We start from the raw sequence: 229117 nt of genomic DNA, 5'->3' as shown, positions 1-229117 counted from the left end.
CTTCGGCTTCGTGGGTGAACTGGCCGCTGATTTCCATCACCGAGCGCGCCGCGTTGACCATTTCCTGGCACCGCTTGAACACCTCTTCACCGCCCTCGCTCAGGCGCAACTTGCGCGTGGTGCGTTGCAACAGGCGCGTAGCCAGTGCCTGTTCCAGGCGTGAGATGCTGCGGCTTACCGCCGAAGGCGAAACGCTGAGTTGCCGCGCCGCTTCAGAGAAGCTGCCGGTTTCCACCACTTTGACGAAAATCGCCATTTCACCCAGCAGCGGCAAAGGAAGATTGATGCTCATGACGCACAGGTCCATTGATAATTGAACGGATTATCACCCATCCGCGCACTATTTATACTGCCCGTAGAACCCTGATGCGGATGTAAACGATGACCGAGCGCCTGTTTTTTACCCACGACCACCTGACTGCCGAGCTTGAAGTGCTGGCCTGCACCCCGCACGAAGGCCTGTTTGCCGTCACCTTGCAGTCGACGATCTTCCACCCGCAGGGCGGTGGGCAACCCTTCGACACCGGTTGGCTCGGCGACAGCCAGGTGCTGCGCGTCACCCAGGAAGCCGACCGAGTGGTGCATTACGTCGACCAGCCTGTGGAGCCTGGGCCGATCATCGCGCGGGTCGATGAACAGCGCCGCGCCCTGCACACACGCCTGCATTCTGCCGGGCATCTGATTGGCAGCGCCGGGGAGAGCCTGGGCTGGATGCCGATCAAGGCCCATCACTGGCCGGGCGAGTGCAAAATCACCTTTATTCGTGGCGAAGCCGCACAAGCCATGGACGCCGAGGCGATTCAAACTCAAATCAACCAGTGGATCGCCGCGGACTACCCGCGTCACATGGTCTTGGAAGATGGCACCCGCGAAGTAGGCTTCGGTGAATTACCCGCCTACGCCTGCGGCGGCACGCATGTGCAGGCTTTGAGCGAGTTGGGCGAGGTGACGATACTGGGCTTGTCGGAGAAAAAGGGCACGTTGTCGGTGCGCTACGAAATCACCTGAAACGACACACGCGTTTTTGTGGCGAGCGGGCTTGCCCTAATGCCGTTCAGTTAAGCGAACGCAATGCCCAAAGCAGCGAAGATTAAATGTGGGAGCGGGCTTGCCCGCGATGACCATGGGTATCTACGCAACTTTTTGTGTTGCGCTAAGTTTTTGACCGGGTTTTTAGGTAGATATGAGTACATATCCGTTGCTGCGGTAACGGCGACTATTGGTTCCGCCCTTACGGCGGGTCACTTTTGGAAAAGAGCCCCAAAAGTAACCAAAAGGGCTCTTGCCCCACCACTCGGTGCCTCGCCTAGGCTCGGCATGCCAGAACGAAGGCTTGAATCCGTGGGCCGCCGCCATGGGCCATCCTTGGCCCATCGCGGCTAACCCGGCGTCCTGCCGGGTTACCCACGGATTCAAGCCTGCGTTCGGCCATCGTGGTTAACGGGGCGCCTCAGATCAAGATCAAGATCAAAAGCAAGAGCACGGCGGCCTAGTAGCCGACCTGAGTGGTTGAAGCAAAAGCAGGGCAAAAGCACAGCAGAAGCAGATCTGCTTTTCTGTGGGAGCTGGCTTGCCTGCGATGCAGGCACCTCGGTGTATCAGGCATAACCAGTTGATGCCATCGCAGGCAAGCCAGCTCCCACATTTGATTGAGTTTCATCTTCCAAGATCAGGTCGGCTGTCAGGCCGCCTCGGCTTGCTTTTGATTTGCTTCAACCACTCAGGTCGGCTACTAGGCCGCCGTGCTCTTGCTTTTGATCTTAGGCGCCCCGTTAACCACGCTGGCCGAACGCAGGCTTTGGAGCGTGGGTAAACCGGCAGGACGCCGGTTTAGCCGCGATGGGCCAAGGATGGCCCATGGCGGCGGCCCACGCTCCAAAGCCTGCGTGAGGGCACACCGAGCCTAGGCGAGGTGCCGAGTGGTGGGGCAAGAGCCTTTTGGTTACTTTTGGGCTCTTTCAAAAGTGACCCGCCGTAAGGGCGGAACCAATATCAGCCGTTACCGCAGCAACGGATATGTACCCCGCCCCCCGCGACAACCAAAGAATTCAACCCATAAAAAGATGTGTAGATACCTATGCCGCGATGACGTCGGCCCAGCAAACATGGATGTTGACTGACCCACCGCTTTCGCGGGCAAGTCGAATCGTCGCACCGCCGCTCCCACAGGGGATCTGCGCTTAACTGAACGGCATTAGGGCTTGCCCCGCGTTGGGGCGCGAAGCGGCCCTAATACAGCCACCGCATTTTTTCAGTAAGACTTAATCGCCAGGTTTTGGGGCTGCTTCGCAGCGCAACGCGGGGCAAGCCCGCTCGCCACAACAAGCCGCTCGCCACATTGAGCTTGTGCTCAACCAAAGAGCCCATCAAACCGCAATCGCCCCCGCACGCCCCGGCTCCACCACAAATGACTTGAGCGTCGACACCGTGGCGTTCGGATCGCGTGGGTCAGTAATCACGCGGAAGTTCGTCAACATCTGTTGCGCCTCCAACGCCACCGAGACATACCCGCGCTGGCGACTGTCGAAGAACTTCACATGCGGGTTGAGCGGCAGGATCTGACTGAACGCCTCAAAAGGCGGACCATCGGAGGTCACCGAGCTGCCGACAAACTCGGTGGCAACGATGGGCGAGTCCGGGTTGTTGCCATCGGCGTGCAGGTCGGTGGTCCAGAACGAATGGATGTCGCCGCCCCAGAACACCGGATTGTTGAGCTTATGGCGCTGGATGGACGCCAGCATCCGTGAGCGATTGGCCATGTAGCCATCCCAGCCATCGGTCCAATGACCCACCTTGTGGCTGGTCAAGTCACGCTGGATCAGCGGGGCCACCAGCAAATCCTGAGCGATCACATTCCACTGCGCCTTCGATTGCGCAAAGCCCTGGTCCAACCACGCCTCCTGTTGCCAGCCGAGCAGGGTGCGGCCAAGGTCGCGCAAGCCTGCGCAGGTGTTGGAAGCGATGTGCCCCTGGTGACTGCCGTTGGCTTGGATACACGGCTGCTCCGAGCGGTACTGGCGCCCATCCAGCACATGAAAACGCGCCAGCCGGCCGTAATCCAGGCGCCGGTAAATGCGCATGTCCGGCCCCTTCGGCACACTGCTGGCGCGCAGTGGCATATGTTCGTAAAACGCCTGGTACGCCGCTGCTCGTTGCTGCAGAAATTGCGCCACCGGAATCTTCGAGTCCTGGGACCAGCGGTTGGCGTAGTCGTTCTGCACCTCGTGGTCATCCCAGGTCGCCACGCTGGGCGCTGCGGCGTGCAAGGCTTGCAGGTCCGGGTCGGTTTTATACAAGGCGTAGCGGTTGCGGTAGTCAGTGAGGCTCACGGCATTGCCGCTGCCGTGGGGGCGAATGATCTTGCCCGAGTCCGCGGCGTAGGAGCTGTCGTAAATATAGTCGCCGAGAAAAAACACCAGGTCAGGTTGCTCCGCCGCCAAGTGGCGATAGGCGCTGAAATACCCGCGCTCCCAGTGCGAGCAGGAGACAAACCCCACAGTTGCCGCCGCCATGGCGTGCAGCGGCGGCGCGGTACGTGCTTGGCCCACCGGGCTCTGCGCGCCGAGGCTATCGAACTGATACCAATACGGCCTGCCCGCCTCCAACCCCGCGACCTCGATATGCACCGAATGGGCAAAGCGCTCAGTCGCCAGCACCTCGCCGTGCTTGACGATACGCGTCATCGCCGCATCGCTGGCCACGCGCCAACGCACCGGCACTGCGCGACTCAGCCCACCACGGCCATCCGCTGCATTGAATAACGGCGCCAGGCGCGTCCAGATCACAAAGCCATCCGGCAGTGGGTCGCCGCTGGCCACGCCGAGGGTGAACGGGTAATCCACCCCGGCACTGCGCGCAAACGGGCTGAGGATTGAGAATGCGGTGGCGACTGCCAGCCCCGTCAGTACTCGACGCCGGCCCTGGTCCACCGCGTCACTCACAGTGCGCGCTCCCAGTCGTCGCGCACGGTGGCGAATACCAGCAAGTCCTCATACACGCCGTTCTTGAGAAACGCCTCGCGCATGCAGCCTTCATAACGCAGGCCGATTTTCTGCATGACCCGCGCCGATTCCTTGTTGCGACCAAAGCACTGGCTGCCGACGCGCTGTAACCCCAACTCGGTGAAGCCGAAATCCATCATCGTGCTCGCCGCTTCTGCCGCATAACCCTGGTTGCGGCAGTGCGCCGCGACCCAGTAGGCAAGGTGACCATAGTGGTGACGGGCGTTGATGCGCAGGCTGACCATGCCGATCAATTCGCCGGTTTCACGCAGGTGCATGCCCTGGCCCAACAGACCACCCGCCCGGTATTTTTCCTGCATCTGGCCAATAAACGTCTGAGCCACTTCCAAGGTGTAGGGCGACGGAATATTCGCCGTGTTATCAGCGATTGCGGGGTCGCTGACAAGGCGAAAAAGCGTCTCGGCCTGGTCCATTTCCAGTGCCCGCAAGCGTAGTCGCGGGGTCAACAATTGAGGCAATGCAGTCGGCATACGAAACGGCTCTGAAGATAAATTCCTCCAGAATGTGCGCGCTTCGTGTCAATTTCATTACGTCACAAAACTGCAAGGCAAATCATCTGTAAGACACGTCCTAGAGCCTTTAAAACGTAAATTAAAGTTAACCATTCGGTCATTTTTGGTTGTTAGCGTGTCGCCCCTAATTCAATAACGGGGTAACGGAATGAGAACCTGGGACGAACCCAAAAAACGCAAGGCGCACATCGAACTGATCCCGATGATCGACGTGATGATGTTCCTCCTGGTGTTTTTCGTACTGGTGAGCCTGAACGTGATTCCGGCCCTTGGCATGAAGACGCAATTGCCCAGCGCCAGCAGTTCGCAGCAGCTCAAACCGCAGAACAAATTCATCCTGACCTTGGGCCTGGAAGGTCAGTTGCAACTCGACGGCAAGGACCTCACGGTCGATGCCCTGGTACCGGCGCTGAAGGCGGCTGAAAAGCCGGACACCAAGTCAACGATCATCGTCAACAGTGACAAGGGCGTGGAGGTTTCACGTCTGGTGGAGGTCATGGACACCCTGCGCCTGGGTGGCTTTACCTCCGTGTCCATCGCCACGCGTAAGTCCTGAACATGTACGTCTTGTTTCGTGCGCGTCAGCTGCTGGGCAGTGTCCCGGCCCTGATCGCCCTGGTGCTGATTGCAATGGGCATCCAGTCACAGACGTTGAAGGTCGAGCCGGTGTACGACGAGTCGGCGGTCGAGTTGGCGCTGGTCGAGCCAGAGCCCGAAGTGGTTCCGACACCAGTGGTGGAGCAAGAGCCGCCGCCACCGGTGATCGAGGACGAAGAGGCCGAACCGGCCCCGCCTCCACCGCCGCCAAAGCCACTGCCAAAACCTGAACCCAAGCCCAAGCCGGTGCCCAAGCCCAAACCCGTCGTGGCCGCCAAGCCGACACCCACGCCTACACCAGCGCCACCGGTGGCCGCCAAACCGGTACAAGCCGCCGCCGCCCCGACACCCGCGCCGCCCGCCCCACCGGCGCCGCCCAAGGTCGACGGCCAGGCCCTGGAAGGCGGTTACCTCAAGGGTTTGCGCAACGAGTTGGACACCTACAAGCAGTACCCCACCGGTCGCCAGGCTTCCCTCGAACGCCCCAGCGGCGAAGTGGTGGTGTGGTTGCTGGTCGATCGCCAGGGTCGCGTTCTGGACGCAGGCGTGCAAACCCAGGCCTCGAGCATGTTGCTCAACCGGGCCGCCGCCAACAGCTTGCGGCGCATCAAGCAAGTCAAGCCGTTCCCCGAGCAAGCCTTCGGGGGGCGCAATGAGCAGCGCTTCACCGCCACCTTCAACTACAGCGTGCAATAAGCACCCGACACCAGGACGACAGTGATGAGGTTCACACGTATTCATCTGGCACTTGTTGCCGCAAGCATGGGCCATGGGATGGCCATGGCAGATACAAGCGACAGTGACGTCGGCACGATTGGGGTTCAGGGCAAGGCCACCGCGGGTGGCGGCTACATGGTGCAGGAAGAAAGCATCAAAGGCCGCTCCACGATCACCAAGGAAGCGCTGGATAAACAGACCGCCACCGGTAACGCAATCGACAAGCTCAAGTACACCCCGGGCCTGAACATCTCCAGCGAGGACAACACCGGCCTGTCGGGCTTTCGCTTCACCATGCGCGGGCTCAACTCCGACCAGGTGGGGATGTCGGTGGACGGCATGCCGATCAACGACTCCGGCAACTACGCGCTGTACTCCAACCTGCTGGGCGACCCGGAAAACATCGACCAGATCTTCGTCACCCAAGGCTCATCCGAGGCCGACGGCCCGCACATCGGTTCCAGCGGCGGCAACATCGGTATCGTGACCATTCGCCCAACCAAAGAAACCGGTGCCTTCGTCAAGCAGATCGTCGGCAGCAACGCCACCCGCAAGACCTTCGCGCGGCTCAACACCGGCGAGGTCAATGGCCTGAGCAACTGGCTGTCGGTGTCCCACACCGAAGGCCAGATGTGGCGCGGTTCAGGCGCCGTGCGCGCGGACAAGGTGGAGTGGAACAGCTTCTTCGATGCCGGCAACGGCAACACTGCCAACCTGATCCTCAAGTACCACGAGCAGGACAACAACAGCTACAGCCAGCTGACCAAGGGCCAGTTCCAGCAGTACGGCCGCAAGTACGACCCCTACCCCGCCAACCCGACGGTGGGCAGTAACGGCAAGCTCAACAGCTACTACGCGCTGGCGCAGAACCCTTTCCAGACCTTTACCGGCGTGCTCAACACCCAATTCAAACTGGCCGATAACCTGGCCCTCTCGGTGATCCCGTATTACTACTGGGGTAACGGCAGCGGCGTGGGTTCTTCCAGCTATGCGCTGAACCGTGGCTCGAACCAAGGCGGCATCTTCGACCTGGGCAACTTGCCCACCGCCGCCCAGTACAACGCTGACGGTTCCTCCACCACCGGCGTCTACTATCGCCCTTCGCGCACGCAGACCTGGCGCCCGGGCATTACCACCAAGCTGAACTGGGACCTGGGCGATCACAGCCTGCAATTCGGCTACTGGTACGAACGCGCGCGCCAAAGCCAGACCCAGCCGTTCATTGCCCTAAAGAGCAGCGGCAAACCCACCGACACCTGGCCCGACGGCAACGCCGTGGTCGATGCCAACGGCAACACCGTGCAGGGTCGCGACCGTTTCACCGTCACCCCGGCGCAAAAAGTCTGGGCCCAGGACACTTGGTACATCAACCCAGACTGGACCTTGGTGGCAGGCCTGGCCTACATGAACGTCAAACGCGACGGCACCAACCACGGCAGCCTCACCGAGCAGCCGGAAAAGCGTAACCAGAGCTACAACAAGCTGCTGCCCAACGTCGGCCTCAAGTACCAGCTCGACGAGCGTGACCAGTTGTTCTACAGCCTGTCACGCAACATGCGCATACCGCAGAACTACGTGCTGTACGACAAGGGCCTGGACTCGATCAACGCCAAGCCGGAAACCAGCTGGAACCACGAACTGGGCTGGCGCTTCACCGACGAAGACATGACCGTGGCGGCCACCTTGTTCTACATGCAGTTCAAGGATCGCCAAGTCTCGTCCAAAGACATCAACGGTGACTTCGCCGACATCAACGCCGGCTCCGTCAACAACAGCGGCCTGGAACTGGAGTGGAGCGGCCTGCTGCCCAACCACTTCAACTACTACACCTCCTACACCTACACCAAGGCCGAGCAGCAGGATGACTTGACCGTCTACAACGCGGGCAAAGCCATCGTCCTGCCCACCAGCGGCAAGCAGTTCGCCAACGTGCCGAAGAACATGCTGGCGGCCAACATCGGCTACGACGACGGCCGCTTCTACGGCACCTTCGGTGGCAAATACACCAGCAAGCTGTTTGGCGACCTGACCAACGATGAAGCGATTTCCGGCCGCACCGTGTTCAACCTCGGCGCCGGTATCTACCTGCCGGTGGACAAGAAGGTGGTCAAGGACGCGACCCTGCGCCTGAACGTAGACAACCTGTTCGACAAAAAATACCTGGACGGCGTGTACACCACCAAGACCAACGCCGGCACCTACAGCGGCTTCAAGGACGGCGACCCGGCTTACATCGTTGGCCTGGACCGCACCGTAACCGTTTCCCTGGAAGCGAATTTCTAACTGCGAGGCTTTAGATCATGGACATGAACCTGCTTCACGACATCACCTTTTATGTGATGTACGCCGCCATGGCGATTGCGATTTTTATCAGCATCGAACGCGGCATTTACTTCGCCTACGTGCGCCGCCAGGCCCGCGCCTTGACCGAGGTACTGGGCGCCAACGTGCACAGCGAGCGCGACCTGCCGCAAAGCCTGACCCACCGCGACAGCCTGCCACTGAACATGGTGCTGCCGGTGCTGGCACAGAAGGCGTCCCAGGGTTCGCGCAAAGACCTGGACGATGAAATCGAAACCCAGTATCTGAAGACGCGTGCGCCACTCTCGCGCAGCCTGTGGATCATCGAAACCATCACCACTGCCGCGCCATTGCTCGGTCTGTTGGGCACCATCCTCGGCATCATCGACACCTTCAAGGCGCTGGCGTCGGCGGGCGTATCCGACCCTGGCCAGATCTCCGGTGGCATCGGTACGGCCTTGTTCGCCACGGGTTTGGGTATCGCTATCGCGTTGTTTTGCGTGGTGTTCCACAACTTCTTCCAGGACAGCCTGGAGCGCATCAACGATCAACTGAAGATCCTGCTGATTCGCGCCGCCACCGGTGCCCGCGTGCAGGGTGAAGTACCGCACTTGGTGCCAACACCGTTGCACAGCCGCACCGCGTGACATCCGGGGCGGGCACATGATGTGCCCGCCGTTCTTTTTGCCCGATGAGACGCCTATGGCCCTTTCGATGAAGTTGCGTATCGCAGGCCTCACCGGCTTGCTCCTCAGTCCGCTGGCCCAGGCGGACTTTTCTATTCCAGGCTTTGAACTGGTGCACACCGTGCCGGTGGACACCGTGCTGGGCACTGCCGATTTGCGCCAGCCGGGGCCGGTATGGATCGAACTGTTTGACGGCGCGAAAAACAGCATTGATATCGGCCAGTTCTACGCGGCCGACCATCCCGGCTCGGTGATGGACACGGTGATTGAACACCTGGAAGCCGCCGGCAAACGCGGTGTGAAAATTCGCTTTTTGCTGGAAGAAAAAGGCATCAAATTGTCGGAGGCCTCCACCCTGGAACGCCTGCGCGCGATTCCCAACCTGACCTTTCGCGTCCTGTCGTATGGCCAACTGAGCGGCGGGATCATCCACGCCAAGTACATGCTGGTGGACGGCAAGCAGGCGTTTATCGGCAGTCAGAATTTCGACTGGCGCTCGCTGGAACAGATCCACGAGACCGGGCTGCGTATCAGTGATGCAACGGTGGTCAGCCAAGTGCAGGCGATCTTCAATCAGGACTGGCAAGCCCAGGCCGCGCTCGCGGATAAACAACCCGTGCCGTTGCCTGCCCCAAGCCAGGAACCTGCACGCACCGGCAACTATCTAGTGGCCAGCCCGCAACGCTACAACCCACCGGGCGTGGGCGACTCGCAGTTGGAACTGCCGCGTCTGCTGAGTGAGGCAAAAAAAGAAGTGCGTGTGCAACTGCTCGACTACGCACCGCTGTCCTACGGCCCAGACAGAACCCGGCCGTACTACGCGGTGATCGACAACGCCGTGCGCGCCGCCGCCGCGCGCGGGGTGTCGGTCAAGCTGATGGTCTCCAACTGGAACACCGACAAACTGGAGCTGCCCTACCTCAAGAGCCTGGCGGTGTTGCCCAACGTGCAGGTGAAGATCGTCACATTGCCCGAGGCCAAGCAAGGGTTTATCCCTTACGCGCGGGTGATCCACAGCAAGACCATGGAGATCGACGGGCAAGTGGCGTGGGTCGGCACCAGCAACTGGCTGGGCGGGTACCTGGATAACTCGCGCAACCTGGAGGTGGTGATGCGCAGCGAGGCAATGGCCAAGCGCATAGGCCAATTGCATGAGCAGTTGTGGGATGGACCGTATGCCAAGGCGCTGGAGGTCATGGCGCAGTATCCGGATCCGCATCCGGGTAAGCCTTGATCTGAACTCGGTTATTGAGGCACCACAAACCCCCTGTGGGAGCGGGCTTGCCCGCGATAGCGGAGTGTCAGTCAAAGTAGAAGGTGACTGACACTACGTCATCGCGGGCAAGCCCGCTCCCACAGTTGAATCTCTTCAGTCCGGGCATTTGAGTAGGATATTTCCTTCGCCAGGGTCTCCCCTACCGCTCCTTCGTGATGGTAGTGTGTGGAAATGTTTCTGACAGTTTGATCAGAAACGCCCCACTCACTACCTGCAAAGGAATGCCTTCAACAATGCACTTCCCACTCAAAAAACGGGTTGCCGCCACCCTGTTCGCCGCCGCCCTCTGCGCCGTCGCTGCGCCTGCATTCGCCAACATCAGCGCCGAACAAAGCGCGACGATTATCAAGGGTTTCAGCGAAACCCCGGCCACCGATTTCCGTGGTTTCCTCGCCACCCTGGCCAAGGGCGACCTGGGCAAAACCGCCGACGTCGGCCCGGCCATCGAGGCCTTCCTTGCCAACAAAACCCTGACCGCCGACCAGCAGAACGAGATCAATCGTCTGCTCGGTATTTACACGCGGGTGAAGTATGGCAAGGCCGCCCTCGAAACCCTGCGCGAGCTGGTAGAGATCCCGACGTTTAACATCGACGGCCTGCCGCAGTACAAGAACCCGGAGTTCCTCAAGATCGCCGATAAGATTCAGGGCCTGGCCAAGGCCTTCAACCTGAACTTCCGTAACGTCGACAACCGCGTGTACGAAATTTCCCTGGAAGGCAGCGGCGATGAAGTGGTCGGTATCCACGCCCACGCCGACGTGGTGCCCGTGACGCCAGAGAACTGGGTGCTCAAAGACGGCACCAAACTCGACCCGTTCAAGGTCACGCTGATCGGCGACCGCATGTACGGCCGTGGCACCGAGGATGACAAAAACGGCATCGTCGTGGCCCTGTACGCCATGAAGGTGATCAAGGAAGAGAAGCTGCCACTGGCGCGCAACTTCAAGCTGCTGGTGGACACCACCGAGGAAACGTCGGGCGACGCGATTCCTTACTACTTCGAAAACAACCCGGTTCCGCAATACAACCTGGCACTGGATGGTGGCTACCCAGTGGTGATTGCCGAGAAAGGCTACGGCACCGTGATGGCCACCTTCCCGGTGCGCAAGGGCGAAGGCAAAGGCGCACAAATCATTTCGATGACCGGCGGCATGGCCACCAACCAGATTCCTTCGGTGTCAGTGGCCACTCTGGTCAGCGACAAACCGGCCGAATTGGCCGCCAGCCTGCAGCAAGCCGGTGCTGACTACGTCAAGCGCAATGGCGGCGACTTCGAAGTGACGGCCAAGGTGGTCGGCAAAGAGGTCAAGCTGACGGTCACCGGCGTGTCTGCTCACTCGTCCGAGCCGCAAACCGGTGTCAACCCGGTCGCACGTATGCTCGAGCTGATCCACGGCGTCGACGGCAAGATCGCCCTCAAGCACAACCACATCACCGACGCCGCGCGTTATGCCGCCGACAACTGGGGCCTGGATTACCTCGGTGGCAAGCTGGGCGTGGGCTTCTCTGATGCGTTCATGGGGCCTTTGACCACGTCGCTGACCTTTGTCGGCCAGGATGACAAAGCCTTCAAACTGGCCGTGAACCTGCGCGTGCCGAAGGGCAAATCGCCGGAAAAACTCAAGGCAGAAATTGCTGACAAACTGAGCGCCTGGGATAAACAAACGAAGGTTAAGGTGAGCTTCACCTACTCGGTAGCCGAGCCGATGTACCGCAACCCTGAAGGCGAGTGGGTGAAAGCCTTGCTGGCCGTGGCCAGCGAAAACCTGGGCATGGAACACACGTTCGGTACGTCGGCCGGCGCCACCTCCGTGCATGAACTGCCCAATGGCGTGCAGTTCGGCCTGGCGCGCCCGGAAGTGAAGTACACCGGGCACACCGACGGTGAGTTCAAAACGGTCGACCAGTTCCTGCTGGACCTGCAGATCGTCACTGAAATGATGGGCCGCGTCGGCCAGTTACCGAAGCTCTGACGCCCTTTGAGCCCGCCGCAATGGCGGGCTCATCGCATCAGGATATCTTCGAAAAACCCGCCGATGGGCAACGTGGGATGACAGAGCTGGATCTCCAGTACCCACACCATTTCGCTGGGGGTAATCTCCAAGTCAGCCAGCTCCTTGTCCCCGAACAACGCATGGGGAAAATCCGCGATGCGGTGACCTGCCAGATTGCGTGACAGCCGCCAGCCTTTTGCCACGGCACGGTCTTCGGCGAAGTCATAGAGTTCACAACCGGTCATGCCCCGCAGCCAAGCTTCGCGGGTCTCATCGAAGACTTCATGCAGCACCTTCCTGCAATCGTGGTGCAACAGCGCCTCGCCGAAGATGAAGGTGTCGCCGTAGTCACCCTCGTAGCCGTCCCACACCGGCCCCAGGTCCACCACCACAATGTCGCTCGGGCGCAGTCTGCGCAGCGGGTCAATCCCTTCCCGGGACGGGCGCACCGTGTCGTCGCCAAAGCGAATGTAGGTCGGGTGCCAGGTATGCGAGGCGCCCATGGCCTGCAATTGCTGGCTGGCCATTTCCAGGGCGGCGCCGGTGGTCATGCCGACCGTCAACTGGCTGGCGATTGCGGCCAGCGCTCGCACGGTTTTTTCACGCGCGGCGAGCATGCCGTCCAGCGAATAGCGGGGACCGACTTTTTCCCAGGTGCCATCCCGCGAACCGAGCAGCGTATCGGCGCTCGACCGGCCACTGGGCACGAAGGCTTCGGCAACAAAACGATGGCTCGGCAAGCCCGCTGCCAGGCACTGCGCACGCGTCTGGCTGATCATGCCGCCGCTACCGCAGGCATACACCTGCGCCGCTTCCCAGTTGTGCCCATGGCTCAGCGCAACGTCCTGCACCCGGCCTTCTGTTGCCAATACCGGGTGCCAGTGAAAATGCGCGTGGTCGATGACCAATTTGTCCAGAAATGCGCGCTCGTAAAAATCTGTGGCCTGCGCGCCGCCCCAGTAAAACGTCACCTCAACATCACGTTTCAAGGCCGTCAGCAGGATCGGCTTGATACCCGCGTAGCCGGTGCCCGTGGCGAACAGGACCACGGACGCAGCGTCATCGTCCTGCCAGGTGCAGGCACCAAAAGGCCCTTCCAGTCGCAACAGATCGCCGGCCTCAAGGTCGCCCAGCAAGGTCTCGGAGAACAGCCCGCCGCTGACCCGGCGAATCTGAAACACCAAACGCCCATCGCCATCGGCCGGCAGGTTGGCAATCGAGAAGCAACGTGAGTCGCCGTCGACCAAGCGGAACTTGAGGTATTGGCCCGCCCGCACGGCCAACGGCCTATCCGGCATCACCACCAACTCAATGATGTCGGGGCTCAGTGCGCGCTTACTCAGCACCGTCGCCTCGACCTCCAGCGCAGGCGTGTCCAGCGACCAGCCGGGAATCTCCAGGCGCATGTCGGCGCAGGCATGGCTTTGGCACAACAGCAGTTCATTGGCGGCCAGCGGGTAGCAAGGCGCAGGTGCGCCGGGCGCCAGTTGCTTGGCCCGGTACTGCCCTTGGGTGACCACGACTTTGCACGAGCCACACGCGCCGCGTCGGCACGAGAACGGCACCGACAGGCCACTGGCGAGCATCGCGTCGAGCAACAGTTCGTCACCGGCTTCAAAGGTTTTCCCCGAGGGGGACAGTTCGATGACATGGCGTGTGTGCATAAAAACCTCAGGGGTGAGTGAGGCTTGATTGTTGCGCTAGACTAGGCCCATTAGAACCTCCAGTTTTGGATACTTCAGATGGTCCAGATGCGTAAATGGCGCCCGTTGCTCAAGCTTGATACGAACACACGCCAAGCGTCCTATCGCCAGATTGCCGAAGGCCTCGTCGCGGCGATCCTCGACGGGCGGCTGCCGCCGGGCACGTTGCTGCCCGGCACGCGGGAAATGGCGAAGCTGCTCGACGTCAACCGCAAGACCGTGATCCTGGCCTACGAAGAAGCCTTGACCAAAGGCTGGCTGATCAGCGAGCCGCGGCGCGGCACGTTCGTGAATGCGCAACTGGCGCCCACGCCATTGCCCAGTCGCGCGCAACCGTCCTTTGCACCGCCCATCCGCGCGCAAGCCGTGGTCCCGTATTTCACCCAGAACGCCCAGGTGATTGCACTCCAACATCGGCATGACGCGCTGTTTTTCGATAACGGTGCCTGCGATCACCGCTTGCTGCCGCAGGCGGTCCTGCACCGCTACTACCGCAACGCCCTGCGCAGCAGCTTTGCGTCCAATAGCGTGCGCTACGGCAGTGAAGGTACCGGCTATGAGTTGCGCTGCGCGCTGGCCGAGATGCTGCGCAGCAATCGCGGGCTGACGGTCAACGCCGAGAACATCTGCCTGACACCGGGCACTCAGGTGTCGCTGTACCTGACCGCCAGCCTGCTGATCAAGCCAGGCGACGTGGTGTTGGTGGAGCGCCTGAGCTACCCGCCGGCCTGGGAAATCTTCCGCAAGTTGGGTGCGCACCTGGTCACCGTCGACATGGACGATGAAGGCTGCCGCACGGACCACATCGAGCAGTTATGCCAAACGCATAAGGTGCGGATGATCTACCTCACGCCGCACCACCAGTTCCCCACCACCGTGAGCCTGCATGCGGCGCGACGCCAACAGCTACTGGCCTTGGCGGCCGTGCATGACGTCTGCATCATTGAGGAGGACTACGACCACGAATATCACTTCAACGGGCGGCCGTATCTGCCGCTGGCCAGTGATCACGCGCAACGCCATGTGATCTACATCGGCTCGTTATCCAAAGCGCTGGGGTCGACGTTTCGCTGCAGTTATGTGGTGGCCCCCGCCAGTGTGATTGAGGTACTGCAACGCAGCGCCGCTCTGGTGGTGGGGGATACCGATGCGGTCGCGCAAAAGATGCTGGCGGACCTGATCAATCAGGGTGAATTGAAGAAACACCTGCGCCGCGTTTCAAAAGAATACGCGGCGCGCCGAGAGGTCTTGCAGGGCTGCCTGCATGAGGCATTCGGCGACAGAATCCAGGTGCGCGAGCCGGAAGGCGGCCTGGCGCTGTGGGTGCGTTTCCAGGATGAAACAGACGTCGATCACTTGGTAGAAACCGCGCTGGCGCATGGCGTTGTGGTACGTAGCGCGCGTCAGTTTTCGCCCATGAACCTGTCGGAAAATGCACTGCGCCTGGGTTTTGCTTCGCTGGATCGGGACGAGATCCGTGAAGCCACGCTGCGCTTGGCGCGGGCCATGAACGCGCGTTGAACACAGCAACAAAAACGCCGATCAGCATTGATCGGCGTTTTTTGGTTAGAGCGTTCAGCGTTTAGAGAGGGAGCATTAAACGAGACTTCTCTTCCACTCGGGCAAGTTCAGGGAATTCCAGCAGCAAGGCTCTGTTGCCCCTGCCGATGTGCTCCATCACCGCCCGCGTGACGAGTTCACGCACCATCCCGGTTGAGACGTAATACATGGCCCAGGCTTGTTCAGGCGTACAGTGACCGATCTGTTCCTCGATTTCCTTGTACGCCTTGTAGTCGTCCGACTTCACGTCGCACTGGTCATCACGTTGGCCCATGATTTGTCTCCCTCTCTGGGGCTTGTGCAAAAGCCCCCTTGGTCAGTCGCAAGACATCCCCGTTCACTCATCCGATCACGTACCACTCTTCACTTTGGTCCACACACGCGTACGAATGCGCTCCAACTTCAACGGCAGCGGTTCTAGCGGCACCAGTGTGGCAATGGTCTCTTTGGACGGATAAATCCACGGGTTGTCGCGCAGTTTCTGCTCTACAAGCGCAGTGGCATCCTTGTTGGCGTTGGGGTAAAGCGTGTGGTTTGAGCTCTTGGCAATCACGCTCGGTTCCAGCATGTAGTTGATAAACGCCAAGCCGGCCTTGGCGTTGGGTGCATCTTTGAGCAGCACAAAGTTTTCCGACCACACCAGCCCGCCCTCGCGCGGCAAGCTGTAGGCAATCTTGCGCCCGGTGTTGTTTTTCTCATTGATGGCTTGTGCCGTCAGCGCCCCGCTCGCCCAACCCACGACCACACAAATATTGCCGTCGGCGAAGTCGGCATCGGTTCGGGAGGAATCGAAGTAGAGGACGTAAGGGCGGATTTTCAACAGCAGCGCCTGGGCCTTCTGGTAGTCCTCAGGGTTCTGGCTGTTACTTGGCAGGCCGAGGTAATGCAAAGCGATCGAAATGATTTCACTTGGCGAGTCGAGCATCGCCACGCCACATGACTTGAGCTTGCTGATGTTTTCTTCTTTGAAGATCAAGTCCCAGCTGTCCACCGGGGCGTTATCACCCAGGGCTGCTTTGACTTTATCAACGTCATAACCAATGCCGGTGGTGCCCCACAAGTAGGGCACGGCGTAGCGATTACCCGGGTCGTTGGCCGAAAGCAGGGCCAGCATCTCGGGGTCGATATGGGAAAAATTACTCAGTTGGCTGCGGTCCAGCGGCGCAAGCACGCCCGCCTGGATCAGGCTTGGCAGGACATTCGAGGTGGCGACGACAACGTCATACCCGGTGCGCCCGGCCATGACTTTGCTCTGCATGATCTCGGCACTGTCGAAGGCATCCACGTGCATCCGCGTACCGGTTTTCTGCTCGAATTCCTTGGGGGTTTCTGGGGCGATCAAGCCGAACCAGTTGTACAGGTTTACCCGTGGTTCTGCCGCCGCTGCCGGTGCGCTGGCACCGATGCAAACCAGCGAGGCCAAAAAAAGCGCTCGCAAATGTGATTGACTCATATAACTATCCTTGTCAAAACGACAGGTCTTCATGACCATGATCCATTGGCTGGTGAATATACCCGGCACGCTCGAATAGTAAATACCTACAAGTACTTAGCTCGGGCCTACAAATCCCTAACCCTAAAGGGGTAGAACATGTCATTCGACCTGCACAACCTGGCCTGGCATCGATCCGCCGGCAAGTTGATCATGGAGCTGAACCGTCCAGCCTTCTGGAGCTCTCTGGTTCGCGTGTTAAAGGAATATGTGCAGATCGATAACTGGGTGGTGTTGGTGTTCAGCGATCAACAGGTCAACGTCATCTGCGTGACCGAAGTGGCCGATGCGCAGGAAGTGGACGCACTGACCGAGCGCTATGTGAAAGGGCTGTACCTGCTCGACCCGTTTTACATTGCCAACCGTGAAAACCCGCAGAGTGGCTTTTTTCATTTGTCGGATATAGCGCCCGAGCACTTTCTGACCACCGAGTATTACCACCAGTATTTCGCCCAGTATGTCTCCGTGGACGAGGTGCAATACAACGTGCAACTCGACGCGGACAGAACGCTGTGCATTTCATTTGGCAGCAACGTGCGCTTCAGCCCGGAGCAGATCACCACCCTGGATATCATCAAGCCTTGGGTCATGGCGCTGATGCATCAACGCATGTGCTTTGAAATCGACGTCGAAAAAAACCTCAATGAACCACCGCTCTGGTCCGAAGCGATTATTCAGTTGGGCACACAGATCACCACGCGGGAAAAGGACGTACTCAAATTACTGCTCAGTGGTTTCTCTAACAAAGAGATCGCCGGCAAACTGTTCCTGTCGACAGAAACCATCAAGGTGCACCGGCGCAACATCTACAACAAATTGAACATCAAGTCCCAGTCCGAACTGTTTGCGCGTTTCTTCATGCCCAAACAGGATGTTCACGCGCTGAACTAGGCGCAGGACCTAGCCGTTCGGTCAGTTACCACGCTTAACCCCTTTGCGTACCCTTTCCTCTGATCTCTGTCGGAGGAATCGCGATGTCTTTGATCAACGCTGTCGAACGCGCTTGCACCCGCTTGGCCTCTGCCGGATGGCGTGATCTGTTGCTGCGCCATGGCCTGGACATCACCTCGACCACCCTGCGCGAAGAACTTGCCAAACCCCTGCAGATTAATCGCACACAGCCAGGCTTTGAGGACTTTTCGGCGGCTGGAACACGCGGCATCGAGCCGGGGCGCCCAGCTGACAGCTTGCTGTTCCATGCATTTGCCTCACCCAATGTAATCACCGGGACCACAGGTGAAACGCTCACCGCCTTCCCCACCCCGGCTGAAATCGAACACCTGCTCAATTATGTCTACGGCGCCAACCCCCCAAGCCTGGAGGCTTTGCAGCAACTGGCCGGCGACGCTCAGTTGGCGATTGCAGTGTTCGCCTATGAATACCGGCCCCACGCTGAAACCGTGCATGGGCGCCAGGCAGACCTATGCTTTTCCCGCACCGGGATCGCGAGGGTCGGTACCGCACCCGCGCTGTATAACCCGCAGCAACGCGGCTTTTTGCCCTTTGTCGAGGGCCAGCTCACGCAGATGCGGGTCATTCCGGCGCGCTACGGCGCGTTCATCGCTGCCCGGCAAACCGGCCAGCCGCTGCGGTTTGGCCCGATGAATGCGCAACCCGTCGACGAGGACCTGGAATTCTGGGTGCCCCTGCACAAAGTGTTCAATGGCGATGAGTGCCTGGCCGGCATAGACCTGACCGTGCAGCTGGAAAACCATCAGATCAATGAAAAAATCGGCCAGATCCACAGGCGTTTTCGCAATACCGGCTGGCAAGAGCCTGACATTCTCAACGCGCCTTTCGTGATTACCGAGGGCCTATGTCATTGGGCGAATGTCGATGAGTTCGCGCCGGGCCTGCTGGTGCCCGACGCCAAGGAGGCGCTGGTGGAACTGGCGTATTACCAAGACCGCCCGTTGTCCTTCATGATGCCCCCGAACACCGGTAGCTTGGTGCATGGGCGCCATCACCTGCGTGACGACGGTTCGATCGAGGACCTCAACGAACGGCAGGATGTCGACTCCATTGTCAAAGCCGGCGGCTACCGCGCCCTGCATTATCAGGATGCAATGGCCGATGGCTGGGTACGTGCGCACTGCCCCGCGCTGGAACTGGCGAGCATCGCCGCCTATTCCATCATCGGCGCACCGGATTTTTTTCCACTGTGCGGGCAACGGGAGCTCAAGCAATGGTCCAGCGCGCCCGAGGTATTCCCTTGCCCTACACCGCCCTGCCCGGAGGTCTGGCATACACGGGTCAACCCACTGTCCGACGTGCGTTTTTTCATCAACCAATCCCTGGCCGGTGGTTACTTCTCCCCAGAAGACCGCGGCGTCACCGCGATCGTTTCGCACCTGCAGTCCTCCACCGCGCCAGGCCCGACCCTGCCGGTACAACGTGCACAACGCCAGTCCTGGCTGCCGGACTTCGCCAGCGGCGTCTTCGGGCCGGGCTGGGAAGTGGGCCGAGGCCTGGTGGACGCCCCGTTTACCAACATGTTGTGCGGTTATCAGCTAGCCAGCCCATTTACTGAAGATGCACGCATCTGTGCGGCGTTGGGCTCGTACTGGCCGGGCGTGGCGCCTGACTCCACTCGCACGTTTGAACCGCGCAGTGTGTCTGCCACGGTCATTCCGCTGACAGATGACGAAATCGGCCTGCGCGGCAGCCCCGCCTGGGATGGCCGCGCTGGCCCCAGCTTGATTGAATGGGAGGGTCGCACGCGGGTGCAGTATCGAGCCTATGAGTACAGCGACTACACACAAGCTGCATTGGATGGCCAGTTGTCGCTGGCCATCACCGGGCAGACCAGCACCGAGCAGTACCACCAGAGAGTGCTTGGGATGCGACGTGCTTATCAGGCCGTCGGCGCCGGATCAGACAAAGAGCAGAGAAAACGCTGGCCGCTGCTGTCGTTTTACCAAGTGCAATTACCAGACGAAGCTTTCCAGGTTGCTCAGCAAGAGGCTGGCTTGCGACTGGAGGGCGAGGTGCATTACTACAGGCTGTACAAACACGGCGCGATCACCACACCCGCGCACGACTTCACGCTTCGCCACGTGGAAATAGAACAGGACATTGAGCTGTATATGAGCCAGGACGCTGTGCTTATTCGCCAGGACAGTGCCACTTGGCGGCCACATGATGAGTCACGTTGATGTCGTTGCTGTCAGCGCGGGCCCGGCCGGTTGCGCCACAGCGACCGGCGGCGCACAGAAGAGCACGGTACGGCTGTAGAGGCAGGCTTAGCCCGCCGCGCCCAAAAAAGGCAGCGCCAAGTACAACTTGATCACTACCGCATTGGTGATATCGATGAAGAACGCCCCCACCATCGGCACCACCAGAAAGGCAATTGGCGAGGGGCCGAAGCGTTGCGTCACCGCCTGCATGTTGGCAATCGCGGTGGGCGTGGCGCCCAGCCCAAAACCGCAGTGCCCCGCCGCCAATACCGCCGCATCGTAGTTGCTGCCCATGACCCGGAATGTCACGAAGATTGCGAACAGGGCCATCAACAACGCCTGCGCCGCCAACAAGATCACAATCGGCAACGCGAGGGCCGCCAAATCCCAGAGCTTGAGCGACATCAAGGCCATTGCCAGGAACAACGACAGGCTGACATTGCCCAGCAGCGAGACTTCCCGCTCGAACACTTGGTGCCAGCCCAGTGCCGACAAGCCGTTGCGCAACACCACACCGACGAACAACACGCACACAAAGGTCGGCAACTCGAAGGCGGTACCTTGGATAAAACCACTCAGGAAGGTGCCGACTTGCAGGCTGATCGCCAGCAGGGCCAGTGTCTCGATAAACGAGAACGCGGTGATCATGCGCTCCTGATTGGGCTGTTCAAAGCCTTTGGGCATGCGCGGTTGCGATTGTTCAGCGCCAGGTACCTGCACACGCTTGATGAGCAGGCGCGCAACCGGGCCGCCAATCAAACCACCCAACACCAGGCCAAAGGTCGCTGACGCGATGGCCAGCTCAGACGCGGAGGCCACGCCATACTTCTCACTAAACACCGCCCCCCACGCCGCGCCAGTGCCGTGCCCGCCCGACAACGTGATCGAACCGGCGAGCAAGCCCATCAACGGGTCGAGCCCCAACGCTTTGGCCAAGGCGATGCCCATGGCGTTTTGCACCACTAAAAGCGCTGTCACGACCAGCAGGAAAACGCCCAGTACCCGGCCACCTTTCTTAAGGCTGGCAAAGTCCGCATTCAGGCCAATGGTGGCGAAAAACGCCAACATTAACGGGGCTTGCAATGAAGGGTCGAAGCGAACTTCGGTACCCGCCAGTGCACGCAGTGCCACCAGCAACGCGGCAACTAATAAACCACCGGCGACCGGCTCCGGAATACTGTAGGCGCGTAAAAAGCCGATGTGAGCCACCAACCAGCGCCCCAGCAGCAGCACCAGGGAGGCGGCGACCAGGGTTGAATAGACATCGAGTTGCAGCATCTGGGAGTTCTCTGAAGTGAACGAGGAGAATGGGCAGGCCAGAGTAGAGACAGCGGGACAGGTAAACAGCTACCCAATAATTATTACAGACTATTCCTACGCATTTAGCCACAGCGCTTACACCGTGGGTGGTTGCGCTGGATAAAAAAGCAGCCTGAACAAAAACGCCGATCATCACGGATCGGCGTTATCGTTAAACAGAGCGATTATAGTTGATTAGAAGGTCAGTAACACAGGACCTCCAAGGCGTGCCACTGTGTTACTTGGAAGCAGCCTAAAACCGAAAATCAATGCCATTACCACATTAATAATGCACCGGCTTGTAGACAAACGTTAAATACTTAGTCCGATTGTAATCAGGACTGCGTGGATTCAGGCTGAATGGATTTGTTTTTTGAACCCTCAACAGTACTATTCCTCGATTATAGCTTGCAATAGCGGCCGTGCGCGCAAGCGCAGGGTTAAAGCCTCGCTTTATAGCCTCGATCTCCAAGTCCTTCACAGCTTGCACAAACCCTTCAGGGGCGTAACGTGTGGAGGCGCCTACGGTTCCTTTGAATGCTTTTAGGGGCCTATCCCCAATGAGGTGATTAAAATTTTCAGCAAAAGAGATCCCACCTCTCCCCCCATTCCCGGAGTTACACATCAGGAGCCTGACCTTATCATATTTTGTTTTATCCGCAGGGTTAATGCCGGCTTTGTGCAACTCCCTTAATAGATCCATTGGCTTAGCTGGCTGACCGTTGATCACCCCGGACACCGGCGTATCATAGATACCCAGGACGCGTTTGTAGAGCGGGATATTTTCTCCGTGCAAGACAATATTCAGCCGAGTCAAACCACTCTTCGTCGTATTTTCAAATGTCAGTAATGACCCATCGATCACCGGCGTAAAGTTTGAAACAGTGTTGACCCTTGGAGGTACTTGGGTAGAAGCCGTATTGGCGGTGGCGGCGGCACGAGGATTGATAACCGTCGTCCGGACTGAGTTGACACCTGACGATATTCCTCTTGGGGCGCGCATCATTAGATTGCTGAAGCCCGTGGCAGGCTTCAAACCATTTACTGCGCTCTTGGCCACGGTTTTAGAGCCATTGAACAGTTTACTTCCCAAACGGCCGGTCAGTTTCGCAGCCTGAACGCCCCCTCTGCCCACAGGAAAGGCAAAACCAAAAATATCCGTCACCAATGAGAACTGGGCCGCGCCGGTGTTGCCGTTCTGTTTGAACTCCTCAAACGTATTCATGCCGGGAATATAGGCCTTTCTCATCCATTCCAATCGGGCAACGATAGCCTTTCGCTCGGTTTCAACACTGCTCTCTGCGCGCCAGAATTTTTTATCGAATACAAAATCGCCTATTGAACGAGAAATATAGTTAGCCATCGCTTGCTTGGTTTGACTAACGCTGACGGGTTTTCCGGATACAATCGGCTCAATACGAATATTATGCGATATCTTTCCGTCTTGCGGCTGACTGCCAACGCTGTAGGCGCTGTAATCAATATTTAACGGAATACCGTCGGTGAGATCACGAAAGGCCCCTGCCCCAAAGGTCTCATCTTGCCGGCGGGGCGTGTTGATATAAGGAAAGTTATTATCGATGTCATCGCGCTTTCGAAACACGCCTCGCAAAGGGAAATATTCATAGAGCGTAGCGTTATCTCGCACAGTTTTGCCATGGACTTTTATAATCACGCCCAGTCGTGCAGGCGAATCGGATTGCTTGCCCTCTACGAAAGCGGGTGGACTCTGCGGGTCTACTTGATGCAGCGCATAGATATCAATCTTGTTGGTTTGCAGCCTTTTTTGTTCTTCCAGCGGAAGCGTTGAAATGGTTTGCTCGATGGAATACTTCAGTGCAGCCAGCGCATTGTTTCGATACTTATCGAATTCTTTATCAAACTCCACCTTTGCTTTAGGCAACGCTGTTGCATTAGAAATATACTGACCGTGACCAATTTCAACCCCCACACCTTGGCCGGTTTTTTGTACCGAGCCCAGCTTATCTTCTATGTAGAGGTCCACCGCAGAGTGAAGTTGGCTATCGTCCGCCTCTTGGGTCGTGATGCGCGCAACGGGTGTGGTGTAATCATATTGACGGCCATACGTTTGTTTCAGAATCCGTAAGGCCGTCTCCTGCTGCGACGGAATAGGTTTAGTGAAAGCATCGGCGTGTTTAGTCGACTCTTCTATCACCTTATTGAAAGCGTCTACTGCAGTTGTGGCCTGTGCGGCGGAGTAAAGCCCGGTGTCATTTTTTTCAATAACCCCTTTAGTGACAGCCCAGTCGACAGCAGCATTCTCTTGCGCCTTGCCCTCGGCGAGCGCCGACTCCGGTGTAACCGACACGGTATTGCCGTAAATCATGACCTGCTCGAAGGTCATTCTGCGGCTTGCCCCCGGGCTATCCTGCTCTATGCGGGAAACAGCGGCGCTCAGGCTGGCCCAGGTATGGGAGCCGTATCGCAAGTCGCCAGGAAGTCCTTTTAGGAGGAACTCTGGCGCGGCGCCTGCCAACAGTAAATTCGCTGCAGCCGGGGCTATCTCGCGCTGGATTTTTTTGTGGGTTACCAAGTGGTCCACCAGGCGCGGGAAAATGGTGGCGGGTGTATGCCCCCAGTTGGCACTGCTTGCCAGATCAAATCCCGCCACGTGATTGCGCTTTGTGCCGGCGCCGGGGTCAAGGTCAAGCACCAAAGCAGCCAGCACCCGCTCATTGACGCTACTCGCAGGGGAAACATCGTTAAGCGAGGCTTCCAGTTTTTGGCCTAATGCCTGGGCCTCTGGGCTTGCGACTAAACGTGCAAGCATTGCCTCCGGATTGGACTGGCCTGGTCGCAACTGCGGGTCTATGGGGGTAATAAGGCCGCTGTTCTTCTGGGCAAACGCATTGAACAGCCCACCTTCCTTGGCCCCCAGAGCCTGGGTCTCTAAGCGGCTGATGTCTTGGATACCTGTTTTCTGCAGGTTACTTAGCGGTTGCGAGCGCGACATCAGGCCCCAGAAGTTGCCGTTTGCAGGAGGGGCCGGCAATGGGTTGTCGAGTACGGCGATCATGTTCGCCAGTTGCGCCAGATTTGTCGGCACAGACACGCCACTGTTGGAAAGGAAACCATGCAGGCTGGTTTGATCCTCCAGGCCCATGTCGTTGTAGTTGCTGAACGAGGAGTCGGGTTCAACCTCCATATCCGTGTCTTTTAAACGGGCTGAAATGTCGATCTTCGGGTCTTTCTTCGCCTCCTCATACACGGCACGCAACGCTACAAGAAGGTGGTGTTTATCGGCGGCATCGGCGAGCGTTTGTCGTTGGGTGCCCAGCGCTTGCGATGAACGCGCAACAACTTGCACCGGCGCCTCAAACGCTTTGCGTGCTTGCAGTTCTAAAGCACGCTGCTGGATTGCTGGGGCACGCAAAAGCGAACGTTCGCCATAGAACTGCTCAACGACCAAAAGAGGCGCATTTTTTTTATCGAGTTGGGTCAGGTCTATGAGTTTTCGGTGTCGCCCTAACAACAGCTTACCCACATGAAGTATCGGCCCCGAGACCTGCGCCCAGCCTGAACGGTCATGCTGGGAGAACGTCACCTCTTTGCCGTCAACCTTGGCCACTAGCTGCGCCTTTTCAGGGTCAAAGGTCAGCTGGGTCGGGTCCAAACGGTTCTCTTTTACCCAGGCGAGAAAATCCGGGCTTTGGAGCGCGTCATTGAAGTGGCGCCACCATTGTCCGAAGGTAGATCCGGCAGGCACAGGCACAGAGAGGTCCCTCCTGGCAACCCCTGTCAGCCCCGTCAAGAGCCCGTTGGCATACGAAACGGCCAGCTCGCTGTCACCCGCTTTGCGTGCCCTGTCGTCGTCATAACGGTCCAGCAGCGCCAACTGCTGGGCTTGCAAAGCGGCCTGGGTGCGGTCCATCGGCCGCCGCAAAGGGTTGTCGAGATCGTCGTCTGTAAAGCTTTTGCTGGCGGCGAGTGCTGTGGCGCGAGCCATGGCCGCCGCCCCAGTGAGCTCAGGGTTTTCTCCATAGAACTCGCCCACGCGCGCAAACGGCACACTGTTGGGCTTAAACGCCTTATCCGTGTGGATCGCGGACGCCTTGGGTGCGGCAACCTTTGCGGCAGCCCATATAGGCTGCGAGATGTAGGCCCATTCGGGGTTTTGCGCTTGAGTGAACGTCGTGAGTTTCCCATTGACGTTGGCCGAGAGTGTTCCGTCTTTGGGAGAGAAACTCGCCGTAGCCATTTCGATACCGTTTCTCTTAGCCCAGTCCACATATTCCGGGGCCTGGAACGCGGCATATAGTTGCTGCCACCAGCGACCAAACTCTGAGTTGGGGGAAATGTCCGCTATCTGGGCTTCAAGAGGCGTTTCACCTGCTCGTGCATACTTCAGCATTGCTCCATAACGAACGGCTAACTCGCTGTCGGCGGCGGCCTGCACGCCATAGTGTTGACGAGACTCAAGGAGCTCCTGGCGCTGCTGTTCAATCCCCGCCAGGCTCCTCAGGGCAGGCGGCCGCAATGGGTCATTGGGATCAAGCGGGACGAACGTCGGGGGGGTGCCGAATTGTGCAGCCCGGGCGTTAGCTTGGCTTGGGGTAATGTCGTGTTGCTCACCATAGAAGTCGGCAATGACTTCAAAGGGCGCCGTATCGGCACTGAAGGGAGGCTTGGCGCTCAGAGCCTGGATTTGAGGCGCGACGGTTATCGCAGCTTTCCATATAGGCCCGGACACCTGAGCCCAGCCGGAATTATCAGTTTGGGTAAATCGTATTAATTCGCCATTTTTCCTCGCAGAGAGGCCGCCATCTTGAGGGAAGACGGTCACCGTGGAAGGGTCAATACCAGTCTTGTTCGCCCAATCGAGATAGTCCTGGCTTTGGAGCGTGTTGTAGAAATGATGCCAGGCTTGGCCGAAACTGGATGCTTGGGGAATGCCCGACGTATAGACGCTGGCACGGTAGTGTCCGGCCCGCGCAGACAGCAAATCAGTGCGGTAGTAGCCCGCGAGCTCGATGTCGCCTGCTGCCATTGCCTGCTGTTTAGCATAATGCTGCTGATGGGCAGTGAGTGCGCCCTGCTGAGCCTCTAACGCCACCTGGGAGCGAGCAGCCAGCCGTCCTGGGGTGCTACTCGCCGCAAGCGGCGTAAATGTTCCAGTGCTACTTAACTCAGCCGCGCGGTTCAGAGCGTCTTGCGGGGACAGGTTGTGCCGCTCACCATAAAAGGCGGCAATGATTTCAGGGGGAGCAGCGTTGCTATTGAACGTAGAACCGGTGCGTATGGCATCAACACCGGGGGCTACAACCTTCGCGGCGTCCCAGATAAATGCGCAGACTTTGGCCCAGCCTGAATCATCGTGTTGGGTGAAGCTTGTCAGCTTGCCATTAACCAGCCCACTGAGGCTGCCGTCCACCGCGGAAAAAACGGCCGAGCTTCGATCAAAGCCTTTTTGTTGTGCCCAATCGACATAGGCCGGGTCTTGGAAGGCCGTGTAAAAGTGCTGCCACCAGGCCTTGAGCTCAGACGTCTGCGGCAACGCTATCTGCGTACCGGCAGGCGTGCTGCGCAGCCCATCCGCATAGTGGATGGCCAACATACCGTCACCCGTTTTTCGCGCAGCATATTCAGCGCGATACCGGGTGAGTGCATGGTGATGGAGCTTGAGGCTGTGCGGGGTGCGATCAGCGGGTTGCCTGGATGGATCATTGGGGTCGAGGGGTGCAAATGCTTTGCTTTGAAAAATCTGATCAGCCCGTGTTCGCGCCACTTGCGGTGTGACATCGAGCGGCTCGCCATAAAAGTCAGCAATCGCTTCGAAGGGGGCTGCATCGCGCTTGAACGTGCTGTCAGTGCTGATGGCGGTGGTATGCGGGGCAACGATTTCACTGGCGGCCCAGATGGGAGCCGCCACTTGTGTCCAGCCGGAGTCATCACCGGGCTGGAAACTCTTTTGCTGGCCATTGACCTGCCCACTGAGGCTGCCGTCTTTGGGCGAGTAGACCACCGTAGAGGTATCCAGCCCAATGTTCTTGGCCCATTCCTTATAGTCAGGGCTTTGGAACGTGTCGTAAAAGTGCCCCCACCAAGAAGTGAACGTCGCGTCTTTTGGCAGCTCACCCACAATCTCAGGAGTCTTCTGCGAAAGGCCTACGACCCGCGTCAACATTGGGCTGAAGATTTGCGCAAGCTCGCTGTCACCTGCGATTTGCGCCTGGGTCAACGCCGGGGGCTTGACGGTATCGATATCGCTCACGGTACCGGGCAAGGTCAGGGTTTGATCCGAATCTGCAAAAGAGCGCTTCAGGCGCGTTATTGCATGCTCGCGCAATGACAGTGGGGGGCGCGCCGGCTTGCCCTCGGGCGCCGATGCTTGTTGTTCAAGTTGCGGCATTGCCTGTGATTCTGGCCCCGTTACCGTCCGCCGGCTCGCCCCTCGGGCGGCAGTGCCCGCCTCTTGTTGAGACTTGCCAGCCTGCGATGGTTTTGCGGCTTCTTCAGGCTTTGCCAGAGCAGGCGTTTTCGGCACGTTATCAAGGGCATTCTGAATAAACGTCCTAGGGTATTGAGTAGAAATCATTGGCTTGACTACCGTGGAATAGGAAGGAGGAACAACTCTGAATGCTTGATTCACAGCCTCCCTGCTGATAATTCGCACAGGAGATAATTACCACTCCACACAGGCGACAAACGAGCTGGGTTTCTCGACTAAAGATGTCCTGCACCTGTCGCTTCAATGCTTTACCCCGTGCCCACGGGGTCACGCCTAAGGGTGTGGACACAGCTCCTACATAACCCTCAACAATTCCCTACTTCATGCGATAGGAAAAATAACACTCATACGTGCGATATGACGGTGCCCGCCTGCCAGCCTGTCATGTGGCATAGCCATACAACCCCGTATGTCGCAGTCACGCCAGCCCTGCACGCTTCACAACCAAACTTGCACGCCTGATGCGCTTCGCGGATAAAAAAGCAGCACAAACAAAAACGCCGATCATTGCTGATCGGCGTTTTCGTTAAATATGGAGCGGGAAACGAGACTCGAACTCGCGACCCCGACCTTGGCAAGGTCGTGCTCTACCAACTGAGCTATTCCCGCAAATGGCGTCCCCTAGGGGACTCGAACCCCTGTTACCGCCGTGAAAGGGCGGTGTCCTAGGCCACTAGACGAAGGGGACACGCTACTGAAACACATGGTGTGTATTTCAGTGCCCAGAGGCCTCATCCGAAGACTTGACCCTGGTTTCACTCAATGCCACCCGAGGGCAACACTGCTTAAAAATTGGAGCGGGAAACGAGACTCGAACTCGCGACCCCGACCTTGGCAAGGTCGTGCTCTACCAACTGAGCTATTCCCGCATATGGCGTCCCCTAGGGGACTCGAACCCCTGTTACCGCCGTGAAAGGGCGGTGTCCTAGGCCACTAGACGAAGGGGACACACGTACAACATTCACTCCCTACCGCGTTTCGCTGTGTGCTTTACGCTGTAAGTGGCGCGCATTCTATGGATGGATTGAAAGGTCGTCAACCCCCAAGGATAAATTTATTTAAATCAATGACTTCGCCGTGCTTTCCAGGCCTTTGCGGGCAGTGTGTCTGTCCAGGCTTTGACGCCTATATTCTGGCGTCCGACAAGGCGCTATAGTTCGCCCCGGCAAATGGTGGCAATGTGCATCCATGCGCTAAATGCTTACCTATATAGAAGAAACTACCTGGGCAACTGGTCGAACAGCCCTATCCGCCGGATGGCACAGTCACTACACTCCACAGCAAACCCTATAAAGAGGTCACACCGGTGACACCACTCATGATCACCCTGCTGGTAATAGCCGGGATCGTAATACTGATCGCCATTGGCTACATGAACCACGTGGTGGAAAACAACAAACTGGAAAAGCAGCGTACCGTGATCGAGCTTAACGATCGGCTGCGTCGTTGCGGTGAAATCACCGAGACATTCCCCGGCCAGTTGATGACCCCGAAGCTCAAACTGTTGTTGACCCGCCTGGAACTCAACGTCAACCAGCGCCTGTTGAACCTCAACAAGTCCAGCGCGGCGCTCAAGGCGCGTATCGCTGAATTGAACGCACTGATCGGCCAAGGCGAATCGATTCCGGTAGCCAACCCACCCGCGCCGATCCAGACCGAAGCCAAGGCCAAAGACGTGCGTTTTCTGCTTGAAGCCCTGCACGGCCAAGTCACGCGTGCCGCCCAGGACGGTTTTCTGCCGACCAACGAAGCCAAGCACTGGATCAAGGAAATTCGCCATATTCTGGTGCTGCTGCACATCGAGTTCTTCAACAACCTCGGTCAGCACGCTCTGCAACAAGGCCAGCCTGGCCAGGCGCGCCTGGCATTCGAGCGCGGCGTACAGTACTTGCGCAAACAGCCGGAGCCGGTGCTCTACAGTGCGCAATTGCAACTGCTGGAAAGCCAACTGGTCCGCGCCAACTCCACGGTGCTGACCAACAACCAGCCGGCTGACGACGAAGTCAATGAATTGACCGAAGGCCTGAAAGCCGTCGACGCCGACGCCGAATGGAAAAAGAAAGCCATCTACGACTGATCAGATGGGCTGTGGCAGACCGGGCTTGTTGTAGAGGCCGCCTCGCTGAAGTAAACGGGCGTGTCGTGGCGAGCGGGCTTGCCCCGCGTTGGGCTGCGCAGCAGCCCTGAAACCTGTCACTGCGGTTTACCTGGAAAAACGCAGGTACCTTACGGGGGCCGCTTCGCGCCCCAACGCGGGGCAAGCCCGCTCGCCACAGAACGCCTGCTCGCCATCACTTATTCATTCGCTACAGACAAACGCCTTGCCACAACATGCCATCACTTTGCACCTATCCCCCCGCCCCCGACTAGCGTAAAAAAGTGGCCCTCACTCCGTGAAGTTAGAGGCCTGCTATGCCTGTTGCCGTGATTGATGGACAACCGCTGCACTATGTCGACCAGGGCACCGGCCCGGTCGTCCTGCTGGGTTCAAGTTACCTGTGGGACCGCGACATGTGGGCCCCGCAAATTGAAGCCCTGTCGCAACAGTACCGCGTAATCGTTCCCGAGCTGTGGGGCCACGGTGAGTCCGGCCCGCTGCCGGCGCAAACTCAGTCCCTGGATGACCTCGCGCGCCAAACCCTGGCGTTGCTGGATCAGCTCGACATCGCGCAAATCAACCTGGTCGGCCTGTCTGTTGGCGGCATGTGGGGCGCGCGGCTGGCGCTACTGGCACCGGAGCGCATCAACAGCCTGGTAATGATGGACACCTACCTTGGTGCCGAACCCGAGGCCACACGCCAGTACTACTTCTCGCTGTTCAAGATGATCGAAGACGCCGGTGCGATCCCTGCGCCGTTGCTGGATGTGATCGCACCGATCTTTTTCCGCCCGGGCATCGACCGCGAATCAGCGCTGTACCAAGGTTATCGCCAGGCGCTGCAAGATTTCCCCAAGGAACGCCTGTTGCACAGCATCGTGCCCTTGGGCCGCTTGATCTTCAGCCGCGCGAGCATTCTGGACCAACTGCCCCGCCTGGACGCCGACACCACCTGGGTGATGTGCGGCGAGCAGGACAAGCCTCGGCCCCCCGCTGAATCCCAGGAAATGGCCGAACTGATTGGCTGCAGCCTGACGCTGATTCCAGAAGCGGGGCATATCGCCTCGCGGGAAAACCCAGACTTCGTCAATGAAGCGCTGTTGACCTTCCTCGCCAACCACGCCTGATCGCTCCCCTGCCCTTTGGTCGCGGCGGGCACGCTGCGATCAAAGGCGGAAGTGCCCGACCATACCCTTGAGCTCCGCGCCCAATTGCGCCAGCTGGATACTCGAGGCGGCATTGCCCTGCATGCTCAACGCCGATTGATCGGCGCTCGCCCGAATACAGGTGACGCTGCGGTTGATTTCTTCGGCCACCGAGCTTTGCTCCTCGGCTGCCGCGGCAATCTGCTGGTTCATCTGCTGGATCAATGACACCGCGGCCGCGATGCTGCCCAACGCGCTCTCGGTTTCCAGCGCATCACGGACCGCCAGCTTCACCAGTTCGCCACTCTGCTGGATCTGCTGCACCGACGACTGTGCCGCGCTGCGCAACGTACTCACCAGCCGCTCGATTTCCTCGGTCGATTGCTGCGTGCGCTTGGCCAGCGCCCGCACCTCATCGGCCACCACCGCAAACCCTCGACCTTGCTCGCCGGCGCGGGCGGCTTCGATCGCTGCGTTGAGGGCCAGCAAGTTGGTCTGCTCGGCCACGCTCTTGATCACGCTCAGCACGGTGCCGATGTTCTGGATTTCCGCGCTGAGGCTTTCGATACTGGCGCTGGCACTGCTGCTGGAGGTCGCGAGCAATTCAATCCGCTGCAGGCTCTGACGCACCACCTGCTGGCCGCTGTCGACCTTGTCATCGGCGGTCTGCGCGGCTTGCGCGGCCTCTTCGGCGTTGCGCGCCACGTCATGCACCGTGGCGGTCATCTGGTTCATCGCCGTGGCGACCTGCTCGGTCTCTTCCTTCTGGCTGCTGACTTCGACGTTGGTCTGCTCGGTGACGCTGGAGAGTGAATGCGCCGAACTCGCCAGTTGTTCGATGCCCGCCTGCAACCCGCTGACCATCTGGCTCAGGCCGCCGCCCATCTGTTGCATCGCCTGCATCAACTGGCCGATCTCATCACGGCGGCTGACTTCCATGCGCCCGCTCAGGTCACCGGCAGCAATCTGCTGGGCCACGGCGATCACACTGCGCAGCGGCGCCACGATCAGGCGTGTGATCACCCACGCCGCGATCAAACCCACCAACAGCGCCAAGGCTGACGAGCCGATGATCAGCAGCGCGCTTTTCTTCAATTGCGCCTGCATCGACTGGTCTTCAGCGTCATACGCCTGGTTGACCCGGCTGACCACTTGGTCGGCGCGGTCGTGCAATTGCTTGTAGACGACTTTTTCCTGGGCCAGCAGCCCGGTGTACTCGCCGAGTTTTTCGCTGAACGCGGCGATATGCCCGGACACTTCGTTGAGCACGGTCTGGTAACCCGCATCCTTGACCGAGGTTTTCAGCTGCTCGACCTGAGCCAAGGCCTGGTCGGCCTGCTCAATCTTGCCCTGCTCGGCGTTGTCTGCATCAGCCTTGCGACTCTGGTCCAGGCGCACCTGCGCTTCGTTCATCGCTTGCAACATCAACCGCGACACCTGGCCGACCTGCCCCGCCTGCTCGATAAACTCGGCGCCGTCCTTGCCCTGGCTTTCCTTGAGGCCATAGGCGCCATCGTCGGCCAGGCCCGCCTGCAGCACGTCAAGGTTATTGGCCACGCTGGACACCGACCAACTGGCCATTTCCAGGGCCAGGTCCTTGGTCTGGGTCAGCTCGACAAATTCATCGAACGCCTTGCGGTACGCGGCCAGCGCCTGCTCGACTTCGCTCATGACCGGCACATTGGCGGCAGATTGGGTTTTGAGGCTGGCGGCCAGGACGGCCAAAGCGTCGACGCTCTCGTGCAGGGCCTCGACGGCCTTGGGGTCGGCGTGCAGCGCATAGTCCTGCTCAATCAGACGCACTTTCAGCAGGCCACTGTTAAGCGAAGACATCGCCTTGAGGCCCTCAAAACGCTGGCCAACGGTTTGCAGGGACCACACGCCAATGGCCGCCACCAACGCCGTCAGCAGCAGCACCAAGGTGAAGCCCAAGCCCAGTTTTTTCGCCATACCGAGGTTGGCGAAACGTCGTTGCACGGCCGAAATCATTGCAGTTGAATCCTCTTGCAATGGCGGATGCCATCAAGCCAGGTTTCCATGTTGCGAGATTCGCAACGACGGGCTACCTGCACAAGACGCTGACGCCACAATAATGGCAAAAAGCTACATGTTCGTCGTTTTCAGAATGGTCGAGGTCGATCTGGCAGGACCCATGGCACGGAACAACGCCAACGCCCGCTGATCAGCAGCATAGGCCACATTGATACGCAGCCAGTCACTGTGTTCGCCCTTGGGGCTGAACAGCGCGCCGGGCGACAACAAAATGCACAGCCGCCGCGCGCACGCCTGCAACCGGGAGCGGTCGCCCACGCCAGGCCGAGCCCACACAAACATGCCCCCGGCGGGCACGGCAAACACCTCCCACTCCTCGTCTTCCAGCACCTGCAAGGTCGCTGCCATCTGCGTGTTCAAGCGCTTCCGCAGGCGCTGCACCCACTTGCGGTAGGTGCCGTTGGTCAACAGCGTAGTGACCACCGCTTCGGCAAACCGCGAGGTGCCGATGCCTGTCAGCGTCTTGAGCGTAGCCAGTTGCGTGATAATCGCCGCACTGGCGCTGAGATACCCCACCCGCAAGGCACTGCTGAGGGTTTTGGAAAAACTCGAAATATAGATCACCCGCCCCTCATGTGGCAGCGCGGACAGTCGTGTGCAACTGGCGTGCTGCAAATCGCCGTAGACGTCCTCTTCAACAATCAGGAAGTCTTCGCTGTGCGCCAACTCCAACAGGCGCTCGGCCACTCCGCGACACAAGCTGGTGCCGGTGGGGTTGTGATACAGGCAATTGATGAACAGGCACTTGGGCCGGTGGCTTTGCAGCAGCGTTTCCAGCACCCGGATGTCCGGGCCACCCACGGTACGCGGGACCTCCAGCAGCGTGACCCCGTGGCGCTCCAACTGACGATAGAGGTTGGCATAGCCCGGGGTCTCGACCACCACCGTGTCGCCAGACTTGAGTAGCGTGCGTATCAATAGGTCCTGAGCGTGGCTGGCGCCGTGGGTGGTGAGGATGCAATCAAGACGGGTGACCACCTTCCTCTGGGTCAGCCGTTTGAGCAGTTGCTCACGTAACGCCGGCAGCCCCAGCGGTGTGCTGTAGTTGAACAGGCCGGCGGTGTCGGTTCGGCTGATTTCGCGTATGGCGTAACAAATGTCATCGCTTTCACGCCAGGTGTCCGGCAACCAGCCGCAACCCAACTTCAACTCGCCCAACGGGCCATCCACATAGGCGCCCCAGCCGAGCTCCGCACCTTCATACCAGTGGCTTTCAACGCACAGCGGCGGCTGGGCCACCACATATCCCGAGCCCTGTTTTGACACCAACAGACCCTGAGCCACCATTCGCTCGAACGCCTCGATCACATTGGATTGGCTGAGCAGGTTGTCGAGGGCCAATTGCCGGATGGATGGCAAACGTGTGCCAGGGCTCGCCCCGCTCGTGCGAATCCATTGCGCCACCGCGCTGACGATTTGCTGCACTACCGGTACAAGGGCTTGTCGATCGATGCCTAAATCCATGAGCCACTCACTTCAACTGTCTGTTATTCAACCCCAAACAGTTAAGCACAGAAGCTTGACCCCGCCGGTCGCAAACTTTTATTAAAGTATTGATTTTATTAAGTTATTTACCTGCTGATACACATTCTGACGAGGCCTTGTGCCAGCCATGGAAACGCCCCACAGCGCTCCCTACCCTTTTCGAATAAGGAGTGGCGTGGTGTCTTAGATCGCGGTTGCGCCCCCGTCCACTGCCAGCGCCTGGCCTGTGGTGAACGCGGCACCGTCGCTGCACAGGTACAGCACGGCGCTGGCGATTTCCTCGACCTTGCCAATGCGCCCGACCGGGTGCATGGCCGCGGCAAACTCGGCCTTGCGCGGGTCGGCTTCATAGGCACGGCGGAACATATCCGTGTCGATCACCGCCGGGCACACCGCATTCACACGGATTTTCTTCTTCGCGTACTCAATGGCCGCCGATTTGGTCAGGCCGATCACGGCGTGTTTGGACGCAGCATAAATGCTCATCTTCGGCGCCGCCCCCAACCCCGCCACCGAGGCGGTGTTGACGATCGCCCCGCCGCCCTGGGCCAGCAGCAGCGGCAACTGATACTTCATGCACAGCCACACACCTTTGACGTTAACCCCCATGATGGCGTCGAACTCATCCAGGCTGCCGTCGGCCAGCTTGCCCTTTTCGATCTCGATCCCAGCGTTGTTGAAGGCATAGTCCAGGCGACCATAGGCGGCAACCGTCTGTGCCATCAACTGCTGCACGTCCGCTTCCTGCGTGACATTGCAGCGTACAAACAGCGCCTCGCCCCCGGCCTGCAAGATCTGCGCAACCGTGCCCTCGCCGCCTGCCACGTCCAGGTCGGCAACCACTACTTTCAAGCCTTCTGCGGCGAACGCCAGCGCGGTGGCGCGGCCAATACCGGCGGCGGCGCCGGTTACCAGGGCGACCTGGCCGGAAAACGTCATGCTCATGGGGGATGTCCTATGCAAGAAATAGCCGTGGCGCGAGTCTAGCCAACGCCAGCACCGGTGCGTCAGCACTATCAGAAGGCCAGTGAGCGCTGCATGAATGGCAGTGATAAGGCGCCCCGCGCCACTATCAGCCAGGCCTATCGGCGGGCATTCGCGCCCCTCGCATAACCTTGCCCTCAGGCCATTGCAGGTCTATCACTTAAGGTCCATTTCCAACGAGTCCTTGCCATGACTGCCCAGACCAACCGCCAGTTCCTGCTTGCCAAACGCCCGGTCGGCGCGGCCACGCGGGAGACCTTCACCTACCAGGAAGTGCCGGTGGGCACGCCTGGAGAAGGGCAAGTGCTGGTACATAATGAATACCTGTCCCTGGACCCGGCGATGCGCGGTTGGATGAACGAGGGCAAATCCTATATTCCGCCCGTCGGCATTGGTGAAGTGATGCGTGCGCTGGGCGTGGGCAAGGTGATTGCCTCCAACACCCCGAAATTTGCGGTCGGCGACTATGTAAACGGTGCGCTGGGGGTGCAGGATTATTTCCTCGGCGAGCCACGTGGCTTCTATAAGGTCGACCCGACACTCGCACCGCTGCCGCGCTACCTGTCTGCCCTCGGCATGACCGGCATGACGGCTTACTTCGCCCTGCTCGACACCGGCGCGCCCAAGGCTGGCGAAACCGTAGTGATCTCTGGCGCCGCCGGCGCGGTGGGCAGCATTGCCGGGCAAATTGCCAAGATCAAAGGTTGCCGCGTGGTGGGCATTGCCGGCGGCGCCGACAAGTGCAAGTTCCTGGTGGATGAATTGGGCTTTGACGCGGCCATCGACTACAAAAGCGAAGACGTGCCTGCCGCCCTCAAGCGCGAATGCCCCAAAGGCGTGAACGTGTATTTCGATAACGTCGGCGGCGACATTCTCGACGCCGTGCTCAGCCGTCTCGCGTTGAAGGCGCGGGTAGTGATCTGCGGTGCGATCAGCCAGTACAACAATAAAGAAGCGGTGAAAGGCCCAGCCAATTACTTGTCATTGCTGGTCAATCGCGCGCGGATGGAGGGGTTTGTGGTGATGGACCACGCGGCGAACTTTGCCGCAGCCGGGCAGGAAATGGCCGGCTGGATGGCGCAGGGCAAGCTCAAGAGCAAGGAAGATATCGTCGAGGGTCTGGAGACGTTCCCGGAAACGTTGATGAAGCTGTTCAACGGCGAGAACTTTGGGAAGTTGGTGTTGAAGGTCAGCTGACACACCACAAGACCTAATGTGGGTACGGTCAATGTGGGAGCTGGCTTGCCTGCGATGGCATCGGCTGGTTATGCCTGACACACCGAGGTGCTTGCATCACAGCGGTGCGGCGATCCGACAAGCCAGCTCCCACAGAAAAGCAGAGCACTGCAGTGCTGGCAGCTAAACTCGGTCAAAATTGTGGGAGCGGTCTTGCTCGCGAAGGCGGTGGATCAGTCAGCTCATGTGTAACTGACCCACCGCCTTCGCGAGCAAGCCCGCTCCCACAGTTGGATCTCGGTACATCAGACAGAGAGTGTGCTGCTGTGCTTTTGCCCTGCTTTTGCTTCAACCACTCAGGTCGGCTACTAGGCCGCCGTGCTCTTGCTTTTGATCTTAGGCGCCCCGTTAAACCACGCTGGCCGAACGCAGGCTTTGGAGCGGGGGTAAACCGGCAGGACGCCGGTTTAGCCGCGATGGGCCAAGGATGGCCCATGGCGGCGGCCCACGGTCCAAAGCCGGAGTGAGGGCACACCGAGCCTAAGCGAGGTGCCGAGTGGTGGGGCAAGAGCCCTTTTGGTTACTTTTGGGGCTCTTTTCCAAAAGTGACCCGCCGTAAGGGCGGAACCCATAGCCGCCATTACCGCAGCAACGGATATGTACTCAATCTACCTAACCCCATCACAGGCTCAGCGCACCACAAAGTGTTGCGCAGATCCCCATGCTGCGAACTGGGCGTTTCAGTTGCCATCACAGGCAAGCCAGCTCCCACACTTGACCGTGCCCACTTTCAATCACACTAATCAGGCGATCTCAGCAACCACTGCCGCCAACGCCTTCGCCGGATCCGCCGCCTGGCTGATCGGGCGACCGATAACCAAGTAATCCGAACCCGCGTCCAACGCCTGACGCGGCGTCAGAATGCGACGCTGATCGTCCTGCGCACTGCCCGCCGGGCGAATCCCCGGGGTCACCAGCTGCAACGACGGGTGCACGGCCTTCAGGGCCTGGGCTTCCAGCGCCGAACACACCAGACCATCAAGGCCAGCCTTCTGCGCCAAGGCCGCCAAGCGCAATACCTGCTCCTGAGGCTCGATATCCAAGCCGATGCCGGCCAAGTCTTCACGCTCCATGCTGGTCAGCACGGTCACACCAATCAGCAGCGGCTTCGGCCCGCTACGCTGTTCCAGCACTTCACGGCAGGCGCTCATCATGCGCAGGCCGCCGGAGCAGTGCACATTGACCATCCACACGCCCATTTCCGCAGCGGCTTTAACCGCCATCGCAGTGGTATTGGGGATGTCGTGGAATTTCAGGTCGAGGAATACTTCGAAACCTTTGTCACGCAGGGTGCCGACGATTTCGGCGGCGCAGCTGGTGAACAGTTCCTTGCCAACCTTGACCCGGCAAAGCGTGGGATCCAACTGGTCAGCTAGCTTCAGTGCGGCGTCACGAGTGGGGTAATCCAGGGCGACGATGATAGGAGTCTGGCAGACGGACATTGGAATAGGCTCTCAGGCAAGTCGAAATCGGCGCGGATTGTAGCGCAAGCGGCGCCGTTGCGGGATCCGATGATCGGTAAATACTGACCAACCGCGCTACGGCGACCATTTTAACCAAATGTGTCAAGGCTGATACATTCACGACATGCCCCCAACACGACCCGCCGCTAGCCTCGCGCACATGACCGCCCGCCCAGCACTTCCAGCCATGGAGCTGGGCGCCTATGCTGACAGCAACAACCAGGCAGATGATCGCACTATGCATACCCCTACCGTCTCTGTAAATGAAGAGCAAAACGGCGCGGTGATCGCCGAAGACAAGCGCTGGAGCACCCGTGCGCTGATCGTCGATGACGATGTACCGATTCGTGAATTGCTGATCGATTACCTGGCCCGCTTCAATATTCTCGCCATCGGCGTCACCGACGGCACCGCCATGCGCCAAGCCATGCAAGCCGAAACCTTTGATGTGGTGGTGCTCGACCTGATGTTGCCGGGCGAAGACGGCCTGTCACTGTGCCGCTGGCTGCGCGGCGAATCGGACATCCCGATCCTGATGCTCACCGCGCGCTGCGAACCCACCGACCGCATCATCGGCCTGGAACTGGGCGCCGATGACTACATGTCCAAACCCTTCGAACCGCGCGAGCTGGTGGCCCGCATCCAGACCATCCTGCGCCGGGTGCGCGATGACCGCACCGAGCAACGCGCCAATATTCGCTTCGACAATTGGCGCCTCAACAGCGTACTGCGCCAACTGGTGGCCGACGACGGCCTGGTAGTGCCGCTGTCCAACGCCGAGTTTCGTTTATTGTGGGTGTTTATCGAACGACCACGCCGCGTGCTGAGCCGCGAACAGCTGCTGGACGCTGCACGTGGCCGCTCCATCGAGGCGTTTGATCGCAGCATCGACTTGCTGGTGTCGCGCCTGCGCCAAAAGCTGGGGGATGACCCCAAAGCTCCGCAACTGATCAAAACTGTGCGGGGCGAAGGCTACCTGTTCGACGCGCGGGATATCGGCTGATGCGTGCCACCTTCAATACGCTGTTTGGCAGGCTGTTCGGCGTATTGCTGGTGGCCATTGTGCTGGCCCACGTGCTGGCATTCTTCTGGTTTCACCACTACGGCCCGCCACCGCCGCCGCCCCAGGAAACCTTCGTCGAGCAGCCGGACGGCACGATGAAGCCGCTGCCCAAGCATCATCGCCCCTGGTTCGGCGGCCCCGTGGTGCCGCTGACCTTTCAGTTTATCTCGCTGATTATCGCGGCCTGGTACGGTGCCAAACTGCTGAGCCGGCCGATCCAGCGCCTGAGCGCGGCGGCCGAACGCTTGAGCCTCGACCTCGACAGCCCGCCGCTCAGCGAGTCCGGGCCTCGCGAGGCGCGGCAGGCGGCGTCGACGTTCAACCTGATGCAAAAACGCATTCGCGAGCAAGTCAGCCAACGCGCACGCATGCTCGGCGCGGTCTCCCATGACCTGCGCACGCCGCTGTCACGCCTCAAGCTGCGCCTGGAGCAGATCGAAGACACCAAGCTGCAAGGCCAGATGCGCCAGGACTTGGATGACATGATCGGCATGCTCGATTCCACCCTGAGCTACCTGCACGAACAACGCACCAGCGAAACCCGGCACTGGCTCGACGTGCAGGCGCTGGTCGAATCCCTCAGCGAAAACGCCCAGGACCAAGGCTGCGATGTGCAGTTCGCCGGCAATTGCGCGCCCTTGCAGGTGCAGCCGATGGCGTTGCGCTCATGCCTCAACAACCTGATCGACAACGCCTTGCGCTACGCCGGTACCGCGCGAATAGAACTGGCGGACAGCCGCGAGGCCCTGGTCATCCGAGTGATCGACCACGGCCCGGGGATTGCCACGGACAAACGTGAGGCGGTGTTCGAGCCATTCTTTCGCCTGGAAGGTTCACGCAACCGCAACTCGGGCGGCGTCGGCCTGGGCATGACGATTTCCAAGGAAGCGGTGGAACGCCTCGGCGGCCGCCTGAACCTGGAGGAAACCCCAGGCGGCGGCTTGACCGCCGTGATGTGGTTGCCGAGGGCTTAGAGGGGTTTGTCTTCGCGACGGGCCTGAGCCTGGGTTGCACTCCAATCCGTCAGCAGGCTGTAGGCCACCGCGAGTAAGGTCGGGCCGATAAACAGGCCGATAAACCCAAAGGCGATCAACCCGCCAAACACGCCCAACAGTACAATCACCAGCGGCAAGTTGCCGCCGCGGCTGATCAGGTACGGCTTGAGCACGTTGTCCACGCCGCTAATGATGAACGTGCCCCACACGCCGAGGAATACCGCGTGGCTGTAGTCGCCCTTCCATGCCAGCCAGGCCGTGGCCGGGATCCACACCAGCGGCGGGCCCATGGGGATCAGGCTGAGCAGGAAGGTGACGATGCCCAGCACCAGCGCGCCCGGCACTCCGGCGATCAGGAAACCGATCAGCGCCAGCAACGCCTGGGCTGCGGCCGTACCGATCACGCCGTTAACCACGCGTTGCACGGTGCCGGCCACCAGTTCGATGTAGTAGCCAGCACGGTCGCCGATCAGGCGTTCCAGCAAGCGATGCACAAAGGTCGCCAGGCGCGGCCCGTCCCGGTAGAAGAAAAACACGAACACCAGGCTCAGGGTCAGCTCGAGAATACCGCCGCCGATCTGCGCACTGCGCGCCAGCAGCCAATTACCCACCTGCCCCAGGTACGGCTTGATGCTGACCATCAGCGCCGCGCCCTGTTGGTCGATGCTGTCCCAAGTAGCCACCAGGCGCTCACCAACAAACGGGATCGACCCCAACCAGGTGGGCGCGGCAGGCAATCCGTCGACCTGGATATCCTTGATCAGGCCCACGGCGTCGCGCACATGGTCGGCCAAGTTGAAGCCCAGCCACACCAGCGGCACCGCCACCAGCAACATCCAGCCCAAGGTCAGAATGCCCGCCGCCAAGGATTCCCGGCCACCCAACCAGCGGGTCAGTAAACGCATCAGCGGCCAACTGGCAAACGCCAGCACCGCCCCCCAGAACAGCGCCGACCAGAACGGCGCCATGACCCAGAAGCTGGCACCAAACAGCACCAGCAGCAGGATTTGCACCAGTAGGCGATCGTTATTGAGCATCGGGTATCTCGAGAAGAAGGCTGTAGGAAGAGAGCTTAGGCGAACGGCGCGGGTCCGTTCGCCCTGTAACGGTCAGCGTATCAGATGCAGGTGCAAACCCTTAGCGTCACCGGTGCCGGTTTCCAGGCGCGCGGCGCGCACACCGCTGTCGATCAGGCCCTGGCGCCAGGCTTCGGCGCTCGCCCCGGTCAAACTGATGCGCAAGGTAGCGTCGAGGTTCAGGCCACGGGAAATAAGGGTCAGCCAGGTGGCGTCAGGTTCGGCGCCGAGTGCCGGGAAGTCCAGTTCACCCGTGCTTTTCAACTCACGCAGCAGGGTGGCCGAGGTGGGCAGCACGTCTCCCAGCGGCGCACTGGCGTCAAGTTGTTCAACATGCAGATAGGCGCGACGGTTGCCGCGCGTGATGCCGTACAGCGCTACCAGAGAGTTATCCTGGGGCGCCGCGAGGCGTAACAGCAGGTATTCCTGCTGACCATCGGCGCCGACCAGCTTGGCGTTGCCGAACACTTCATTGGCCCACAGGCTGCTTTCACCGCAATCACGGGCCTGGCACCAGAACAATAACTGCGCGCCTTTGGCCTGCAACGCTTCGCGGGTCGCGGTAAACGCGGCGCTAGAGGTGTGCTCGGCGGGCAGTTCATAGGTAATGGCGGTGGCTTGGCCGCGCGCCGTGGCCTGGCCTTCGTAGCGCAGTTGGCCGCTGATTTTGCGGATCGCGCCCATCGGGTAGATGCGTTCCTTTTCTTCGGCAGGGCGGTAATCGACGATTTGCGCATCGACCTGGCGGGACACGGCCGGTAAATCCTGGCTTCCCGGCACGTCGGCGGCGAACACCAAGGGGCTGAAACAGCACAGCCCGAGGGCACGGATACATCCTTTACGCAGGCTCATCGCAGGGTTGAGCCATGGCCATTAGAGGTCGCAGCAGTGTTCATATCGTACATGGTTGACTCCCTTTCAATCCGCCCAGCCTCGGCAGTTGCCCACGCCAAGTCAAGGCGCGTGGAAGAACCGATTGAAACAGTCTGCAACAAGGATCGCGCCGGGCTCATCATTAAGGTGTAAATGATGGCCGCCCGGCAGTGTGTCCACCGTAAAAGGTAGCTGGGAAAGCAATTCGGAATGTTTCACCAGCATGCCGTCAGCCGCGACCACCAATTGTGTAGGGCAACCCACACGCCGCACGAAAGCCATCGCCTGTTCATCGGTCAGGCGCATCGGCGATGCCAAGGTCAGGCGACTGTCCGTACGCCAAGTGTAGCCACCCGGCACCGGCATCAAGCCGCGCTGGGCCAGCAGTTCAGCGGCTTCGCGGCTGACCGCCACCACGCCTTTCATGCGCGCTTCAACCGCCCGATCCAGCGTGTGGTAGACCGGTTTGCGCTTGTCCTGCAGGCTCAACTGCGCCTGCAACGCCATGCCCAGCCGCTCGGCGGCGTTCTCGCCTGGGGCGGTCGGCGGGATCACACCGTCGATCAACCCCAGGTGCGTGACCCGTTCCGGTAAGGCACCGGCCAGTACCATGGAAACGATGGCGCCGAGGGAATGGCCAAGTAATGCAAAACGTTTCCAACCCAGTTGTTCGGCGACTTGCAGCACATCAAAGACGTAATCCCAGAGGGAATAACCGGCGCCTACGGGGCGATGCGCCGAATGCCCATGGCCGGCCATGTCCAGCGCAACGATGCGCAAACCGCGCAGTTTCGGCGCCAACCGCGCAAAGCTGTTGGCGTTGTCCAGCCAGCCATGCAGGGCGATCACCGGCAGACCGTCTTCGGGGCCAAACAGATGCGCCGCCAACTCGATATGCGGCAGGCTCAGGCGAACCTCTTCGACCGGTGTGCTCATGCGCAACGGCGCTCGCGCGCTTCCCAGCGCGAGAACAGGTTCTTGATCAACGTCGCGGTGTCCTGAGGGCGCTCAAGCGGGAACATATGGCCGCCAGGCATGGTGAGCATCTCGCCCATGGGCAGGCGGTCGACGCCGCTGGCATGGTGACGCATCACCACCCGACTTTGACGGCCACGGACGACAGCCAGCGGCACCTTCAACTGGCGAACCTGGCCCGGGCTAGTGTGGGGCACGCCCCGGTAGATGCTGATTTCGGTGGCCGGATCAAAGCGCAGGCGCAGGCGATCACCCACCTGCTGCAGGCCATGTTGCAGGTAAGCATCAAAGCATTCCGGGTCGAAGCCGCGAAACAGCGTCTTGCCGGCGAAGTAACTGCGCGCGGCATCCAGGTCGGTGAACTCTTCACGGCGGCCCAAGGTGCGCCCGGCCGGGGTCAGGCGGTCGATAAAACCGAAGCGCTTGGCGGCACGGATAACCCAGCGATCGGCGCGGGTCAGCACCGGCGAATCGAGCATCACCACACCCCGGTACAACTGCGGGCAGCGCATGGCCGCGTGCAAATGCAATACGCCACCCAGGGAATGGCCCACGCCCCACACCGGTTCCGGCTGCAGTTCCAGATGGTGGATCAGCTCGTCCACCAGGTTCTGCCAGTTGTCGTCCACCGGAAACCTGGGGTCGTGACCGTGCTGCGGCAGGTGAGCCACTGCATATTCGGGGGCCAGGGCGGCAAACAACTTGCCGTAGGTGGCCGAAGGGAAGCCATTGGCGTGAGCGAAAAACACATGCTGCGACATACCGGACTCATCTACAAAAACAGAAGTTGATTGTCACCATGCCCGGCGGTTACAGCAATGACTGTAACCGCCAGGAATGATGACACTCACGCCACGCCTATCGCGCCGGCGGGTTCTCGCCCAAAGGCACCACGGCCATGGTCAGGCGCGATACGCAGCTGGCTTTGCCATCGTCGCTGGTCAAGCGAATGTCCCACACCTGGGTCGTGCGGCCGATATGGATCGCCCGCGCCACCGCCGTGACCCGCCCGCTGCGCACACCGCGCAGGTGGTTGGCGTTGACCTCCAGGCCCACGCAATAGAACTTGCTGGCATCAATACACAGGTAAGCCGCCATGGAGCCGACGCTTTCGGCCAGCACCACCGACGCGCCGCCGTGCAGCAGGCCGTAGGGTTGATGGGTGCGATGGTCGACCACCATGCTGGCGGTCAGGGATTGGTCGTCGAAGCTTTCGAAACGGATATCCAGCAGCTCACCAATGGTGTTTTTCTGGATCGCGTTGAGTTGCTCGATATTCGGTTGGGTGCGCCACAGGCTCATGCGATTGTCCTTGTTAGTTTTATTACGGCCCTAATCCTGCCACAGAATGGATTCGCTGCGCGCGCTCCAACGCTGGAATTGGGCACCGTAGGTCGACTCGATCACCGTGCGTTTGATCTTCAGGGTCGGCGTCAGAAAGCCGTTTTCCACCGCCCAACTGTCTTTTACCACCACCAGTTGACGCAAGCGCTCATGCTTATCCAGCGCCTGGTTGACCTGTTCCAGCCAGCGTTCGAGGCTGCTGCGCAACGCGTGTCGGTCTTGAGGCCCGGCGGATAAAACGCACAAGCCGATCGGCGCACTCAGGCCATCACCGACCACGCATACTTGCTCGATGCGTGCATGTTCGGCCAGGCGATTTTCAATCGGCGCCGGGGCCACGTATTTGCCCTTGCTGGTCTTGAAGATTTCCTTGAGCCGTCCGGTCAGGCGCAGGCGGCCGTCGGCATCCTGCTCGCCCTTGTCGCCGGTGCGCAGGAAACCATCGTCGGTGAGGGTTTCGGCGGTTTTCTGCGGGTCTTTGAAGTAACCGAGCATGGTCGCGCCGCTGCGCACTTGCACTTCACCCGATGCGTCGATGCGCACTTCAACCCCAGGGCACGGCAGGCCGATCCAGCCGAGCGTCTGCTGGCCGGGGCGACAGACGTGGGAATAGCCGCAGCTTTCGGTCATGCCGTACACCTCCAGCACGTCCAGCCCCAGGCGCTGATACCAGCGCAGCAAGGCCTCGGGCACAGGCGCCGCACCGGACAGCGCAATGCGCAGCGCATCCAGCCCCAAACCCGCGAGGACTTTATGGCCGACGCGTTTGCCGATAAACGGCAGGCCCAACAGGGTGTCTAGGCGCTTTTGCGGGATCTTGCTGTAGACGCCCATCTGGAACTTGGTCCAGATTCGCGGCACGCCGAACAGCGCCGTCGGTCTCGCCCTCTGCAAATCGGTTAGAAAGGTGTCGAGGCTCTCGGCAAAAAACACGGTTTGCCCAGTGTAGATCGACGCCAGCTCCACAAACATCCGCTCCGCCACATGGCACAGCGGCAGGTAAGACAGCAGGCGGTCGCCCTCCCCCAGGCCAAACAACTCAGTGCCACGGGTGGCAGCAAAGCCCAAGGCGCCGAAGGTTTGCATCACGCCTTTGGGCAAGCCGGTGGTGCCGGAGGTATAGACGATGGTGGCCAGGCTGGAGGCGGCAGGTTCGGGGTTGTCCTGGATCGGCGAGCAGGCTTGCAGATCGGCCCAGCGGTAATCGAAGTCACCGGCCGGGTACAGCGGCAGGCTGATGGTCGGCAACCCGTTCGGGATACCCGGCGCCATGTCCGGCCAGTCATCCAGCTTGCCGATCAGCGCCAGCGCCGCCTCGGAATGGGTCAGCACATGGGCGACGGAGTCGGCGGTGAGGTTGGGGTAGAGCGGCACCGACACATGCCCGGCCATCCAGATCGCCAGGTCTGCGATGATCCAGTGCGCGCAGTTTTTCGAGATCAGCGCAATGTGTGAGCCTGCCGGCAGCTCACGGGCACGCAGCCACTGCGCGGCGCAGCGGGCCTGGTGGCCGACCTCGCCCCAGGTGAGGGTCTGCACTTCGCCGCCGCCGGTGGGCTGCACCAGAAAGGGCTTGCGCGGGTGTCGCGCTTCACGTTCGAAGAAGACCTGCAACGGCAAACGAAAAGCGACAGGCATGGGACGCGCTCCTTTGTGATCCGATGATAGCCAACCAAGCACTTGCTTGGTTGACTATATAGCACACACGAAGCGGCGATCTATCCTATGGGGTAGGTATCTTTTTACAGGTTGAGTGATGGGGTTGTTTTGGGGTCGCTGGGGGCATATCCGTTATTTGGGTAACGACTGCTATTGGTTCCGCTCTTACAGCGGGTCACTTTTGGAAAAGAGCCCCAAAAGTAACCAAAAGGGCTCTTGCCCCACCACTCGGCACCTCGCCTAGGCTCGGTGTGCCCTCACTCCGGCTTTGGACCGTGGGCCGCCGCCATGGGCCATCCTTGGCCCATCGCGGCTAAACCGGCGTCCTGCCGGTTTACCCACGCTCCAAAGCCTGCGTTCGGCCAGCGTGGTTTAACGGGGCGCCTAAGATCAAGATCAAAAGCAGATCAAAAGCAAGAGCACGGCGGCCTAGTAGCCGACCTGAGTGGTTAGATCGAAAGCAAGCCGAGGCGGCCTGAAAGCCGACCTGATCTTGGAGGCTGAACTCAATCTAATGTGGGAGCTGGCTTGCCTGCGATGGCATCAACTCTGTGTACCTGATACACCGAGGTGTCTGCATCGCAGGCAAGCCAGCTCCCACAGAAAAGCAGATCTGCTTCTGCTGTGCTTCTGATGTGCTTTTGCCCTGCTTTTGCTTCAACCACTCAGGTCGGCTACTAGGCCGCCGTGCTCTTGCTTTTGATCTTGATCTTGATCTTGATCTGAGGCGCCCCGTTAACCACGATGGCCGAACGCAGGCTTGAATCCGTGGGTAACCCGGCAGGACGCCGGGTTAGCCACGATGGGCCAAGGATGGCCCATGGCGGCGGCCCACGGATTCAAGCCGGAGTGAGGGCATGCCGAGCCTAGGCGAGGCACCGAGTGGTGGGGCAAGAGCCCTTTTGGTTACTTTTGGCTGGGCCGGCATTCCGGGCTCTTTTCCAAAAGTGACCCGCCGTAAGGGCGGAACCCTACGAAGCCGTTACCGCAGCAACGGATATGTACTCAATCTACCTAAGACCAAACGCAACACAAAGAGCTGCATAGATACCTCCAACCCTACGGGTTCTTCACACTCACCAAGCTCATCAACCCCGCCAGCGGAAAATCCCCTTCAAGCTCCGCCAGGCTGGCGGTATACATCGGTTGCGGCTGCCGCAGATGGCCATGCTGCAAAAAGCTGATCAGGCTGCCAACCAAGGGCTGGTGGCTGACCAGCAGCACATTGTCATCAGTGTCGAGTTTTTCCAGCACCTGCACCGGGTTGCTGTCCGGCGTCAGCCACGCCACGGTGCGAATGTCCGGCTCAAAACCCAACACATCACGCACCAGGTGCGCAGTTTGCTGCGCACGCACATACGGGCTGGCGAAGATGGCACTGATCGGCAACCCGATCAGCTGCGCGGCACTGCGCAACACTTCGCCGCGGCCATGCTCAGTGAGGTTGCGCTCGGCGTCGGTGCGCGCATGCCCTTCGGCTTCACCGTGACGCAAAACCCACAGCTTCACAGTTTCGGCTCTTCATCACGCACCGGGTGCGGCGCCGGCGGCACGCTGTGGGCAGCCTCACCTTCGGGTGCGCGCGGCGTCGGCCAATCGGCGAACGGCCAAGGTTTTTGCTCGGTGTGGAAGCTACCGAAACGGCCGATCTGCGCAAGAAACTGGCTGAGACTGTCACCAAAGTTCATCAGGCCCAGGTTCGGCGCGCCGTAGATCAGGCGATACACCAACTGCACCACCACCAGCGCGCCAAGCAGGAACTGCGCGACTTGCCACACCAGGGCAAACACCAGCATCCACAGGACACGCAGGAGAATGGACTCATATTTAGGGGCCGCTTTCGGATCGTTCATGGCGCGTTCCTCAGTTGAAACCACTGGTGGAAATAAAGTCGACATCGGTTTTCGGTTCGGCGCGCATCAGCAACTCGATGACCTGATTCAAGGTGCGCCCTTCAAACAGAATCGCATGCAGCCCGGCGACCAGCGGCATGTACACACCGACTTCCTGGGCCTTGGCCTTCAACACTTTAAGGGTGTTGACGCCCTCGGCAACTTCGCCCAGGCGCGTCACCGCGTCTTCCAGGCTCAGGCCCTGGCCCAGGGCGAAACCCACCTGATAGTTGCGGCTTTTGGGCGACGAGCAGGTCACGATCAAGTCGCCAACGCCCGCCAGCCCCAGAAAAGTCATCGGGTTAGCGCCCTGGTTCACCGCAAAGCGGGTCATCTCCGCCAAGGCGCGGGTGATCAGCATGCTCTTGGTGTTTTCACCCATGCCCAAGGCCACGGCCATGCCGGCGATGATCGCGTAGACGTTTTTCAACGCCCCGCCCAGTTCGACGCCAAAGCGATCGCTGCTGGCGTAGACGCGGAAGGTGCGGCCATGCAGCACTGCCTGGACGCGCTCACACAATTCATCATCTTCACTGGCGACCACGGTAGCCGTCAGCGCGTGCTCGGCGACTTCTCGCGCCAGGTTCGGCCCGGACAGCACGCCAATGCGCGCCTGGGGGGCGATCTCTTCGAGGATTTCGCTCATCAGCTTAAAGGTGTGCGCCTCGATGCCTTTGGTCAGGCTGACCAGCAGCTTGCCCGCCAGGCGTTCGGCATGGGGTGCCAGCACCGAACGCAAGGCGCTGGAAGGCAGCGCGACGAAGCACAGGTCACACTCATTGAGCGTAGTCAGCAAGTCTGTGACCGGCTCCACAGCCGCATGGATCTTGATGCCTTTAAGGTAACGGGGGTTTTCACGGTGAACGCGGATGGCCTCGGCCTGCTCGGGATCGCGCATCCATTGGCGCACCGCGTGGCCGTTTTCGGCCAGCAGGTTTGCCACGGCGGTACCAAAACTTCCGCCTCCCAGGACCGCAATAGGGCGCTGTTCAGTCATATGCAATCCGTTAATCCATACCAGTGGCGATGCCGGCATTATACGGGGCGACCCGCTTGCGGCCAGCCCCCATGACAATTCACACGCTTGTCGGAAAATGCCAGGTTTGTGTGAAGTAATTGCAAGGGCGACGACTGGCAAATGGCCCCACCTCAGTTAACATGGGCGGCTATCCGCAATTATCAAGGCTGTACCGTGTATCTGGGCCCTCCTCCTCGCTCATCTGTGTTGTTGATGCTGCTTTGCAGCGCGTCTGCATTGGCCGATGACCTGTTCCTCGACAGCCAGCCGCTGCCCCAGGTACTGACGGCCACACGCCTCAAGCAATCGGCGGCCGCCGTGCCCGGCAGCATGACCGTGATCGACAGCGAGTTGATCAAGGCCAGCGGCGCGCGAGACATCGCCGAGTTGCTGCGGCTGGTGCCGGGGATGATGGTCGGCTACACCACCGGCAACCAGGCTGCGGTGAACTACCACGGCACCAGTGCCAGCGATGCGCGGCGCATGCAGGTGTTGATCGACGGGCGCTCGGTGTATCGCGCAGGCCTGGCCACAGTGGACTGGAGTGATATCCCAGTGGCCATGGAAGACATCGAACGTATCGAGGTGTTTCGCGGCCCCAACACCGTCAGCTATGGCGCCAATGCGTTGATGGCGGTGGTCAATATCCTCACACGCTCACCGTCCAACAGCCACGGCTCGCGGGTCAAAGTGGTGCGTGGCGAACGCGGCATCAATGACTTCTATGCCAGCCAGGGCATGGGCTGGGAAACCGGTGACTTGCGCCTGTCGATGTCCGGGCAACAGGACGATGGTTTTGACAGCGATAAGGTCGGTGCCGACCGCCGGGACGGCCGCCGCCTCAGCCGTTTCAGCTTGGCCGTGAGCCAGACCCTGAACGCGCAGCAGAGCATCGATGTGCAACTCGACGCCAAAGAAGGCAGCAATCAGCGCCCTTATACCTACACCCCGGTATTCGCCGGGATTACCGAAGGTGGCACCAATTCCGACGTGACGGCCAAGGACTATGCCGGCTCCGTGCGCTGGAACGTCGAGTTCAACCCCGAACACAGCCTGTATATCCAGGGCTCAGCCCAGCAATGGGACCGCCAACAGATCTGGAAAGCCTGTGACGCCAAGGTGTCGTTCAGCCCGGAACTGACCCAGCTGTGGCAGCTCAACCCCAACTATGCCGAGCAGTTGGCCCGGCATATGAACACCTACACGCCCGGCAATCCGCCGCCAGGCAGTAGCGCCGAGCGGGCGCTGGCCGAGCAAGTGCTGCAGCAATGGGGTGGCGACGGCAAAAACCCTGTCTGCGGCAATATCGACCAAAGCACTCGCGAGAGTCGCTACGACCTCGAGATCCAGGACACTCTCAGCCTGTCCGACAGCCTGCGCCTGGTCAGCGGCATGAATTACCGTTACGACCGCGCCGACTCCGACACCTACTTCAACGGCACCCTCGACGACACCACCTGGCGCCTGTTCGGCCACCTGGAATGGCGCGCCAGCGAACACTGGCTGCTGCAAGGCGGCGCGATGTACGAAGACACCCACTTGAGCGGCAACTCGCTGACGCCGCGGGTGGCGGTCAATTACCTGATCAACCCGCGCCACGGCCTGCGCGCGGTGTATTCCGAGGCGATTCGCTCGCCGGACATGTTCGAGAACAACGTCAACTGGAGCTATCGCGTCACCAATCTCAGCTCGCCGACCTACGGACAAAACTCCGGGCAATATTTTGTGGTAACACGCGGGCCCGGGAACCTCGATAAAGAGTTGATGCGTTCGCGCGAGCTGGGCTACAACGGCTTCTTTGCCGACCTTGGGCTGAATGTCGACGTGAAACTGTTCTACGACGAAATCACCGACATGATCAGCTCGCCGCTGCGCAACAACCAATACATTGCCAGCAATGCCAACAGCTCGCGGTTTACCGGTGCCGAATCACAGTTCGACTGGCGTATGAGCAACGCCGACCGCCTGCGGCTGACCTATGCTTACGTCGACGCCACCGCCAGTAACCCCAAGGACAAAGCGCAAACTGCACGCAACAGCGGCTCGGCCGGCTGGTTGCGCGAATGGGGCCACGGCTGGTCGAGCGCGCTGTTCTACTATGGCGACGACGCACTCAACCACTATCGCTTCGAACGGGTCGACCTGCGGGTGGCCAAGCGCATTGCCCTGGGCAAAGCCAACGTGGAGCTGGCCGGTATGTTGCAACAACGCCTGGATAACCAGCCGACCACTTGGGCCGACAACAACTACGACAGTCGCCACGTCCTCTACTTCAGCGCGGAGTTAGAGTTCTGACATGGGCGATCAGTCACGGATGACCCTCCTTTATGTTGCACGGCTGTGGCGGCGCGGCGTGCTGTTGGCGTGCCTGCTGCTGACTGCGCCGGCCTGGAGCGCCGACATTCTGCTGACCGCCGCCGAAGACGGTGCCGGTATGCACGCCTTTACCCAGGCCCTTGCCCAGCAGCGCCCCGAAGACCATGTGACCTTCACCCCGCTCAAAGACCTGCCGCCCCCCAGTGAGTTGCCTGCCAACACCCGTCTGATCCTGCTCGACCTGCCGGGTCTCGATTGGCGCCTGCAGGATGCCCAGGGCCCGCCGACCTTGGTGCTGCGCATCAGCCGCCTGCAAGCCCGGCAGCGCCTGGGCAACGCTCACCCAGCAAAAATCAGCCTGTTGTGGAGCGATCCCCCTCTTGAGCGTCAACTGAAACTGATCGCCGATATCCTGCCCCAAGCCCAACGCATCGGCGTGCTCTACGGCGTCGACAGTGAGTTCCTGCTGCAGGAGTTGCGCCAGTACGCAGCGCCTATGGGGCTGGAGATTGTGCCGCAGCGCTGGGACAACATTAATGACAGCCGCCCGCTGCAAAACCTGCTCAAGAGCAGTGACGTGCTGCTCGGCCTCGATGACCCGCGGCTCTACAACCCGAAAACCGTGAAGAACCTGTTGCTCAGCAGTTACGCCCAACAACTGCCGCTGGTGGGGCCCAACGCCGGGTTCGTCAAGGCCGGCAGCCTGGCCAGCACTTACAGCGACCAGGCCGACTGGCTCAATGTACTCGGCCGACTGTTAGACCATCCGCCGGCCAGTTGGCCGCGCACGTTGTACCCGGAACACTTCAAAGTCGTGGGCAACCCGCAAGTCGCACGCTCACTGGGGATCGAACAGGTTGACGAAGTCGCCGTCGCCGCCCGATTGGCCGAAGGAGAAAAACGTCCATGACCTTGCGTCGTCGTTGGGACATCAACACCCGCACCCAGCTCATCACCCTGGGCCCGGCGCTGTTGCTGACCTTGCTGTTGATCAGCTTTTTCACCTTCGTGCGAATCCAGGACCTGCGCCAGGAACTGGACCACACCGGCCAACTGATCGCCAACCAATTGGCCCCCGCCACCGAGTACGGCGTGATTTCCGGCAACAACGACGTGCTCGAGAGCCTGCTGCGCGCAACATTGGCCACGCCCCATGTGCGCTTTCTGGAGATTCAGGACAGCACCGAGCAAGTCCTGGTGTACGTCGAACAGCCGTCGGAAAATCACGACCGCTCACTGTCGATGAAAGTCTACCAAGCCCCCATTCGCTTGCAGCATATCCAACTGGGTAACGACTTTTTCCAGGACAACCTCAACGAACCCAAGGCGCCGCACGCGGATTACCTGGGCCGGGTGATTGTCGGCATGTCCAATGACGCGTTCAGTCAGCGCCAACAGGAGATCCTGTTCAAGGCCGGCATCCTCGCCTTGTTCGCCCTGCTATTTACCTTCCTGCTCGCACGGCGCCTGGCCGCCAGCCTGTCGCAGCCGATCAGCGCCATGGGCCATGCGGTGAAGGCCATCCAGCAAGGTGATTACAAAACGCCACTGCCGATTGTCGACGACTCGGAACTGGGTGACCTGTCGCGGCATATCAATAACCTCGCCGAGGGCCTCAACCAGGCCAGCCGTGAGCAGCACCAGGCCATGGCCCAGTTGATCCAGACGCGCGAGGAAGCCGAACGGGCGAACAATGCCAAGTCGGACTTCCTGGCGATGATGAGCCACGAGTTGCGCACACCCATGAACGGCGTGCTGGGCATGTTGCAACTGCTGGAAACCACCGAGATGACCGAGGAGCAGACCGAGTACGCGGCGCTGGCCAGCGAGTCCACCGAGCATTTGCTCAAGGTGATCAACGACATCCTCGATTTCTCACGCATCGAACGCGCCGCACTGGAGCTGGAACATATCCCGTTCAACCTCGCGGACCTGATCAGCAGTTGCGCCCTGGCCTTCCAGCACAACGCCCAGCAACGCGGGCTGGCGCTGGAGCTGCCGATTCCGCAGGGCATGGACGCCCTGCGCGTACAGGGCGACCCCACGCGTATCCGGCAGATCCTGGTGAACCTGATCGGCAACGCGCTGAAGTTCACCGAACACGGCACGGTGACTGTCGAGCCTCACTGGCAAACCCTCGACCACGAGTTAGTGTGGTTCACCTGCACCGTGCGCGACAGCGGCATCGGGATTTCCGCCGAGCGCTTGGAACTGATGTTCGACGCGTTCCAGCAGGCCGACAGTTCCATTTCAAGACGTTACGGCGGCACCGGGCTGGGCTTGCCGATCGCACGCACCCTGGCCGAACGCATGGGCGGCACGCTGCGCGCCCAAAGTGAGGAAGGCCGAGGCTCGGTGTTTACCCTGGAAATTCCACTGGCCATCGATCAGCAAAGCCTGCCGACGATTGCCCCGCACGCCGAAGGCAAAAGCAGCGCCGGCGATGGCCGCCACGTGCTGCTGGTAGAAGACAACCCGGTCAACCGCACCGTGGTCGAAGCCATGCTACGCAGCCTGGGCTTTGAAGTGAGCCTGGCTACCGACGGCGCCGAGGCCATCCGCAGTGCCGAGAGCCTGATTTTTACCGCGATCCTGATGGATTGCCGCCTGCCGTTAATCGACGGCTACGAGGCCACAAGGCAAATTCGCCAACTGCCCGGCTGCGCCGATCTGCCTATTATTGCCTTGACCGCCAATGCGTTGCAGGGCGATCGCGAAGCCTGCATGGCAGCCGGAATGAACGATTACCTGGCCAAGCCGTTCAAACGCACGGATTTGCAGCAAATCCTGCAACGCTGGGTGCAATAGCGCTGGGCCATCAACCAACTGCGACTGGCGTGAAAGACGAAAGTGCGGCAGTCTTAGGCACCCGAACGGGCCCATAAACAGGCCCGGTTTAAAATTTCAGTGAACAAGTGTACATTCAGTACCTTATCGCTGTGACTTTCACTACAACGCAATAGTCTATGTGTAGGCTGCCGACATGAGGCATGAACGCTTCATTCGGTTCGGGAAGATTTGCCCTACCCTGCCGCATGGGATTATTGAGGAGCTCGCATGACCAAACAAAACGCCTTTACTCGGGAAGACCTGCTGCGCTGCAGTCGCGGTGAGCTGTTCGGCCCAGGTAACGCGCAACTGCCCGCCCCTAACATGCTGATGGTGGATCGCATCACCCATATCAGCGAAGAAGGTGGCAAGTACGGCAAAGGTGAATTGGTCGCCGAGCTGGATATCACCCCTGACCTGTGGTTCTTCGCCTGCCATTTCGAAGGCGACCCTGTCATGCCGGGCTGCCTGGGCCTTGACGCCATGTGGCAACTGGTTGGCTTCTACCTGGGCTGGCAAGGTCTGCCAGGCCGCGGTCGCGCCCTGGGTTCAGGCGAAGTGAAGTTCTTTGGCCAGGTCTTGCCAACCGCCAAGAAAGTCACTTACAACATTCAAATCAAGCGCGTCCTCAAGGGCAAGCTGAACCTCGCTATCGCCGACGGTTCGGTGACTGTCGACGGTCGCGAGATCTATACTGCCGAAGGCCTTCGGGTCGGCGTATTCACTTCCACTGACAACTTTTAAGGGTTATCCGCATGCGCCGCGTCGTTATCACTGGTCTGGGCATTGTTTCTTGCCTGGGCAATGACAAAGAGACCGTCACCGCTAACCTGCGTGCAAGTCGCCCTGGCATCCGCTTCAACCCGGAATATGCCGAAATGGGTCTGCGTAGCCAGGTTTCCGGCTCCATCGACCTGCCCCTCGAAGAACTGATCGATCGCAAGATCTATCGCTTCGTCGGCCACGCTGCCGCCTACGCTTACTTGGCCATGAAAGACGCCATCGCCGACTCCGGCCTGAGCGAAGACCAGGTTTCGAACGTACGCACCGGCCTGATCGCCGGCTCCGGCGGCGCATCGACCCTCAACCAGATGGAAGCGCTGGACATCCTGCGCGAAAAAGGCGTGAAGCGCGTTGGCCCGTACCGTGTCACACGGACCATGGGCAGCACCGTTTCGGCCTGCCTGGCCACGCCGTTCCAGATCAAGGGCGTGAACTACTCGATCTCCTCGGCGTGCGCCACCAGTGCTCACTGCATCGGTACTGCCGTTGAGCAGATCCAGTTGGGTAAGCAGGACATCGTGTTTGCCGGCGGCGGTGAAGAAGAGCATTGGAGCCAATCGTTCCTGTTCGACGCCATGGGCGCGCTGTCCACCCAGTACAACGAAACCCCGGAGAAGGCCTCCCGCGCCTACGACGCCAAGCGTGACGGTTTCGTCATCGCCGGCGGTGGCGGCATGGTGGTGGTCGAGGAGCTGGAACACGCTCTGGCCCGTGGTGCGAAGATCTACGCGGAAATCGTCGGTTACGGCGCGACTTCCGACGGCTACGACATGGTTGCGCCAAGCGGCGAAGGCGCCATCCGTTGCATGCAGATGGCGATGTCCACCGTGGATACCCCAATCGACTACCTGAACACCCACGGCACCTCGACTCCGGTCGGCGACGCCAAGGAAATGGAAGGTGTGCGTGCGGTATTCGGCGACAAAGCCCCGGCCATCAGCTCCACCAAGAGCCTGTCCGGTCACTCCCTGGGCGCCGCCGGCGTTCACGAAGCGATCTACTGCCTGCTGATGATGGAAGGCAACTTCATGGCCGGTTCGGCCAATATCGAAGAGATCGACCCGGTCGTTGCCGATATGCCGATCCTGACCAAGACCGTTGAAAACGTCAAAATCGACACCGTGATGAGCAACAGCTTCGGCTTCGGTGGCACTAACGCTACCTTGGTGCTGAAACGCTGGCAGGGCAAGTAAGCCCCGCAAGTTGATCACATGAAAAAGCCCCCGACTGGTTCGGGGCTTTTTTATGGGGGGGCGGATTTGACACCGAGTCGCCCTCATCGCAGGCAAGCCAGCTCCCACATTTGACGGTGTTCACAAATCAAACTGTGGGAGCTGGCTTGCCTGCGATGGCGTCAACTCGCTTGCACGCCCTACACCGAAAACCGCGCCACCATGGTATTCAGGTCCACCGCCAACCGCGACAATTCCTGGCTCGCCGCACTGGTCTGGTTCGCCCCGGTCGAGGACTGGTGCGCCAAATCGCGAATATTCATCAAATTGCGATCCACCTCCCGCGCCACCGCCGCCTGCTGTTCCGACGCACTGGCAATCACCAGGTTGCGCTCGTTGATCAGCGCAAACGCCGAGGCAATCTCCTCCAGCGCCGTGCCCGCCGACTTGGCGATATCCAGCGTGGAACGCGCCCGCGTATTGCTCTGCTGCATCGAACTGACGGCTTGATCGGTGCCCTGCTGAATCCCGCTGATCATCTGCTCGATTTCCTGGGTCGACTGCTGCGTGCGATGGGCCAAGGCCCGCACTTCATCCGCCACCACCGCAAACCCACGTCCGGCATCCCCAGCGCGTGCCGCTTCAATCGCCGCATTCAGCGCCAGCAGGTTAGTCTGCTCGGCTATCGAGCGAATCACATCCAGCACTTTGCTGATGCCATACACCTTCTGCGCCAGCGCCTCGACCTGGGTCGCATTGGCCGTCACATCCGTGGCCAACGCCTCAATCGACGCCACCGTCTGGTGCACTTGCTCACGCCCACGCTGGGCAATGCGGTCAGATTCGCGGGACGCCTGTGACGTTGCCACCGCATTACTCGCCACCTCTTCCACCGCCGCCGTCATCTGGTTAACCGCCGTGGCCGCCTGCTCGATTTCCTGATTCTGCTGGTGCAGGCCACGGGTAGCGTCCTCAGTCACGCAACTGAGTTCTTCGGACGCCGAGGCCAATTGGTTCGAGGATTCGGCAATGCGCCGGATGGTGTCACGCAGGTTCTCCTGCATGCCTTTGAGCGCCTGTTGCAAACGCGCCGGCTCATCGTTGCCGGTCACACTGATCTCACCGGTCAGGTCGCCACCGGCAACGCCCTGGGCAACTTTCAGCGACTGCGCCAGCGGCAGTACGATGCTGCGGGTCAGCCACACCGCCAACCCGACGGTGATCAACGCAGTCAGTACGATCATGACGATCACCCACGTACGCGACTGAGTAAACACACTTTGCGCCAGGCTGGCGGCCTGATTGGCACTGGCCTTGTTCAAGGCGACCAGGTCATGCAGCGTCCTGGACATCGCATCGGCGAGTTGATTCATCTCGCCGTTGACGATCTTGATTGCATCCTCCAGCTGATTAGCCTTGGAGAGCCCCATGACCAGGTCCTGACGCTGCAGGTATTGCTGCTCTTCGGCCTTGAAGCGATCAAACAGCGTGCGCTCTTCGGGCAGCACGATCAGCCCTTCATAGAGCGTCTTCGCGTGATGCAGGCCATTCTTGAGGTCGGTGAGTTTCTGCTCGTTCTGCGCGAGCGCCTGCGAGTCACGGTTGACCAGCAAACGCAGGGTCAGCGCGCGAATCCGCAGCAGGTCCTGGTTCATCTCCCCCACCGCCATCACGCTGGGCAGCCAGTTATTTTCTACCTGATCCGACTGATGGCGCATATTAGCCATTTGCAACAGGGCGAAGCCGCCCAAGGCGAACACCATCAACGCCAGCACGCCAAAGCCCAAGCCGGCACGGGGGGCGATATTCAGACTGCGGATACTACTCATTGCCGGGATTCCTTCCAAATGCGCTGCATCCACCTGCAGCGGGGCATCCTGAAAGGTATCGGCCCCTGCTCACATTTGCGTAAGACGAAAAGGCGATATCAATGTGCCTGCTCATCGCGAGTGGATTTCGGCAGAGTCGCCAGGAAGTTATCGCGTGCCACCTTGCGGGCTATCGCTTCGGGCAGTGCATCGAGAAACGGATCAAAGCGATGCATTTCCTTACCGAGCTTGTTGAAGCGCCCTACAACGTCCGAACCCACCATAAAGCGCTCCGGGAAACGCTCTACCAGCTTTAACCACTCAGGCCTTGGCTTACCCGCGTCAACGAGCAAGTACGGCGTGAGCATGCTCCAGGACAGGTCGATGTACAGGTTGGGATACGCCTCCAACAGGCGGCTCAAGGTCGGCAGTAGAAAGTCCATCTGCACCTGATGGCGGTGGATCTCCTTGCTGGTACCGGCGTGGGCCCAGATAAAGCGGGTGTGCGGGTGGTTGCGCAGCGATTCTTCCACCTCCGGCAGGTACAGCGGGTTGCGCTCGCGTTTGGAGGTGATATTGGAATGCAGCAGCACCGGCAGGTCGTTTTCGGCGGCAAGGTGATAGATGCGCTTCATGGCTTCGTTGTTGGCACGTGGGGTATCGCCGGCGGTCAAGGCCGTGAGGTCGTCATGGCGCGTGAACACTTCGCCGATGCCCTGCCACAACCCAGGATTGAGATCGAGCATGCGCTGGATATGCGCGGCAGAGTTCTTGTCGTTAGGGTTGAAACCGGACAGAAACGGATGGAAATGCTGACGCTGCTCAGGTGTGAGCTTGTTCAGCGCAGCCGCGACGATCACATCGGTGGCGCTGTACCAATAGGCGTCGGCATCGTCACCGGCGTAGTAACGCGGGCGCTTGGGTTCATCTTCGTGCCATTTTTTGGCCACGGGAATGCCAGAAATCATCACGTGTTCGATGCGAGCGTCGGCCATGGCCTTGAGCAACTTATCCATGCCCGCCGTTTCCTGAAAGAAATCCACGTAATGCAGGTGCGCGTCGCTGTAGGCATAGTCGCGGGCTTGCGCAGCAAGGCTACTGGCGGCGAGTAACAGGGCCAGACTCAGGCGATTCCAGGGCACGGTAAACCTCGATATAGGCTAATACGGGTAGACCTTGCGGCATGTGCCGGGGTTCATCAGCCAAAAAAACGCGGAACACCTAAGTGCCAGCATGCTCTATAACTGCATGACCTTCATCCCGCCAACCTGTGAGGTTCACCATGCCTGTTACCGTCAACACCCTGAACCACGATAACTTTCGCCACAGCGTGAATATCAACAACCACGAACTGTTCACTGACCTGCCCAAGAGCCTGGGCGGCGACGACTCGGCGCCCTCCCCGCACGACTATTTCGATGCCGCCCTGGCATCGTGCAAAGCCTTGACCGTCAAGCTCTACGCCCAGAAAAAAAGCATCCCGCTGACCGGCGTGACCGTGGAAGTCACCCACGACAGTACCGAGGAGCAAAAAGGCAAGTACAAGCTCAGCGTCAAGCTGACCCTCAAAGGCGTGCTCACTGACGAGCAGCGCGACGAGCTGCACCGCGTGGCAGATCGCTGCCCGGTGCACAAGCTGATGACCACGGCTGAGGTCACTATCGAGACGAAATTGTCGGAAGGCGCCTTCAGCCAATAGCGCCAACGCCCTGTCGAGCGGGTTATGCTCACTGCCATCTAACCCGCTCAGACAGGGACGCACCATGACCACCCTCACCGTGATTCGCCCACGCGCCGAAGAGGTTGAAGGCCAGCCGATCCTACGCCCGCTGCCCTCGCGCGAATGCCGCAGCGTCGGGCCTTTTGTGTTTTTCGACCATATGTTGCTCACCCGCTATACAGCCGGCACTGGCATGAACATCCGCCAGCATCCGCATATCGGGCTGTCCACGCTGACCTATCTGTTTGAGGGCGCACTGCAACATAAGGACAGCCTCGGCTCGGACCAGGTGGTGCACGCCGGTGACGTCAGCTGGATGACCGCCGGCAGTGCCATCGCCCACGTCGAGCGAACGCCCGAGGCGCTCAAGGCCGCAGGTTTCAGCCTGCATGGCCTGCAAGTATGGCTGGCCTCGCCTAAGGATCACGAGACCGGGCCAGGGCATTACAGCCATCACTCGGCGGCGAGTTTGCCGGTCAGCGACAATTTGGGCGTGCAGATCCGCCTGATCGCAGGCTCTGGTTTCTGCCTCAAATCGCCGGTGCCAGTGCTGTCGCCAACACTGTATGCCGAAGTGCGGATGCAGACGGCCACGACCCTGCTGATCCCGGATGAGCACGAGGAACGCGCGGTGTATGTGCTGGAGGGTGAAGCGCAGTTGGATGGCGAGGCGTTGGAGGTGCATAGCCTGGCGGTATTGCCTGCGGGGCAGGAAATGACGCTGTTTGCTGAAAGCGATTGCCATCTGGTGGTGTTTGGCGGCGCGCCGCTGGATGGGCCACGGCGGATCAATTGGAACTTCGTGGCGAGCGACGCGGCCATGATCGAACAAGCGCGGCAGCGTTGGGCGGCTGGGGATTGGCCGACGGTGCCGGGCGAAACTGAAAGGATTGAGTTGCCTGTGAAATAGCTTTGGATGATCGTTCCCACGCTCTGCGTGGGAACGCAGCCCGTGACGCTCCGCGTCACAAAGAGCAGACGCAGAGCGTCTAGCCAGGCATTCCCACGCGGAGCGTGGGAACGATCACATGGTCAGCCCTTGAACACTTCATCCAGCAAGTTATGCATCGACTGGAACGCCCGCGCAGCGGTCTTCGCGTCGTACATCATCTTGCCCGGCACATTGGCGTGCGGGTCGGTGAAGGAATGCACCGCACCGCCGTAGCTCAGCAACTGCCAATCCACACCGGCTGCGTTCATTTCATCTTCAAACGCCGGCAGCTGTTCTTTGGGCACCAATGGGTCGGACGCGCCGTGCAGCACCAACACCGAGCCCTTGACGTTCTTCGCGCCAACCGGGTTCTGCGTGTCGATAGTGCCGTGGAACGATACGGCAGCCTTCAAGGGCGCGCCGGTACGCGCAAGCTCCAGCGAGCAGAAACCGCCAAAGCAGAAGCCGAAGGTCGCCAGCTTGGAGGCGTCCACGGCCGCTTCGGTTTGGCTTTGCAGTTGCTCAAACGCTGCCTGCATACGCTTGATCAGTACCGGGTTGTCATTCTTCAACGGCATCATCGCCGCGCCCGCTTCATCGCCATTTGAGGGGCGTACGGTTTGCCCGTACAGGTCGGCGATCAGCACCACGTAGCCCTTGGCGGCAACGCTTTTGGCGATGTCTTCGGCACCCGCACTCACACCCATCCAGTTCGGCGCCATCAGCAGGCCCGGCAGCGGGCCTTTGTGGCTGGCATCGAAGGCCAGGCGACTTTCATAAGACTGGCCATCAATCTGATAGACCACGGAACGTACTGTGACTTGGCTCATCATTTACTCCAGTTGGGATGCGTTAAACAAAAAAAACCCGCCGAAGCGGGTTTTTCTACAACGGTGTTAAACCGACAGTTCAACCAACAGCTTGTTCAGTCGGCGCACGTAAGCGGCCGGGTCTTTCAAGCTGTCCCCAGCGGCCAGGGCCGCCTGATCGAAGAGGATGTGCGACAGGTCGCCAAAACGCTCTTCGCTTTGCTCGCCGTCAAGTTTCTCGATCAGCGGGTGAGCCGGGTTGAATTCGAAGATCGGCTTGGAATCCGGAACCTTCTGACCGCTGGCTTCGAGGATCTGACGCATCTGCATGCCCAAGTCCTGCTCGCCGATGGCCAGAATCGCAGGGGAGTCGGTCAGACGGTGCGAAACCCGCACTTCGCTGACCGCATCGCCCAAGGCTGTCTTGATCCGCTCAACCAGACCTTCTTTGGCCTTGGCGACTTCTTCGGCTTCTTTCTTCTCTTCTTCGGAGTCCAGGTTACCCAGGTCCAGGTCACCACGGGCTACGTCGACGAAGGTCTTGCCGTCGAACTCGCTGAGGTAGCTCATCAGCCACTCATCGATACGGTCCGTCAGCAGCAGCACTTCGATGCCTTTCTTGCGGAAGACTTCCAGGTGCGGGCTGTCTTTGACGGCTTCGTATTTCTCGCCGGTCAGGTAGTAGATCTTGTCCTGACCTTCCTTAGCGCGGGCCAGGTACTCGGCCAGGGAGACGATTTGCTCCGCATCGCTGCCTTGAGTCGAGGCAAACCGCAGCAAGCCGGCGATTTTTTCCTTGTTGGCAAAGTCTTCCGCCGGGCCTTCTTTCATGACCTGACCGAAGTTTTTCCAGAAACCCTTGTATTGCTCAGGCTCGTTCTTCGCCAGTTTTTCCAGCATGTCGAGCACGCGCTTGGTCAGCGCCGACTTCATGGAGTCGATGATCGGGTCTTTCTGCAGGATTTCCCGCGACACGTTCAGCGACAGGTCGTTGGAGTCGACCACGCCTTTGATGAAGCGCAGGTACAGCGGCAGGAAGGACTCCGCCTGATCCATCACGAACACACGCTGCACGTACAGCTTCAGGCCTTTAGGCGCTTCACGCTGGTACAGGTCGAACGGAGCACGCGCCGGTACGTAGAGCAGCGAGCTGTATTCCAGCTTGCCTTCGACCTTGTTGTGGCTCCAGCTCAGCGGGTTTTCGTAATCGTGAGCGATGTGCTTGTAGAACTCCTGGTATTCCTCATCCTTCACCTCGGTGCGAGGGCGCGTCCACAGGGCGCTGGCGCGGTTGACCACTTCCCATTCCAGGGCAGGCTGCTCTTCGCCTTCAGGGGCTGCTTGTTCTTTCGGCAGCTCGATCGGCAGTGCAATGTGGTCGGAGTACTTCTTGATGATGTTGCGCAGACGCCAGCCATCGGCGAATTCATCTTCAGCGGATTTGAGGTGCAGCACGATGCGGGTGCCACGGTCAGCCTTATCGATGGTGGCGATTTCGAACTCGCCTTCACCTTTGGACGACCAGTGCACGCCTTCGCTGGCGTCGAGGCCGGCGCGACGGCTGAATACTTCTACCTTGTCGGCGACGATGAAGGCCGAGTAGAAGCCCACACCGAATTGACCGATCAGGTGCGAATCTTTCTTCTGGTCGCCCGACAGGTTCTTCATGAAATCGGCGGTGCCGGATTTGGCGATGGTACCCAGGTGGGTGATCGCGTCTTCACGGCTCATGCCGATGCCGTTATCTTCGAGGGTGACGGTTTTGGCGTCTTTATCGAAGCTCACACGGATTTTCAGCTCGGCGCCACCTTCCAGCAACTCAGGCTTGGAGAGGGCTTCGAAACGTAATTTGTCGACAGCGTCAGAGGCGTTCGAGATCAATTCGCGAAGGAAGATTTCCTTGTTGGAATACAGCGAATGGATCATGAGGTGCAGCAGTTGCTTCACCTCGGTCTGGAAGCCCAGGGTTTCCTTTTGAGTTTCCACACTCATGGTCATCAAACTCCAATTGGATGGCAGTGGCCGCGCCCTTGAGGGTTGGCGGCGGGTTGTCATCAAAGTTGGGGGCTAAGACCAGGATTTCAAGGGCGCGCCGATTCCTCAATTTTGAAATGTGCACGGGCGGTGGCAATCGGTTCGGCCGGGGTGCTTTGCCAGGCGGTGATCGCCACATTGGCAACCCGGCGGCCTTGGCGCCACACCTGGCATTTGGCGTAAGTGTCGCGGAACTGCCCGGCGCGCAGGTAATCCAGGGAAAAGTCGATGATTTTCGGCAGGCCCGGCGCACCGGTAAATACCAGCAAATGTAACGCCGCCGACAGCTCCATGAAGCCGGCAATCACCCCTCCGTGCAGCGCCGGCAATATCGGGTTACCAATGTTGTCCTTGTTGGCCGGCAGGCGGAACAGCAATTCATCGCCCAAACGCGTGCATTCGATGCCGATCAGCTTGGCGTAGGGCACAAGGTTGAGCAGAGCCTCGTAGTCACCGCGCTCATGGGCCTGTTCGAGACGGGTTTTGAATCGATGTGTCATGCCTGCTCTCCCTTGATCGTGCTGCCCAATCCTTGTGCGCCCTTAAGGCGCTTGCCCATGCGCATGAACGTGCCTACCACATGGGCAATGGGCTGTTGCGGGTCATCCTGATAGGCGAAACCACGGGTGAAAATCACGTCGGTGGTGACCCGGTAGCACTGCGCAAAGCCATACACCGGTTTGTGCGGCTCGGCGGGATGCATGTAGTCGATACGCAGGTCCAGGGTCGGGCATACCTCGAACTCGGGCAATACGCACAACGTGGCCATGCCGCAGGCGGTGTCCATCAAAGAGGTCAGCGCGCCACCGTGAATCACGCCGGTTTGCGGGTCGCCGACGATAGAGGGCGCGTAAGGCAGCAGCAGCGTGATGCCCTCCAAGCCTGCTGCATGAACGGTAATGCCCAGCACCTGACAATGGCGCAGAGCCGAAACAAAGCGCGTGGCGCGCTCCTGCAAGGGATTTTCGGTCATGTGTACAGACTCTTATTAGTGTTGACGGGTGGAGTATGGGATGACGGGTGAAAGTTCCTTGAGGGCCGTGTTTTATATATCTTTGAAACAAAAGGAACTAATGCTGGCTGCCCAAGCTCGAAAGGCCAGTAGATATCTTCAATAAGGAGAAACACCCAATGCGCAAGACTTTAGCTATTTCCATGATGCTCGCCGCTGCCCTCGGCCTCGCTGCCTGCGATAAAAAATCCGAAGACAAAGCCCAAGATGCAGCTTCGCATTCTGAGCAAGCTCAGAAAGACATGGCCAAAGCTCAGGATAAAGTGAACGACGCTGCGAAAGAAAACGCCGATGCTGCCAAAGCTCAGGCTGAATCGAACGCTGCCGCCGCGAAAGAAGCAGCACCTGCCACACCAGCAGAACCTGCCAAGCAATAATCGCCTGGCTATTGCTGCAAAAAAGCCCGCTTATATAGCGGGCTTTTCTTTGTCTGCTGTTTTATCCGTGGCAAAAAAGTTGGACTAACCTTGCGGCCCGAGTGAAGACACCGTTTCTTTAGCCACTTCCGATACCGGCATGTCGGTCGGGGTATATACCATCACTTGCAATACGTCGGAATGAAACTCTCGGCGATACAGCACCACTACGACGCCGCTGCTCATCAACATGAACAACCACGGGCTGACAAACCAAGCCAGCATGGTCATGCCGAAGTAATAAGCACGCAGCCCAAAGTTGAATTGGTTGGCCGCCATGGAAATCACCCGCGCCGCCCGCAGGGCAAATGCCTTGCGCTCCTGCTCCGACACATGGCGCTCACCGATCATCGGCGCCGACCCCACCAGCACCGCCGCAAAGTTGTATTGGCGCATGCACCAGCTGAACGTGAAGAAGGCGTAGACGAACACCAGCGCCAGGCACAGCAGTTTGATTTCCGACATGCCCTGAGAGGCTTGCTGCACCATGGGTATGTCCGCCAGCAACGACACCGCCCGCTCGGAAGCGCCCAGTACGGTGAGAATACCGGCGAGGATGATCAGCGTGCTGGAGGCGAAAAACGAGGCGTTGCGCTCCAGGTTGCCGACCACGCTGGCGTCGGCAATACGGTTATCGCGCAGCAGCATGCGGCGCATCCAGTCTTCACGATACAGGTGCAGCACGCTGGCCAGGCACGCGGTGTCACGGGCTTTCCAGGTGGCGTAACGGGTGTAACCGCCCCAGCACAGGACGAACCACAGCGCGGCAAGCAGGTGTATCTGGTTGGTTTCGACGAACGACATGCGGGTCCTTAGACACAGTGGATGGGGACGAACGTGGTTCAACATGTGGAGGCTGGCTTGCCTGCGACGGCGTCTGTGCAGTCACTACCGCGCCGTCTGGTCCGCCGCTGTCGCAGGCAAGCCTGACCCCACATTGACCGAACTCCAACTTTAGAGGGTTGTAGTCATACACGCATAAAAAATGCCCCGTATCGATTGATACGGGGCATTTCGGTACAGCCCAGAAGCTACGTTAAGCGATGGCTTCGCTACGCTTGCCGAGCATACGGTCAACCAACACGGCAACGGCCAACGTCATCACCGACGGTACCAGCCACGCCAGGCCTTGCTCGCTCAGCGGCAGGTGCGCCAGTTGGGTCGGCATCCAATCCGCCAGGCCCGCGCCCTTGAGTGCATCGATGCAGCCAAAGATGAACGACACCAGCATCACCGGACCAACGATACGGCCCTGCTCCAGCCAGAAGTCTTTGCAGAAGCTCAGCGCCACCAACACGATGCACGGCGGGTAGATCGCCGTGAGCACCGGGATCGAGAAGGCAATCAGCTTGGTCAGGCCCAGGTTGGACACGAACAACGAGAACAGCGCCAGGATTACGACCAGTGTCTTGTAGGACAGCGGCAGGATTTTGCTGAAGTACTCGGCACAGGCGCAGGTCAGGCCCACGGCGGTTACCAGGCACGCCAGGGAGATCAGCACGGCGAGGAAGCCGCTGCCCAGGGAGCCGAAGGTGTGTTGCACGTAAGCGTGCAGCACGGCGGCGCCGTTACCGGCACCGGCGGCCACGGCATGGCTGCCAGAACCCAGACGGAAGAGGCTGATGTACACCAGCGCCAGGCCCACGCCGGCAATCAGCCCAGCAATGATCGCGTAACGGGTGATCAACTGTGGCGATTCAACACCACGGGAACGGATAGCATTGACGATGACGATACCGAACACCAGCGCGCCCAGGGTATCCATGGTCAGGTAGCCATTGATAAAGCCTTGGGAAAACGGTGCGGCGACGTATTCCGGCGTGGCAACGCCGATGTCACCGGCCGGCAAGGCAAACGCGGCGATACCGAGGATCGCCAAGGCGATGATTTTCAGCGGTGCCAGGAAGCGACCGACGGTGTCCAGCAGGCGGCCCGGGTACAGAGAAACAAAGAACACCACCAGAAAATACACCGAGCTGTAGAGGAACAGCGCCAGCGGGCTTTCGCCGGTCAGCGGCGCCAGGCCCACTTCAAACGAAACGGTCGCGGTACGCGGGGTGGCGAATAGCGGCCCTACCGCCAAGTACGCCGCCGCCGCGAGCAGGCCGCCGGCGATCTTGCCGATCGGGCTGCTCAGCGCGTCCATACCGCCGCCGACCTTGGCCAGGGCGATCACAGTGACCACCGGCAGACCGACCGCGGTGATCAGGAAGCCCAGCGCCGCCATCCAGACATGAGGCCCGGACTGCAAACCAACGATAGGCGGAAAGATGATGTTGCCGGCGCCCACGAACAGGGCAAAAGTCATAAAGCCTAACGCCAGGACATCCTGGCTTTTCAACACTTTCATTTGAGGAAATACCACACTACTGAATCGGAATTTAGAGAGGGATTCCCTATGGATGAGGGAACTGCTGCCGGTCCTTATGGGGACCGACCGGTCTAGCGCGCGGCTTCCTTTTGAGATGCGGGCGCATAAAGAGGCGGCTAGCCTAACGAATTTGGGCGACAAACGCACTGTTGCGGGGCGAACTGTCCGATAAGCGACATCCAAATGTCGCATTTTCATACTTAAATTTGGCAATACAGACCCATGTGGGAGCTGGCTTGCCTGCGATGCGGGCGACTCGGTCCATCAGGCAAACCGCGTCGATGCTATCGCAGGTAAGCCAACTCCCACAGGTGGACGGGGCATCCAATCTGATGAGAATACCCAGAATGCACAAAGGCCACCCGAAGGTGGCCTTTGCTTGGTAAAGCGTCAGCTAAGCGCGAGGCTTACTTGACAGCCCAACCGGTCAGCTCGGACAAAGCCTTGCCGATGTCTGCCAGCGAACGCACGGTTTTAACGCCTGCGTCTTCAAGGGCAGCAAACTTCTCGTCTGCAGTGCCTTTGCCGCCAGAGATGATTGCGCCAGCATGGCCCATGCGCTTGCCCGCAGGGGCAGTCACACCAGCGATGTAGGAAACAACTGGCTTGGTCACGTGGGCCTTGATGTAGGCAGCCGCTTCTTCTTCAGCCGAACCGCCGATCTCACCGATCATTACGATCGCTTCGGTCTTCGGGTCTTCCTGGAACAGCTTCAGGATGTCGATGAAGTTGGAGCCTGGGATCGGGTCACCGCCGATGCCGACGCAAGTCGACTGACCGAAACCGGCGTCAGTAGTTTGCTTAACAGCTTCGTAAGTCAGGGTGCCGGAACGCGAAACGATACCGACTTTACCTGGCAAGTGAATGTGACCTGGCATGATGCCGATCTTGCATTCGCCTGGGGTGATCACGCCTGGGCAGTTAGGGCCGATCAGGGTAACACCCAGCTCGTCGCACTTAACTTTAGCGTCCAGCATGTCCAGGGTAGGAATGCCTTCGGTGATGCAAACGATCAGCTTGATGCCGCCGAATGCTGCTTCCAGGATGGAGTCCTTGCAGAAAGGAGCTGGAACGTAGATCACGCTGGCAGTGGCGCCAGTGGTTTCTACTGCTTCTTTCACGGTGTTGAACACTGGCAGGCCCAGGTGCTCGGTGCCGCCTTTGCCCGGAGTAACGCCACCCACCATCTTGGTGCCGTATTCGATGGCTTGCTGGGTGTGGAAACTACCTTGCGAACCGGTAATACCCTGGCAGATAACTTTGGTGTCTTTATTGATCAGGACGCTCATTATTTGCCCTCCGCAGCTTTGACAACTTGTTGAGCAGCGTCGGTCAGGCTGGTAGCCGCGATGATGTTCAAACCGCTTTCTGCCAGTACTTTAGCGCCCAGTTCAGCGTTGTTACCTTCAAGGCGAACAACAACCGGGATTTTAACGCCGACTTCTTTCACTGCACCGATGATGCCTTCGGCAATCATGTCGCAACGAACGATGCCGCCGAAGATGTTAACCAATACTGCAGCGACGTTGGAGTCGGACAGGATGATTTTGAAGGCTTCGGTTACGCGTTCTTTGGTAGCACCACCGCCCACGTCGAGGAAGTTGGCTGGTTTGCCGCCATGCAGGTTGACGATGTCCATGGTACCCATGGCCAGGCCAGCACCGTTGACCATGCAACCGATGTTACCTTCCAGGGCTACGTAGTTCAGCTCGAACTTGGCAGCGTGCGCTTCGCGCGGATCGTCTTGCGACGGATCGTGGAAAGTCTTCAGCTTAGGCTGACGGTACATGGCGTTGGCGTCGATGTTGATCTTGGCATCGAGGCAATGCAGATCGCCGTCAGCCTTGATCACCAGCGGGTTCACTTCCAGCAGGGCCAGATCGTGATCCTTGAACAGTTTGGCCAGACCTACGAAGATCTTGGCGAACTGGGTAACTTGCTTGCCTTCCAGGCCCAGCTGGAAAGCCAGCTCGCGACCCTGGAATGGCTGAGCGCCAACCAGTGGATCGATGGTGGCTTTCAGAATTTTTTCTGGGGTTTCGTGAGCGATCTTCTCGATGTCCACGCCACCTTCGGTGGAAGCCATGAACACGATGCGACGGCTCGAACGGTCAACGACAGCGCCCAGGTACAGCTCTTTAGCGATATCAGTGCACGATTCAACCAGGATCTTGGTGACTGGTTGGCCATTGGCATCAGTCTGGTAAGTCACCAGACGCTTGCCCAGCCACTGCTGTGCGAAGGCCTTGGCGTCTTCTTTGCTGCGAACCAGCTTAACGCCGCCCGCTTTACCGCGACCACCAGCGTGGACCTGGGCTTTGACAACCCACTCGGTACCACCGATTTTGTCGCAAGCTTCTGCTGCTGCTTCCGGGGTGTCTACTGCGTAACCCTTGGATACTGGCAGGCCGTATTCAGCGAACAGCTGCTTACCCTGATACTCGTGAAGATTCATGCTTTTTACCGTCTTCGTTAGGTACTGCGCATTCGGCGCTGCGCTCATTATGAGTGCCGCGCCACCTGTGACTGCTGCTTGCACAACTTCCAAGGCTTAACGCCCGTAAAGCTGCGCAAGACTGCGTCCAGCGGACATTCCGCGGTGAGTCTTGCGCGCAAGGCTCACGACGGGCAACCGCCGTGGTTTCTTATTATCTCGCTTAGCGCTTCTTCTTGTTGGCGATGTGGATGGCGCCGCCATTCACTGCCAACGCTGCTTCATGCAACGCTTCGGACAGGGTCGGATGGGAGAAGACCATCATGCCCAGGTCTTCGGCACTGGTGCCGAATTCCATGCCGATCGCGCCTTGCTGAACCAGTTCTGCTGCGCTTGGACCAATCACGTGGACGCCCAATACGCGGTCAGTCTTGGCATCAGCGATGACTTTGACGAAACCACCGGTGTCGTTGGCTGCCATGGCACGGCCAGAAGCAGCAAACGGGAAGGTGCCGACGTTAACTTCAACGCCTTCAGCTTTCAACTGCTGTTCGTTCTTACCGACCCATGCAATTTCCGGGTGTGTGTAGATAACAGACGGGATCAGGTCGTAGTTCATCTGGGTTTTGTGACCCTTGATGCGCTCGACAACCATGATGCCTTCTTCGGAAGCTTTGTGCGCCAGCATCATGCCGCGAACCACGTCGCCGATGGCGTACACGCCTGGAACGGTGGTAGCGCAGTGATCGTCAACGTGGATGAAACCACGCTCGTCGATATTCACGCCACTGTCGGAAGCCAGCAGGTCGGTGGTCACTGGACGGCGACCCACGGCTACGATCAGCTTGTCGAAGGTGATGGTCTGCTCGCCTTCTTTATTGGTGTAGGTCACCACGACTTCTTCGCCGTTGACCTTGGAACCGGTAACACGGGCGCCCAGCTTGATGTCCAGACCTTGTTTGGTCAGGGTTTTCAACGCTTCTTTGGACACCGCGGTGTCGGCAGCCAGCAGGAACGTGTCCAGGGCTTCCAGAACGGTCACTTCGGAACCCAGGCGGGCCCATACCGAACCCAGTTCCAGACCGATTACGCCAGCGCCGATCACGCCCAGACGCTTAGGAACGGATTGGAATTCCAGGGCACCGGTCGAATCAACGATCACGTTCTGGTCAACTGGAGCAGGCGGAATGTCGATTGGGCGCGAGCCTGGCGCCAGGATCACGTTCTCGGCTTCGATGACTTCTACCGAACCGTCAGGCTTGGTGATTTCAATTTTCTTGCCGGCCAGCAGCTTGCCGTGACCTTGCAGAGAAGTAACGCCGTTGGCCTTGAACAAGGTGGCAACGCCGGAAGTCAGGCCTTTAACGATGTTGGCTTTACGGCCGACCATTGCTGGCACGTCCATGGTCACGCCAGCATGGTTGATGCCGTGGATCGCGAAACCGCTTTGGGCTTCGTGGAATTTCCAGGAGCTGTCCAGCAGCGCCTTGGAAGGAATGCAACCGACGTTCAGGCAAGTACCGCCCAGCGCCAGTTTGCCTTCCTTGTCGGTGTATTTTTCGATGCAAGCAGTCGAGAGGCCCAGTTGTGCGGCCTTGATCGCGGCAACGTAGCCGCCAGGACCAGCACCAATCACTACAACGTCAAATTTCTGCGACATGAAAATAGTTCCTCTATTTAGCAGCAAGCTTTCAAGCCGCAAGCCCCAAGCCCAGCTGCCTTATCCGGCAGCCTGTCACTTGAGGCCTGCAGCTGCTTCTATCAGATATCCAGCAGCAGACGAGCCGGGTCTTCCAGCAGGTTCTTGATGGTCACCAGGAAAGTCACGGCTTCTTTACCATCGATCAGGCGGTGATCGTAAGACAGTGCCAAGTACATCATTGGGCGGATCACGACTTGGCCGTTGATGGCCATTGGACGCTGGATGATGTTGTGCATGCCCAGGATCGCAGCTTGCGGCGGGTTGACGATCGGGGTCGACATCATCGAACCGAAGGTACCACCGTTGGTGATGGTGAAGGTACCGCCGGTCATCTCGTCGATGGTCAGCTTGCCGTCACGGGCTTTTTTACCGAAGCCAGCGATGCCGCCTTCGATTTCAGCCAGGCTCATCAGCTCGGCGTTACGCAGAACCGGAACCACCAGGCCACGGTCGCTGGACACGGCAACGCCGACGTCTGCATAGCCGTGGTAAACGATGTCGCTGCCGTCGATGGAAGCGTTGACTGCCGGGAAGCGCTTCAGCGCTTCGGTGGCCGCTTTCACGAAGAACGACATGAAGCCCAGGCGCACGCCGTTGTGGGACTTCTCGAACAGGTCTTTGTACTTCGAACGCAGGGCCATGACTTCGGTCATGTCGACTTCGTTGAAGGTGGTCAGCATCGCCATGTTCGACTGTGCTTCAACCAGGCGCTTGGCCACGGTGGCACGTACCCGAGTCATCGGTACGCGCTTCTCGGTGCGGTCGCCAGCGGCGAACACAGGCGCAGCGGCAGCCGGGGCAGCAGCCTTGGCAGGTGCGGCAGCTGGAGCGTTTTTCTTGGCTTCAACCGCGGCAACCACGTCTTCCTTGGTCACACGGCCGTCTTTGCCGGTGCCCTTGATGGACGCCAGGTTGATGCCGTTTTCTTCAGCCAGTTGACGAGCAGCCGGTGCGGCGATTGGGTCTTCGCCACCAGCAGCCGGAGCGGCAGCTGGAGCAGAAGCCGCGGCCGGTGCAGCAGCGGCGGCAGCAGGAGCAGCGGCAGCGCTGCCCTCTTCGATCGAGCCCAGAACCTGGTTCGACAGAACGGTAGCGCCTTCTTCGGCAACGATTGCGCCCAGCACGCCGTCAGCTTCAGCCAACACTTCGAGCACGACTTTGTCGGTTTCGATGTCGACGATCAGGTCGTCACGCTTGACGGCCTCGCCTGGTTTCTTGTGCCAGGTGGCAACGGTGCCATCGGCAACCGATTCCGGGAATGACGGGGCTTTGATTTCGATAGCCATTATCTGTGGGTCCTTAAAATTCGGTTTCAGTCAGCGCGAAGGCGTTAAACAGTGAAAGCATCTTGCAGCAGTTTTTCCTGCTGCTCGGCGTGCATCGACGCATAACCACACGCAGGTGCAGCAGAAGCATCACGACCGGCGTACTCAAGGCCAAGGCCTGTCTTGTGGTTACCGACGCTGCGACGCAAATGATGCTGGCTGCTGTACCACGCGCCCTGGTTCATCGGTTCTTCCTGGCACCACACCGCGTTGGTGAGGTTGGTGTAAGGCGCGATGGCCTCCATCAGGTCGTCTTCCGGGAACGGGTAAAGCTGCTCGATCCGCACGATGGCGATGTCTTCGCGGCCTTCGGCACGGCGTTTTTCCAGCAAATCGTAGTAAACCTTGCCGCTGCACAGGATCAGGCGAGTGACCTTGGCCGCGTCGAGGGTGTCGATTTCTGAAATAACGGTCTGGAACGAACCGTCGGCCAGATCTTCCAGGGTCGAGATGGCCAATTTGTGACGCAACAACGATTTCGGAGTCAGCACTACCAGCGGTTTGCGCAGCGGGCGGATCACCTGACGACGCAACAGGTGGTAGATCTGGGCCGGGGTAGTCGGCACGCACACCTGGATGTTGTGCTCAGCGCACAACTGCAGGTAACGCTCCAGACGGGCCGAGGAGTGCTCCGGACCCTGACCTTCATAACCGTGTGGCAGCAGCATGGTCAGACCGCACAAACGGCCCCACTTGTGCTCGCCGCTGGTGATGAACTGGTCGATAACCACCTGGGCACCGTTGGCGAAGTCGCCGAACTGGGCTTCCCAGATCACCAGCGCCTGAGGCGTGGTGGTCGAGTAACCGTATTCGAACGCCAGTACGGCTTCTTCGGACAGGAACGAATCGTACAGGTCGAAACGTGGCTGGCCTTCATACAGGTTCTGCAACGGGATGTAGGTGCCCGCGTCTTTCTGGTTGTGCAATACCGCGTGACGGTGCGAGAACGTACCACGGCCGATGTCCTGGCCGGTCATGCGGATCGGGTGACCTTCGAACGCCAGGGTCGCGTACGCCATGGTTTCGGCGTAACCCCAGTTGATCGGCAGGCCACCGGCTTGCATCTTCTGACGGTCTTCGTAGATCTTCGAAACCTGGCGCTGCACCACGAAGCCTTCTGGAATTTCCAGCAGCTTGGCGGACAGTTCCTGCAGGGTCTTGAGGTCGAACGAGGTGTCGTGACGCGCCGTCCAGGCGTGGCCCAGGTACGGGCGCCAGTCCACGAACAGCTCTTTGTTCGGCTCTTTAACCAGGCTTTTTACAACATGCAGACCGTTGTCCAGCGCGTTGCGGTACTCATCGACTTTCGCCTGAACACGCGCATCGTCAACCACTCCGGCCTTGGTCAGGCTTTCGGCGTACAGCTCACGAGTGGTGCGCTGCTTGGTGATCTGCTGGTACATCAACGGCTGGGTGCCGCTCGGCTCATCCGCTTCGTTGTGACCGCGACGGCGGTAGCAAACCAGGTCGATGACCACGTCACGCTTGAACTGCATGCGGTAGTCGATGGCGAGTTGGGTCACGAACAACACGGCTTCCGGATCATCACCATTCACATGGAGGATCGGCGCCTGGATCATCTTGGCAACGTCGGTCGCGTACTCGGTAGAGCGTGCGTCCAGCGGGTTGCTGATGGTGAAACCCACCTGGTTGTTGATGACGATGTGAACCGTACCGCCGGTCTTGAAGCCGCGAGTCTGCGACATCTGGAACGTTTCCAGGACCACACCCTGACCGGCGAATGCCGCGTCACCGTGGATGGAAATCGGCAGGACTTTTTCACCGGTGGAATCGTTACGGCGATCCTGGCGAGCACGCACCGAACCCTCGACCACTGGAGAAACGATTTCCAGGTGGGATGGGTTAAAGGCCATGGCCAGGTGAACTTCACCGCCGGTGGTCATCACGTTGGACGAGAAGCCCTGGTGGTATTTAACGTCACCGGAACCCAGCTCGACTTTCTTCTTGCCTTCGAACTCGTCGAACAGCTCGCGCGGGTTCTTGCCGAAGGTGTTGACCAACACGTTCAGGCGACCACGGTGAGCCATGCCGATCACGATTTCCTTGGTGCCGTAGGAACCGGAACGCTGGATCAGCTCGTCGAGCATTGGAATCAGGCTTTCGCCGCCTTCCAGGCCGAAACGCTTGGTGCCCGGGTATTTGGTACCCAGGTATTTCTCGAGGCCTTCGGCTGCGGTCACGCGCTCCAGCAGGTGGCTGCGCACATCGTCGGACAATACCGGACGGCCACGCACACCTTCCAGACGATGCTGGAACCAGTGGCGCTGCTCAGAATCGGTGATGTGCGTGAATTCAGCGCCGATGGTGCGGCAATATGTCTGCTGCAACGCTTCGTGAATTTCGCGTAGGCTCGCTTCCTCTTTGCCGATGAACAGGTCGCCGGCACGGAAGGTCGTATCAAGATCGGCATTGGTCAAGCCGTAATGATTGATCGACAGGTCTGCAGGTGCAGGACGCTGCCAGAGCCCCAGCGGGTCAAGCTGGGCCGCCTGGTGGCCACGCATACGGTAGGCCTGGATCAGTCGCAATACTTCAACTTGCTTCTTCTCGTGCTCACTGCTCACGCTCCCGGCGGAAACCGGCTGAGCGCGGCGCTGGTTCTTTGCCAGCAGCACAAACTGATCGCGAATTGTTGCGTGCGATACATCGGTGGCAGCGTTGCCGTCTGAAGACAACGTCTGAAATTTGGTGCGCCATTCTTCTGGCACAGCGTTAGGGTCGTGCAGGTAGAGCTCATAAAGCTCTTCCACATAGGCAGCGTTACCACCTGAAAGATAGCCGCTGTTCCACATGCGCTGCATCACGCTTTCTTGCATGCTTGGTCACCCTCGATTTGGGGACACCACCGGCGAAAACACCGAGTTTGCTTGCAAAAGGCCAAGTGCAGCGACCAAAACAAGCCACTTAGGATCACGCTGATAGTTCGGGTACCAACCCGAATGCCCCTGCTTGTCTCATTTCTTCAAAATAAGAGCCGCGGCTTTGTAAGTCGCTGCTCAAGTTAAAACTACGGCGCCGGTTGAAGCCTGCGCCGTAGCATTTACGGGCACAACGGTCCTGCTTTGCTACAACGTCGCTTACACGCCGCTTTGCAGCAGCATGTTACGGATGTGACCAATGGCCTTAGTCGGGTTCAGGCCTTTGGGACATACGTTGACGCAGTTCATGATCCCACGGCAGCGGAATACGCTGAACGGGTCATCCAGTGAAGCCAGGCGCTCGGACGTCTTGGTGTCACGGCTGTCTGCCAGGAAGCGGTACGCTTGCAGCAGGGCAGCTGGACCCAGGAACTTGTCCGGGTTCCACCAGAAGGACGGGCACGAAGTCGAGCAGCAAGCGCACAGGATGCACTCGTACAGACCGTCGAGCTTTTCACGCTCTTCAGGGGACTGCAGACGCTCGATGGCCGGAGCCGGCGTGTCGTTCTGCAGGAACGGCTTAACTTTCTCGTATTGCTTGTAGAAGATGCTCATATCGACGACCAGGTCACGGATAACCGGCAAACCTGGCAGAGGACGAACGATCAGCTTGTTGCCTTTAACCACGGCGGACAGCGGCGTGATGCACGCCAGGCCGTTTTTGCCGTTTATGTTCATGCCGTCGGAACCGCACACACCTTCACGGCAAGAGCGACGATAAGAAAAACCTTCGTCCTGCTCTTTGATCAGTGCCAATACATCCAGCACCATCAGGTCTTTACCACCGGTATCGACCTGAAATTCCTGCATGAACGGCGCAGCGTCCTGATCAGGGTTGTAGCGGTAAACACTGACTTTCAACATGGCAGCCACCCTTAGTAAGTCCGAATCTTCGGTTCAAAGGTCGGAACTGTCTTCGGCGAGAAGTTCACGGCACGCTTGGTTACGCGCTTGTCACCCGGGAAGTACAGGGTGTGGCACAACCAGTTTTCGTCGTCGCGATCTTCAAAGTCTTCACGAGCGTGAGCACCACGGGATTCTTTACGAACCTCGGCGGCGATCGCAGTCGCTTCAGCCACTTCCAACAGGTTTTGCAGCTCAAGGGCTTCGATACGAGCGGTGTTGAACGCCTGGCTCTTATCGTTGATCTTGACGTTGGCGATGCGCGTACGCAGGTCAGCCAACTGGGCAATACCCTTCTGCATGTATTCGCCGGTACGGAATACACCGAAGTAGTTCTGCATGCAGTTTTGCAGCTCGCGACGCAGGGTTGCTACGTCTTCGCCATCAGTGCGCTCGTTCAGAGCGTTCAGACGCGCCAGGGCAGCTTCGATATTGGCGTCGGTAGCGTCATCGTATTCGATGCCGTCGGTCAGTGCCTTCTCGAGGTGCAGGCCGGCCGCGCGGCCGAATACCACCAGGTCGAGCAGCGAGTTACCGCCCAGGCGGTTGGCGCCGTGAACCGATACGCAGGCCACTTCGCCTACCGCGAACAGACCATGAATGATCTCGTCCACGCCTTCGGCGTTCTGGGTGATCGCCTGGCCATGAATGTTGGTCGGCACGCCGCCCATCATATAGTGGCAAGTTGGAACAACCGGAACCGGAGCAACCACCGGGTCAACGTGTGCAAAGGTCTTGGACAGCTCACAGATACCTGGCAGGCGGCTGTGCAGGACTTCTTCGCCCAGGTGATCGAGCTTCAGCAGTACGTGGTCGCCGTTCGGGCCACAGCCGTTGCCGGCGATGATTTCTTTAACCATCGAACGGGCCACAACGTCACGACCGGCAAGGTCTTTCGCGTTCGGAGCATAACGCTCCATGAAACGCTCGCCGTGCTTGTTGATCAGGTAACCACCTTCACCACGGCAACCTTCTGTAACCAGTACACCGGCACCGGCGATACCGGTCGGGTGGAACTGCCACATTTCGATGTCTTGTACCGGAACGCCTGCACGCAGGGCCATGCCGACGCCGTCACCGGTGTTGATCAGGGCATTGGTGGTCGATGCGTAGATACGACCTGCACCGCCGGTCGCCAGTACAGTAGCCTTGGCGCGGATGTAGGTGGTCTCACCGGTTTCGATGCAGATCGCGATCACACCGACGAACTCGCCTTGTGCGTTCTTGACCAGGTCAACCGCGTAGTACTCGTTCAGGAACGTGGTGCCAGCTTTCAGGTTGCCCTGATAAAGCGTGTGCAGCAGCGCGTGACCGGTACGGTCGGACGCAGCGCAAGTACGCGCAGCCTGGCCGCCCTTACCGTAATCCTTCGACTGGCCGCCGAATGGACGCTGGTAGATACGACCTTGCTCGGTACGCGAGAACGGCAGACCCATGTGGTCCAGCTCGAACACAGCGGCCGGGCCTTCTTGACACATGTATTCGATAGCGTCCTGGTCACCGATGTAGTCGGAACCTTTGACGGTATCGTACATATGCCAGCGCCAGTCATCGTTCGGGTCAGCGGACGCGATGGCGCAGGTGATGCCACCCTGGGCCGATACGGTGTGGGAACGCGTTGGGAACACCTTGGTGATCACGGCAGTCTTGTGACCGCCCTGGGCCAGCTGCAGCGCAGCGCGCATGCCAGCACCGCCGCCACCAATAATGATGGCGTCGAAGGAAATAGTTGGAATGTTAGCCATGACTCAGATACCCCAAAGAATCTGCACACCCCAGACGAAGTAAGCGAACATCGCGACGCCGCATACTGCCTGGAAGAGGAAACGGACTGCAGTCGCGGACTTGCCCAGCGCCATCGGCGTCAGGTAGTCGGTCGCGATGGTCCACATGCCGACCCAGGCGTGTGCGCCCAGGGCTACAAGTGCCAGCAGACTGAAGATTCGCATCGCATTGTGGGAAAACAGGCCGTGCCATTGTTCATAGCCAATGCCCGGGTTTGCGACGAGGTATCCGATCAGGAAAATGAAATAAGCCGCGAGAACGACCGCAGACACACGCTGCGCCATCCAGTCATAGAGGCCCGAACGCGAAAGGTTCGTAACGCTGGTTACCATATCCAAACTCCTGCCAGAACGATCAGCACCACGGAAATGGCGATGATGATTTTCGAGCCCAGGCGGCCGCCTTCCAGCGTCTCACCGATGCCCATATCCATGATCAAGTGGCGCACGCCGGCTACCAGATGATAAAGCAGAGCGGACAGGAGGCCCCATGCTACGAACTTGGCCAGCGGGCTGGTCAAGCATGCCTTCACCTCGGCGTAACCTTCCTCGGAACCCAGGGATTTGCTCAATGCATAAAGCATGATGCCCAAGCCCAGGAACAGGATGATGCCGGAAACACGGTGCAGGAACGACGTAACGCCGGTGATGGGGAGTTTGATGGTCCTTAGGTCTAGGTTTACAGGTCGTTGGCTATTCACGGCTTTTTTCACACTTAAGAGCCCCTAACAATCAGGGCAAAGTTGTCGGGGAGTGCACTGGTCAGGTAAGCACCACCCAGGGAGTGCGACCCCCAATGAAAGCAAGCCCAAAAGCCCTTGGCGGTCGGTGGCCGAGTATAGACAGTTAGGCTACTAATGACAACGCGCACACCTCACCCTAATAGCTGATTGCGCTGGCGGTATAAAAGGCGTAAATGGCAGTCAATTTCGACGAAAAAGTACGGTTAAAGCCTTCTGGAGCAAGACTTTAGGCAAATTGACATCTGAATTTATCTCACTATAGTGGTGCGGGCCCTGCGTGGGGGGTCTGTCTGATGATTTGAAGCATAAATAGGAGGCCACATGGCTGACAAAAAAGCGCAGTTGATCATCGAGGGCGCAGCCCCCGTCGAGCTGCCCATTTTAACCGGCACCGTTGGTCCCGATGTTATCGACGTACGGGGCCTGACGGCCACGGGCCGTTTCACTTTCGACCCAGGCTTCATGTCGACCGCCTCTTGCGAGTCGAAGATCACCTATATCGACGGCGACAATGGCATTCTGCTGCACCGGGGCTACCCGATCGAGCAACTGGCTGAGAAGTCGGACTACCTGGAAACCTGCTACCTGCTGCTAAATGGCGAATTGCCAACGCCTGCGCAAAAAGCCCAGTTCGTCAGCACTGTAAAGAACCACACCATGGTTCACGAGCAGTTGAAGACCTTCTTCAACGGCTTCCGTCGCGACGCCCACCCGATGGCCGTCATGTGCGGCGTGGTCGGCGCCCTGTCGGCCTTCTATCACGACTCCCTGGACATCAATAACCCGCAGCATCGCGAAATTTCCGCGATCCGCCTGGTTGCCAAGATGCCGACCCTGGCCGCAATGGTTTACAAGTACTCCATGGGCCAACCCATGATGTACCCGCGCAACGACCTGACGTACGCGGAAAACTTCCTGCACATGATGTTCAACACCCCGTGCGAGATCAAACCGATCAGCCCGGTGCTGGCCAAGGCAATGGACCGGATCTTCATCCTCCACGCCGACCACGAGCAAAACGCCTCCACCTCTACCGTACGTCTGGCAGGCTCTTCGGGTGCCAACCCGTTCGCCTGTATCGCCGCCGGTATCGCCGCACTGTGGGGCCCTGCCCACGGCGGTGCGAACGAAGCCGTATTGACCATGCTCGATGAAATCGGCGATGTCTCGAACATCGACACGTTCATCGCCAAGGCCAAGGACAAGAACGATCCGTTTAAGCTGATGGGCTTCGGTCACCGGGTTTACAAAAACCGCGACCCACGCGCTACCGTCATGAAGCAGACCTGCGACGAAGTACTGAAAGAACTGGGCATCAACAACGATCCGCAACTCGAACTGGCCATGCGCCTGGAAGAGATCGCCCTGACCGACCCGTACTTCATCGAACGCTCGCTGTACCCGAACGTCGACTTCTACTCGGGGATCATCCTCAAGGCGATCGGCATTCCAACCAGCATGTTCACCGTGATCTTCGCCCTGGCGCGGACCGTGGGCTGGATCTCCCACTGGAAAGAAATGCTCTCCAGCCCGTACAAGATTGGCCGCCCGCGCCAGCTGTACACCGGCTACGAGTCGCGTGACATCACCAAGCTGGAAGATCGCAAGTAAGCCATCAACCGCTTAGTTGCACTGAAAACGGCCTCCCTAGTGGAGGCCGTTTTTGTTTGTGTCGCCTGTGCAGTCGCCCTCGCAGGCAAGCCAGCTCCCACTTTTGACTGCATTCCAAGGGGTGTACTCGGCCGAATGTGGAAGCTGGCTTGCCTGCGATAGCAATGGCCCAGCAACCCCATAACCACAGGCAAAAAAAAAATGCCCCGGCCTTTCGACCGGGGCATTTCTTTATCCAGCGACAACCCTTAGTGGTTAACCGCCCCACTCGCCCCCAGGCCAGTCTGCGAACGCACAAACTGCGGGAAATACAGCGCACGTTCTTTCTCTGCCGCCGCCGACTTGTCGGTGATGGAGAAGAACCAGATACCGACGAACGCAATGATCATCGAGAACAGCGCTGGGTATTCGTACGGGAAGATGGCTTTTTCGTGGTGCAGGATCGACACCCAGATGGTCGGGCCGAGGATCATCAGGCCGACGGCACTGATCAAGCCCAGCCAGCCGCCAATCATGGCGCCACGGGTGGTGAGGTTTTTCCAGTACATCGAAAGCAGCAGCACCGGGAAGTTACAGCTGGCGGCAATGGAGAACGCCAGGCCGACCATGAACGCAATGTTCTGGCTTTCGAACAGGATACCCAGGCCGATTGCCAGCACCGCCAGGGCGATGGTGGTGATCTTCGACACGCGAATCTCATCCTTCTCGTTGGCCTTGCCTTTCTTGATCACGCTGGCATACAGGTCGTGGGACACCGCCGAAGCACCGGCCAGGGTCAAACCGGCAACCACCGCGAGGATGGTGGCAAACGCCACGGCCGAGATGAAGCCCAGGAAGATACTGCCACCCACCGCATTGGCCAGGTGCACCGCCGCCATGTTGTTACCGCCGAGCAAGGCGCCTGCAGCATCCTTGAACGCCGGGTTGGTGCTGACCAGCAGGATCGCGCCGAAGCCGATGATAAAGGTCAGGATGTAGAAGTAGCCGATGAAGCCAGTGGCATACAGCACGCTCTTACGCGCTTCCTTGGCGTCGCTGACGGTGAAGAAGCGCATCAGGATGTGTGGCAGGCCCGCGGTACCGAACATCAGCGCCAGGCCTAAGGAGAATGCCGAGATCGGATCTTTCACCAGGCCGCCCGGGCTCATGATCGCTTCACCTTTAGGGTGAACCTTGATCGCCTCAGAGAACAGCATGTTGAAGTCGAAGTTGACGTGCTTCATCACCATCAGCGCCATGAACGAGGCACCGGACAGCAACAGCACCGCCTTGATGATCTGCACCCAGGTGGTTGCCAGCATGCCGCCGAACAACACATACATGCACATCAGGATGCCCACCAGGATCACCGCCACATGGTAATCGAGGCCGAACAGCAGCTGGATCAGCTTGCCCGCGCCGACCATCTGCGCGATCAAGTAGAACGCCACCACCACCAGCGAGCCACAGGCCGACAGGCTGCGGATCTGGGTTTGCCCCAAGCGATAGGACGCTACGTCAGCAAAGGTGTACTTGCCCAGGTTACGCAGGCGCTCGGCGATCAGGAACAGAATGATCGGCCAGCCCACCAGGAAGCCGATCGAGTAGATCAGGCCATCGTAACCGGAGGTGAACACCAGCGCGGAAATGCCCAGAAAGGACGCCGCCGACATATAGTCGCCCGCAATCGCCAGGCCGTTCTGGAAACCGGTGATCTTGCCGCCGGCTGCATAGTAGTCGGCCGCCGACTTGTTGCGTTTGGACGCCCAGTAGGTGATGCACAACGTCGCGCCGACAAACGCCACGAACATCAGGATCGCTGCAATATTCAGCGGTTGTTTGTGCACTTCACCGGTCAATGCATCCGCCGCCCAAACAGCTGGAGCAAACAGCGAAACGCCGGATACAGCCAATAGACGACGGATCATTGCGCAGCCTCCTTGAGAATCGCATTGTTCAGGTCGTCGAATTCGCCGTTGGCGCGTCGCACATAGATAGCGGTGAGGACAAAGGCCGAGATAATCAGCCCGACCCCGATGGGGATGCCCCAGGTGATGGATGAGCCGGGGCTGAGTTTGGCCCCCAGTATGTGTGGCCCGTAGGCGATCAACAGAATGAATCCGGAGTACAGCCCTAGCATGATCGCCGAGAGAATCCAGGCGAACCTTTCCCTTTTTCTCACCAGCTCCTTGAAACGCGGGCTGTTTTGAATCGAGAGGTAAATGCTGTCGTTCATTGTTTTTATCCTCGCAGCACAGCTTTTTTATTATTGGAACGTATCCACTGTATGCGGCTGCAGAACAGGTTCCAGACGACCTTAGTATTAGAACGACATTAGGGTTCGCGCCAACTTTGAACTGATTAAAGTGACAGCCTTTACCCCAGAAACGACAAAACCCGCCGGGCGAGAACGCCAGGCGGGCTTGCAAGGTGCTATTTAGACGCTTCGGGTGTTATTTACCGATCCACTCAGCCACACGCTCAGGGTGCTTGGCAACCCAGTCCTTGGCCGCTGCTTCAGGCTTGGCGCCCTCTTGAATCGCGAGCATGACTTCGCCGATTTCATCCTTGGAGGCCCACTGGAATTTCTTCAGGAAAGCGGCAACTTCCGGCGCTTTCTTCTCCAGGCCCTTGCTGCCGATGCTGTTGACGGTTTCAGCAGCACCATAAATCCCTTTTGGATCGTCCAGGAAACGCAGTTTCCACTTGGCGAACATCCAATGCGGCACCCAACCGGTCACCGCAATGGAATCCTGCTTGTCTTCGGCACGGGTCAGCTCGGCGATCATCGCGGCGCCCGAGCTGGCTTGCAGCTTGTAGTCCAGGCCATAGGCCTTGATGGCTTCGTCGGTCTTGAGCATCACGCCTGAGCCTGCGTCAATGCCGACGATCTTGTTCTTAAAGGTGGTGTCGGTCTTGAGGTCTTCGATGGACTTGGCCTTGACGTACTCCGGCACGATCAGGCCAATTTTTGCATCCTTGAAGTTGGGGCCGTAGTCGACCACCTTGTCCTTGTTCTTGGCCCAGTACTCACCGTGGGTCACGGGCAGCCAGGCAGAGAGCATGGCGTCGAGCTTGCCGGTGGCCACGCCCTGCCACATGATCCCGGTGGCGACGGCTTGCAGTTTCACGTCATAGCCGAGCTTTTCCTTGATCACTTCTGCCGCCACGTGAGTGGTGGCAACGCTGTCGGACCAGCCGTCTACATAGCCGATGCTCAGGGTTTTGCTGTCGGCGCTGGCCAGTGTGGAGCCCATCGCAACTACCAGAGTGGCAGCTGCGCCCAAGAGTCGTCGCATCTTCATAGTACTTCCCCGAAAGTGCTGCGCCCGGCGGATGCCGAGCGACGTCAACCTGTTGTTATGTGGTGCACCGCGCCCCCTTCACGCGCATCGATCCGACGGCGGCGACATCAGTGGAGTGCTGACGCTTCGATCATCAACCTGACGGGGCCTTGGACCTGCTCTGACTGCGACCTCAGGTAAGCAGGAAACGACATCACATCGCCAGCAGGACGATTTGTAGGACATCGCAACAAAATCCCGCCCGAACTTTGCATGTCTAAATTATGCAGCCCCACTGGGACGGGCTAATTCCGGGTAAGATGCGCGCCTTTGCTCCTCCAGATAAGCCGACCATGCCCGCGACTGCCCGCTTCCCTGCCCTGCCCTATTTCTTCGCCTTAATCCTCGGCGTGCTCGCCCTTGTCGGCTATTGGTACGGCCTCGGCCGGCCAGTGGTGTTGCCGGACGTGGCCAGCGCCAGCCACAAAATGCAATGTGCCTCCTACACGCCGTTCGACAAAGACCAATCGCCGTTCGATCAGCCGTTCACGCTGCGCCCCGAGCGCATGGACGCCGACCTGGCGCTGCTGGCCACCCGCTTCGAGTGCATCCGCACCTACTCCATGACCGGCTTGGAAGCCCTGCCGGGCATGGCGCGCAAGCACGGGCTGAAGGTGATGGCCGGCGCCTGGGTCAGCAGTGACCCGGTGGCCACCGAAACAGAAGTCGACGAGTTGATCGCGGCGGCCAACGCCAACCCCGATGTGATCACCTCGGTCATCGTCGGCAACGAAGCCCTGCTGCGCAAGGAAGTCACCGCCAAGCAGTTGGTGACGCTGATCCATAAAGTCAAAAGCCAGATAAAGCAGCCAGTCACCTATGCCGACGTGTGGGAGTTCTGGCTGCAACACCCGCAAATCGCCCCGGCGGTAGACTTCCTGACCATTCACCTGCTGCCGTACTGGGAAGATGACCCATCGGGGATCGACCAGGCGCTCAAACACGTAGGTGATGTACGCCAGACCTTCGGCCACAAGTTCGCGCCCAAAGACGTGCTGATCGGCGAGACCGGCTGGCCCAGTGAAGGCCGCCAGCGTGAAACCGCGGTGCCTAGCCGGGTCAACGAGGCCAAGTTCATGCGCGGCTTTGTGGCGATGGCCGAGGCCAATGGCTGGCGCTACAACCTGATCGAAGCCTTTGACCAACCGTGGAAACGCGCCAGTGAAGGCGCCGTCGGCGGTTATTGGGGGCTGTTTGATGCCGATCGCCAGGACAAGGGCATCCTTGCCGGGCCGGTGACCAATGTGCCGTACTGGCCGCTATGGCTGGGCGTGGGCGGGATTATCCTGCTGGGCACCCTGGCACTCGGCGGGCGCGTTCGCAGTACTCGCGCCGCACTCATGCTGCCATTGCTCGGCGCCGTGGCAGCCTGCTCCATCGGCACCTGGGCCGAACTGACCCGCGTGACCGCGCGCTTCAACGATGAATGGGTGTGGGCAGGCTTGCTGGTGGTGTTGAACCTGCTGGTGTTGGCCCATGCCGCGCTGATACTGAGCGCCCGCGAAGGTTGGCGCGAGCAGGCCTTCAACTGGCTGGAGCGACGCGCGGGCTGGCTGCTGGCAATCGCCGGGTTCGCCGGTGCGGTGATGATGTTGGCGCTGGTGTTTGACCCGCGTTATCGCAGCTTCCCAAGTGCGGCACTGGTGCTGCCGGCCTTGGTTTACCTGATTCGCCCGGTGACTGGGCCGCGTCGGGAGATTGCGCTGCTGGCCTTTATCATCGGTGCCGGCATCGCGCCGCAACTGTATCGCGAAGGGTTGCTGAACCAGCAGGCGTGGGGTTGGGCGGTGGTCAGCGTGCTGATGGTTGTAGCGTTGTGGCGTTGCTTGCGGGTGCGCAAGGCTTAAGACCGCTATCGCAGCGTTGCGACGACTCGGCAAGCCAACTCCCACATTTGATTGTGTTCACACCGTCAAAATGTGGGAGCGGGCTTGCCCGCGATGAGGCCCTATCAGGCAGCCCGAGGCTTCCTGACCAACCGCAGCCCCGCAATCACCACCGCAAACACCGCAAACGTAGTGTTGTACAACGCCAGCGCGGGAAACCCGAACACCAGCCCCAGTACCGCTAACCCCCATCCCAAACGGCCCGGCACAAAGAACGCCAGCACCGACGCAACCAGCGCCGCCCAGCCCAGCACCTTGAAGTGGATCATCAGCCCCAAGTTCGAACGCAGCTGGCATTCCCAACGGCTGGCCTCATCGGCGCAGATGCCAACCCACTGGCCATCCTCCATAAAACCGTAACGTGCGCCATAACTGGCGGCCAGCCATAACGGCAAGGCAATAAGCAGCAAAATCAACGGCAGACGGCGGGACATGGAGCACTCCGATAGGCAAAAACGGCGCTCAGCTTAATGCGCCTGCGGCCGTTAGCAAGGCGCATACACACAATTAGTGTCCATCAACGCGTGGCAAAGTGTATCTTCTGGCTACTATTACCCCGATTCCGACGTTTTTTTCCGACTTTTCGTGCCGAACGCTGGCACTTCGGTGGCAACGCGGTGGTCATAGCCTGCGAACTTCATTCAGCACCTTTCCTCTTAGGGATTAAGTCATGCTCCGTTCCTTGCGCTGCGCTGCCTTTCTGGGCAGCCTATTTTTGAGTGCGTCAGCACTGGCCGTCGATATCGACCAGGCCAGCTATGGCTACCCTTTGACCAACCCGTTCGAAGCGACCATCGCCACCACGCCGCCTGACCTGCGGCCTAAACTGCCGAGCGACGACGAGATCAACCAGTCCGACTACACGCTGAACATGCGCCCCGAGCGCGAGTTCAGCCTGCCGGACAACTTCTGGGCGGTGAAGAAACTCACCTACCGCATCGCCAAGCAAGACCGCGCCGCGCCGCTGATCTTCCTGATCGCAGGCACCGGTGCGCGGTTTGACAGCAGCATCAACGAATACCTGAAAAAGCTCTATTACCAGGCCGGCTACCACGTGGTGCAGCTGTCGTCGCCGACCAGCTTCGACTTCATCAGCGCCGCCTCGCGCTTCGCCACGCCGGGTATCACCCAGGAAGACGCCGAAGACATGTACCGCGTCATGCAGGCCGTGCGCGCGCAAAACGCCTCGCTGCCGGTGACCGACTTTTACCTCACCGGCTACAGCCTGGGTGCCCTGGATGCGGCGTTTGTCAGCAAGCTCGACGAAACCCGTCGCAGCTTCAACTTCAAGAAAGTGCTGCTGCTCAACCCGCCAGTCAACCTCTACACCTCGATCACCAACCTCGACAAGCTGGTACAGACCGAGGTCAAGGGCATCAACAACACCACCACCTTCTATGAGCTGGTGTTGAGCAAACTGACCCGTTACTTCCAGCAAAAGGGCTACATCGACCTCAATGACGCCCTGCTCTACGACTTCCAGAACTCCAAGCAGCACCTGACCAACGAACAGATGGCGATGCTGATCGGCACCTCGTTCCGCTTCTCGGCGGCCGACATTGCCTTCACCTCGGACCTGATCAACCGTCGCGGCCTGATCATCCCGCCCAAATACCCGATCACCGAAGGCACCAGCCTCACGCCGTTCCTCAAGCGTGCGCTGCAATGCGACTTCGACTGCTACCTCACCGAACAAGTGATCCCGATGTGGCGCGCGCGCTCCGACGGCGGCAGCCTGCTGCAACTGGTTGACCAAGTGAGCCTGTATGCGCTCAAGGACTACCTGCACAGCAGCCCGAAAATCGCGGTCATGCACAACGCCGACGACGTGATCCTCGGCCCGGGCGACCTCGGCTTCCTGCGTAAAACCTTCGGCGATCGCTTGACCGTCTACCCGCTGGGCGGCCACTGCGGCAACCTCAATTACCGCGTCAACGCCGACGCCATGCTGGAGTTCTTCCGTGGCTAAATATCTTCTGCTGCTCGCCGCCCTGATGTGCGCGGGCGTCGCCAATGCCGACAACAGCAAGGCGCACGAACCGGTCAAGGTCGACTCTGACGGCTTCAAGGAGCCGCTGACCAAGCTCAAGTTCAACCCCGGCCTGGACCAGCGCGAGTTCGAGCGCTCATCGCTGACCGCGCTCAACGTGTACGACCCGCTGGAATCGTGGAACCGCCGCGTGTACCACTTCAACTACCGCTTCGACCAATGGGTGTTCCTGCCAGTGGTTGACGGCTACCGCTACGTCACACCGAGCTTCCTGCGCACCGGCGTGAGCAACTTCTTCAACAACCTGGGCGACGTGCCCAACCTGATGAACAGCCTGCTGCAACTCAAGGGCCATCGCTCCCTGGAAACCACCGGGCGCCTGCTGCTCAACACCACCATCGGCATCGCCGGCCTGTGGGACCCGGCCACCGCCATGGGCCTGCCGCGCCAGAGCGAAGACTTCGGCCAGACCCTGGGCTTCTACGGCGTACCCGGCGGCGCCTACGTTATGCTGCCGATCTTCGGCCCCTCGAACCTGCGCGACACCGCCGGCCTGATCGTCGACTACGGCGCCGAAACCCAGATCAACTTCCTCAACGTGTCCAAAGTCAGCGAAAACCACCCGGAAATCTGGGCCTTGCGCGCCGTCGACAAGCGCTACCAGACCAGCTTCCGCTACGGTCAGATGAACTCGCCGTTTGAGTATGAAAAGGTGCGCTACATTTATACAGAGTCGCGCAAGTTGCAGATCGCCGAGTAAACGTCCACAAAAAAGGCCATTCGATTGAATGGCCTTTTTTATTGCGCGGATTTTACTCACTTACTCAGCTAATATTTTTACCAGGAGGCTCACCGTAATCGTTCTCCCCCTTATCGCCTTGAGTGAACAACTGGATGGACACCATTATAAAACCAACAACCGGTATCAAAAACCACAGTGCATACGCCCCCGTGATGTTTACATCATGAAGCCTGCGGAATGTCACCGACACTGCGGGGGGGATCATCAATAACACGTACAAACCAAATGGGACGATAAACCACCGACTCGAAGAAACATTTGCCAGATACGCTACTAAAATAGCCCCCCAAACGATCATTATGTCCATCAATGCAAACGCCCAGTACTCGCGTCTACAGGCTCGCCCACTGAACTTGGCATAGTTTTTTATCGCTTGAAAACACCAGTTCATCCTTAACCCCTTAACGATCCACTTTTATCGTGCCGCTTCACATGAAGCAGCTCGACGCGTCCTATAAATGCCTGTAAATCCGAACTGTAGGATTCAGCTTAAACAGCTTTAAATCTGTACCAGAGAATGAATCAGCTATTCGTTGCTCGCTATGCCGTTCCACGCCTAGAACCCAGTGGTCGAATAGCTGCCCCGCTAACACCACTTCTGCCAGGTAAACCGCAACTGCAGCACCGCCGCCCGGGCCATCTCGCGATCCTGCTCGGCCAGCGCCAATGGCTGTTCGAGCGCTTCCAGTAACGCAGCGCTGGGCGCATCCAGCAACGACGCATTTGGCTTGCTCGGCCCACCTCGCTTGAGCGCCGCCGCCAACTGCCGTAAATACCCATCGCGTTCAATCGCCAGCAAGCCTTGGCTGTTCGATAGGCTTGCGCGCAGTTCCAGCAATTCATCGCCCAGGTCCAGCCCCAACAAGCCGTTGTCCCAATGGTGGCGGCGGTCGGCGGGCAAGGCTTCGCTGTAGCGCGACAGGCGAATCAAGCGATCGGCCATACGCCCGCCAAACCAGCTCTCGGCCTGCTCCAAAGGGCGCGATGTCAGCTGCGCCAGGTCAAACAACGAAGCCTTGAACATCCGCCGATAGTGGTGCTCGCCGGGGTTGAGCTGGATCAGCCGAAACACCACCACCGCAATCCCGACGCCCACTAGGGTTGCGATGGCCTTGTTCAGAAAGGCGGCGATGTCGTAGGTCATCAGGTTGCTCGGCCCGATGTTATTGACGAAGAAGATGCAGAACGCCGAAGCGGTGGCCGCAAGCTTCACCCGGCTCATGCACAGCGAAGCGAAAAACAGCGGCACACCCAACGCCAGGCAGAGCAACGGAAAACCATCAAACCCAGGCAGCAAAGCAAAACGTACAACGCCGGCCACCGGGATCGACAGCGCGATGCCCTTGAGAAAATTCAGGCTGGCGGCCGAAGGGTTTTCCCGCGCGGCAAACAGGCTCAGTACCACACCGCTGATCGACACCGCACCCAACCCCGACGGCCAGGCGGTAAACACCCAGAACGCCGCGACGGCCAAAAACGCCAATGCACTGCGTAACCCACCCAGCACGCCCTGCTCGATATCCCGATGCCAGGACATGGCCCCCGGCGCGCCGGGCGGCACCCTGCCCGCCTCAACGGCCGCCAGGGTCAGCTCGCCCAGCTTCACCCACCGCAGAACCTGGGCCAATTGCATCAGGCAAAAGTGCGCCTCTGGGCTCAAATCTGGGTCATCCAGCGCCAGCATGAGGCGACGGGACAATTCAGGCAGCGCCTCATGCCGCTCTTGCTGCAACGTCGCGGCCACCTCATCCACCCAAGGCGCAATGAGCGTCGTGTCCGGCAGCATCATCCGTTGACGGGCCACGCCTCGCGCTGCGCGCAGCAGGCCAAGCAGATCCCGACTGAGCACCCGCAACGCCTGGGAGCGGCGCCGCCCCTTGGGGCCTTCAAACCAGGCATGGTCGCGCTGGGCGTCCACCGCGACCAAGCGGCCCAGTGCCTCCAGCAAGCCCTTGCGCTGATCCGCCCCCAGCAGCTCCGAGGCTGCTGCGCGCATTCCCGCCTGCCAGGCGCCACGACCTTGAACCGCGAGGGTCTGCTCAACCCGGCGCGGCCATAAGATCGTGCTGGCGATCGTGGCGCAGAGGATCCCCAGGCTGATCTCCTGGCAGCGCGCCACTGCCTCATCGAACACGCCCAGCGGCGCGGCGGTCGCGGGCAAGGCAATAATGGCCGTGGTGTAGCCGGCCAGCACAAAGCCATAAGAGGCATGATTGCGCAGCAACGACGCCCCCGTGGTGCAAAACGCCAACCACAACGCCATGCACAGCAGGAACAGCAATGGCGCCTGACCGAACATGCCAATCATCGCGATGGAAGCCACGGCGCCCACAAACGTGCCCAGCAACCGATAGGCGCCCTTGGCCAGGACCATGCCGCTGGTGGACTGGCCGACGATAAACACCGTGGTCAGCGCCCATTGCGGCTGCTGCAAGTCAAAGCAAAAGGCCAGATACAACGCGACCCCGCCAGCGATCATGTTGCGCAAGGCAAACAGCAGATCGGTACGCGAGGGCGCCAGGGTGGCTTGCCAGAAGTCAGGCAGTTGAAACGCGGGAAGCTTCATTCAGCGAACACTTAGATAGCAAGCTAATGATTAGCATCGTATCTATATTCGCAGCGAATGCCAATCTAGCGTTTCACCGCACTCCACAGCTTGCCCACCAGCGAAACCACCGCCAGCACCACTGCCCCGGCGATAATCCCAGCCACCGCATTGAGCAGCGTCGGCATCAACCACGCCATCGCGCCGACACTCTGGCTTACCGTCTCGATCCAGTGGTACACCACCGGCACGCCATGGGTGAGAATCCCGCCGCCGACCATGAACATCGCCGCCGTGCCGATCACCGACAGGCTTTTCATCATGTAAGGCGCGGCGCGAAGAATCGCCCCACCGACGCTACGCGCCGCCTGGCCGGGCTTTTGCGTCAGCCACAGGCCCAGGTCATCGAGCTTGACGATACCGGCAACCAGGCCGTAAACGCCGATGGTCATCACAATGGCAATGCCCGACAACACGACCACTTGCTGCATCAGCGGCGCATCGGCCACAGTGCCCAGGGTGATGGCGATGATTTCCGCCGAGAGAATGAAGTCGGTACGGATCGCGCCCTTGATCTTGTCCTTCTCAAACGCCACCAGATCAGTCGCCGGGTCCGCCACCGCCTCGACCAGATGCGCCTGCTCCTCGGTGCGTTTGTGCAAAAACGTATGCGCGAGCTTTTCAAAGCCCTCGAAACACAGATAAGCGCCGCCCAACATCAACAACGGCGTGACCGCCCACGGTGCAAACGCACTGATCAACAGCGCCGCGGGCACCAGGATCAACTTGTTGAGAAACGAGCCCTTGGCCACCGCCCACACCACCGGAATTTCCCGCTCGGCACGAACCCCGGAGACCTGCTGGGCGTTAAGCGCCAAATCATCACCGAGCACCCCGGCGGTCTTTTTGGCAGCCATCTTGGTCATCAACGCCACATCGTCGAGGACGGCGGCGATGTCGTCGATCAGTACCAGCAAACTGCTTCCTGCCATGACGCGTTCATCCTGCGGTTAAAGTGCCGCGAATATAACGCGGCGACCGGGAGGGAATATAGGTCTCTCTACTGCACGGAGGATTGCTGTTGATCTGATTCGCCCCGTTAACCCCGCTGGCCGCACGCAGGTTTGAATCCGTGGGTAACCCGGCCAACCGACAGGCCGCCATCGCAGGCAAGCCAGCTCCCACAGTTGGATTACGATGTCTCAGCTAATCAGGGTGCCTGCCTGCCGCCGCCCAGGCTCTGAATCAGCGCGACACGGCCTTGGCTCAACTGCCTTGGGTGTCGCGCAAGTTTTGCTGGGCTTGCAGCAACTCCCACTGCTGAGTCAGCACCGCCCGGTACCCGCACGCAACTGCGCCTCCTGACTCCCTAACAACTGCTGATTGCGCTGGTACACCTGCTGGAAAGCATCCGCCTGGGTTTGCAGATGATTGATCGCCGACAAATTGTCCTCAACATTCTGCAACGCACTCAGCACCGTGCCCCGATAATTCGCCGCGATCTGGTCATAACTCGCCTCAGCCTGCTTGGCCGCCGCCTCCCGCGCACCGCCATCAACAGTCGTCTCCAACGCCGGGCCCAACGTCCAAATGCAGTTCGGCAACGAAAACAACCCACCCAGCGCGATGGACAGCGAGATCACGATCACCACCAGCAATATCGCCAGCCCCAGCTCGTACTGCACATCGGTAAACGAGGCGCGGATGGTCTGGGTGCGGTCGGTGAGCACCGCCACGCTCAAGGTGCCCGGCAGGCTCGCGCGTAACGTGGGCAGCCGTTGCTGCACGCGGTCGAGCACTTTGATCACGTTAGCACCGGGCTGGTACTGGCCTGCCTTTGTGGGCGCCGCCAAAGAAGTGCATGCCCAGGCCAATCGACAGCGCGACTAGCAACAACGCGCCTATGACTCAGGCGAACGTACGTGGCCTGCTTTTCTCCACGGTTTCTCACTCGAACGCCCAATACTGGACTGAACGGCGACCGTATTGGCCGCGTCGCTGATCCGAACTCTAGCAGCGCGCCCAGCCGGTGCCGGTACTACCATGAATACGTTCAGCATCCACACAGACAAAGTCAGCTGCAACGCCCGGCGTGCAAGGCTGCGCCTGCATTCTTGAGCGCTGCGTCAAGCCGGTGCTACCATGCGCAACCGCCTGTCTTGGCAAGGAAACTGCTGGTCTATGAGCACCATCCGCGAGCGCAATAAAGAAATGATCCTGCGGGCGGCGAGCGAGGAGTTTGCCGACAAGGGCTTCGCCGCGACCAAAACCAGCGACATCGCCGCCAAGGCCGGGCTGCCCAAGCCCAACGTTTACTACTACTTCAAGTCCAAGGACAACCTCTATCGCGAGGTGCTCGAGAGTATTATCGAGCCGATCCTGGCGGCGTCCACGCCGTTCAATCCCGACGGTGAGCCGGCGGTGGTGCTGAGCAATTACATCCGCTCGAAAATCCGCATCTCCCGCGACCTGCCGTTTGCCTCCAAAGTATTCGCCAGCGAAATCATGCACGGCGCGCCGCACCTGAGCAGCCAGCAGGTCGAGCAGCTGAACGCCCAGGCCAAGCACAACATCGACTGCATCCAGAGCTGGGTGGACCGTGGCCTGATCGCGGCCATTGACCCCAATCACCTGATGTTCAGCATCTGGGCGGCGACGCAGACGTATGCCGATTTTGATTGGCAGATATCGGCGGTAACCGGGAAAGCCAAGCTGGATGAGGCGGATTATGAAGCAGCGGCGCAGACGATTATTCGGTTGGTGTTGAAGGGGTGTGAGCCGGACTGATAGACCGTGGTGTGGCCATCGCAGGCAAGCCAGCTCCCACATTGGAATCTATGCCAGACACACTATGTATGAACACCGCAAAACCAATGTGGGAGCGGGCTTGCCCGCGATAGCGCCCTCCCAGACACATCCTGCCAAAAGCCTGCTAATCAACCCCAGCTTTCCACACCTAGCCTCTCAGAACACCATCTGAAGAGAGGCCATGGAATGCCTGATCTCCCCGCATCAAAACGACTGCGCATCGGTCGTTACAACGAATCCAACCGTATCTACTTGCTGACCAGCAACACCCTTGATCGCGAGCCCATTTTCCAGGACTTCAAGCTAGGCCGACTGGTGGTACAACAATTTCGAATCGCCCAGAACCAAGGCCTGGCGACATCCTTGGCATGGGTGGTCATGCCTGACCATTTCCACTGGCTTATCTCTCTGGAGAAAGGCTCCCTTTGCGACCTGATGCGCCAAGTAAAATCCAAAAGTACTCGAATCATTAATGGTGTTGCCGGTCGCCAAGGCCGTCTTTGGCAACCTGGCTTTCACGATCATGCCGTGCGCCGTGAGGAAAGCCTGGAGGGCATAGCTCGCTACATTGTGGCCAACCCATTGAGAGCAGGCCTGGTGAAGAAGTTTGGCGACTACCCGTTATGGGATGCGATCTGGCTTTGACTGTAGACCGAGTCGCCGCCATCGCGGGCAAGCCGGCTCCCACAGGGTTAGTGGTGTGCACACCGACCAATGTGGGAGCGGGCTTGCCCGCGATAGCAATCTACCTGTCACCGAAGGCTAGGCAGACACCCCTGCATCCGCCAACAACCCCACCCCCTCAATCGCCGTAATCGCACACTGTTCATCAATATCCGACGTATCCCCACTGATCCCAATCGCCCCCAGCACCGCACCCGCCTGATCCCGAATCAATACCCCGCCCGGCGCCGGCACCACGCTGCCCTGCCCCAGGCTGTTCAACGCCGCGATAAACGCCGGGCGCTGCTGGGCGTCCAGTGCCAGCAAACGTGAGCCCTTGCCCAGGGCAATCGCGCCCCAGGCCTTGCCGATGGCGATTTGCGGGCGTAGCAGGCTGGCGCCGTCTTCGCGTTGCAGGGTGACCAAGTGCCCGCCGCTGTCGAGCACTGCAATGGTCAGCGGTGCGGCTGAAATGGTTCGGCCTGCGTGAAGGGCCTGGCTGGCCAGTTGGGTGGCGAGTTTCAAGGTTAAAGCGCTCATGGTGCCGTCCTTCTTTTGTTATTGAGAAAGCGGTGGAGGTCTGTTTGATCAGATGCCCAATCGAACAAATAGAACACAATGACATTTGTTTTTGTATACAATATTTTCGCACAAACGCTCCACACGTCGAAAAAAGCGCTTCCGACGAACGTAAAGGCGCATTTATAAAATGCATTGACCTGCGCCGCTCGCCGTGAATACACTTTGACCAGACACCACTTGTATACAATTACAAAACGCAAGAGGCACCAAAACCATGAGCAAAATGAGAGCAATCGAAGCCGCCGTCCTGGTGATGCGCCGTGAAGGTGTGGACACCGCCTTCGGTATCCCAGGCGCCGCCATCAACCCGCTGTATTCGGCCTTGCAGAAGGTCGGTGGCATCGATCACGTCCTTGCTCGCCACGTTGAAGGCGCCTCGCACATGGCCGAGGGCTACACCCGCACCAAGGCCGGCAATATCGGCGTGTGCATTGGCACCTCGGGCCCGGCGGGCACTGACATGGTCACCGGCCTGTACAGCGCCTCGGCCGACTCGATCCCGATTCTGTGCATCACCGGCCAAGCCCCGCGTGCACGGATGCACAAAGAGGACTTCCAAGCCGTCGACATCACCAGCATCGTCAAGCCGGTGACCAAGTGGGCGACCACTGTGCTGGAGCCTGGCCAAGTGCCGTATGCCTTCCAGAAAGCTTTCTATGAAATGCGCTCCGGCCGCCCTGGCCCGGTGCTGATCGACCTGCCGTTCGACGTGCAGATGGCCGAGATCGAATTCGACATCGACGCCTACCAACCGCTGCCGCTGGCCAAGCCATTGGCCACGCGCATCCAGGTCGAGAAAGCCCTGGCGCTGCTGGACCAAGCCGAACGCCCCTTGCTGGTGAGCGGCGGCGGCGTGATCAACGCCGACGCCAGCGAGCTGCTGGTGGAGTTCGCCGAATTGACCGGCATCCCGGTGATCCCGACCCTGATGGGCTGGGGCACGATCCCGGACGATCACCCGCAGATGGTGGGCATGGTCGGCCTGCAAACCTCGCACCGTTATGGCAACGCGACGATGCTCAAATCGGACGTGGTGCTGGGCATCGGCAACCGTTGGGCCAACCGCCACACCGGTTCGGTGGAGGTGTACACCGAGGGGCGCAAATTCATTCACGTCGACATTGAGCCGACGCAGATTGGCCGCGTGTTCACCCCGGACCTGGGCATCGTTTCCGACGCAGGGTCTGCGCTGACGATGTTCATTGAAGTGGCCCGCGAGTGGAAAGCCGCAGGCAAGCTCAAGGACCGCAGCGCCTGGCTGCATGACTGCCAGCAACGCAAGGCCACCTTGCACCGCAAGACCCACTTCGACAACGTGCCGGTCAAGCCGCAACGCGTGTACGAAGAGATGAACCAGGTGTTCGGCAAAGACACCTGCTACGTCAGCACCATCGGCCTGTCGCAGATTGCCGGCGCGCAGTTCCTGCACGTCTACAAGCCACGCCACTGGATCAACTGCGGCCAAGCCGGCCCGTTGGGATGGACCATTCCGGCGGCGCTCGGGGTGGTCAAGGCTGACCCAAGCCGCAAAGTCGTGGGGCTTTCGGGCGACTATGACTTCCAGTTCATGATCGAAGAATTGGCCGTGGGCGCGCAATTCAAGCTGCCGTATATCCACGTGGTGGTGAACAACTCCTACCTGGGTTTGATCCGCCAGGCCCAGCGCGGGTTTGAAATGGACTACTGCGTGCAGCTGTCTTTCGACAATCTCAACGCCCCGGAACTCAACGGTTATGGCGTCGACCACGTCGCCGTCGCCGAAGGCCTGGGTTGCAAGGCCCTGCGCGTATTCGAACCGGACCAGATTGCGCCGGCGTTGCGCAAGGCCAAGGAAATGATCGAAGAGTTCAAGGTGCCAGTGATTGTTGAGATTATTCTGGAGCGCGTGACCAATATTTCCATGGGTACCGAGATCAACGCCGTCAACGAATTCGAAGATTTGGCCCTGGTCGGCAACGATGCGCCGACTGCCATTTCCCTGCTCGATTAAGGAGAACCTTATGCCGCGTTTTGCCGCCAACCTGTCGATGCTGTTTACCGAACAGGACTTTCTCGCCCGTTTCAAAGCGGCTGCCGATGCCGGCTTCCAGGGTGTCGAGTACCTGTTCCCGTACGAATTCAGCTCCGCCCAAATCAAGGCGCAACTGGACGCCAACGGCCTGACCCAAGTGCTGTTCAACCTGCCGGCCGGCGACTGGGCCAAGGGCGAACGCGGCCTGGCGTGCCACCCGGACCGAGTCGAGGAATTCCGTGCTGGGGTCAAGCTGGCCATCGCCTACGCCCAGGTGCTGGGCAATACCCAGATCAATTGCCTGGCGGGCATCCGGCCGCAAGGCGTTGACGACGAAACCGTGGAAAAAACCTTTGTCGCCAACCTCAAGTACGCCGCCGACAAGCTGCAAGCGGCGGGCATCAAGCTGGTGATGGAGATGATCAACACCCGTGACATCCCCGGCTTTTACCTCAACAACACCGCCCAGGCCCTGGCGATTCGCGAGCAAGTGGGCAGCGCCAACCTGTTCCTGCAATACGACATTTATCACATGCAAATCATGGAAGGCGACCTGGCCCGGACCCTGGCTGCGCACCTGGGTGAGATCAACCACATCCAACTGGCCGACAACCCGGGGCGTAACGAGCCCGGAACCGGGGAGATCAACTACCGCTTCCTGTTCGAGCATTTGGACCGCATTGGTTACGCGGGTTGGGTTGGTTGTGAGTACAAGCCGTTGACCACCACTGAAGCGGGTTTGGGCTGGCTCAAAACCCACAACGCGATCTAACAGACACACCACAGAACAATGTGGGAGCTGGCTTGCCTGCGATGGCGGTGTATCAGGCGATCAATCTGTAACGGATCGAGCGCTATCGCAGGCAAGCCAGCTCCCACAGCAGATCTTCGGTGTTTGGCAGACCCGAGACAGGCCTGCCCATCTAATAAAAAGAGGATTTTGATCATGGCTAAAATCGGATTTATCGGCACCGGCATCATGGGCCAACCCATGGCCGCCAACCTGCAAAAGGCCGGCCACCAACTGTTCCTGTCCGAGCACCACGGCAAAGCCCCGGCCGAGCTGATCGACGCCGGCGCCGTGGCCCTGGCCAACCCCCAGCAAGTGGCCCAGGAAGCCGAGTTCATCATCGTGATGGTGCCGGACACCCCGCAGGTCGATGACGTGCTGTTCCGCGCCGATGGCGTTGCGGCCGGTTTGTCGCCGAACAAGGTGGTGATCGACATGAGTTCAATCTCGCCCACCGCCACCAAAGCCTTTGCCGCCAAGATCAATAAGACCGGCGCGCAGTACCTCGACGCCCCGGTGTCCGGTGGTGAAGTCGGCGCCAAGGCCGGCACCTTGAGCATCATGGTCGGGGGCGAGCCGCATACCTTCGAACGCGCCCTGGCGCTGTTCCAGAGCATGGGCAAGAACATCACCCTGGTCGGCGGCAATGGCGATGGCCAGACCGCCAAGGTGGCCAACCAGATTATCGTCGCGTTGAATATTCAGGCGGTGGCCGAAGCGCTGCTGTTCGCCTCGAAAAACGGCGCCGACCCGGCCAAGGTGCGTGAAGCGCTGATGGGTGGTTTTGCTTCGTCGAAGATCCTCGAAGTGCATGGCGAACGCATGATCAAGGGCACCTTTGATCCGGGCTTCCGTATCAACCTGCACCAGAAGGATTTGAACCTGGCGCTGGCCGGGGCCAAGGAACTGGGGATCAACCTGCCGAACACCGCCGGCACCCAGCAGGTGTTCAGCACCTGCACAGCGATTGGCGGTGGCAACTGGGACCACTCGGCGCTGATCAAGGGGTTGGAGCATATGGCGAATTTTTCGATTCGCGATAAATAATTCAATTTGAAATGCAGACCTGTGTGGGAGCTGGCTTGCCTGCGATAGCGGTTTTTCAGTGACAGATCAGTTGTCTGACAGACCGCTATCGCAGGCAAGCCAGCGCCCACATTTTTGTCCCAGTTCCACGTTTCAAACCTAAAAACAAAAATCCCCCGGGAGCCCGCTTATGTCGGTCGATCCGCAACACCTGCTTCGCGAGCTGTTTGCCACAGCCATCGACGCCGCCCACCCCCGGCAAGTCCTTGAACCTTACCTGCCCGCCGACCGCAGCGGCCGAGTGATCGTGATCGGCGCCGGCAAAGCCGCGGCGGCCATGGCCCTCGTTGTCGAGAACTGCTGGCAGGGCGACGTCTCGGGCCTGGTGGTCACCCGCTACGGCCACGGCGCACCGTGCAAAAAAATCGAAGTGGTCGAAGCTGCGCACCCGGTCCCCGATGCGGCGGGCTTGGCGGTGGCCAAGCGCGTGCTGGCACTGATCAGCAACCTGACCGAAGACGACCGCGTGATTTTCCTGCTCTCCGGTGGCGGCTCTGCCTTGCTGGCGCTGCCCGCCGAAGGCATCACCCTGGCCGACAAACAGGCCATCAACAAAGCCCTGCTCAAATCCGGCGCGACCATCGGCGAGATGAATTGCGTGCGCAAGCACCTCTCGGCGATCAAGGGCGGGCGACTGGCCAAGGCAGCCTGGCCGGCGACGGTGTACACCTACGCGATCTCCGATGTGCCGGGCGACCAGGCCACCGTCATCGCGTCCGGCCCCACCGTCGGTGACCCAAGCACCTCGCAACAAGCCCTGGCGATTCTCAAGCGCTACGGCATCGATGCGCCCGCCTCGGTGCGCAGCTGGTTGCAGAACCCGGCGTCGGAAACCGTCAAACCCGGCGACCCGCTGCTCGCGCGCAGCCATTTCCAATTAATCGCCCGCCCACAACAATCCCTCGAAGCGGTGGCGGTGAAAGTGCGCCAAGCCGGGTTCAGCCCGTTGATCCTCGGCGACCTCGAAGGCGAAGCACGGGACGTGGCCAAGGTTCATGCCGGTATCGCCCGCCAGATCGTGCAACACGGCCAGCCATTGGCGGCGCCGTGCGTGATCCTCTCCGGCGGTGAAACCACCGTCACCGTGCGCGGCGATGGCCGTGGCGGGCGCAATGCCGAATTCCTGCTGAGCCTCACCGACAGCCTCAAGGGCCTGCCCGGCGTCTACGCCCTGGCCGGTGACACCGACGGCATCGACGGTTCGGAAGACAACGCCGGCGCGATCATGACCCCAACCAGCTACGCCCGCGCCGAAGCCTTGGGCCTGTCGGCCAGCGATGAGCTTGATAACAACAATGGCTACGGTTATTTCGCTGCCCTCGACGGTTTGATCGTCACCGAGCCGACCCGCACCAACGTCAACGATTTCCGCGCCATCCTGATTCTTGAGACTGCCCAACATGACGCCTGACAAGAAGGTCAAAATCCTCGCCACCCTCGGCCCGGCGACCGACAGCATTGACGATATTCGCGAGTTGGTGGAAGCCGGGGTGAATATTTTCCGCCTGAATTTCAGCCATGGTGATCACGCCGATCACGCCCAGCGCTACCAGTGGATTCGCCAGGTCGAGCGCCAGCTGAATTATCCGCTGGGCATCCTCATGGACCTGCAAGGGCCGAAGCTTCGGGTCGGGCGATTTGCCGAGGGCAAAGTACAACTGGTGCGCGGCCAGGCCCTGCGCCTGGACTTGGACCCGACGCTGGGCGACCAATGCCGGGTCAACCTGCCCCACCCGGAAATCATCGCGGCGCTGGAGCCGGGCATGGACCTGTTGCTGGACGACGGCAAGTTGCGCCTGCGGGTGATCACCAAACATGCCAACGCCATCGACACCACCGTACTGAATGGCGGCGAACTGTCTGACCGCAAGGGCGTGAATGTCCCGCAAGCCTTGCTGGAACTCAGCCCGCTGACCGCCAAGGACCGCCGCGACCTGAGCTTCGGCTTGGAACTGGGCGTGGACTGGGTGGCGCTGTCGTTTGTGCAGCGCCCGGAAGATATCCGCGAGGCCCGCGAGTTGATCGGCGACAAGGCGTTCCTGATGGCCAAGATAGAGAAGCCATCGGCCGTGCAACGCTTGCAGGAAATCGCCGAGCTGAGTGACGCAATCATGGTGGCAAGAGGCGACCTGGGCGTTGAAGTGCCCGCCGAAAGCGTGCCGCAGATCCAGAAAGACATCGTCAGCACCTGCCGCCAGTTGGGCAAGCCAGTGGTGGTGGCCACGCAGATGCTTGAGTCCATGCGCTTCTCGCCGGCGCCGACCCGTGCCGAAGTCACCGATGTCGCCAATGCGGTGGCCGAAGGCGCGGACGCGGTGATGCTGTCGGCGGAAACCGCCTCGGGCGAATACCCACTGGAAGCCGTGCAGATGATGAGCAAGATCATCCGCCAAGTGGAAAACGGCCCGGATTACCAGACACAGCTGGACGTCAGCCGGCCCAAGGCCGATGCCACGGTGTCGGATGCAATCAGCTGCGCGATCCGGCGCATCAGCAGCATCCTGCCGGTGGCGGTGCTGGTGAACTACAGCGAGTCCGGCAGCTCCAGCCTGCGCGCCGCGCGGGAACGGCCGGTGGCGCCGATCCTCAACCTCACGCCGAACCTGTCCACGGCGCGGCGCTTGAGCGTGGCGTGGGGCGTGCATTCGGTTGTGAATGATCGGCTGCGCCAAGTGGATGAGGTGTGTTCCACCGCGCTGGAGATTGCCCAGGCCCAAGGGATGGCGCAGCGCGGGGATACGTTGGTGATTACCGCCGGGGTGCCGTTTGGCAAGCCGGGGTCGACCAATTCGCTGCGCATCGAGACATTGATTTAGCGCCTGTTGGGGCCTCATCGCGGGCAAGCCCGGCCCCCACATTTTGATGTGCCAATACATTCAAATGTGGGAGCTGGCTTCCCTGCGATTGGGGGCAACTCGGTCTCACTGACTAAACCACAATGCACAACCCACCCTGCCCCGACTGGGCCGAAGCCTTGCTCAACGGCTTCAGCCAGATCTTCCTGCAACGCCAGCCACTGTGTGGCCTGCTGTGCCTGCTGGCCATCCTGATCGGCGCCCCGGCCTTGTTCGGCGGGGCGCTGCTGGGTGGTGTGGCGGGTTTGCTCACGGCCCAGCGCCGGGGTTACCCCAAGGCTGAGCGCCAGGCCGGCCTTTATAGCTACAACGGCGTGCTGCTGGGCTTGTTGATCAGCCAGCACTTCGCGTGGTCGGCCTTATTGCCGCCGCTGATCCTGGCGTGCGGCGGCTTGAGTGCGATGCTCACGCGCCAATGGTTAAAACATGCCACGCAAGCGGATGACTTGCCCGCCTATACCGCGCCTTTTGTCGGCCTCGCCTGGTTGCTGCTGGGCACAGTGCCTGCAGGCACCTTCACCTTGAGCGAACCCGACACCCTCGGCGTGCTCACTGCGCCCTTCACCGGGCTCGCACAAATCATGCTGCTGGACCAGCCACTGGCCGGCGCCCTGATTGCGTTTGGGCTGTTGCTGGCCGACCGTCGTGCCGCGCTGTGGGCGCTGATCGGTGCCGCCAGTGGCGTGCTGATCGCCCTGCTGATGGGCGAAACCAGCAGCGCCCTTCTCGGCCTGCACAGCTATAACCCAGCATTGGCCGCGCTGGCGTTGAGCCAGACGCGCCGCCAGCCTTGGTTGCCGCTGCTCGGCATCGGCCTGGCAATCACGCTCACGCCGGGGTTCAGCGCCCTGCAACTGCCGGCGCTGACCGCGCCGTTTATCCTCGCCTGCTGGCTGGTACGCGCCAGCCAGCGATTGTTCAAAGCCCGCGTGGACAGCCCGTTCGAATCCCCCTAGGCTTGCCCGATATTCGATTTAGGCGGGTTTTATGGACAGTAACAACGACTGGCGTCAGCGCCTCTACGTCATGGTTTTCCAAAGCGATACAGCGGCCGGGCGCCGCTTTGACGGCATTTTGTTGCTGATCATCCTCGCCAGCATTGTGATCGTGATGCTCGACAGCATCGACCAGGTTCACCAGAACTACGCGAATCTGCTGGCCTATATCGAGTGGGGCTTCACGGTGATCTTCGCCATCGAGTACGGCTTGCGCCTGTATTGCTCGCCCAAGCCGTTGCGCTACGCCTTCAGTTTTTATGGGCTGGTGGATTTGCTCGCCATCGTGCCCGGCATTCTCGCGCTGTATTACAGCGACGCGCAGTACCTGCTGATCATCCGCATCATTCGGATGCTGCGGATCTTCCGCGTGCTCAAGCTCAGCCCGTACCTCAAGCAGGCCAACTACCTGATGGCGGCGCTGCGCGGCAGCAAACAAAAGATCGTGGTGTTCCTGGTGAGCGTGTGCACCCTGGTCACGGTGTTCGGCACCTTGATGTACGTGATCGAAGGCCCGGAACATGGGTTTACCAGCATTCCCAAGGGCATCTATTGGGCGATTGTGACCCTGACCACCGTGGGCTTTGGCGACATCGTGCCGAAGACGCCATTAGGCCAGGTGATCTCGTCGCTGGTGATGATCACCGGTTACTCGATCATCGCCGTGCCCACCGGGATTTTTACCGCCGAATTGGCCAGCGCCATGCGCGGGGAGCAGTTGCAACACGACTGCCCGGTGTGCAAAAAAGACAGCCATGAACCCAACGCGGCGTTTTGCTCGCGCTGTGGCAGCAATCTGTTTCGTAAAGTGGAATAAGCAAAGTTCGTTTTAATCTTTAAACGTCTATGCGGGCGCGGCTATAGTCGGTGGCAAATTGCCCCCACTCAATCGACAAGCTTCTCGAACAACAAGGAATGAGCAGTGAAAAAACTCGTTAGCGCCTCTCTTCTGGCCGCCGGCCTTGCCCTGGCGGGCGCCGTCCAGGCTGCCCCCGTCACACTGCTCAACGTCTCCTATGACGTGATGCGCGACTTCTACAAGGATTACAACGCTGCCTTCCAGAAGCACTGGGAAGCCGAGCATCCGGACGACAAGCTGACCTTGCAGATGTCCTTCGGCGGTTCCAGCAAACAAGCGCGCTCGGTGATCGACGGCCTGCCGGCTGACGTGATCACCATGAACATGGCCACCGACATCAACGCCCTGGTCGACAACGGCAAACTGGTGCCGGACAACTGGGTGACCCGGCTGCCGAACAACAGCGCGCCGTTCACCTCCGCCACCGTGTTTATCGTGCGCAAAGGCAACCCCAAAGCCCTGAAAGACTGGCCAGACCTGCTCAAAGAGGGTGTGCAGGTGATCGTGCCGAACCCGAAAACTTCGGGTAACGGCCGCTACACCTACCTGTCGGCCTGGGGTTATGTGCTGAAGAACGGCGGCGATGAAGACAAGGCCAAGGCCTTTGTCGGCAAGCTGTTCAAGCAGGCGCCTGTGCTGGATACCGGCGGCCGTGCAGCCACCACCACGTTCATGACCAACCAGATTGGCGACGTGCTGGTGACCTTTGAAAACGAAGCGGAAATGATCGCGCGTGAATTCGGCCGTGATCAGTTCGAAGTGATCTACCCAAGCGTCTCCGCCGAAGCTGAGCCGCCGGTATCGGTAGTCGACAAAGTGGTCGAGAAGAAAGGCACCCGCGTCGCCGCCGAAGACTACCTGAAATACCTGTGGTCGCCGCAAGGCCAGGAAATCGCCGCCAACAACTACCTGCGCCCACGTGACCCAAAGGTGCTGGCCAAGTACACCGACCGCTTCCCGAAAGTCGACTTCCTGTCGGTCGAGAAGACCTTTGGCGACTGGCGCACCGTGCAGAAAACCCACTTCAATGATGGTGGGGTTTTTGACCAGATCTACAGCGGCCAATAACTGAATGTGGGAGCTGGCTTGCCTGCGATGCAGGCACCTTGGTGTGTCAGGCATACCTAGGTGATGCTATCGCAGGCAAGCCAGCCCCCACATTTTGCTCATCATTGGGTCAGTTACATCGGCGGTGTCACGCCGTCTTTGCCGGCTGAGATGGCCTGTGCGGTGATGGTCCCATCCGCGCCCTGCGCCGCAAACATCACCACCTTCACCCCCGGTTTGAGCAAGCTGCGATCCCCTGGCTCCAGGTTGACGATCGGCACATCATCGGGCACCACAATCTTCTGTTCGCCGCCTTTGTATTTCACGGTCAAGGTGCGCCCGTTGCTGACCACCAAGTCGCCGACGGTGCCGTTGGTCATGCTGCTGCCTTCTTTCAAGTCAAACGCGCGGTGCCCGTCGCCCGTGCCGGCCATGGCCGGTGGAAACACGTGGACTTCCAGGGCCGTGAGGGTGCCATCGGCGTTGGGCATGGCGGCGGAGCCAATGTAGCTGCCGGGCTTGATTTCATCGATCTTGGCCAGGGTCACGGCACGCACTTGGGTGTCTTTGGTCAGGTGCACGATGACGTCCTCACCGCTGTTGACCTTGACGTGCATCGCATCGCCGTCCATCGCCGTGATGGCGCCACGTACACCAACGCGCGGGGCATCGGCGGCGTTCGCCAGCCCAATGGCCATGGCCGCGGCGAGGGTTGAAGCCAGGATCATCTTGTTCAGCGTGATTTTCATGAAAGTGGATTTCCTGTTTCGGCAGTTGTGACTGAATGTATCATTGCCCTTCGACCCGAAAGTTAACGTTTCAGTCATTAATTCCGGGCATGAGTGTTATCACCGTCAACGGCCTACTCGCTGCCAGGTCTTGTCTTTATTCTCGCACGCCATCTTCCTTCGCTTTTACGAGAACACCATGAACGCTACCCCACACGCTACGAGCACCATGACCCGCGGGATGGTGATGCTGTTTGCGTTCTGTTGCGGCGCCATTGTTGCCAACATCTACTACGCCCAACCGATCATCGAGTTGATCGCGCCGGACATCGGCCTGACTCCCGCGATGGCCAGCCTGATCGTGTCCCTCACGCAAATCGGCTATGCCCTGGGCCTGTTCTTCCTGGTGCCGCTGGGCGATCTGTTGGAAAACCGCAAGCTGATGATCGCCACAACGGTGCTGGCCATCGCCAGCCTACTGGGTGCTGCGTTCACCGAGCAGCCGAATTTGTTCCTTCTTGTGTCGTTGCTGATCGGATTCCGTTCCGTCTCGGTGCAAATTCTGATCCCGCTGGCCGCGCACCTAGCGCCTGCCGAATCCCGTGGCCGTGTGGTCGGCAGCATCATGGGCGGACTGTTGCTGGGTATTTTGCTGGCACGGCCGGTGTCCAGTGTGGTGGCCGATCACTTCGGCTGGCGCACGATGTTCATGGCCGCCGCCGCGTTGATGGCGTTTATCAGCGTGGTGCTGTTGATGACCATCCCCAAGCGCCAGCCCGACCACAGCGCCAGCTACGGCCAGTTGCTGCGCTCCCTCGGCACCCTGCTGCGCGAGCAACCGGTGCTGCGCCAACGCGCGTTCTACCAAGGCTGCATGTTTGCCACCTTCAGCCTGTTCTGGACCGCCGCCCCGCTGGAGTTGGTACGTAACCATGGCCTGAGCCAAACCCAGATCGCGATCTTCGCCCTGGTGGGTGCCATCGGCGCCATCGCCGCGCCCATCGCCGGCCGCCTGGCCGATGCCGGCCACACGCATCGCGCCTCGCTGCTGGCCATGTTGTTTGGCGCCTTGAGCTTCCTGCCGGCCTTCGTACACCCGCTGTACAGCGTGATTGGCCTGGCGGTGACCGGCGTGGTCCTGGACTTCTGCGTGCAGATGAACATGGTCCTGGGCCAACGCGCCGTCTACGCCCTCGACGCTAACAGCCGCAGCCGCCTGAACGCGCTGTACATGACCAGCATCTTCATCGGCGGCGCCTTCGGTTCGGCGATTGCCAGCAGCGTGTATGAACACGGCGGCTGGCTGGGCGTGATGCTAGTGGGCAGTGCGTTCCCGCTGCTGGCGTTGTTGCGGTTCCTGAGTGCGTCGCGCCAGGTGTCGGTCGCGACCGCCTGATTGCGCTTAGGAGCGCACCAACTTCTCCAAAGCCGCACCTGCCAGAAATGACGAGCGGCTTTTGACCTTGTGTTCACGCACGTCACGGTCGATGCGCTGAATGACATAACCGGGCAAGGTCACATTGACCTTCTCGGTCTTGCCCAGATAAGGCGAGATGTCCAACTCCAACATGCCCCAGCCCATCCCCGCGTAATCTTCGTGGGCGTGATAATGCCCAGGTCGGATTGACGGCTGTATTACGGAATATTGGAAACCCGCTGAATTTATTCCAGGGCGACGTCGTCGTGGGTCGAGTATGTGCAGGCGCTGATCAACGCCTAAGCGCTGTCAGCGCTTTGCCGTGTCGCTTTTCAGCGCTGACGAGAAGTCAGACCGAGCACATCCTGCGGCCTGATCAAACGCGCGCTTTTAATCAGGAAGTCCGACTGACGCCGCCCCAACAGGTCTATTCCCACAATGGAACGGCCGCTGTGTCGGTCGTGTTTGACGACGGTATCGCCAATACGCCCCGTGTAGGCGTCGACGAGGCGCAAAGGGGTTCCCAACTCTGCGGCCAGTGCCGTCAGGTCAATCGTGTCTTCGCCACTGGCGAAATCCATGATGCGATCAGGATCGTAACCGCTTGAGTCAGTGACCTTGTCATATTTGAACGTGTTTTTACCGCCCACGCCCCAGAGTTCATCACCGCCGCCACCGCCAGTGATGACGTTGCTCACGGCGTTGCCTACGATTCGGTCTCTGCCTGAGCCGCCGACCGCATTCTCCACCATGACGCCTTTGGCTATTGCGACGTTGTTGCGCAAGCCGCCCACGCTGGAGGAGGCGTTATGGCGCAAGTCGATGCGCTGGTCTTGCTTGAAGCCGGAAAAGTCCAGGGTGTCATTGCCGCCGGTATCCTCTACCAGAAAGCTCGGTGCACCGCTGCCGGCGTGGAGGCTGGTGGAGCTATCGCCGGTGTTGGCGTTGAACCCATAGACAGTATCGTCGGGGTTGAGGCCAGGCTTGGGGGTTGGTTTAAGCGTGGTAGCCCCAGGCGCGGGCTCCCCGCCCGTGACAATGTCACTGGCCTGAATGCGCCCGACACTCTTGATAAAGAAATCCGCCTTGCCCTGGCCCGTCAGGTCAAGGCTCAAGCTGGCGTTCCCGCTGCGCGGATCGTGGCTCAGGACGATCTCGCCGGGGCGCCCGGTAAACTGCTTAACCACATTGAAGTGCTTGGTCGGGGCGTTTTTCAATAGACCGCAAAGATCAATTTTGTCCGTCCCGCTGGTGAAATCCAGAATTTCGTCTGGCCTGCTGAGCGTAGAGTCACTCGCCCTGTCGTAAACAAAAACATCCGCGCCACCGCCGCCTATCAACCTGTCTGCACCGCCCCCACCACGGAGCCTGTTGCCAACGTCGTTGCCATAGATATCGTCGTCGCCTGAACCGCCGATAGCGTTTTCCAGGACAACGCCCTTGGCAATGGAAACATTGCCCTTCAAGCCGCCAACACTGGAATACGACTCAGCGTGCAGATTGATGATCTGATCCTGGGAAAAACCGGAAAAATCCAGCGTGTCATTGCCACCGCCATCCCAGACAGAAAATATAGCCGTGTCGTTCGCCGACTTAAGACTCAAGTGGTCACGGCCAGTCGTGGAGTTGAAACCGTAAACGGTGTCGGTATTACGAGTGTCGGGGTTGGCACCGTAGAGTTTCTGTATGGCCGCTATATCATCTTTCAGTGGCACTGAGGGTTGCAGGTGCTTGAAGTCATGCTCCGGTTGATTGTTCGCGTCCCAATAACTCATGACGTTGTGGGCTCTGGTGTCTTGCTTGTAGACGGCATCAGCATAGCTGAGCACGGTTTTACCATAATCGCCTGGATGACCAAGGCCCAGCGCATGCCCCACTTCATGAATGGCGGCTAATAAAAAATAATCGCCATTATTGGGGGATTCGGCAGCCCCCTGCGTTCCGATAGTGGCCGCCACGTCACCGTAATACCCATTAGGTAACTGCGCCCTCCCGCCACTGGTATTAGGGTCGGCGTTGATCGTTATTGAACCGTCGCTGTCGGTTGAGCCTTCTTTGAATACAATATTGGCCACATCCTGCCAGGCCTGCAGTGCTTGGCGAATAGACACTTTTTGTTGCGTTGAAAACTGCTCACCCAACGTAAAAGAAAGCTCAATTTTGCCGTCGCCATTGCGATCGTAATGCCGATAGCCGCCTCGCAGGATCTGCTTGGCCGCATCGTCTGTACTGTAAGAGGCTTTTTGAGTGACGCCACCGGAAACAGACGTAACGCGTGAGACAGCAGGAGCATTTAACGTAGGAAGTTCATTGCTGCGTACAGATTGATTAACAAGCGAATTAGCGACTCTCATAAAACACCCTTTGGAAAACTTTATAATCAGCCAACAAGGGTCGCAATGGCAGCAACCCCAGTTAACGGCGACCACAAACTCCCACAGATAACTATCTAACGCCAACCCGATAGTATTTCATGTTCAAACATTAAAACACCTGAACCCCATCATACGACCACAGTTATTGATTAACCAAGGCAACAACGCACATAAAATTCTACAATTACACAGCCACTTAAACACTGCGTTCCCGCACAACCGTTAAGCCACAGTTTTTATGAACGGGTTATGGGTTTACACCCCACTTTGAAACCGCGGGATACGCCCATTCAGCGACGGCCAGTAACCGTACTGGCAAGCATTGGCCCATACACTCGGCTGACGCAGTAATTCCCGCAGCGCTTGTGATGCGATGGCCAACGCGAGCTTTTGGCCTGGGCATTGATGCCTGCCAACGCCAAAACTGAACAACCGCCGAAGGGGTCGCTGAAGCAGAAAATTGTCCGGATCGGGGTTCGCTTCGGGGTCCCGATTCGCAGCAGCCAGCAACACCAGAACGGTGTCGCCCTTGCCTAAGCTACGCTTGCCAATCGAGCAGCGGCCGGCCACAAATCGCCGGGTGTTCTGTACCGGCGAATCATAGCGGGCCACCTCTTCCACCAGCGCTGTCACCAAGGCCGGCACTCGCTGGATGTGCTCAAGCAGGTCGGGCCGCCGAACAAGTGTCACCAGCGTATTGCCAATCAGGCCGGCACTCGCTTCGCACGTTTGGGACAGTAACCCAATCAAGTTGGGAGTCAGTGCGTCGGGGTTACCCCAATCGCCGTCGAGAAGCGGCTTAAGCAACCCTGTCTGCTCAAGTACACCACTGAACATCTGCCCCAAATGTGCAGCGGCGGCATCGGCATCACGCAATTGAGCTTCGCGGCTCAGCGGCGAGAGGCAGGCGACAAAATCCCGTGTCAAACCGGCGACCGTGCTTAACCGTTCGCCGGGCACACCCAGCAGATACGCGACTACCGAGACGGGCAAGGTAAACATCCAATCATCCAGGCTATGCATGCAAGCGCTGAGTTGCCTCACCACTCCTGCAATGTGCAGCGCATCCAACCTGGCCAGCGCAGGCTCGACCGCGGCCCTCGGGCATTGGTGGGCCACCCCCTCGTTCATACGCATCAACCTGGCGAAGACCTGCCCCGCCGCACCGTTTGCGATAGCCGCAGGCACGGGCTCGTGTGACGGGCGTACCCGACAGTCGGGATGCGTCAGCACGGCTTCGACGGCCTTGGCGCTACTGGCGATCCACAGTCCAAGGTCAGCATCGAACAACAGCTCATCGTTGCGTCTCAGGGCTGCGTAATACGCATAAGGGTCAGCATGGGTAGCGGCTTGCAGCGGTGTCATTCGGTACGTCCTGTTCGCAAAAGAAGCGTTACTATCTGCCCTCTCTCACGGCAATGATTCGCTCAAGAACGAAATATGAACGCCCATGACGATGACACGGCGCTTTCACAAGTGGCGGGGGCGATCGCCGAGCCTGCGCGCACGAAAATGCTCTGCTCGCTGATGGATGGCCATGCGCGCACCAGCACCGAGCTGGCCGCGATTGCCGGGGTGAGCGCCTCCACCGCCAGCGCCCACCTGGCCAGGCTCAAGGACGATGGCCTGCTCAAGCTGCACACCCACGGACGCCATCGCTACTACCGCCTGGCCGGCCCCCATGTGGCCCAGGCCATCGAGGGTTTGATGGTGATCAGCCGCAATACCCGCAAGGCCTTCGTCCCGACCACGCCCACCCGCCTGCAGTTCGCACGCACCTGCTACGACCACATGGCCGGCACGCTGGCGGTGCAGCTGCATGACCATTTCATCGCGTCCGGCTGGCTGATTGGCGAGGGGACTTACCAGCTCACCGCGCCCGGTGAAACAGCGCTGATAGAACTGGGGATTGATGTGGCAACACTGCGCACGCAACGACGGCATTTTGCGTGCGCGTGCCTGGACTGGAGCGTGCGCCGTCCGCATTTGGCCGGCGCGTTGGGAGCAGCGTTTCTACAAAATGCTATTGGCCACCATTGGGTCACCCAGGACCTGGATAGTCGGGCGCTCGGTTTGACGCCCAAGGGCCGCAAGGCGCTGGCGAGCCGGTTTGGTCTCGAAGCGCCGGCCTGCCCCGCGCTGACCAAGGCTTGATCGAATGGGCTCTGCACTTACTTGAATATCGAAAAAGCCTTGTCCATGAATGTCCTTAACAACGTAAACAGCTTTTCGGCGAACTGCCCGCTAAGCCGGGGCTTCGGAGTGGGCGTGGGGGCTGGAATAGGCTCTGGAGCGGGCTCTGGGGTTGGGGTTGGTGCAGGCGTTGGTTCAGGAACCGGGCCGGGAATCACGTCCACCGTCGGCGTGACCGTCGGCACCTGAGCGCTCCAGGTCACATCCGACGGTTTAATTTGACCATGACTGGTAATCAACATATCAGCCGTACCGCTGCCCTTGGTGTCCACGGCCAGCGTCGAACGCCCGGTAGTCGAGTCATGGGTGATCACTGCGTCGCCTGCACGGCCGCTGAACCGATCAGCGAAGTTCAACGACTTGAGGCCCGCCTCACGAAGTACGCCGGCGACATCGATCTTGTCGATACCGCTGGTGAAGTCCTTGATGATGTCCGGGTTCTGCGGCGTTGAATCACTGACGCGGTCATAGACGAACGTGTCGGCCCCGCCACCGCCGTGTAGCGTGTCTGCGCCGCCGCCGCCTTTTAAACGGTTGCTCTGCTCGTTCCCCGTTAACGTATCGCTGCCGGAACCGCCAATGGCATTTTCCACGGTGACGCCCTTGGCAATCGACACATTCCCGCGCAATCCCCCAACGTCCGAAAATGTCTCGGCCTTGAGGCTGATGTTTTGTTTGCCGGTAAAGCCCGAAAAATCCAGAGTGTCATTGCCACCGCCATCCCAAACACTGAACACCGGCCTGTCGCGGGCGCTCTTGAGGCTGTAGACCTCACGACCGGTGTTGGAGTTGAACCCATAAACGGTGTCGGTATTACGGGTCCGCGTATTGGCCCCGTACAAGCGTTGGATGGCTGCAATATCGTCAATCATAGCGGCGCAGGGTTCCACTTCGTTAAAGGCATGCCCCGGTTGTTTACGTTCCGACCAATAGCTCATGACGCTGCGGGCCTTGGTGTCCTGTGCATAATCGGCATTGCGCTCGTAAGTGCCACCGCCGTCGTAACGTCCGGGGTGTTCCAGCCCTAGGGTGTGCCCCAACTCATGCACCAACAAGGACAAAAATTGGCTGCCCATTTGCGGATTATCTTGAGCACCGCCTGTGCCGATATTAGCCGTTACTCGAGATTGGTATTGATTGGGTAGCGTTGCGACACCCGACATTGAACCCGGCACGCCCCTGATCGTGATGAAACCATCACTATGGCTAGCGTTTTCGACAAAGGAAATATTGGCGACATCTGCATAAGACTGCAATGCCTGCCTGGCTCGCTCTTTTTGAGCAGCACTAAAGGCGCCCGAAAAATTAAAACCCACCACAATCTTATTGTCGCCATTTCGATCATGAAACTTGAAGTTTGCGCGCGTGATGTGTTTTGCCGCCTGGTCGGTGGTAAACGACGTCTTATTACTGCTCAAGGAAGAAAAACCATTATAAAACTCACGCGCCTGCCCTCCGGACGAGAGAGTGGCATGCGTACTGGACTGGGGTCTTACGGAAGGAATCATGGCAATGAATACTCTGAGTATTGAGAATTATCCATCCCTACAGTGTTTACCGAACCTGACTATTCCGTTGCCAGCTCGATAAAAGTCCCACATTGAAAAGGCCCTCGCCAGCGCCATTCTTTTCACAATGCAAACGAGTAAACACACCTGCAAGAAATGCGCATAACGTTTATGCGTCGCTTCGCAGCCATCACGCCAAACACCATAATAAATACGTGATATAACGCACTCAGAAAAACCAACTCAATATCGTCAAATATTGAGTTGCGCACATTAAGAAACTTATTCAAACACCGCAGGAAAAAATACCTCAGACCCGCTATCCCTATCCGGCACTGAATAAAAGCAACGCCTACAGGCTGTGGTCAATCTTCTGCCTTTTAATTAACCGCCCAAGTAGGATTGCACTCAGATCACCCGCCCATTCCAACCTACACTCACAGATTTGTGCAGTTCCCGACGGTGTTCCAGCAACCACTTATCCAGCGTATGCCCCACATGGGTCATTGTGATTACGCGGTGCTTGCGGCTGCGGCGGCATGGAGCAGTCTGGCACCAGTACCTCCACAGGCTTGCGCTGCACGGCCGACGGCGCAGGCGCTCATCGCTGCACGCCATGGCGCAAGCGATGCACTCACAGCCCTACACCGGCACTTGCCGCGCGTCGCCGGTGCCGAGCAGGGTCAGGCGCATGCCGAGTGCCCAGGGTCCAGGCAACACAGCAAACGCTCGACGGTGTGTTCAAGCGGGCCGGAATTATCCAGCACAAACAACCCCGAACCGTTGCCGGCGATCAGGTCAGCGGTGAACCGCGCATTGCGCGCCAGGCGCTCCTCTATTTCCGCCAGGGACTCACGCCCGCGCGCGATCAAACGCTGACGCAACACGGTTTGATCAACCGTCAGCAGCAACACCAGCACCGCAGGATAGCGCTCGCGGGTCTGCGCCAGGTGCGCACGGGAGCCGTTGACCAACACGTCGTCCCCCGCCGCCAGCCAGTCATCAATTTGCGCGGGAATGCCATAGGACAACCCATTGGCGTGCCAACTGAGGGCAAACGCACCCTCAGCGTCCATCGCGGCAAACTGCTGCGCGCTCACCCCCTGGGCCGCCTCGCCCACAGCCTCCGCCGAGCGGGTGATCACGCGGCGCACAATGCGGCAACCGCGTTCGGCCAGACGCGGGCGCGCGGCATCCAGCAGGCTGTCCTTGCCCGAACCCGATGGCCCGATGAGATAGATCAACCTGCCTGCCATCAAAACACCCTCTTCGCTTGTCGCCATACGTGTTGCACTACGGGCAGCCCTTCGCGGCGCCTGGCTTGGACGAGGTCGGCGCGCAGGCCAATAGCAATTTCACCACGGTCCGTCAGGCCCGCCGCGTGTGCGGGCGCCAGGCTGATCATCTTGACCGCGCGGGCCAGGCCGACGGCGGCCACATTACCCGAGTGCGCCCCACCGCGCACCACGTTAGGCGCGCCCATCAAGACTTTCATGTTCAGCGCCTGGCAGCCCTTCGCCGCTTCAAGCGTAGTGGGGAATTCGGCGATGATCATGCCGTAGCGCGCCGACTCTTCAACGTGGGCCAACGTCGCGTCGTCATAGCTGGCGGGGGGCGGGCTGATGAAGGTTTTGTGAAAGGATGGGAGGCTGCCTGACTCAACCCTGTGGCGAGCGAGCTTGCCTTAAGGTATTCAGTGGCCCTGTGATTTTCTGATGGGCGCAAAAACGTGGAAGACAAAACCCAATGATCATCGTCAAAGCGTGCCCCGTAGTCCTTCGAACCAGACAGTCTTTAGAAATACTGGCATTCGAACACCCCCAGGCCGGTTTCCAGCTGGTCAAAGGCAGCGTAGAGCCTGGCGAAACAACAAACACCGCCGCTATTCGAGAATTGCAGGAAGAAGCTGGAATAACCGGCAAAGTTATAGGCGACTTGGGAACCTGGCATTGCGAGCTCACCCGCCAAACCTGGGCTTTTCACCAATGCCAGGTCTCGATAGACCTTCCAGATACCGGGTTCGATTTTGCAGAAGATGATGGAGGCCATGAGTTTCGATTCTTCTGGCATCCCTTGAGCAGCGAACTCACCCATGAATGGCATCCGATTTTCAAGGCCGCGCTAACCACGCTGATCGAGAGGCTTGGTGCTGACGAAAGCTGAACAAGACTTTCCCTACGGCCAGTCATTTAACCGCTCTGCATTATGTGAACCGAGCCGTACGCAGGAGGGCCAAGCCCTGCCGGGTTTCCCATTCCCCGGTCGACCAATCTGCGTACGGCTCACCCTTTTTGATGCCGTGTTGTCATTAGGACCTGCCCTACACAGATTTCGGGTTGCGTCCGGTCAACCTCGCCGCTAACCTTCGCGGGTCGCTGCAAAATCAGCGAACGGGTGTGGTAGCCCGGTTCCTTCATAGATCCCAAAACGCTTAAGGGCGTTTTTTTGTGCGGGCTGCTTTGTGGCGGCTGTGCACGGGAGGCTTCGGCCTGCCGGGTTTCTATGACCGGTCTACCACCCCGTGTACAGTCGCCTCCTTACATCGTGTGGTAGCGAGATGGAGGTGCTCATTCATAGGAGCTTCACCATGAAAAAAGTCACGCCTAACCCTCCGCCATCCCCCTCGGATGACACCCCACAAACCCCACCCGACCTCATCTTCACCGTCCGCCCCGGCCTCAGTACCGAAGTTGCCTTGAGCAATGCCAGCGAGATGCTGGAGTCCGCGACTGTGTGCGCCTACGACTGCGCCGAGCACTTGGATGGCTCAGGCCGCAAGCAAGTGCTGGCGGTGGTGCAGATGCTTGAGATTGCGCAGTTGTTGGTGGATCAAGCGCTGAATCGGGAGTGTCCCGTGGCCTGATGGCTGAGGCGATCTCCTGTGGGAGCTGGCTTGCCTGCGATGGCGGTGTGAAGTGCGCCCCAAAAGTTGGACAGCTAATGGTTAGGCTACCGCGGACCGGGTTCTGTAAGCCACAGGGCTCAGTCCGCCAAGCTTCGTTTTGATTCGCTTATGGTTGTAGTAATGGATGTACTTATCCAGCCCGGCCTGCAGCTGAGCAACGCTGTCGAAGCTTTCCCGATAGTAAAACTCCGACTTCAGGGTACCGAAAAAGCTTTCCATTGTGGCGTTGTCATAGCAGTTCCCTTTGCGAGACATGCTCTGTTCCAACCCAGCTTTTTCCAGTTTTTCCCGATACTTTGAGTGTCGATAGTGCCAGCCCTGATCCGAGTGCAGCATGGGTTTGGCGCCTTCGGGCAAGCGCTCAAGGGCAAGCTCCAGCATGTCGCCTACCAAGGCGTATTGGGGGCGGACGGCGGTCTTATAGGCCACAATCTCTCCGTTGTACAAGTCCAGTACTGGGGACAGATACAGCTTTTTGCCGGCCACTTTGAACTCGGTGACATCGGTTACCCATTTCTGATTTGGTTGCTCAGCTTCGAACTGACGAGCCAGGATATTGGGCGATACCTCTCCCATTGGCCCTTTATACGATTTGTATTTTTTCGGTCGCACTGTGCATTTCAGGCCTAACTCTCCCATCAGCCGTCGTACCGTTTTACCGTTGATCAACGGCGTTTGCTTACGTAGCTCTAAAGTCATCCGACGGTAACCAAGGCGGCCCTCATTCTCGTCTTGGATAGTCTGGATAGAGGCTTTGATCGAGATAAACCGGTCCGCAACGCCCATCGCCTTGAGTTGGTAGTAGTACGTACTTCGCGCAAGACCTACCAGCTTGAGCAAATCACTCAAGGGGAAAGCTTGTTTGAGCTCAGTGACTAATCGGGCTTTTTCTTCGCTTCTCTCTCTCGCCTCATCACCGCCTCGCCCAACTCTCCAAGCTTTTTTAGGTAGGCGTTCTCCATGCGCAAATACTGCAGTTCATCGAGTAATGCCTTGTGTGCAAGCTGTGCGTCGGTGAGTGGGGTGGTAGTTTTACGCGGTTTAGAAGGCGGCTTGGGCATAGCGGTAATCGATCCTTTTTTCCCTGACTCCAGGGCTTCAATACCGCCACTGTAATACTGCTGTTGCCATCTGCCCACCTGGCTTGAGTTACCCAGGTTGAAGAGCGCCGCTGCGCGGCGCAAAGATAAGGAGTCGCGCCACATGCGTTGCAGCACTGAAAACTTGAACAAGGGACTGTAGCGTTCGCCGGTTCTGCTTAGACAGGCTTCGCCATGTAATCGGTAAGCCTCCACCCAACGACGAAGCAAGGTGGGATCCATTTGAAATTGAGCGGCTATGCGGCGAAAGCCTCGGCCCTGTTCAAGGAAAGTGGTAATGGCGGAAAGCTTGAACTGCGTCGTGTATTTGCTCATGAAAAGCCTCAGGAGTTGGACGGGTGTCCAACTTCTGGGGCGCACTTCAGTGGGTCAGGCAATAAATGTCTGGCTGATAGGCCGCCATCGCGGGCAAGCCCGGCTCCCACACTTGGGCTTTGTTGTTGGCGCGAATGCATGTCAACGCTTGCGAAAAAACCGGGCCGTGAAGAGATCCCCTGTGGGAGCGGGCTTGCTCGCGAAGGCGGCAGGTCAGTCACCGCATCTTAGGCTGACACTCCGCTTTCGCGAGCAAGCCCGCTCCCACATTTGATCTTCAGTGTTTGAAGGGGTGTATTTCAAGGATATGAAAAAGGCGACCCGAAGGTCGCCTTTTGTCATTGCGCGTACTGCTTGCTCAACCCCGGCGGCACGCCGTGCACATCCGTCTCTTCCCATGGCCCATTCGGGCTGATGGAGCGGCTCCAGCCGTTGCTCCAGCGGTAGTAGGTGCGCTGGCGGTAGAAGGTGTCGGGCTGTTCTTCCAGCACATACACCTGCATCTTGCCGTCCCAGTGGCTGGCGGCGCCCGGTGGCGGGGCAAAGGTTGGCGATTTGCTCGGCACCGGTTTCGGCGGCGGGGTTACCGGGCCGGAAGGTTGGGTGCTCGGCTGGGTCGAGGGGCCCGACGGTGGGATGGTCGGGCCGGTGGGTGCCCCAGGTGGCCGATGGACCGCACAAGCGCTCAAGCCGAGTACCAGGCTGAGCAAGGTGATGCGTGCAAGAGCGGTCATAGGCGTTTCCTCGAATTACTTATCCGGACGGTCGATGGTCAGCTGCTGCGTGGCAGTGGTGCTGCTGGCCAAGGGTTGGCTGCGGCCGATCCACTCGCCAGCGGTTGGAACACCTGCCCGGGATATGCGCGCAACCAGTTGGACTTCGGCGAAGTTCGACAGTTTCAACTGCGGCATCATTGCGTCCGCATCGCCCAGTTCGACGGTGACCGGCAGTTCGGCGACGGTGACGCGCTTGGCCGCCAACGGCGCTGGCGGGCCGCTGACCGCACGGGCGAAGATAAACACGCTGTCGGTTGGCAGGGCTTTGGCCTTGACCTCGGCGGACAAGTCGACACGCACTTTCATCACGGTTTTTTGCGCCACGGTGCCGCCGCTGTCCTTGAGCTTCTCGGCCGCGCGATCAATCCCGCCTTGCAGCGCGACACGGGAGTTGTCTTGCGGTGGCAACTGCGCCAGCAGGCGGTTCCAGTAGTCGATGGCTTCCTGATAACGCTGGCCTTCAAAGGCGGCGATACCCAGCAGGCCAAGGCTGGTGACTTCCTTCGGATCGAGCTTCAAGGCTTCATCGGTCAGCGCCTGCACCTTGGGCGACCACTGCTTGTTGTCGGCAAAGTACTGCGCCTGCGCCCACTGGCCGAGCAATTCCGGCTGGCGACCGGCCAGGGCCACGGTGCGTTCGAAGACTTTCGCCGCATCGGCCGAACGGTCCTGAGCCATGTAGGCGCGACCGAGGAAGTACAAGCCTTCCGGCGAATCCGGCTGAGCAGCGGCGGCACGTTCCAGGCGCTGGGTCATGTCTTGCATGGACACCGGCGGCTGGGCGAATTCGCGGGTCAGTGCGACCTTGTCGCTCGCCCCGTAATGCAGGTACAGCGCAATGCCCAGGACCGGCACTAGAAAAGCCGCCAAAAACGGCAGCGGTTTGCCCAGGCGCGATTCGCGGGGCTTTTCCACACCTTCGGTGTCGGCCAGCAATTCGCGGGCAGCCTCGGCGCGGCCGGTGTCGAGTTGCACGGCATTGAGCACGCCTTCGTCCTGCTGCACTTGCAACTCGGCCACGCGTTCTTGGTAGAGCGCCACGTTCAGCGCGGTGCGATCCTCTTCTCGCTGGGCACGGCGGCCGCGCAATACAGGGATCAACAGGAAACTCAGGGCAATCAGGAGCAGCAACCCTGCGGCGAGCCAAAAATCAATCATCAGTCTTGGTGTCCAGCAATTGGTCGAGGCGTTTGCGCTCTTCAGGAGAGAGCGCGTCGGAACCATCAGTAGGTGCGGCGCGGCGACGGCGCACGATCACAGCCATGACCACCACGCCGGCCAGCAACAGCCCGGCGGGGCCGAACCAGAGCAGCGCGGTCTTGCCGGTGAGCGCCGGTTTGTAGCGCACAAAATCGCCGTAGCGGTCGACCATGAAGTCGATGATCTGCTGGTTGTCCTTGCCCTCCCCCAGCATGCGAAAGATCTCTTTGCGCAGGTCGGCGGCGATGGGCGCGTTGGAGTCGGCGATGTCCTGGTTCTGGCACTTGGGGCAGCGCAGTTCCTTGGTCAGTTCGCGAAAACGCTCACGGTCACCGTCCTTGGCGAATTCGTAGGTGTCGATGGCGGCGTGGGCCACGCCGGCCAATCCGAGTGCGAGAACAGCAGCGGCTGACAGGCGCTTCATGGCTTGGCCTCATCGACCAGCGCCTGGTACTTGGCGGCGAGTTGCTCGCGCCACACCACTTCGTCGATCACGCCGACGTACTTGTCACGGATCACGCCTTTGGCATCGATAAAGAAGGTTTCCGGGGCGCCGTACACGCCAAGGTTCAGACCAAGGTTGCCATCTTCATCGCGAATATCCAGCAGGTACGGGTTATGAAACTCCGCCAGCCACTTCAAGGCCGCCGCATTGTCGTCCTTGTAGTTGATGCCGTAGATCACCACACCCTTCTCGGCCAGCTTGTTCAGCACCGGGTGCTCGACCCGGCACGAGATGCACCAGGTCGCCCACACGTTGACCAGCGCCGGTTTGCCCAGCAGGTCGGCCTGGGTCAGGGTCTTGTCGCCCTGCACCGTCTTCAGGCTGAACGCCGGGAACGGCTTGCCGATCATCGCCGAAGGCAGCTCGGCCGGGTCCAGGTACAAGCCGCGATACAGGAACACCGCCATCACCAGAAAGGCCGCCAGCGGTAACACCATCAACCAACGCTTCATGCCGCCGCTCCTTGCAGACCGAGGGCTTCACGCACCCGGCTCTTGACCTTGACCCGATAACGCCGGTCCAGCGCGGCCAGCAAGCCCCCAAACCCGGTGAGCAAACCGCCGAACCAGATCCAGCGCACGAACGGTTTCACATGCACGCGCACGGCCCAGGCACCGTCGCCCAGCGGTTCGCCCAGCGCCACATAGAGGTCGCGGGTGAAACCGGCGTCGATGCCGGCCTCGGTCATCATTGAGTTTTGTACGGTGTACAGGCGTTTTTCCGGGTGCAGCACGGCCACTTCCTTACCCTTGCGCACGACACGCACAGTGCCTTTGTCCGACGTGAAGTTCGGCCCTTCGAAGTGCTTGGCGCCTTCAAAAATGAAGTGGTAACCGGCCAAGTCCATGGACTCACCCGGCGCCAGGCGCAGGTCACGTTCGGCACTGTTCTGGCTGGAGAGCACCACGCCCAAGGCGCACACGGCGATGCCGATGTGGGCGATCTGCATGCCCCAGTAGCTGCGGGTCAGGGTTGGCAGGCCTTTGATCAGGCCTTTGTGGCGGGTCTTGTCGGCGATATCGCGCACGCCGGCCAGCAATACCCAAGCGGCGAGCAGGAAGGTGGCAAGCACTGCCCAATTGAAGTCACCGTAGGCAAAGCCTGCGATCACCGCCAAGGCCACACTGCCGAGTAGCACCGGCATCAACATGCCCACCAGCCATTTCACCGGGGTGTCTTTCCAGCGCACCAGCATGCCGACCGCCATCACCACCATCAACAGGCCCATCAACGGGATAAACAAAGCGTTGAAGTACGGTGGGCCCACGGACAGCTTGGCGCCGCTCAACGCATCCAGCGCCAGCGGGTACAAGGTGCCAAGCAGGATCATCGACGCGGCCACCACCAGCACCAGGTTGTTGCCCAGCAGCAAGGTTTCCCGCGACCACAGGTTAAAGCCGACCTGGCTCTTGACCACCGGCGCACGCAGGGCGAACAAGGTGAGTGAGCCGCCGACTACAAACAGCAGGAAGATCAGGATGAATACGCCGCGCGCAGGGTCGGAAGCAAACGCGTGCACCGAGGTCAACACACCCGACCGCACCAGGAACGTGCCGAGCAGGCTGAGGGAAAATGCGGCAATCGCCAGCAGCACCGTCCAGCTTTTGAACACGCCGCGTTTTTCGGTAACCGCCAGCGAGTGAATCAGCGCGGTGCCTACCAGCCATGGCATGAACGAGGCGTTTTCCACGGGGTCCCAGAACCACCAGCCGCCCCAGCCGAGTTCGTAATAGGCCCACCACGAGCCCAAGGTGATGCCGATACCGAGGAACGCCCAGGCCACAATGGTCCACGGCCGCGACCAGCGCGCCCAGGCCGCATCGAGGCGCCCGCCGAGCAAGGCGGCGATGGCGAAGGCGAAGGCTACCGAGAAACCGACGTAACCCATGTAGAGCATCGGCGGGTGCACGATCAGGCCGATGTCTTGCAGCAGCGGGTTGAGGTCATGCCCGTCCACCGGGATCTGCGGCAGCATGCGGCTGAACGGGTTGGAGGTCATGATCAGGAACAACAGGAAGCCGATGCTGATCATGCCCATCACCGCCAGCACCCGCGCCAGCATGACTTGCGGCAGTTGGCGCGAGAACACCGACACAGCGAAGGTCCAACCGCCGAGGATCAAGGCCCACAGCAGCAACGAACCTTCGTGGGCGCCCCACACGGCGCTGAACTTGTAGTACCAAGGCAGCGCGCTGTTGGAGTTGTTGGCGACATAGGCGACGGAAAAGTCGTCGGTCATGAAGGCGTAGGTCAGGCAACCAAACGCGAACAGCAGAAAGGCAAACTGGCCCCAGGCGGCCGGCTGCGCCAGGCTCATCCACAGGCGGTCGCCGCGCCAGGCGCCGAGCAACGGCACGATGGCCTGGACGACGGCAAAGCACAGGGCGAGGATCATCGCCAACTGGCCCAACTCCGGAATAAACAGTGCGGACGTCATGGCTTAGCCCTCCTTCGCAGGCTGTGAAGTTGCGCTCGGGGCGGATTGGCCGCTGTCTTTCAAAGCTTTGGTGACCTCGGGCGGCATGTATTTCTCATCGTGCTTGGCCAGTACTTCATCGGCCACCACCACGCCATCGGCGTTGAGCTTGCCCAAGGCGACGATGCCCTGGCCTTCGCGGAACAGGTCCGGGAGGATGCCGCGATAGGTGATGGTCACGGCCTTGTTGAAGTCGGTGACCACGAAAGTCACGTCGAGGGAATCGCCGGAACGCTTCAAAGAGCCCTTCTCTACCATGCCGCCGGCGCGGATACGTGTGTCGACAGGCGCTTCGCCATTGGCGATCTGGGTCGGGGTGTAAAACAGGTTGATGTTCTGCTGCAAGGCGCTCAAGGCCAGGGTCACGGCTATGCCGACGCCGGCCATGATGGCAAGGATGATCAACAGACGCTTTCTACGCAGCGGATTCACTTATCGGTCTCCCGGCGCAAACGACGCGCCTCTTGTTGCAGGTAACGCTTGCGGGCCAGGATCGGCGCGGCGACGTTGAGGGCCAGTACGGCAATGCAGATGCCGTAGGCCGTCCAGACATACAGGCCGTGGTGGCCCATGGCGAGAAAATCACTGAAAGAGTTGAAGCTCATCCACGCGCTCCCAGGCTGTTTTGCACTTCGGCCTTGACCCAACTGGTGCGGGCTTCACGCTTGAGCACTTCCAAGCGCATGCGCATCAGCAGCACGGCGCCGAAGAAGCAGTAGAACCCCAGCACCATCAGCAGCAGCGGCGCCCACATTTCCACGGGCATGGCCGGCTTTTCGGTGAGGGTGAAGGTGGCGCCCTGGTGCAGGGTGTTCCACCACTCCACCGAGTATTTGATGATCGGGATGTTGATCACGCCGACGATGGCCAGTACCGCGCAGGCTTTGGCGGCGCTGTCGCGGTTGCTGATGGCATTGCCCAGGGCGATCAGGCCGAAGTACAGAAACAGCAGGATCAGCATGGACGTGAGGCGCGCATCCCACACCCACCACGAGCCCCAGGTCGGTTTGCCCCAGATCGCGCCGGTGACCAGCGCCACGGCGGTCATCCACGCGCCAATGGGAGCGGCGCATTGCAGGGCCACGTCGGCCAGCTTCATCTTCCACACCAGGCCAACGATGCCGCACACCGCCAGCATCACGTAGCAGGACTGCGCCAGCATCGCGGCGGGCACGTGGATATAGATGATGCGAAAGCTATTGCCTTGCTGGTAGTCCGGCGGCGCGAAGGCCAGGCCCCAGACCAGGCCGGTGCCGATCAGCAACAGGGCTGCGATGCTCAACCACGGCAGCAGCTTGGCGCTGATGCCGTAAAACCATTTGGGCGAGCCGAGCTTGTGAAACCAGGTCCAGTTCATTGCTGTTTCCATCACGGTGGCTTCTCGTCAGGCAAGAAGCTCAGGGCCTTTCTTATGTTGAAGAGCTGATTATGTCGCTTAACCAGACCTCATTATTCGCCGACGCTGATCTTCAGGCCAGCCGCTATAGCAAAGGGTGTCAGGGTTACCGCCAGGGCGGTCAGGCTGCCAAGCCACAAGAGGTAACCGGTCGCCGGCATGCCCATGAGCGCGGCCTGCAAGGCACCGCTGCCCAGGATCAACACCGGGATGTACAAAGGCAGAATCAGCAGGGCCAACAACAGACCGCCCCGCTTCAAACCGACGGTCAACGCTGCGCCCACCGCCCCCAACAGGCTGAGCACCGGCGTGCCGAGCAACAAGGAAAGCAGCAATACCGGCAGGCATTCGACGGGCAAGCCCAGCATCATCGCCAGCAGCGGTGAGAGCAAGACTAGCGCCAAGCCGGAAAAAGCCCAGTGTGCCAGTACCTTAGCCAGTACCAGAAGTGGCAGAGGGTGCGACGAAAGGACCCACTGCTCAAGAGAACCGTCTTCAAAATCACTGCGGAACAGCCCGTCCAGCGAGAGCAGGACGGATAAAAGCGCTGCTACCCACACTAACCCTGGGGACAAGGTTTGCAACAGTTTAGTCTCGGGCCCGACCGCCAACGGGAACAGCGCGATGACGATGGCGAAAAATACCAGTGGGTTGGCCAATTCAGCCGGGCGACGGCACAACAACCGCGCTTCACGGGCGACCAACAGGGCGAACACACTCATACCGACCACCGGCCCAAGTCCAGGTCGCGGTAACCGGCTGGCATGCGCGTCAGGGTGTGGTGAGTCGTGAGCACCACCAAGCCGCCCTGCTCGCAGTGCCGGGCCAAGTGCTCTTCAAGCTGGGCGACGCCTTGTTTGTCGAGGGCGGTGAAGGGTTCGTCGAGAATCCACAATGGCGGGCCGGGCAGGTACAAACGCGCCAAGGCCACGCGGCGTTGCTGGCCGGCGGACAGGGTGTGGCAGGGCACGTCTTCAAAACCCTTGAGGCCGACAGCCGCCAGCGCTTGCCAGATGGCGTCGCGAGAAGCCGGGTGATGCAGGGCGCTGAGCCAGCTGAGGTTTTCTTCCGGCGTGAGCACGTCCTTGATGCCGGCAGCGTGGCCGATCCAGATAAGGTTGCGGGCCAACTCCGTGCGTTGTTCGTTGAGTGGCTTGCCGTTCAGTCGCACCTCACCGGCCGTCGGCTGCATCAAACCGGCCAGCAGGCGCAGCAAACTGGTCTTGCCGCTGCCGTTCGGGCCGCTGATTTGCACCATGTCGCCGCCCGTCAGACGCAGTTCGAGGTGCTCGAACAGCAGTCGCAGGTCGCGTTCACAGGCAAGCGCTACGGCTTCAAGAAGAGGGCTGGTCAAGAGATCGCGGGCCTTTACGGTTCAAGTCGGCGGTGCAGCGGCCGTTATAGAGAGATGCACAATAACGGCTTTGGCGACCGATTTTAGAGAGCTGGATCAAATAGTTGTGAGGTTTTTACCGCTCTCTTTGCAGACGGGCGGCATTATACATGTGATGCCCTACTCTAAAGAGGGCAATTTCCCCAGAGACGACGCGCACGATGACCGGTGAGATCAACCTTCCTACGCTGCCTCCTGCCCCGGTGACCAGCCCTGCCCCGCTGCCGCCGACCGGTGAGTTGCTGAAGCTGCTGGAGCCGCAGACCGGCCTGATCAACCCTGGGAAAACCGTCAACGCCGAGGTGATTGCGCTTAAACAAGGCGGCGAAGCCTTTCAGTTGTTGCTCAAGTTGACCCTCGAAGGCGGCCGCCAAACCTTGGTGCAGGCCAGCAGTGCCCAGCCTTTGCCGTTGGGCAGTAACGTGGCGGTTAGCCAGACACCAACCGGCAACCTGACCATCACCTTGCAGCAAGCTTTGAGCGCCAATGTGGCCGCCCTGACCCGCATCGACACCACGCAAATGCCGGAGGGCACGCTGTTGCAAGCCAAGGTGCTGACCACGCAGATGCTGCCGCAAGGCACCACGCAACCGGCCATCTACCGCTCGCTGGTCACCGTGCTCAATAACGCCCTGGCCGGCACCACGCTAACGCTCGAAAGCCCGCAACCGCTGCGGGTCGGCAGCTTGCTCAGCGCCGTAGTGCAAAACGCGCAGACCTTGAACTTCGTGCCGTTGAGCGGGCTCAAGGATCAATTGGCCGTCGCGCAACAGCTCTCGACCCAGCAAAGCCGCCAGGGCTCGCTGGATGCAGTGTTCACCGCGCTGCAAAACCTGCCACGTGGCGACAGCACCTCGGCCGACCTGCGCGCGGCTGCCGACCGCTTACTCGCGGCCTTGCCCGACCTGGCCCAAGTCAGCAATCCCAAAGTGCTGGCGCAAGTGATCCAGAACAGCGGTGCCTTTTTAGAAGCCAAATTACTCGCCGGGCAAAACCCGCAAATTCCGCCATTGGACATGAAGGGCGCACTGTTGCGCCTGGTCGCCGACCTGCTGCCGGCCCTGCCCGCCAGCACCAATCTGAGTGCGATACTGGCCGCCAATACGCTGGCCCAGGTGTTGCCCAACTTCGTGCGCAGCCCGCTGAACACGCTCGGCCAGGTCAGCGCCAAACAAATACCCGCCGGCTTCCCATTGCCCGAACGGCTGATGGCGAAACTGGAAGGCGAAGGTGACCTGGAAAACCTGCTGCGCCTGGCCGCCGGGGCGATTTCGCGCCTGCAGAGCCACCAACTGTCGAGCCTGGAACAGACCGGCACCACCGCCGACGGCCGCCTGCAAACCACCTGGCAGTTGGAAATCCCCATGCGCACCCTGCAGGACATCGTACCGTTGCAAGTCAAGTTCCAGCGCGAAGAACCGGCGCCGGACAAAGACCAGCCCGAGCGCAAAGACAAAAAAGACCCCAAACAGATGCTCTGGCGCGTCGAGCTGGCCTTCGACATGGAGCCGCTGGGGCCATTGCAGGTTCAAGCGCAACTGACGCAGGGCAAATTGTCCAGCCAGCTATGGGCCTCTCGGCCGTTTACGGCCAGCTTGATCGAGAGCCACTTAACCAGTTTGCGTGAGCGCCTGGTGACCTCGGGCATCAATGTTGGCGATCTGGATTGCCACCTCGGCACCCCGCCACGCGGGCCAAGAACCGGCCTGGAACAGCGCTGGGTGGATGAAACCGCATGAAAAACCCTACCCCGCCGCGCCAGGCGATTGCCCTCAAGTACGACGGCCAGCAAGCGCCGACCCTGACGGCCAAGGGTGACGATGCCCTGGCCGAAGCCATCCTGAAGCTGGCGCGGGAAAATGAAGTGCCTATCTATGAGAATGCCGAGCTGGTCAAGCTGCTGGCGCGCATGGAACTGGGAGACAGTATCCCGGAGGAGTTGTACCGCACGGTGGCGGAGATCATTGCGTTTGCGTGGACGCTGAAGGGCAAGTTCCCGGTGGGGTATGACCCGAATGCGGGGCCAGTGGAGCGGGATGTGACCGAGCGTGGGGATGATTACTAAAGACTCGGACCCCATACCCCTTGTGGCGAGCGGGCTTGTAGTGGCGAGCGGGCTCGCCACTACAAGCCCTCCCACATTTAGATCTCTATTGTCAGTTCAAGACTTCGCTCAGGGGAATGAAATTGACGCGGTCGCCGATAGCCAACGTCGTCCCTTCCAGCACCTCCACAAACCCTTCGGCCCACGCCGCGCTGCGCAGTACGCCGGAGCTCTGGTTGCGGTAGATGATCGCCTTGCCCTGCTCGATCCGCCCGCGCAGGTATTCGCGACGGTTGCCGGGTTTGGGCCATACGAACCCTGCCGGTACTTCGAACCGCAGCGGTTCGACGTCTTGCACACCTTGGCGGCGCAGCAGATAAGGCCGCGCCAGCAGCGCAAAGGTCACCAGGGTCGAGGCTGGGTTGCCAGGCAGGCCGATCACCGGCACACCGCGAAAGTGGCCGAAGGTCAATGGTTTGCCGGGTTTGATCGCCAGCTTCCACAGGGCCAGTTCGCCCTCTTCGCGCAGGGCGATACCGAGGAAGTCCGCCTCGCCCACTGACACACCGCCAGTCGACAGAATCAGGTCGACATTGCCCAGGTCCGCCAGGCGTTTGCGGGTTTTTTCCAGGTCATCCGGCAGAATCCCGGCATCAATCACTTCACAGCCCATTCGCGCCAACCAACTGCACAGCACGCGGCGGTTGCTGTTGTAGATCTGGCCCGGGCCCAGCGGCAGGCCGGGCTCGATCAACTCGTCACCGGTAGAAAGCACGGCCACGCGCACCCGGCGCACCACGTTCAGGCGGTCGTGGCCCAGGGACGCAGCCAGGCCCAGTTCGATCGGGCCTAAGCGCGTGCCTGCGGTCAACACCAACTCGCCTACAGTAGTTTCCTGGCCTTGCGGGCGGATGTTCTGGTCCACCTGTAGCGGCTCGGTGAAGCTCACGCGCTCGTCGGCGTGGACCACGGCGTTTTCCTGCATCTCCACGCAATCGGCGCCTTCGGGCACTGGCGCCCCGGTAAAGATGCGCGCGCAGGTGCCGGCGGCCAATGGCTGCGGCGCCTGGCCTGCGAAGATGCGCTGGCTGACGGGCAAGGGCTCGCCGACCCAGTCCGCAAGGCGCAGGGCGTAACCGTCCATGGCGCTGTTGGGCCAAGGCGGCAGGTCGAGGGTGGAGACTAAATCCTGCGCCAGCACGCGGCCGTCGCAGTCGGCCAAGGGCAGTACGTGCGGCTCACGGATCGGCGCGGCTTCGGCCATGTCCAGCAGTTGACGCAACGCGTCTTCCACCGGCATCAGCGCGCCGGTCTTGCCGGGCTTACCCACGGGATTGGCAGGGTTCGGCCTGCTTCAGGTGAGGGACGAAGTTGCACGGGCGGTGGCGGTTATCCAGTTGCTCGGCAAGGATGCCGTCCCAGCCGGTGCGCACCGCGTTGGTGGAGCCCGGCAGGCAGCACACCAGCGTGCCATTAGCCAGGCCGGCCAGCGCGCGCGATTGCACAGTGGAGGTGCCGATATCGGCCACGGAGATCTGGCGGAACAACTCGCCAAAACCGTCGACCTGTTTGTCCAGCAGGCAACTTACCGCTTCGGGCGTGCTGTCGCGGCCGGTGAAGCCGGTGCCGCCGGTGATCAGCACCACTTGCACCACGTCTTCGGCGATCCAGTGGGCGACTTGGGCGCGAATCTTGTAGAGATCGTCCTTGAGCAGCACGCGCTCGGCCAGGCTGTGGCCGGCGGCGGTCAGCCGGTCGACGAAGACCTGGCCCGAGGTGTCGGTGTCCAGGGTGCGGGTGTCGCTGACGGTCAGTACAGCAATATTCAGGGGTACGAAGGGCGCATCAGCCTTGGCGTTCATGGCTCGGTCCGGTTGTCGAAGGAACAGCCCGATGTTATATCACACAGGCCCTATTTACCTGCCCCAGCGGAACCGCCATGTCTCTCGATGCTTCGCCCCTGCCCTGTTCGATTTTGCTGCTGGCCGGTGGCCGCGGCCAACGCATGGGCGGCCAGGACAAAGGCCTGCTGCCCTGGCATGGCCAGCCCCTGATCGCGCACTTGCAGCGCCTGACACGGCCGCTCACGGATGACTTGATCATCTCGTGCAACCGCAACCATGACCACTATGCGCCCTATGCCGACCAGTTGGTGAGTGACGACAGCCCGGACTTCCCCGGCCCGCTGGCAGGCATCCGCACCGGATTAGCCGCCGCGCGTCATGCGCATTTGCTGATACTGCCGTGTGATGTGCCAAACATCGACGTGGGACTGCTCACCGACCTGCGTGAGATTGCACGCCGCAACCCGCAGCTACCGGTGATGGTGCGCCATGGTGAGTTCTGGGAACCCTTGATCTGCATCATCCCGACATACCTGCAAACCGAGGTAAAACGGGCCTGGGACGCCGGCGAACGTAGCCCCCGCAAGCTTTTTTTGCACCTGGGTGGCGTGGGCCTGGAGTGCCCGGCTGAAGACCCGCGCCTGGCCAACTTGAATACACCGAAGCTGTTGCACCCAGGCATCGGCGTGTCAGAATGAACCTCGAACAAGGAACTTTGTCGGCGCCGCGCGCGTCACAAGGTCAGCAATTTAAAAGAATTCTCTCGGAGACACACACATGACTCAACGGACCATCGCCGCTCTCATGCTTGCACTGGGCCTCGCCACGCTTGCCGGTTGCGCCTCGCCTACAGTGATCACCCTGAATGACGGTCGCGAAATCCAGGCCGTCGACACCCCTACATACGACAAGGCTTCGGGCTTCTATGAGTTCAAACAACTTGACGGTAAGCAGACCCGCATCAACAAAGATCAGGTTCGCACCGTTAAAGACCTGTAAGTCTTAGCGTTTGCCAACAAGGCCCGCCATGTGCGGGCCTTGTCGTTTCTGGGGGTTACCAGTCGAGGGTGATCTGGCTGCGAAAATCACGCTGTTCGCCGGTCACCGGGTCGATAAAGCGCACGCCTTGGGCCAGCAGTTTGAGCGGGTTGGCGTAATCGTCCTCGGCGTCCTTGATCACGTCAGGGTAGAACGGGTCATTGCAGATACTCGCCCCAAGCGCGGTCATGTGCACCCGCAGTTGGTGCTTCTTGCCGGTCACGGGGAATAGGCCGTAGCGCCATAGGTCGCCGTTTTTCTCACGTACTTCCACGGCAGTTTCAGTGTTGCTGACGCCGGGCCCTTCCTGCATGCGGAAGAACGGCTCGCCATCCACCAGACGGCTTTTGTGCACCCTGGGGAAGGTCAGGTTCGGCAAGGCTGGGGCGATGGCTTCGTAGAATTTGTCGATGCGACGCGTAGGGAACAGCTGTTGATACGCCGAACGGCTTTGCGGGTTGGCGCTGAACAGCACCAGCCCTGCGGTGTGCCGGTCGATACGGTGCAAGGGCACCAAAGAGGGGTTATCCAGGCGACGGATCAAACGGCGCAGCAGGGTCTGCTCGACGTACTCACCGGCTGGCGTCACCGGCAGAAAGTGCGGTTTGTCGGCGACCACCAGGTGCTCGTCGGCGTACAGGATGGTTTCCTGAACCGGGATCACCTTTTCATTCGGCACTTCGCGGAAGTAGTAGATGCACAGGCCTTCCTTGTAGGCCAGACCCAGGCTGATCGGCGTACCGTTGATGTCGAGTACCCGACCACGGGCGATGCGGTCCAGCCAGTGTTCACGGCTGATCGCCGGGAAGTGCTCGCACAGGCAGTCCAGCACCGTCGCCCAGGGGCCAGGCGGCAAATACAGCGTGCTGGCTTGGTGTTGCGAAGCGGAAAAACCGGATGTGGACATGAAAATGCTCGAGGCCTGGAAAATCAGGCAGGCATTATCCCGCATGGAGCACGATGGAGCCTAGGGCGGATCTCAGGCCTTGGCCAATTGCGCGCGCAGGACCGGCGAGGCGCTGGCGGCGTCGGTGAATTCCTTGAGCCAGCGCAGCACGTCCACCGCTTCCCAGCGGCCGGGATCGTAAAGCGCGTACAGCAAGCCCTGATAACCCACCACATCCAACTGCTTGTGGTAACCGGCGCGCTGGAACAACGCCTCGATCTCGGCAAAGCAGGTATTGAAATGCACTTTATTAAACGGCGTCTTGCCTTCCGTGACCAGGCCATCGAGGCGCAGCTCGTTCACCGCGTCGCGCACGACGTCGGCGGACATGCGATTGACGCTGCTTTTCAGTTGTTCAACATTCACCACGGGCGTTCCCTCTATTCCATCACTGTACAAGCATACAGTAACGTAATATTTGGAAACCCACCATCGGAGAAAACTTAAGAAAGGAAGGCAACAATCTGTCCAGTGTCGAATGGCCAGTCCAGTTCTGCCCCGGTATCCACCCGGCGAAGCACCGGAATCCGCAGGCCGTAGGCTTCGGTCAGATCATCGGGGTCGGTGATATCCACCAGTTCTACCAGCAACCCATGTTCGACGAGTGGCATGATTTCGACTTCGGCGATCTCACAAAGATGGCAACCCAGGGTGCCGAATAACTGGCATTCAGGAAGCATGGCGAATGGGCCTGATCAGAAAGTGGGACTTTATTCTATGCCCAGCGAATACCTGTGGCGAGCGGGCTTGCCCCGCGTTGGGCTGCGAAGCGGCCCCAGTGCGGCTGATGCGGCTTCCCGGTTAAAACTTGCTCACAGGTTTTCAGGCCGCTTCGCGCCCCAACGCGGGGCAAGCCCGCTTGCCACCACAAGCCCACTTAACCCACACAACCCCTGACACAGATCAGCATGGCCTATAACTGATTCAGCGATTCTCGCGCCTTTTTGTCCATTCAACCTGCAAGGAAGCTGCTCGTGTTCGCCAACCTGCTGATCATTCTGGCCTCATCCCTGGTGGTGATTGCGCTGTTTCGCCGGCTGCAACTGCCGCCCGTGCTGGGCTACCTGTGCGTGGGCCTGGCTGTGGGGCCCACCGCACTGGACTGGGTGAATGACAGCGAAGACCTGCCCGACCTCGCCGAACTGGGGGTGGTGTTCCTGCTGTTTTCCCTCGGGTTGGAGTTTTCCCTGACCAAGATGCTCGCGCTGCGCAGCGTGGTGTTTGGCCTGGGCAGTTTGCAGGTACTCGGTTGCGGGGTGTTGTTGGGCGGCGTGCTGATGGGCTTCGGCCTGGCACCTGGCGTCGCGCTGTTGCTCGGCGCGGGCTTGGCGCTGTCCTCCACGGCTATCGTCAGCAAGGAGTTGACCAGCCTTGGGGAAATCTTCAGCAGCCATGGCCAGAACGCGATTGGCGTGTTGCTGTTCCAGGACGTGGTGGCTGTGTTGCTGCTGACCTTGGTGCCGGTGTTTGCCGGTAGCAGCGAGCAAGCCTGGTATTGGGCGCTGCCGCTGACCCTGGGCAAAACCGTGTTGTTGTTCGTCGGCCTGCTATTGGCCAGCCGCTGGTTACTGCCACGTCTGTTCCATGAAGTCGCCGCTTCGCACTCGGCAGAGTTGTTTGTGCTGTTGGCGCTGGTGATCGTGTTGCTTACCGCCTGGCTCACGCATTTGCTGGGCCTCTCCCCTGCGCTCGGCGCTTTTCTGGCCGGCATGCTGTTGGGGGAAAGCCACTACCGGCATCAGATCGAAGCGGATATCCGGCCGTTTCGCGACATTCTGCTGGGGCTGTTTTTCGTCAGCATCGGCATGCTTATCGACCTGCAGTTATTCATCAGCCACAGCCTGTTGATCCTCGGCCTGACCCTCGCACTGATGCTGATCAAGGGCTGCGTCGTGGCGGCCCTGGTCAAGCTGCGCGGCAGCGACAGTGAAACCGCGTGGCGCAGCGGCCTGGCCCTGGCGCAAGGGGGCGAGTTCTGTTTTGCGTTGATGGCACAGATGCAACAGAGCCAGCTGATCCCGGACGAATTCAATGGGTTGCTGCTTGCCGCCACTTTCTGCTCGATGTTGCTGACCCCGCTGTTACTGCGCGCGGCCCCCACGCTTGCCCTGCGCCTGCACCGCAAGCCCAATCAGCAGGTGCAGCTGGAAGAAATCACCGCACTCAATGCCGAGTTACGCGGCCACGCCGTGATTTGCGGGTACGGTCGGGTCGGGCAGTCCATCGGTCGATTTCTACGCCAGGAGCAACAGGCGTTTATCGCCCTGGATGACGACCCCGAGCGTGTGAATGAAGCCGCCACCGAAGACAGCAGCGTGCATTACGGCGACTGCCGCCGTGGTGCCCTGCTCTGCGCGGTCGGCCTGGAACGTGCGCGGTTGGTGGTCATCGCCGTGGATAACAGCGATGTCGCCCTGACGGTGCTGAAAGAGGCGAGAAGGATCAACCCACAAGTCCCCATCCTCGTGCGCACTCGCGATGACAGCCAACTGGCTGAGCTGAAAGCGGCAGGCGCCAGTGAAGTGGTGCCTGAGCTGTTGGAGTCGAGCTTGATGCTCGCCTCTCACGCCTTGATCCTGCTGGGCCTGCCGGACCAACAGGTGCAAGCGCGGGTGAATGAGGTGCGGCATAGCCGCTATCGCCTGCTGCACGGTTTCTACCCGGAGAGAGAAGCACCGATTAATCCTGACTGACCGAGCCAATCTTGTGGATCGACAGGTCCGCGCCGTAGTACTCCTGCTCCTGGCTCAGGCGCAGCCCGTGCACACGCTTAATCACGCCATACACCAGCAGGCCGCCGAGCAGCGCCACCACCACGCCAAGGGCGGTGCCGATCAACTGGCTGATCAGGCTTACGCCACCCAGGCCGCCGAGGGCGGTTTGGCCAAAGATGCCGCATGCGATGCCGCCCCACACGCCGCATAGGCCGTGCAACGGCCACACACCTAGCACGTCGTCGATCTTCCAGCGATCCTGGGCCGCGATGAAGCACCACACAAACAAACCGCCGGCGACCGCACCGGTGACCAGCGCGCCCACCGGGTGCATCAGGTCGGAGCCGGCGCAAATCGCCACCAGCCCGGCGAGCGGGCCGTTATGCAAAAAGCCCGGGTCATTACGACCGATCACCAAGGCGGCGACCGTGCCGCCGACCATCGCCATCAGCGAGTTAACCGCCACCAGCCCGCTGACGCCGTTGAGGGTTTGCGCACTCATTACGTTAAAGCCGAACCAGCCGACAATCAGGATCCACGAGCCCAGCGCCAAAAACGGAATGCTCGACGGCGCGAAGGCCACCAGCCGCCCTTCACGGTATCGCCCGTTACGCGGCCCCAGCAGCAACACGGCCGCCAGCGCCAGCCAGCCGCCCATGGCGTGCACCACCACGGAGCCGGCAAAGTCATGGAAACTGGCACCAAAGGTCGCCAGCAGCCAGGCTTGCAGGCCGAAGTTGCCGTTCCAGACTATGCCTTCAAAAAACGGGTAGATAAACGCCACGATCAGCGCGGTGGCGCACAGCTGCGGGGCGAACTTTGCCCGTTCGGCTATGCCCCCGGAAATGATCGCCGGAATGGCCGCGGCGAACGTCAGCAGGAAGAAGAACTTCACCAGGCCATAGCCATGATCGGCACTGAGCACCGCGGCCGGTTGCATGAAGCTCACGCCGTAGGAGATCCAATAGCCTATAAAGAAATAGGCCAGGGTGGAGATGGCAAAGTCGCTGAGGATCTTCGACAAGGCATTCACCTGGTTTTTCTGGCGCACGGTGCCGACTTCCAGGAACGCGAAGCCGGCGTGCATGGCCAGGACCATGACCGCGCCGATCAGGATGAACAGGGTGTTGGAGCTGTGGACGAGGGTGTCCACTGCACTTTGCAAATTTTCCATGGAGGTTGGCAGGCCTGCAATAAGGCAAAAAGCACCAAAGCGGTTCAAGCCAGAGTTTCGCGCACTAAATTGGCACCACCGGCCCCGCCCCTCTTCAGAGGGCGTGAACCGCTTTAGCGCAGCGATCAACACAACAGGCCGTTGCCGACAGGGTTTTTCCGCGAGTTTCAGTTATTTAGGGTAAGGTTTTTGTAGGCATTCGCCTCAACCGCCCGGATTCAGCGCAGGCCCCGGGGCCTGCGCACCAAGGCAAAGCAAAAGCTGTACCAGACAATTGCAGTGAACCTTCACCGATACTGGTGACTCGAAAACTGACGTAACTAAAATATGTACAGATCAGCCAATCACGGAGATACCCATGGCCAGAAGAACTGCAAAGACTGCGCAAGAAATACTGATGGCGGATTTTCAAACCCTGGTCAGTGACACTGAAAGGTTGCTGGACGACACCGCCGTGCTGGCCGGTGACCAGGCTGATGAGCTGCGCACCAAGATTCACGAAAGCCTGCTCAAGGCCCGCGAAACCCTGCAACTGACCGAAGACTCCCTGCGCGAACGCGGCCAGGCGGCCGTCACCGCCACCGAAGATTACGTGCAAGCCAACCCTTGGCAGTCGGTGGGCATTGCCGCCGGCGTGGGCTTTTTGATCGGTCTGCTGGCTACAAGGCGCTAATACCATGTCTATCGGCGAATCCGGCTCGTCCACGAGCTCAAGCTCCACTTCCCGACGCCTGGGCGCGGCCGTTCTGGGCTTGCTGCACAGCCACGTCGAATTGTTTGGCATAGAGTTGCAGGAGCAGAAATCCCGCACGGTCAGCTTGTTGTTGTTTGCGGGCCTGGCACTGGTGTTCGCCTTGCTGTTGCTGGTGGGGTTATCGGCACTGGTGATGATTCTGGTATGGGACACCTACCGCCTCACCGGGATTATCAGCCTGTGCGTGTTCTACACCCTGGCCGCGGCCTTCTGCGGTGTGCGCTTGAAAGCGGCGATATTCGATGAATCAACGCCCTTCCACGCCACCCTCGAAGAGCTGGCCAATGATCGGGAGCGCCTGCTGCCATGAGCTTGACTGAAATCCCGCAAAACACTTCCCGCCGGGAAATGCGCAAGGCGTTGATCCGCCTGCGCATGGAAATGCACCGCCAGGAGATTCGCCACGAGTCCCAGCAACTCATGGTGCCCCTGAATAAAGTGCGCGACCTGCGCCACAACTGGCAGGACAGCCTGGGCATCAAGCACGCGCCGCTGTGGGGCGTGGCAGCGGTGACGCTGATGGGCTTTTTCACCGGCAAAGGTGCCAAGGGCGGCAGTATCAGCAGCCTGACGCGCCTGGTGCGGTTGGGGGCCGGTTTGATCCCGCTAATCAAATTGGCCATGGCAGGGCGCAAGCGTTAAGCGCTGCTGGCTGCATTCTTGCAAACAGAATCGGCCCGGCCCTCGTCACTGAGGGCCGGGCCTTTTTTTCGCCGACGTTTTTAAGGAGGCCCCGTGATCGACGGGCAACCGCTCGCCTGTTTCCAGCCATTTATCGACACTGCCACTGGGCGCATCGCCGGCGTCGAGGCCCTCGGCCGCCTGCGCCAGGCGGATGACAGCTTGCAGTCGGTCGGCCCACTGTTCGCCGACCGACGCACGCCTGGTGTGGCTTTGCGCCGCCTCGACCGGCAGATCCGCGACAATGCCTTGAGCCGCCTGCACGAGGCGCCCGAAGACTGGTTCCTCAGCCTGAACATCTCCCCACGCTGGATCAACCGCCTGCGTCCCGGCCAAGCCTTGCCCAGCTTGAAGCAGGTGCATGCGCACGGCGTTGACCCGCAGCGCATAGTGTTCGAGATCACCGAACTGGGCGGCGACATCCAGCGACTGGCCGACGTGGTGGCGCGTTATCGCGAGGCCGGAGCACGCATCGCCATTGATGACTTCGGCGCCGGCTATTCGCAGCTCGACCGGGTGCTGGCGTTGCAGCCAGATATTCTCAAGTTGGACATGCGCCTGTTCCAGGAAGCGGCCAAGGGCGGGCCGAGCAGCGAGGTGGTACGGGCACTGGCGCAAATGGCCGAAAAGACCGGCTGTTGGATCATCGCCGAGGGCGTGGAAACCGAGGCACAGTTGAGCTTCGCCCTGGAATGCGGCGCGCGCTACGTACAGGGCTATCTGTTTGCCCAGGCGCAGTTAGACTGGTTTTCCGCCGATGCCTTCGTGGCGCGCTTTGCCCAACTGCGTACGGTTTACGTAAAGCAAAAACTCGCCGAGCGCGGCCGTATCATGCAGTTGCGCCTGAAACTGGCCGAGCTGATGAAGATCCTGCAGGCTTGGGCACAGGGCCAGGCGCCGCTTGATCAATTACCGCAATTGCCGGACTTCCCCTGGTTGCTGCGTTTTTACCAGTGCGACCGCCATGGCACTCAACTCACGCCCAACTTCGAATGGCGCCAGGACGCCTGGCAGGCCGACAGCCGTTACCTGGGGCATAACTGGTCGTGGCGGCCCTACTTCTATCATTTGCTCGCCGAAGGCTGGGAGGAACGACGCCTGACGCTGTCCTCGACCTACCGCGATGCCACCACCAACCAGTATTGCCTGACCGCCGGACAATTCTTCAATAACGGTCAGCGTTTGCTGTTAATCGATATTGATGCGGTCGGCCTGTAGATTTTCGCTTGCTCCGCCAAGGCGGAACCGGGAAGCTGGGCGGTGTCATTCACCACACGGAGAGCACCCGCCTTGGATTGGCCCACCCTGCTTAACCGCGAACGTCTTGGAAAGCCCCTGCATAGCCCGGAAGAACTGGGCCGCAGCCCGTTCCACAAGGACCACGACCGCATTATTTTCTCTGGCGCGTTCCGCCGCCTGGGCCGCAAGACCCAAGTGCACCCGGTGTCCAGCAACGACCATATCCACACCCGCCTGACCCACTCCCTGGAAGTCAGCTGTGTGGGCCGCTCCCTCGGCATGCGCGTGGGCGAAACGCTGCGCAGCGCCCTGCCCGACTGGTGCGACCCGAGCGACCTGGGCATGGTGGTGCAATCGGCCTGCCTGGCCCATGACATTGGTAACCCACCGTTCGGGCATTCCGGTGAAGATGCCATTCGGCACTGGTTCCAACAGGCGGCGGGTCGTGGCTGGCTGGATGACATGAGCACCGCCGAGCGCAATGACTTCCTCAATTTCGAAGGCAATGCCCAAGGCTTTCGCGTACTGACTCAGCTTGAATACCACCAGTTCGACGGTGGCACCCGCCTGACCTACGCCACCTTGGGCACGTACCTGAAATACCCCTGGACCGCCCGTCACGCGGACTCGCTGGGCTACAAGAAGCATAAGTTCGGCTGCTACCAGAGCGAGCTGCCGATCCTTGAGCAGATCGCCAGTAAGCTCGGCCTGCCACAGCTGGAAGAACAACGCTGGGCCCGTCACCCGCTGGTTTACCTGATGGAGGCGGCAGACGATATCTGCTACGCCTTGATCGACCTCGAAGACGGCCTGGAAATGGAGTTGCTGCAATATGCCGAGGTCGAGTCATTGCTGCTCGACCTGGTGGGCGACGACCTGCCTCAGACGTACCGGCAGCTGGGTTCCCAAGACTCGCGCCGACGCAAGCTGGCGATCCTGCGTGGCAAGGCCATCGAACACCTGACCAATGCCGCCGCGCGGGCCTTTGTCGAACAACAGGATGCCTTGCTCGCCGGCACGCTCCCAGGCGATCTGGTGGAGCACATGCATGGCCCCGCCAAGCGTTGCGTACTGGATGCCAAGGACATGGCCCGCAAGAAAATCTTCCAGGACAAGCGCAAGACCCTGCATGAAATCGGTGCCTACACCACGCTGGAAATCCTCTTGAACGCCTTTTGCGGCGCAGCGCTGGAGCAGCATGGCGGGCGCACGCCGTCGTTCAAGAACCGGCGCATCCTCGACTTGCTGGGTAACAGTGCACCTAACCCGCACGGGTCGTTGCACGCCTCGTTCCTGCGCATGATCGACTTTATCGCCGGCATGACGGACAGCTACGCCACCGAGATGGCACGGGAGATGACGGGGCGTTCCAGCCCACAGTGAACAGACTGGTCACGCCGCCTGTTGCCCGAACAGATTTTACCTACGACGGGAACAGAGCGGCCTGATCGAATTCGCACAGCCACTCAAGGAATAATCGCGCACGCTTCTGGCGGACCTGGCGAGTAATTCCTACGCCCTACCCCATCGACGCTTGACTGACACGTGTGCCTCTTATGCCCAGACTCGCTCTTCGAATCCTATTGGTGGAGGATCACCCCTTTCAGCTCCTGGCCACTCAGTGCCTGCTCAACAGTTTCGGTTTTAACCAACTGAGCCTCGCCGAAAATGCTGAACAGGCCATCCGCGTAATGTCACAGTCCGAGGCGCCCTTTGACCTCATGCTATGCGACCAATGCCTGCCTGATTTACCTGGGTTGGAACTGGTGGAAATCGCCAGTCGGCGACACTTTATAAGGGGCGCGATTCTACTGAGCGGGCTGCCTCTTGCGGAACTGTCTAACCTGACCACCCAAGCCTTGCAACGCAACCTGCCACTGCTTGGCTATTTATTAAAACCCCTAAACAAAGACGAACTGGCAACGTTAATTGCGCCACTACTCCATTTATAAATGTAGGACTTTAAACGCGCCCACTTACGAAAGATCACCTGAAAACCTCAGCTAAACCCCTCGCACCGCTCCTGAATGCATGATTCCAATAATTGCTTACACCTACCGACACAAAGCCTTACCAGCCGGTGGGCAGTTACCTTTTTTTATGTAGGAATTCTCTTGTTTTATACCTACTCCCTCCAAGGCTCATGCTCCTCCCTCATCTTCTGAGCTAATGTGCCCGCTTTATTTGCACTTGCATGGAATGTGATTATGAACACAGTTTTTATCATTGATGACCACCCCGTTATCCGGTTGGCAATTCGGATGTTGTTGGAACATGAAGGTTATAAAGTCGTCGGTGAAACGGACAACGGCTGTGATGCAATACAAATGGTTCGCGAATGCCTGCCGGACCTGATCATCCTGGATATCAGTATTCCTAAACTTGATGGCCTCGAGGTACTGTGCCGATTCAACGCCATGAGCACATCCATGAAAACCCTGATTCTCACCGCCCAAAGCCCGACGCTGTTCGCCACGCGGTGCATGCGCTCGGGCGCCGATGGCTATGTGTGCAAGGAAGGTGACCTGAGCGAGCTGCTGAGCGCCATCCGCGCGGTGCTCTCCGGCTACAACTATTTCCCCAGCCAGGCATTGAATGCCAATGGCACCGACGGCAAGGATTACCTGGAACTTGAATTATTCAAGACGGTAAATGACCGAGAACTGATGGTCTTGCAACTTTTTGCACAAGGTCGCACCAACAAAGAAATAGCCAAAGGCATGTTCTTAAGTAACAAGACAGTAAGCACTTACAAAAAAAGGCTGATGCAAAAACTTAAAGCCAAATCCTTGGTAGAACTTATCGAGATGGCAAAACGAAACGCGCTAGTGTGAGAAAGCGGATGCCCAGGTGTATAAAGGACTATCTAATTATATTAATCGCCGGCGTGTGCTTCAGCACTGCTGTGCCCGCGAGCACTCAAGCCGGCCCGGAACACTTCACCTTATTGAGCCGTGCGGGTGCCGTTCAACTGGATCTTCAACTGGACAAGGCTCAGCGTCAGTGGCTACAGAACAAACGCGAGCTGGTGCTGGGCACCTCGGCACCTGATTACCCGCCCTTCGATCTCACCTCCAGCGGCCGTGACTATGAGGGCCTGACCGCCGATTACGCGGGGCTGCTGGCCAAAGCCCTGGCGATGCCGGTCAAGGTTGTGCGCCACCCCTCGCGAGAGGCGTCGATACATGCCCTGGAAACGGGCGAAATTGACTTACTGGGCTCCTCCAATGGCTTTGAGGCCGCCAACTCGAACCTCATCCTGTCGCAGCCGTACGCGGTGGATCAGCCTGTACTGGTGACCCGCGAGGGCGAAACACGCAGCTTGAGCGACGGCCTGGCCGGTCTGCGCTTGAGCCTGGTCTACCACTACCTGCCGCTCAACGAAGTGGAAAAGATGTACCCGCAAGCACAAATCCGCGCCTATCCCTCGTATCAAAACGCCTTGAATGCGGTGGCTTTCGATCAGGCGGATGTGTTTCTCGGCGACACCATTTCTACCCATTACATGATTAACAAGGGCTACCTGAAGAACATCCGCATGGCCAACTTCGGCAAACATGAAGCCTATGGTTTCAGCTTTGCGTTGCGCCAGGACCAACACATTCTCCTCGGTATCGTCGACTCGGTGCTGGCCGCCGTGCCCATCAACGAGCGGGACAGCATCGCCAAGCGCTGGAGCGCCGGCAGCGATATCTTGCTGACCGACAAAAAGCTGCAGTTGACGCAGCGCGAAGAGCGTTGGCTGAAAGAGCATCCGGTGGTGAACGTCGTTGTAAACGAGACCTTCGCGCCCCTGACGTTCTTCGATGCCGACGGCAACTTTCGCGGCATCACCGCAGACCTGCTGGAGCTGATCCGACTGCGTACCGGCTTGCGTTTCGAAATCCAGCGCAGTCGCGAAGTCAACGCGATGATCGAACAGGTCGTCTCCGGCAAAGCCGATATCATTGGGGCCATCGCGCCGAGTGCCGAAAGAGAAGCCCAGCTCAGTTTCAGCCGCCCCTACCTGGAAAACTCCTACGTCCTGCTGACCCGTAAAGAGCCCAACGCGCCCTCGAACCTGGAGCAGATGGCAGGCATGCGCCTGGCAATCACCGAAGGCAACCCACTGGAAAAAACCTTGCGCGAGGATTTTCCACTGATTCACCTGGTGCAAGTCAGTGACACCTTCAAGGCCTCAGAACTGCTGGCCCAGGGGAATGTAGACGGGGCGGTGAACTCGCTGGTGATCGCCAACTACTTCCTGTCCTCGCAAGTGTTCCAGGACAAGCTGCAGATCAGTTCCAGCATCGGCACCCTGCCCGCGACATTCGCCCTGGCAACGCCGCGCCGCGCCGTCGAACTGAGTTCAATCCTGGACAAGGCGCTATTGAGCATTGCGCCAGACGAAATGGGCGTGATCAACAGTCGCTGGCGCGGTTACACCGCTGCCTCCGACAGTTACTGGCGCAATTACCACCAACTGATCGCACAAATCATCATCGGTACGGGGCTGTTGTTGCTGATTTCCCTGACCTGGAACGCCTACATGCGCCGCCAGATCAAGCAACGGAAGATGGCCGAGCGCGCCCTCGGCGATCAGTTCGAATTCATGCGCGCACTGGTCAACGAAACGCCGCACCCGATCTATGTGCGTGATCGCAAGGGGCTGCTGCAAACCTGCAATGACAGTTACCTGCAGGTGTTCGACGTCAAGCGCGAAGAGGTGATCGGCAAAAGTGTTGTCCAGATGGACATGGCCCTGGAGTCGGAGGCGGCGCAGTACCACGCCGACTACCAACGGGTAGTGGTCGAAGGCAACCCGTTGATCCTTGATCGCACCCTGCATATCCAAGGTAAAAAACTGACGATCTACCATTGGATCCTGCCCTATCGCGACTCGGTCGGCGAAGTGCAAGGCATCATCGGCGGCTGGATCGACATCAGTGAGCGGCGTCAGCTGTTCGACGAACTGCGCGCCGCCAAGGAACGCGCCGACGAAGCCAATCGCGCCAAAAGTACCTTTCTCGCCACCATGAGCCATGAAATCCGCACGCCGATGAACGCCGTGATCGGTATGTTGGAGCTGACCCTCAAGCGCGCCGACCAGGGCCACCTCGATCGCCCGGCTATCGAAGTGGCCTACAACTCCGCCAAGGACCTGCTGGAGCTGATCGGCGACATCCTGGACATTGCGCGCATCGAGTCCGGCCGTCTGAGCCTGGCCCCAGAGCGCGTGAACCTGCGGGAGGTGATCGAATCGGTGGTGCGCGTCTTTGATGGCCTGGCCCGCCAGAAAACCCTCAGCCTACTACTTGAGTTCGACCCCGTTCTCGACGACACCGCCGTGCTGATCGACCCCTTGCGCTTCAAGCAGGTGCTGTCCAACCTGGTCAGCAACGCCATCAAGTTCACCGAACGCGGGCAGGTGAAAATCAAGGTACAAGTGCAAGCCACCGAGCTGCCGCAAGAAATCCAGATGAAACTGGTGGTCGAGGACACCGGCATAGGCATCAGCCGAGACGACCAGTTGCGGCTGTTCGAGCCCTTTGCCCAGGCCGACAACTCCGGGCACTTGGCCAGGAGCGGCGCAGGCCTTGGGCTGGTGATCTGTCGCAGCCTGTGCGCGATGATGGGTGGGCAACTGAGCCTGAGCAGCGTGCCGATGGTCGGCACGCAGGTTCATGTCAGCCTGAAGATGACGCGCCTGCAGCCGGTCGAGGTGGTGGACGAACTCAAGTCGCAGGCGCCCACCGCCACGCCGGTCCTCAATGTGCTGGTAGTGGACGACCACCCGGCTAACCGCCTGTTGATGTGCCAGCAATTGGGTTACCTGGGGCATCAGTTCACGGCCGCCCAGCACGGCGCCGCCGGGTTCCAGGCCTGGCGCCAGGAGCGCTTCGACCTGGTGATAGCCGACTGCAACATGCCCGTTATGAATGGCTACGAGTTGAGCCGCTCGATCCGTGAATACGAGCATCGAGAGCAATTGGCGCCTTGTGTGGTTCTCGGTTTCACCGCCAATGCCCAACCCGAGGAGAAACACCGCTGTGCGCAAGCGGGCATGAACGATTGCCTGTTCAAACCTATCAGCCTCACGGCACTGGAGCAGCAACTGGCGCAGATCAAGCCTCAAGCTGCGGGCTTGCTGCTGGACCTGGGCTGCCTGGACGCGTTGACCGGTGGCGATCCGCTATTGAGCCGTCGCCTGCTGGAGGAACTGTTAAGCAGCAGCCGTCAGGACCGCCAGGAACTGGTCGCCCTCCTGGCTCAACAGGCCTCGCCCGAGCAGATCATTGAGCAAGCCCACAAGATCAAGGGCGCTGCCCGGATCGTTCAGGCCGGCCCGCTGGCCGCGCAATGCGAAGCACTCGAGCAGGCCTGTGCCCGCAGCGATGATCGCGCCATGATCGAGGCGTACGTGAAGTCCCTGGAAAAACTCATGCTGGAACTGGAGAGGACGCTGCAAGTGCAACTCCATAATCTGGCCAGCCACTAACCGAGGCTGGCCCCTCCTCACTCATCAGCAGTCGGTCAAACGCAGGAAAATTGCCGCCAACTGCTCGATACCCGCCTGGTCCTGAAGGCTGAAACGGGCCAGCGACGGGCTGTCCAGGTCCAGCACGCCGATCAACACGCCGTCCTTGACCAGCGGCACCACCAGCTCGCTGTTAGACGCGCTGTCACAGGCGATATGCCCGGGGAATGCGTGAACATCTTCCACCCGCTGGGTTTGCCGCGATGCCGCTGCAGCCCCGCACACCCCACGCCCGAACGGAATTCGCACACAGGCGATCTGGCCCTGGAACGGGCCAAGCACCAGCTCTTCATTACGATTGAGGTAGAAGCCTGCCCAGTTCAGGTCGTCCAGCTGGTTGAACAGAAACGCAGAAAACTGCGCACTGTTGGCAATGAAATCGCGCTCATCGGCCAGCAGCGACTCCAACTGCGCGCACAACATGGCATAGCCGTCCAGGCCGGTGCCGGCCTGTTGTAAATCGATCATGGTTGACGCTCCAACAACTTGAGACCCACCCAGTAACGGGCGAATTGATACGCGCAACGGCCGTTGCGGTTGCCACGCCCGGTGGCCCAACGCACGGCAAGAATGTCGAGAGCTTCATCGCGCTGCCATTGCAAACCCGACTTGCTCGCCAGTTCGCCGATCCAGTGCTCGACCACCTTCAGGAAGTGTTCCTGGCTAAATGGGTAAAACGACAGCCACAGGCCAAAACGGTCGGACAAGGCGATCTTGTCTTCCACCGCCTCACTGGGGTGCAACTCGCCATCCACTCGCTTCCAGTTGTCGTTGTCGCTCTGGTTTTCCGGCACCAGGTGACGACGGTTGGAGGTGGCATACAGCAACACGTTTTCCGGCGCCTGCTCCAGCGAGCCGTCCAGCACGCTCTTGAGCACGCGGTAATCGCCTTCCCCGGCCTCGAAAGACAGGTCATCACAGAACAGGATGAACCGCTGCGGCAGCTTGAGCAGTTGCTCGACCACCCGCGGCAGGTCAGCCAAGTGATCACGCTCGATTTCAATCAAGCGCAAGCCGGCCTTGGCGTGCTGGGCAAGCAGTGCGCGTACCATCGACGATTTGCCGGTACCGCGTGAGCCCCACAGCAGCGCATGGTTGGCGGGCAGGCCATCGAGAAATTGTTGGGTGTTGCGAGCCAATTGCTCGCGTTGCTTGTCTACGCCAATAAGGTCGGACAGACGCATGTCCAGGCTGACTTCCAGCGGCAGCAAAAAGCCGCTGCGGCCTTCGCGCTGCCAACGGGCGGCGAGGCAATGGTTCCAGTCGATGGCGTGGCGTGGTGCAGGTAACAGCGGTTCCAAGCGAGCAAGTACTGCATCGGCCCGCTCAAGAAAGGCATTCAATCGAGAATCCACGATTATTCCTCTGGCAAGTTCTTGCAAAAGATGGCGTATTGGCAACCCTGCGGGCAGACCGCACAAGGCTGCGTAAAAAAACGATTCATGCCGGTCAAGCCAGAGCCTGTGGATGTTCAGCTATGCTTGCCGGGCGAAGGGAAACGTAAAGTGGTTCAACACCCGATGGATATCAAGTTCGCCCACCGCTTGTCTTATAAACAAGCTCAATTGACTGTGCTGGTCGGTTTCGTCTTGGGAACCTTGCTCAGTCTGATCCAAATCGGCATTGATTATGCCAGCGAAGACGCATCCATCAACCGTGAAATACGCTCACTGATCGAAATCAGCCATAACCCTGCCTCACGTATTGCCTACAACATCGACGCCGAACTTGCCCAGGAATTGACCCTGGGCCTGCTGCACTCCCCGGCGATCATCCGTGCACAACTGGTCGACAACAATGGCGTGGTGCTGGCCGATGTCGATCGCCCGCGCAAGGAAAGCACCTACCGGCCGATCAGCGACTTTCTATTCGGCGCCAACCGTCAGTTCGAAGACCGGTTGTTCCTCAAACATATGCCCAACGATTCCCTCGGTGTGCTGCGCCTGGACGTCGACACCTACGCCTTTGGCAGCCGTTTCCTACACCGTGCCGAGATCACCCTGCTCAACGGCTTTGCCCGCAGCCTGCTGCTGACCGGCATCCTGCTAGGCCTGTTCTACGTGATGCTGACCCAACCGCTGGTGCGCGTTATCCGGGCACTGAGCACCCGCAAGCAGGCCCATCTGGATTGTCCGCCGGGGCACGAGAACGATGAAATCGGCGTGCTGGTCAGCGTCGCCAACCAGCAGTTCGAAAACATGGAGACCGAGATCCAGCAACGCCGCCACGCCGAAGACCGCCTCACCGAATACTTGGGCCAACTGGAAGACATCGTCTCTGCGCGCACCCTAGAACTCAAGGCCAGCAACCAACGCTTGAGCCAATCCAACGATGAACTGGAGGCGGCAAAATTGACCGCCTTGGGCATGGCCCAGGCGCGAGCTGCGTTCCTGGCCAATATGAGCCACGAGATTCGCACGCCGCTCAATGGCTTGCTGGGGATGATCGCGCTGTCACTGGACAGCACGCTGAACGCCGAACAGCGCCAGCAGCTGTCCATCGCTCACGATTCGGGCAAGGTGTTGGTGGAGTTGCTCAACGACATCCTCGATCTGTCGAAATTCGACGCCGGCCAGTTGGAACTCGAGCACATTCCCTTCGACCTCGGCTCGCTGGTAGAAGACACCGCCAACCTGCTGTCGCAGAACGCCGCGCCGAGTGTCGAGTTGACCTGCCTGATCGACCCGCTCTTTCCCGCCCAGGTGATTGGCGACCCGACACGGGTACGCCAGATCGTCAGCAACCTGCTCTCCAATGCCTTGAAGTTCACCCGCTTTGGCCGCGTGGATGTACGCCTCAGCGCCCACGATGGCCGGGTGAAAGTCGAAGTGTGTGACACCGGCATCGGCATTGCCCTGGAAGCGCAGGTCAAGATATTCCAACCGTTCACCCAGGCGGGCGCGGGTATCACTCGCCAGTTTGGCGGCACGGGACTGGGGCTGGCGCTGACGCACAACCTGTGTGACGCAATGAAAGGCCGCTTGAGCATCAGCTCGGAAGTCGGCTTTGGCAGCCAGTTCTGTGCCGATCTGCCGCTGCCCACGCATTTGCCCGCAGCGCGGCAGGCGCCGCTGGCCGGTGAAGTGATTGTCATCACCAGCGCCGGCAGCGGCCTGACGGAATTGCTCACCACCTTGCTGCCCCATTGGGGGCTGGCCCCGCGTGTCTATTCCCAAGACGATGACTTGAGTGGGCAAAATCCCGACCTGCTGATCACCGATTGCCCGGAGTGCCTGTTCCGCCTGCGCCCGGCGATCAGCGCGCCGATTCTTCTGGTCACCTCGTATGGCAACTTCATGCCCAGCGAAGAAGTCGCGGCCCTGGCGCCATTGCAGCAACAGGCGCGCCCGCTGAGTCGAAACGCGCTGTACCAGATCCTGCAACGCAACTTGCGCAGCGACGCGCAACTGATCCTCGACACCCTCCAGATGGAAGCCGCGCCCTTCGCACACCGGGCGTGCATCCTGCTGGTGGAGGACAACCCGGTCAATCAGCTAGTGGCCAAGGGCATGCTCAGCAAGCTGGGGTGCGAGGTGATTGTGGCGGCCCATGGTGGCGAAGCGCTCAAGCTCCTCGAGGAACAGCGCTTCGACATGGTGTTGATGGACTGCAATATGCCGGTGATGGACGGCTATGAGGCCAGCCGGCAGATTCGTCGCAGCGGGCGCTGGCCGGACCTGCCTATCGTCGCGTTGACCGCCAACGCCTTGCCGGAGGAGCGCGAGCGTTGCCGGGCCGCCGGAATGAGTGATTACCTGGCCAAGCCGTTTCGCCGCGAAGAACTCAAGGCTTTGCTGGATCTGTGGGTGCCGCAGACGACAAGCCTTTGATCTGCGCCAGCAACTGATCGAGGCCATCGCGCAAGGCATCGGCCTGGTTCAGGTCGATGCCGCTGTCGCACAACAGCCGGGTCTTGAGGCCATGGGTTTGGTCGCGCAATTGCACGCCGGCCGGGGTCAAGCTCAAGTGCACTTCCCGCTCATCGCGCGCGCTGCGTTGGCGCCGCACCCAGGCAAGCTGTTCAAGGCGCTTGAGCAGCGGCGTCAGCGTGCCCGAATCGAGCATCAACCGCTCCCCCAACGCCTTGACCGTAGGCTGCGGCGGGGTTGCGTCGTGCCATTCCCACAACACCAGCATCACCACGTATTGCGGGTAAGTCAGGCCCAACTGGTCGAGCATCGGTTTGTAGGCGCGTGTCACTGCCCGCGATGCGGCGTAAAGCTTGAAACACAGCTGATCGTCCAAGGCCAGGGACACAGTGGGGGCGTCGATCATTTGAGCAGGGCTTCAATCTCTTGGGTCAGGTCCTGGGGCTTGGTGGTCGGGGCAAAACGCTTGACCACCTGGCCATCGCGGCCGATCAGGAACTTGGTGAAATTCCACTTGATACCTTTGGAACCCAGCAACCCAGGCGCTTGTTTTTTAAGCTGCACGAACAACGGGTGGGCCTCGCTGCCGTTGACGTCGATCTTTTTGAACAGCGGGAAGCTGACGCCGAAATTCAACTCGCAGAACTCGGAAATCGCGCCTTCGTTACCCGGCTCCTGCTTACCGAACTGGTTGCAGGGAAAACCCAGCACCACCAGGCCCTGGTCCTTGTACTGCTGCCAGAGGTGTTCAAGACCTTTGTATTGCGGGGTGAAGCCACATTTGCTGGCGGTGTTGACCACCAAAATGGCCTTGCCGGCGAAATCGGCTAAGGTCTTTTGCTCACCCTTGAGGGTGGTGCACGGGATGCTCAGCAGGTTGTCGCTCATGGCAGTGCCTCGAATAAAGGGGAAGACACAGAAAGATAGTAGGCAATTCAATTGCACGCAATTTAATTGATCGGATTGATGATGCGTACTCGGTTCAAATGTGGAAGCCGAGCTTGCCCGCGATGCAGGCACCTCGGTCTCTCAGTTGCTCCGAGGTGCCTGCATCGCAGGCAAGCCAGCTCCCACACACGTCCACATTGGGTAGGTGTTGCCTGCCCTAGCGCGGGACGAGGTCCAGGCACACCGAGTTGATGCAGTAACGCAGGCCCGTCGGCGGCGGGCCGTCCGGGAACACGTGACCCAGGTGCGCATCGCACTTGCCGCAGGTGACTTCGGTGCGGATCATGCCGTGGCTGACGTCGCGGATCTCGATCATCGCGCTGCCGGCAATCGGCGCGTAGAAGCTCGGCCAGCCGCAGCCGGAATCGAATTTGGTCTTGGAGTCGAACAGTGGCTCATTGCAGCAAATGCAGTGGTATATGCCATCTGTCTTGGTGCCATTGTACTTACCGCTGAAAGGTCGCTCGGTGCCCTTGAGACGGCACACGTTGTACTGCTCTGGATCGAGCATCGCCTTCCATTCATCAACGGTTTTCTGCAACTTTTCCATCGGTACACCTCGGCAACTGAAAAACCCTGATCTGTGTCTTTTCCATAGATCAGGCGGCACGTATGATTGCGCCTCTTCAAAACGCCAGTCTGGCACCCGCGCTATCGGCATTCAAACGTATTTATGGGTGCAGGCCTCGCAGGATTCACAGTACGGTAGTGTCCACACCGTCTGGATCGTTCATTTTCAGGATCACATCGCCATGCAGGTCAGCAAATCGAACAAGCTCGCCAACGTCTGCTACGACATTCGCGGCCCAGTGCTCAAGCACGCCAAACGCCTGGAAGAGGAAGGCCATCGCATCCTCAAGCTGAACATTGGCAACCCGGCGCCCTTTGGTTTCGAAGCGCCGGACGAAATCCTCCAGGATGTGATCCGCAACCTGCCGACCGCCCAGGGCTACAGCGACTCCAAAGGCCTGTTCAGCGCGCGTAAAGCCGTGATGCAGTACTACCAGCAAAAGCAGGTGGAAGGTGTCGGCATCGAAGACATCTACCTGGGCAATGGCGTGTCCGAGCTGATCGTGATGTCCATGCAGGCCTTGCTCAACAACGGCGACGAGGTGCTGGTGCCGGCGCCCGACTACCCGCTATGGACCGCCGCAGTGACCCTGGCCGGCGGCCACCCGGTGCACTACCTGTGCGATGAAGGTGCCGACTGGTTCCCGGACCTGGCCGACATCAAGGCCAAGATCACCCCGAACACCAAGGCCCTGGTGATCATCAACCCGAACAACCCAACCGGCGCTGTGTACTCCAAGGAAGTGCTGCTGGGCATGCTTGAACTGGCACGCCAGCACAACCTGGTGGTGTTCTCCGACGAGATCTACGACAAGATCCTCTACGATGACGCCGTGCACATCTGCACCGGCTCCCTGGCGCCGGACCTGCTGTGCCTGACCTTCAATGGCTTGTCCAAGTCCTACCGCGTGGCGGGTTTCCGCTCCGGCTGGATCGCCATCTCGGGCCCCAAGCACAACGCCCAGAGCTACATCGAAGGCATCGACATGCTGGCCAACATGCGCCTGTGTGCCAACGTGCCGAGCCAGCACGCGATCCAGACTGCGCTTGGCGGCTATCAGAGCATCAACGACCTGGTATTGCCCCAGGGCCGCCTGCTGGAACAGCGCAACCGCACCTGGGAGTTGCTCAACGCGATTCCGGGTGTCAGCTGCGTGAAACCCATGGGCGCACTGTATGCGTTCCCACGGATCGACCCGAAAGTCTGCCCGATCCTCAACGACGAGAAGTTCGTGCTCGACCTGCTGCTGTCGGAAAAGCTGCTGGTGGTGCAGGGAACCGCGTTCAACTGGCCGTGGCCGGATCACTTCCGTGTGGTGACGTTGCCGCGCGTGGATGACCTGGACATGGCCATTGGTCGCATCGGCAACTTCCTCAAGTCCTATCGCCAGTAACGCATGTGACGCTGTACGACCGGCATTCGGTCGTACAGCGAGTATCTGGCAACACTTCTCTGCGCTACACCCCTCTCCCGCTATCGCTGCACACCATGGACCGGTCAGCCCCTTGCAATTACGGGACGCGAAGGCATGAGTGCAGTGGCCTATGCTTGCTTTGCAGGTCGGAAAATCCCTTCAAGGCGCTTCATTCTTGCTGTAGGACACAGTTTGAAATAGTCGCTCGGTTGAATCACCCCAGGCCGCACCTTATATACCCCGCAGTACGCGACATATTAAGCATGAGGAGAATTCTACAACCATGATGCGCATCCTGCTGTTCTTGGCCACTAACCTGGCGGTCGTGCTGATTGCCAGCATCACCCTGAGCCTTTTCGGCTTCAACGGGTTCATGGCGGCCAACGGGGTTGATCTGAACCTCAATCAGCTGCTGGTCTTCTGTGCAGTCTTTGGTTTTGCCGGTTCGCTGTTCTCGCTGTTCATCTCCAAGTGGATGGCGAAGATGAGCACCAGTACCCAGGTCATCACCCAGCCACGCACCCGGCATGAGCAATGGTTGCTGCAAACCGTTGAGCAACTGTCCCGCGAGGCCGGCATCAAGATGCCTGAGGTCGGGATCTTCCCGGCCTATGAAGCCAACGCCTTTGCCACCGGCTGGAACAAGAACGACGCGCTCGTTGCGGTGAGTCAGGGCATGCTGGAACGCTTCTCCTACGATGAAGTGAAGGCAGTACTGGCCCACGAGATCGGCCACGTGGCCAACGGCGACATGGTCACCCTGGCGCTGGTACAAGGCGTGGTGAACACCTTCGTGATGTTCTTCGCGCGGATCATCGGCAACTTTGTCGACAAAGTGATCTTCAAAAACGAAGGCGGCCGTGGCATTGCCTACTTCGTGGCAACTATCTTCGCCGAAGTGGTACTGGGCTTCCTGGCAAGCGCAATCACCATGTGGTTCTCGCGCAAACGCGAGTTCCGCGCAGACGAAGCCGGTGCCCGCCTGGCCGGTACCGGGGCGATGATTGCCGCGTTGCAGCACCTGCGCTCCGAACAGGGCCTGCCGGTGCACATGCCCGACAGCCTGACCGCGTTTGGTATCAACGGTGGCATCAAGCAAGGCTTTGCACGCATGTTCATGAGCCACCCGCCGCTGGAAGAGCGGATCGACGCACTGCGTCGCCGGGGCTGATAGCTAGGCAGTGACACTGGAGGGGGCGATCTGATCGCCCCTTTTTTGTGGGTGCTTGAATCGCCATCGCAGGCAAGCCCGACGCCCACAGGGATCTGCTCAGGTTCACATAAACTGTGAACGACGCGGTCGATGCGGGAGCCGGGCTTGCCCGCGACGGCGATAAGAGGGTCAGTACTTTGTCAGTTGGTACACACGCTCTTCCAGCCGCGTGACGCCGTCCTGCACGAACTTCCAGCTCTCGCCCAGGATGTCTTGCTCTTCCACCACCTGCGCAGCCCAGTGCGACCCCAGCAACACCTTCACCTCATCATCGATCACCGCAAAGGGCGGGCCGGCCTTTTTTGTCTGGTCGTAGTCGAGGGTGATCAGCAGCCCCTTGCAACCCGATCCCAGAAGGCGGTTCAGATGCCGAGCATATTGCGCCCGCATCAACGGCGGCAACGCAATCAACGCTGCGCGGTCATAGAGCGCAGTGCAATCAGCCACTGCCTCGGTGCCCAAGGCAAAGAAGTCACCACACCACACCTCGACCAGATCAGCCTGGTACACCTTGAACACGCCTCTCTGGCTGATCCTGGGCACAAGCCCTTGCTCACTGAAGAACGCCTCCACCGCCTGCTCAGACAGCTCCACGCCCAGCACGCGATACCCGCAACTGGCCAGCCACATCAGGTCCAGGCTTTTGCCACACAGCGGCACCAGCACCTTTGCCGCCTCCGGCAGCGTCAGTTGCGGCCAGTGGCGCTGCAAGTAGGGGTTGGCCTCGGGCAGATGAAAGCCGATCTGGTTACGTGCCCAGCGCTCTTGCCAAAACTTAGGCTCCATGGAATCACCCTGAAAATTCGATCAAAAAGCGCTAAAACTTATATTAGATTTAGATCAATGATCTGATTGAAGATGGGCCTATGTTAACGCTCAGGACCCCACTTATGCTCCCCAGCCTGTTTATCTCCCACGGTTCGCCCATGCTTGCCCTGCAACCCGGCGCCAGCGGCCCGGCGCTCAAGCGCCTGGCCGCGCAATTGCCACGGCCCAAGGCGATTGTGGTGGTGTCGGCGCACTGGGAAAGCCAGGAATTACTCGTCAGTGGCAGCGCCGCCCCGCAAACCTGGCACGACTTCGGCGGCTTCCCGCGCGAACTGTTTGCGGTGCAATACCCTGCACCGGGTAACCCGCCGTTAGCCGCTGAGATTGTCGAATTGCTCAACGCCGATGGCCTGAATGCGCGAATTGATGATCAACGCCCGTTCGACCACGGCACCTGGGTGCCGCTGTCGCTGATGTACCCAGCGGCAGATATCCCCGTGGTCCAGGTTTCCTTGCCCAGCCGTATGGGCCCTGCCCTGCAGACCCAGGTCGGGCACGCACTCGCCAGCCTGCGCGAGCAAGGCGTGCTGTTGATCGGCTCCGGCAGCATCACCCATAACCTGGGCGAGCTGAACTGGCAGGCCGGACCTGAGAGCATCGAGCCTTGGGCACGGGATTTTCGTGATTGGGTGGTGGATAAACTCGCCGCTAACGATGAAACGGCCTTGCACGATTACCGTCGCCAGGCGCCCCATGCGGTGCGCAGCCATCCCAGTGACGAGCATCTGCTGCCGCTGTACTTTGCGCGCGGCGCTGGTGGCGAATTCAGCGTGGCGCACCAAGGCTTCACCCTGGGCGCACTGGGCATGGACATCTACCGCTTCGGCTGACGGAGATCTAAAGGTGGGAGCTGGCTTGCCTGCGATAGCGGTGTATCAGTGAAAGATACGCTTACTGATGTACCGCTATCGCAGCATAGGCATCTACACAACTTTTTGTGTTGCTTTTAGCCTGCGATGGTTTAGGTAGATTGAGTACATATCCGTTGCTGCGGTAACGGCTGCTATGGGTTCCGCCCTTACGGCGGGTCACTTTTGGAAAAGAGCCCCAAAAGTAACCAAAAGGGCTCTTGCCCCACCACTCGGTGCCTCGCCTAGGCTCGGCATGCCCTCACTCCGGCTTGAATCCGTGGGCCGCCGCCATGGGCCATCCTTGGCCCATCGCGGCTAACCCGGCGTCCTGCCGGGTTACCCACGGATTCAAGCCTGCGTTCGGCCATCGTGGTTAACGGGGCGCCTCAGATCAAGATCAAGATCAAAAGCAAGAGCACGGCGGCCTAGTAGCCGACCTGAGTGGTAGAAGCAAAAGCAGGGCAAAAGCACAGCAGCACACTCTCTGTCTGATGTATCGAGATCCAACTGTGGGAGCGGGCTTGCTCGCGAAGGCGGTGTGTCAGTCAGCTCATATGTAACTGACCCACCACCTTCGCGAGCAAGCCCGCTCCCACAATTTTGACCGAGTTTAGCTGCCAGCACCGTGGCGCTCTGTTTTTCTGTGGGAGCTGGCTTGCCTGCGATGCAGGCACCTCGGTGTATCAGGCATAACCAGGTGATGCCATCGCAGGCAAGCCAGCTCCCACATTAGATTGAGTTCAGTTTCAAATATCAGGTCGGCTGTCAGGCCGCCTTGGCTTCGCTTTTGATTTAACCACTCAGGTCGGCTACTAGGCCGCTGTGCTCTTGCTTTTGATCTTGATCTTGATCTGAGGCGCCCCGTTAACCACGCTGGCCGAACGCAGGCTTTGGAGCGTGGGTAAACCGGCAGGACGCCGGTTTAGCCGCGATGGGCCAAGGATGGCCCATCGCGGCGGCCCACGGTCCAAAGCCTGCGTGAGGGCACACCGAGCCTAGGCGAGGTGCCGAGTGGTGGGGCAAGAGCCCTTTTGGTTACTTTTGGCTGGGCCGGCATTCCGGGCTCTTTTCCAAAAGTGACCCGCTGTAAGAGCGGAACCCATCGCAGCCGTTACCCAAATAACGGATATGTACCCAGCGCCCCCACGACAACCAAAGAACTCAACCCATAAAAAAATGTGTAGATACCTATAGCTATCGCAGGCAATCCAGCTCCCACATTTGATTGAGTGCGGCAAATGTCAGGCAAAAAAAATCCCCGAACCAGTCGGGGATTTTTTATGTGCGATCAATCAGCCCAAGGGCGAATCAATCTTCGCGGTAGCGACGCAGCTTCAGCTGCTTACCGGCAACGCGAGTGTCTTTCAGCTTGGCCAGCAGTTTTTCCAGACCGTCTTCCGGCAGCTCCACCAGGGAGAAGCTGTCACGGACCTGGATGCGACCGATGGCTTCACGAGCCAGGCCACCCTCATTGAGGATAGCGCCCAGCAGGTTCTTGGCAGCGATACCATCACGCGCGCCCAGCGCGGTACGGCAGCGAGCACGGCCTTCAGCCAATGGAACCGGAGCACGACGCTCACGATCACCACGGTCTGGACGGTCGCCAGTACGCTCTGGACGATCACCGCGTGGCGCGTTGTTCGGTACCAGTGGGCGTTCTTTCTCGATGGCTGCCAGGGTCAAGGCTTGACCGTTGGTAGCTTTGCGCAGCAAGGCTGCAGCCAGGGCACGTGGGGTGCAACCGATATCGGCAGTCAGGCGGTCCAGCAGTTCGCCGTGGGTCGATTCAGCGTCAGCCACCAGTGGCGACAAGCTGTTGGTCAGTTTCTTGATGCGCGCATCCAGAACTGCCTGGGCATCCGGCAGGCGGACTTCAGCAACTTTTTGACCGGTTACACGCTCGATCACTTGCAGCATGCGGCGCTCACGTGGAGTCACCAGCAGCAGTGCGCGACCTTCGCGACCCGCACGGCCGGTACGGCCGATACGGTGAACGTAGGACTCTGGATCGTAAGGCATGTCAACGTTGAACACGTGGGTGATACGTGGAACGTCGAGGCCACGAGCAGCAACGTCGGTCGCTACAACGATGTCCAGACGGCCATCCTTGAGGGAGTCGATCACGCGCTCACGTTGGTTCTGGGCGATGTCACCGTTCAGCGCAGCGGCTTTGTAGCCTTTGGCTTCCAGGGCACTGGCCAGGTCCAGGGTCGCTTGCTTGGTGCGCACGAACATGATCAGGGCGTCGAAGTCTTCGACTTCCAACAGGCTCAATACAGCCGAGGTCTTCTGGTCAGCGTGAACCAACAGGTGAGCCTGTTCGATCGCGGTAACGGTCTGAGTCTTGGTCTGGATTTTCACGTGTTGCGGATCGCGCAGATGGCGTTCGGCAATGGCACGGATCGACTGTGGCAGGGTAGCCGAGAACAGTACGGTCTGACGGGTTGCTGGCAGCGCCTTGAAGATGACTTCCAGGTCGTCCATGAAGCCCAGCTTCAACATTTCGTCAGCTTCGTCCAGAACCAGGTGGTTCACGGTCGACAGTACTTTTTCGTCGCGACGCAGGTGGTCGCAAAGACGGCCCGGAGTGGCGACAACGATCTGTGCGCCGTTACGGATTGCTTTCAGTTGTGGGCCCATAGGCGCGCCGCCGTAAACGGCCACAACGGTTACGCCTGGCATTTGCTTGGCGTAGGTTTCGAAAGCGGTTGCTACTTGCAGCGCCAACTCACGGGTTGGCGCCAGGATCAGGGCTTGCGGCTCGCGCTTGGCAGGATCGATGCAGTGCAGGATAGGCAGGGCGAACGCGGCGGTTTTACCGGTACCGGTTTGCGCCTGGCCAATCATGTCTTGGCCGGCCATGATGATCGGGATCGATTGCTGCTGAATAGCCGAAGGTTCTTCGTAGCCAGTCGCGATGACGGCAGCAAGAATGTTCGGGTTAAGATTAAAAGCGGCGAAGCCGCCGGTTTCCTGGGTCATGGGTCTGCCTCTAAGTGCATCCGCAAAGACCCATGCTCCAAAGCTGCGCATGCCGTGTTGAGACTCAAGAGTCGCCCTGGCTGCTTTGTCGGCGGGGATTTGCGAAAACGAATGAATGAAAAAGATTCGTCAAGGGAGAGTCCGCTGTACGGACGTGCAGCCGAAGCTGACTTCGGGGAATTGCGCTACCTAAACGCGGCCCGGTTAAAGGCCGGCGCGCACTATACCGGAAATAGCTGAAAAAGGGAGCTTTTTTTATAGAAAAGCACCGATAAACCGCGCTGCATCAAAGCCTTTGCGGATAGCTGCGCCAGGGGCTATTTTTCAAAGGCCCGGCCCTGTTGGTCATAACGCTTAAACGGTTCACCTGTCGAACAAGACCTTTAGTCTGAAACTCAACCCAAGCCCTGAGGGCGCACCCGATGAATCAAGCCAGCAGCAGTCGCGTCAGCCGTGAATTACAGGGCCATGTCTTGCTGTTAGGCCTGGACCGGGTCGCCAAGCGCAATGCCTTTGACCTGGACCTGCTCAATGAGCTGAGCCTGGCTTATGGTGAATTTGATCGAAACGATGAGGCGCGGGTGGCCGTGGTGTTTGCCCACGGCGATCACTTTACCGCAGGGTTGGACCTGGCCAATGTCAGCGCCGTGATGTCGGGAGGCTGGCAACCGCCGCTGGGCGGCTGCGATCCGTGGGGCGTGTTCGCCGGGCCCAGGGTCAGCAAACCGGTGATCGTCGCCGCCCAAGGTTACTGCCTGACCATCGGCATCGAGTTGATGCTGGCGGCGGACATCAACCTCTGCGCGAGCAACACGCGCTTTGCGCAGATGGAGGTGCAGCGCGGGATCTTCCCATTCGGCGGCGCGACGTTGCGCTTCCATCAGGTGGCCGGCTGGGGCAATGCGATGCGCTGGTTGCTCACCGGCGATGAATTTGATGCACACGAGGCGCTGCGTCTGGGCCTGGTGCAGGAAGTGATGGCCAGCGAAGACTTGCTGCCCCGCGCCATTGAACTGGCCAGCCGTATTGCCCGCCAGGCGCCGCTGGGTGTGCAGGCGACGCTGATGTCGGCACGCCTGGCGCGCATGGAAGGCGAAGCCGTCGCGGCGCCAGGGTTGCAAGCGGTGGTGGAGAAGCTGCTCAACAGTGAAGATGCCAAAGAGGGCGTGCGGGCGATGGTTGAGAAGCGGCCGGGGGTGTTCAAAGGTATCTGAACAGGCTGCTGACGCCATCGCGGGCAAGCCCGGCTCCCACATTTGAAGGGTGTTCACCTGTTGAAATGCATTCAAAATGTGGGAGCCGGGCTTGCCCGCGATGGCGTCAGTACAGGCAACTAAGTGGCCGGCCGAATAGCCTTGATCAACGCCTGCAACGAGTACCCCAACTGCGGCGCCAATGCTTCTGCGCGCGCCGTTAGCGCCCCCAGGTCCAACTCCTGATCCAACTCCGAAGGCACCAACAAAATCACATTGCCCTCCTTCACCGGCAGCTCCCAGTAATGGCGGTGATACAACCCACGCAGCAGCGCCGCCCCCAGCGGTTTGCCATCGTCGGTGGCCCACTGGTTGATCACCAGCCAACCGCCGGGGTTGAGTTTCTTCTGGCAGTTTTCCAGGAAGGTCCAGGCCAGATGGCCGACGCCGGGGCCGACATCCGTATACAGGTCGACGAAAATCAGGTCGGCCGATTCAGCGCTGTCGAGCAATTGCAGCGCGTCGCCAATGCGGATGTACAAGCGGGGGTCGTCATCCAGCCCCAGGTATTCAATGGCCAGGCGCGGCACATCCGGGCGCAGTTCAATGGCTTCGACGTCTTCCAGCGGCAGGAACTTGAGGCACGCCTGGGTCAACGTTCCGGCGCCCAGGCCAAGGAACAGCGCGCTCTCCGGTTGCTCATGGCACAACGCGCCAACCAACATGGCGCGGGTGTAGTCGTATTCCAGCCAGCTCGGGTCGGCGGTAAATACGCAGCTTTGCTCGATGGCGTCGCCAAACTCGAGAAAGCGGTAATCCGCCACTTCGAGCACACGGATCATGCCGAAATCATCATGGACTTCAGCCAGCAGGCGCTCGACACGCTCCTCGGTCATCACTACTCCTAAAGGGTTTACCGTACGGCAAAGGCGCGATTGTCGGCCAACCAGCGGCAACAGGTCACGCACTAATTGCTGATAACATTGGCGCCCGACCGTCAATCAACCAATCGAGTTCATGATGAGCCAACCCTGGAGCCCCGACAGCTGGCGCGCCCTGCCGATCCAGCAACAACCCCAGTACCCGGACGCTGCACACTTGCTGCAAGTGGAGCAGAACCTGGCCAGCTACCCGCCGCTGGTGTTTGCTGGGGAAGCCCGCGAGTTGCGCCGTCAATTTGCCGAAGTGACCCAGGGCCGCGCGTTCCTGCTGCAAGGCGGTGACTGTGCCGAGAGCTTTGCCGAGTTCTCCGCCGCGAAAATCCGCGACACCTTCAAAGTGCTTTTGCAGATGGCGATCGTGATGACCTTCGCCGCCGGCTGCCCGGTGGTGAAAGTCGGGCGCATGGCCGGTCAGTTCGCCAAGCCGCGCTCGGCCAATGATGAAACCATCGACGGCATCACCCTGCCCGCCTACCGTGGCGACATCGTCAACGGCATTGGTTTCGACGAGAAAAGCCGCGTGCCGGACCCAGACCGCCTGCTGCAGTCCTATCACCAGTCCACGGCCACGCTCAATTTGCTGCGCGCGTTTGCCCAAGGCGGTTTCGCCGACCTGCACCAAGTGCACAAGTGGAACCTGGACTTCATCGCCAACTCCGCACTGGCCGAGAAATACAGCCAACTGGCCAACCGCATCGATGAAACCCTGGCGTTCATGCGCGCCTGCGGCATGGACAGCTCGCCGCAACTGCGCGAAACCAGCTTTTTCACCGCCCACGAAGCACTGCTGCTCAACTACGAGCAAGCCTTCGTGCGCCGCGACAGCCTGACCAACGATTACTACGACTGCTCCGCGCACATGCTCTGGATCGGCGACCGCACCCGTCAGTTGGACGGTGCCCACGTTGAATTCCTGCGCGGGGTGAACAACCCGATCGGCGTCAAGGTCGGCCCAAGCATGAACCCCGACGACCTGATCCGCTTGATCGACATCCTCAACCCGGACAACGACCCCGGCCGCCTCAACCTGATCGCACGCATGGGCGCCGGCAAGGTGGGCGACCACCTGCCCAACCTGATCCGCGCCGTGCAGCGCGAGGGCAAGCAGGTGCTGTGGAGCAGCGACCCGATGCATGGCAACACCATCAAGGCCAGCAGCGGCTACAAGACCCGCGACTTTGCGCAGATCCTTGGCGAGGTGAAGGAGTTCTTCCAGGTGCACCAGGCCGAGGGCAGCTATGCCGGCGGGATTCATATCGAGATGACCGGGCAGAACGTCACCGAATGCATCGGCGGCGCGCGGCCGATCACCGAAGACGGCTTGTCGGACCGCTACCACACCCACTGCGACCCACGGATGAATGCCGATCAGTCGCTGGAACTGGCGTTTCTGATTGCCGAGACCTTGAAACAGGTTAAACGTTGAGATTTTGTGGCGAGTGAGGTTCCCGTGGCGAGTGGGCTTGCCACGACAAGCCCGCTCGCCACAAAAAACCGCTACAACTCATGTTTGTAGCATTGCCACTCTTAACCGAGCAGCACTGGGCCGCTGGCAATTGAGCTGCACCTGTTCCAGCCCCAGCCAATCAGCCATCTGCCGCAGGTTCAGGGCCAACGCCTGCATGCCTTCCTCATCCAGCCCCAGCTCTTCTTCGTGCACCGCGTGCACCGCCAGGCGCCCGTTGGCGCGTTCGGCACGCAGGTCCACCCGTGCAGCGATTCGCTCGTTGTGCAAAAACGGCAGCACGTAGTAGCCGTACACCCGCTTGGCTTGCGGGGTGTAGATCTCCAGCCGGTAACGGAACGCGAACAACCGCTCAGTACGGCTGCGCTCCCAGATCAACGAATCGAAGGGCGACAGTAAGGCACTGGCCGGAACCTTTCGCGGCACTTTCGGCTCGGGCAGGCAGTACGCCGGTTGTTTCCAGCCTTGCACCTGGCACGCCAGCAACTGCCCATCCTCGACCAGTTCCGCCAGGCGGCTGCGGCTGTCGGCGGGGTCCAGGCGAAAGTAATCGCGCAGGTCTTTTTCAGTACCCACGCCCAACGCGGTTGCGCTGTGCAACAGCAAGCCGCGCTGGGCGCAGGCTTCGCTCAGGGGCGCTTGCTGAAGAATGTCAGCGGGAATCACCCGCTCGGGCAAATCATACAGCCGCTCAAACCCGCGCCGCCCCGCGACCGTGACCAGCCCCGCAGCGAACAGCCATTCCAGCGCGTGCTTTTCATCACTCCAATCCCACCATGGGCCGGCGCGCTCCTCACGGGTCGATAAACTGCCCGCACCCAGCGCGCCCTGCTGCTCGACGGTCTGCAGCACGCGCTGAATGGTGGCCTGCTGCTCGCGCCCAAAACGCGCCATCTGCGAATAGATCCCCTGCCCCAGCTTGGCCCGCTCCATGCGCCAGCGCATCAACGGGTACAGCGCCATGGGCAGCAAGGAGGCCTCATGGCCCCAGTATTCAAATAACGAGCGCCGTCGCCCCTGGCTCCAGGCGGCTTGCTCAAGCATCAAAGGGGAATAATTGCCCAGGCGAGAAAACAGCGGCAGGTAATGCGAGCGCACCACGGCATTGACCGAATCGATCTGCAGCACGCCCAACCGCTCAATCAAACGATTAAGGTGCGCGGCCTTGACCAGTGCCGGCGCCTGGCGCCCGGAAAAACCCTGGGCCGCCAGTGCTATGCGTCGAGCTTGCTTGAGTGAAAAAGACAGGTCGGCGGGCATAGGTTTCTCCGTGTGGGCGCGCCGACTACCCTACTGCATCCTGGGTTACTTTCGCAGCGGGTCTTGCCAGAAATGCAGGTGACGGTCCTGCTCGACATCGCCGCGATTGAGCCCGATGTCCTTGAGCGCGTCATCACTCAAGCTCGCCAATGTCTGACGCTCATGATGCAGCGCCTGCCAACGGGCCACCCGCTGAAACAGCCCGGAAAACGGACGTTTCGCCATCAACACATAACCTTTCTGACCTTTCATCTTCTCGCCCTCCAGTGGGGATGACGAGAGTGTGTGCCTGGCCTTATGATCAATCCAACGAATGTTTCTTATGCAATACATCTCGGAGATTGATCAATTGTCCGGCTACCCCAGCATCGACACCGAAGTACTGCGCACCTTCGTCGCCATCGCCGACCAAGGCGGTTTTACCCGCGCCGGCGAGCTGGTCAACCGCACGCAATCGGCGGTGAGCATGCAGATGAAACGCCTGGAAGAAGACGTGTTGCAGCGCAAGCTGTTCGAGCGCGATGGCCGCCAGGTGCGGCTGACGCCCGAAGGCCAGGTGCTACTGGGTTATGCGCGGCGCATCCTGAAGCTGCACAGCGAAGTGTTCAACACGCTGCGCGAACCGCACATGGTCGGGTTGGTGCGCATCGGTACGCCGGACGATTACGTGATGCGTTATCTGCCGGGCATCCTCAAACGGTTTTCCAAGGCGTACCCGCTGATCCAGATCGAGATGCATTGCGAGTCTTCCACGGTGCTGATGCAGCGGCGGGACTTGGCATTGACGGTTATCAGCCGTGAACCCGGCAGTGAAATCGGCGAGCTGTTGCGCACTGATCGTATGGTGTGGGTCGCCTCGTCGTGTTTCTGCGTGGACGAGCATGAGGCCTTGCCTCTGGCGATTTCCGGCGCTGACTGCCTGTACACGAATTGGGCGCGAACGGCTCTGGACGCGGCCGGGCGCGATTATCGCATGGCTTATCACAGCTCCAACGTGGCGGCGATTCAGGCGGTAGTCAACGCTGGCCTCGCAGTCATGATCAGCATGGAAAGCCTGGTCACTGAAGAGCTGCGAATACTCGGCAGCGACGAGGGCTTTCCAGCGTTGCCGTCGATGAGCCTGCGGCTGCTGCGTAACCCGTCCATGAACTCCCCCATCACCGACTGCCTGGCGGAGTACATCCTCGAAGGCTTCAAACTTTAAAGGTCAGCATCAACGCACACACGACCAGAAAGCCACAGAACAGGCCGCGTAATACCCGTTCCGGCAGCGCATGAGCGACTTTCACGCCCCAACTGATACTCAGCAGCCCACCGACCGCAAGAGGCACGCCGATCATCCAGTCCACCTCGTGGTGCCAGGCATAGGTCACGAGGGTCACGCTGGTGCTGGGCAGCGCCAACGCCAGCGACAAGCCTTGGGCGACCACTTGGGAGGTGCCGAACAGGCTCGTCAACACCGGCGTGGCAACCACCGCGCCGCCCACGCCAAACAAACCGCCCATGGAGCCGGACGCAGCACCCAGCACGCCAAGCCATGGCCAGGAATAGCGCATCTGCGCAGTCGGCGGCGCATTGCGGGTGAACATACGCACCAAGTTGTACGCCGAGAGCGTCAGCAAGAACGCGATAAAACCAATGCGCATGGCGCCGGCATCCAGGCCGACCGCCCAGATCGAACCAAGCCAGGCAAAACTGAAACCCATGACCCCCAGCGGCAACGCGTGGCGCAGTTCGATGCGGTTGCGCTGGTGGTAACGCCACAGGGCCAGCATCACATTGGGCACCACCATCACCAGCGCAGTGCCTTGCGCGAGCTGCTGGTCCAGGCCGAACAACACCCCGAGCACCGGAATCGCGATCAGCCCGCCACCAATGCCAAACAGGCCACCGACCGTGCCCAGGGCCGCGCCCAATATCAGGTACATCGCTAAATCCAACACTGCGCATCACTCCAAAAGCCCAAGCCATGCATGCTACGCAGTCGGCTCTGGCGTGGAAACGCACAGCAACGCACAATGGCTGTGCCAATTTCGCACAAGCAAGCGCCCATGAACCCGAACACCCTGACCGACCAACTGAGCCTGTTTCTCGATGTGTTGGAAACCGGCAGTTTTTCCGCGGCCGCCCGCCGCCACCCGCTGACACCGTCGGCGGTGGCACGGCGTATCGACAGCCTGGAAAGCTCGGTGGGCAGCCGCTTGTTCCAGCGCAGCACCCATGCGGTGGTGCCGACACCGGCAGGCCTGGCCTTTGCCGAGCGGGCGCGGCGGATTGTCAGCGAGTTGCAGTTGGCCCGGGCCGAGGCGGTGTCTTTGAGCCATGCGCCAGAAGGTTTGATTCGGGTGGACGCGCCGGCGGCGTTTGGTCGACGGCACTTGGCGCCGGTGATTGCCGACTTTCTGAAGGTGTACCCGGGGCTGGATGTGCACCTGCATTTGATCGATAGCTTCGTCGACATGCAGGGCGCGCACCTGGGCAAGGTCGACCTGGTGCTGCGCGCCGGGCATATCGTCGACACCCGGCTGATCGCCACACACTTGGCCAGCATCGTGCGCATCGCCTGCGCCAGCCCGGCCTACCTGAAAAGCCGTGGCACGCCGACGCATCCGCGAGAACTGAGCGAACACGATGGCCTCGACTGGGACGGCCTGGCGCCGATGTTCGCCTGGCGCTTCGAATTGGATGGGCGCCGTGCCACCTATCGCCCGCAGCGCATCCGCATGAGTGCCAATAACGCCGAAGCCTTGCTCTCCGGCGCCCTGGCCGGGCTGGGCATCGCGCATTTACCCACCTGGCTGGCCAGTGAATACTTGGTGCGCGGCGAACTGCTGCCGCTGTTTTGCGAAAACGGCCTGCCCAGCCCGGAAACCAGCGGTATCTACGCGCTGCGCCTGGAACAACAAGCCAACGCCCGCAGCCGCCTCTTGCTGGAATACTTGAAGGCGCGCTTCAGCCCCATACCGCCGTGGGACCTGGCGTTGCAAAGCGGATTGGTCTGACCCTGCGGACAGAATTATCTGGCGCATTAAACATTTGAACGCTAGATTCCAGCCCAGACACGCTTTTTCGAGGCACCGCCATGAGCAAAAATCCCGCCCCCTGCGAAAACCTGATGCTGGACAACCAGTTATGTTTCGCCCTGCACTCCACGTCGCTGCTGATGACCAAGGTCTACAAGCCGCTGCTGCAAGCCCTCGGCCTGACCTACCCGCAGTACCTGGCCATGATGGTGCTGTGGGAAGAGGATGGCTTGACCGTCGGCGAAATCAGTAGCCGCCTGCTGACCGATCCGGGTTCGCTGACGCCGCTGCTCAAGCGCCTGGAAGCCGAAGGCCTGCTCAGCCGCACCCGCAGCCGCGAAGATGAACGCGTAGTGGTGGTGGAATTGACCGAGGCAGGCCGTGCCTTGCAGGAAAAAGCCATGGGGGTTCCGCAGTGCATCCTCGGCGCCAGCGGGCTGCAGTTGGAGCAGTTGCGTACGTTGCAAAGCGATTTGATTGCCTTGCGTAGAAATCTGCAGGCTAGCGTCTGACGCCGTAGACCCAACGCCAAATACCCAATGTGGGAGCTGGCTTGCCTGCGATCGCGGTACATCAGTCATGAATACATCGGCTGACACACCGTAATCGCAGGCAAGCCAGCGCCCACATTTGTTGGTGTGGTGTGTCAGGAGATCACTCATCGCAGAATATTTTTGTACATTTACCTTGCGCACTAAACATTAGCGCTATACATTCGCCTCACCAACTACTTAGCGCGCAACTATTTAGCGCTAAAATCAAGAGGACGACACCATGCAAACTCTCTACACCGCAGTAGCCACCGCCACCGGCGGCCGTGATGGTCGTGCTGTTTCCAGCGACAATATCCTCGATGTCAAACTCTCCACCCCCAAAGAACTCGGCGGTGCCGGCGGCCAGGCCACCAACCCTGAACAACTGTTCGCTGCCGGCTACTCGGCCTGCTTTATCGGCGCGCTGAAGTTTGTCGCCAGCCAGACCCAACGCAAAATCCCGGATGACGCTTCGATCACTGCCCACGTCGGCATCGGTCAAATCCCCGGTGGTTTCGGCCTGGATATCGACCTGCACGTGAGCCTGCCGGGCCTGGCCCAGGACGACGCGCAAAGCCTGGTCGACGCCGCTCACCAAGTCTGCCCGTACTCCAACGCCACCCGTGGCAACGTCGATGTACGCCTGCACGTGACCGTCTGATTAACAGACGCCCATAAAAAAGCCCGACGCTAGGTCGGGCTTTTTTTCGTATCGGCGGGGCCAGAATTACTTCTTGGCGCGACCTTTGTACGAACCACCTTCGCGGGTGTCGATCTCGATCAGGTCGTCGATTTCGATGAAGTCAGCCACTTGCAGCTCGGTACCGTTAGCCAGCTTGGCAGGCTTCATGACCTTGCCCGAAGTGTCGCCGCGAGCGGAACCTTCGGTGTAGGCAACCTTACGCACGATAGTGGTCGGCAGCTCTACGGAAACCAGGCGGTCTTCGAAGAAGATCGCTTCGCAGACGTCTTCCATACCTTCTTCAACGAACGGCAGAACGGCTTCGATATCTTCAGCGTTCAGCTCGTACATGGTGTAGTCGGTGGTGTCCATGAACGTGTAGGTGTCGCCGCTGATGAAGGACAGGGTCGCTTCTTTGCGGTCGAGGATCACGTCGTCCAGTTTGTCATCGGCGCTGTAGACGATCTCGGTCTTGTAACCGGTCAGCAGGTTCTTCAGCTTGGTCTTCATGATTGCGCTGTTACGACCAGACTTGGTGAACTCAGCTTTCTGAACCAGCCAAGGGTCGTTTTCGAGACGGATCACTGTACCGGGTTTCAGTTCTTTACCAGTTTTCATTGCATATATCCGAAATTTGGATGGGATTTACAAAAATCAAGGTGGCGTATCATATCCAACTTTCATAAAACTGTACCAGCGCCGTCGCAAGATCGGCCTGCAAGCCTTGTTCCAGACACCACGTCTGGGCGTTCTGACACACCTGCGGCCAGTGCTCCAGCAGCATTTTCCACGGTTGTGCCATATCGCCACCAACGTTCCAGGCTTGCCAAAGAGCAACCACGGCGGCCTTGGCGGCGGGCGACAAGGCCGCCGTGTACAGCTGCAGGAAGGCATCGAGCTTATCCAGGTGGATGTCTTCGTCCTGGCGATAGATGTGCCACAGCAACGGCCGCCCGGCCCATTGGGCGCGCACGAACGAGTCTTCGCCGCGCACGGCGTTGAAGTCGCAGCACCACAGCAGGCGGTCATATTGCTCCTGGCGCACGAACGGCAGCACCTGCACGGTCAAGGCGTCGCGCTGATGCACCGCTCCCGCCGCCAGCCCTTCTACACCGAGCCAGCGCTGCACATCGCCAAGGATGCGCCCTTCCGGCACCAACAGATGAGTGGCACGCCCGTCCGTCGCCAGCACGTCCAGCCAACTGGCGAGCCCGGCATTTTCGTAGGCGAACAACGACATCAAACGCGCACCCTCCGCCGGAAACACGCCCAGCGCTTGCAGGAATTGTTGCTGCGCAGCGCGATCCTGCTGAAAGGCCTGACGCTGCGCCAACAACCCGCGTTCGCGTAAAAGCCCACCTGTGCCCGGGCGAAAGCCAGGAAAGAAGAAGTACTTCTGCACGCCCTTGAACTTCACCGACGGCAGGCGATGGCAACCCACTACCCAGTCTTCGGCGCTCAGATAATCCAGGTTCATCCACAACGGCGTGCGTTCGCACGCGGCCATGGCTTCCATGTATTCGGGCGGCAATTGGCAGGCAAACGCGGCGATAACCACGTCAGCAGAGGGTGTATCGCGCCACTGCGCCGGCCAGTGACGCACTTCCACGCCCTCCTGCCACTGCTGGTCGCGCTGCACATCAACCTCGGGGCACATGCGCTCGAAGGCCCGCAGGTCATCGACCCACAAGCGCACTTCACACGCGTGCTCCACCACCAGTTGCCGGGCCAGGCGCCAGGTCACGCCAATGTCGCCGTAGTTGTCGACGACGCTGCAAAAAATATCCCAGCGGGCTTTCATTCCGGGCTCCAACGCTCAAAGGCTCGATTGTCCGCATAAATGCGCCGATGCAGAAGGCTTGATCGCGATTATTCTGCACAGTGGCTGTGCGACAATCGCCACCACGCCGTAAATGCCGCCAGGAGGCCATCATGTCTGATCGTTCGTTGTCGCTGTTCAAGCTCAGTATTGCAGTGGCGTTCGGCCTTTGGCTGGGGTTTATCGCCATTGTGCTGACCACCTGGCTGGCGTCGCGCTATGTGTTCCCGCAAAGCCTGGCGCCGGTGGCTCAGGCCGTTCAGCAATTGAGCAAGCCCGCCACCGTTGTGGCGCCTGAACCGCCGAACCGCATGTTCGAGCAGTACCAGGAAAACCTGCGTAAGCAGGAACAGCAGCAAACCCTGGACCAGGCGCGCAACAACGCGCGCAACCTGGCCAACCCCAAATGCCAGTTCTGGCTGCAACAGGACCAGAACGCGCCCAATGAAAAGAGCAAGGCGAATGTCCTGCAATTCTGCGATTGATGCCCATGAATAAGCACGCTGTCCTCCAGCTGATCCTGGAAAAACTCACTGTCGATCTCGACATCGCTCAACGTGCCGCGCAGACCGCCTACGAGACCGCGACCCACGAAGAAAACATCGCCGAAAACAAGTACGACACGCTCGGGCTGGAGGCGTCCTACTTGGCGGCCGGGCAAGCCAAACGGGTCGAGGAAATCAAGCAGTCGCTGGCGCTGTGCCAGAACCTGCAGCTACGGGCTTACGATGAGCAACGCGGGATAGAAGTCGGCGCGCTGCTGGGCCTGGCAGACGAAAACGGTCGCCAGCAATGGCTGTTTCTGGCGCCGGACGCGGCAGGCTTGAAGGTCGATGTGGTTGGGCAACCGGTGACCGTCATCACCCCGCGCTCGCCCCTGGGCAAAAGCCTGTTGGGCAAGTTCGAAGGGGATGAGGTGGAGATTCTGGTGGCGGGCGCTCGGCAACACTTTACGGTTACCGAGGCCAGATAAACCACTCAGTGAACCGGCAGTTCTACGCCGTCGAATAACTCTTCCAGTTCCTGCTTGTTGTGGCACTGGATCGCCTTGGCCATGACTTCGCGGGTCAGGTGCGGCGCGAATTTCTCGATGAAGTCGCACATGAAGCCACGCAGGAACGTGCCACGGCGGAAGCCGATCTTGGTCACGCTGGACTCGAACAGTTCACTGGCGTCGAGCACGACCAGGTCCTTGTCGAGGGTGGTGTCGACCGCCATCTTGGCGACGATGCCCACGCCCAGGCCCAGGCGAACGTAAGTCTTGATCACGTCGGCGTCGGCAGCGGTGAACACCACTTTCGGTGTGAGGCCGCGATGGCTGAAGGCTTCGTCGAGCTTGGAACGGCCGGTAAACCCAAACACGTAAGTCACGATCGGGTATTCCGCCAGGGCTTCCAGGGTCAGTTTCGGCAGCTTGGCCAACGGGTGACCTTGTGGCACCACGACGCAACGGTTCCAGCGGTAGCACGGCATCATCACCAGGTCGCCGAACAGCTCGAGGGCTTCGGTGGCGATGGCGAAATCGACGGTGCCGTCAGCGGCCATCTCGGCGATCTGCATCGGCGAACCCTGGTGCATGTGCAGGGCGACGTCCGGGTACTGCTTGATGAAATCGCGGATCACCGGCGGCAGCGCATAACGCGCTTGGGTGTGGGTGGTGGCGATCGACAGAGTGCCTTTCTTCTCGTTGGAGAATTCCTGGGCGATCTGCTTGATGCTTTCGACTTTACGCAGGATCTCGCCGGCGGTGGTGATGATGCGCTCGCCAGCCGGGGTGACGCGGGTCAGGTGCTTGCCGCTGCGTGCGAACACTTCGACGCCCAGCTCGTCTTCGAGCAGGCGAATCTGCTTGCTGATACCGGGTTGCGAGGTGTAAAGGCTTTGAGCGGTAGCGGAAACGTTGAGGTCGTGGTGCGCCACTTCCCAGATGTAGCGCAGTTGTTGAAGCTTCATATGTATCCCTCAAAGCAGATAGACGCCACGGGTATCAGCGACGGTATATAACTATATTAAAGGTTAGACGGATAAATCTAGAACTTTTTTATCGTTTTTACCGCTCAGATGTCATCACTGCGTCGACGCTGTAACGACGGCACCAGGTAAACCGGCACCGTAGACAGCTGCAACACCCGTGCAGCGGTGCGTCCAAGCGGTGTGGCCGCTGCGGTTGCGTGGCTATGACTACCTACGATCAACAGGTCGACGGAAAGTTTGCGCAGTTGGTCGAGAATCACTTCGCACGGGTCCCCCTGGATCACCCGCACCGAGCGAATCAATTCCAGGTCTTGCTCCCCTTCCCCCAACTCCTCGCGAAAACTGTCCAGCACCCGCTGCTCGATCGTCGCCATCACCGTGGTCAGCCCCTGGCTCTGCCATTCACTCAAGGCCTTCTCATCAAGGTAGCTCTGCAACACCGATTCGGCGAACAGCCCAATCGGCTCGACCACATGAATCACATACAAATCCGCCTTGAACGTTCGGGCCAGTGCCAGCGCATGTTGCATGACATAGGGCGCATACAGACCAAGATCCGTGGCGTACAGCATCGAACGAATCATAGAACCTCCTGGAGGGCCAGGATGGCGGGGATTGAATGAGCTTAGCAGCGCCTACGGGAGTTCGGCTTAGCTCTCAGTGTGGATTTTCAACTCATTACTGATGCCATGGGGCACATGCCCGGTGGCCACCACTTCCCTGGCTTTCTCGCAATGACCGGCCTGGTCATCGAAAAACACATCGGCGGCGAACGCCTCCAGAAACGCGGCCTTCTCCAGGCCGCCGAGGAACAGCGATTCGTCGAGGCGGATATCCCATTCGCGCAACGTGCGAATCACCCGCTCATGGGACGGTGCCGAGCGCGCGGTGACCAGCGCGGTGCGGATCGGGCACGCCTCGTCGGCAAACTCACGCTGCAACAGGTTGAGGGCCGCCAGGAACCCCTTGAACGGACCACCGTGCAAAGGCTCGCGCGCCGACTCGCGCTCGCTGGCCTGGAACGCCGCCAGGCCGCCCGCCTGATAGACACGCTCAGACTCATCGGAAAACAGCACTGCGTCGCCGTCGAAGGCAATCCGCAGTTCTTCACTCGAGGCCCGACGCGGGCCGCCCGAGAGAATGGTCGCCGCCGCAAACCCGGCATCCAACGCACTGCGCACATCTTCGGCATGGGTCGACAAAAACAGGTGGCAACCAAAGGCGGCCAGATAAGGATAAGGGCTGCGCCCGCCGACAAACGCGGCGCGGGAAATGTCCAGGCCGTAATGCTGGATCGAGTTGAACACGCGCAAGCCGGTGTCGGCACTGTTGCGCGACACCAGCACCACCTCGACCCGGGCGCGGCCCAGGCTGGCGTTGAGGCTCAGGAGTTTCTTGACCAGCGGGAAGGCATCGCCGGGCTCGAGAATTTCCTCCTCATGTTCGATCTGGTATTGGCGGTAAGTCTCCACACCTTCGGCCAGGTATATCTTGTGGCTCTCGCTCAAGTCGAACAGTGCCCGCGACGAAATCGCCAGTACCAGCTTGTCGCCCAATCCCTTTGCCATGGTGTTTCCCCCGAATCAACGGTTGTGCCGATCAATAAAACTCAAGGCCTGATACAGCGCCTGCATACGTGGCAATTCGCACCCCGCCGCTTTCGCAGCGGCCAATGGCCGGGCGTAGATCGCCGCCAGTTCCAAGGGGCGTTTGTGCACATGGTCGTGGTACATGCTAGGAAGGTAGTCGTCCATGGTTTCGGTCATGGCGAACATCTGCTCGGCGTAACTGGCGGGTATTTCATGCCCGCAGGCACGCGCACCTTTTACCACTTCGGCCATTAATGCCTGGATCAGCTCGCGGCTGGATTCATCGGCCATCATTGCGGTGGTGCCGGTGCCCAGCAGCACGGAGAGGCCGTTGTACGGCACATTCCACACCAACTTGTGCCAGCGCGCCTGGTGCACATTGGCCATGGCTTGGGACTCGATACCAGCCTTTTGAAACAGCGCGGCGCCCTCTTCGACAATCGCCTTCTGACGCGTCTCATCGTTGGCCGCCGTGCCACTGTGATAGCCCAGATTCACCCGGCCCAAGGCCTGGTGCTCGACGACGCCCGGCCCGGAGCGGTGCACGCCGATATAGCACAGGCCGCCCAGCAGGTGCAGCGACGGCGGCAGGTGTTCGCGCAGGCTGTCTTCGACATCGAGGCCGTTTTGCAGCAGCAACACCTTGGCATCCGGCGCGGCAACCTGGGCGATGGTGGGCGCGAGGTCCACATTGCCGGTGGATTTGGTGCCTACCAGCAGCCAATCGCACGCTGGCATGTCCGCAGCGCGGGCATAGGCTTGCACCGGGTGCAGGTGCAACTTGCCATGCAGCGTGCTGTTGAGGTGCAGGCCGTGCTCGCTGACTGCCGCGTATTCGCTGCGCAACAGAAAGTGCACATCGAACCCGGCACGCGCCAGCATCACGCCGTAAAAACCACCGATGGCGCCGGTGCCAATAATGCCGATGCGGGGCGACTGTGCTGTCATGGCAGTTCCTCTGGAGTACGGGTAAGGGCTTGATTAATCGCTTCGGTAAGGTCGGTATGGGTAAGACGTGTCTGTAATTGCCCAAGAAATTGACCCTCGCACACGAGGAACAACGCGGGCAAATGAAAGATCTGGTAGCGCTCGACCGCACCGCCGTTGTGCCCGGCATCGACCCAGCACACGCGGTCCAGCGGCAAGCGCCAACCCGGCAACTGCTGACGTGCCCAGCGGCAACTGGAACAGCCGACACTGGTAAACACTACAAGAGAAATACCTGGCAATCCCAGCAACTGCTGGTCAATATCCAGGTCGGTCAATTCCAGTTCCTTCACTATACTGCTGCTGCTGCCGTCAGTTGGACGGTGCTCGGAGTCCGTGTACATGGGTCGTTTTTTACCTCACCCTGATGATGTCGCTGTCGAGTTAATCCAACGTCCCGCTCCTGCCATTGCCCGCCAACGCCTGCACACTATCGGCCTGGGCGGCGTCGCCTGCAATTGCCCGCGTGCCTGGCGCCAGGGTACGGCGGTTGATCTGCGTATCCCTTCCCTGGGCCCCAGCGCCCGTTATCCGGGCTATGTAGCCTGGTGCCGCAAGGTCGAAAAGGGCTATCGCGTCGGTATCTCTTTTACCGATGAGCACGCCTTGTTCGGTGCGCGAATGGGTGAACAAGTGTGCCAGATCGAACGCTACTGCCGCCTGCACGAACACGCCGAGCCGTCGCCTGCAGAACTCGAAGCCATGGCCCGCGAGTGGGTCTCGCGCCATGCGGGTGAGTTCTCCCATGCGGCGGTTGTGGCGCCAGCGCTGGATTAAACCCGGCTTTGCCCATTGTCGCGGGCCCGTGTTACGCGCTAAGGTTCCTCCCCCTGCACCTGCATTCAAATCATGCTGTGCTCCGCCGCACGGGGATGGCTGGCGGCCGGCACCCGTGACCCTGACGAGTAACACGATGGCTGATTTACCGATCAATGACCTAAACGTCGAATCCAACGAGACGCTGATCACACCCGATCAGCTCAAGCGCGAAATCCCCCTGAGTGACGCTGCCCTGCAGACCGTGACCAAGGGCCGCGAAGTCATCCGTGACATTCTCGACGGCACTGACCACCGCCTCTTTGTAGTGATCGGGCCTTGCTCGATCCACGACCTCAAGGCCGCCCACGAATACGCTGAGCGCCTCAAAGTGCTGGCGGCTGAAGTGTCCGACACCTTGTACCTGGTGATGCGCGTCTATTTCGAGAAGCCGCGTACCACCGTCGGCTGGAAAGGTTTGATCAACGACCCGTACCTGGACGACTCGTTCAAGATCCAGGACGGCTTGCACATCGGTCGTCAGTTGCTGCTGGACCTGGCCGAAATGGGCTTGCCCACCGCCACCGAAGCACTCGACCCGATCTCGCCGCAGTACCTGCAGGACCTGATCAGCTGGTCGGCCATCGGCGCGCGCACCACCGAATCCCAGACCCACCGCGAAATGGCGTCCGGCCTGTCCTCGGCCGTGGGCTTCAAGAACGGCACCGACGGCGGCCTGACAGTTGCGATCAACGCGCTGCAATCAGTGTCCAGCCCGCACCGTTTCCTGGGTATCAACCAGGAAGGTGGCGTGTCCATCGTCACCACCAAAGGCAACGCCTATGGCCACGTGGTATTGCGCGGCGGCAACGGCAAGCCCAACTATGATTCGGTCAGCGTTGCGCTCTGCGAGCAGGCATTGAGCAAGGCCAAGATCAAGCCGAACATCATGGTCGACTGCAGCCACGCCAACTCCAACAAGGACCCGGCCCTGCAGCCGCTGGTGATGGAAAACGTCGCCAACCAGATCCTCGAAGGCAACCAGTCGATTATCGGCTTGATGGTCGAGAGCCATCTGAACTGGGGCTGCCAGGCGATTCCAAAAGACCTGACTGACTTGCAGTACGGCGTGTCGATCACCGATGCCTGCATCGACTGGTCCGCCACCGAGACCACCCTGCGCAGCATGCACGCCAAGCTCAAGGACGTATTGCCCAAACGCAAACGCACTTGAATCACTGCTCCTGTATTTGAATCGAGCGCACACAAAAACGCCGGGCTTAGCCCGGCGTTTTTCATGCAGCGGTTGATCGCTCCCCCGCTCTGCGTGGGTATGCAGCCTGGGACGCTCCGCGTCCCGCCTTACTCAATATTCAGAGCTTCGCGGCATGGCGCTGATGGCGCTCCATGTAGCGTTCGACATAGGAGCAGGACGGGATCACCGTGTAGCCAGCCTCTTCGGCGAACTTCAACGCTTCCTCGGTTAATGCCGCCGCAATACCACGGCCCCGCAGAGCGTTGGGCACGAAGGTGCGATAGATATCCAGGGTTTGCTTCCCGAGGTCCATATAGGTCAGATAGGCACGATGACCGTCCACATTGGTCTCGAACTGATGACCAGCCTGGTCATGGTGGATGGACAACGCCTCGCTCATCACTACTCCTCGCGGGTCTTGGATTTCGACCCCTACCTTACCGATGTTTTTCCGGCGAAGGAACATCTACGCCACCCCGTGCCGGTTTCGACAACGAGAAAACCTAAGCGCTCACAACCAGCACGTAGGGAATAGTAGGCACCAATCCTGAAATTGCTCAAGGCGCACTCGTCATCCCCTACCGCTGGCGGTTACAGAAAGGGCTCCGATCAATCAGAGATCGATAGCCTGAACATTGCCGGCAGTTGAAGCTTGAGACGAACTGGCGCTCTTAAAGTCACCTCTACATGCGCAAAAGATGCCGGGGGCGGTAAAGGCCAACTGAAAATAAGTGTCAACGTGGATATATAAATCTTTACCTGTTTAGCCGCACTGACACATGCGGGCCGGACCTTTCAGCTTGGACCCAGCTCCCGTCAGAATGAAAAAATCTGGATGGTTTTTATACAAACCGCCAAAAGATTAGCCAAAATAGAATCGGCACAAGAATTTTTTTTGCTTCTTGCGCTACGTCAGTTTACTTACTACAAGTAATGAGTAGTATGTACGCCGGCTATCAGCTCACTCTGAGAAAGTAGCCATTTAATAGAAAGTCCTTGAAGGGGAACACGATGAACAACGTTCTGAAATTCTCTGCTCTGGCTCTGGCCGCAGTTCTGGCTACCGGTTGCAGCAGCGTCTCCAAAGAAACCGAAGCTCGTCTGACTGCAACTGAAGACGCAGCAGCTCGCTCCCAGGCTCGTGCAGACGAAGCCTACCGTAAAGCTGATGAAGCTCTGGCTGCTGCTCAAAAAGCACAACAGACTGCTGACGAAGCTAACGAGCGCGCTCTGCGCATGCTTGAAAAAGCAAGCCGCAAGTAATAATCCCTCGGGGTTGTTATCAAGCCGACCCATTCTTGGGTCGGCTTTTTTATTGCCTGGATTTTGCCCTTTCCCCTTTAGGAGCGGGCTTGCCCGCGAAAGTCGTGAACGATGACACGGCCTGCAGGTTGAACGCAGCGCCGTCGAATCGCAGGCAATAAAAAACCCGCCCCGGCGCAAGTCCGGGACGGGTTATAGACCCTGCAGGCTTACTGCTGCAGGTCGACCGGCGTGCTGGACACCACTGGCGTGTTGGCACCGGGCACACCAATCTCCGTGGGCAGACCATCTTCGGCCGCCACCACGTCACGCACCTGATCCCAGTTGACCCGCAGGCTGTTGGCCAGGTCTTCGCGCTTGAGCAAGGCATTGATGACCGCGGTGTGCTTGTCGACCACAGAAGGCGTGCCATCATCGTTCAGCGGCGTATGCGCTTCGAGGTAGACCTTGCCGCCACTGCTGCCGAACTTGTAGGCATCGTTGATGATGCGCACCGACGTACCGACCGGCACCATGCCGGCCATTTCCAGCACATTGTTGTTAAACATGCGGAAGCAGCCGTGGCTTGTACGCGTACCGATACCAAATTTCATGTTGGAACCGTGGATCAAGTAGCCCGGCGTGCCCAAGGTGAACTTGAACGGCCCCAGCGGGTTGTCCGGCCCGGCCGGCACCACGTTAGGCAGCGGGTCACCATTGGCGGCGTGCTCGGCCTTGATTGACGCAGGCGGCGTCCAGGTGGGGTTTGGCGTCTTCGCGATAATGCTGGTGTGGGCAATCGGCGAACCCCAGCCTTCTCGGCCAATGCCCAACGGGAACGTGTACACCACGTTCTGACCCTTGGGATAGTAGTAGAGCCGGTATTCCGCCAGGTTGATCACGATGCCTTCGCGAGGGCCAGGCGGCAGGATAAACCGCGTGGGCAGCACAATCTCGGTGCCTGCACCGGGCAGCCAGGCATCAACACCCGGGTTGGCCGCGACCATTTCCGAATAGCCCAGGTCATAGGTAGTGCCCAGGTCTGCAAAGGTATCTTCATACTTGGCCTTGATCACCTGGACCTGACCGACGATGTCTTCACCCGGCGGCGGCAGGGGCAACTGCAAGGCTGACGCCGAACCGGCTGCACACAGGGCAGCGAGAGACAGGCAGCAAGTAACGACGGAGAGGCGCGACAACATCCGGTAAATCCTTCGCAGAACGACGGGTAGGTTAAAAGCGAGCTGCAAGTTGCAAGCTTTCAGTCACTAGCTTACAGCTTATAGCCAGAAGCCTGCAGCTGCTTCCATTATTCGAAGCGCAGTTCCGGCCAGATCAGCGGCGTGCCGCGCTTTTGCGATTCAAGAATAGCCCGGCACAGCGGGCACAGCCGCTGGTCCTGGAAGATCGAGCGATCCACCGACGACCAGCGAGGTTGCGCCGGCAATAAAGTGCCGCACAGCGTACGGTCGATCGAGCCGCCCAACTCCAGTTGACGCGCGACCAGATGCACCCGGACTTCCTGGCAGGCGAACAGATCCAACTGCTCGTCAGGCTCGATCAGTTGGTAGTTGAACAGGGACCAGGCAGGGCGCGACATCGGGGGCTCCAGATCGGGGGGGCGCCACCTTAGCCGAAAGCCTGCCGGTAGAAAAGCGTCATAGCAGTGGTTTTAGCGTCGGCCAGACATTTTCCAGCAACTTGCCCTGGGCGCCGACCGCCGGATGCAACTGATCGGCCTGCATCAGTTCGGGATGGCCGCCTACGCCCTCAAGGAAAAACGGCACCAGTGGGATGCTTTTTTCCTTGGCCAGGGCGCCATACACCTCGGCAAACGCCGTGGTGTATTTCGGCCCGTAATTGGGCGGCAATTGCATGCCCAACAACAGCACCTTGGCGCCACCCGCCTTGGACTGATCGATCATCGACGCAAGATTTTGTTTCAATTGCGCTGGCGGCTGCCCGCGCAGGCCATCGTTGCCACCCAGCTCAAGGATCACCAGGTCCGGCTTATGCTCTGCAAGCGCCGCCGGCAGCCGCGCGAGGCCTCCAGCGCTGGTATCGCCACTGATGGAAGCGTTGACCACTTTATCGTCAAACCCTTCCTGCTTGAGCCGTTGCTCCAGCAGCGCCACCCACCCTTTGCTGGTATCCAGGCCGAAACCGGCACTGATACTATCGCCAACGATCAGGACTGTACCCGCCGCTGCGTTCTGGGCCATGCACATCAAGGCCAGGCCAGCACTCAAAAACCACATTCGCATCGGATTCTCCATGGGCGCAAGCATTCTCACCGCGCGGAACCTTAGCAAAGTGGTTCCCAGCGCGGAAGGTGAACTGACTATCCTGCACGAACTGAGCCTGGAACTGAACAAGGGCGATAGCCTGGCTATCGTCGGCAGCTCCGGTTCCGGCAAATCCACCCTCCTCGGCCTGCTGGCGGGCCTCGACCTGCCCAGCAGCGGTGAAGTCACGCTCGCCGGGCAAGCCTTGAGCACCCTCGACGAAGACCAGCGCGCGCGCATCCGCGCCGAGCACGTGGGGTTCGTCTTCCAATCCTTCCAGTTGCTCGACAGCCTCAACGCCCTGGAAAACGTCATGCTGCCGCTGGAGCTGGACGGCCGTAAAGACGCCCGCGCGCGCGCCAAGCACCTGCTGGAGCGCGTCGGCCTGGGCCAACGGCTGACCCATTCGCCCCGACAATTGTCCGGTGGCGAGCAGCAACGGGTCGCCATCGCCCGAGCCTTCGCCGCCGAGCCGGACGTGCTGTTTGCCGATGAACCCACTGGCAACCTCGACAGCCACACCGGCGAGCGCATCAGCGACCTGCTGTTCGAACTCAATAAAGAGAGCGGCACGACCCTGGTGCTGGTCACCCATGACGAGCGCCTGGCCCACCGTTGCCGACGCCTGATCCGCCTTGAAGCCGGCCTGATGGTCGCGCCCCTGGAGCCTTGATGGCACGTTTGCCGCTGTTGCGCCTGTTCAGCCTTGCCATGCGTCAATTGCTGCGCGATGCCCGCGCCGGCGAACTGCGCGTGCTGTTCTTCGCCTTGGTGGTGGCCGTGGCCGCCAGTACTGCCATCGGCTACTTCGGCGCGCGCCTCAATGGCGCCATGCTGTTGCGTGCCACCGAGTTCCTCGGGGCCGACCTGGTGCTCGAAGGCAGCTCGCCGGCCCGCCCCGAGCAAATCAAATCCGGCATTGAGTTAGGCCTGGATCACGCACGCATCGTCGAGTTCTCCAGCGTTATCGCCACGGATAACGGCATTCAGCTCTCCAGCATCAAGGCGGTCAACGAGCAGTACCCGCTGCGTGGCGAGTTGAAAAGTGCGGCCGAGCCCTTTGGTGCTGAAACCCCAGGCGGCGGCCCCAAGCCCGGTGAAGCCTGGGTGGAAGCACGGTTACTGACGGCGCTGGACCTGAAAGTCGGCGACAGTATCGATGTGGGCATGAAGCCCCTGCGCCTGACCCGCCTACTGACTTACGAGCCCGATCGCGCCGGCAACTTCTACAGTCTCACGCCACGGGTGATGATCAACTTGGCAGACCTGGACGCGACCGGCGTGGTGCAACCCGGCAGCCGTGTGAGTTACCGCGAACTGTGGCGCGCGCCCCAAGGCAGTACGGCGCTGCAAACCTATCGCGACCTGGTCAAGCCGGGCCTCGCCGCCAACCAGCGCTTGCAGGATTCGCGCGACGGCAACCAGCAGATCGGCGGCGCCCTGGGCAAGGCCGAGCGCTACCTGAACATGGCCAGCCTGGTGGCAGTGCTGCTGGCTGGCGTGGCCGTGGCGTTATCGGCCAACCGCTTTGCCAGCCGCCGGTTCGACGCCAGTGCGCTGCTGCGCTGCCTCGGTTTGTCACGACGCGAAGCAATGCTGCTGTTCAGCCTGCAACTGAGCGTGCTGGGCCTGGCGGCGAGCCTGGCCGGTGCCCTGCTGGGCTGGGTGGCGCAGTTTGGCCTGTTCTATTTCCTGCACGACCTGCTGCCCGCGGACGTGCCTGCTGGTGGGCTGCTGCCGGCGGTTGCAGGCATCGGCACCGGGTTGGTCGCCCTCGCGGGCTTCGCCCTGCCGCCCTTGGCAGCGCTTGGCCGTGTGCCACCGCTGCGGGTATTGCGACGTGACCTGCTGCCTATCCCTTCCAGCACCTGGATGGTGTATGGCGCTGCGCTGTTCGCACTTGGCCTGATCATGTGGCGCCTGAGCCTCGACCTGGTGCTGACTTTCGCCTTGCTGGGCGGCGGTGTAGTCGCTGCGTTGATCCTCGGCGGCTTGCTGCTGTTGCTGCTGCAAAGCCTGCGGCGCATGTTGGCGCGCGCCTCCCTGCCCTGGCGCCTGGGCCTGGGCCAATTACTGCGCCACCCGTTGGCGGCGGCTGGGCAGTCACTGGCGTTTGGCTTGATCCTGTTGTCCATGGGTTTGATCGCCCTGCTACGTGGTGAGCTACTGGACACTTGGCAAAACCAACTGCCCAAGGATGCACCCAATTATTTCGCCCTGAACATCCTGCCGGCCGACAAGGATGCCTTTGGTGCCCGCCTGCTGGACGTGCAGGCCCAAGCGGCGCCGCTGTACCCGGTGGTGCCGGGCCGGTTGATCAGCATCAATGGCGAGCCGGTGCAGCAGATCGTCAGCAAAGACTCCAGCGGCGACCGCGCCGTACAGCGCGACTTGAGCCTGACCTGGGCGGCGGATTTGCCGCCGGGCAACGTGCTGACCGCAGGTTCCTGGTGGACGCAGCAACCGAGTGATGAAATCCCCGGGGTGTCAGTTGAAGCCAAGGTCGCGCAAAGCCTGAAGCTCAAGCTCGACGATCATCTGGTGTTCACCATCGGCGGGGAAAATCGCGAAGCGCGCGTCACCAGCTTGCGTACTATCAACTGGGATAACTTCCAACCCAACTTCTTCATGATCTTCCAACCGGGCACCTTGAAAGACCTGCCCGCGACCTACCTGACCAGCTTCTACCTGGCGCCAGGGCATGACCAGCAGATCGTCGACCTGTCCCGGGCGTTTCCAGCCGTCACCATCCTGCAGGTCGAAGCCTTGCTGGAGCAGCTACGCAGCATCCTCGCCCAAGTAACCCTGGCGGTGGAATACGTGCTGTTGTTCGTGCTGGCGGCAGGCATGGCGGTGCTGTTTTCGGGCTTACAGGCCACCCTGGATGAGCGCATTCGCCAAGGGGCGCTGTTGCGTGCCCTGGGTGCAGAGCGCAAGTTGCTGGTCAAGGCACGGCGCATCGAGTTTGGCTTGCTGGGCGCGGTCAGCGGCCTGCTCGCGGCACTGGGCACGGAGCTGGTCACATGGGTGTTGTACCGCTATGCGTTTGACCTGGCCTGGCACCCTCACCCGTGGCTGTTACTGCTACCGGTGATCGGTGCCGTGCTGATCGGGGGTGCTGGGGTATTTGGTACGCGCCGCGCGTTGAATGCCAGCCCGTTGACGGTGCTGCGCGAAGGCTGAAACGACCGATGGCCAGCACGCGCCCCAGCGTGCCGGCCATCGTCTACTTCACATACTCGATAGCGGTAATCCACCAGCATACGTCGCCGCTCGGGGTCTGCACGATAGCCTCATCGTCAACTTCCTTACGCAGCAACGCGCGGGCCATCGGTGAGTCGATGGAAATGTAGTCCATGCGCTCATAAATCTCGTCATAGCCGACAATACGAAAACGCTTGGTCTCGCCCTGCTCATTTTCGATATCGACCCAGGCACCGAAGAACACCTTGCCCTCCTGCTCGGGCATGTACTCCACCACCCGCATGTCTTCAAGCCGCTTGCGCAAATAGCGCACGCGCCGATCTATCTCACGCAGCAGCTTCTTGTTGTACTGGTAATCCGCGTTCTCGCTGCGATCCCCCAGGGAAGCAGCCCAGGTCACCTTGCGGGTGGTGTCCGGGCGTTTTTCGCGCCACAAATAATCCAACTCTTTTTTCAGCGCTTCATGACCTTCTTTGGTAATCAGCTTGGTACTCAAACGCTTGCATCCCCAGGCAGTGTCCAATGGTGCCGATACGCCATGGCCTCATGCTCTGGCGTCGACTGGCAGGGGTTGATGATAAATGAACCCTGGAAAGTAGCCAGGCCAGAGCACACATGGATTCACGCCTAGCCACCCAAGGTTTGATCCAACTCAAGGAGCACGCCCTGCAGGCGCTGCCGCATAGCCACCAAGTGCGACATCGCCTGCGTCAGCCTTTCGGCCTCTTGGTCAAACTCTATTCGTTGGTTCTGCAAGTGCGAATCGCGCTGCTCCAACTCACGGCTCTTTTCGTCGAGGTCGCCCTGCGCCTGCTGCAGTCGAGCGTGCCACTGCTCAAGCTCCTCCTCGCGCTCAATGACCACGCGTTTTTGTTGCGTCAGTTCCTGGGCGACCTTGGCAAGGCTGGTCAGCGTGCTGTCAACCTCAAGCATCGATGCGTGTTCCATCGGAACCGGCAGTTTTGTCGGCGCAGGTTCCCTTAGCTCAAATTGAGCAGGCGACGCACTGAGCTCAGGGGGCTCCACTACGTGCGCACTAACAATGGAGGAGGCCAGCTGTTCTGCAACAACAGGCTCTGCAACAACAGGCTCATGTACCGGCTGCTCGATGGGTTTTGGAGCAGGCGGGTTCTTGGGCGGCGAGACCATTTGCGACGAAAAGCGAATGGACGGCACGATCAACGAAGCACTTTCTATCGCAGGCAACGAGGGCGCAGACATGCCCAAGGTGATCACCTTCATCACCAAGGCCTTCTTGATGATCATTGAATGGTGATCTTCAGGCCTGGCAGGCGGCAACTTGCAGCCTTTCAAATCAATGAAATGAAAGGGAATCGCGGTCTCGATAACAGCCCCTGTCTTAGTGCCGGAGGCTGCGGCCGCCATCAAAACTTGCTTAAAGACCTGCATGGCCACTTGCAAGTCCTCCTTGGACTCAACACCACCCAGAAAATACCGGTCGAGCTTCTTACGTAACGCGGCGATATAGACCCTGGAGTTACCGGGCTCGGTCTCTTCATCCAGGCTATAGACCAGAAAGTTGGAGTCGGTTTGCGCGACAGCAAACCCACAGAGCAATGCACCGTTGACCGGCGCGTCCTCACCGCTGCGTTCAAGCACGAGAGTACGTAGAAGCATCATGATAATCAGGCCTCATATCAAAAAAATAAGACTCACATAAAGAGCCGATAAACATCCGCCCATTAGTAGCCTCGAAACAACGCAATTGTTTCAGCAAGTTATCCATTTTGACGTAGGAACTATCTGATAAACATGTCCCCACGTTCCCAATTCAAATGATTGAACGTAACCTTTCGCCGCTCAACCGCTCATGGCGGACGTATTTTCATACGCTCTGCAAAACTTATTCGGTAAAAAGATGCTCGAGATAAGCAGCCTGACAAAGTACCAGGGAAAAATGAAAGTCATCACTGACCTTTCGTTTAGTGCCCAACGCCAGGAATGCATAGGCCTTTTAGGGGAGGACGGAGCAGGTAAAACGACGCTGCTGAATTTAATATCCGGTTTGGTAAAACCCTCCAGCGGGCATATCAACATCCAGGGGTTCAGTACCCAGACTCATCCACTTGAAGCTCGCAAAGCCCTCGGCTATCAACCCCACGGGGGGCTCAGTCATCACACGATGTCCGTCAAAAACGTGCTCAATTTCATTGCTGCCACTCGAGGCTTCAGCGGAGCCGAAAAACGCAGTCGGGTGGATCGGGCCGCCATGCGCCTGGAGTTATCACGCGTACTCAACGCCCCCATCCATACACTCTCCATCGGTTTAAAGCGCAAAGTCGCTATCGCCCAGGCGATCCTGCATACCCCCAGCCTGCTCTTACTGGATGAACCGACTGAGGGGCTGGCGACTGACCAACTGCTTAAATTCAGGACACTTATCCAGTCCTTGACCGAAGACATGACGGTCATCATTGCGTCCCGTCACTGTAATGAGCTTTCCAGTATCTGCAAACGCGCTCTGGTTATCGCCGCAGGCCGCCTGATGGCTGACACCTCACTGCCCGATTTGCAGCGCAACTCCCGACATTTCCGAGCCGTAACCCTGGCCGCAGAAACGCCTCTGGATCTACTGGCCCTGGCCGTATTACCCGGCGTTGCAGGTATCGAAGAAGACCGGCACACGCCTGGCAGGGTGACGGTTCTGGCCATGCCGGGGCACAACATCTATCCCCCTATTAACGCACTCATCGCCAGCCGCGGCTGGAGCATAACGTCACTGAATCTGGAGCCAGGGCGCCTGAACGAAGTTGTTCACCATCTGAGCCAAGAGGTATCACTTTGAAGCTGCTGCCCGTCATATTCAAACGTCAGATCGCCAGCTATGCCTGCACGCCAAGCACATACCTGAGTGTTGCTGCATTTCTGGTGCTGTGCACAACAATGGGGCTGTATACAAGCCAGTGGATGGATCAAAACAGCGGTAACTTGCAGGTCTTTTTCCAGTTACACCCCTGGCTCTATTTGCTGCTGATCCCCACCTTATCAACGCAACTCTGGTCGGACGAACGCGACGCAGGCTTGCGCGATATTATGCAAACGCTGCCCATTACTACGTTCGAACGTGTGATCGGGAAATTTCTAGCCGCATGGGTCGTGTGTGGTGTTGCCCTGACCTTGACGTTTCCTGTAGTGATCGTCGCCAACTACTTGGGCGCCGCGGACAATATCGTTATCACTTCACAATTTCTAGCCAGCGGATTGCTGGCAGGAAGTTACCTATCTGTGGGCTGCTTTATCTGCGCACTGACGCACCGGCGCATCGTTATTTTTATAGTGACGCTGGGCTTGCTGTTTATCGCCAGCGCGCTTTCTTCGGTCTTGGATGCACTTGATCATCAGGCACCTATCTGGGTGATCGATAGCTTGATTGCGCTTAATCCGATCGCGCGTTTCAGCGCTATCGACAATGGCAAGTTTACACTCCATGACAGTTTGTACTTCATCAGCATGATCGTTGCCTTTCTGTCGGCAACGATTGTCACCCTCAACCACAAAACCAGTTGAAAAGGAAAGCAACGTATGCGGTCAGTTCTTCGTACGGGTATGACACTTATGGTCATACTGCTACTTTTCCTGGCCTTTAATCTGACTTGGGTAAGCAATCTCCCCGATGTCCGCTGGGATCTCTCACAGCATAAAATCCACACGTTATCGCCCCCGGCGCGGCAATTACTCGCAACGCTTGAAGACCCACTGGACCTGTATTACTTCAACTCAAGCAACAGCCCGAAGAAAAGCCAAGCTTTAAAACGCTATGGCGAGCGCGTGGAAGACCTACTGAAGGAGTACGAAAAAGCGGCAAAAGGCATGATTAACCTGCACATTATTGATCCCTCACCTTATTCAGAGGATGCCTACAAAGCCGGCTTATTCGGCCTTGACGGTACACACGGCTTTCTTGGCCTTATAGGTACGCGAGCAGGCCAGGCAGCACAACGTATCGACCTATTCGACCTCGACGACGAGCCATTGCTTGAGTATGAAATCAGCCACCTGATCTACAAGTTGATGCACCCCGAGCGCGCTACTGTCGGGCTTCTGTCCGGGCTGCCATTGAATAAGCCTGCTGGAATAGTTTTGGAGCAGATGCAGCGGCACTTCAACCTTGTCGAGTTGGCATCGAACACCGAACGCATCCCTGAATCGATCACAACGCTGATGGTGGTGCATCCTCGCGCGCTGCCAGAGCAAACCCTGTATGGGATTGAACAGTTTGTATTGAGTGGCGGCAAGCTGATGATGTTTATCGACCCCATGAGCGAGATGGATGCCAGCACAGTACCGGCAGACTCCAGGCTGGATGGGTTGCTGACCGCATGGGGCATACAGATGCCGACGGACAAGCTACTGGTCGATAATCTCTACGCCTCATCGGCCTCATTCGGCCCGGGAGAACAGACGGTCCTGCATCCTGCCAGGTTAAGCCTGCCACGGCAGGCGATGACGGTGAATGACGTCAGCGCCTGGAAATTGAACTCAGTGATCGTCTCGAGCAGCGGCGCACTTTCTCGACTGAGAAAAAGCCGTACGACCCTCACCCCTCTGCTGCAAAGCTCCAGGCAGTCTGCGCTAGTGGATACCAGGCGCTTTGCATCAGCTACCAGCCCCGACTCACTGCTCGATGAGACGGCCACTCCCGGCCAACGCCAGCTGATAGCCGCTCGTCTCGAGGGGCCGGCCTATTCCGCATTTCCCGACGGCATGAAGGGGAATCCGTCCGGTTTGCAAAAAACCGCAAACATCCAAGTGGTGGTGGTCGCCGACACGGACTTACTCATGGACGCGGCCATAAAGTCTGCGCCCAACAGCAACGTGCCGTTTCTACTGAATACACTGGATAACCTGTCGGCTCCCGATGTTCTCGCCGGCATCCTCCCTCGCGCAACAGCCGGCCAACCTCAGAACCCTCTGGAGCACATGCGCGACGCCGCAGCACAAACCTACACACAAAAGGCGAGTGAACTTGAACGACGGCTTCAACGAACAGAGCAGGAGTGGCAACGATTGAACCCGCCAAACGCAACCCTTGGCACCCAGGCGGTAAATGGCAATACCCAGTTGCAGGCGCTCAATAAGGAACGCCTGCGACTGCCCATGGAGCTGCATGCCCTCAAGGTCGAGGCTTACGCGCAAGCACACCGAACGGAACGCAACCTGAAGCTGCTCATGATTGCCGCAGTGCCGCTGCTGTTGTGCCTGATCGCCTGGGCAGTGTTTGTGTACCAACGTCGCCGTCGATCACATGCTGGCGCTTTACTTCGCTGAGAACTCAACAGCAAAGCGTCAACGACGAGCAATCAGCCCTTGCCGGGCGATACGCGTCAGTTGACGGATAACCGCCTCGGCGTCACTGGCGCTGGGCGCCTGGATAACCGCGAGGTCGAAGCTGTTGCTGGCAAAGCGGGCCAGGGAATCGCCGTCTTCCACAAATTGGATCAGGAACGCCGAAGGCCGCCCCGTACGACGCGGCCAGCCGTCCAGGTAACGCAACAGTGTCGGTTGGTGCTTGCCGCCCAGTAGAATTTTAGGGTTGCGTTGGGTCAGGTCCGCGGTAATCGGGGCCAGGTGTATGAGGGGGCGTAGTGCATTCATCGTGTCGTGTCTCTGCCTCAAAAGTCTGCGGGCAGGTGAGAGGCAACACCGAACCAGCGCTTTAGCGGTATTTCGAAGCCTCACTCTGAATGAGTGCATCTTCTGTCGGGCTACATTGAGCCCAGTGGCGCCCCGCAATTAGCTGTTTAAATCGGCGCATGAACAGCATCCTAGAGAAGCCGGTGGGGCAGTGTCAAGAATCCCGAGCAACGAAAAAGCCCGCCGATGGCGGGCTTTTTCCGAGTTTTATATAGGGTTCAGTTGGCGATGGCGCGGTCGGCAGACAATTTGCCCGCCCCTTCCAGCAGCACCGCCAGCGAGCCGCCGAGCAAGGCCAGTGCGAACTCATAACCATTGTTAGCCATAAACAGCCCGTTATGGATATGCACCGAGAAGATCGCTACCAGCGACAGGAAGGTCAGGCCCAGTGCTGCCGGGCGCGCCAGCAAACCGATGATCAGTGCCAAGCCTGCGAAGAACTCCGTACCGCCCGACAGCACCGCCATCAAGGTGCCCGGTGTCAGGCCCAGGCTTTCCATATATTGCGCAGTGCCCGCCAAGCCGCCACCACCAAACCAGCCAAAGAGTTTTTGCGAGCCATGGGCCGCGAAGATGATGCCGACAAAAATTCGCAGGATGGTCAGACCGTAACCGGCGCGGGTGGACAGGATGCGGTTGATCAGTGGGCTCATGGGGCTAATCCTTTTCAAAGTAGGGGTTGGTTGGCCGCTATATTAATCGGATAAGACAATGATAAAAGCGCAAAAAATGCTTAATAATTATCGATAAAACCGATTATTTGCGTGAGGCGACTTTTGGCGTCACCGGTTCCAGGGACTCCCGCTCCCGATCAAACGCCAGATAATACTTGTTCACGCTATTAACATAGCTGACGCCACCCATTCCCACCTGCTCCATGGCAATGCGTTCGACCTGGAAGAACCACTGATTAGGGTTAAGCCCCCGGCGGCGAGCCTCCGCGCGCATGCCCTGCACCCGCTCCGGCCCCATGTTGTAGGCCGCCAGCACAAAGGCCATGCGTTCACGCTCGTTCAGCTTGGGGCTGGCGAAGAACTTGCGACGGATCATCGCCAGGTATCGCGCGCCCGCCTGCACATTGCGGTCCAGACTCTCGATATTGTTGACGCCCACCCGCTGCGCCGCCGACGGCGTGATCTGCATCAGCCCGGTAGGCCCGCCGCTGTTGCGTGCGCCAGGGTCAAGGGCCGATTCCTTGAATGCCAGCGCCGCCAGGTTCAACCAATCCATGCCCTGCTCGCGGGCATGCTTTTGCAGCACCGGGCGCAGTTTCTCCAAGCGCTGTCGGTCGGCGCGAGCCAGTGGGTTGCGCACTTGATAGAGGCGTCGATAGATACGCTGGAACGCCACGTCCTGGTCGGACGGGGTTCGGTAGGTCTTGAGGAAACGGTCAATACTGGCCCGCAGCATCGAGGCATCCTGGCGCACGAACCAGAATTCATCGCCCGGTTCGCTGATCGCCACTTGCCGATCAAAGCGCAACTTAGGCAGGATTTTCGACCAGCGCTCGGCAATCGGTTTTTCGACGATGGTGAGGTGGAAGATCCCGGCCTGGACCATCTCCAAGACATCTTCCACGGCCAACGTCGGGTCGACCCATTCCACCTTCACCGGCGGCCGCTTGTGCAGGGCCAACTGCTGGTTGACTTGGTTGATCGCATCCGCCGCCGCACTGCCGGTGGTCAGCGCCAGGGTACGCCCGGACAGTTGCTCAAGCTTGGTAAAGCGTCGTTCGCCCTTGACGCCCACCAGCCACAACGGCACGTCGCTGGCAATCGGGTCACTGGCGCTGATCCTGTGCGCGGCCTTCACATCGAGCAATTCACCGGGCGCGACCAGATCGCCTTCTCCGCGGGCCAGTGCGCCAAGCAGTTGATCCTTGGCCTTGGGAATAATCTTGAGGTTGATCTCTTCACCGTCACGGGCGTGACCATTGAGGTACTGTTCGAAGGCGCGCAGGCGGTGGTATTCGACACCAATGGCCTGGCCTTGGACCTCACCGGAGCTGTTACGGCTCTGGTTGACCAGCACGCGCAGGGTGCGACTGGCGCGTATCTGCGCCAGATCACGGACCTTGCCAGGCTTGGTCACTTCCAGCGGCCCGTCCAAACGTGCGACCGCCGCCATGGGCAGCAGTAACGTCAGGCACAACATAAGCAACGCCGAGGGTCGGATCATCCGCTCTCCGGAAAGAATACTGGCCAGCGCCTTCGTGAAAGACGAGGGGCTGGGGGTCAGAAACAGAGCGCTTTATGCGCTGGCAAGGCACGCAACGGCGGCACCGCGGCGGGCGCGTAGCCAACCACAATGTCACTTGCGACGTTCAAAGACAGCTATAACTCGTTGTAGTTCTTCGTTTTTCTTATAAATCTACAGCTCTGATATGCTTTCCGGCCGCAGGCGGAGATAGCACCATGCAACTCATTGATATCGGCGTCAACCTGACCAACCCCAGTTTCGACGAGAGGCACCAGGCCGTTCTCGACCGCGCCTACGCCGCCGGCGTGCAGCAATTGGTGCTCACCGGCACCAGTGTCGAGGGCAGCGAACAGGCCCTGGAATTGTGTGTAAAACTCGATGAAAACGGCCGACGCCTGTTCAGCACCGCCGGCATCCACCCCCACTCCGCCAGCGACTGGAACGGCGACAGCGCGCGGCAATTGCGCGGTTTGCTCAGCGAAAGCCGTGTGCGTGCGGTGGGCGAATGCGGGCTGGATTTCAACCGGGATTTTTCCCCGCGCCCACAGCAGGAAAAAGTCCTCGAAGAACACCTGGCCCTGGCCGTTGAACTGAAATTGCCAGTGTTTCTCCACGAACGTGACGCTAACCAGCGCCTGCTGGAAATCCTCAAAGACTACCGCGACCACCTGAGCGCCGCCGTGGTGCATTGCTTTACCGGCGAACAACAGGCGCTGTTCAGCTACCTCGACCTCGACTTGCATATCGGCATCACCGGTTGGATTTGCGATGAGCGCCGTGGGACGCACTTGCATCCGCTGGTCAAAGAAATTCCCCGTGGCCGCCTGATGCTGGAAAGCGATGCGCCCTACCTGCTGCCGCGCACGCTGCGGCCCAAGCCGAAAAATGGCCGCAATGAACCAGCCTATCTGCCGGAAGTGCTGCGCGAGGTCGCCTTGCACCGCAACGAAACGGTGGAAGACTTGGCTGAGCACAGCACTGCCTGCTCGCGCGCGTTTTTTGGTTTGCCTCAAGTGGATTGATGCGGCGCATTGACCCACGTCAAAACCGCTTTCCCGAGTAGCGGCACAATAATGGCACCTTGCCAATGCTGTTTCCGCTATCAGAGAAAACCTTCCATGGGTGCCTGGCTTAGCAACATCTCGCTGAAATACAAATTCTGGGCCGTCAACGCGGTCGCCTTCATCACCACCCTGCTGCTCGTGCTCTACGCCGTGCAGCTCGAACAACAGGCACGCAGCGATGCCACCCAGGCCTCGGCACAGGCGCAGGCGCGGTTGCTCGGTACCTGGCCGGCCGACAAGGCGTTGCCCAAGGGCGAGCAGTGGCTGACGTTTGCCCGTGGTCAAGTCCCACAGCTGGCCGATCACGATCTGTCAGCCCTGGGCAATGCCAACGGTTGGGTCGAACTCAATCACCAGCCGTTTTTCGGTGAAAACCCATTGATCGGTGCCGACGTCGTCGCGCGCGCCGACGGGCAGCAGATCGCCGTACTGGCCTACGGACGCAGCCTGAGCCAGGTGTTCGGCGATCGCTTCACCAACTACGCCGTGGCGGTGCTAATCCTGATGCTGGCGATGCTCGGGGCCTCGCAGCTGCTGATCCGCTTCCTGCTCAGCCAACTCAATACCCTCAAGGACGTAATGCTGCACGTGGAGAAGACCGGCGACCTGTCGGCCCGCGTGCCGCTGGCCTGCAAGGATGAAGTCGGCCAGATGGCCAGTGCCTTCAACGCCATGCAAGCCGGCTACCAACGGGTGGTCAGCACGGTGGCGCGCACCGCCCAGCAACTGGACGATGGCGCCGCGCGCCTGGCCAGCAGCATGAACGAAGTGCAACACGGCATGCTCGGCCAGCAAAGCGAAACCGACCAGGCCGCCACTGCGATCAACGAGATGACCGCCACAGTCCACCACATCGCCCAACACGCCGGCGCCACCCGCGACCTGTCGCAGACCGCCGACACCCTCGCCGGCAGCGGCCAGGAAGTGGTCGGCCGGGTACAGCGCTCGATTGCCGGCCTGTCCAGCGGCGTGCAACAGACCGCCGAAATGATCCAGAAACTCGCCGAAGACAGCCAGAAAATCAACGGTGTGGTCGGCGTGATCCACAGCATCGCCGAACAGACCAACCTGCTCGCCCTCAACGCCGCCATCGAAGCCGCGCGTGCCGGCGAAATGGGCCGTGGTTTTGCCGTGGTCGCCGACGAAGTACGCAACCTGGCCAAGCGTGTACAAAGCTCCACCGACGAAATCACCCGCATGGTCTCAGCACTTCAGGCCGGCACCCGTGACGCGGTGGACTTCATGCAGGAAAGCTCCTTCAAAGCCGACGACTGCGTACAGCAAGCCCAGGAAGCCGGCGCGGCCCTCGCCGAAATCACCGGCGCCGTGGCACAGATGCGCGAGAGCAACACCCAGATTGCCGTGGCTGCCGAACAGCAAAGCCATGTTGCCGAAGAGATGAACCGCGCAGTGGTGAGCATTCGTGACGTGACCGAGAACACGGTGCAGCAGACCGTGGATTCGGCCACTACCAGCAATGAATTGGCGACCTTGGCTGGGGAGTTGAGTAAGGCGATTGGGCAGTTGAAGCTGTAGCCAAACAAGGCCGGCTATAGCCCCCATAGCCAACCCCAATTCGCCACCCCACCACCCCCAACCTAAACTCTGTCCAAGTTATTTAAACGGACAGAGGATTCACCATCATGGGCAAACGTCATCCCAATCTCCCCGCCTGGCAATGGCGTAACGCCCCACAAAACCATCAGCACCCTACCAACCTGGGGCTGCAGTTGATTGCCGTACCGCTGCTGATCATCGGGTTTCTGTTGATCGCATCCGGGGTGTTCAGCCTCAGCCTGGCCAGCTTCGCCGTCGGTGTAGTCGGTGTGTTGGCAGGCGTGGCGCTGCAGCGCCACGGGCGCAAGCTGGAAACTCAGGGCAGCCAGCGGTTCTGAGGCTCAGGCGAAGACCACCACGGTCTGGCGGCTGATGGCGATCAGCTCGCCGGTCGGGCTCCACAGTGCGGCGGCGGCGTGGCCGTAGCCATCGCGGGCGTGCTCGATGTTGACGTGGTACTGGCACCAGTCGAGGGTGGTCAGGTCTTGCAGCGGCTGGATAAATTCGATGGTCCAGGTCAGCGTGCTGCCCGGAGCCGGTTTGGTCAGGTGTGGCAGCAAGGCCGGTGGCCAAGCATCGACCAGGGCGAGGATATGCGCCTCGGTCAGCGGTTCTTCCTTCACGTCCCCGCGCAGGCGTACCCAACCGCCCATGTCGCGGGATTTATTGCCGGTGAACGGCAAGCCGCCGACGCTCCAGCGCATCGCCAGGTGGCGCATGAACTCCGGCGTGACGCCCTTGATGTAGGGCAGTTCCTGGCATTCGTCCCAGTGTTTGAACGTAGGCGGCGCCTCGCTCGCCACATCAATCACTGACTCACGCGGCGCACCGAAACTGGCCTGCACCAGCGTCGCCACTTCACCGTTCTGCGTCACGCGGCCAAGCAACTGGCTGACGGCCTTGCCTTCGCGCAGCACTTCAACCTGGTAACTGGCCGGTACATCCGGCGCAACCGGACCGACAAAGGTGATGGCCAATGAGCGCAAAGGGCGATCTGCCGGCACTTTGGCGCGCAACGCTTCATATTGCAGCGCGGCAACCAAGCCACCAAAGGTTGCACGGCCCTGGGCCCACTCGGCGGGGATGGTGACATCCAATGGCTTGCTACGGGCAGCGTCGAGCAAATCACTAAAGCGCATGGCGACCTCACATCAAGAAAACCGATGGGGCGATCTTAACCATCGAGCTGGTTAGGTACAGCGCCCATTCCGGCCAAAAACCGGACCGGGCTAGAAACAATCTGCGCGGAGTTTGTCCAGTACCCGATCTGCCTGGCCTTCCGCCTTGGCCATGGTGCGATGCCATACAGGAACGCACGGCTGCAAATCCGGCTGGTGCCCGGCCTGCGCCAGCCATTGCCAGCAGTCATGCCAGTCATGCCAGTCACCGAGGGCGCCTTGGGCTAGTTTGAGGCGCGACATGGCTTTGGCAGGCAGCTTGTCCAGCTCGGGATAGGCTTCAGCGGCGTAGCGCACGCGCTTGATCAGCAAGCGCAGGCGGTGGCGATCATGGTTTGGGTCTTTGAGGGCTTCATCGAGCTTCTGCCATTGCTTGGCCAGTCGCTTTTGAATACGCGGGCGAAGGCCCTTGAGTAATTTCTGGTGTTGGGAGGCGCGGATAAAACGTGGGAATGCATCGAGGATCAGCAGCAGGTGCGCCACTTCCGGGCTTTGCGCCACGTGGCGATAGGCGTCGGGTTGCAGGCGCAGGCGCCGATCCGCCGCTTCGTGGTAGCCGTGCTGATGCAGATACGCCGCCAGGACCTCGCGGTCGCGTAGCGGCGTCGTCAGTTGGCCGACCGTGCTGGCGGCCAATTCAACGTGTTCCACACCCGGCAACCCACGCAAGGGCCGCAACAAACTGCGCAGGCGCCGCACGGTGGTGCGCAAGTCGTGCAAGGCTTCATCGTCGGTGACAGCGGCGAGGCGAGCTTGGCAGCTCAGTAACCCTACTTCCAGGCCAATGACCTGAGCGACTAACTGATCGACCAAAGCTGACATCCGTTCCTCCATTGACGATGAATAATCCTGGTTCACGCGACCGATCAACGCCCTGCGCGCGACTCACGAATATAGAACCGCGCTTTTTCGGCTTTGTTGGAGCAGCCTTCAAACGCTTCAAATTGCTGCTGGGTCTTGGCGCCCGTCAACAAGGACAAGGCTTTAGAGTAGCTCACGGTGCCGGCAAAACCTTCGGCCTTGGCCAGGTCCAGCTCATGCCACGCTGCATCCAGTTGCGTGCCACAGCTATCGCGGTACGCGGTTTTCCCGGCACAACCGGCCAGGGCCAACACGATCACAGGCACACACATCCAGGCTTTCATCAAAGACACCTCAAAAAAAGAAAAACAGTCGTACGGTGTAGACGTTGCCCACAAGGAAAAGTACCTTGTTCGCCGCCTGAAATCAGAAGCACCTATCGCCAGAGCATACCCGAGCCTGCTCGCTATCCTCGAAAAATATTACAAGGCTCAGCGAAGATTGAAGCCGCCCCCTCAATGGGTGCATTGTGGGCACCTGCTTTGGTAAGGACATGGACAATGAAGAAGCGTGTTGCCTTGGTGCTGGGCTCCGGCGGGGCCAGGGGCTACGCCCATATCGGCGTGATCGAGGAAATCGAACGCCGCGGCTACGACATCGCCTGTATTGCCGGCTGCTCCATGGGCGCCGTGGTAGGTGGGATTTATGCCGCCGGCAAGCTTGACGAGTATCGAAACTGGATCGAAAGCCTCGACTACCTGGATGTACTGCGCCTAGTCGACGTGAGTTTTCGCCTGGGGGCAATTCGCGGCGAGAAAGTCTTCGGCCAAATCCGCAAGATCGTTGGCGAGATCAATATCGAAGAACTGCGCATTCCCTACACCGCCGTGGCCACTGACCTGACCAACCAGCAGGAAATCTGGTTTCAGGAAGGCTGTCTGCACCAGGCCATGCGCGCCTCAGCCGCGATTCCCAGCCTGTTCACCCCCGTGATGCAGGGCAACCGCATGCTGGTGGACGGCGGCCTGCTCAACCCGCTACCGATCGTGCCGGTGGTGTCCAGCCATTGCGACTTGATCATCGCGGTCAACCTCAACGCCACCAATCAAAAACATTACCAACTGCCGGTGATCCAACGCCCGCCAGCGTTCAAGAGCCGCTTCAACAGCTTGGCCCGGTCGTTAGGGTCGCACCTGCCGTTTCGACGCAAACAAGCCGAGCAGTTAATGAAGCTCGAGCAGGAAGCGCTCCAGCACGCCCACGCCGCCGAGATCAACCCGTGGCTGGAGTCGGCCGAGCCCGAATCCCAACAACCTGCCGCCGCGCCGGAAAAAGCTGGGGCGCCGAAATCGGCGACCGGTTCGTTCATCATCGACAACGTCGGCCCGGCATCACTGCTGGACCTGATCAACCAGAGCTTTGAGGTGATGCAAACGTCGCTGGCGCAGTACAAGATCGCCGGTTACCCGCCGGATGTGCTGATCAACGTGCCGAAGCGGGTGTGTCGGTTTTTCGAGTTCTACAAGGCGCCGGAGTTGATCGCCTTGGGCCGGGAAATTGCCAGGGATACATTGGACAAGTATGAGAGTGAGCAGGGCTGAAATTTGTGCTGTGGCTGATGGCCCTATCGCGGGCAAGCCCGCTCCCACAGTGTGATCTGTGAACACATTCAAAGGTGGGAGCGGGCTTGCCTGAGATGAGACCTGCGCGGGTGCCGCCAGACTCAGGCATTCAACAACCGATACCCCACCCCCGCCTCGGTCACAATAAACCGTGGCTGAGTCGGGTCATCCGCCAGCTTCTGGCGCAGATGCCCCACCACAATACGCAGGTAGTGGCTGTCTTCAGTGTGGGTCGGCCCCCAGATATCCTTGAGCAATTGCTGCTGGGTAATCACCCGACCCGGATGCCGCGCCAGTTGCGCCAGCACCGCGTACTCCTTGCGGGTCAACGCCACCTCGACACCGTCCAGCAGCACGCGGCGATAAGCCAGGTCCACCGTCAGCGGGCCAAAACTCAAGGCGGCCTCCTGAGCCTCCCCCGCCGGGGCCTGGCGCAGTAACGCGCGAACGCGGGCGAGAAATTCCTGGATACCGAACGGTTTGGTCACGTAGTCGTTGGCGCCGCTGTCCAGGGCTTCGACCTTCTGCACCTCGCTGGCGCGCACCGACAGCACCAGCACCGGCACCGTCGACCACTCGCGAAACTCGCGCAGCACCTGCTGGCCATCCATGTCGGGCAAGCCGAGGTCGAGCACCAGCAAGTCCGGTTTGCTCAATGCCGCTTGTGCCAGGCCCTCGTTGCCGGTGCCGGCCTCGATTACCTTGTAGCCTTGGGAGGCCAGGCTGATACGCAGGAATTTGCGGATCTGCGGTTCGTCATCAATGACTAAAATCGTCGCGGTCTGGCTCATGGTGTCCAATCAAAATCCGTGGAGAAAAGAGGGTAGCTCAAGCCTCGCGTTCCAGGCCAGGCTGAGTCGGCAATGGCAGGAACAAGGTGATGCAGGTGCCCCGCCCTTCAATGCCGTCGGCGACGCTGATGCGCCCACCGTGAGCGCCGACCATGCCCTGGCAGATCGCCAGGCCCAGGCCCGTGCCCTGCCCGCCGCGATCACCGCGGGCGGCGGTGTAGAACATGTCGAAAATTTTCGCGCGCTCGTCTTCGGGAATCCCCGGCCCCTCATCGGCCACGGCAAAAAACAGCTGGTCATCCGCCACGCCCGCACTGACCTCCAAACGGCCTTGGGCGGGGGAAAAACGCGCGGCGTTTTCCAGCACATTGACCAGCGCTTGCTCGATCAAGGCGGCGTGCACATACAGCAAAGGCAACTCCGCCGGCACGTCGATCTTCACCTGCAGCGGCGCCAGCACTGCACGCAAACGGCCCAGGGCGCTACCGACGATATCGCCCGGCGAAACCCAATCGCGCGCCAGCTTCAGCGCGCCGTGCCCCAGGCGGGTCATGTCGAGCAGGTTCTGGATATAGCGGTCGAGGCGCTCGGCTTCATCACGCGTGCCTTCGAGCAATTCGCGGCGATCCTCCAGAGGAATGGCTTCGCCGAGAGCCAACAGGCTGTCGATGCTGCCGCGCATCGAGGTCAGCGGCGTGCGCAAATCATGGGACACCGACGCTAGCAAGGCGCTGCGCAGTTGCTCGGTCTCGCCGTGCAAACGCGCGGATTCCAATTCCTGCGCCAATTGCGCTCGCGCCAACGCCTGCGCCAGCGGCTGGCTCAATGCGGTGAGCAGACGACGGCGCTGGCCGCTTAATTCCAGACCTGGTTTGGGGCTGACACCGAGCAAGCCCAATGGCCCCTCTTCGCCCGACAACGGCCACCACCACCAGCGCCCAAACGGCAAGGTGCCAGTACCCATACCCGCCGGTTGGTCGTGCTGCCAGGCCCAATCGGCGGCGGCGCGTTCAGATTCAGTGAGGTTCAGCGGCGAACCGGTCTCGACCTTCCAGTCGCCCTGGCTGTCACGATTGACCAGGCACAAGTCCAAATCACTCCAGCCTTCCAGATGATGCGCCGCCGCGCTGATCACCGCCTGGCGATCGGTGGCGGCGGTGAGTTTGCGCGACAGGTCGAGCAGTTCGCTGGTTTCTTGCTGGGTATCGCGCAGGGCCTGCAACTGCCGACGCTGGCGCGCAGCCAGGTTGCCGGTCAGCGCCGCCATCAGCAGGAAAAACAGCAGGGTCAGCACATCTTCTTCGCGCTGGATGGCAAAGGAGAAATTCGGTGGGATAAACAGAAAGTCGTAGGTCAGGAACGACAGCGCCGCACACAGCAGCGACGGCCCCAGGCTGCTGCGCACGCCGACCAGCAATACCGCCGCGAGAAACACCAGGGAGATATTCGGCAGCGGCAACACGCTGGCCACCGCCCAGGCCAGTGCCGCCGCCACGAGGGTCGCGACCACCGCCAAGCCGTAGTCGAACCACACCAAGCCGCGTACATCCGGCAGGCGCGGCGGCGCGGGCATGTCGTCGCTGTCGAGGACGTTGATTTCCAAACCGCGTGCATTGCGCAGCAAGCGCGCCGCCAGCCCACCGCCGAACAACCGCCGCCGCCAACGCATGCGCGACTGCCCTACCAACACAAGGCTGGCGCGGCGTTCGGCGGCGTGCTGGATCAGCGTCTTCGCCACCTCCCCGGCCCGCAGCAACACCACTTCACCGCCCAGCCGCTCGGCCAGTTGCTGGGCATTTTGCAGGCGCAGGCGCGATTGCTCATCGCGCGCGCGGCCGTTATCGATATGCACCAGGCTCCAGGGCAAATGCCGACGCTGGGCCACGCGGCTGGCGTGGCGCACCAGGCGTTCGGCCTGCGCATCGCCATCCACGCCCACCAGCAACCGCCCACGTACCGCCGGCGCGGCCTGGCCGAGTTGGCGATAGCCTTGGGCCAAATCGTCATCGACGTGGGCGGCGGCGGTCTGCATCGCCAGCTCGCGCAGGGCCATCAGGTTGGTCTGGGTGAAAAACGCGTCGATGGCCGCCCGGGCCTGCTCCGGCACGTACACCTTGCCGTCGCGCAGGCGCTCGAGCAGCTCGCGCGATGGCAGGTCGATCAGCAGCAGTTCGTCAGCCTCTTGCAGCACCCAGTCCGGCAGGGTTTCGCGCACTTGCACGCCGGTGATACCGCGCACTTGATCGTTGAGGCTTTCGAGGTGCTGGACGTTGACTGTGGTGAACACGTTGATGCCGGCGGCCAGCAGTTCCTGGATGTCTTGCCAGCGCTTTTCATGGCGGCTGCCGGGGGCGTTGCTGTGGGCCAGTTCGTCGACCAGCACCAGCTTGGGCTTGGCAGCGAGCAGGCCGTCGAGGTCCATTTCTTCGAGCATCACACCGCGGTATTCGGTGCGCACCAACGGTTGTTGCGGCAGGCCGCTGAGCAAGGCCTCGGTCTCGGCGCGGCCGTGGGTTTCGACTACCCCGGCGACCAGCCGCACGCCCTGGCGCAGCTGGGTGTGGGCGGCCTGGAGCATGGCGTAGGTCTTGCCCACGCCCGGCGCGGCGCCGAGGAAGACTTTGAGCCGGCCACGGCCGTCCCGTGGCAGATCGGCTAACAGGGCATCGGCGCGGCCGGAGTCGCTCATGCTTTGCGGTTCCTTCAGGTGTTTATTTGGGGTCCTTCAGGCCGCCATCGCGGGCAAGCCCGCGCCCACAGTTGGAATACATTCCCCTGCGGGAGCGGGCTTGCCCGCAATAACGGCACCACGGCTTACAACTTTTCCAGCGCCATGTTCAGCGCCAGCACATTCACCACCGGCGGCCCCACCAGCGGGCTTTCGATGTGCTCATCGAGCAAGCGCTGCAGTGTAGACACCGGCACATTCCGGGCCGCCGCCACTCGCGCCAGTTGATAGGCAATCGCTTGCGGTGGCAAGTGTGGATCAAGACCGCTGCCAGAGGTAGTCAGTGATGCCAAAGGCACGGGGCCCTGGCCTGGCACCAACTGCTTGTTGGCATCATCAAAGATGCGCGTGGCCAACGCCGGGTTGCTTGGGCTCAGGTTACTCGCGCCGCTGGACACCGTTGCAAACGCGCCGGCCGAGGGGCGCGGATGGAACCAGCTGTCACCGGTAAAATCCTGGGCGATCAGGCTGGAGCCGCGCACTTTGCCGTCGGCATCACGCACCAGGCTGCCGTTAGCCTGGTCAGGAAAGGCGACTTGCGCCACGCCAGTCACGACCAGTGGATAGGCGACGCCGGTGATCAGGGTCATGAGTACCAGCAGGCTCAGGGCCGGGCGGATCATGGTGGACATTTCAAATTCCTCAATTCGTTTATCAGCGCCGGGCGCGGAGCGTCCGGGGCGGCATTCCCACGCGGAGCGTGGGAACGATCCGGGTTACACCAGGTGCAGCGCAGTCAGCAGCATGTCGATCGCCTTGATGCCCACGAACGGCACCAGGATCCCGCCGAGCCCGTAGATCAGCAGGTTGCGACGCAGCAATGCCGCCGCACTCGCCGCCTGCACGCGCACACCGCGCAGCGCCAGGGGAATCAGCACCACGATGATCAACGCGTTGAACACGATGGCCGAGAGGATCGCGCTCTGCGGGCTCTTCAAGTGCATCACGTTGAGCACGCCGAGTTGCGGGTAGATCGAGGCGAACAACGCCGGCAGGATCGCGAAGTATTTGGCCACGTCGTTGGCGATGGAGAACGTGGTCAGCGCCCCGCGGGTCACCAGCAATTCCTTGCCGATCTGCACCACGTCCAGCAGCTTGGTCGGGTCGCTGTCGAGGTCGACCATGTTGGCCGCTTCACGGGCCGCTTGGGTGCCGTCGTTCATCGCCATGCCAACGTCAGCCTGGGCCAGTGCCGGGGCGTCGTTAGCGCCGTCGCCGCACATCGCAACCAGGCGACCGTCGTTTTGTTCGTGGCGAATGCGCGCGAGTTTTTTCTCCGGTGTGGCTTCGGCCAACACGTCATCCACACCGGCTTCAGCAGCAATCGCAGCAGCGGTCAGTGGGTTATCGCCCGTCACCATCACGGTGCGAATCCCCAGTTTGCGCAGCTCGGCGAAACGTTCGCGGATGCCAGGCTTGACCACGTCTTTGAGGTGGATCGCCCCCAGCAGTTTGCCATCGGCGCACACCAGCAACGGTGTGCCGCCGCTTTGGGCGATCTTGTCGATTTCCCGCGAGAGTGCCGGCTGCAGGTCGCGACGTTGTTGGCCGATAAACGCCAGCAGCGAGTCGACCGCACCTTTGCGGAACACACGGCCTTGGTAGTCGACACCCGACAAACGCGTTTCAGCACTGAACGGCACCGAGGTCAGTTGATCCAGGCTCGGCTCTGCCTGAGGGTGCAAGGCCCGCAGGTACTCGACGATGGATTTACCTTCCGCCGTGTCATCCGCCAGGGAGGCCAGCAGCGCACCTTCAGCCAGGTCACGACCGCTGACGCCAGGCGCGGCGATCACCGCAGCACAGCGACGGTTGCCGAAGGTGATGGTGCCGGTTTTGTCCAGCAGCAACACATGCACGTCACCCGCCGCTTCCACGGCGCGGCCGGACTTGGCGATCACATTGAGGCGCACCAGGCGGTCCATACCGGCGATACCGATGGCCGACAACAGGCCGCCGATGGTGGTAGGGATCAGCGTCACCAGCAGTGCGACCAGGAACACCAGCGGCAGGCTGCCATTGGCGAAGTGGGCGAACGGCTGCAAGGTGACCACCACCAGCAGGAAGATCAGGGTCAGGCCGATCAGCAAGATATCCAGCGCGACTTCGTTGGGGGTTTTCTGGCGTTTGGCGCCTTCCACCAAGGCGATCATCCGGTCCAGCGTGGACTCGCCCGGGTTGACGGTGATGCGGATCAGCAGCCAGTCCGACACCAACCGAGTGTTGCCAGTGACGGCCGAACGGTCGCCGCCGGACTCGCGGATCACCGGCGCGGATTCGCCGGTAATCGCCGCTTCGTTGACCGCCGCAATGCCTTCGATGACCTCGCCGTCACCGGGGATCATTTCCCCGGCGGTGACGCGTACCACGTCGCCTTTACGCAGGCTGGTGGCCGGCACGACTTTGAAGCTGCCGTCGGCCTCTTTGCGGCGCGCGCTGAGGCCTTCGCTACCGGCTTTAAGGCTGTCGGCGCGGGCCTTGCCGCGACCTTCGGCCAAGGCTTCGGCGAAGTTGGCGAACAGCACGGTGAACCACAGCCACACGGCGATCTGCACGGCGACAAACGTCGGCACGTTGACGTCGGGTACAAAGCACAACACGGTGGTGAGGATGGCGGTCAGTTCGACCACCAGCATCACCGGCGAGCGTTGCAGTTGGCGCGGGTCCAGCTTGACGAACGCCTGGATCAGCGCCGGGCGCCACAGGGCGGAGATGGCGGTTTTGGCGGGTTCCTGGGTTGTCACAGGGGCCGCATTTTTTGCAGGCATATTCATTTTCATATCCCTCAGAAGCCCATGCTCAAATGTTCAGCGATTGGGCCCAGTGCCAGTGTCGGCAGGAAAGTCAGGCCGCCCACCAGCAAAATGGTCACGGTCAACAGGGTCACGAACAGCGGGCCATGGGTGGGGAAGCTGTTCTGGCCAATCGGTGCGGTCTTTTTCATCGCCAGGCTGCCGGCCAGGGCCAGTACCGGGAGGATGTAGCCGAAGCGGCCGATCAACATGCCCAGGCCCATCATCAGGTTATGAAACGTGGTGTTGCCACTGAAGCCGCCGAACGCCGAACCGTTGTTGGCACTGGCCGAGGTGTAGGCGTACAGCAACTGGCTGAAACCGTGAGGGCCGGGGTTGCTGATGGCACCCGCCGGGCCAGGCAGGCTGGCGGCGATGGCGCCCAGTACCAGCGTGCCCACCGGCATGACCAGCAAGGTCACCACCAGCAATTGCACTTCCTTGGCCTGCAGCTTCTTGCCCAGGTATTCCGGGGTGCGGCCGATCATCAGGCCGGCGAGGAACACCGCGATCAACACGTTGAGCAACATGCCGTACATACCGGCGCCGACGCCGCCGAAGATCACTTCGCCGACCATCATGTTGACCAGCGCCACCATGCCGCTCAGCGGGTTGAGGCTGTCGTGCATGCCGTTGACCGAACCATTGGACGCCGCCGTGGTGGTGACCGACCACAACACAGTGGCGGTGGTACCGAAGCGCACTTCTTTACCTTCCAGCGGCGCGGCTTGCTCAACGGCTGGATTGTTCAGGGTCGGGTTGGGCTGGTATTCGGCCCACAACGAGGTCGCGCCGCCGATCAGGAACAGGGCCAGCATGCAGCCGAGGATCGCCCGGCTCTGACGCAGGTCTTTCACGTAATGGCCGAAGGTAAACACCAGCGCCACCGGGATCAGGATGATCGCCGACAACTCGAACAGGTTGGCCCAAGCGGTCGGGTTCTCAAACGGGTGCGCCGAGTTGACGCCGAAGAAACCACCACCGTTGGTGCCCAGTTGCTTGATTGCAATCTGGCTCGCAGCCGGGCCCAGCGGGATCACCTGGTCAACGCCCTGCATCGTCACGGCGCTCACATAGTGAGCGAAGGTTTGCGGTACGCCCTGCCACACCAGGAACAGCGCAAACACCAGGCACATCGGCAGCAGGCCGTAGAGGGTAGCGCGGGTCATGTCGACCCAGAAGTTACCCAAGGTCTTGGTGGATTTGCGACCGATACCACGGCAAAGGGCGACCAGCACGGCCAGGCCGGTGGCGGCACTGACAAAGTTCTGCACGGTCAGGCCGACCATCTGGCTGAGGTAGCTCAGGGACGCCTCACCGCTGTAGTTCTGCCAGTTGGTGTTGGTCATGAAACTGACCGCGGTGTTGAAGGCCAGGGTCCATTCCTGGCCCGGCAATTTCTGCGGGTTCAGTGGGAGGTAGTCCTGGAACAGCAGGATCGCGAACAGCAACACAAAACCCGCCAGGTTGAACGCCAGCAACGCCAGCATGTACTTCTGCCAGCTCTGTTCCTGATGTTCATCTACGCCCGACAAGCGATAACACGCGCGCTCGACGGGGCCGAGCACTGGCGTGAGCCAAGTGCGCTGACCTTCCATCACCTTGTAGTAGAACCGCCCCAGGAACGGTGCCGGCACCAGCACCACGGCAAAGAAGGCGATGATCAGCCAATAGTCATAACTGTGCATAGCCTGCTCCTAGTTCCGATCCGCGCGTAACAGCGCAACCAGCAGATAAATGAACAGCGCCACGGCCAATAGCAGTGACACCCCGTCCAGAACGCTCATGGAAGTCTCTCCGTTTTGCGGCGATTGCCGCGTGTGGGGCAATTGTCCGCAGGAGTGGCGTAAAGGAACGAGAGCGACGGCAGGGGCGGGGCGTAAAGACGGCGTAAAGAGTGGGTTTATGCGGGGTTTACAGGAGGGTTTTCGACGACTGGGTGGGCCGCATCGCGGGCAAGCCCGGCTCCCACACTGGACCGAGTTGCCCAGGTGAGCGCTCATCAAATGTGGGAGCCGGGCTTGCCCGCGATGGCGGCGGCGAGGTCGCCACCGCCCCCATCTGGTGCGACGCTGGCAATTTTCAAACGCCAAACCATTCCCTTGACGACAGTTCGGCGCCTTTACGACACCGCATCGCGCAGTGGCATGGCCGCTGCAACACCCTGAATCATTCCAAACCGTTCAGGGAGCGCAACACGATGAACACACAACTCAAACCCACCTTGGGCACCCTGCATTTGTGGGGCATCGCCGTCGGGCTGGTGATATCCGGCGAATACTTTGGCTGGAGCTACGGCTGGGGCGTGGCCGGTACGCTGGGCTTTTTGGTGACGTCACTGATGGTCGCCGCCATGTACACCTGCTTTATATTCAGTTTCACCGAGCTGACTACCGCGATTCCTCACGCTGGCGGGCCGTTTGCCTACAGTCGCCGCGCCTTTGGTGAGAAAGGCGGCTTGATCGCCGGGCTTGCGACGTTGATCGAATTCGTCTTCGCACCGCCCGCTATTGCCCTGGCGATCGGGGCGTATCTGAATGTGCAGTTTCCGGCCCTGGACCCCAAACACGCGGCCGTGGGTGCCTACATCGTGTTCATGGGCCTGAATATTCTCGGCGTGAAGCTCGCGGCCACCTTTGAGCTGGTGGTGTGCGTGCTCGCCGTCGCTGAATTGCTGGTGTTCATGGGCGTGGTCGCGCCGGCTTTCAGCTTCAGCAACTTCGCCCTGAATGGCTGGGCCGGTTCCGATACCTTCGGCGCGCCAGCCATTGCCGGGATGTTTGCGGCGATTCCCTTCGCCATCTGGTTCTTCCTCGCCATCGAAGGCGCGGCCATGGCCGCCGAGGAAGCCATAGACCCCAAGCGCACCATTCCAAAAGCCTACATCAGCGGCATTCTGACGTTGGTGATCCTGGCCATGGGTGTGATGTTCTTCGCGGGCGGCGTGGGCGACTGGCGCACCCTGTCGAACATCAACGATCCGTTGCCGCAAGCGATGAAAACCGTGGTGGGCGACAGCTCCGGCTGGCTGCACATGCTGGTGTGGATCGGCCTGTTCGGCCTGGTGGCGAGTTTCCACGGCATCATCCTCGGTTACTCGCGCCAGTTCTTCGCCCTGGCCCGTGCCGGTTACTTGCCGTCGTTCCTGGCCAAACTGTCGCGTTTTCAGACTCCGCACCGGGCAATCATCGCCGGTGGCGTGGTCGGCATCGCGGCGATCTACAGCGACGGCCTGATCAACCTGGGCGGCATGACCTTGACCGCCGCCATGATCACCATGGCAGTGTTCGGGGCCATCGTGATGTACATCATGAGCATGCTCAGCCTGTTCAAACTGCGTAAGACCGAACCGCTGCTGGAGCGCACCTTCCGTGCGCCGGGCTACCCAATCGTGCCGGGCATCGCTTTGGTACTGGCGGTGGTGTGCCTGGTGGCAATGGCCTGGTTCAACGCACTGATCGGGCTGATATTCCTCGGTTTCATGCTGGTGGGGTTCATCTACTTCCAGCTGACCGCGCAAGACCGTGCCGATGCACCGGCGGATGCGATGTTGACTGGCCTTTAAGACCTTGAGCAGGAACGGGCCTACAATGAACTACTAAGAACGCCCGTTACTCAAAGCAGAAATGACCGTGGGAAATTTACCCACGGTTTGCTGCCTCAAGGAGAGCCCTATGCCGTGGTATGCCTGGTTGATTTTAGTGGTCGCGATCGGTTCGATCGTCGGTGGTTTGTTGATGCTGCGTGACAGCGCCAACAAGGTGGAACTCACCGACGAACAGCGCAAGCGCGTGGCCGAGCGCAACGCACAAGCGGACTCAAAAGACGCACAAGACCGCTGAACCTGCCGCTACTCCCAATCCGCCTTGGCGATATGCAACCCGTGCTGGCCTTTATAGGCCGCACGCTCGGGCTGGCTCCAGCCTTTGAGCAACTCATCCTCCAACCGATAGATCTCCACCCCCAGCGGGCGACACACCGTCAGCGGGTCTTGCGCGTCCGGCCCCCACATCGGCAACGACAGATCCCCGCCCGGGCAAGTCGACAGTGCGCAGAGCACATCAATCTCGGCAAAAAACTCCAAGTAGTCGCCCTTCTGCGCCGGGCAGGCTTTCATGAAGTACATGTCGTCGTGATTGAGGCCGGTGCACTGGAAGATATTCAGCACGTCGTGCACATCAAATTCGGTCAGGCCGTAGGGAAGCACGGCGCGCGTCAGGTTTGAATGGCAATGGTGATGAAAGTCTTCGCCGGTGAGCATGCGGTTCACATACGGGTCGCAGCGCGTACCGAGCAAGTCGTGCAGGCGCCCGCCATGTTCATCGATGCCGTAGCTCGCCAGGCTGTCATCGGTGATGGTCACCAACGGCCGCAGAAACGGCAGGTTCGACCACAGCCGGTCATGGGTGCTGACATGCGCGCCTTGCAACTGGCGGGTGCGCGCCGCCCACAAGCGTTCGCGCGGGTCGTTGGCGTTCCACACATTGAAGTCGCCGACCTGCGGCCCCACCGGCGTGGTGACACGGAACACATGCCCGGCCGGCACCTTCCATGCCCTGCCCGTGCGAATCGGCACTTCAAACTGCTCGATTAACGTGCGTTTATCCGCCTGGTCACGAATGCGTTCGTAGAACGCCGTGTCCACCTGCAGCGCCGACCCCTTACTGACCTGGTAAGCGGCGGGATAGTCTTTGTACATGGTGAAGATCCTCGATCAGGGTTAGGTAAACAGGCTTAATGTCAGACGCTGTGAATCATCCAGGTACAGGCTCATCGCTTGGCCTGCCGCCGGTTTATCCGCTTGGGCCAATAATTCGTAAATTTCGCGATCGCGCTCCAACCAGGGCGCCTGGAAACGCTGCTCATCGGGTGCCGCGCAAAACACCAGCCGCAGTTGGGCAATGACTTGGGCGAAAAACTCATCAAACAATGGGCTGCGCATCAGCCCAACAACCTGCTGGTGGAACACCAGGCTGTGCGTCGCCACGGCGCGCCAATCTTCACGCTCCCGGGCCAGGGTGGTGGCCTCAATGGCGTTTTGCATGCGCTCGGCCTGATCAAAGGTCAACGCTGCGCTCTGGGCGATGGCCTGCAATTCAAGGGTTCGGCGCACGACGAACAGATCACGCACTTCGTCGCGCTCCAGCCGCCGCACCATCACACCTTTGTTGCGCACGTAGCGAGTGAGCCCCTCCTGCCCCAGACGATGCAGCGCCTCGCGGATCGTATTACGCGAGGCGTTGTAGGCCTTGACCAGATCAACCTCGACCAACGCCATCCCTGGTAACAGCCGCCCAGCAATGATGTCGGCACGCAGTTCCAGGGCAATCTGATCGGCTAAAGACAAACTGAGCGTCATGACCACCTCATGATTGTTGAACAATCTCTGCTGAAGGCATAGACACTTTTCATGCCAAGATCGCCGAGGATTGCTTGGGTGTGTAAAACGGTTTAACCCGTTAAAATGCACACTGGTTCACGAGGCAGTCCTATGCGTTATTCAGCAGACCATAAAGCCCAGACCCATCAACGCATCATCAAGGAAGCCTCCGTGCGCTTTCGCCGCGACGGTATCGGCGCCACCGGCCTGCAGCCGTTGATGAAGGCGTTGAACCTGACGCACGGCGGGTTTTATTCACATTTCAAATCCAAAGATGATCTGGTGGAAAAAGCCCTGCAGGCTGCTGCCGGGGAACTGGATGCCCATTGCGAAATGCTGTTCAGCCAGGAGCGGCCGTTGGAGGCGTTCATCGACAGCTACCTGTCTGAATGGCACAAGGCCTCACCGGCAGAAGGCTGCCCGCTGCCAACCATGTCTTCGGAACTGGGCCTCAGAGGCCAACATAGCTCGACCACCGATGCGGTACTGGGTGCTCGGTTGAAGCAGGTCGAAGCGGCCCTGGGCAACGCGAATGCCGATGAACAAAGCCTGGTGATGATGTCGACGCTGGTAGGTGCTCTGGTACTGGCCAGGAGTGTCGAGAGCCCGCAATTGGCGACGCAGATCATGAATGTAGTACGCGCCAGTTTGAAAGCGCAGGTTGCAGAGGATGAAAAGGCCGGTCAGTGACCGGCCTCCTTAGCTGCTTTCACATCCTCAATTGATCACCAGCCTGTCGCGATTTTTCTCCAGCAACGCCTTGCCGATGCCCTTTACTTCCAACAACTCATCCACGGCCGTAAACGGGCCGTTGCTTTCGCGGTAGGCGATGATCGCCTTGGCCTTGGCCGCGCCGATGCCGAAGAGGTCACGTCGCAGGGTCTCGGCGTCGGCCGCGTTCAGGTTGACCTGGGCAGACTGCTCGGCCTTGGGCATCTGCGCGGTGATGGGGGTCGGGGCTTCGGGCTTGATAGAAGGGGCTGCGTTGACGGCAACCGAAAGCGTGGTGAGTAAAGCGAAGATCAGCGAAGAGATGTAAGTGTTTTGCATTGGTGACGCTCCATGACATCGGTAGAAGAAAAGCAGCTTTCCGAAGCTGCTTCTCAAACTTAGGTCATGTTGGGCGTTCGTCAAAAACGCTTGAGTAACAGCGTGTTAAATCAAGGTTCCAAGCGACGCTGCTGGTGGATCCAGTCGACGATTTCGCCGTCAGGGGAGTAACCGCTGACGGTGTCGCGCAGGATCTGGCGAACGCGGGTGTAATCGTCCTGATCCACGGCAGACAGCAGTTCGGTCAGCTTGGCCTTGAGGATGTCCCATGACAGATGATCTTCATTGGCGCTCATGATCATCGGGTGCTGGGTGGCAACTACGTTGTCGCCGATCAGTAACTCTTCGTAAAGCTTTTCGCCGGGACGTAGACCAGTGAACTCAATAGCAATGTCACCCTGAAGGTTCTTGTCGGAGCGAACGCTCAGGCCGGACAAGTGAATCATTCTTTCTGCCAGCTCTACGATTTTCACCGGCTCGCCCATATCCAGCACGAACACATCGCCCCCCAAGCCCATGGAACCGGCCTGAATGACCAACTGCGCCGCTTCGGGAATGGTCATGAAGTAGCGGGTGATTTTGGGATGCGTGACGGTGATCGGGCCACCTGACTTGATTTGCTTGTGAAACAGCGGGATCACCGAGCCGGAAGATCCCAGTACATTGCCGAATCGAACCATGGTGAAACGGGTTTTATTGACCCTCGAAACATTGGTCTTGTCGCCGAACAACACCGGCGCCAGCTCACGGCTGAGGGCTTGAAGCGTCAGTTCGGCAAGGCGTTTGGTGCTGCCCATGACGTTCGTTGGGCGCACAGCCTTATCCGTCGAGATGAGTACAAAGTTGGACACACCGGCCTGCAGCGCGGCCTGGGCGGTATTCAACGTCCCCATTACGTTGTTCAGCACGCCTTCGGCGATGTTGTGCTCAACAATGGGCACGTGTTTATAGGCTGCCGCGTGATAAACGGTGTCTACGCGCCAGGTCTTCATGACGTCCAGGAGTTTATGCGGGTTACGCACCGACCCCAGGATAGGTAGCAAGCGTACGGAAAGCGACTCACGGGTAATGCGCTGCTCCAGCTCGGACATGATGCTGTAGAGGTTGAACTCACTGTGCTCCAGCAATAACAACGTCGTTGGATTCAGCGTCAGAATCTGCCGGCACAGTTCAGCACCGATGGAGCCACCCGCCCCCGTTACGAGGACGCTTTGCCGCCTGATGCAATGCTCCAGCAGCTCCTCTTGCGCGGGAACGGCATCGCGCCCCAGCAAGTCCGCGATATCGACTTCCTGGATGTCATCGACCTTCACACGCCCACTGGCAAGATCCATAAAGCCGGGTACGCTGCGCACATGTAATGGGAAACCTTCGAGAAACCCTAGAATCTCTCGCCGCCGCCCTCTGTTGGAGGACGGTATGGCCAATAAAATCTCTTGCGCGCCGGTTGCCTCGATCATTCGCTGGATATGCCTGGGTTTATAAACCTGCAGGCCCGAAATGACGCGATCAGAGATACCGTCATCGTCATCGATAAACGCTACCGGCCGCATGACGCGGCCCATTCGCAATGCCGCTACCAACTGATTACCAGCAGCACCCGCGCCGTAAATCGCAACGCGTGGCAGGCCGTCTTCCCGGCTGGTGAAGGGCACGTGCTGCGCCGCCGTGAACCAATCCCCCAGGAAATACTGACGCATGGCCAAGCGCAGGCCACCCACCAATATCAAGCTCAGCCACCAATAATTGAAAATGATCGAGCGAGGTACGACAGTCTGGTGATTACTGTAGAGGTAAACGACTACGCCAAGTATCAGGGATGAAAGGCTGACCGCTTTGATTATCACGATCAAGGCATCGTTACCGAAGTAACGCATGACAGCACGGTACATTCCAAAACGAATGAACAGCGGGATGGCCACGACCGGAGCGCTCAAAAACAACCATCGGTGCTGTGTCACAGGGTTGATCAAATCGTCCACCCCTAAGCGAACGACGAACGCCATCCACAGAGCAATCCAGACCAGAAAAACGTCTGTGATGACCTGCAAGACACGCTTCCTTCGCCGAGGAAGGCCTAACAGATATGACCGAATACTACCCATAAACCCTTCAAACACCTTTGCTGCTCCTATTCCTGCCGCCACACTGCAAACTTGACTTAAACACCTCGTACGGGCTGCGTGACGCCAAAGCCCGCTTACCGGAAATGCCTCATCATGTTTCCAGTTTGCCCGCCTTGTACTTCACCGCCAGAATAATCAGCGGGATATAAGCAATAACCAGCCCAAGCAAGCCATTGAGACCTAATACACCTACACCAATGGCGATGGGCGTCAACCAAAACAGGTTAATCGCCAACACTGAAAGCGTCACCGGCAAATGCCCACCCACTTGGCGAGATGCAAACTGATAGGCATGACTACGATGAGCTTCGTAGACTTTGTCGCCGCGTATCAGCCGACGGCTCAACGTGAAGGTCGCATCAACAATAAAAACGCCCAAGAGAATCAACCACACCCACAGCAGATTCGTGTCTTGCCATGCCGCAGCCAGGGAAAGCCCTCCAAGAATAAGGCCCAGGAAACCGCTACCGGCATCCCCCATGAAGATTCTCGCTAGCGGAAAATTCCAATAGAGGAAGCCAAGCACTGCCATGCTCAACAATAGCGGTACCCAGATGAGGATCGGATAGCCGGCAAGCCAATAAACCAGGCAGGCCCCAAGGCATGCGCACATCGCCTCGATACTGGCCAAACCATCGATACCATCCATGAAATTATAAAGGTTGAGCATCCACACCAAATAGAACACAGCGAGGACGTGGCCTACCCAACCTAGATCAATAACTATTCCCGGCAAACTGATCGCTGGCAGGCCACCTAACCAGAACAATACCCACGCTGCAGCACTGAAATGCCCCAACAAACGCCAGCGAGCGGCGATGTGGCCATGATCGTCGAGAAACCCAAGCAGCGCGACCGCGCCCCCTGCCACCATAAGCGCCCAAAACACAGCGTGTGGCAACTCACCACCGACGAACAAAATCGGCAGTGCCACCAGAAAGCTCACGACAATAGCCACGCCACCGCCTCTGGGCGTCGGGACCGAGTGGGAGCTACGCGCGTTAGGTATGTCTATCAAACTCCGGGCCAACGCATAGCGTCGCAAAAGCCATGTCAATACAAGTGAAAGGCCTGCGATCACGGGCGCAAGCCACAGTACGTGGTTCATCAACGGCTCCAATTGCGGCTCTTATTAAAACGAACCAACTACTTCAATTTTCCCTGAAAACGTTCAGCGGTCTGGCGTAAAGCAACGGCTAGCGTGGTGGAAGGTGTCCATCCCAGGAGGTCACGCGTTTTTTGGATATCAACCTGTAAAGAGCCGCATAGACGCTGGCCCATACCTTTACGGCCGATCATCCGCGCGCACCAGCGCAATAACACCGCGGGCACAGGCACCAGCCGCGCCGGCTTGTCTAACGCCACGCCAATACGCGTCAACAGCTCAGTGGTTGATATGTCTTCACCATCGCTCACCAGGAATGTCTGGTTGGCAGCGGCGGGATGGTGCAGGCACGTCACAATCAGATCAACCAGATTATCCAGCGCAACCAGGCTACGCTGACTGTTAATAGCCCCCAGTGGCAGGGGTATGCCCCTATTCAGCCAGACCATCATGCTGTGAAAGTTTGCCTTTACGCCCGGCCCATACACGAGGGTTGGACGGATGATAACGACCTCCATGCCGGTCCTTTGTGCCAACAACCGAAGCGCCTGCTCAGCCTCCATCTTGGAGATGCCGTATGGGGTTGTAGGAGCAGGCAGGTCATCGGCCTTATAGGGTTCCCCCTTTCGCGTGCCCTCTCCATTGACCTTGATCGAGCTGATGAAAATGAAGCGTTTGACGCCCGCACGTGCGGCTTGCTCTGCCAGCCTCAACGTGCCTTCAACATTGACCTTGCGGTACTCCAAAAGTGGATCGCTTGAAGCATCCGACATAACGTGAACGCGCGCAGCACAATGAACCAGCACATCCACTCCTTCTAAAGGAAGGTTCTCTGCGCCAAGGTAGTCCTCGCCTACGCGTACCTGAGTCGCTGCGGGCGGTAGCTCCACACCGTCACGACGAACAAGTGCAAGCACCTGACAATCTTCTGCCGATGCCAGACGCTTTACGAGCGCGGCGCCAACAAAGCCGCTTGCCCCGGTCACGAAGAATGTTTTCTTATGACTCAACCCGCATTCTCCAGCCACCTATACATATCAAAATGTAACTCCATCTTCTTTCCAAACAAATGTGCACACCACGAGTTCTCGCGATGAAAGGAGCAACCAACAAAACTAGTGTGAGGCGGCCTATTACAGACCCACGCCGCCATTCTCCACACGCACCGACTGGTCCGAGACCGTTAGCTCAAGCCCAAAGGTTCGCACTCAGCGCACGTTTGTAGCGACGCCATGCCCTTCACGCCTAAGCCAGAAAATCGTGAGGGCGCCTAGGGTACCACTTGAAGCCCGAAACGCCGCAGAATCAGAGCACGCCTATACACCCATCAGAACCTTGTATAACCATTCAACCCATGCCGAGCGCTAAATACGCCAAGTTGACCACCACCTGAAACGCAGGTAGGGAGTAATAGCAGTTTTGGGCGAAGCCAACTCATCGGCAGAGAACAGAAATTCTGTACGACGAATCTGAATTGCACATCATAAGGCTTGATCTTCAGGAGCAGGACGACGCGCTGGATAGAGCCTCTGAAGCCTGCGAGAGATCAGCCATCGCCCATCGCTGCCGACGGCCTTTTTACATGTGAATTCAAGAGTCTGCGTGGGCCGTAGATCTGTTTAATGCGTCGAGGTCATGCTAGGCTTCCCGCCTGCCAAACCTTCTGTAGCGCCCGTATAACATGGGTCACTGCCATGCTCCAGCGGGTTGAGCGGTTTCAAAAGCGTTGATAGGCAATGTATCCCATGAGGGCGACAGTTTTGGTGGACGAGTCAGGTATACCTATTTCTGAAAATTGCCAGCTCGCCCCTGCCACATCGCCAATATCTATTTTTATAATGAATCAATCGTTTCATTACTTGCCGTGACTAAGGGTTATGTCTTCAAAAAGCACTTCGCGAACACAATCGAAACCCTCATTCGATTTCATTGAGTTTCCGAATGCATCAAGCCTGCTTGGCTGGGGTGTTGGGGGTTACGGCGAATGAGTGTTTTGTTTAAAAACATATCCGCCAACTTTCTGGGGCAAGGCTGGATCGCCTTTATGGGCATCTGCTTTGTTCCTCTGTACCTTAAATTTATTGGCGTAGAAGGTTACGGGCTAGTTGGTTTCTTTATCATTCTTTCCTCAGCAATGACGATGTTTGACGGCGGCTTTGGAGCCGTCGCAACCCGAGAGGCCTCCAAGTATGAAACCGCATCAGCAGCCGAAAGGCTAAAGGTCATTCTTACGCTTAAAAGCGTGGAGTGTATCTTCTGGGGAGTGGCGATCACTGTCGGCACAGGCGTCATACTGCTGGCCCCGATGATTGCCGAATACTGGCTTACGGTCAGCCTGGATAAAATCCAATCGGTCACTCAATCACTCAGAATAATGGGGGTTGCGCTGCTATTGCAGTTCCCTATCGCACTGTACTACGGCAGCCTCATCGGCCTTCAACGGCACGTTACGCTAAACTCTATCAGTTCTTTTTTTGCAACCACGCGCGCGGCGGGTGCAGCCTTAGTATTATGGATCGTTTCCCCGACGGTAGAAGCGTTTCTGATCTGGCAGGCCATCAATAGCCTGGCCACCGTCTTGGTATTGCGCATGAAGCTGGTCAACGGTCTGCCGGAGTGGAAAGAGGCAGGACTATTTTCCCTCGATATTATACAGCGCCTGGGCGGTTTTGCAGCCGGAGTAGGTATAACCAACATTCTTGCGTTTTTATTAATGCAAGTAGATAAAATCATTCTCTCGAAAATATTACCCTTAAAAGACTTTGGATGTTACATGCTCGCTTGGACTGTCGGCTCAGTGGCATTCAGGCTGATTTCTCCAATATTTAACGTTTACTACCCCAAACTGGTCTCACTCGTCGCGGCTCAAAATACCGCCGACACATTTCACACGTTCACCAGGGCCAGCCAGGTACTGTCATTGCTGGTCATTCCATTCTCTCTATGGGTGGCGATGTACAGCCACCCCTTGATGCTTTTCTGGACCCGGGACGAAACCGTCGCCACGCAGGCTAACGCTCCACTGATGGTCCTCGCCATTGGGACAATGCTCTATTCGTTCATGCAGATGCCTTATGCGCTGCAGTTGGCACATGGCTGGACGCGCTTTAGCGTATGGCAGAATGCGACGGCAGTAGTCTTTATGGTCCCACTGACGTACTACCTAGCCACTCACTACGGACTGAACGGAAGCGCATGGCCCTGGCTGATTCTGAACGTTGGCTACGTCGCGATATGTTCACCCATCATTTTTCGCAAACTAAAAGTCAGGCCAGCCAGTACATGGTATGCCGAGGCCATACTTATACCCGCTGCGATCGCATTTTCTTCGCTGCTGGCAATGAAGATGTTGTTCGATACGTTAGCCTTTAACAACCTGCTGACGATGGCGTTTTCTCTCGGAGTGACTTATGTACTCGTTGGGCTTCGCATCTTTACTTTCCGCTTTACCGGTCGAAAAATTGAGTGGAGAAACACGTTATAGTCACTGTGAAACAAGACCCCCACTTAACCGTACACAGCTGCCCTGACGTAGACAGGGCGCACCTCGACTTTCTTGGTCTATCAAGATCTTATTTTTCACAGGGCGAAAAATAAAAATGCGCGTTGCTTTTGATCACCAGATATTCTGCCTGCAAAACTACGGCGGTATCTCTCGCTATTTTTCTCGGATTGCCGAGCAGATGGCCGTCACCGGCAACGAGGTGGGCATTTTCTCGCCGCTGCACCGCAACTTCTATCTGCAGGATCTGCCCGAAGGTATCGTTCACGGCCGCAAAGCCGAACAATACCCACCTCGCACGACAAGACTGGCGTTGATCTACAACCATCTACTGGGTCACAACGCAATGCGTGCCTGGCGGCCTCAGGTGGCTCATGAAACCTACTTTTCACGCTTCAGCGCCGTTCCCAAAGGCTGCCCGGTCGTATTGACGGTCTACGATATGATCCATGAGTTGTATCCCGAAAACTTCTCGGCTCGGGACCAGACAACGCAGTTAAAGCGACGTGCCGTTGAGCGAGCTGACCACGTGATCTGTATTTCGCAGAGTACGCGACAGGACCTCATGCGACTGTTTGCGGTGCCCGAAAGCAAACTGTCCGTTGTCCATTTGGGGTTCGAACAATTTAAGCGCGCCTCGCAGGAAGTTGCCGGCCCATCCACCAAGCCGTATCTGCTGTATGTCGGAAGTCGTCACGGCTACAAGAACTTCTTAGGGTTACTTGACGCGGTAGCGAGCTCACATCGGTTAAAAGCCGACTTTGATATAGTCGCCTTCGGCGGCGGCGCTTTTTCGGCAAGCGAACTGGAGCACGCTCAACAGCTCGGCTTTTCTGCCGGCCAATTACGCCAAGTCGGTGGCGATGACGCAGTCCTGGGCCAACTTTATGAAGGTGCCAAAGCCTTCGTCTATCCCTCTCTTTATGAAGGTTTTGGCCTTCCTCCCTTGGAAGCCATGGCGCACGACTGCCCCGTCATCAGCAGTGGCACAAGCTCAATGCCCGAGGTTATTGGCGATGCCGGCGTCTTGTTCGACCCGCTCAATGGCGACGAAATGGCCGGAGCGATAGAAAGAGTGGTTTACTCTGACAATGAAATCGCGAGGCTGGTTGAGCTCGGCCATGAGCGATTGAAGCATTTCTCATGGCAGCGCTGCACCCAGGAAACCTTGGCGATCTACCAGTCCTTACAAAGGTAATGTTTTGGAATATTCAGAAAAAACAGCCCTGATTTGTGGCGTGAGTGGTCAGGATGGCGCTTACCTGGCGAAGCTCCTGCTCGATAAGGGCTACACCGTCTGGGGGACTTCCAGAGATGCGCAAGGTTCTTCATTCGCCAACCTGAAGCGGCTGGGCATTGCCTCGAAGTTAACGCTCCTGTCGATGGTGCCGGAAGACTTTCGCAGCGTGTTTATGGCGCTAAAGCGCAGCCAGCCTGACGAAGTATACTTTTTGGCTGGCCAATCATCTGTCGGGCTGTCTTTCGAACAACCCGCCGAAACAATTCAAAGCATCACCCTTGGGACGCTGAACATGCTCGAGGCCTGCCGGATGACGGAGCGGCCAATTCGTTTTTATCAGGCAGGGTCCAGCGAATGTTTTGGCGACACTAATGGCGAGCCGGCGTCGGAGAATACGACGTTCCATCCTCGCAGCCCTTATGCGGTAGCTAAATCCTCCGCTTTCTGGCTGGTCGATAATTATCGCGAGGCTTATAATCTTTTCGCTTGCACCGGTATTTTATTCAATCACGAATCAGAATTACGCCCGACCAGGTTTGTTACACAAAAAATTGTAACTACAGCCAAACGCATTGCTACGGGTTCCGACGAGCGATTAACGCTTGGGCGACTGGATATAGCACGTGACTGGGGAGCCGCCTCAGAGTACGTCGATGCCATGTGGCGAATGCTGCAGTGTGATGAGCCAAGTGATTTCGTGATCGCTACCGGCCAGACCCATACACTGGAAGCCTTCGTAGCAGAAACTTTTACTCAATTGGGCCTCGAGTGGACAGATTACGTGGACCAATCGAGAGAGTTCTTTCGACCCACAGATCTGTTGATCAGTCGTGCGGATCCGGCCAAGGCCGAACGCGTTCTGGGATGGAAAGCCCAGTCGACAATGCCCGAAGTCATTAGCAGCATGCTTAATTCGATTTAACTAAATATTCAAAGAATTCTAGGACGTAGACATGACCCTGAAAAAAGCGCTGATTACCGGGATCACCGGCCAGGACGGCTCCTATCTGGCTGAGTTGCTGTTGGAAAAAGGCTACGAAGTCCACGGTATCAAGCGACGTGCATCGTCCTTCAACACCCAACGTGTCGATCACATCTACCAGGATCCGCATGTTGATAATCAGCGCTTCATCCTGCATTACGGCGACCTGTCCGACTCATCGAACCTGACCCGCATCATTCAGGAAGTTCAGCCTGACGAAGTCTACAACCTGGGCGCACAGTCCCACGTCGCCGTGAGCTTCGAGTCGCCTGAGTACACCGCGGATGTGGATGCCATGGGCACCCTGCGTATTCTTGAGGCTATCCGCCTGCTCGGACTCGAGAAGAAAACCCGTTTCTACCAGGCTTCTACCTCTGAGCTCTACGGCCTAGTGCAGGAAACGCCTCAAAAGGAAACCACGCCTTTTTACCCGCGTTCGCCGTATGCGGTGGCCAAGCTTTACGCCTACTGGATCGTGGTCAATTACCGCGAAGCCTATGGCATGCATGCCTGCAACGGCATTCTCTTCAACCATGAATCACCGCGCCGTGGCGAGACGTTCGTGACCCGCAAGATCACACGCGGCCTGGCAAACATTGCCCAAGGCCTTGAGCAGTGCCTATACATGGGCAATATGGATGCCTTGCGCGACTGGGGCCACGCCAAGGACTACGTCCGCATGCAGTGGATGATGCTGCAACAGGACGTCCCTGAAGACTTCGTGATTGCAACCGGTGTGCAGTACTCCGTGCGTGACTTCATTCGCTGGTCTGCTGCCGAACTCGGCTTGACCTTGCGCTTTGAAGGCACCGGCGTGGACGAACGCGGCATTATTGAATCCATCACCGGCGACAAGGCTCCAGCACTCAAGGTGGGCGACACCCTGGTGCGTGTCGACCCACGCTACTTCCGCCCGGCAGAAGTTGAAACCTTGCTGGGTGATCCAACCAAGGCAAAAACCAAGCTGGGTTGGGTGCCGGAAATCACCGCCCAGGAAATGTGCGCCGAGATGGTTCGCGAAGACCTGAAGGTTGCCCAGCGCCATGCGTTGCTGAAGAACCATGGTTACGATTTGCCGGTGTCGCTGGAGAACTAGGATGTCACGCCAATTGAGCGAGTGTGTTTTTGTTGCCGGCCATAAGGGGATGGTCGGCTCGGCCATTGTGCGACGCCTGCAAGCCTTGGGTTACACCAATATTGTGACCCGCGACAGGGCTCAATTGAATCTGCTGGATCAGCATTCGGTCGCGACGTTCTTTGCCGAAAACAAGATTGAGCAGGTCTACATGGCGGCGGCCAAGGTAGGTGGCATTCATGCCAATAACACTTACCCGGCAGAGTTCATCTACGAAAACCTGATGATGCAGGCGAACCTCGTCCACGCTGCGCACCAAAACAATGTGCAGAAAATGCTGTTCCTGGGATCGTCGTGCATTTACCCGATCAAGGTCCAGCAACCGATGGCCGAGGAGGCTTTGCTCACGGGTGTGCTTGAGCCGACCAATGAGCCGTACGCGATTGCGAAGATTGCCGGGATCAAGCTGTGCGAAAGCTACAACCGTCAGTATGGGCGTGATTACCGTAGCGCCATGCCGACCAACCTGTATGGTCCGAATGACAATTTTCACCCGGAAAATTCCCATGTCATTCCGGCCCTTCTGCGCCGTTTCCACGATGCAGTCGAGCAGGGTGTAGAGGAAGTGGTTATCTGGGGCAGTGGCGCCCCCATGCGCGAGTTCCTGCATGTCGATGATATGGCCAGTGCGTCAGTGCATATCATGGAGTTGGATCAGGAGCAGTATGGCGCCCATACCCAACCCATGCTCTCTCACATCAATGTCGGCACCGGTAAAGATTGCACCATCCGGGAATTGGCTCAAACCATTGCCAAGGTCACAGGGTTCAAAGGCCGCCTGGGCTTTGATGCGAGCAAGCCGGACGGTCCGCCCCGAAAACTGATGGACGTATCGCGCCTGGAACAACTGGGATGGCACGCCACTATCAGCCTGGAAGATGGGCTGCGTGATGCTTACGCCTGGTTTTCCGAGAATGCCTTGCACGCGCGCTCGCGCTAGCTGCAAGGCGCATGGCATGGCCCCACTGGGGCCATCGCCAAGCGCCCTCCCCTCCATCAGATAGTCATCACGATTTTCTTTTCTGCAGGTAGCAACCTCATCCCGCCGGGGCATTCCCGGTTGAGGCTTAGTCGGTACTTATGATCAGACACCTAATCAACATTATTCTTTCGCTCCTTCCACCCTCTCGACTGTTTGCCGCCCGAGCCGCTTTATTGCGCTTTGCGGGCGTCGAATTGCAGTCGAATGTGAAATTTTGCGGACGAGGATGGATCTACGGTCGGGGCCGCCTGATCATCGCCGAAGGAACCTGGCTCAGTCCAGGGGCGGTCTTTCATACCCATCAGGAGGCTGATATTCAAATCGGCTCCCGATGCGACTTTGGGCCGGGCGTTGAATTTGTCACAGGCAGTCATGAAATCGGCACGGGAGAACGCCGTGCAGGCCAAGGTACGGCACGCACTATCGTGGTGGGCGACGGCTGCTGGGTGGGAGCCAAAAGCATCATCTTGGGGGGCGTCACCATCGGCGACGGCGCCATTATTGCAGCAGGTGCCGTGGTGACGCGTGATGTGCCTGCTCATACGCTGGTTGCCGGCGTGCCAGCTGTCGTGAAGAGACAGCTGACATGAAGCGGCCTTTAGTCTTAGTGGTATGCAACGCACTGGATGACAAAACTCGCCTTGAACGAGGCATTGTCAGTGATAGCCCGGCAGCCTCGCGCAAAGTGCTTATGCTTTGCCAGGCACTGCGCGAAGCAGGCGCACGCCCCTGCATCCTGAGTTTGGGCCGAGGCCGCGCCAACGGGTCTTTTACTTATTTCCCGCGATTTGTGAGGCGAGTAGCTGGCGTGCCGGTGGTTTACGCGCCGTTTTCACACGTTCGGTTTTTCTCCCAGTTTCTTTCGCTGTTCTTTCTGATCGGAGCGCTGCTTCGGCTCTCGTCCAACCAGAAAAAAGCAGTGATTTTCTACAACCGCATGAGCGCCTACCTGCCTCTTCTGCTGACAGCGTCGGCGACAGGCTACAAACGTTTTCTCGACCTTGAGGATGGAGAAGTAGCGGGCCAAAACAGTGGCCGTCTGAAAGCACTGCTGGGCCGCTCGATCACCTGGCTATATGACCGTTTGTGTCCGGACGGCGCATTGCTGGCGTGCAGCGCGTTAGAGGATATGACCCGCATTCGCCCTGTACATTGTTATTACGGGTCGACCTCCACAAAGGCATTCGACGTAAAGTCGAGTAGCAGCCCCCTGTCGATTCTGATGGCCGGAACACTCAATACGGACACAGGTGCAGACCTGCTGATTGAAACGATCCGTCTGCTACGACAAGAACCCGGCGACTGGGTGCACAAACTGCAATTCGAAGTAACCGGCAAAGGCGAAGCGCTCGACGCCCTCCAGGCTCTGGCCATTGAAAATGCCCCCCCCAACGTTACAGTGCATGGCCGCACAACTGATGCGCAGTACGCAGAAGTACTTAATCGATGCCGTGTGGGGCTGGCACTCAAACCTGTAGGCGGGCCGTTGGCTGACACGACGTTCCCCTCCAAGGTCATTGAGTTTGCCGAGGCAGGCCTGCTGGTTCTGAGTACGGACATAAGCGATGTACGCAAGGTATTAGGTTCCGGCGCTCTGTACCTGACGCGCAATGACCCAAAAGAACTGGCGGAGCTGCTCCGCAACATCGTCGAGCAGCCCGAAGCCATGCAGGCCCGTACTCTCCAGGGCCAGCAAGCCGTTATTGCTCGATGCGCACCGCAACTGGCCGGTGAAGCGGTATTCGGTTTTATTTTTGGTGGGCGACCATGACAAAACAACCCATGTTCGTTACCTGGCAACCCGTACTGACAGATCATCAGGCGTTCACTTACGAGGCACTCGCTCAACAGGCCGGCGTACCGGTGCTAGCCTACGTATTGACGATGGAGGATGCGACCCGCCGCGCTCAAGGCTGGCAAGACACCCAGGTCGAATCGATCGAACGCCGCCTGATACCGTCGCATGGCGGGCTTGCCTACTGCCTCCAAAAAATGCGCGAGCACCGGCACGACGTACACGTGTTCGGCAGTGCATTCCAAAACACCAGAATGCTGTACTGCCTGTTGCTGGCACTGGTATTTCGTGTCGAGTTTTATATTGTCTCAGAGCCCTATTCCCCGATCGCCCAAGGCTACTTCAGCGATGGACGAATGACGCTGCAAAAACTCAAGGCGATGCTGCGGCCGTGCCTTTACAAGACCTACATGACCTTGCTGAAGCGACGCATGTCCGGGGTGTTTTCGATCTCTTCGAAAGCAGTCTCGCAATATTCAGATTCGGGGGTTGCTAAAAACAAATTGTTCCCATTCGGCTACTTTATTCCCTCTCTTGAAAGCGCCCCACCAAGCACCTCGCAAACGCGCGAAGACGGCCAACCGTTGAGAGTGGTTTTTGTTGGGGCACTGATTACACGCAAAGGCCTGGACCTGCTGATAGAGGCCGTCACGCGCTCAAAAGCAGCTGTCACGCTAGATGTCTACGGGCCTGGAGATCCTTCATCATTTGTCTTTGATAACGATAGAACCCGTTACCAGGGCACCATTGCATTCGGCAGTACGCAAAAAATCGTCTCCACCTACGATGTGCTTGTTTTGCCGAGTCGCTATGACGGATGGGGAGTTGTGGTGAATGAGGCCCTGTGCGCGGGTGTTCCGGTGATTTGCAGCGATAAGGTAGGCGCTCGTGTGCTGGTTGAGAAATTTGCTGCGGGTGCGGTCTACGATGCCGAGAGCCCGGACGCACTTGAATCGATCATCACTGCATTAGCTTCCGAGCCCGAACGCCTGCTCGCGATGCGCGCCGCCACGCGACATGCCGCCGAAGCCATCCAGCCAAACGTCGCGGCCAGTTACATGCTGGCGGTGCTTCGCGCAAAACCTGGGGACAAAGCCACCATCGCTTCCCCCTGGTATCCGGAATAATCATCCCATGAGCCAAGATTCTGTTCGCCTGCACCTGACCAACATCGCAGGCCTGGGCGCAGTGCAATTGCTCAAGTCATTGCTACCGGCCTTGGAGCGCAACAAGCGCGTGCGTATTGTTGAAGCCTATTTGCCCGACAGGGGAGATCTTGCGTCCTACCAAAGTGCGGACGGCTCGATAAAAGTAACGAGTTATCGGCGCTACCTTCCCAACGCCCTTTCGCGCCTGGTGGAATGCCTCTATCTCGGCCGGCGTTTCAGTGGGGAGCCCCCCCTGCTGGTGATGGGCGACCTGCCCATTCGCTGCGCAGCTCGGCAAACGGTGTTCGTACAGAACTCTCACCTTTTGCGGCCGGAAAGATTCTCCTGGAGCGTTGGCGGTCTCAAGCTGGCGCTGCTCAGGTGGGTGTTTCGCTCAAACCTGCGGTACGCACAAGCGTTTATTGTGCAAACAACGTTGATGCGTGACGCTTTGATTGAGTCATACCCCTCACTGCGCTCACGGGTGCATGTCGTGCCTCAACCGGTACCTGTATGGCTGCTGAACTCCGATCTTCGCCGCACAGGGCGTGTGGGAGCTGCCGCCGGACCTTTACATATGATTTATCCGGCTGCGGGGTATCCCCACAAAAATCACAAGCTGCTCGCCGCCGTCAATAATATCAATATGACACAATGGCCCGTAGCGAAGCTCGATCTCACCCTCGAGGAAAAAAACAATCCTGCTCCCAGCCTTACAGGGTTACGTTGCGTGGGCATGCTGTCTGCGCAGAAGATGCTGCAGGCCTATAGCCAAGTGGATGCGCTACTGTTTCTCTCAACCGATGAGAGCTATGGGTTTCCACTGGTGGAAGCGATGTTTGCAGGACTGCCGATCATCTGCCCGGATCTGCCTTACGCGCGAGTTTTGTGTGGTGACGGGGCGATATACTTTCGCGCAGATAACGCAGACTCGCTGAAAAATGCCGTAAACGAACTGCACGGAAGGCTCTCAGCCGGCTATTGGCCAGACTGGAGTGAGCAGTTGACAACGATCCCCAGGGACTGGGAGACCGTCGCGAAGACCATGCTGGACATCGCCGCTCAGCCTACCGCGGGCGCGACCAACGAATTGAATGCAAGGGAAGATTAAATGTTGATTCCGGTAATTATGGCCGGCGGCTCTGGCTCTCGCCTCTGGCCGCTTTCGCGTCAGCTCAACCCAAAGCAGTTCCTCTGCCTGGCTGACAGCGAGCTGTCCATGTTGCAGGCTACGATCAAGCGTCTGGACGGCCTTGATGTCGCCGTACCACGCTTGATTTGCAATGAAGAACATCGATTTCTGGCAGCCGAGCAACTTCGGCGCCTGGGACTGGAAGACGCCAATATCCTTCTGGAACCAGTGGGCCGAAATACCGCGCCGGCCGTGGCCCTGGCAGCTTTGCAGGCGTGCGCTGATGAGCAGGATCCCTTACTGCTGGTGCTGGCAGCCGATCATCTGATCCAAGACGCCGAAGCATTCCAAGACTGCATCCGGCAAGCGTTACCCCTGGCTCATGCCGGGAAGCTGGTCACGTTTGGAATTGTGGCGACTCAACCGGAGACCGGTTACGGTTATATCGAAAAAGGTGAGAGTGTCGACGCCGGTGGTTTTCGCGTGGCACGCTTTGTAGAAAAGCCGAATGAGGAAACCGCTCGCACTTACCTGTCCAGCGGGAACTACCTCTGGAACAGCGGCATGTTCATGTTTCGAGCCAGTCGTTACTTGGAAGAGCTGGAAAAATTTCGTCCAGACATCCTCGCCGCTTGCCGCAGTGCTATCGCCCTAGGCACGCAGGATATGCACTTTACCCGTGTCGGCAAAGAGGCTTTTGCAAACTGCCCGGCCGAGTCGATCGACTACGCCGTGATGGAGCAAACCGCTGATGCAGTGGTAGTACCGCTGGATGCGGGCTGGAGCGATATCGGCTCGTGGGCGGCACTGTGGGAGGTCGGTAGCAAGGATGCGCAAGGCAACGTTTGTCACGGCGACGTACTGATCGAGCAGACAAATAATACGTTCGTACACTCGCATAGTCGCTTGGTCAGCACTGTAGGCGTCAACGACCTAGTGATAGTTGAAACCAAAGACGCCGTTCTGGTGGCCCATAAAAGCCAAGTGCAGAACGTGAAGAAAATCGTTGATCGACTCAAAAGTGAAGGCCGTTGTGAGTCACTGGATCATCGCGAAGTCTATCGTCCGTGGGGTATGTATGACTCGATTGATAACGGCAGTCGGTATCAGGTCAAACGCATCACCGTTAATCCTGGCGCACGACTCTCGTTGCAAATGCACCACCACCGAGCCGAGCACTGGATCGTTGTGAGTGGCACTGCGAAAGTCACCAACGGTGACAAAACCTACCTGGTGACTGAAAACCAATCCACGTACATTCCCATTGGCCAAGTCCACACTCTGGAGAATCCTGGCGTTATTCCACTGGAACTGATTGAAGTGCAATCCGGCTCCTATCTCGGCGAAGACGATATCGTACGCTTTGAAGACCTGTACGGTCGCACATAAGAGGTTGTCTTGAAGGTATCAATTATTACGGTCTGCTATAACAGCGCCGGTACGATTCGAGACACGATAGAGTCCGTTTTTTTACAAGACCACAACAACATAGAATACATTCTGGTGGACGGGGGCTCTAAAGATGGCACTCAGGCGATTATCGAGTCTTATGGTGATCGCATCAGCCGCTTTGTCAGCGAGCCGGACAAAGGGCTCTATGACGCGATGAATAAGGGTGTAGCCCTGGCCACAGGTGATGTCATTGGGATTCTGAACTCCGATGACTTTTATGAAAGCGCCACCAGCGTTTCTGCTGTGGTGGAAGCCTTCGAGCGCCGCCCGGAAAGTGATGCAGTGTTCGGCGACGTTGTGTTTGTGGACGATCCCGACCTGCAAACAGTGACACGCTTTTACCGCGGCAATCGGTTCGCCCCCTGGAAAATGCGTTTTGGATGGATGCCGCCTCATCCGGCGACATACATTCGCAAGTCGGCTTACCATAAAGTCGGCTCATACTCTTTGAAGTACAAGATTTCCGCGGACTTTGAGTTCTTTGTCAGGCTTTTCATGGTGCACCGCCTCAAGTACTCGTACCTCGATAAGGTATTGGTACGCATGCGATCGGGAGGCGCGAGCACGGCAGGATTTAAGAGCAGCCTGAGACTGAACATGGAGATTGTGGACGCTTGCCGCACAAACGGCATCTGCACCAACCTACCCATGCTTTTACTCAAGTTACCGTTCAAACTTTATGAGTTGCGTAAGCGCCCTAAAGATAACGCCTGATCATCGGGCTGGCCTGTCAGCAGCGCGCGCCGTGTGTGCGCCTGCTGGCTAGTCGACAGCAGTCTACCGCTAAGGGCGGGGCTGAGAGGGACTCAACCTAACTAGACAGACTGCTTACGGCGCACCTTACACCCTACCAGCACCCCAAGAACCGGACCTATCAACATCCCGGCAATCAATGCCAGCGTAACAAACACCGCTACCGGCCATTGCCCTGTAGTCCACCCCAGGAAGGACAATGCCACTCCCTGCTGGTTTTCAAGCACAAACGCCAACACCGCCAAAACAGCGAGAAGAGCGACTAACACCAGCAAAACGCGCTTGATCCCACGCATAACTTACTCCTACCCCAAAACCACTCAGACGCCTTCTTCCTCGTCTTCGTTCACTCGATCCCGCAACTCCTTGCCCGGCTTGAAGTGCGGCACAAACTTGCCGTCGAGGCTGACGGACTGCCCGGTTTTCGGGTTACGGCCCACACGCGGTGCGCGGTAGTGCAAGGAAAAGCTACCAAAGCCCCGGATCTCGATTCGATCCCCAGTGGCCAAGCATTGGGACATTTGCTCAAGCATGGTCTTGATAGCCAGCTCTACATCCTTGGATGAAAGCAGCCCTTGATGGGTGACAATTCGTTCGATTAACTCCGACTTCGTCATATTTTTCCCTTCTTTTTCAAGCAGCTAGGAAAAGCGCTTCAGAGGTTTTAGCATGACTTGGTGAATTTGAACAGCCCACACCCTAACTTATCTGCAGGTTCGTTTTACGCCCATAAAAAGTGCCAGCGCCCTCATTTGCAGATCACCAGCATCGTGCGGGTCACCGCGCCAGCCGGGTTCCAGCCAAACAGATAGTCACCCTCTTCATCCTTGGCGTCGCTGGAACGAGCTACAACCTTGTAGCCCTGCATCTTGCACTCGCGGGCAGCACGCTTCTCACACTTCTCCCAATTGGAGCCAAGCCCTGAACAGTCAATCTCGATGCCGCTGACGCCGTGCCTGGCGTGAGTCTTGGCACTGGTGGAGCAGCCAGCAAGCAGCATCATTGAGAAAACGACAATAAACCTGTTCATTCAAATCCTTATTGAAGCAACAACACGAAATAGCGCGTATGAAAACTATAGTCAGTTCTGACACCCCGCTGTAAGACTTGGTTCGAGGTTGTTGATTCAACAAATTTCAGGCACAAAAAAGGGCGACCGAAGTCGCCCTTTTTCTATGGTCTGACAGAACTTAGTTCTGTTTTTCCATCTGTGCACGCAGCAGGTCGCCCAGAGTGGTAGGACCAGCAGAAGGCTCAGACGAAGCTGGCTTATCGCGCAGGCTTTGAATGGCTTCTTTCTCTTCGATCTCGTCTTTCGACTTGATGGAGAGCTGGATTACGCGGCTCTTACGGTCAACGCTGATGATCTTGGCTTCTACTTCCTGGCCTTCTTTCAGAACGTTACGCGCGTCTTCAACGCGGTCACGGCTGATTTCGGAGGCTTTCAGAGTCGCTTCGATATCGTCGGCCAGAGTGATGATGGCGCCTTTGGCGTCAACTTCTTTCACGATGCCTTTAACGATTGCGCCTTTGTCGTTCTCTTGAACGTACTCGGAGAACGGATCGCTTTCCAGCTGCTTGATACCCAGGGAGATGCGCTCGCGCTCTGGGTCAACCGACAGGATAACGGTGTCCAGCTCGTCGCCCTTCTTGAAACGACGAACAGCTTCTTCGCCAACTTCGTTCCAGGAGATGTCGGACAGGTGAACCAGGCCGTCGATGCCGCCATCCAGACCAATGAAGATACCGAAATCGGTGATCGACTTGATGGTACCGGAGATTTTATCGCCCTTGTTGAACTGGCCAGAGAAATCTTCCCATGGGTTAGATTTGCACTGCTTGATGCCCAGGGAGATACGACGACGCTCTTCGTCGATGTCCAGAACCATAACTTCCACTTCGTCGCCGACTTGTACGACTTTCGAAGGGTGGATGTTTTTGTTGGTCCAGTCCATTTCGGAAACGTGTACCAGGCCTTCCACGCCTTCTTCCAGCTCTGCGAAGCAGCCGTAGTCGGTCAGGTTGGTAACACGCGCGGTTACGCGAGTGCTTTCTGGGTAACGAGCTTTGATAGCAACCCATGGATCTTCGCCCAGCTGCTTCAAGCCCAGGGAAACGCGGTTACGCTCACGATCGTACTTCAGAACCTTGACATCGATCTCGTCGCCAACGTTGACGATTTCGGAAGGATGCTTGATACGCTTCCAAGCCATGTCGGTAATGTGCAGCAGGCCATCGACGCCACCCAGATCGACGAATGCGCCGTAATCGGTGAGGTTCTTGACGATACCTTTGACTTGTTGGCCTTCCTGCAGGGATTCCAGCAGAGCTTCACGCTCGGCGGAGTTCTCTGCTTCCAGCACGCTGCGACGGGAAACGACAACGTTGTTGCGCTTCTGGTCGAGCTTGATGACCTTGAATTCGAGTTCTTTGCCTTCCAAGTGCGTGGTGTCGCGCACTGGACGAACGTCGACCAAAGAACCTGGCAGGAACGCACGGATGCCGTTAACGTCGACAGTGAAGCCGCCTTTAACCTTACCGTTGATAACGCCCTTGACCACTTCTTCAGCTGCGAAGGCTGCTTCGAGAACAATCCAGCATTCAGCGCGCTTGGCTTTTTCACGGGACAGCTTGGTTTCACCGAAACCGTCTTCAACCGAGTCCAGAGCAACGTGAACTTCGTCACCGACATTGATAGTCAGGTCGCCAGCATCGTTGTAGAACTGTTCCAGCGGGATCAGAGCTTCAGACTTCAGACCAGCGTGAACGGTTACCCAGCGAGCTTGGTAATCGATATCAACGATAACACCGGTGATGATGGAGCCAGCCTGAAGGTTCAGGGTTTTTAGGCTTTCTTCAAAGAGTTCCGCAAAGCTTTCGCTCATTTTAATTCCTGTTGATAAGGGCGAAGAATACGCCCATCTCCACACCCCAGACGGTGTGGGTTAGTTTCAATTAGAAGAAGCACCGCAGGACTATGACTGGTCCCCTGCAGCCTTCTTGGTCACCCGGCGATATCGCGAATGGCGATTTCACTCAAGATGCGTTCCAGCACCTGCTCGATGGACAACTCCGTGGAATCCAGCTGTATGGCGTCAGCCGCCGGCTTAAGCGGGGCTACCGCACGCTGGGTATCACGCTCATCGCGTGCACGGATCTCATCTAGCAGACTCGACAGACTAACACCATCGACTTTTCCCTTCAACTGCAAGTAACGGCGGCGAGCCCGTTCCTCGGCGCTGGCGGTCAGGAAAATCTTCAGCGGCGCTTCCGGAAACACCACGGTGCCCATGTCACGACCATCGGCGACAAGGCCCGGCGGCTCCTGAAAAGCCCGCTGACGCTGCAGCAATGCGTCACGCACGGCCGGCAGCGCGGCAACCTGCGAAGCCCAGGAACCGACTTGTTCGTTGCGCAGGTCATCGGTGACGTCATCGCCTTCAAGGATGATGCGCTGCGGATGACCTTCCGTCGCGCCGACGAACTGCACATCCAGGTGCGCCGCCAGCAGCTTCAGGGATTCTTCGTTGGTCAGGTCGACGCCATGGTTGCGTGCGGCAAACGCCAGCACGCGGTACAGCGCGCCGGAATCGAGCAGGCACCAGCCCAGGCGCTTGGCCAGAATGCCGGCGATGGTGCCTTTGCCCGAGCCGCTTGGCCCGTCGATGGTAATCACCGGTGCTTTGATATTCACAATTGAGCCTCTTGGGCAACACGGATGCCGACGTGGGCACACAGTGTAAGAAAATTCGGAAAAGATGTAGCTACATTGGCGCAGTC

206 protein-coding genes, 4 tRNA genes and 7 pseudogenes (2 of these 217 only partly in view) are annotated in these 229117 nt (G+C 59.5%); 92 read left to right on the top strand and 125 right to left on the bottom strand.

Annotated features, from left to right (window positions below; all coding sequences use genetic code 11):
- A protein-coding gene (locus K0P33_RS11090) for a LysR family transcriptional regulator (RefSeq protein ID WP_094953716.1) crosses the window boundary here: on the bottom strand, positions 1–292 show its start. The gene continues 641 nt to the left of window position 1, outside the view; only the first 292 of its 933 coding nucleotides appear in the window; its start codon is at positions 290–292; its stop codon lies off the left edge, out of view.
- A gap of 89 nt (positions 293–381) precedes the next feature.
- Here K0P33_RS11090 and K0P33_RS11085 point away from each other — a divergent pair, with 89 nt between their 5' ends.
- The gene (locus tag K0P33_RS11085; RefSeq protein ID WP_094953715.1) at positions 382–1008 is read left to right on the top strand and encodes a hypothetical protein; all 627 of its coding nucleotides are present in this window, start codon (positions 382–384) and stop codon (positions 1006–1008) included.
- Positions 1009–2366: 1358 nt separating this feature from the next.
- Here the strand turns inward: K0P33_RS11085 and K0P33_RS11080 are convergent.
- Both K0P33_RS11080 and K0P33_RS11075 read right to left on the bottom strand, forming a co-directional pair.
- The gene (locus K0P33_RS11080) at positions 2367–3941 is read right to left on the bottom strand and encodes an alkaline phosphatase D family protein (protein ID WP_242155227.1); all 1575 of its coding nucleotides are present in this window, start codon (positions 3939–3941) and stop codon (positions 2367–2369) included.
- Positions 3938–4492, bottom strand: a complete 555-nt coding sequence (locus K0P33_RS11075) for a GNAT family protein (protein WP_242155226.1) — start codon at positions 4490–4492, stop codon at positions 3938–3940. The genes K0P33_RS11080 and K0P33_RS11075 overlap by 4 nt, the downstream gene beginning before the upstream one ends.
- A 190-nt stretch (positions 4493–4682) precedes the next feature.
- Between K0P33_RS11075 and K0P33_RS11070 the strand changes: the two genes are divergently transcribed.
- From K0P33_RS11070 to K0P33_RS11045, 6 genes are all read left to right on the top strand, one after another.
- The gene (locus K0P33_RS11070) at positions 4683–5090 is read left to right on the top strand and encodes a biopolymer transporter ExbD (RefSeq protein WP_005786670.1); all 408 of its coding nucleotides are present in this window, start codon (positions 4683–4685) and stop codon (positions 5088–5090) included.
- A 2-nt stretch (positions 5091–5092) separates the two neighbouring features.
- A complete protein-coding gene (locus tag K0P33_RS11065; RefSeq protein WP_242155225.1) occupies positions 5093–5827 on the top strand; it encodes an energy transducer TonB in 735 nt (244 codons plus the stop codon).
- Positions 5828–5851: 24 nt separating this feature from the next.
- Positions 5852–8131 carry a TonB-dependent receptor gene (locus tag K0P33_RS11060; protein WP_094953752.1) on the top strand — a complete coding sequence of 760 codons (2280 nt, stop codon included), beginning with the start codon at positions 5852–5854 and terminating at the stop codon, positions 8129–8131.
- Between the two features lie 17 nt (positions 8132–8148).
- Positions 8149–8796, top strand: a complete 648-nt coding sequence (locus K0P33_RS11055) for a MotA/TolQ/ExbB proton channel family protein (RefSeq protein WP_094953753.1) — start codon at positions 8149–8151, stop codon at positions 8794–8796.
- Between the two features lie 55 nt (positions 8797–8851).
- Entirely contained in the window at positions 8852–10069 is a 1218-nt protein-coding gene (locus K0P33_RS11050) for a phospholipase D-like domain-containing protein (RefSeq protein ID WP_242155224.1), read from the top strand.
- Positions 10070–10344: 275 nt separating this feature from the next.
- On the top strand, positions 10345–12084 hold the full coding sequence (locus K0P33_RS11045) for a dipeptidase (protein ID WP_242155223.1): 1740 nt from the start codon (positions 10345–10347) through the stop codon (positions 12082–12084).
- Between the two features lie 29 nt (positions 12085–12113).
- Here the strand turns inward: K0P33_RS11045 and K0P33_RS11040 are convergent, their stop codons facing one another.
- Positions 12114–13769 (bottom strand): M24 family metallopeptidase, encoded by a 1656-nt coding sequence (locus tag K0P33_RS11040; protein ID WP_242155222.1) that lies wholly within the window; start codon positions 13767–13769, stop codon positions 12114–12116.
- A gap of 78 nt (positions 13770–13847) precedes the next feature.
- On the opposite strand from K0P33_RS11040, the gene K0P33_RS11035 reads away from it, so the two are divergent.
- The gene (locus K0P33_RS11035; protein WP_242155221.1) at positions 13848–15329 is read left to right on the top strand and encodes a PLP-dependent aminotransferase family protein; all 1482 of its coding nucleotides are present in this window, start codon (positions 13848–13850) and stop codon (positions 15327–15329) included.
- Positions 15330–15390: 61 nt separating this feature from the next.
- On the opposite strand, the gene K0P33_RS11030 is transcribed toward K0P33_RS11035, so the two are convergent.
- Together K0P33_RS11030 and K0P33_RS11025 are read right to left on the bottom strand one after the other, a co-directional pair.
- Positions 15391–15642, bottom strand: coding sequence for a hypothetical protein (locus K0P33_RS11030; protein ID WP_094952724.1), 252 nt, complete (start codon positions 15640–15642; stop codon positions 15391–15393).
- Between the two features lie 75 nt (positions 15643–15717).
- Positions 15718–16821 (bottom strand): polyamine ABC transporter substrate-binding protein, encoded by a 1104-nt coding sequence (locus tag K0P33_RS11025; RefSeq protein WP_242155220.1) that lies wholly within the window; start codon positions 16819–16821, stop codon positions 15718–15720.
- A gap of 138 nt (positions 16822–16959) precedes the next feature.
- Between K0P33_RS11025 and K0P33_RS11020 the strand changes: the two genes are divergently transcribed.
- Together K0P33_RS11020 and K0P33_RS11015 are read left to right on the top strand one after the other, a co-directional pair.
- A complete protein-coding gene (locus tag K0P33_RS11020) occupies positions 16960–17751 on the top strand; it encodes a LuxR C-terminal-related transcriptional regulator (protein WP_242155219.1) in 792 nt (263 codons plus the stop codon).
- An 83-nt stretch (positions 17752–17834) separates the two neighbouring features.
- Positions 17835–20015, top strand: coding sequence for a hypothetical protein (locus K0P33_RS11015; RefSeq protein ID WP_242155217.1), 2181 nt, complete (start codon positions 17835–17837; stop codon positions 20013–20015).
- Between the two features lie 87 nt (positions 20016–20102).
- Here K0P33_RS11015 and gltS read toward each other — a convergent pair whose 3' ends face one another.
- From gltS to K0P33_RS10985, 6 genes are all read right to left on the bottom strand, one after another.
- A complete protein-coding gene (gene gltS / locus K0P33_RS11010) occupies positions 20103–21314 on the bottom strand; it encodes a sodium/glutamate symporter (RefSeq protein ID WP_242155215.1) in 1212 nt (403 codons plus the stop codon).
- Between the two features lie 304 nt (positions 21315–21618).
- The gene (locus K0P33_RS11005) at positions 21619–27891 is read right to left on the bottom strand and encodes a hypothetical protein (protein WP_242155213.1); all 6273 of its coding nucleotides are present in this window, start codon (positions 27889–27891) and stop codon (positions 21619–21621) included.
- A 446-nt stretch (positions 27892–28337) separates the two neighbouring features.
- A tRNA-Gly gene (locus K0P33_RS11000) sits at positions 28338–28413 on the bottom strand.
- Positions 28414–28416: 3 nt separating this feature from the next.
- Positions 28417–28492 (bottom strand) — tRNA-Glu (locus tag K0P33_RS10995).
- 105 nt (positions 28493–28597) lie between these two features.
- Positions 28598–28673, bottom strand: a tRNA-Gly gene (locus K0P33_RS10990).
- Positions 28674–28676: 3 nt separating this feature from the next.
- Positions 28677–28752 (bottom strand) — tRNA-Glu (locus tag K0P33_RS10985).
- Between the two features lie 370 nt (positions 28753–29122).
- Between K0P33_RS10985 and K0P33_RS10980 the strand changes: the two genes are divergently transcribed.
- Entirely contained in the window at positions 29123–29881 is a 759-nt protein-coding gene (locus tag K0P33_RS10980) for a hypothetical protein (protein WP_094952717.1), read from the top strand.
- 335 nt (positions 29882–30216) lie between these two features.
- Positions 30217–31029, top strand: coding sequence for an alpha/beta fold hydrolase (locus tag K0P33_RS10975; RefSeq protein ID WP_242155210.1), 813 nt, complete (start codon positions 30217–30219; stop codon positions 31027–31029).
- A 39-nt stretch (positions 31030–31068) separates the two neighbouring features.
- Here K0P33_RS10975 and K0P33_RS10970 read toward each other — a convergent pair whose 3' ends face one another.
- From K0P33_RS10970 to K0P33_RS10960, 3 genes are all read right to left on the bottom strand, one after another.
- A complete protein-coding gene (locus K0P33_RS10970) occupies positions 31069–33036 on the bottom strand; it encodes a methyl-accepting chemotaxis protein (protein WP_242155209.1) in 1968 nt (655 codons plus the stop codon).
- Between the two features lie 114 nt (positions 33037–33150).
- Positions 33151–34563 carry a PLP-dependent aminotransferase family protein gene (locus K0P33_RS10965; RefSeq protein ID WP_094952714.1) on the bottom strand — a complete coding sequence of 471 codons (1413 nt, stop codon included), beginning with the start codon at positions 34561–34563 and terminating at the stop codon, positions 33151–33153.
- A 204-nt stretch (positions 34564–34767) separates the two neighbouring features.
- The gene (locus K0P33_RS10960; protein ID WP_094952713.1) at positions 34768–35529 is read right to left on the bottom strand and encodes an SDR family oxidoreductase; all 762 of its coding nucleotides are present in this window, start codon (positions 35527–35529) and stop codon (positions 34768–34770) included.
- Positions 35530–35757: 228 nt separating this feature from the next.
- Here K0P33_RS10960 and K0P33_RS10955 point away from each other — a divergent pair, with 228 nt between their 5' ends.
- The gene (locus tag K0P33_RS10955; protein WP_242155208.1) at positions 35758–36765 is read left to right on the top strand and encodes an NADP-dependent oxidoreductase; all 1008 of its coding nucleotides are present in this window, start codon (positions 35758–35760) and stop codon (positions 36763–36765) included.
- Between the two features lie 782 nt (positions 36766–37547).
- On the opposite strand, the gene pyrF is transcribed toward K0P33_RS10955, so the two are convergent.
- On the bottom strand, positions 37548–38246 hold the full coding sequence (pyrF, locus tag K0P33_RS10950; protein ID WP_094953668.1) for an orotidine-5'-phosphate decarboxylase: 699 nt from the start codon (positions 38244–38246) through the stop codon (positions 37548–37550).
- Between the two features lie 259 nt (positions 38247–38505).
- Here pyrF and K0P33_RS10945 point away from each other — a divergent pair, with 259 nt between their 5' ends.
- The gene (locus tag K0P33_RS10945) at positions 38506–39270 is read left to right on the top strand and encodes a response regulator (protein ID WP_094953676.1); all 765 of its coding nucleotides are present in this window, start codon (positions 38506–38508) and stop codon (positions 39268–39270) included.
- Positions 39270–40304, top strand: coding sequence for an ATP-binding protein (locus K0P33_RS10940; RefSeq protein WP_094953669.1), 1035 nt, complete (start codon positions 39270–39272; stop codon positions 40302–40304). The genes K0P33_RS10945 and K0P33_RS10940 overlap by 1 nt, the downstream gene beginning before the upstream one ends.
- On the opposite strand, the gene K0P33_RS10935 is transcribed toward K0P33_RS10940, so the two are convergent.
- From K0P33_RS10935 to K0P33_RS10895, 9 genes are all read right to left on the bottom strand, one after another.
- Entirely contained in the window at positions 40301–41362 is a 1062-nt protein-coding gene (locus tag K0P33_RS10935; RefSeq protein WP_242155207.1) for an AI-2E family transporter, read from the bottom strand. The two genes, K0P33_RS10940 and K0P33_RS10935, sit on opposite strands and share 4 nt — an antisense overlap.
- Positions 41363–41434: 72 nt before the next feature.
- Positions 41435–42253 carry a DUF4892 domain-containing protein gene (locus tag K0P33_RS10930; protein ID WP_242155205.1) on the bottom strand — a complete coding sequence of 273 codons (819 nt, stop codon included), beginning with the start codon at positions 42251–42253 and terminating at the stop codon, positions 41435–41437.
- A gap of 102 nt (positions 42254–42355) precedes the next feature.
- Positions 42356–43210 (bottom strand): alpha/beta fold hydrolase, encoded by an 855-nt coding sequence (locus K0P33_RS10925; RefSeq protein WP_242155203.1) that lies wholly within the window; start codon positions 43208–43210, stop codon positions 42356–42358.
- Positions 43207–44010, bottom strand: a complete 804-nt coding sequence (locus tag K0P33_RS10920; RefSeq protein ID WP_094953673.1) for an alpha/beta hydrolase — start codon at positions 44008–44010, stop codon at positions 43207–43209. Before K0P33_RS10920 ends, K0P33_RS10925 begins: the two co-directional genes overlap by 4 nt.
- Positions 44011–44107: 97 nt before the next feature.
- Complete coding sequence (locus K0P33_RS10915) at positions 44108–44551, bottom strand: hotdog fold thioesterase (RefSeq protein WP_094953674.1); 444 nt, start codon at positions 44549–44551, stop codon at positions 44108–44110.
- Between the two features lie 30 nt (positions 44552–44581).
- Entirely contained in the window at positions 44582–46231 is a 1650-nt protein-coding gene (locus K0P33_RS10910; RefSeq protein ID WP_242155202.1) for an AMP-binding protein, read from the bottom strand.
- 1080 nt (positions 46232–47311) lie between these two features.
- Positions 47312–47761 (bottom strand): phosphohistidine phosphatase SixA, encoded by a 450-nt coding sequence (gene sixA / locus K0P33_RS10905; RefSeq protein ID WP_242155200.1) that lies wholly within the window; start codon positions 47759–47761, stop codon positions 47312–47314.
- A complete protein-coding gene (locus K0P33_RS10900) occupies positions 47758–48105 on the bottom strand; it encodes a DUF4389 domain-containing protein (RefSeq protein ID WP_094950696.1) in 348 nt (115 codons plus the stop codon). Before K0P33_RS10900 ends, sixA begins: the two co-directional genes overlap by 4 nt.
- A gap of 10 nt (positions 48106–48115) precedes the next feature.
- Positions 48116–49141, bottom strand: a complete 1026-nt coding sequence (locus K0P33_RS10895) for an NAD(P)H-dependent glycerol-3-phosphate dehydrogenase (RefSeq protein WP_242155198.1) — start codon at positions 49139–49141, stop codon at positions 48116–48118.
- 195 nt (positions 49142–49336) lie between these two features.
- On the opposite strand from K0P33_RS10895, the gene K0P33_RS10890 reads away from it, so the two are divergent.
- The 5 genes from K0P33_RS10890 to fabB all read left to right on the top strand — a co-directional run bounded on the left by K0P33_RS10890 (position 49337) and on the right by fabB (position 56283).
- Positions 49337–51457, top strand: coding sequence for a TonB-dependent receptor (locus tag K0P33_RS10890; RefSeq protein WP_317988385.1), 2121 nt, complete (start codon positions 49337–49339; stop codon positions 51455–51457).
- Between the two features lies 1 nt (position 51458).
- Positions 51459–52388 carry an ABC transporter substrate binding protein gene (locus tag K0P33_RS10885; protein WP_242155196.1) on the top strand — a complete coding sequence of 310 codons (930 nt, stop codon included), beginning with the start codon at positions 51459–51461 and terminating at the stop codon, positions 52386–52388.
- On the top strand, positions 52385–54286 hold the full coding sequence (locus tag K0P33_RS10880; RefSeq protein WP_242155194.1) for an ATP-binding protein: 1902 nt from the start codon (positions 52385–52387) through the stop codon (positions 54284–54286). The genes K0P33_RS10885 and K0P33_RS10880 overlap by 4 nt, the downstream gene beginning before the upstream one ends.
- A 249-nt stretch (positions 54287–54535) precedes the next feature.
- Positions 54536–55051 carry a 3-hydroxyacyl-[acyl-carrier-protein] dehydratase FabA gene (gene fabA / locus K0P33_RS10875; RefSeq protein WP_003210552.1) on the top strand — a complete coding sequence of 172 codons (516 nt, stop codon included), beginning with the start codon at positions 54536–54538 and terminating at the stop codon, positions 55049–55051.
- An 11-nt stretch (positions 55052–55062) separates the two neighbouring features.
- The gene (gene fabB, locus K0P33_RS10870; protein WP_053255243.1) at positions 55063–56283 is read left to right on the top strand and encodes a beta-ketoacyl-ACP synthase I; all 1221 of its coding nucleotides are present in this window, start codon (positions 55063–55065) and stop codon (positions 56281–56283) included.
- Between the two features lie 179 nt (positions 56284–56462).
- Here the strand turns inward: fabB and K0P33_RS10865 are convergent, their stop codons facing one another.
- Both K0P33_RS10865 and K0P33_RS10860 read right to left on the bottom strand, forming a co-directional pair.
- A complete protein-coding gene (locus K0P33_RS10865; protein WP_242155192.1) occupies positions 56463–58091 on the bottom strand; it encodes a methyl-accepting chemotaxis protein in 1629 nt (542 codons plus the stop codon).
- Between the two features lie 98 nt (positions 58092–58189).
- A complete protein-coding gene (locus K0P33_RS10860) occupies positions 58190–59212 on the bottom strand; it encodes an amidohydrolase family protein (protein WP_242155190.1) in 1023 nt (340 codons plus the stop codon).
- A 140-nt stretch (positions 59213–59352) separates the two neighbouring features.
- Between K0P33_RS10860 and K0P33_RS10855 the strand changes: the two genes are divergently transcribed.
- Together K0P33_RS10855 and K0P33_RS10850 are read left to right on the top strand one after the other, a co-directional pair.
- Positions 59353–59769 (top strand): OsmC family protein, encoded by a 417-nt coding sequence (locus K0P33_RS10855; RefSeq protein ID WP_094950703.1) that lies wholly within the window; start codon positions 59353–59355, stop codon positions 59767–59769.
- A 64-nt stretch (positions 59770–59833) separates the two neighbouring features.
- Positions 59834–60700 (top strand): pirin family protein, encoded by an 867-nt coding sequence (locus K0P33_RS10850; RefSeq protein ID WP_094950704.1) that lies wholly within the window; start codon positions 59834–59836, stop codon positions 60698–60700.
- 122 nt (positions 60701–60822) lie between these two features.
- Here K0P33_RS10850 and K0P33_RS10845 read toward each other — a convergent pair whose 3' ends face one another.
- From K0P33_RS10845 to K0P33_RS10830, 4 genes are all read right to left on the bottom strand, one after another.
- Positions 60823–61551, bottom strand: a complete 729-nt coding sequence (locus tag K0P33_RS10845) for a dienelactone hydrolase family protein (RefSeq protein WP_094950705.1) — start codon at positions 61549–61551, stop codon at positions 60823–60825.
- 66 nt (positions 61552–61617) lie between these two features.
- Complete coding sequence (gene htpG, locus K0P33_RS10840; RefSeq protein WP_094950746.1) at positions 61618–63522, bottom strand: molecular chaperone HtpG; 1905 nt, start codon at positions 63520–63522, stop codon at positions 61618–61620.
- Between the two features lie 89 nt (positions 63523–63611).
- Entirely contained in the window at positions 63612–64064 is a 453-nt protein-coding gene (locus tag K0P33_RS10835; RefSeq protein WP_094950706.1) for a PaaI family thioesterase, read from the bottom strand.
- Complete coding sequence (locus tag K0P33_RS10830; RefSeq protein ID WP_094950707.1) at positions 64061–64537, bottom strand: PaaI family thioesterase; 477 nt, start codon at positions 64535–64537, stop codon at positions 64061–64063. Before K0P33_RS10830 ends, K0P33_RS10835 begins: the two co-directional genes overlap by 4 nt.
- A gap of 158 nt (positions 64538–64695) precedes the next feature.
- Between K0P33_RS10830 and K0P33_RS10825 the strand changes: the two genes are divergently transcribed.
- Entirely contained in the window at positions 64696–64953 is a 258-nt protein-coding gene (locus K0P33_RS10825; RefSeq protein ID WP_094950708.1) for a hypothetical protein, read from the top strand.
- 84 nt (positions 64954–65037) lie between these two features.
- Here K0P33_RS10825 and K0P33_RS10820 read toward each other — a convergent pair whose 3' ends face one another.
- From K0P33_RS10820 to sdhC, 11 genes are all read right to left on the bottom strand, one after another.
- On the bottom strand, positions 65038–65796 hold the full coding sequence (locus K0P33_RS10820) for a DUF599 family protein (protein WP_094950709.1): 759 nt from the start codon (positions 65794–65796) through the stop codon (positions 65038–65040).
- Between the two features lie 232 nt (positions 65797–66028).
- The gene (gene brnQ, locus K0P33_RS10815) at positions 66029–67342 is read right to left on the bottom strand and encodes a branched-chain amino acid transport system II carrier protein (protein ID WP_094950710.1); all 1314 of its coding nucleotides are present in this window, start codon (positions 67340–67342) and stop codon (positions 66029–66031) included.
- Positions 67343–67770: 428 nt separating this feature from the next.
- Positions 67771–68652 (bottom strand): succinate--CoA ligase subunit alpha, encoded by an 882-nt coding sequence (gene sucD / locus K0P33_RS10810; protein WP_065872666.1) that lies wholly within the window; start codon positions 68650–68652, stop codon positions 67771–67773.
- Positions 68652–69818 (bottom strand): ADP-forming succinate--CoA ligase subunit beta, encoded by a 1167-nt coding sequence (gene sucC, locus K0P33_RS10805; RefSeq protein WP_094950711.1) that lies wholly within the window; start codon positions 69816–69818, stop codon positions 68652–68654. The genes sucD and sucC overlap by 1 nt, the downstream gene beginning before the upstream one ends.
- A 202-nt stretch (positions 69819–70020) precedes the next feature.
- The gene (lpdA, locus tag K0P33_RS10800) at positions 70021–71457 is read right to left on the bottom strand and encodes a dihydrolipoyl dehydrogenase (protein WP_094950712.1); all 1437 of its coding nucleotides are present in this window, start codon (positions 71455–71457) and stop codon (positions 70021–70023) included.
- 101 nt (positions 71458–71558) lie between these two features.
- Complete coding sequence (gene odhB / locus K0P33_RS10795) at positions 71559–72785, bottom strand: 2-oxoglutarate dehydrogenase complex dihydrolipoyllysine-residue succinyltransferase (protein ID WP_242155188.1); 1227 nt, start codon at positions 72783–72785, stop codon at positions 71559–71561.
- Positions 72786–72829: 44 nt separating this feature from the next.
- A complete protein-coding gene (locus tag K0P33_RS10790; protein ID WP_242155187.1) occupies positions 72830–75661 on the bottom strand; it encodes a 2-oxoglutarate dehydrogenase E1 component in 2832 nt (943 codons plus the stop codon).
- Positions 75662–75922: 261 nt separating this feature from the next.
- Entirely contained in the window at positions 75923–76627 is a 705-nt protein-coding gene (locus K0P33_RS10785) for a succinate dehydrogenase iron-sulfur subunit (RefSeq protein WP_003172807.1), read from the bottom strand.
- 11 nt (positions 76628–76638) lie between these two features.
- Positions 76639–78411 (bottom strand): succinate dehydrogenase flavoprotein subunit, encoded by a 1773-nt coding sequence (gene sdhA / locus K0P33_RS10780; protein ID WP_094950715.1) that lies wholly within the window; start codon positions 78409–78411, stop codon positions 76639–76641.
- A 3-nt stretch (positions 78412–78414) separates the two neighbouring features.
- Positions 78415–78783 carry a succinate dehydrogenase, hydrophobic membrane anchor protein gene (sdhD, locus tag K0P33_RS10775; RefSeq protein ID WP_003172805.1) on the bottom strand — a complete coding sequence of 123 codons (369 nt, stop codon included), beginning with the start codon at positions 78781–78783 and terminating at the stop codon, positions 78415–78417.
- On the bottom strand, positions 78777–79163 hold the full coding sequence (gene sdhC, locus K0P33_RS10770; protein ID WP_094950716.1) for a succinate dehydrogenase, cytochrome b556 subunit: 387 nt from the start codon (positions 79161–79163) through the stop codon (positions 78777–78779). Before sdhC ends, sdhD begins: the two co-directional genes overlap by 7 nt.
- Positions 79164–79514: 351 nt before the next feature.
- Between sdhC and gltA the strand changes: the two genes are divergently transcribed.
- Positions 79515–80804 carry a citrate synthase gene (gltA, locus tag K0P33_RS10765; RefSeq protein WP_094950717.1) on the top strand — a complete coding sequence of 430 codons (1290 nt, stop codon included), beginning with the start codon at positions 79515–79517 and terminating at the stop codon, positions 80802–80804.
- Between the two features lie 248 nt (positions 80805–81052).
- Here the strand turns inward: gltA and K0P33_RS10760 are convergent, their stop codons facing one another.
- From K0P33_RS10760 to K0P33_RS10750, 3 genes are all read right to left on the bottom strand, one after another.
- Complete coding sequence (locus K0P33_RS10760; RefSeq protein WP_242155185.1) at positions 81053–82711, bottom strand: cation acetate symporter; 1659 nt, start codon at positions 82709–82711, stop codon at positions 81053–81055.
- Complete coding sequence (locus K0P33_RS10755; RefSeq protein ID WP_094950719.1) at positions 82708–83019, bottom strand: DUF485 domain-containing protein; 312 nt, start codon at positions 83017–83019, stop codon at positions 82708–82710. The genes K0P33_RS10760 and K0P33_RS10755 overlap by 4 nt, the downstream gene beginning before the upstream one ends.
- Before the next feature lie 217 nt (positions 83020–83236).
- The gene (locus tag K0P33_RS10750) at positions 83237–84088 is read right to left on the bottom strand and encodes a glycine betaine ABC transporter substrate-binding protein (RefSeq protein WP_094950720.1); all 852 of its coding nucleotides are present in this window, start codon (positions 84086–84088) and stop codon (positions 83237–83239) included.
- Between the two features lie 332 nt (positions 84089–84420).
- Between K0P33_RS10750 and K0P33_RS10745 the strand changes: the two genes are divergently transcribed.
- The gene (locus K0P33_RS10745) at positions 84421–85974 is read left to right on the top strand and encodes a glycosyl hydrolase family 17 protein (RefSeq protein WP_094950721.1); all 1554 of its coding nucleotides are present in this window, start codon (positions 84421–84423) and stop codon (positions 85972–85974) included.
- Positions 85975–86078: 104 nt separating this feature from the next.
- Here the strand turns inward: K0P33_RS10745 and K0P33_RS10740 are convergent, their stop codons facing one another.
- Positions 86079–86447, bottom strand: a complete 369-nt coding sequence (locus K0P33_RS10740) for a hypothetical protein (RefSeq protein ID WP_094950722.1) — start codon at positions 86445–86447, stop codon at positions 86079–86081.
- A gap of 236 nt (positions 86448–86683) precedes the next feature.
- Between K0P33_RS10740 and K0P33_RS10735 the strand changes: the two genes are divergently transcribed.
- The gene (locus K0P33_RS10735) at positions 86684–87982 is read left to right on the top strand and encodes a serine/threonine protein kinase (protein WP_094950723.1); all 1299 of its coding nucleotides are present in this window, start codon (positions 86684–86686) and stop codon (positions 87980–87982) included.
- A complete protein-coding gene (locus K0P33_RS10730; RefSeq protein ID WP_094950724.1) occupies positions 87975–88763 on the top strand; it encodes a VacJ family lipoprotein in 789 nt (262 codons plus the stop codon). The genes K0P33_RS10735 and K0P33_RS10730 overlap by 8 nt, the downstream gene beginning before the upstream one ends.
- 64 nt (positions 88764–88827) lie before the next feature.
- Here the strand turns inward: K0P33_RS10730 and K0P33_RS10725 are convergent, their stop codons facing one another.
- From K0P33_RS10725 to K0P33_RS10705, 5 genes and pseudogenes are all read right to left on the bottom strand, one after another.
- Positions 88828–89196, bottom strand: a complete 369-nt coding sequence (locus K0P33_RS10725) for a DUF805 domain-containing protein (RefSeq protein WP_242155184.1) — start codon at positions 89194–89196, stop codon at positions 88828–88830.
- A gap of 195 nt (positions 89197–89391) precedes the next feature.
- Complete coding sequence (locus tag K0P33_RS10720) at positions 89392–91371, bottom strand: FUSC family protein (protein ID WP_242155181.1); 1980 nt, start codon at positions 91369–91371, stop codon at positions 89392–89394.
- Between the two features lie 65 nt (positions 91372–91436).
- Positions 91437–92342: a DUF808 domain-containing protein gene (locus K0P33_RS10715; RefSeq protein WP_242155180.1), complete on the bottom strand. Its 906-nt coding sequence runs from the start codon at positions 92340–92342 to the stop codon at positions 91437–91439.
- A gap of 218 nt (positions 92343–92560) precedes the next feature.
- Positions 92561–92975 (bottom strand): annotated as a pseudogene (locus K0P33_RS10710) (TolC family protein); the annotation flags it as partial.
- Between the two features lie 12 nt (positions 92976–92987).
- Positions 92988–93179: pseudogene (locus K0P33_RS10705) on the bottom strand (efflux RND transporter permease subunit); the annotation flags it as partial.
- A gap of 352 nt (positions 93180–93531) precedes the next feature.
- On the opposite strand from K0P33_RS10705, the gene K0P33_RS10700 reads away from it, so the two are divergent.
- Together K0P33_RS10700 and K0P33_RS10695 are read left to right on the top strand one after the other, a co-directional pair.
- The gene (locus tag K0P33_RS10700; protein WP_083359383.1) at positions 93532–94137 is read left to right on the top strand and encodes a TetR/AcrR family transcriptional regulator; all 606 of its coding nucleotides are present in this window, start codon (positions 93532–93534) and stop codon (positions 94135–94137) included.
- Between the two features lie 207 nt (positions 94138–94344).
- Positions 94345–94803 carry a transposase gene (locus K0P33_RS10695; RefSeq protein ID WP_094950728.1) on the top strand — a complete coding sequence of 153 codons (459 nt, stop codon included), beginning with the start codon at positions 94345–94347 and terminating at the stop codon, positions 94801–94803.
- A 117-nt stretch (positions 94804–94920) separates the two neighbouring features.
- Here the strand turns inward: K0P33_RS10695 and K0P33_RS10690 are convergent, their stop codons facing one another.
- Positions 94921–95361, bottom strand: a complete 441-nt coding sequence (locus tag K0P33_RS10690; RefSeq protein ID WP_094950729.1) for a heme-binding protein — start codon at positions 95359–95361, stop codon at positions 94921–94923.
- A gap of 256 nt (positions 95362–95617) precedes the next feature.
- On the opposite strand from K0P33_RS10690, the gene gcl reads away from it, so the two are divergent.
- The 8 genes from gcl (at position 95618) to K0P33_RS10650 (ending at position 105067) form a co-directional block, all read left to right on the top strand.
- On the top strand, positions 95618–97393 hold the full coding sequence (gene gcl / locus K0P33_RS10685) for a glyoxylate carboligase (RefSeq protein WP_242155178.1): 1776 nt from the start codon (positions 95618–95620) through the stop codon (positions 97391–97393).
- 10 nt (positions 97394–97403) lie between these two features.
- The gene (hyi, locus tag K0P33_RS10680) at positions 97404–98186 is read left to right on the top strand and encodes a hydroxypyruvate isomerase (RefSeq protein ID WP_242155176.1); all 783 of its coding nucleotides are present in this window, start codon (positions 97404–97406) and stop codon (positions 98184–98186) included.
- Between the two features lie 174 nt (positions 98187–98360).
- Positions 98361–99251 carry a 2-hydroxy-3-oxopropionate reductase gene (locus K0P33_RS10675; RefSeq protein ID WP_094950732.1) on the top strand — a complete coding sequence of 297 codons (891 nt, stop codon included), beginning with the start codon at positions 98361–98363 and terminating at the stop codon, positions 99249–99251.
- A gap of 169 nt (positions 99252–99420) precedes the next feature.
- Positions 99421–100701, top strand: coding sequence for a glycerate kinase (locus K0P33_RS10670; RefSeq protein ID WP_242155174.1), 1281 nt, complete (start codon positions 99421–99423; stop codon positions 100699–100701).
- On the top strand, positions 100691–102106 hold the full coding sequence (gene pyk, locus K0P33_RS10665; protein WP_094950734.1) for a pyruvate kinase: 1416 nt from the start codon (positions 100691–100693) through the stop codon (positions 102104–102106). The genes K0P33_RS10670 and pyk overlap by 11 nt, the downstream gene beginning before the upstream one ends.
- A 122-nt stretch (positions 102107–102228) precedes the next feature.
- Entirely contained in the window at positions 102229–103101 is an 873-nt protein-coding gene (locus K0P33_RS10660) for an urea transporter (RefSeq protein WP_242155172.1), read from the top strand.
- Positions 103102–103132: 31 nt separating this feature from the next.
- Positions 103133–103957, top strand: coding sequence for an ion transporter (locus K0P33_RS10655; RefSeq protein ID WP_094950736.1), 825 nt, complete (start codon positions 103133–103135; stop codon positions 103955–103957).
- A gap of 105 nt (positions 103958–104062) precedes the next feature.
- A complete protein-coding gene (locus K0P33_RS10650) occupies positions 104063–105067 on the top strand; it encodes a sulfate ABC transporter substrate-binding protein (RefSeq protein WP_242155170.1) in 1005 nt (334 codons plus the stop codon).
- A gap of 113 nt (positions 105068–105180) precedes the next feature.
- Here K0P33_RS10650 and K0P33_RS10645 read toward each other — a convergent pair whose 3' ends face one another.
- The gene (locus tag K0P33_RS10645; protein WP_094950738.1) at positions 105181–105795 is read right to left on the bottom strand and encodes a DUF5666 domain-containing protein; all 615 of its coding nucleotides are present in this window, start codon (positions 105793–105795) and stop codon (positions 105181–105183) included.
- Positions 105796–105973: 178 nt separating this feature from the next.
- Between K0P33_RS10645 and K0P33_RS10640 the strand changes: the two genes are divergently transcribed.
- Positions 105974–107170 carry an MFS transporter gene (locus K0P33_RS10640; protein ID WP_242155168.1) on the top strand — a complete coding sequence of 399 codons (1197 nt, stop codon included), beginning with the start codon at positions 105974–105976 and terminating at the stop codon, positions 107168–107170.
- A 6-nt stretch (positions 107171–107176) separates the two neighbouring features.
- Here the strand turns inward: K0P33_RS10640 and K0P33_RS10635 are convergent.
- The 3 genes and pseudogenes from K0P33_RS10635 to K0P33_RS10625 form a co-directional block, all read right to left on the bottom strand.
- Positions 107177–107377 (bottom strand): annotated as a pseudogene (locus K0P33_RS10635) (type II toxin-antitoxin system HicB family antitoxin); the annotation flags it as partial.
- A 146-nt stretch (positions 107378–107523) separates the two neighbouring features.
- Complete coding sequence (locus K0P33_RS10630; protein ID WP_242155166.1) at positions 107524–109545, bottom strand: M10 family metallopeptidase C-terminal domain-containing protein; 2022 nt, start codon at positions 109543–109545, stop codon at positions 107524–107526.
- A gap of 276 nt (positions 109546–109821) precedes the next feature.
- Positions 109822–110931 (bottom strand): cytochrome P450, encoded by a 1110-nt coding sequence (locus tag K0P33_RS10625; RefSeq protein ID WP_242155165.1) that lies wholly within the window; start codon positions 110929–110931, stop codon positions 109822–109824.
- Between the two features lie 75 nt (positions 110932–111006).
- Between K0P33_RS10625 and K0P33_RS10620 the strand changes: the two genes are divergently transcribed.
- Positions 111007–111720, top strand: coding sequence for a helix-turn-helix transcriptional regulator (locus tag K0P33_RS10620; RefSeq protein ID WP_242155164.1), 714 nt, complete (start codon positions 111007–111009; stop codon positions 111718–111720).
- Between the two features lie 17 nt (positions 111721–111737).
- On the opposite strand, the gene K0P33_RS10615 is transcribed toward K0P33_RS10620, so the two are convergent.
- From K0P33_RS10615 to K0P33_RS10600, 4 genes and pseudogenes are all read right to left on the bottom strand, one after another.
- Entirely contained in the window at positions 111738–113177 is a 1440-nt protein-coding gene (locus tag K0P33_RS10615; RefSeq protein WP_347341851.1) for a M10 family metallopeptidase C-terminal domain-containing protein, read from the bottom strand.
- 657 nt (positions 113178–113834) lie between these two features.
- A pseudogene (locus tag K0P33_RS10610) lies at positions 113835–113960 on the bottom strand (phosphonate metabolism protein PhnP); the annotation flags it as partial.
- Positions 113951–114523, bottom strand: coding sequence for a phosphonate metabolism protein/1,5-bisphosphokinase (PRPP-forming) PhnN (phnN, locus tag K0P33_RS10605; protein ID WP_094950744.1), 573 nt, complete (start codon positions 114521–114523; stop codon positions 113951–113953). The pseudogene K0P33_RS10610 and the gene phnN, both read right to left, overlap by 10 nt.
- Positions 114523–114876, bottom strand: a pseudogene (locus K0P33_RS10600) (alpha-D-ribose 1-methylphosphonate 5-triphosphate diphosphatase); the annotation flags it as partial. The pseudogene K0P33_RS10600 and the gene phnN, both read right to left, overlap by 1 nt.
- A gap of 137 nt (positions 114877–115013) precedes the next feature.
- Here K0P33_RS10600 and K0P33_RS10595 point away from each other — a divergent pair.
- Together K0P33_RS10595 and K0P33_RS10590 are read left to right on the top strand one after the other, a co-directional pair.
- Positions 115014–115430: an NUDIX domain-containing protein gene (locus K0P33_RS10595; RefSeq protein ID WP_094950745.1), complete on the top strand. Its 417-nt coding sequence runs from the start codon at positions 115014–115016 to the stop codon at positions 115428–115430.
- A gap of 424 nt (positions 115431–115854) precedes the next feature.
- Positions 115855–116130, top strand: a complete 276-nt coding sequence (locus K0P33_RS10590) for a DUF6124 family protein (RefSeq protein ID WP_242155162.1) — start codon at positions 115855–115857, stop codon at positions 116128–116130.
- A gap of 81 nt (positions 116131–116211) precedes the next feature.
- Here K0P33_RS10590 and K0P33_RS10585 read toward each other — a convergent pair.
- The 11 genes and pseudogenes from K0P33_RS10585 to ccmA all read right to left on the bottom strand — a co-directional run bounded on the left by K0P33_RS10585 (position 116212) and on the right by ccmA (position 125294).
- Positions 116212–117587 (bottom strand): annotated as a pseudogene (locus K0P33_RS10585) (IS3 family transposase).
- 338 nt (positions 117588–117925) lie between these two features.
- Complete coding sequence (locus K0P33_RS10580) at positions 117926–118321, bottom strand: hypothetical protein (RefSeq protein ID WP_094951891.1); 396 nt, start codon at positions 118319–118321, stop codon at positions 117926–117928.
- A 15-nt stretch (positions 118322–118336) separates the two neighbouring features.
- Positions 118337–119521, bottom strand: a complete 1185-nt coding sequence (gene ccmI, locus K0P33_RS10575; RefSeq protein ID WP_094951890.1) for a c-type cytochrome biogenesis protein CcmI — start codon at positions 119519–119521, stop codon at positions 118337–118339.
- Positions 119514–119987, bottom strand: a complete 474-nt coding sequence (locus K0P33_RS10570; RefSeq protein WP_242155160.1) for a cytochrome c-type biogenesis protein — start codon at positions 119985–119987, stop codon at positions 119514–119516. Before K0P33_RS10570 ends, ccmI begins: the two co-directional genes overlap by 8 nt.
- On the bottom strand, positions 119984–120520 hold the full coding sequence (locus tag K0P33_RS10565; RefSeq protein ID WP_094951889.1) for a DsbE family thiol:disulfide interchange protein: 537 nt from the start codon (positions 120518–120520) through the stop codon (positions 119984–119986). The genes K0P33_RS10570 and K0P33_RS10565 overlap by 4 nt, the downstream gene beginning before the upstream one ends.
- Positions 120517–122505 carry a heme lyase CcmF/NrfE family subunit gene (locus K0P33_RS10560; RefSeq protein ID WP_094951888.1) on the bottom strand — a complete coding sequence of 663 codons (1989 nt, stop codon included), beginning with the start codon at positions 122503–122505 and terminating at the stop codon, positions 120517–120519. The genes K0P33_RS10565 and K0P33_RS10560 overlap by 4 nt, the downstream gene beginning before the upstream one ends.
- Before the next feature lie 3 nt (positions 122506–122508).
- Positions 122509–122976: a cytochrome c maturation protein CcmE gene (gene ccmE / locus K0P33_RS10555; protein ID WP_094951887.1), complete on the bottom strand. Its 468-nt coding sequence runs from the start codon at positions 122974–122976 to the stop codon at positions 122509–122511.
- A complete protein-coding gene (gene ccmD / locus K0P33_RS10550) occupies positions 122973–123149 on the bottom strand; it encodes a heme exporter protein CcmD (protein WP_094951886.1) in 177 nt (58 codons plus the stop codon). The genes ccmE and ccmD overlap by 4 nt, the downstream gene beginning before the upstream one ends.
- Positions 123146–123901 carry a heme ABC transporter permease gene (locus tag K0P33_RS10545; protein ID WP_094951885.1) on the bottom strand — a complete coding sequence of 252 codons (756 nt, stop codon included), beginning with the start codon at positions 123899–123901 and terminating at the stop codon, positions 123146–123148. The genes ccmD and K0P33_RS10545 overlap by 4 nt, the downstream gene beginning before the upstream one ends.
- A gap of 92 nt (positions 123902–123993) precedes the next feature.
- Positions 123994–124662: a heme exporter protein CcmB gene (gene ccmB / locus K0P33_RS10540; protein ID WP_003189951.1), complete on the bottom strand. Its 669-nt coding sequence runs from the start codon at positions 124660–124662 to the stop codon at positions 123994–123996.
- The gene (ccmA, locus tag K0P33_RS10535; protein WP_242155158.1) at positions 124659–125294 is read right to left on the bottom strand and encodes a cytochrome c biogenesis heme-transporting ATPase CcmA; all 636 of its coding nucleotides are present in this window, start codon (positions 125292–125294) and stop codon (positions 124659–124661) included. Before ccmA ends, ccmB begins: the two co-directional genes overlap by 4 nt.
- 200 nt (positions 125295–125494) lie before the next feature.
- Between ccmA and K0P33_RS10530 the strand changes: the two genes are divergently transcribed.
- Positions 125495–127072: a flagellar hook-length control protein FliK gene (locus K0P33_RS10530; protein ID WP_094951883.1), complete on the top strand. Its 1578-nt coding sequence runs from the start codon at positions 125495–125497 to the stop codon at positions 127070–127072.
- Positions 127069–127398 carry an EscU/YscU/HrcU family type III secretion system export apparatus switch protein gene (locus K0P33_RS10525; RefSeq protein ID WP_034102842.1) on the top strand — a complete coding sequence of 110 codons (330 nt, stop codon included), beginning with the start codon at positions 127069–127071 and terminating at the stop codon, positions 127396–127398. Before K0P33_RS10530 ends, K0P33_RS10525 begins: the two co-directional genes overlap by 4 nt.
- 91 nt (positions 127399–127489) lie before the next feature.
- On the opposite strand, the gene glp is transcribed toward K0P33_RS10525, so the two are convergent.
- Positions 127490–128677 carry a gephyrin-like molybdotransferase Glp gene (gene glp / locus K0P33_RS10520; RefSeq protein WP_242156029.1) on the bottom strand — a complete coding sequence of 396 codons (1188 nt, stop codon included), beginning with the start codon at positions 128675–128677 and terminating at the stop codon, positions 127490–127492.
- Between the two features lie 22 nt (positions 128678–128699).
- Positions 128700–129239 (bottom strand): molybdenum cofactor biosynthesis protein B, encoded by a 540-nt coding sequence (gene moaB / locus K0P33_RS10515; protein ID WP_242155156.1) that lies wholly within the window; start codon positions 129237–129239, stop codon positions 128700–128702.
- 77 nt (positions 129240–129316) lie between these two features.
- On the opposite strand from moaB, the gene mobA reads away from it, so the two are divergent.
- Positions 129317–129919: a molybdenum cofactor guanylyltransferase MobA gene (mobA, locus tag K0P33_RS10510; RefSeq protein WP_094951881.1), complete on the top strand. Its 603-nt coding sequence runs from the start codon at positions 129317–129319 to the stop codon at positions 129917–129919.
- A 79-nt stretch (positions 129920–129998) separates the two neighbouring features.
- Positions 129999–130220, top strand: a complete 222-nt coding sequence (locus K0P33_RS10505; RefSeq protein ID WP_094951880.1) for a YgdI/YgdR family lipoprotein — start codon at positions 129999–130001, stop codon at positions 130218–130220.
- Between the two features lie 55 nt (positions 130221–130275).
- On the opposite strand, the gene K0P33_RS10500 is transcribed toward K0P33_RS10505, so the two are convergent.
- The 3 genes from K0P33_RS10500 to K0P33_RS10490 form a co-directional block, all read right to left on the bottom strand.
- Entirely contained in the window at positions 130276–131166 is an 891-nt protein-coding gene (locus tag K0P33_RS10500) for a pseudouridine synthase (RefSeq protein WP_242155154.1), read from the bottom strand.
- Positions 131167–131238: 72 nt separating this feature from the next.
- Positions 131239–131574: a transcriptional regulator gene (locus K0P33_RS10495; protein ID WP_083359413.1), complete on the bottom strand. Its 336-nt coding sequence runs from the start codon at positions 131572–131574 to the stop codon at positions 131239–131241.
- Between the two features lie 74 nt (positions 131575–131648).
- Complete coding sequence (locus K0P33_RS10490; RefSeq protein ID WP_094951879.1) at positions 131649–131885, bottom strand: glutaredoxin family protein; 237 nt, start codon at positions 131883–131885, stop codon at positions 131649–131651.
- 294 nt (positions 131886–132179) lie between these two features.
- On the opposite strand from K0P33_RS10490, the gene K0P33_RS10485 reads away from it, so the two are divergent.
- Entirely contained in the window at positions 132180–133898 is a 1719-nt protein-coding gene (locus tag K0P33_RS10485; protein WP_242155152.1) for a monovalent cation:proton antiporter-2 (CPA2) family protein, read from the top strand.
- Here K0P33_RS10485 and K0P33_RS10480 read toward each other — a convergent pair.
- Positions 133885–135093, bottom strand: coding sequence for an ammonium transporter (locus K0P33_RS10480; RefSeq protein WP_242155150.1), 1209 nt, complete (start codon positions 135091–135093; stop codon positions 133885–133887). The two genes, K0P33_RS10485 and K0P33_RS10480, sit on opposite strands and share 14 nt — an antisense overlap.
- Positions 135094–135451: 358 nt before the next feature.
- On the opposite strand from K0P33_RS10480, the gene K0P33_RS10475 reads away from it, so the two are divergent.
- From K0P33_RS10475 to K0P33_RS10440, 8 genes are all read left to right on the top strand, one after another.
- Complete coding sequence (locus K0P33_RS10475) at positions 135452–135766, top strand: YqjD family protein (RefSeq protein WP_094951875.1); 315 nt, start codon at positions 135452–135454, stop codon at positions 135764–135766.
- Positions 135767–135770: 4 nt separating this feature from the next.
- Positions 135771–136157 (top strand): phage holin family protein, encoded by a 387-nt coding sequence (locus K0P33_RS10470; protein WP_083359418.1) that lies wholly within the window; start codon positions 135771–135773, stop codon positions 136155–136157.
- The gene (locus K0P33_RS10465; RefSeq protein WP_242155148.1) at positions 136154–136489 is read left to right on the top strand and encodes a hypothetical protein; all 336 of its coding nucleotides are present in this window, start codon (positions 136154–136156) and stop codon (positions 136487–136489) included. Before K0P33_RS10470 ends, K0P33_RS10465 begins: the two co-directional genes overlap by 4 nt.
- Before the next feature lie 93 nt (positions 136490–136582).
- Positions 136583–137746: an EAL domain-containing protein gene (locus tag K0P33_RS10460; RefSeq protein ID WP_094951873.1), complete on the top strand. Its 1164-nt coding sequence runs from the start codon at positions 136583–136585 to the stop codon at positions 137744–137746.
- 72 nt (positions 137747–137818) lie between these two features.
- Positions 137819–139150 carry a deoxyguanosinetriphosphate triphosphohydrolase gene (locus K0P33_RS10455; RefSeq protein WP_094951872.1) on the top strand — a complete coding sequence of 444 codons (1332 nt, stop codon included), beginning with the start codon at positions 137819–137821 and terminating at the stop codon, positions 139148–139150.
- A gap of 173 nt (positions 139151–139323) precedes the next feature.
- A complete protein-coding gene (locus K0P33_RS10450; RefSeq protein ID WP_094951871.1) occupies positions 139324–139719 on the top strand; it encodes a response regulator in 396 nt (131 codons plus the stop codon).
- Between the two features lie 255 nt (positions 139720–139974).
- Positions 139975–140601 (top strand): response regulator transcription factor, encoded by a 627-nt coding sequence (locus K0P33_RS10445; RefSeq protein ID WP_094951870.1) that lies wholly within the window; start codon positions 139975–139977, stop codon positions 140599–140601.
- 8 nt (positions 140602–140609) lie between these two features.
- On the top strand, positions 140610–144245 hold the full coding sequence (locus K0P33_RS10440; protein WP_242155146.1) for a transporter substrate-binding domain-containing protein: 3636 nt from the start codon (positions 140610–140612) through the stop codon (positions 144243–144245).
- Positions 144246–144269: 24 nt separating this feature from the next.
- Here the strand turns inward: K0P33_RS10440 and K0P33_RS10435 are convergent, their stop codons facing one another.
- Positions 144270–144752 carry a GAF domain-containing protein gene (locus K0P33_RS10435; RefSeq protein WP_094951868.1) on the bottom strand — a complete coding sequence of 161 codons (483 nt, stop codon included), beginning with the start codon at positions 144750–144752 and terminating at the stop codon, positions 144270–144272.
- Entirely contained in the window at positions 144749–145639 is an 891-nt protein-coding gene (locus K0P33_RS10430; RefSeq protein ID WP_094951867.1) for an ATP-binding protein, read from the bottom strand. The genes K0P33_RS10435 and K0P33_RS10430 overlap by 4 nt, the downstream gene beginning before the upstream one ends.
- 165 nt (positions 145640–145804) lie before the next feature.
- Between K0P33_RS10430 and K0P33_RS10425 the strand changes: the two genes are divergently transcribed.
- A complete protein-coding gene (locus K0P33_RS10425; RefSeq protein WP_094951892.1) occupies positions 145805–148114 on the top strand; it encodes a response regulator in 2310 nt (769 codons plus the stop codon).
- Here the strand turns inward: K0P33_RS10425 and K0P33_RS10420 are convergent.
- The 3 genes from K0P33_RS10420 to msrB all read right to left on the bottom strand — a co-directional run bounded on the left by K0P33_RS10420 (position 148068) and on the right by msrB (position 149651).
- Positions 148068–148559: a MarR family transcriptional regulator gene (locus K0P33_RS10420; protein ID WP_242155144.1), complete on the bottom strand. Its 492-nt coding sequence runs from the start codon at positions 148557–148559 to the stop codon at positions 148068–148070. The genes K0P33_RS10425 and K0P33_RS10420 overlap by 47 nt on opposite strands.
- Complete coding sequence (locus K0P33_RS10415) at positions 148556–149041, bottom strand: glutathione peroxidase (protein ID WP_094951865.1); 486 nt, start codon at positions 149039–149041, stop codon at positions 148556–148558. Before K0P33_RS10415 ends, K0P33_RS10420 begins: the two co-directional genes overlap by 4 nt.
- A gap of 217 nt (positions 149042–149258) precedes the next feature.
- Positions 149259–149651: a peptide-methionine (R)-S-oxide reductase MsrB gene (msrB, locus tag K0P33_RS10410; RefSeq protein ID WP_094951864.1), complete on the bottom strand. Its 393-nt coding sequence runs from the start codon at positions 149649–149651 to the stop codon at positions 149259–149261.
- Positions 149652–149853: 202 nt separating this feature from the next.
- Here msrB and K0P33_RS10405 point away from each other — a divergent pair, with 202 nt between their 5' ends.
- Positions 149854–151065, top strand: a complete 1212-nt coding sequence (locus K0P33_RS10405; RefSeq protein ID WP_017136168.1) for a pyridoxal phosphate-dependent aminotransferase — start codon at positions 149854–149856, stop codon at positions 151063–151065.
- A 304-nt stretch (positions 151066–151369) separates the two neighbouring features.
- On the top strand, positions 151370–152257 hold the full coding sequence (gene htpX / locus K0P33_RS10400; RefSeq protein ID WP_083359430.1) for a protease HtpX: 888 nt from the start codon (positions 151370–151372) through the stop codon (positions 152255–152257).
- 171 nt (positions 152258–152428) lie between these two features.
- On the opposite strand, the gene K0P33_RS10395 is transcribed toward htpX, so the two are convergent.
- Positions 152429–153085: a thiopurine S-methyltransferase gene (locus tag K0P33_RS10395; RefSeq protein WP_242155142.1), complete on the bottom strand. Its 657-nt coding sequence runs from the start codon at positions 153083–153085 to the stop codon at positions 152429–152431.
- Between the two features lie 104 nt (positions 153086–153189).
- Here K0P33_RS10395 and K0P33_RS10390 point away from each other — a divergent pair, with 104 nt between their 5' ends.
- Positions 153190–153957: a class III extradiol ring-cleavage dioxygenase gene (locus tag K0P33_RS10390; RefSeq protein ID WP_094951862.1), complete on the top strand. Its 768-nt coding sequence runs from the start codon at positions 153190–153192 to the stop codon at positions 153955–153957.
- A 1329-nt stretch (positions 153958–155286) separates the two neighbouring features.
- Here K0P33_RS10390 and K0P33_RS10385 read toward each other — a convergent pair.
- Entirely contained in the window at positions 155287–156960 is a 1674-nt protein-coding gene (locus K0P33_RS10385; RefSeq protein WP_094952431.1) for a DEAD/DEAH box helicase, read from the bottom strand.
- Positions 156961–157382: 422 nt separating this feature from the next.
- On the opposite strand from K0P33_RS10385, the gene K0P33_RS10380 reads away from it, so the two are divergent.
- Positions 157383–158174 (top strand): crotonase/enoyl-CoA hydratase family protein, encoded by a 792-nt coding sequence (locus tag K0P33_RS10380; RefSeq protein WP_242155141.1) that lies wholly within the window; start codon positions 157383–157385, stop codon positions 158172–158174.
- A 119-nt stretch (positions 158175–158293) separates the two neighbouring features.
- Here the strand turns inward: K0P33_RS10380 and K0P33_RS10375 are convergent, their stop codons facing one another.
- Positions 158294–159049 carry a spermidine synthase gene (locus tag K0P33_RS10375; protein WP_094952433.1) on the bottom strand — a complete coding sequence of 252 codons (756 nt, stop codon included), beginning with the start codon at positions 159047–159049 and terminating at the stop codon, positions 158294–158296.
- 124 nt (positions 159050–159173) lie between these two features.
- Here K0P33_RS10375 and K0P33_RS10370 point away from each other — a divergent pair, with 124 nt between their 5' ends.
- Positions 159174–160520, top strand: coding sequence for a 3-deoxy-7-phosphoheptulonate synthase class II (locus K0P33_RS10370; protein WP_094952434.1), 1347 nt, complete (start codon positions 159174–159176; stop codon positions 160518–160520).
- A 78-nt stretch (positions 160521–160598) separates the two neighbouring features.
- Here K0P33_RS10370 and K0P33_RS10365 read toward each other — a convergent pair whose 3' ends face one another.
- A complete protein-coding gene (locus K0P33_RS10365) occupies positions 160599–161819 on the bottom strand; it encodes a winged helix-turn-helix domain-containing protein (RefSeq protein WP_242155140.1) in 1221 nt (406 codons plus the stop codon).
- A 45-nt stretch (positions 161820–161864) separates the two neighbouring features.
- Positions 161865–162071, bottom strand: a complete 207-nt coding sequence (locus K0P33_RS10360; protein ID WP_242155138.1) for a DUF1127 domain-containing protein — start codon at positions 162069–162071, stop codon at positions 161865–161867.
- Positions 162072–162141: 70 nt separating this feature from the next.
- Here K0P33_RS10360 and K0P33_RS10355 point away from each other — a divergent pair, with 70 nt between their 5' ends.
- Positions 162142–163023: a LysR family transcriptional regulator gene (locus K0P33_RS10355; protein ID WP_094952437.1), complete on the top strand. Its 882-nt coding sequence runs from the start codon at positions 162142–162144 to the stop codon at positions 163021–163023.
- Here K0P33_RS10355 and K0P33_RS10350 read toward each other — a convergent pair.
- Positions 163013–163762, bottom strand: a complete 750-nt coding sequence (locus K0P33_RS10350; protein WP_242155136.1) for a sulfite exporter TauE/SafE family protein — start codon at positions 163760–163762, stop codon at positions 163013–163015. The genes K0P33_RS10355 and K0P33_RS10350 overlap by 11 nt on opposite strands.
- Positions 163763–163870: 108 nt before the next feature.
- Between K0P33_RS10350 and K0P33_RS10345 the strand changes: the two genes are divergently transcribed.
- From K0P33_RS10345 to K0P33_RS10335, 3 genes are all read left to right on the top strand, one after another.
- Positions 163871–164821, top strand: coding sequence for a LysR family transcriptional regulator (locus K0P33_RS10345; protein ID WP_094952439.1), 951 nt, complete (start codon positions 163871–163873; stop codon positions 164819–164821).
- A gap of 80 nt (positions 164822–164901) precedes the next feature.
- Entirely contained in the window at positions 164902–165354 is a 453-nt protein-coding gene (locus K0P33_RS10340; protein ID WP_094952440.1) for a MarR family transcriptional regulator, read from the top strand.
- 262 nt (positions 165355–165616) lie between these two features.
- On the top strand, positions 165617–166036 hold the full coding sequence (locus K0P33_RS10335) for an organic hydroperoxide resistance protein (RefSeq protein WP_094952441.1): 420 nt from the start codon (positions 165617–165619) through the stop codon (positions 166034–166036).
- A 66-nt stretch (positions 166037–166102) separates the two neighbouring features.
- On the opposite strand, the gene K0P33_RS10330 is transcribed toward K0P33_RS10335, so the two are convergent.
- Together K0P33_RS10330 and earP are read right to left on the bottom strand one after the other, a co-directional pair.
- On the bottom strand, positions 166103–166675 hold the full coding sequence (locus K0P33_RS10330) for an elongation factor P (protein ID WP_003218698.1): 573 nt from the start codon (positions 166673–166675) through the stop codon (positions 166103–166105).
- 49 nt (positions 166676–166724) lie between these two features.
- On the bottom strand, positions 166725–167858 hold the full coding sequence (earP, locus tag K0P33_RS10325) for an elongation factor P maturation arginine rhamnosyltransferase EarP (protein WP_242155132.1): 1134 nt from the start codon (positions 167856–167858) through the stop codon (positions 166725–166727).
- Positions 167859–167989: 131 nt separating this feature from the next.
- On the opposite strand from earP, the gene K0P33_RS10320 reads away from it, so the two are divergent.
- Both K0P33_RS10320 and K0P33_RS10315 read left to right on the top strand, forming a co-directional pair.
- Complete coding sequence (locus K0P33_RS10320; RefSeq protein ID WP_242155130.1) at positions 167990–168361, top strand: hypothetical protein; 372 nt, start codon at positions 167990–167992, stop codon at positions 168359–168361.
- 5 nt (positions 168362–168366) lie between these two features.
- The gene (locus K0P33_RS10315) at positions 168367–168849 is read left to right on the top strand and encodes a GreA/GreB family elongation factor (protein ID WP_242155128.1); all 483 of its coding nucleotides are present in this window, start codon (positions 168367–168369) and stop codon (positions 168847–168849) included.
- Between the two features lie 5 nt (positions 168850–168854).
- Here the strand turns inward: K0P33_RS10315 and cysB are convergent, their stop codons facing one another.
- The 5 genes from cysB to K0P33_RS10290 form a co-directional block, all read right to left on the bottom strand.
- A complete protein-coding gene (cysB, locus tag K0P33_RS10310; RefSeq protein WP_094952444.1) occupies positions 168855–169829 on the bottom strand; it encodes an HTH-type transcriptional regulator CysB in 975 nt (324 codons plus the stop codon).
- A 104-nt stretch (positions 169830–169933) separates the two neighbouring features.
- Positions 169934–170434: a universal stress protein gene (locus K0P33_RS10305; RefSeq protein ID WP_242155126.1), complete on the bottom strand. Its 501-nt coding sequence runs from the start codon at positions 170432–170434 to the stop codon at positions 169934–169936.
- Between the two features lie 66 nt (positions 170435–170500).
- A complete protein-coding gene (locus K0P33_RS10300) occupies positions 170501–171418 on the bottom strand; it encodes a 5'-nucleotidase (RefSeq protein WP_094952446.1) in 918 nt (305 codons plus the stop codon).
- A 15-nt stretch (positions 171419–171433) separates the two neighbouring features.
- Positions 171434–172387 (bottom strand): putative 2-dehydropantoate 2-reductase, encoded by a 954-nt coding sequence (locus K0P33_RS10295; RefSeq protein ID WP_242155124.1) that lies wholly within the window; start codon positions 172385–172387, stop codon positions 171434–171436.
- On the bottom strand, positions 172384–172770 hold the full coding sequence (locus K0P33_RS10290; RefSeq protein WP_242155122.1) for a thioredoxin: 387 nt from the start codon (positions 172768–172770) through the stop codon (positions 172384–172386). Before K0P33_RS10290 ends, K0P33_RS10295 begins: the two co-directional genes overlap by 4 nt.
- Here K0P33_RS10290 and K0P33_RS10285 point away from each other — a divergent pair.
- Positions 172769–173203: a PilZ domain-containing protein gene (locus K0P33_RS10285; RefSeq protein WP_242155120.1), complete on the top strand. Its 435-nt coding sequence runs from the start codon at positions 172769–172771 to the stop codon at positions 173201–173203. The genes K0P33_RS10290 and K0P33_RS10285 overlap by 2 nt on opposite strands.
- A 136-nt stretch (positions 173204–173339) precedes the next feature.
- Positions 173340–174416, top strand: a complete 1077-nt coding sequence (locus K0P33_RS10280; RefSeq protein WP_094952450.1) for a 3-deoxy-7-phosphoheptulonate synthase — start codon at positions 173340–173342, stop codon at positions 174414–174416.
- A 139-nt stretch (positions 174417–174555) separates the two neighbouring features.
- Here K0P33_RS10280 and K0P33_RS10275 read toward each other — a convergent pair whose 3' ends face one another.
- The gene (locus K0P33_RS10275; protein ID WP_003189869.1) at positions 174556–174837 is read right to left on the bottom strand and encodes a GNAT family N-acetyltransferase; all 282 of its coding nucleotides are present in this window, start codon (positions 174835–174837) and stop codon (positions 174556–174558) included.
- Positions 174838–175448: 611 nt separating this feature from the next.
- Between K0P33_RS10275 and oprI the strand changes: the two genes are divergently transcribed.
- Positions 175449–175700 (top strand): outer membrane lipoprotei OprI, encoded by a 252-nt coding sequence (oprI, locus tag K0P33_RS10270; RefSeq protein ID WP_003172710.1) that lies wholly within the window; start codon positions 175449–175451, stop codon positions 175698–175700.
- A gap of 209 nt (positions 175701–175909) precedes the next feature.
- On the opposite strand, the gene K0P33_RS10265 is transcribed toward oprI, so the two are convergent.
- The 3 genes from K0P33_RS10265 to K0P33_RS10255 form a co-directional block, all read right to left on the bottom strand.
- Complete coding sequence (locus K0P33_RS10265) at positions 175910–176881, bottom strand: L,D-transpeptidase family protein (protein WP_242155119.1); 972 nt, start codon at positions 176879–176881, stop codon at positions 175910–175912.
- A 107-nt stretch (positions 176882–176988) separates the two neighbouring features.
- A complete protein-coding gene (locus tag K0P33_RS10260) occupies positions 176989–177279 on the bottom strand; it encodes a hypothetical protein (RefSeq protein WP_058414681.1) in 291 nt (96 codons plus the stop codon).
- Between the two features lie 58 nt (positions 177280–177337).
- Positions 177338–177943 carry an arylesterase gene (locus K0P33_RS10255; RefSeq protein ID WP_164487917.1) on the bottom strand — a complete coding sequence of 202 codons (606 nt, stop codon included), beginning with the start codon at positions 177941–177943 and terminating at the stop codon, positions 177338–177340.
- A 10-nt stretch (positions 177944–177953) separates the two neighbouring features.
- On the opposite strand from K0P33_RS10255, the gene K0P33_RS10250 reads away from it, so the two are divergent.
- Together K0P33_RS10250 and K0P33_RS10245 are read left to right on the top strand one after the other, a co-directional pair.
- Entirely contained in the window at positions 177954–178637 is a 684-nt protein-coding gene (locus K0P33_RS10250; RefSeq protein ID WP_094952453.1) for an ABC transporter ATP-binding protein, read from the top strand.
- Positions 178637–181147: an ABC transporter permease gene (locus K0P33_RS10245; RefSeq protein ID WP_242155118.1), complete on the top strand. Its 2511-nt coding sequence runs from the start codon at positions 178637–178639 to the stop codon at positions 181145–181147. Before K0P33_RS10250 ends, K0P33_RS10245 begins: the two co-directional genes overlap by 1 nt.
- Before the next feature lie 43 nt (positions 181148–181190).
- On the opposite strand, the gene greB is transcribed toward K0P33_RS10245, so the two are convergent.
- Positions 181191–181664, bottom strand: coding sequence for a transcription elongation factor GreB (gene greB / locus K0P33_RS10240; protein ID WP_094952455.1), 474 nt, complete (start codon positions 181662–181664; stop codon positions 181191–181193).
- Between the two features lie 131 nt (positions 181665–181795).
- The gene (locus tag K0P33_RS10235) at positions 181796–182809 is read right to left on the bottom strand and encodes a hypothetical protein (RefSeq protein ID WP_242155117.1); all 1014 of its coding nucleotides are present in this window, start codon (positions 182807–182809) and stop codon (positions 181796–181798) included.
- Between the two features lie 238 nt (positions 182810–183047).
- Between K0P33_RS10235 and K0P33_RS10230 the strand changes: the two genes are divergently transcribed.
- From K0P33_RS10230 to K0P33_RS10220, 3 genes are read left to right on the top strand one after another with little or no spacing between them, the layout of a single operon-like run.
- Positions 183048–183974: an ABC transporter ATP-binding protein gene (locus tag K0P33_RS10230; RefSeq protein ID WP_242156028.1), complete on the top strand. Its 927-nt coding sequence runs from the start codon at positions 183048–183050 to the stop codon at positions 183972–183974.
- Positions 183971–184696 carry an ABC transporter permease gene (locus tag K0P33_RS10225; protein ID WP_094952457.1) on the top strand — a complete coding sequence of 242 codons (726 nt, stop codon included), beginning with the start codon at positions 183971–183973 and terminating at the stop codon, positions 184694–184696. Before K0P33_RS10230 ends, K0P33_RS10225 begins: the two co-directional genes overlap by 4 nt.
- Before the next feature lie 15 nt (positions 184697–184711).
- The gene (locus K0P33_RS10220) at positions 184712–186457 is read left to right on the top strand and encodes a Gldg family protein (protein WP_242155115.1); all 1746 of its coding nucleotides are present in this window, start codon (positions 184712–184714) and stop codon (positions 186455–186457) included.
- 18 nt (positions 186458–186475) lie between these two features.
- Here the strand turns inward: K0P33_RS10220 and K0P33_RS10215 are convergent, their stop codons facing one another.
- From K0P33_RS10215 to K0P33_RS10205, 3 genes are all read right to left on the bottom strand, one after another.
- On the bottom strand, positions 186476–186784 hold the full coding sequence (locus K0P33_RS10215; RefSeq protein ID WP_094953742.1) for a hypothetical protein: 309 nt from the start codon (positions 186782–186784) through the stop codon (positions 186476–186478).
- A 257-nt stretch (positions 186785–187041) separates the two neighbouring features.
- Entirely contained in the window at positions 187042–187476 is a 435-nt protein-coding gene (locus tag K0P33_RS10210; RefSeq protein ID WP_094953743.1) for a DoxX family protein, read from the bottom strand.
- A gap of 103 nt (positions 187477–187579) precedes the next feature.
- Positions 187580–189001, bottom strand: coding sequence for a transglycosylase SLT domain-containing protein (locus K0P33_RS10205; protein ID WP_242155114.1), 1422 nt, complete (start codon positions 188999–189001; stop codon positions 187580–187582).
- Positions 189002–189237: 236 nt separating this feature from the next.
- Between K0P33_RS10205 and K0P33_RS10200 the strand changes: the two genes are divergently transcribed.
- The 3 genes and pseudogenes from K0P33_RS10200 to K0P33_RS10190 form a co-directional block, all read left to right on the top strand.
- Entirely contained in the window at positions 189238–190044 is an 807-nt protein-coding gene (locus K0P33_RS10200; protein ID WP_242155113.1) for a TatD family hydrolase, read from the top strand.
- A 96-nt stretch (positions 190045–190140) separates the two neighbouring features.
- Positions 190141–191622, top strand: coding sequence for a methyl-accepting chemotaxis protein (locus tag K0P33_RS10195; RefSeq protein ID WP_242155112.1), 1482 nt, complete (start codon positions 190141–190143; stop codon positions 191620–191622).
- 107 nt (positions 191623–191729) lie between these two features.
- Positions 191730–191969, top strand: a pseudogene (locus K0P33_RS10190) (terminase); the annotation flags it as partial.
- Between the two features lie 15 nt (positions 191970–191984).
- On the opposite strand, the gene K0P33_RS10185 reads toward K0P33_RS10190, so the two are convergent.
- The 3 genes from K0P33_RS10185 to K0P33_RS10175 form a co-directional block, all read right to left on the bottom strand.
- A complete protein-coding gene (locus K0P33_RS10185) occupies positions 191985–192782 on the bottom strand; it encodes an acyl-CoA thioesterase domain-containing protein (RefSeq protein WP_242155111.1) in 798 nt (265 codons plus the stop codon).
- Between the two features lie 90 nt (positions 192783–192872).
- Positions 192873–193643, bottom strand: coding sequence for a CHAD domain-containing protein (locus K0P33_RS10180; protein WP_242155110.1), 771 nt, complete (start codon positions 193641–193643; stop codon positions 192873–192875).
- 44 nt (positions 193644–193687) lie between these two features.
- The gene (locus K0P33_RS10175) at positions 193688–193966 is read right to left on the bottom strand and encodes a hypothetical protein (RefSeq protein ID WP_010176194.1); all 279 of its coding nucleotides are present in this window, start codon (positions 193964–193966) and stop codon (positions 193688–193690) included.
- Between the two features lie 216 nt (positions 193967–194182).
- Between K0P33_RS10175 and K0P33_RS10170 the strand changes: the two genes are divergently transcribed.
- The gene (locus K0P33_RS10170) at positions 194183–195223 is read left to right on the top strand and encodes a patatin-like phospholipase family protein (protein WP_094952376.1); all 1041 of its coding nucleotides are present in this window, start codon (positions 194183–194185) and stop codon (positions 195221–195223) included.
- A gap of 122 nt (positions 195224–195345) precedes the next feature.
- Here the strand turns inward: K0P33_RS10170 and K0P33_RS10165 are convergent, their stop codons facing one another.
- From K0P33_RS10165 to kdpF, 6 genes are all read right to left on the bottom strand, one after another.
- The gene (locus K0P33_RS10165; protein WP_053255124.1) at positions 195346–196035 is read right to left on the bottom strand and encodes a response regulator; all 690 of its coding nucleotides are present in this window, start codon (positions 196033–196035) and stop codon (positions 195346–195348) included.
- A 37-nt stretch (positions 196036–196072) separates the two neighbouring features.
- Positions 196073–198724 (bottom strand): sensor histidine kinase KdpD, encoded by a 2652-nt coding sequence (locus K0P33_RS10160; protein WP_094952375.1) that lies wholly within the window; start codon positions 198722–198724, stop codon positions 196073–196075.
- A 125-nt stretch (positions 198725–198849) separates the two neighbouring features.
- Complete coding sequence (gene kdpC, locus K0P33_RS10155) at positions 198850–199395, bottom strand: potassium-transporting ATPase subunit KdpC (RefSeq protein WP_242155109.1); 546 nt, start codon at positions 199393–199395, stop codon at positions 198850–198852.
- Between the two features lie 84 nt (positions 199396–199479).
- Positions 199480–201543 (bottom strand): potassium-transporting ATPase subunit KdpB, encoded by a 2064-nt coding sequence (gene kdpB, locus K0P33_RS10150; RefSeq protein ID WP_242155108.1) that lies wholly within the window; start codon positions 201541–201543, stop codon positions 199480–199482.
- A 5-nt stretch (positions 201544–201548) separates the two neighbouring features.
- Positions 201549–203243, bottom strand: a complete 1695-nt coding sequence (kdpA, locus tag K0P33_RS10145) for a potassium-transporting ATPase subunit KdpA (RefSeq protein WP_242155107.1) — start codon at positions 203241–203243, stop codon at positions 201549–201551.
- A 9-nt stretch (positions 203244–203252) separates the two neighbouring features.
- Positions 203253–203342 carry a K(+)-transporting ATPase subunit F gene (kdpF, locus tag K0P33_RS10140; RefSeq protein WP_003218754.1) on the bottom strand — a complete coding sequence of 30 codons (90 nt, stop codon included), beginning with the start codon at positions 203340–203342 and terminating at the stop codon, positions 203253–203255.
- A 413-nt stretch (positions 203343–203755) separates the two neighbouring features.
- Between kdpF and eat the strand changes: the two genes are divergently transcribed.
- Together eat and K0P33_RS10130 are read left to right on the top strand one after the other, a co-directional pair.
- Positions 203756–205120, top strand: a complete 1365-nt coding sequence (gene eat, locus K0P33_RS10135) for an ethanolamine permease (RefSeq protein ID WP_242155105.1) — start codon at positions 203756–203758, stop codon at positions 205118–205120.
- Between the two features lie 109 nt (positions 205121–205229).
- Positions 205230–205397: a DUF2897 family protein gene (locus K0P33_RS10130; RefSeq protein WP_083359476.1), complete on the top strand. Its 168-nt coding sequence runs from the start codon at positions 205230–205232 to the stop codon at positions 205395–205397.
- 8 nt (positions 205398–205405) lie between these two features.
- Here the strand turns inward: K0P33_RS10130 and K0P33_RS10125 are convergent, their stop codons facing one another.
- Together K0P33_RS10125 and K0P33_RS10120 are read right to left on the bottom strand one after the other, a co-directional pair.
- Positions 205406–206254, bottom strand: coding sequence for a DUF1989 domain-containing protein (locus K0P33_RS10125; RefSeq protein ID WP_094952370.1), 849 nt, complete (start codon positions 206252–206254; stop codon positions 205406–205408).
- A gap of 21 nt (positions 206255–206275) precedes the next feature.
- Positions 206276–206914 carry a GntR family transcriptional regulator gene (locus tag K0P33_RS10120; protein ID WP_094952369.1) on the bottom strand — a complete coding sequence of 213 codons (639 nt, stop codon included), beginning with the start codon at positions 206912–206914 and terminating at the stop codon, positions 206276–206278.
- A gap of 132 nt (positions 206915–207046) precedes the next feature.
- Between K0P33_RS10120 and K0P33_RS10115 the strand changes: the two genes are divergently transcribed.
- On the top strand, positions 207047–207625 hold the full coding sequence (locus K0P33_RS10115) for a TetR/AcrR family transcriptional regulator (protein ID WP_242155103.1): 579 nt from the start codon (positions 207047–207049) through the stop codon (positions 207623–207625).
- Between the two features lie 27 nt (positions 207626–207652).
- Here K0P33_RS10115 and K0P33_RS10110 read toward each other — a convergent pair whose 3' ends face one another.
- From K0P33_RS10110 to K0P33_RS10095, 4 genes are all read right to left on the bottom strand, one after another.
- Complete coding sequence (locus K0P33_RS10110; RefSeq protein WP_094952368.1) at positions 207653–207985, bottom strand: helix-hairpin-helix domain-containing protein; 333 nt, start codon at positions 207983–207985, stop codon at positions 207653–207655.
- A gap of 110 nt (positions 207986–208095) precedes the next feature.
- Complete coding sequence (locus K0P33_RS10105) at positions 208096–210090, bottom strand: nucleoside-diphosphate sugar epimerase/dehydratase (RefSeq protein ID WP_242156026.1); 1995 nt, start codon at positions 210088–210090, stop codon at positions 208096–208098.
- Positions 210091–210202: 112 nt separating this feature from the next.
- Complete coding sequence (locus tag K0P33_RS10100; RefSeq protein WP_242155102.1) at positions 210203–211219, bottom strand: glycosyltransferase family 4 protein; 1017 nt, start codon at positions 211217–211219, stop codon at positions 210203–210205.
- 38 nt (positions 211220–211257) lie between these two features.
- Positions 211258–212226 carry an SDR family oxidoreductase gene (locus K0P33_RS10095; RefSeq protein WP_242155101.1) on the bottom strand — a complete coding sequence of 323 codons (969 nt, stop codon included), beginning with the start codon at positions 212224–212226 and terminating at the stop codon, positions 211258–211260.
- Between the two features lie 974 nt (positions 212227–213200).
- Here K0P33_RS10095 and K0P33_RS10090 point away from each other — a divergent pair.
- From K0P33_RS10090 to K0P33_RS10040, 11 genes are all read left to right on the top strand, one after another.
- Positions 213201–214700 carry an oligosaccharide flippase family protein gene (locus K0P33_RS10090; protein ID WP_242155100.1) on the top strand — a complete coding sequence of 500 codons (1500 nt, stop codon included), beginning with the start codon at positions 213201–213203 and terminating at the stop codon, positions 214698–214700.
- A 115-nt stretch (positions 214701–214815) separates the two neighbouring features.
- Positions 214816–215916: a glycosyltransferase family 1 protein gene (locus K0P33_RS10085; protein ID WP_242155097.1), complete on the top strand. Its 1101-nt coding sequence runs from the start codon at positions 214816–214818 to the stop codon at positions 215914–215916.
- 4 nt (positions 215917–215920) lie between these two features.
- Positions 215921–216880 (top strand): GDP-mannose 4,6-dehydratase, encoded by a 960-nt coding sequence (locus tag K0P33_RS10080; protein WP_242155095.1) that lies wholly within the window; start codon positions 215921–215923, stop codon positions 216878–216880.
- Positions 216881–216911: 31 nt separating this feature from the next.
- Positions 216912–218036: a GDP-mannose 4,6-dehydratase gene (gene gmd, locus K0P33_RS10075; protein ID WP_242155093.1), complete on the top strand. Its 1125-nt coding sequence runs from the start codon at positions 216912–216914 to the stop codon at positions 218034–218036.
- A gap of 1 nt (position 218037) precedes the next feature.
- Positions 218038–219015, top strand: a complete 978-nt coding sequence (locus tag K0P33_RS10070; protein WP_242155091.1) for a GDP-L-fucose synthase — start codon at positions 218038–218040, stop codon at positions 219013–219015.
- A gap of 140 nt (positions 219016–219155) precedes the next feature.
- Positions 219156–219647: a DapH/DapD/GlmU-related protein gene (locus K0P33_RS10065; RefSeq protein ID WP_242155082.1), complete on the top strand. Its 492-nt coding sequence runs from the start codon at positions 219156–219158 to the stop codon at positions 219645–219647.
- Positions 219644–220828, top strand: coding sequence for a glycosyltransferase (locus K0P33_RS10060; RefSeq protein ID WP_242155080.1), 1185 nt, complete (start codon positions 219644–219646; stop codon positions 220826–220828). The genes K0P33_RS10065 and K0P33_RS10060 overlap by 4 nt, the downstream gene beginning before the upstream one ends.
- A complete protein-coding gene (locus K0P33_RS10055; protein WP_242155078.1) occupies positions 220825–221979 on the top strand; it encodes a glycosyltransferase in 1155 nt (384 codons plus the stop codon). Before K0P33_RS10060 ends, K0P33_RS10055 begins: the two co-directional genes overlap by 4 nt.
- A 7-nt stretch (positions 221980–221986) precedes the next feature.
- Positions 221987–223111: a glycosyltransferase gene (locus K0P33_RS10050; protein WP_242155076.1), complete on the top strand. Its 1125-nt coding sequence runs from the start codon at positions 221987–221989 to the stop codon at positions 223109–223111.
- A complete protein-coding gene (locus tag K0P33_RS10045) occupies positions 223112–224521 on the top strand; it encodes a mannose-1-phosphate guanylyltransferase/mannose-6-phosphate isomerase (RefSeq protein WP_242155073.1) in 1410 nt (469 codons plus the stop codon).
- Between the two features lie 9 nt (positions 224522–224530).
- On the top strand, positions 224531–225298 hold the full coding sequence (locus K0P33_RS10040) for a glycosyltransferase family 2 protein (protein WP_242155071.1): 768 nt from the start codon (positions 224531–224533) through the stop codon (positions 225296–225298).
- Between the two features lie 101 nt (positions 225299–225399).
- Here K0P33_RS10040 and K0P33_RS10035 read toward each other — a convergent pair whose 3' ends face one another.
- The 6 genes from K0P33_RS10035 to K0P33_RS10010 form a co-directional block, all read right to left on the bottom strand.
- Entirely contained in the window at positions 225400–225633 is a 234-nt protein-coding gene (locus K0P33_RS10035; RefSeq protein ID WP_242155070.1) for a LapA family protein, read from the bottom strand.
- Between the two features lie 24 nt (positions 225634–225657).
- Positions 225658–225954, bottom strand: a complete 297-nt coding sequence (ihfB, locus tag K0P33_RS10030; protein WP_003218804.1) for an integration host factor subunit beta — start codon at positions 225952–225954, stop codon at positions 225658–225660.
- Between the two features lie 131 nt (positions 225955–226085).
- A complete protein-coding gene (locus tag K0P33_RS10025; protein WP_094952932.1) occupies positions 226086–226367 on the bottom strand; it encodes a hypothetical protein in 282 nt (93 codons plus the stop codon).
- 160 nt (positions 226368–226527) lie between these two features.
- A complete protein-coding gene (gene rpsA / locus K0P33_RS10020; protein WP_094952931.1) occupies positions 226528–228222 on the bottom strand; it encodes a 30S ribosomal protein S1 in 1695 nt (564 codons plus the stop codon).
- Between the two features lie 119 nt (positions 228223–228341).
- Positions 228342–229031, bottom strand: a complete 690-nt coding sequence (gene cmk / locus K0P33_RS10015; protein ID WP_242155068.1) for a (d)CMP kinase — start codon at positions 229029–229031, stop codon at positions 228342–228344.
- Positions 229028–229117, bottom strand: the 3' portion of a protein-coding gene (locus K0P33_RS10010; protein ID WP_242155066.1) for a bifunctional prephenate dehydrogenase/3-phosphoshikimate 1-carboxyvinyltransferase. Its footprint extends 2121 nt past the window's final position; the window shows 90 of its 2211 coding nt (coding positions 2122–2211); its start codon lies beyond the right edge, outside the window; it ends in the stop codon at positions 229028–229030. Before K0P33_RS10010 ends, cmk begins: the two co-directional genes overlap by 4 nt.

This window comes from Pseudomonas sp. ArH3a (genome assembly GCF_022648765.1).
Taxonomy (GTDB): domain Bacteria; phylum Pseudomonadota; class Gammaproteobacteria; order Pseudomonadales; family Pseudomonadaceae; genus Aquipseudomonas.
This window is presented reverse-complemented; position numbering and strand designations above follow the sequence as displayed.

Bases quoted from the DNA above. Each gene is read 5' to 3' on its own strand.
- K0P33_RS10195 (WP_242155112.1), top strand. From the start codon at position 190,141: ATGGGTGCCTGGCTTAGCAACATCTCGCTGAAATACAAATTCTGGGCC.
- K0P33_RS10285 (WP_242155120.1), top strand. From the start codon at position 172,769: ATGGGTCGTTTTTTACCTCACCCTGATGATGTCGCTGTCGAGTTAATC.
- pyk (WP_094950734.1), top strand. From the start codon at position 100,691: ATGACGCCTGACAAGAAGGTCAAAATCCTCGCCACCCTCGGCCCGGCG.
- gmd (WP_242155093.1), top strand. From the start codon at position 216,912: ATGACCCTGAAAAAAGCGCTGATTACCGGGATCACCGGCCAGGACGGC.
- K0P33_RS10200 (WP_242155113.1), top strand. From the start codon at position 189,238: ATGCAACTCATTGATATCGGCGTCAACCTGACCAACCCCAGTTTCGAC.
- lpdA (WP_094950712.1), bottom strand. From the start codon at position 71,457: ATGTCGCAGAAATTTGACGTTGTAGTGATTGGTGCTGGTCCTGGCGGC.
- K0P33_RS11050 (WP_242155224.1), top strand. From the start codon at position 8,852: ATGGCCCTTTCGATGAAGTTGCGTATCGCAGGCCTCACCGGCTTGCTC.
- K0P33_RS10720 (WP_242155181.1), bottom strand. From the start codon at position 91,371: ATGAAGCTTCCCGCGTTTCAACTGCCTGACTTCTGGCAAGCCACCCTG.
- K0P33_RS10275 (WP_003189869.1), bottom strand. From the start codon at position 174,837: ATGAGCGAGGCGTTGTCCATCCACCATGACCAGGCTGGTCATCAGTTC.
- eat (WP_242155105.1), top strand. From the start codon at position 203,756: ATGAACACACAACTCAAACCCACCTTGGGCACCCTGCATTTGTGGGGC.
- K0P33_RS10980 (WP_094952717.1), top strand. From the start codon at position 29,123: ATGATCACCCTGCTGGTAATAGCCGGGATCGTAATACTGATCGCCATT.
- K0P33_RS10440 (WP_242155146.1), top strand. From the start codon at position 140,610: ATGCCCAGGTGTATAAAGGACTATCTAATTATATTAATCGCCGGCGTG.
- sdhD (WP_003172805.1), bottom strand. From the start codon at position 78,783: ATGGTAACCAGCGTTACGAACCTTTCGCGTTCGGGCCTCTATGACTGG.
- brnQ (WP_094950710.1), bottom strand. From the start codon at position 67,342: ATGAAAGTGTTGAAAAGCCAGGATGTCCTGGCGTTAGGCTTTATGACT.
- K0P33_RS10885 (WP_242155196.1), top strand. From the start codon at position 51,459: ATGGGCGATCAGTCACGGATGACCCTCCTTTATGTTGCACGGCTGTGG.
- K0P33_RS10330 (WP_003218698.1), bottom strand. From the start codon at position 166,675: ATGAAAACTGGTAAAGAACTGAAACCCGGTACAGTGATCCGTCTCGAA.
- K0P33_RS10465 (WP_242155148.1), top strand. From the start codon at position 136,154: ATGAGCTTGACTGAAATCCCGCAAAACACTTCCCGCCGGGAAATGCGC.
- K0P33_RS10785 (WP_003172807.1), bottom strand. From the start codon at position 76,627: ATGTTGAAAGTCAGTGTTTACCGCTACAACCCTGATCAGGACGCTGCG.
- K0P33_RS10755 (WP_094950719.1), bottom strand. From the start codon at position 83,019: ATGAACGACAGCATTTACCTCTCGATTCAAAACAGCCCGCGTTTCAAG.
- K0P33_RS10300 (WP_094952446.1), bottom strand. From the start codon at position 171,418: ATGGCAAAGGGATTGGGCGACAAGCTGGTACTGGCGATTTCGTCGCGG.
- K0P33_RS10975 (WP_242155210.1), top strand. From the start codon at position 30,217: ATGCCTGTTGCCGTGATTGATGGACAACCGCTGCACTATGTCGACCAG.
- K0P33_RS10895 (WP_242155198.1), bottom strand. From the start codon at position 49,141: ATGACTGAACAGCGCCCTATTGCGGTCCTGGGAGGCGGAAGTTTTGGT.
- K0P33_RS10560 (WP_094951888.1), bottom strand. From the start codon at position 122,505: ATGACGTCCGCACTGTTTATTCCGGAGTTGGGCCAGTTGGCGATGATC.
- K0P33_RS10480 (WP_242155150.1), bottom strand. From the start codon at position 135,093: ATGGAAAATTTGCAAAGTGCAGTGGACACCCTCGTCCACAGCTCCAAC.
- K0P33_RS10160 (WP_094952375.1), bottom strand. From the start codon at position 198,724: ATGAGCGACTCCGGCCGCGCCGATGCCCTGTTAGCCGATCTGCCACGG.
- K0P33_RS10645 (WP_094950738.1), bottom strand. From the start codon at position 105,795: ATGAAAATCACGCTGAACAAGATGATCCTGGCTTCAACCCTCGCCGCG.
- K0P33_RS10260 (WP_058414681.1), bottom strand. From the start codon at position 177,279: ATGTCGCGCCCTGCCTGGTCCCTGTTCAACTACCAACTGATCGAGCCT.
- K0P33_RS10715 (WP_242155180.1), bottom strand. From the start codon at position 92,342: ATGGCAGGAAGCAGTTTGCTGGTACTGATCGACGACATCGCCGCCGTC.
- K0P33_RS10415 (WP_094951865.1), bottom strand. From the start codon at position 149,041: ATGAGCGACAACCTGCTGAGCATCCCGTGCACCACCCTCAAGGGTGAG.
- ccmD (WP_094951886.1), bottom strand. From the start codon at position 123,149: ATGAGCTTCAACTCTTTCAGTGATTTTCTCGCCATGGGCCACCACGGC.
- K0P33_RS10445 (WP_094951870.1), top strand. From the start codon at position 139,975: ATGAACACAGTTTTTATCATTGATGACCACCCCGTTATCCGGTTGGCA.
- K0P33_RS10180 (WP_242155110.1), bottom strand. From the start codon at position 193,643: ATGTCAGCTTTGGTCGATCAGTTAGTCGCTCAGGTCATTGGCCTGGAA.
- K0P33_RS10940 (WP_094953669.1), top strand. From the start codon at position 39,270: ATGCGTGCCACCTTCAATACGCTGTTTGGCAGGCTGTTCGGCGTATTG.
- K0P33_RS10820 (WP_094950709.1), bottom strand. From the start codon at position 65,796: ATGTCGTTCGTCGAAACCAACCAGATACACCTGCTTGCCGCGCTGTGG.
- K0P33_RS10745 (WP_094950721.1), top strand. From the start codon at position 84,421: ATGCCCGCGACTGCCCGCTTCCCTGCCCTGCCCTATTTCTTCGCCTTA.
- K0P33_RS10165 (WP_053255124.1), bottom strand. From the start codon at position 196,035: ATGAGCCAGACCGCGACGATTTTAGTCATTGATGACGAACCGCAGATC.
- htpX (WP_083359430.1), top strand. From the start codon at position 151,370: ATGATGCGCATCCTGCTGTTCTTGGCCACTAACCTGGCGGTCGTGCTG.
- K0P33_RS10420 (WP_242155144.1), bottom strand. From the start codon at position 148,559: ATGATCGACGCCCCCACTGTGTCCCTGGCCTTGGACGATCAGCTGTGT.
- K0P33_RS10405 (WP_017136168.1), top strand. From the start codon at position 149,854: ATGCAGGTCAGCAAATCGAACAAGCTCGCCAACGTCTGCTACGACATT.
- hyi (WP_242155176.1), top strand. From the start codon at position 97,404: ATGCCGCGTTTTGCCGCCAACCTGTCGATGCTGTTTACCGAACAGGAC.
- K0P33_RS10105 (WP_242156026.1), bottom strand. From the start codon at position 210,090: ATGGGTAGTATTCGGTCATATCTGTTAGGCCTTCCTCGGCGAAGGAAG.
- K0P33_RS11045 (WP_242155223.1), top strand. From the start codon at position 10,345: ATGCACTTCCCACTCAAAAAACGGGTTGCCGCCACCCTGTTCGCCGCC.
- K0P33_RS11005 (WP_242155213.1), bottom strand. From the start codon at position 27,891: ATGATTTCTACTCAATACCCTAGGACGTTTATTCAGAATGCCCTTGAT.
- K0P33_RS10760 (WP_242155185.1), bottom strand. From the start codon at position 82,711: ATGATCCGTCGTCTATTGGCTGTATCCGGCGTTTCGCTGTTTGCTCCA.
- K0P33_RS10100 (WP_242155102.1), bottom strand. From the start codon at position 211,219: ATGAACCACGTACTGTGGCTTGCGCCCGTGATCGCAGGCCTTTCACTT.
- K0P33_RS10620 (WP_242155164.1), top strand. From the start codon at position 111,007: ATGAACGCCCATGACGATGACACGGCGCTTTCACAAGTGGCGGGGGCG.
- K0P33_RS10655 (WP_094950736.1), top strand. From the start codon at position 103,133: ATGGACAGTAACAACGACTGGCGTCAGCGCCTCTACGTCATGGTTTTC.
- K0P33_RS10490 (WP_094951879.1), bottom strand. From the start codon at position 131,885: ATGCTTCCTGAATGCCAGTTATTCGGCACCCTGGGTTGCCATCTTTGT.
- K0P33_RS11035 (WP_242155221.1), top strand. From the start codon at position 13,848: ATGGTCCAGATGCGTAAATGGCGCCCGTTGCTCAAGCTTGATACGAAC.
- K0P33_RS10360 (WP_242155138.1), bottom strand. From the start codon at position 162,071: ATGAAAGGTCAGAAAGGTTATGTGTTGATGGCGAAACGTCCGTTTTCC.
- K0P33_RS10920 (WP_094953673.1), bottom strand. From the start codon at position 44,010: ATGTCGCAGCATGTGTTTTTCGCTCACGCCAATGGCTTCCCTTCGGCC.
- K0P33_RS10725 (WP_242155184.1), bottom strand. From the start codon at position 89,196: ATGAACTGGTGTTTTCAAGCGATAAAAAACTATGCCAAGTTCAGTGGG.
- K0P33_RS10695 (WP_094950728.1), top strand. From the start codon at position 94,345: ATGCCTGATCTCCCCGCATCAAAACGACTGCGCATCGGTCGTTACAAC.
- K0P33_RS10035 (WP_242155070.1), bottom strand. From the start codon at position 225,633: ATGCGTGGGATCAAGCGCGTTTTGCTGGTGTTAGTCGCTCTTCTCGCT.
- K0P33_RS10290 (WP_242155122.1), bottom strand. From the start codon at position 172,770: ATGTACACGGACTCCGAGCACCGTCCAACTGACGGCAGCAGCAGCAGT.
- K0P33_RS10625 (WP_242155165.1), bottom strand. From the start codon at position 110,931: ATGACACCGCTGCAAGCCGCTACCCATGCTGACCCTTATGCGTATTAC.
- kdpA (WP_242155107.1), bottom strand. From the start codon at position 203,243: ATGCACAGTTATGACTATTGGCTGATCATCGCCTTCTTTGCCGTGGTG.
- K0P33_RS10280 (WP_094952450.1), top strand. From the start codon at position 173,340: ATGGCTGATTTACCGATCAATGACCTAAACGTCGAATCCAACGAGACG.
- K0P33_RS10910 (WP_242155202.1), bottom strand. From the start codon at position 46,231: ATGCCTGTCGCTTTTCGTTTGCCGTTGCAGGTCTTCTTCGAACGTGAA.
- K0P33_RS10690 (WP_094950729.1), bottom strand. From the start codon at position 95,361: ATGAGCGCTTTAACCTTGAAACTCGCCACCCAACTGGCCAGCCAGGCC.
- ihfB (WP_003218804.1), bottom strand. From the start codon at position 225,954: ATGACGAAGTCGGAGTTAATCGAACGAATTGTCACCCATCAAGGGCTG.
- K0P33_RS10670 (WP_242155174.1), top strand. From the start codon at position 99,421: ATGTCGGTCGATCCGCAACACCTGCTTCGCGAGCTGTTTGCCACAGCC.
- pyrF (WP_094953668.1), bottom strand. From the start codon at position 38,246: ATGTCCGTCTGCCAGACTCCTATCATCGTCGCCCTGGATTACCCCACT.
- K0P33_RS11025 (WP_242155220.1), bottom strand. From the start codon at position 16,821: ATGAGTCAATCACATTTGCGAGCGCTTTTTTTGGCCTCGCTGGTTTGC.
- K0P33_RS10220 (WP_242155115.1), top strand. From the start codon at position 184,712: ATGCGGTCAGTTCTTCGTACGGGTATGACACTTATGGTCATACTGCTA.
- kdpF (WP_003218754.1), bottom strand. From the start codon at position 203,342: ATGAGCGTTCTGGACGGGGTGTCACTGCTATTGGCCGTGGCGCTGTTC.
- odhB (WP_242155188.1), bottom strand. From the start codon at position 72,785: ATGGCTATCGAAATCAAAGCCCCGTCATTCCCGGAATCGGTTGCCGAT.
- K0P33_RS11075 (WP_242155226.1), bottom strand. From the start codon at position 4,492: ATGCCGACTGCATTGCCTCAATTGTTGACCCCGCGACTACGCTTGCGG.
- K0P33_RS10660 (WP_242155172.1), top strand. From the start codon at position 102,229: ATGCACAACCCACCCTGCCCCGACTGGGCCGAAGCCTTGCTCAACGGC.
- cysB (WP_094952444.1), bottom strand. From the start codon at position 169,829: ATGAAGCTTCAACAACTGCGCTACATCTGGGAAGTGGCGCACCACGAC.
- msrB (WP_094951864.1), bottom strand. From the start codon at position 149,651: ATGGAAAAGTTGCAGAAAACCGTTGATGAATGGAAGGCGATGCTCGAT.
- K0P33_RS10865 (WP_242155192.1), bottom strand. From the start codon at position 58,091: ATGAGTAGTATCCGCAGTCTGAATATCGCCCCCCGTGCCGGCTTGGGC.
- K0P33_RS10355 (WP_094952437.1), top strand. From the start codon at position 162,142: ATGCAATACATCTCGGAGATTGATCAATTGTCCGGCTACCCCAGCATC.
- K0P33_RS10340 (WP_094952440.1), top strand. From the start codon at position 164,902: ATGAGCAAAAATCCCGCCCCCTGCGAAAACCTGATGCTGGACAACCAG.
- K0P33_RS10045 (WP_242155073.1), top strand. From the start codon at position 223,112: ATGTTGATTCCGGTAATTATGGCCGGCGGCTCTGGCTCTCGCCTCTGG.
- K0P33_RS10060 (WP_242155080.1), top strand. From the start codon at position 219,644: ATGAAGCGGCCTTTAGTCTTAGTGGTATGCAACGCACTGGATGACAAA.
- ccmB (WP_003189951.1), bottom strand. From the start codon at position 124,662: ATGAGTGTGTTCGCCCTGTTGGTCGCCCGTGAAGCGCGGTTGTTGTGC.
- K0P33_RS10945 (WP_094953676.1), top strand. From the start codon at position 38,506: ATGCATACCCCTACCGTCTCTGTAAATGAAGAGCAAAACGGCGCGGTG.
- K0P33_RS11070 (WP_005786670.1), top strand. From the start codon at position 4,683: ATGAGAACCTGGGACGAACCCAAAAAACGCAAGGCGCACATCGAACTG.
- kdpC (WP_242155109.1), bottom strand. From the start codon at position 199,395: ATGTCCACCATGATCCGCCCGGCCCTGAGCCTGCTGGTACTCATGACC.
- K0P33_RS10235 (WP_242155117.1), bottom strand. From the start codon at position 182,809: ATGATGCTTCTACGTACTCTCGTGCTTGAACGCAGCGGTGAGGACGCG.
- K0P33_RS10525 (WP_034102842.1), top strand. From the start codon at position 127,069: ATGAAAAACCCTACCCCGCCGCGCCAGGCGATTGCCCTCAAGTACGAC.
- K0P33_RS10050 (WP_242155076.1), top strand. From the start codon at position 221,987: ATGAGCCAAGATTCTGTTCGCCTGCACCTGACCAACATCGCAGGCCTG.
- K0P33_RS10925 (WP_242155203.1), bottom strand. From the start codon at position 43,210: ATGAGCACACCGGTCGAAGAGGTTCGCCTGAGCCTGCCGCATATCGAG.
- K0P33_RS10855 (WP_094950703.1), top strand. From the start codon at position 59,353: ATGCCTGTTACCGTCAACACCCTGAACCACGATAACTTTCGCCACAGC.
- K0P33_RS10255 (WP_164487917.1), bottom strand. From the start codon at position 177,943: ATGCGAATGTGGTTTTTGAGTGCTGGCCTGGCCTTGATGTGCATGGCC.
- K0P33_RS10110 (WP_094952368.1), bottom strand. From the start codon at position 207,985: ATGCAAAACACTTACATCTCTTCGCTGATCTTCGCTTTACTCACCACG.
- K0P33_RS10390 (WP_094951862.1), top strand. From the start codon at position 153,190: ATGCTCCCCAGCCTGTTTATCTCCCACGGTTCGCCCATGCTTGCCCTG.
- K0P33_RS10735 (WP_094950723.1), top strand. From the start codon at position 86,684: ATGCTCCGTTCCTTGCGCTGCGCTGCCTTTCTGGGCAGCCTATTTTTG.
- K0P33_RS10370 (WP_094952434.1), top strand. From the start codon at position 159,174: ATGAGCCAACCCTGGAGCCCCGACAGCTGGCGCGCCCTGCCGATCCAG.
- K0P33_RS10935 (WP_242155207.1), bottom strand. From the start codon at position 41,362: ATGCTCAATAACGATCGCCTACTGGTGCAAATCCTGCTGCTGGTGCTG.
- K0P33_RS10125 (WP_094952370.1), bottom strand. From the start codon at position 206,254: ATGTACAAAGACTATCCCGCCGCTTACCAGGTCAGTAAGGGGTCGGCG.
- K0P33_RS10335 (WP_094952441.1), top strand. From the start codon at position 165,617: ATGCAAACTCTCTACACCGCAGTAGCCACCGCCACCGGCGGCCGTGAT.
- fabB (WP_053255243.1), top strand. From the start codon at position 55,063: ATGCGCCGCGTCGTTATCACTGGTCTGGGCATTGTTTCTTGCCTGGGC.
- phnN (WP_094950744.1), bottom strand. From the start codon at position 114,523: ATGGCAGGCAGGTTGATCTATCTCATCGGGCCATCGGGTTCGGGCAAG.
- sucD (WP_065872666.1), bottom strand. From the start codon at position 68,652: ATGAGCGTCCTGATCAATAAAGACACCAAAGTTATCTGCCAGGGTATT.
- K0P33_RS11065 (WP_242155225.1), top strand. From the start codon at position 5,093: ATGTACGTCTTGTTTCGTGCGCGTCAGCTGCTGGGCAGTGTCCCGGCC.
- K0P33_RS10675 (WP_094950732.1), top strand. From the start codon at position 98,361: ATGGCTAAAATCGGATTTATCGGCACCGGCATCATGGGCCAACCCATG.
- K0P33_RS11085 (WP_094953715.1), top strand. From the start codon at position 382: ATGACCGAGCGCCTGTTTTTTACCCACGACCACCTGACTGCCGAGCTT.
- K0P33_RS11055 (WP_094953753.1), top strand. From the start codon at position 8,149: ATGGACATGAACCTGCTTCACGACATCACCTTTTATGTGATGTACGCC.
- K0P33_RS10245 (WP_242155118.1), top strand. From the start codon at position 178,637: ATGGCACGTTTGCCGCTGTTGCGCCTGTTCAGCCTTGCCATGCGTCAA.
- K0P33_RS10115 (WP_242155103.1), top strand. From the start codon at position 207,047: ATGCGTTATTCAGCAGACCATAAAGCCCAGACCCATCAACGCATCATC.
- K0P33_RS10565 (WP_094951889.1), bottom strand. From the start codon at position 120,520: ATGAAGCGTTGGTTGATGGTGTTACCGCTGGCGGCCTTTCTGGTGATG.
- K0P33_RS10170 (WP_094952376.1), top strand. From the start codon at position 194,183: ATGAAGAAGCGTGTTGCCTTGGTGCTGGGCTCCGGCGGGGCCAGGGGC.
- kdpB (WP_242155108.1), bottom strand. From the start codon at position 201,543: ATGAAAATGAATATGCCTGCAAAAAATGCGGCCCCTGTGACAACCCAG.
- K0P33_RS10130 (WP_083359476.1), top strand. From the start codon at position 205,230: ATGCCGTGGTATGCCTGGTTGATTTTAGTGGTCGCGATCGGTTCGATC.
- K0P33_RS10435 (WP_094951868.1), bottom strand. From the start codon at position 144,752: ATGATCGATTTACAACAGGCCGGCACCGGCCTGGACGGCTATGCCATG.
- K0P33_RS10385 (WP_094952431.1), bottom strand. From the start codon at position 156,960: ATGACCCAGGAAACCGGCGGCTTCGCCGCTTTTAATCTTAACCCGAAC.
- K0P33_RS10210 (WP_094953743.1), bottom strand. From the start codon at position 187,476: ATGAGCCCACTGATCAACCGCATCCTGTCCACCCGCGCCGGTTACGGT.
- K0P33_RS10970 (WP_242155209.1), bottom strand. From the start codon at position 33,036: ATGATTTCGGCCGTGCAACGACGTTTCGCCAACCTCGGTATGGCGAAA.
- K0P33_RS10790 (WP_242155187.1), bottom strand. From the start codon at position 75,661: ATGCAAGAAAGCGTGATGCAGCGCATGTGGAACAGCGGCTATCTTTCA.
- sdhA (WP_094950715.1), bottom strand. From the start codon at position 78,411: ATGGCTAACATTCCAACTATTTCCTTCGACGCCATCATTATTGGTGGC.
- K0P33_RS10230 (WP_242156028.1), top strand. From the start codon at position 183,048: ATGCTCGAGATAAGCAGCCTGACAAAGTACCAGGGAAAAATGAAAGTC.
- K0P33_RS10205 (WP_242155114.1), bottom strand. From the start codon at position 189,001: ATGATCCGACCCTCGGCGTTGCTTATGTTGTGCCTGACGTTACTGCTG.
- K0P33_RS10025 (WP_094952932.1), bottom strand. From the start codon at position 226,367: ATGAACAGGTTTATTGTCGTTTTCTCAATGATGCTGCTTGCTGGCTGC.
- K0P33_RS10175 (WP_010176194.1), bottom strand. From the start codon at position 193,966: ATGAAAGCCTGGATGTGTGTGCCTGTGATCGTGTTGGCCCTGGCCGGT.
- K0P33_RS10830 (WP_094950707.1), bottom strand. From the start codon at position 64,537: ATGACCGAAAATCCCTTGCAGGAGCGCGCCACGCGCTTTGTTTCGGCT.
- K0P33_RS10315 (WP_242155128.1), top strand. From the start codon at position 168,367: ATGAATAAGCACGCTGTCCTCCAGCTGATCCTGGAAAAACTCACTGTC.
- K0P33_RS11040 (WP_242155222.1), bottom strand. From the start codon at position 13,769: ATGCACACACGCCATGTCATCGAACTGTCCCCCTCGGGGAAAACCTTT.
- K0P33_RS10475 (WP_094951875.1), top strand. From the start codon at position 135,452: ATGGCCAGAAGAACTGCAAAGACTGCGCAAGAAATACTGATGGCGGAT.
- K0P33_RS10845 (WP_094950705.1), bottom strand. From the start codon at position 61,551: ATGAGCCAAGTCACAGTACGTTCCGTGGTCTATCAGATTGATGGCCAG.
- gltA (WP_094950717.1), top strand. From the start codon at position 79,515: ATGGCTGACAAAAAAGCGCAGTTGATCATCGAGGGCGCAGCCCCCGTC.
- gltS (WP_242155215.1), bottom strand. From the start codon at position 21,314: ATGCTGCAACTCGATGTCTATTCAACCCTGGTCGCCGCCTCCCTGGTG.
- K0P33_RS10085 (WP_242155097.1), top strand. From the start codon at position 214,816: ATGCGCGTTGCTTTTGATCACCAGATATTCTGCCTGCAAAACTACGGC.
- K0P33_RS10450 (WP_094951871.1), top strand. From the start codon at position 139,324: ATGCCCAGACTCGCTCTTCGAATCCTATTGGTGGAGGATCACCCCTTT.
- K0P33_RS10700 (WP_083359383.1), top strand. From the start codon at position 93,532: ATGAGCACCATCCGCGAGCGCAATAAAGAAATGATCCTGCGGGCGGCG.
- K0P33_RS10120 (WP_094952369.1), bottom strand. From the start codon at position 206,914: ATGACGCTCAGTTTGTCTTTAGCCGATCAGATTGCCCTGGAACTGCGT.
- K0P33_RS10915 (WP_094953674.1), bottom strand. From the start codon at position 44,551: ATGAGCCTGTGGCGCACCCAACCGAATATCGAGCAACTCAACGCGATC.
- K0P33_RS10065 (WP_242155082.1), top strand. From the start codon at position 219,156: ATGATCAGACACCTAATCAACATTATTCTTTCGCTCCTTCCACCCTCT.
- K0P33_RS10500 (WP_242155154.1), bottom strand. From the start codon at position 131,166: ATGTCCACATCCGGTTTTTCCGCTTCGCAACACCAAGCCAGCACGCTG.
- mobA (WP_094951881.1), top strand. From the start codon at position 129,317: ATGTCTCTCGATGCTTCGCCCCTGCCCTGTTCGATTTTGCTGCTGGCC.
- K0P33_RS10305 (WP_242155126.1), bottom strand. From the start codon at position 170,434: ATGATTCGTTCGATGCTGTACGCCACGGATCTTGGTCTGTATGCGCCC.
- oprI (WP_003172710.1), top strand. From the start codon at position 175,449: ATGAACAACGTTCTGAAATTCTCTGCTCTGGCTCTGGCCGCAGTTCTG.
- K0P33_RS10185 (WP_242155111.1), bottom strand. From the start codon at position 192,782: ATGCGCTTTAGTGATTTGCTCGACGCTGCCCGTAGCAAGCCATTGGAT.
- K0P33_RS10595 (WP_094950745.1), top strand. From the start codon at position 115,014: ATGATCATCGTCAAAGCGTGCCCCGTAGTCCTTCGAACCAGACAGTCT.
- K0P33_RS10295 (WP_242155124.1), bottom strand. From the start codon at position 172,387: ATGACAGCACAGTCGCCCCGCATCGGCATTATTGGCACCGGCGCCATC.
- K0P33_RS10930 (WP_242155205.1), bottom strand. From the start codon at position 42,253: ATGAGCCTGCGTAAAGGATGTATCCGTGCCCTCGGGCTGTGCTGTTTC.
- gcl (WP_242155178.1), top strand. From the start codon at position 95,618: ATGAGCAAAATGAGAGCAATCGAAGCCGCCGTCCTGGTGATGCGCCGT.
- K0P33_RS10505 (WP_094951880.1), top strand. From the start codon at position 129,999: ATGACTCAACGGACCATCGCCGCTCTCATGCTTGCACTGGGCCTCGCC.
- K0P33_RS11030 (WP_094952724.1), bottom strand. From the start codon at position 15,642: ATGGGCCAACGTGATGACCAGTGCGACGTGAAGTCGGACGACTACAAG.
- K0P33_RS10825 (WP_094950708.1), top strand. From the start codon at position 64,696: ATGCGCAAGACTTTAGCTATTTCCATGATGCTCGCCGCTGCCCTCGGC.
- K0P33_RS10070 (WP_242155091.1), top strand. From the start codon at position 218,038: ATGTCACGCCAATTGAGCGAGTGTGTTTTTGTTGCCGGCCATAAGGGG.
- K0P33_RS10365 (WP_242155140.1), bottom strand. From the start codon at position 161,819: ATGCCCGCCGACCTGTCTTTTTCACTCAAGCAAGCTCGACGCATAGCA.
- K0P33_RS10750 (WP_094950720.1), bottom strand. From the start codon at position 84,088: ATGAAGATGCGACGACTCTTGGGCGCAGCTGCCACTCTGGTAGTTGCG.
- K0P33_RS10250 (WP_094952453.1), top strand. From the start codon at position 177,954: ATGGGCGCAAGCATTCTCACCGCGCGGAACCTTAGCAAAGTGGTTCCC.
- K0P33_RS10345 (WP_094952439.1), top strand. From the start codon at position 163,871: ATGAACCCGAACACCCTGACCGACCAACTGAGCCTGTTTCTCGATGTG.
- earP (WP_242155132.1), bottom strand. From the start codon at position 167,858: ATGAAAGCCCGCTGGGATATTTTTTGCAGCGTCGTCGACAACTACGGC.
- K0P33_RS10215 (WP_094953742.1), bottom strand. From the start codon at position 186,784: ATGAATGCACTACGCCCCCTCATACACCTGGCCCCGATTACCGCGGAC.
- ccmI (WP_094951890.1), bottom strand. From the start codon at position 119,521: ATGATTGATTTTTGGCTCGCCGCAGGGTTGCTGCTCCTGATTGCCCTG.
- K0P33_RS11020 (WP_242155219.1), top strand. From the start codon at position 16,960: ATGTCATTCGACCTGCACAACCTGGCCTGGCATCGATCCGCCGGCAAG.
- K0P33_RS10570 (WP_242155160.1), bottom strand. From the start codon at position 119,987: ATGAAGCGCCTGTCAGCCGCTGCTGTTCTCGCACTCGGATTGGCCGGC.
- K0P33_RS10900 (WP_094950696.1), bottom strand. From the start codon at position 48,105: ATGAACGATCCGAAAGCGGCCCCTAAATATGAGTCCATTCTCCTGCGT.
- K0P33_RS10530 (WP_094951883.1), top strand. From the start codon at position 125,495: ATGACCGGTGAGATCAACCTTCCTACGCTGCCTCCTGCCCCGGTGACC.
- K0P33_RS10320 (WP_242155130.1), top strand. From the start codon at position 167,990: ATGTCTGATCGTTCGTTGTCGCTGTTCAAGCTCAGTATTGCAGTGGCG.
- K0P33_RS10640 (WP_242155168.1), top strand. From the start codon at position 105,974: ATGAACGCTACCCCACACGCTACGAGCACCATGACCCGCGGGATGGTG.
- K0P33_RS10375 (WP_094952433.1), bottom strand. From the start codon at position 159,049: ATGACCGAGGAGCGTGTCGAGCGCCTGCTGGCTGAAGTCCATGATGAT.
- K0P33_RS10265 (WP_242155119.1), bottom strand. From the start codon at position 176,881: ATGTTGTCGCGCCTCTCCGTCGTTACTTGCTGCCTGTCTCTCGCTGCC.
- K0P33_RS10955 (WP_242155208.1), top strand. From the start codon at position 35,758: ATGACTGCCCAGACCAACCGCCAGTTCCTGCTTGCCAAACGCCCGGTC.
- K0P33_RS11015 (WP_242155217.1), top strand. From the start codon at position 17,835: ATGTCTTTGATCAACGCTGTCGAACGCGCTTGCACCCGCTTGGCCTCT.
- K0P33_RS10470 (WP_083359418.1), top strand. From the start codon at position 135,771: ATGTCTATCGGCGAATCCGGCTCGTCCACGAGCTCAAGCTCCACTTCC.
- K0P33_RS10055 (WP_242155078.1), top strand. From the start codon at position 220,825: ATGACAAAACAACCCATGTTCGTTACCTGGCAACCCGTACTGACAGAT.
- moaB (WP_242155156.1), bottom strand. From the start codon at position 129,239: ATGAACGCCAAGGCTGATGCGCCCTTCGTACCCCTGAATATTGCTGTA.
- htpG (WP_094950746.1), bottom strand. From the start codon at position 63,522: ATGAGTGTGGAAACTCAAAAGGAAACCCTGGGCTTCCAGACCGAGGTG.
- fabA (WP_003210552.1), top strand. From the start codon at position 54,536: ATGACCAAACAAAACGCCTTTACTCGGGAAGACCTGCTGCGCTGCAGT.
- K0P33_RS10835 (WP_094950706.1), bottom strand. From the start codon at position 64,064: ATGACACATCGATTCAAAACCCGTCTCGAACAGGCCCATGAGCGCGGT.
- K0P33_RS10960 (WP_094952713.1), bottom strand. From the start codon at position 35,529: ATGAGCATGACGTTTTCCGGCCAGGTCGCCCTGGTAACCGGCGCCGCC.
- K0P33_RS10630 (WP_242155166.1), bottom strand. From the start codon at position 109,545: ATGAGAGTCGCTAATTCGCTTGTTAATCAATCTGTACGCAGCAATGAA.
- K0P33_RS10545 (WP_094951885.1), bottom strand. From the start codon at position 123,901: ATGAACTGGACCTGGTTTCACAAGCTCGGCTCGCCCAAATGGTTTTAC.
- glp (WP_242156029.1), bottom strand. From the start codon at position 128,677: ATGCCGGTGGAAGACGCGTTGCGTCAACTGCTGGACATGGCCGAAGCC.
- K0P33_RS10880 (WP_242155194.1), top strand. From the start codon at position 52,385: ATGACCTTGCGTCGTCGTTGGGACATCAACACCCGCACCCAGCTCATC.
- K0P33_RS10395 (WP_242155142.1), bottom strand. From the start codon at position 153,085: ATGGAGCCTAAGTTTTGGCAAGAGCGCTGGGCACGTAACCAGATCGGC.
- K0P33_RS11060 (WP_094953752.1), top strand. From the start codon at position 5,852: ATGAGGTTCACACGTATTCATCTGGCACTTGTTGCCGCAAGCATGGGC.
- sucC (WP_094950711.1), bottom strand. From the start codon at position 69,818: ATGAATCTTCACGAGTATCAGGGTAAGCAGCTGTTCGCTGAATACGGC.
- K0P33_RS10590 (WP_242155162.1), top strand. From the start codon at position 115,855: ATGAAAAAAGTCACGCCTAACCCTCCGCCATCCCCCTCGGATGACACC.
- K0P33_RS10425 (WP_094951892.1), top strand. From the start codon at position 145,805: ATGGATATCAAGTTCGCCCACCGCTTGTCTTATAAACAAGCTCAATTG.
- K0P33_RS10965 (WP_094952714.1), bottom strand. From the start codon at position 34,563: ATGGATTTAGGCATCGATCGACAAGCCCTTGTACCGGTAGTGCAGCAA.
- K0P33_RS10740 (WP_094950722.1), bottom strand. From the start codon at position 86,447: ATGTCCCGCCGTCTGCCGTTGATTTTGCTGCTTATTGCCTTGCCGTTA.
- K0P33_RS10850 (WP_094950704.1), top strand. From the start codon at position 59,834: ATGACCACCCTCACCGTGATTCGCCCACGCGCCGAAGAGGTTGAAGGC.
- K0P33_RS10380 (WP_242155141.1), top strand. From the start codon at position 157,383: ATGAATCAAGCCAGCAGCAGTCGCGTCAGCCGTGAATTACAGGGCCAT.
- K0P33_RS10580 (WP_094951891.1), bottom strand. From the start codon at position 118,321: ATGACCGCTCTTGCACGCATCACCTTGCTCAGCCTGGTACTCGGCTTG.
- rpsA (WP_094952931.1), bottom strand. From the start codon at position 228,222: ATGAGCGAAAGCTTTGCGGAACTCTTTGAAGAAAGCCTAAAAACCCTG.
- K0P33_RS10090 (WP_242155100.1), top strand. From the start codon at position 213,201: ATGAGTGTTTTGTTTAAAAACATATCCGCCAACTTTCTGGGGCAAGGC.